This is a genomic window from Paracoccus sp. Arc7-R13 (assembly GCF_004010775.1).
In the GTDB taxonomy this organism is placed as follows: domain Bacteria; phylum Pseudomonadota; class Alphaproteobacteria; order Rhodobacterales; family Rhodobacteraceae; genus Paracoccus; species Paracoccus marcusii.
The window spans coordinates 1,515,344-1,737,637 of sequence record NZ_CP034810.1 but is presented as its reverse complement, the minus strand read 5'-3'; the positions used below and the strand labels follow the sequence as shown (position 1 = coordinate 1,737,637).

Here is a 222,294-nt window from a genome sequence, read left to right as displayed (position 1 = left end):
GTAGCCCTCGCGCTTGGCGCGGGCCACATAGGGGTCGTTCAGCTGCCGCTCCAGCCACAGGGTGGAGGACAGCTTGCGCCCCTTGGCCGATTTCACCCGCACGCGCAGATCGCGCGCACCGCGGCCGCTGGTCTTGCCGTCCCGGCTGGTCGGTGTCTTCGTCATCTCATGCCACTCCGTTCAAACCTTCCGGCGCCAGCACCCCATCGCGCACCATCTGGGCATAAAGCAACCCCTCGCGCAGGCCGCGATCCGCGACCGACAGCTTGTTCGTGGGCCAGACCCGCATCAACGTCTGCAGGATCGCAGCCCCCGACATGATCAGCGCATGGCGTTCGCGCCCGATGCGCGGGTCCGTACGCCGCCCCTCGGGGCCCAGCTGCAGATAGGAATGGATCACCCGGTCGATCTGGTCGCTGGTCATCTCCAGCCCGTCCACCTTGGTCCGGTCATAGCGGCGCAGGCCCAGGAAACTGGCCGCGACCGTGGTGACCGTCCCTGATGTGCCGATGATCTGGAACCCCTCGTCGGGCGATCCGTCCGCATAGGGGGTGAAATTCGCCAGCGCCTCCTCGAAGAACCACGACATCAGCGCGAAGCGGCCCTGGTCGTCCTCGACATCCGCGAACTGGTCGCGCAACGTCGCGACGCCCAACGGCACGCTGATCCAGTCGACCACGCGGGCGCCGCCCGGCTGCGGGTTCCCGAAACCGTCCGACAGGCGCATGATCGCGCGGGGTCGCTCCTTGGGCTCCACATCCTCCAGGTCGATCCAGACCAGTTCGGTCGATCCGCCGCCGATGTCGACGACCATCAGCGTCTCGGTCTTATGGCTGACCAGCGGCGCGCAACTGATGACGGCCAGCCGTGCCTCCTCCTCGGCGCCGATGATCTCGATGGGCAGGCCGGTCTCGCGCCGGATCGTACGCAGGAAATCGCGGCTGTTGCGCGCGCGCCGGCATGCCTCGGTCGCCACGAGGCGCATGTTGCGCACCTTGTGCTGATCAAGCTTTCGCTTGCAGACCTGCAGCGCGTGCACGGTACGCGCCATCGAGCTGCGGGACAGGCGTCCCGAAGCTTCCAGCCCCTGACCAAGCTGAACCGGCTTGGAGAAGCTGTCGACGACCTGGAACTGACTGCCCGTCGGTCGGGCAATCAGCATCCGGCAAGAATTCGTTCCCAAATCCAGGGCAGCATACAGCGCCCCTTCATCAGGTTGTCGGGTGCCCGACGGCTCGACCGTATTTCTCGGGAACGCGTCCGCACCCGCAGGACGCTTGGGCGTCATAACACACGCCCTCCGATGACAAGTTGAACAAAACGTAACCTGCCATCGGCGACCATTCAAGGGGCCGCGACCGCCGCGGCCACTTGACGGGCGCGCGGGGGCGCGGCAACCAGAAGCGATGATCGACATCCGTCCCGTTGCCCATCCGATCGGCAAGATCCTGACCGCGATCGGTGGCATGATGCTGGCGCCGATGATGGTCGACTGGTGGCATGGCGACCCGCACTGGATGGTGTTCCTGCAATCGGCGGTGATCACCATGGCGGCGGGCGTCTTCGTCGCGGTGGCGACGGCCGGGCGCTATGACCACCTGTCGCTGCATCAGGCGTTCCTGCTGACGTCGGGGATCTGGCTGGTCCTGCCCCTGTTCGGCGCCCTGCCCTTCATGCTGGGCGCGCCGAACGCGACCTTCACCGACGCGATGTTCGAATCGATGTCAGGCTTCACGACCACCGGCACCACGGTCCTGCCGCAGCTGGATTCGCTGGCGCGCGGCATCCACCTGTGGCGCGCGATCCTGCACTGGGCCGGGGGCCTGGGGATCGTCGTCGTGGCGATGGTCTTCCTGCCGGTGATGAAGGTCGGCGGCATGCAGTTCTTCCGGTCGGAAGGCTTTGACACGCTTGGCAAGGTCCTGCCCCGCGCCGGCCAGATCGCGACCGAGATGACGCAGCTGTACCTGATCCTGACCGGGGCCTGCATCATCACCTATCTGATCCTGGGCCTGACCGGGTTCGACGCCGTCGTCCAGGCGTTCAGCACGATCTCGACCGGGGGCTTCTCGAATTACGACGCCAGCTTCGGGGCGTTCCTGGGGCCTGCGGAATGGGCGTCGTCGGTCTTCATGGTGCTGGCGTCGATCCCGTTCATCCGCATGGTCCAACTGATGCGCGGCCAGGCGAAACCGCTGTGGCGCGACATCCAGGTGCGCGCCTATCTGCGCTGGATCGGCTATGCCTGCGTGATCATCCTGCTGTACCGCGTCCTGTGGCTGGGCCAGACCGGTCACCCCGAGGAGATGCTGCGGGAGACCGTGTTCAACGTCATCTCGACCTTCTCGGGGACCGGCTTCGCCTCCACCGACGTGACGCAGTGGGGCCATCTGCCGCTGATGGTCCTGGTGATCTGCGGGCTGATCGGCGGCTGCACCGGATCGACCGGCTGTTCGGTCAAGGTCTTCCGCTATCTGGTCCTGTTCGAGGCCGTGCGCGCCCAGATCCGCCGGATGCATTCGCCCCACCGCGTCTATCCGCTGCGCTATGACGGCCAGCCGCTGGAACAGGACGTGGTCGATTCGGTCATGGCGTTTTTCACGCTGTTCTTCCTGACCTTCGGCCTGCTGATCGTGGGGCTGTCGCTGACCGGCCTGCACCCGCGCACCGCGCTGACCGCCGCCTGGACCGCCATCGCGAATATCGGCCCCGTCTGGGGCCCCGAGGTGACGCGCAACGGCTCGATCGCGGAATTTCCGACCTCGGCCAAGTGGCTGATGACCGTGGGAATGTTCCTGGGCCGGCTGGAGCTGGTGTCGGTCCTGGTCCTGCTGCTGCCGCGGTTCTGGCGCGACTAGGGCAGCGCGGTGGGCGCGGCGCCGGCATTCGGGCCGGGCCCGTGGCGCGTCAGGCTGTCGCTCAGTTCCGCCTGCAGGCGGGTCTGGGTTTCCGCGTCCGACGCCGGCCAGATCAGCACGAAGCCTTCGGCCCGGCCATCGCGGACCCATCCTTCGGCCGCACCGATATGGGCGTCATTCGCGCCATGCAGGGTCACGTGGCCCGGCTTGACCACACGGTCGGGCCGGGGCACCCAGCCAAGCGCCGTGACCAGACCGGCCAGATCCAGCAGCTCCTGCTGGCCACCCGGCTGGCTGAACAGGATCAGCGCCGCCCCCGATCCGTCCTTCGGACCATAGATCGACAGCGCCCGTTCGGCCCGGTCGAAGGTCAGCGCGCGCAGGGGGGCGGTGACCGTCAGCCCGGTCGCCGCGTCGACCAGCGGTGCCAGCCCCTGCGCCTCGGCCCAAGCCGCGCGGCGTTCCGCCAGCAGCCGCAGCGCCGTGCCCGGATCGGTCGAGGCGCGGGTCTGCGTGATCTCGGCCTGGATCGCGGCGCGGGTGCGGGGACCGTCCTTGCCGTCGATCTGGCCGTCGTAATGCCCCGCCCACCGCAAGGCGCGCTGGACCTGGTCCAGCGGCGGCAGGGGTTCGGGCGCGCCGGGCGCGGGCAGGTCCGGGGCCTGGCCCGCGTCCAGCGCCTCGCCCAGATCGGCGGCGCGGGCCAGCATGGCGTCGTCCGGGATCATGTCGGCCTTGGCCAGCACCGGCAGCCAGGCGGAGGCCGCATCCTCGGCCACCGGGCCAAGCGCCACCGCGAACCACCCGTCGGGCAGACGCCACAGCCCGGCCTCGGGGAAATCGGCCCGGAACCGCGCCAGCGCGGCGCGGGCCTCGGGTTCGGCCTGAACCGATTCCAGCCGCAGATAGGCGTCGGGCGACGGCGGGGCCACCACAGCCGGGGCCGTCGCCGCGGTATCGCCCACCGGCATCAGCGCGGTCCCCGGCGCGGGGGTGCTGACGAACGCGTCCTGGGGCACCTTGCCGGCCTGCTTCAGCCGCTCCAGCAGGGGCCCGGCGCGATCCTCGGGCAGCGGCCCAATGGCGATCCCCGTCCAGCCGCCCGGCAGGGCCAGCGTCACGACCCCGTCGAACCGGTCGGCCCATCCCTGCGCCGCCTGCGCCGCCGCCTGGGGATCGCGCTTGGCCTCCAGACGGATCACCGCGCCCTGGGCCAGCGCCGCACCGGGCAGCGCCCCCGCCAGGACCAGTCCCATCACCAAGCGCAAAGGCGTCGTCATCCTGTCCATCCTGTCGCGGGTGTCCTGCCCGCCGTCGGGCCTTCATTGACCCTGTTGCATCGCGCGCCTAGAAGACGCCTTGCCCGATCTACGCAAAAGGATGGCCCGATGACCAGCCCCAACCGACCCCGCAGTTTCCAGGAGATCATCTTGGCGCTGCAGACCTATTGGGCAGGCCAGGGCTGCGCCGTCCTGCAGCCCTATGACATGGAGGTGGGCGCCGGGACGTTCCACCCCGGGACCACGCTGCGCTCTCTTGGATCGCGGGCCTGGGCCGCGGCCTATGTCCAGCCGTCGCGCCGCCCCACCGATGGCCGGTACGGAGAGAACCCCAACCGCCTGCAGCACTACTATCAGTTCCAGGTCATCATCAAACCGTCGCCCCCCGACCTGCAGGAGCTGTATCTGGGCAGCCTGCGCGCCATCGGACTGGACCCGATGGTCCATGACGTCCGCTTCGTCGAGGATGACTGGGAATCGCCTACGCTCGGCGCATGGGGCCTGGGCTGGGAGGTCTGGTGCGACGGCATGGAGGTCAGCCAGTTCACCTACTTCCAGCAGGTCGGCGGTCATGACTGCCGCCCCGTCTCCGGAGAGCTAACCTATGGCCTGGAACGCCTGGCCATGTACGTGCTGGGCGCGGAACACGTGATGGACATGCCCTTCAACGACCCGGACAGCCCGATCGCGCTGACCTATGGCGACATCTTCCGCCAGACCGAACAGGAATACTCGCGCTGGAACTTCGACCAGGCCGACACGGACATGCTGTTCCAGCATTTCAAGGACGCCGAGGCCGAATGCGCCCGCATCCTGGCCGCCGACCGCACCGACGGCGCGGGCCGCACCATCCCGATGGCGCATCCCGCCTATGACCAGGCGATCAAGGCCAGCCACCTGTTCAACCTGCTGGACGCGCGCGGTGTGATCTCGGTCACGGAACGCCAGGCCTATATCGGCCGGGTTCGGGCGCTGGCCAAGGGCTGCGCCGATCTGTTCCTGACCACCGATGCGGCGGGGTCGCCCGCGTGAACTGGGGCAAGGTCGCGGCGCTGGCCCTGCTGGGCAGCACCATCGCCGCGGGCGCGGGCATGTGGTACGCGCAGGAATACCTATACTATGACCCGATCGACCCGAACGGCCCCGATGCCGCCATCGCGGTGACCACCCCTGCCGGCGAACGACCCCTGACCCTGACCGGGTTCGAGGGGATCGACGCCGACAGCAGCCCGCTGCGCTGGCGCGCCTGCGCCACGGTGGACACGGTTCCCGCCGACGCCCTGCCCTTTGACGGCGCCACGCCCCTGAACGCGCCCGGCTGGTTCGCCTGCTTCGACGCAGCGCGGATCGGCGGCGACCTGGAAAGCGGCGCCGCCCGCGCCGTGCTGTCGGTCAGCGAGATCCGCCCCGACGTGGACCGCGTACTGGCCGTCTATCCCGACGGCCGCGTCTACGGCTGGCACCAATACAACGACAAGACCCCGGAACGCGGAGTGATGGACTGATGCCCGACCTGCTGATCGAGCTTTTCTCGGAGGAAATTCCCGCCCGCATGCAGGCCCGCGCGCGCGAGGACCTCAAGCGCCTGGTGACCGATGGCCTGGTTCAGGCCGGCCTGACCTATGCCAGCGCAGGTACCTTCAGCACGCCGCGCCGCCTGGCCCTGGCGGTCGAGGGCCTGACCGCCGCCAGCCCTACCACGCATGAGGACCGCAAGGGCCCCCGCACCGACGCCCCCGATGCCGCGCTGGAGGGCTTTTTGCGATCCACCGGGCTGACCCGCGACCAGCTGCAGGCCCGCGACGACAAGAAGGGCCAGGTCTGGTACGCGACCGTCACCAAGCCCGGCCGCCCCGCCGCCGACATCGTGGCCGAAGTGCTGGAGACGACAATCCGCAATTTCCCCTGGCCCAAATCCATGCGGTGGGGGTCGGGCAGCCTGCGGTGGGTGCGCCCGCTGCATTCGATCCTGTGCATCCTGTCGGACGAGGCCGGCGCGACCGTTGTGCCGCTGACCGTCGACGGCATTGCAGCGGGCAACACCACCCGCGGCCACCGCTTCATGGCGCCCGACGTGTTCACGGTCAGCGGCTTTGACGACTATGCCGCCAAGCTGCGCCGCGCCCGCGTGATGCTGGACACCCAGGAGCGCGCCGCCGAGATCCGGTCGCAGGCCGACAACCTGGCCTTTGCACGCGGCTGGCAGATCGTCCCCGACGACGCCCTGCTGGCCGAGGTCGCGGGCCTGGTCGAATGGCCCGTGCCCCTGATGGGCGTGATCGAGGACCGCTTTCTGGCCCTGCCCCCCGAGGTGCTGCAGACCTCGATGAAGGAGCACCAGAAGTTCTTCTCGGCCCGCAATCCGTCAACGGGCCGGATCGAAGGGTTCGTGACCGTCGCCAACATCCAGACGCCCGACGACGGCGCGACGATCCTGGCCGGCAACCAGCGCGTCCTGGCCGCGCGCCTGTCGGACGCGGCGTTCTTCTGGGAAAACGACCTACGCGAGGCGAAATCAGGAATGGCGGCCTGGGCCGCGGGCCTGGCTTCGGTCACCTTCCACAACAAGCTCGGCTCGCAGGCCGACCGGATCGAACGCATCGCGGCCCTGGCCCGCGAAATCGCTCCCTTGGTCGGCGCCGATCCCGATCAGGCCGAACGCGCCGCGCGCCTGGCCAAGCTGGACCTGCGCTCGGCCATGGTCGGAGAGTTCCCCGAACTGCAGGGCACGATGGGCCGCTACTACGCGCTCGAGGCCGGCGAACCCGCGGCGGTCGCCGACGCCGCCCGCGACCACTACTCGCCCCTCGGCCCCTCCGACGCGGTGCCCACCGCGCCGGTCTCGGTCGCCGTGGCGCTGGCCGACAAGATGGATACGCTGACGGGGTTCTGGGCCATCGACGAAAAGCCGACCGGGTCGAAGGACCCCTTCGCACTGCGACGGGCGGCCTTGGGGGTGATCCGGCTGATCGTCGGGAACAACCTCACTGTGCCCCTTCAGAGCGTCATGTCGACAATGGTGCGGAAGTCCGACATGTTGCACGCCGAAAGCGACAGCGGGATCGTCGGCCCATCTCCTGACCAATATTTGCGGGACCTCCTCTCCTTCCTCCACGACCGCCTGAAGGTCTATCTGCGCGATCAGAGCATCCGCCACGACATCATCGACGCGGTGCTGGCGCAGGAGGGCAATGACGACTTGGTCCGCGTGGTGGCCCGCACTACCGCACTGAACGCGATGCTGGCGACTGAGGACGGCCGCAACCTGACCCAGGGCCTGAAACGCGCCGGCAATATCCTGGCCCAGGCCGAGGAGAAGGACGGCGTCGAATACAGCTTCGGCGCCGACGTCAAGTTCGCCGAGACGGACCAGGAACGCGCCCTCTTCACCGCGTTGGACACCGCCGAACCGGCGATCCGCCACGCCATGGCCAGGCAGGACTTCCCCGCAGCCATGACCGCCATCGCAGCCCTGCGCACGCCGATCGACGCGTTCTTCGAGGCCGTGCAGGTCAACACCGACAGCCAGATCGTCCGGCGCAACCGCCTGAACCTGCTGTCCCGCATCCGCGAAGCCGGTCGCCAGATCGCCGACTTCACCCGCATCGAAGGCTAAAGCCCCCCAAACGAAAACGGCCCGGAGATTGCTCTCCGGGCCGTCTTTGTATGTCCGCCCTGCCGCAGGGGAGCCCGAGGGGACGGCACGTCCCCTCGGCGGGGGGTGCGGGGGGCTGGCCCCCCGCCGGCCGTCGCGGGACGCAATCAGACCGCGCGTTCCACCATCATGTGCTTGATCGACGCGATGGCCTTGGCGGGGTTCAACCCCTTGGGGCAGGTGTTGGTGCAGTTCATGATCGTGTGGCAGCGATACAGCTTGAAGGGATCCTCAAGCTCGTCCAAACGCTCGCCCGTCGCCTCGTCGCGCGAGTCGATGATCCAGCGATAGGCGTGCAGCAGCGCGGCCGGCCCCAGGTACCGATCGCCGTTCCACCAGTACGACGGGCAGGCCGTCGAACAGGAGGCGCACAGGATGCACTCGTACAATCCGTCCAGCTTCTTGCGGTCCTCGATCGACTGCCTCCACTCCTTGCCGGGGGTCGGCGTCTTGGTCTGCAGATAGGGGTTCACGGACGCGTGCTGCGCATAGAAATGCGTCAGGTCCGGCACCAGGTCCTTGACCACCGGCATGTGCGGCAACGGATAGATCGCGACGTCGCCCTTGACCTCGTCGATGCCGAAGATGCAGGCCAGCTTGTTGCCGCCGTCGATCACCATCGCGCAGGACCCGCAGATCCCCTCGCGGCAGGACCGGCGGAAGGACAGGGTCGGGTCGATCTCTGCCTTGATCTTGATCAGGGCGTCCAGCATCATCGGCCCGCACTTGTCCAGATCGACGAAATACGTGTCCAGACGCGGATTCTCGCCAGTCTCGGGGTCCCACCGATAGATCTTGAACTTCTTTACGTTGGTTGCGCCCTCGGGCTTGGGCCAGGTCTTGCCGACGCGGATCTGACTGTTCTTGGGCAGGGTGAACTGGACCATGGGTAGCTCCTTTCAGAGAGTGCCTTCGGACGGCACATGGGCCGCAAACAGGGGTTGCGACCGGGCCACCAGATCGGCCACCCGGTCGCGGGCATGAGGGTTCAGCGCCAGCCCGTTCAGGCGGCGCAGGAATTCAGTGGCGCCGGGCGTCAGACGCTCCATCGCGCGGGATTCCAGCGGCGGCAATGCGTCCAAACGCGCATCAGGGACACCCACCAGCGACAGCAGCTGACGGCCGGGACGATCGGCGTCCGCCTCGTCCTCCAAACGCAGCCGGGTAACAGGAACAGACGACAGCGCGCCGTCCAACCGCCGCAGCAGGTCGCCCCATCCGGGCAGTTCGGACGTCTGCGCGCGGAATTCGGGCAGCGTCAAGGCATAGCCGTCGGTGCGCACGGCCTGCGCCCAGACCGACGGAAGCCACGCCGTCATCCGACGGGTATAGACCACCACATGCGGGGCAAAGCCGCGATCGGCCGCGACCTGCACCAGCGTCGCCAGCATCGCGGGCAGTGCCGGGAACAGACGGGTCTCTCCGCCGTTGCCGGGCATCGCGCCGGCCAGATTCTCATGGGACAGGATCACCGGGCGGTCGTCGTCCGGCAGACCGTCCAGCACCGTCTCGAACGTCGAGACCAGCGTGGCGCGGTGATCATCGTCGGGGGCAAGGCTGCATGCGATGGCCGCACGTCCAAGCGGACGCATCGGCGTCCCCTCCTCGGGCGTGCGGATCACGACCGCGTCCGCCAGCACCGGGGCCGAACGGCGCAGGAACCGTTGCAGGCTGGTGGTACCGGTCTTCTGGACGCCGACATGCAGGAACAGCGGACGGCTCACGGCGTCCCCCGCCAGCCGGGCTGGTCGGCCAGCGCGCGCTCGGGCATCTGGCCCGACCGGCGCTGGACGCAGCGGTTGAAGACGTCGGACGGATCGCGGCCGCGGATGTAGTCGCTACTGATCTCCAGCTCGACGCTGCCAAAGCCACGCGTGCCCCCCGACCCCGAGCCGACACCCATCGCGATACTCCCGCGCGGGCGTTCGGCCATTTCGGCGTCGCGCAGGCAGCTTCGTTCGGCCTGGTCCACCGGGACCGGACCGCAGGCCGCCACCACAGGCAGCAGACCCACGAAGATTGCCCGCGCGATCATCAGATCACGCCGTGCGCGCCGCGGCGGCGATGCACTGCGTCGTCGCCGGACGCGACACGATCGCGGCCACGCTGTCGGCGGTGCCGGTCACGCCCGAGCGCGACATCTGCGCGATGTCGATCAGCTCGGCGGTCGAGGCGTTGTTGACCACGCAGTCGGTATAGGGCGTGACATTGACGCCCGGCAGGCGGCGCTGCATCTCGCTGTCGACGACGTTGCGGGCGATCTGGCGCGACGCCGCGTCCAGCACGGTCGGCGCGGGCGCGACGCCGGGGGCGGTCGGCACGGCGGGGCCGGTCATGGGGACCGGGGCGACGCAGCCCGCCAGGGTGGCGGCGGCAATGCCGAAAGCGGCGATGAGATTGAAGCGCATCAGTAAACCCTTTTCTTCGGAGCGATCTTTTGCAGGTCGATCCCGCCTTCCTCGGCCGTGGTCAACGGCTCCAGGTGGACGGGGCGGTAGGCCAGTTTAACCTTGTTCCCATCGACCCAGGCAAGCGAATGCTTGCGCCAGTTGGCGTCATCCCGCTCAGGGTAATCCTCGTGCGCATGGGCGCCGCGGCTCTCCTTGCGGGCCTCGGCCGCGACGATCGTTGTCAGGGCGTTGGGCATCAGGTTGGTCAGCTCCAACGTTTCCATCAGGTCCGTGTTCCAGATCAATCCGCGATCGGTGACCTTGATGTCATCCATCTTGCCCGCGATGCCCTCCATCTTGACCACGCCCTCGGCCAGGGTCTTGTCGGTGCGGAAGACGGCAGCATCCAGCTGCATCGTGCGCTGCATCTGGTCGCGCAGCTCCGCGGTGGCCATGGTGCCTTTGGCATGGCGCAGCCCGTCGAAACGGTCCAGCGCGCGGTCGACCTCGGCCTTGTTGGTTGCGGGAACGGCACCGGCACGGTCCACGACCTCGCCGGCGCGGATCGCGGCGGCGCGGCCGAACACCACCAGGTCGATCAAGCTGTTCGACCCAAGACGGTTCGCACCATGCACCGACGCACAGCCAGCCTCGCCCACGGCCATCAGGCCGGGGAAGATCGCATCGGGATTTTCTTCCGTCGGCGCAAGGACTTCGCCCCAATAGTTCGTGGGAATTCCACCCATGTTGTAGTGAACCGTCGGCAAAACCGGGATCGGCGCACGGGTCAGATCGACACCGGCAAAGATCTTGGCGCTTTCACTGATGCCGGGCAGGCGCAGGTCCAGCGTCTCCGGCGGCAGGTGCATCAGGTTCAGGAAGATGTGGTCCTTGTCGGGACCGACGCCGCGACCTTCGCGGATCTCCATCGTCATGCAGCGGCTGACGACGTCGCGGCTGGCCAGGTCCTTGTAAGTGGGCGCATAGCGCTCCATGAACCGCTCGCCTTCCGAGTTCGTCAGGTAACCGCCTTCGCCCCGCGCGCCTTCGGTGATCAGGCAGCCCGAGCCGTAGATGCCGGTCGGGTGGAACTGCACGAATTCCATGTCCTGCAGCGGCAGGCCCGCGCGGGCGACCATGCCGCCACCGTCGCCGGTGCAGGTATGGGCGCTGGTCGCGCTGAAATAGGCGCGGCCATAGCCGCCGGTCGCCAGCACCACCATCTTGGCGTTGAAGACGTGCATCGTGCCGTCATCCAGCTTCCAGCAGACGACGCCGGTGCAGCGGCCATCGGTGATGATCAGGTCCAACGCGAAATATTCGATGAAGAACTCCGCGTTGTTCTTCAGCGACTGGCCGTACAGGGTGTGCAGGATGGCGTGGCCGGTGCGGTCGGCCGCGGCGCAGGTGCGCTGGACCGGGGGGCCTTCGCCGTATTCGGTGGTATGGCCGCCGAAGGGGCGCTGATAGATGCGCCCGTCCTCGGTCCGGCTGAACGGGACGCCGTAATGCTCAAGCTCGTAGACGGCCTTGGGGGCCTCGCGCGCCAGGTATTCCATGGCGTCGGTGTCGCCCAGCCAGTCCGACCCCTTGACGGTGTCGTACATGTGCCACTGCCAGCTGTCGGGGCCCATGTTGGACAGCGACGCGGCGATGCCGCCCTGGGCCGCGACGGTGTGCGAGCGCGTCGGAAAGACCTTGGTCACGCAGGCCGTGCGCAGCCCCTGTTCGGCCATGCCGAGCGTCGCGCGCAGACCCGCGCCGCCGGCCCCGACGACGACCACGTCATAGTCATGAACGATTGTTTCGTAAGCTGCCATGTCGTCCTCAGATCGCGGGAAGGGTGAAGGCCATCTTGGCCAGCGCAAAGATGGCGGCGGCGATCACGCCCCAGCCAAAGATCGCGATGGCGACCATCGTCAGTTGCTGGGCGGTGCCGTGGACATAGTCCGCGATTGCCCCGCCCTGAGAGCCCTTAATGAAATGGATCATGCCTACGATGACGAACAGCGCGGTGATGATGCCGGGAAAGGGTCGGCCGAAATGGGCCACGACCTGATCCTGGGGCAGGCCGATGGCGCCGCCCACGGCGATCAGGAACAAGGGCGTCAGCACGATCAGCGCATAGCTGCTCATCGTGATGTTCCAGTGATGCGCGGTGCCGGCGCGGGCAGAGCCCAGACCCTGGGCGGCCTTGCGGGGGGTGATGTAACGCATGATGCCCTCAGCCGATGAAGAAGATGATCAGGCTCAGCACGGTCAGCGCGACCGAACCGATGATGATGGCCCAGGAGCCGCGCTTGGCCTCGTCGATCTCAAGGCCCAGGCCGTTGTCGTAGAACAAGTGGCGCACGCCCGACAGCGCGTGGAACCACAGCGCCCAGGTGGAGGCTGTCATGATCAGGAAGCCCAGCCAGGACCGCAGGACCCAATCGGCCGTGGCGAAGGCGCCGGGGCTGCTGACTGCGGCGACCAGCCACCAGACCAGCAGCAGGATGCCCACCGACAGTGCGTGCCCGGTGATGCGCGTCAGGATCGAGGTGACCGCGGGGATCGGCAGGCGATAGACCTGAAGATGGGGGGAAAGGGGCCGGTTGCCCCGGTTCACGTCGGCCATCGGCGGCCCTCCTTTGTCGGTTCAGCTTGTCCCGTCGCAGGGGCCCGGAAGGGACCGGGCTGGCCGCGCGGGCTGGCGATTGGTGCCGTTCTTGACGCTACAGATGCCATCTGTCATCCGCAGATACCACCCCGCGCGCGCAAATGACGCGGAAATGGGGCTTTGTGATCACAGGCACGGCGGCTGTGATCACAGGTTTCCCGCCGTTAGCGGCGGACATCGAAACGTCGCGACTCGACGCGCCGTCACACCGGCATCAGCGCCCAATAGTCCAGATCCAGCAGCACGTCCGGCAGGTACTTGCCCTGATCGTCGCGCAGCGTGCCGGCCGGCGCGCCGTTCCGCGTCGCGACCAGCCGCAGGCGGATCGCGCCGATGCCCGGCGCATCCGTCGGCGCACGCTCCAGCACCTGGGACCAGGCGCGCACCGTATCGCCGGCAAAGCATGGATTGGCATGCGCTCCGGCATTCAGCGCCACGATCATCTGCGCGTTGGCCAACCCGTTGAAGGACAGCGCGCGCGCCAGGCTAATGACATGGCCGCCATAGATCAGCCGCCGCCCGTCGGGACGATGCGTGGCGTCGAAATGCACCTTGGCCGTGTTCTGCCACAGGCGGGTGGCCAGCATGTGCTCGGCCTCCTCGATGGTGACGGCGTCGACATGATCGATGACCTCGCCCACGGCATAATCGCCCCATCGGTGCGGTTCCCCTGCCAGATCAAAGTCGTATTCGGCAAAGCTCAACCCCTCCGGCACGATCAGGTCGGCCGCGTCGACGCTGTCGGCCAGATCGGGAACCACCGCCTCGGGCGCGGGGGACTGGGGGTCGCGCTTGCGGACCATGACCCACCGGACATAGTCCAGCACGACTTCGTCCACCTGGTTCAGACCCTGGGTCCGCACCCAGACCACGCCCGACTGGCCGTTGGAGTTCTGCCGCAGGCCGATCACCTCGCTCTCGGAGCGCAGCGTGTCGCCGGGCCAGACCGGCCGCAGCCAGCGCCCCTGGGCGTATCCCAGATTGGCCACCGCGTTCAGGCTGACATCGGGCACCGTCTTGCCGAAGACCGTGTGGAAGGCCAGCAGATCGTCCAGCGGGCTGCCGTCCAGACCACAGGTGATCGCGAATTCGTCCGACGAATACAGCGCATGCCGCGCAGGATAGAGCGCGTGGTACAGCGCCCGTTCGCCTTCCGCCACGGTGCGGGGCACGGCGTGGCGGATGGTCTGGCCGACGGTGTAATCCTCGAAGAACCGGCCGGGATTGGTCTTGGTCATTGCTGTCCCAGCTTCATGTCGGGGTGGTATTCGGCCTCGATCTCCTTGGTGACGGCCTGCCCCATGCGCATCACGCCCTTGATCGGGTCATGGGCCATTGACGGGCTGCCATGCAGCGACCAGCCCTTGGACAGGGCCTCGCTGACGCGGTGGCAGAACTTGGACGTGTCGTCGTCGGTGATGCAGCGATAGATCAGGGGCATGTCAGGCTCCTCCGAAGGGCCAGGGGCCGATCCAGCCGTGGATCAGGCCGATCACGATCATGACGATGACGGCGCCGACGGCGGCCATCGCCTCCTTGCGGGCGGGGAAGGGTCCGGTCGGGCGGACCCAGGGGCTGGCGCGGTTGATCGCCACCATCTCGACGAAGGACCAGGCCAAGAGGCCGCCGAACAGGATGAAGGACGGCGTGTCGCCGTTCACCAGCAGATGCGCGCCCGCCCACAGGGCAAAGCCCCACAGCATCGGGTGGCGGGTCATCGCGGTCACGCGGGTCTTCATGCCGCTGGCCGCGAACAGATAGAGGGCGACCAGGACCAGCAGGTTGTTGATTCCCACCAGCGCCGGGTTCGGCCCCCAGAAGAACGCGCCCGTCGCGCCCTGATAGCCGATGACCATCAGGATGATCGACAGGACCAACAGGCCCGTGACCATGCCTTTGCCCCGCTCGCCCATCGAGGCGCGGCTGGCGGGGGCCACCCGCTTGTAGAGATGCGCCGCCCACCACAGGGCCACGCCTAGGATCAGGATCAGCATCTGGCTTTCCTCTTGCTGGAGCTTGTGGCGCGCAGACTGCCCTTATTGCGCCATGGCCGCAATCGCCTGCGCACGGTCCAGCGTCTGGCGCGCGGTGGCGACGTGCAGGTTCTCGACGATGCGGCCATCGACGACGGCGACACCCTGCCCCTGCGCGGTGGCCGCATCAAACGCCTCGATCTGGCGGCGGGCCAGGGCGACCTCCTCCTCGGTGGGCGCGAAGGCGGCGTTGGCGATGTCCAGTTGGGCGGGGTGGATCAGGGTCTTGCCGTCGAACCCCATGTCGCGGCCCTGTTCGCATTCCGCGCGCAGGCCGTCTTCGTCCTTGAAGGCGTTGAAGACGCCGTCGACGATCACCACCCCATGCGCCTTGGCCGCCAGCAGGCACAGCCCCAGCCCGGCCATCATCGGCAGGCGGTCGGCGCGGAAGCGGCTGCCCAGATCCTTGGCCAGGTCGTTCGTGCCCATCACCATCCCCGCCAGCCGCGGATGCGCCGCGATGCCGGCGGCGTTCAGCATGCCCAGGGGTGTCTCCATCATCGCCCAGAGCGGCGTGTCGGGGATCAGCGCGGCCACGCGGTCCAGATCGTCCGGGCCGTCCACCTTGGGGATCAGCACCGCATCGATGTCCAGCCCGGCGCAGGCGCTGGCATCGTCCGCGCCCCATGCCGTGGACAGCGCATTGATGCGCACGATCCGCGCACGGGGGCCGTAATCCTGGGTCAGGGCCTGGGCCAGCGCGTCGCGCGCGGCGGCCTTGGCATCGGGGGCCACAGCATCCTCGAGGTCAAAGATGATCGCGTCGGCGGCAAGGCCACGGGCCTTTTCCATCGCACGGGCATTGGCGGCGGGGATGTACAGAACCGAGCGGTAGGGACGAGCCATGAGAAACCTCCGGGCAACAATGTTGCGCCTTGGTGCCGCGTTGCGCCATATATGGCAAGCGAAAAATGCCGCACTGCGGCGATCAGCCCGCCAGCCCCTGCCAGATCAGCCGCAGCGACACCGCCAGCAGACCCCAGGTGATCAGCCGATAGAACAGCGCGGGTGGAATGATCCGCACCAGCCGCAGCCCCACCCAGACCGCCGCCAGCGACACCGGCATCAGCACCGCCGCCGTGGCCAGGTTCGCCGGCGACAGTTGGCCCAAGGCGGCATAGGGGATCAGCTTGACCCAGTTGCCGATGGCAAAGAACCAGGTCGTCGTGCCTGCATAGATCAGCGGCGACAGACGCAGGGGCTGGGCATAGACCTGCCACAGCGGCGCGCCCGCATGGCTGACGAAGCTGGTGTAACCCGCAAGCCCGCCCCAGATGGTGGCCGCCCTGCCCCGCGCGGGCCGGGGCACGGCGTCCAGTGCCGGTCGGATCAGCGCGTTCAGCGCGAATCCCAACCCGATGACCCCCACGATCAGCGTGACGCCCCGCACCGGCACGATGCTGGCCGTGGCCCAGCCCACCGCGATCCCCCCCATCGCCCCGGGGCAGCGCCAGCAGCAGCACGCGCCGGTCCAGGTTGCGGCGGAACGCGATCAGCCCGCCCACGTCGGACACCACGTAGATCGGCAGCAGCAGCCCCGCCGCCTGCACCGGCGACATCACCAGCGACATCAGGGGCACGCTGATGATGCCCACCATCGCCAGCCCGCCCTTGGACAGGCCCACGGCGATCGCCGCGATCACGGCCAGCGCCCAGCCCGCGCCCGACAATTCCAGCATGGGCCTCTCCCTGCACGACGTGCAATCTGTGGCCCGTGGCGGGGATGAAGACAAGTGTTAGCACAACCATGCCACCCGGCCGTGGGACCGTCTTGCGATTCCTTGCGCGACCGCTTACCCCTGCCGCACCTTTTCACCACCCAATCGGAGGTTAACCATGGCCCGACCCAAAATCGCACTGATCGGTGCGGGGCAGATCGGCGGCACGCTGGCGCATCTGGCCGCGATGAAGGAACTGGGCGACGTCGTCCTGTTCGACATCTCGGAAGGCACGCCGCAGGGCAAGGCGCTGGACATCGCGCAATCGGGCCCGTCCGAGGGATTCGACGCCCGCATGAAGGGCGCCAACGATTACGCCGACATCGCCGGCGCCGACGTCTGCATCGTGACCGCGGGCGTTCCGCGCAAGCCGGGCATGAGCCGCGACGACCTCTTGGGCATCAACCTCAAGGTCATGAAATCCGTGGGCGAGGGCATCGCCAAGCACGCCCCCGACGCCTTCGTGATCTGCATCACCAACCCGCTGGACGCGATGGTCTGGGCGCTGCGCGAGTTCAGCGGCCTGCCCCACAACAAGGTCTGCGGCATGGCCGGCGTGCTGGATTCGGCGCGCTTCCGGCACTTCCTGTCGCTGGAGTTCAACGTGTCGATGCGTGACGTGACGGCCTTCGTGCTGGGCGGCCATGGCGACACGATGGTGCCGCTGACCCGATACTCCACCGTGGCGGGCATCCCGCTGCCCGACCTGGTCAAGATGGGCTGGACCACGCAGGAGAAACTGGACGGCATCGTCCAGCGCACCCGCGACGGCGGCGCCGAGATCGTGGGCCTGCTGAAGACCGGCAGCGCGTTCTATGCCCCCGCGACCAGCGCCATCGAGATGGCCGAGGCGTACCTGAAGGACCAGAAGCGCGTCCTGCCCTGCGCGGCGCATGTGGACGGTGCCTATGGCCTGAAGGGCATGTATGTCGGCGTGCCGACCGTGATCGGCGCCGGCGGCGTGGAAAAGATCATCGACATCAAGCTGGACCGCGACGAACAGGCGATGATGGACAAGTCGATCGAGGCCGTGAAGGGTCTGGTCGAGGCCTGCAAGGGCATCGATTCCTCGCTGGCCTGATCTTCGCTTGCGAAATCCCGGAACGGCGCGCCATGATCGGCGCGCCGTTTCCCGTTTCAGGTGTGCCATGCGCTGTCTTCTTGCCGTCCTGTCGCTGCTTGCCGCGCCCGCCCTGGCGCAGGAGACGTCGGCCCTGATCGCGGAGCGGGGCCTGGCGGGGGCACGGACGCAGCTGCTGGCGCAGGCGCCCTCGGCCGACCGCGACCTGGCCATCGCCGCGACACGGTTCCTGGGCGGGGTCGAGGCCGCGTTCCAGGCCCGCCACCGGATCGGCGCGACGGACCCGCTGGTGCCCCTGTCGCTGCTGGGGGCGACGCTGCCGCCGAACCCCGATCCGCAGCCGATGACGGCCGATTTCGTCACCGCGATGATGCGCGACCTGTCGCAGGCCATGCGGGACACCCGCGACGCCCTGCCCGACGGCCCCGCGACGCTGACCCTGGACCTGCGCGACCTGTGGCTGGACGTCGACGGCGACGGCACGCGCGGTCCGACCGAGGATCTGGCGGCGCTGTCGGGCCTGCCCCTGCCCGAAGGCCCGGCTGTGGTGCGGTTCGACGCCGCCGACATCCATTGGCTGCGTGCCTATACTCATCTGATCGACGGGGTGGCGACGCTGATCCTGGCCTTCGATCCCGAACCCGCGCTGGCGCAGCGGATCGCGCTGGATGCGGCGCTGGCCGAACAGTTTGCCCAACCGCCCGGCCAGATGGCCCGCGCACCCAATTTCGACATGCAGGCCCGCGCCTTCGGCCCGATGGTGGACAGGATGGCGGTGGTGATCCAGACGCTGCGCCGCCAGCCCGACCCTGCGCTGACCCGCGCCGCGGGGGATCATCTGCGGGCGATGGTCGCCGCCAACCGCGTCTTCTGGACCGAGGTCGCGCAGGAGACCGACGACGACCGCGAATGGATTCCCAACGATGCCCAGCAGGCGGCGCTTGGCTTTGCCCTGCCGCCGGAGACGGGGTCGATGTGGCTGGCGATCCTGGACGAGGTCGACCAGGCACTGACCGGCCGGATGCTGATCCCCTTCTGGCGCTTTGCCCCCGGACATGGGGTCGACCTGGCGATGTGGCTGGACGATCCGCGCCCGGTCGATGTGGCGGACTGGGTCCAGGGCACCGCCGCCCTGCCCTATGCCCGCCCCGGCCTGACCGTCGGGCGCGACAACTGGGACCGGTTCCTGAACGGCTTTCAGGGCCGGGCGGGGCTTTACATGCTGCTGCTGAACTGACCGCGGCGCGCGAATCAACCTGCTTGCGCTATCGGCGCGGATGTTTGTGATCACGGCAAATCTGGCTGTGATCACATTCGGCGGCTTCCCGCCGGTTTTCGGCATTTTACGGGGAATTCGTTTCTGTGTGCCCTTCATGCGTGGCACAAGGCCCCAAATCTGTCGAACCGAATGAGGGGGTCGAGATGAACATCCACGAATACCAGGCCAAGGCGCTGCTGCGTCAATACGGCGCGCCCGTCAGCGAAGGCCGCATCGTGATGAAGGCCGACGAGGCCAAGACCTGCGCCAGCGAGATGGACGGTCCGCTGTGGGTCGTCAAGGCGCAGATCCACGCCGGTGGCCGTGGCAAGGGCCATTTCACCGAGGCTGCGGCCGGTGAGAAGGGCGGCGTCCGCCTGGCAAAGTCGGTCGAGGAAGCCGAGGAACTGACCCGCCAGATGCTGGGCCGCACCCTGGTCACGCACCAGACCGGACCGGCCGGCAAGCAGGTCAACCGCATCTATATCGAGGACGGCAGCGACATCGCGCGCGAGCTGTACCTGGCCCTGCTGGTGGACCGTCAGACCTCGCGCGTCAGCTTCGTCGCTTCGACCGAGGGCGGCATGGACATCGAGGAAGTGGCCGAGCACACCCCCGAGAAGATCGTCAGCTTCAGCGTCGATCCGGCGTCGGGCCTGTCGGATTTCCACGGCCGCCGCGTGGCCTTTGCCCTGGGCCTGGAAGGCCAGCAGGTCAAGCAGTGCGTGGCCCTGGTCAAGAACCTGTATCGCATGTTCATCGAGAAGGACATGGAGATGCTGGAGATCAACCCGCTGATCGTCACGCCCGAAGGCCAGATCAAGTGTCTGGACGCCAAGATGGGCTTTGACAACAACGCACTCTATCGCCAGCCCGACATCATGGCGCTGCGCGACGAGACCGAGGAGGACAGCAAGGAGCTGGCCGCCTCCAAGTTCGACCTGAACTACATCGCGCTGGACGGCGAGATCGGCTGCATGGTGAACGGCGCAGGCCTGGCGATGGCCACGATGGACATCATCAAGCTGTTCGGCGCCGAGCCCGCCAACTTCCTGGACGTCGGCGGCGGCGCCACGACCGAGAAGGTCACCGAGGCGTTCAAGATCATCACCAGCGACCCGAACGTCAAAGGCATCCTGGTCAACATCTTCGGCGGCATCATGCGCTGCGACATCATCGCGGAGGGCATCATCGCCGCCGTGAAGGAAGTCGGTCTGCAGGTCCCGCTGGTCGTCCGCCTGGAAGGCACCAACGTCGAGCTGGGCAAGGAGATCATTGCCAACAGCGGCCTGAACGTGATCGCCGCCGACGACCTCAAGGACGGCGCCGAGAAGATCGTGAAAGCGGTCAAAGGCTGATCCATCCGGGCGCGCGGGTCACGCGCGCCCTCCTCTGGAACATCGCGGTGCGTCTGGCGCCGCTTACGCAAGGAGGCCATGATGGCCGTTCTCGTCGACAAGAATACCAAAGTCATCTGCCAGGGGATCACCGGATCCCAGGGCACCTTCCACACCGAACAGGCGATCGCCTATGGCACGCAGATGGTCGGTGGCGTGACGCCGGGCAAGGGCGGCACGGATCACCTGGGCATGCCCGTCTTCAACTCGGTCCACGAGGCCGTGGCCAAGACCGGCGCCAATGCGTCCGTGATCTATGTCCCGCCCCCGTTCGCGGCGGATTCGATCCTGGAAGCCATCGACGCGCAGATCCCGCTGATCGTCTGCATCACCGAAGGCATCCCGGTGCTGGACATGATGCGCGTCAAGCGCGCGCTGGCCGGGTCGCAGTCGCGCCTGATCGGGCCGAACTGCCCCGGCATCATGACCCCCGACGAATGCAAGATCGGCATCATGCCGGGCAGCATCTTCCGCCGCGGGTCGGTCGGCGTCGTGTCGCGTTCGGGCACCCTGACCTATGAGGCGGTCAAGCAGACCTCGGACGTGGGCCTGGGCCAGTCCAGCGCGGTCGGCATCGGCGGCGACCCGATCAAGGGCATGGAGCATATCGACGTGCTGCAGATGTTCCTGGACGATCCCGAGACCGAGTCGATCATCATGATCGGCGAGATCGGCGGATCGGCCGAGGAAGAAGCCGCCGAGTTCCTGGCCGAGCAGAAGCGCAAGGGCAAGTGGAAGCCCACCGCGGGCTTCATCGCGGGCCGCACCGCCCCTCCGGGCCGTCGCATGGGCCATGCCGGCGCGATCGTGTCGGGCGGCAAGGGCGACGCGGAATCCAAGATCGAGGCCATGAAGAAGGCCGGCATCATCGTCGCCGACAGCCCCGCGGGCCTGGGCGAGGCCGTGCTGAAGGCGATCAAGGGTTGATGATTTGACAGTCCGCCCCCCGGTACCCACCTGTTGGGGGGCGGATTGACGCAAAGGGAAAGACCGTGGACCAGCAGGCAGGCCAACACGACATGACCGCATCCGCGCCCCGCGCGGGCCGGTGGCTGTCGCTTGTGGCGCTGCTGGGCCTTGCGGGCTGCGGGGACAGGATGACCAACGACATCCTGCCCGGCGGCATCCCGGCGCGCACCAACCTGCACCAGGCCAGCGGCCTGCCGCCGGAATCGGTGCGCACTGTCTCTCGGCGGGATTTCGGGTGGCGGGTGATCTATCGCCCCGCCTATGCCCCGCCGAATGCCGAAAGCCGCACCGCCGTCGCGCTGTGCGGCCTTGAACGTCGGGCCCCGCTGCGGATCCAGCAGCAGCCCCGGCTTGACCCGACCGCCGATCCCGGCGCCCGCATCTTCGACATCTACTGCGCCTGATCCAACCCATATTTGCCCTGAACGGGGACCAGCCATGACCGACCAGCCAAAGAACACCGATTTCCACGATTCCTCGTTCCTGCAGGGCCATAACGCGGCCTATGTGGAACAGTTGTACGGCCAGTGGGCCAAGGACGCAGGCGCGGTGGACGAAGCCTGGGACAGCTTCTTCCGCTCGCTTGGCGACGATCAGGACGTGGCCGTCCGCGAATCCGAGGGTGCAAGCTGGAAGCGCGCCGACTGGCCGCCGGTCCCCCAGGATGACACCACCAGCGCCCTGACCGGCGAATGGCCCTCCGCGTCCAAGGGCGACGCCGACGCCGCGATCAAGAAGATCGCCGCCAAGGCCGAGGAAAAGGGCCTGAAGCTGTCGACCGACCAGATGCGTCAGGCCGTGCTGGACAGCATCCGCGCGCTGATGCTGATCCGCGCCTTCCGCATCCGCGGACACCTGCACGCGCAGCTGGACCCCCTGGGCCTGCGCGAAGTGCCCGATCATGGCGAGCTGAAGCCCTCAACCTATGGCTTTGGTCCCGGCGACATGGACCGTCCGATCTTCATCGACAACGTCCTGGGCCTGGAGATCGCGTCGATCCGCCAGATCACCGACCTGATGACCCGTACCTATTGCGGCACGTTCGCGCTGCAGTACATGCACATCTCGAACCCCGAGGAAGCCGCCTGGCTGAAGGAGCGGATCGAGGGTTACGGCAAGGAGATCGCCTTCACCCGCGAAGGCCGTCGCGCCATCCTGAACAAGCTGGTCGAAGCCGAGGGCTTTGAGAAGTTCCTGCACGTCAAGTACATGGGCACCAAGCGCTTCGGCCTGGACGGCGGCGAGGCGCTGATCCCCGCGATGGAGCAGATCATCAAGCGCGGCGGCGCGCTTGGCGTGAAGGAGATCGTGTTCGGCATGCCGCACCGCGGCCGCCTGTCGGTCCTGGCCAACGTGCTGTCGAAACCCTATCGCGCGATCTTCCACGAGTTCCAGGGCGGCAGCTTCAAGCCCGAGGACGTGGACGGTTCGGGCGACGTGAAATACCACCTGGGCGCCAGCGCCGACCGTGAATTCGACGGCAACAATGTCCACCTGTCGCTGACCGCCAACCCCAGCCACCTGGAGGCCGTGAACCCGGTCGTGCTGGGCAAGGCGCGCGCCAAGGGCGACCAACTGGGTGACCTGACGGACCGCAGCTCGGTCCTGCCGATCCTGCTGCACGGCGACGCGGCCTTTGCGGGCCAGGGCGTCGTGGCCGAATGCCTGCAGCTGTCGGGCATCCGGGGTCACCGCACGGGCGGCTGCATCCACATCGTGGTGAACAACCAGATCGGCTTTACCACCGCGCCGGCGTTTAGCCGCACCTCGCCCTATCCGACCGACATTGCGCTGATGGTCGAGGCGCCCATCTTCCACGTGAACGGTGACGACCCCGAGGCCGTGGTCCATGCCGCCCGCGTGGCCATCGAGTTCCGCCAGAAGTTCCGCAAGGACGTGGTTCTGGACATCATCTGCTATCGCCGCTTCGGTCACAACGAAGGCGACGAGCCGATGTTCACGAACCCGGCGATGTACACCAAGATCAAGGCGCAGAAGACCACGCTGCAGCTGTACACCGAACGCCTGGTCGCCGACGGGCTGATCCCCGAGGGCGAGATCGAGGACATGAAGGCCGCCTTCCAGGCGCACCTGAACGAAGAGTTCGAGATCGGCAAGAACTACAAGCCGAACAAGGCCGACTGGCTGGACGGCAAGTGGTCGGGCCTGAACCGCGAGGGCACGGACTATATCGCAGGCGAGACCGGCATCACCCCCGAGGTGATGACCCAGGTCGGCCGTGCGCTGACCAACGCGCCGGATGGTCTGACCCTGCACAAGACCGTGGGCCGCCTGCTGGAAGCCAAGAAGCAGATGTTCGAGACGGGCGAAGGCTTTGACTGGGCCACGGCCGAGGCGCTGGCCTTCGGTTCGCTGGTGACCGAGGGACATGGCGTGCGCCTGTCCGGTCAGGACAGCACCCGCGGCACGTTCAGCCAGCGGCATTCGGCCTTCATCGACCAGAAGTCCGAGGACCGTTACTATCCGCTGAACAACATCGCCGAGGGTCAGGCCCGCTATGAGGTCATCGACAGCATGCTGTCGGAATACGCGGTGCTGGGTTTCGAATATGGCTATTCGCTGGCCGAACCCAACACGCTGACCCTGTGGGAGGCACAGTTCGGCGACTTCGCCAACGGCGCGCAGATCATGTTCGACCAGTTCATCTCCTCGGGCGAGAAAAAATGGCTGCGCATGTCCGGCCTGGTGATGCTGCTGCCGCACGGCTTCGAGGGCCAGGGCCCCGAGCACAGCTCGGCCCGCCTGGAGCGGTTCCTGCAGCAATGTGCCGAGGACAACTGGATCGTCGCGAACTGCACCACGCCCGCGAACTACTTCCACATCCTGCGCCGGCAGATCCACCGCGGCTTCCGCAAGCCGCTGGTGCTGATGACGCCGAAATCGCTGCTGCGCCACCCGCTGGCCATCAGCCGCGCCGAGGAGTTCCAGTCGGGTTCGACCTTCCACCGCGTGCTGTGGGATGACGCGCAGCGCGGTCGTTCGGACACCAAGCTGGTGGCCGATGACCAGATCAAGCGCGTCGTCGTGTGTTCGGGCAAGGTCTATTACGACCTGCTGAAGGCGCGCGACGAGGCCGGCATCACCGACACCTATCTGCTGCGCCTGGAGCAGTTCTATCCGTTCCCGGCACAGTCGATGGTCAAGGAACTGGGCCGCTTCAAGCAGGCCGAGGTCGTCTGGTGCCAGGAGGAGCCCAAGAACCAGGGCGGCTGGAGCTTCGTCGAGCCCTATCTGGAATGGGTGCTGGAGCGGCTTGGCGCCAAGCACACCCGCGCGCGCTATGCGGGCCGGAACGCCGCGGCCTCGGTCGCCACGGGCCTGGCATCGCGCCACAAGGCCGAACAAGAGGCGCTGGTCGCCAACGCCCTGAACCTTGAAGGATGATCCGATGACCACCGAAGTCCGCGTACCCGCCCTGGGCGAATCCGTCACCGAGGCCACGATCGCCACCTGGTTCAAGAAGCCCGGAGACCGCGTCGAGGTCGACGAGATGCTGTGCGAGCTGGAGACCGACAAGGTCACCGTCGAGGTGCCCAGCCCCGCCGCCGGCACCCTGGCCGAGATCGTCGCCGCAGAGGGCGAGACGGTCGGGCCCGACGCGCTGCTGGCCCAGATCAGCGAGGGTGGCGAAGCCGCCGCCCCCGCCCCGAAACCTGCCAAGGCCGAAGCACCGGCCGAAAAGACCGAGGAACAGAAGACAATGAGCGGCAATTCCGTGGACGTGATGGTCCCGTCCCTGGGCGAAAGCGTGACCGAGGCGACCGTCGCCACCTGGTTCAAGAAGCCGGGCGACCGCGTCGAGGCCGATGAGATGCTGTGCGAGCTGGAGACCGACAAGGTCTCGGTCGAGGTCCCGGCCCCCGCCGCGGGCGTCCTGGCCGAGATCCTGGCCGAGGAAGGCGCGACCGTCGATGCCAAGGCGCGCCTGGCGATCATCACCGAGGGTGCCGCCGGCACCACCGCGCCCAAGGCCTCGGATGCGCAGGAGACCGTCCTGCCGAATGCCGGCCCCGAGGAGACCAAGCCGCGCGACGTCGAGGATGCACCCTCGGCCAAGAAGGCCATGGCCGAAAAGGGCGTCAGCCGCGACCAGGTCCAGGGTTCGGGCCGCGACGGACGCGTGATGAAGGAGGACGTGGCCAAGGCCAAAGCGGCCCCTGCGCCCGCCGCGAAGGCCCCCGCCGCCCCCCGCCCGGCCGAGGATGCCGCGCGCGAGGAGCGGGTCAAGATGACCCGCCTGCGCCAGACGATCGCCCGCCGCCTGAAGGACGCGCAGAACACCGCCGCGATGCTGACGACCTATAACGAGGTCGACATGTCCGCGATCATGGGCCTGCGCAACGAGTACAAGGACGCCTTCGAGAAGAAGCACAAGGTCAAGCTGGGCTTCATGTCCTTCTTCGTAAAGGCCTGCTGCCACGCGCTCAAGGAAGTCCCCGAGGTCAATGCCGAGATCGACGGCACCGACGTGGTCTACAAGAACTACGTCAACATGGGCGTCGCGGTGGGCACGCCCTCGGGCCTGGTCGTGCCCGTCGTGCGCGACGCGGACCAGAAAGGCTTTGCCGCCATCGAGAAGGAGATCGGCGAGCTGGGCCTGAAGGGCCGCGACGGCAAGCTGTCCATGGCCGAGATGCAGGGCGGCACCTTCACCATCTCGAACGGCGGCGTCTACGGCTCGCTGATGTCGTCGCCGATCCTGAACCCCCCGCAGTCGGGCATCCTGGGCATGCACAAGATCCAGGAGCGTCCCGTGGTCGTCGGCGGTCAGATCGTCATCCGCCCGATGATGTATCTGGCGCTGTCCTATGACCACCGGATCGTCGACGGCAAGGGCGCGGTGACCTTCCTGGTCCGCGTCAAGGAAGCGCTGGAAGATCCGCGCCGCCTGCTGATGGATCTCTGATCCCGCCGGGGGCCCTTCGGGGCCCCTCTCGCACGACGGGCTTGCGCTGCCACCGGCGCAAGACCAAAGCTGGGCCGTCACGAACCGGAGCCTGACCCATGCAACTGATCGTCCGCTACACCCACGCCGACCCCGCCACGTTCCGCACGGCCTTCGACGCCGATGCCGAGGATCGGGGCCGCAACGGCCTGACGCTGCTGCAACTGTGGCGCGAGGATGACGGTCATTCCTGGGCGCTGTTCCAGGTCGGCAACCCAAAGGCTGCCCGCGATTACCTGGACGGCGCGGCGGCGGTCTTCGCGGCCCAGGCCGGCGTCACCGGCACCGACGCACATTTCGTGGAAACCGTCTGATGCCCCCCGAGGTCGCAGCCCTGGCCGTCGCCGGACTGATCCAGACTGCGCAGTTCGCAACCTATTCCGTGATGGCGCAGCGCCAGGTCGGCCGCCGCGCCGCCATGAGCCCGCGCGACCGCGGCAAGGTCGAGCTGACCGGGACGGCCGGTCGCCTGCAACGTGCCTTCAACAACCATTTCGAAGGCCTGATCATGTTCACCCTGGCGGTGGTCGTGGTCACGCTTGGCGACGCATCCGGCACGCTGACCGCGATCTGCGCCTGGACCTATGTGGCCGCGCGCATCCTCTATATTCCCGCCTATGTGCGGGGCTGGGTGCCGGGCCGCTCGATCATCTGGATCGTCGGCTTTGCGGCGACGGTGCTGATGATCCTCATTGCCCTGATTTCTTCTTTGTAAAAATACCCCGCGGGGCCCGGGGGCGCGAAGCCCCCGGCCGCGGTCTGACAAAAGGAACTGCCATGTATGATCTCATCGTGATCGGCGCCGGCCCCGGCGGCTATGTCTGCGCCATCCGCGCGGCGCAGCTGGGCCTGAAGGTCGGCGTGGTCGAGGGCCGCGAGGCTCTTGGCGGAACCTGCCTGAACGTCGGCTGCATCCCATCCAAGGCCCTGCTGCATGCCAGCCACATGCTGCACGAGGCGCATGAGAACTTTGCCAAGATGGGCCTGATGAACGCCCATGTCGACGTCGACTGGACCAAGATGCAGTCCTACAAGGCCGACACGGTCCAAGGGAACACCAAGGGCATCGAATTCCTGTTCAAGAAGAACAAGATCGACTGGATCAAGGGCTGGGCCTCGATCCCCGAAGCCGGAAAGGTCAAGGTCGGCGACACCGTCCACGAGACGAAGAACATCGTCATCGCCACCGGATCGTCCCCCGCCGCGCTGAAGGGCGTGACGGTCGACAACGACGCGGGCGTGATCGTCGATTCCACCGGCGCGCTGGCCCTGCCCAAGATCCCCAAATCCATGGTCGTGATCGGCGCAGGCGTCATCGGTCTGGAATTGGGTTCGGTCTATGCGCGCCTCGGCGCCGAGGTGACGGTGGTCGAATACCTGGACGTCATCACCCCCGGCATGGACGGCGAGGTGCAGAAGCAGTTCCAGAAGATGCTGTCAAAGCAGGGCCTGTCCTTCGTCATGGGCGCCGCCGTGCAGTCGGCCGAGGCCAAGGACGGCCAGGCCACCGTTACCTATGCGCTGAAGAAGGATGACAGCACCCACAGCCTGACCGCCGACGTGGTCCTGGTCGCCACGGGCCGCCGCCCGCATGTGGATGGCCTGGGCCTCGACGCGCTTGGCGTGACCATGACCGATCGCGGCTTCGTCAAGGTCGACGACCACTGGGCGACCAGCATCAAGGGCGTCTATGCCATCGGCGACGCGGTACCCGGCCCGATGCTGGCCCACAAGGCCGAGGACGAGGGCATGGCGGTGGCCGAGGTCATCGCGGGCAAGCATGGCCATGTGAACTATGGCGTCATCCCCGGCGTGATCTACACCACCCCCGAGGTCGCCAATGTCGGCCTGACCGAGGAGCAGGCCAAGGAAGGCGGGCGCAAGGTCAAGATCGGCAAGTTCCCCTTCATGGGCAATGCCCGCGCCAAGGCGCAGTTCCTGGGCGAAGGTTTCGTCAAGCTGATCGCCGATGCCGAGACCGACCGCATCCTGGGCTGCCACATCATCGGCCCGTCGGCGGGTGACCTGATCCACGAGGTCTGCGTGGCGATGGAGTTCGGCGCCTCGGCCGAGGATCTGGCCCTGACCTGCCATGCGCATCCGACCGTGTCGGAAGCCGTGCGCGAGGCGGCGCTGGCCTGCGGCGGCGGCGCCATTCATGCCTGACGCGCGTATGGTGGCGGGGGCCCTGCCCCCGCGGCCTGCGGCCCATCTGGGTCGGCGCGGGCTGCTGATCTCGATCCTGGCGCTGGCCGCGTGCGGCAGTGGCGGGGTCCGGTCAGGCAGCAACGGGCGGATCGGCGGGTCGGGCCTCTACCCAAACGAGACGCCCTATCTGCGCCAGCGCATCAACTTCTGGGCACGCCATTATGACGTGCCCAGTTCGCTGGTCCAACGGGTGATCCTGCGCGAATCCAGCCACCGTCCCGACATGCGGAACGGCCCGTATCACGGGCTGATGCAGATTGCGCCGCAGACGGCGCGCACGATGGGCTATCGCGGGCCGGATCGTGGTCTGCTGGATGCCGACACGAACCTGCGCTATGGCGTGAAGTACCTGCGCGGCGCCTGGATGGTGGCCGAGGGCGACCCCGACCGTGCCGTCATGTGGTATTCGCGCGGCTATTACTACGAGGCCAAGCGCAAGGGCCTGCTGAAGCGGACCGGCCTCAGCGGCTGAGGATCAGCCGCCCGCGATGATGCGGACATAGTTCCGCGTCTCGCGATAGGGCGGGATGCCGCCGTGCTTCTGCACCGCGCCTGGCCCCGCGTTATAGGCGGCCAGCGCCAGCGTCCAGTTGCCGAACTGGTTGTACATCATCCGCAGATAGCGTGCTCCGCCGTTCAGGTTCTGCACCGGATCGTTGGGGTTCACGCCCAGCTTTGCGGCCGTTCCCGGCATCAGCTGCGCCAGCCCCATCGCACCCTTGTGGCTGCGCGCGTTCGGGTTCCAGCCCGACTCCTGCTGGACCAGCCGCAGGAACAGGTCCTCGGGAATGCCGTGACGCTGCGCCGCCTGACGCGCATGGGGCAGGTATTCGCTGCGCCGGCCCGTATAGCGGGGAATGTTCGGCGCCGTTTCCAGCAGCACCTCCTGGCGGCCCGCATTCGGCTGCAGCCGGGCAGACGACTGGTACTGGGTCGACAGGCGCGAATCCATCAGCCGGGTCTGGCGCGCGAACTGTTCGGCGCGCGACTTGGAGGAGGCGCCCGACAGGCGCAGGCCCTGCGCGTCGGCAGGCAGTGCCAGGCTTCCGATCACCGCTGCACAGAAGGTTGCCTTCAGGGTATGGCCTAGCCGCATGATCTCCGCCCTCGTCCTTGTCGCACCGGCCTGTCGCCGCTTTTGTCCCGGACTATACACGAAATCGGTCATGCTGCCAGTCGGGCCTTGGCGCTACGCGACTTCCTGCTTGGCTTCACCCGGCGGGCTGGGCTAGACCCGACGCAAAGGCACATAATCCAAGGATCCTGATCATGGCAGGCAGCGTCAACAAGGTCATTCTGGTCGGCAATCTTGGCCGCGACCCGGAAATCCGCAGCTTTCAGAACGGCGGCAAGGTCGCGAACCTGCGCATCGCCACCTCCGAGAACTGGAAGGACCGCACCACCGGAGAGCGCAAGGAGCGCACCGAGTGGCACACCGTCGCCATCTTCAACGAGGGCCTGGTGGGCGTCGTCGAACGCTATCTGAAGAAGGGCAGCAAGGTCTATGTCGAGGGCCAGCTGGAAACCCGCAAGTGGCAGGACCAGTCCGGCCAGGACCGCTACTCGACCGAGATCGTCCTGCGCGGCATCGGCGGCACGCTGACCATGCTGGACGGCGCCAGCGGCGGTGGCGGCGGCATGGGTGGTGGCGGCATGGGCGGCGGTGGTCGCGACAGCGGCGGCTACGACGACTATAACCAGGGCGGCGGATCGTCGTCGCGCGGCGGCGGCGGCGGCCAGGGCGGCGGACGCGCCGATTACGACGACGAGATCCCGTTCTGATCCGATCAGGGCGAATCACCGGAAAGGGGCGGCCATTGGGCCGCCCTTTTTCGTTGCCGGCGCGCGACGCGATCTTGCCGGCGCGCACCCCGCCCTTGCCGCAAGTTGCGCGGTAGGCGGTACGGGCTTTGCGAATGATCCTGCGCTTGCATTGCGTCCGCGCTGGCGGTTTCTGGGCTGATCCCTGCGCGGGACGGCCCGCGCGCCTGCCACAGGAAGGCTTGCAGATGGCACTGACACTTACCGATCTGACCGCACCCCAGGGGTTCGAGCGTCTGGTTCTGGCACAGGACCCGCAGGCCGGGCTGCGCGCGCTGATCTGCCTGCATTCGACCACGCTCGGCCCTGCCGCGGGCGGGTGCCGCATGTGGGCCTATGCCGACGACGATGCCGCGATCCATGACGTGACGCGTCTGGCCCGCGGCATGACATACAAGAACGCGATGGCCGACCTGGGCCTGGGCGGCGGCAAGGCGGTCATCATCGGCGACGCGCGCACCGACAAGACCCCGGCGATGATGCGCGCCTTCGGCGAGGCCGTCGACGCGCTTGGCGGCACCTACTGGACGGCCGAGGATGTCGGCATCTCTCCGGCGGACATGGCCCATGCGGCCGAGGCGACGCGCTTTGCCGTGGGCCTGTCCGGCGCATCGGGCGACCCCTCGCCCTGGACCGCCGAGGGCGTGTTCCGCTGCCTGCGCGTGGGCGCGCGCCATGCGTTCGGCACGGACGATCTGACCGGGCGGCGGGTGCTGGTGCAGGGGCTGGGCCATGTCGGCCTGTCGCTGGCCGAAAAGCTGGCCGCCGCGGGGGCACGGCTGATGGTGACCGACATCCATCAGGCGGCGCTGGACGACGCCGCGACACGCCTTGGCGCAACCGTGTGTGCGCCCGACGTGGTCTTCGATCAGCAGATGGACATCCTAGCTCCCTGCGCCCTGGGCGGCGTGCTGACGCGGGACACCGCCACGGCGCTGACCGCGACGCTGGTCTGCGGCGCCGCGAACAACCAGCTGGCCGATGACGGCGTGGCGGACATCATGGCCGAACGCGGCATCACCTATCTGCCCGACTATGTCGTGAACGCAGGCGGCATCATCAGCGTCGCAAGCGAGATCCACGGCAAGCCCGACGCCTGGCGCCTGGATCGCCTGACCGCCATCGCCGGCCGCGTCGACCAGATGCTGACCCGCGCGCGCGACACGGACCAGCTGCCCTCGGCCGTGGCCGATCAGATGGTCCACGACATGCTGACCACCCGTCGCGCCGCCTGAGGCGGCTTCGGCGACAGCCAGCCGTGGCGGCCTCCTCGATGGGGGCTGTCGCGGCTTCGCGGGCCGGGACGGACGCCTAGCGCGCGTCGTGCAGGACGCGTGCCAGCATGTTACCTTCGACCGCATCGCTGACGAAGGCCTCGCCGATCCCGCGGGCCAGCACGAAACGCAGCTGGCCGTCCACGACCTTCTTGTCCTGCCCCATCAGCGCGATCAGGCCCCCGTCGTCTGGCAGGGCGCCGGGGATCTCGGACAGTCGTGCGGGCATGCCCATCTGGCGCAGATGCGCCAGGACGCGGCTCGGCGCCTCCTGCGAACACAACCCCATCCGCGCCGACAGATCGAAGGCCAGCGCACAGCCGATGGCCACGCCCTCGCCATGCAGCAGCCGGTCCGAATACCCGGTCGCCGCCTCCAGCGCGTGACCGAAGGTGTGGCCCAGGTTCAGCAGCGCGCGTTCGCCCTGCTCGGTCTCGTCGCGGGTGACGATGCCCGCCTTCATCGCCACCGAATGCGCGACCGCCTGCTGGCGCAGGCCCGCATTCCCCGCCAGGTCAGGGCCGTTCTCCTCCAGCCAGGCAAAGAAAGCCGCATCCCCCAGCAGACCGTACTTGGCGACCTCGCCATAGCCCGACAGGAAATCGCGCGAGCTCAGCGTGTCCAGCACGTCGATATCGGCCAGGACCAGCGAGGGCTGGTGGAACGCGCCGACCAGGTTCTTGCCATGCGCGCTGTTGATCCCGGTCTTGCCGCCCACACTGCTGTCGACCTGCGCCAACAGCGTCGTGGGCAGCTGCACGAACCGCACCCCGCGCCGCAGGATCGCCGCCGCAAAACCCACCAGGTCACCGATCACCCCGCCGCCAAGCGCCAGGACGACGTCGCGCCGCTCGACGTGCTGGTCCAGCAGCCAGTCGACGCAGGCCGTCAGATGCGGCCAGCTTTTGGTCCCCTCCCCGGCCGGCAGGACCAGCGCCTCGCTGGCGATCCCCGCGTCGCGCAGCGCGGCCTGCAGCGGTGCCAGATGCAGCCCTGCCACCGTTGCGTCGGTGACGATCGCCACGCGCGGCCGCGACAGAAGCGGTGCGATCTCGGCGCCCGCGCGACCCAGCAGGGCCTGCCCGATGCGGACGTCATAGGCGCGCGCTCCAAGGGGCACGGGAACGGTGACGGGATCGGTCATGGCTTCTCCTGGGTCAGGGTGGGATGGGCGGCGGTCAGTTCGGCGATCAGGCGGGTCGCGGTCGCCTCGATCGTGTCGCCGGCGCGGGACACGAATTCCAGGTCCGCCAGCGCATAGACGGGGCTGCGTTCCGCCAGCAGGCGCAGCAGCGTGCCCTTTGGGTCGGCGGTCTGCAGCAGGGGGCGCGTCGGGCGCTGGCGCACGCGCGCCCACAGCGTCTCGGGCGAACAGTTCAGCCAGACGGACAGGCCCCGTTCCCCGATGATCTGCCGGTTCTCGGGGCGCATCCACGCGCCGCCCCCGGTCGAGACGACGCCCGGCGCCCCCGCCAGCAGGCGCGACAGCACCTGCGCCTCGCGCGCGCGAAAGAACGCCTCGCCGTCGCGGGCAAAGATCTCGCTGATGGACATGGCCGCCGCGGCCTCGATCTCGGCGTCGGAATCGGTGAACGGCACGCGCAGCCTGCGGGCCAGTTCCGACCCGATGGCGGTCTTGCCCGCGCCCATCATTCCGATCAGCACGATATGGCGCGTCAGCACCTGTGTCATCCGGCCCCCCGTCAATCGGGTGACTGAATGACGTGATCTTTCGGAAATTGCCATATATATTCGCCCCGAGCCGGCCCAAGACCGGTGCAAGAACACAGAAAACACGGTCGAGCAAAGGCGAATGCAATGCGGATGTTGAAACTGCTGGTGGTGCTGATTCTGGCGGGACTGATCGGCCTCGCGGGCTATGCCTATTTCGGCGACATGGCCCCGACCCGCCAGGAGGTCCGCACCCCCCTGCAGCTGGACACCCCCGCGGCCGAACAGCCGGCCGAGGCTGCCGGTGACTGACAGAACCACCCTCTGCGCACTGGTCCTGGCGCTGCTGCCCAGCCTTGCCCTGGCGCAGCAGCAGCCCCTGTCGGCCAGCGACTGGCTGTCGGGCAGCGTCCGCGGCCCGGTGCGCGAAAGCTCGGCCTGGCGGCCCGGCGACGCCCCACCGCCCCGCCCAAGCGCCAGACCCCAGCCGGTGGCCACCAGCGGCGCCGTGGGTCCGGTACAGGTCACCCGCCTGGACCAGGGCAACCCTGACCACACCGGCACGCAAAGCCCCCGCCGTGCCGGGCTGCCGGCCGACCTGTGGTCGGGCAGCGACCCCGCGCAGCTGTCGCAGATGGTGCTGGCCACGCCCGCCCGCCTGCAATCCATGCAGGCGTTGCTGAAGCGTGTGCTGACCGCACAGTTGGCCCCCCCCACCGCGCCAGAAGGGATGCGGGGACAGCTGTTCCTGTCGCGCGCCGACCGCCTGCTGGACATGGGCGCGCTGGACGAGGCGCAGTCGCTGCTGGTCGCCGCCGGCCCCGGCCAGCCCGAGATCTTTCGCCGCATGTTCGACATCGCCCTGCTGGAGGGCGACGAAGGCCGCGCCTGCGCGATCATGAACGGCACGCCCGGCATCGCGCCCAGCTTTGCGGCGCGCATCTTCTGTCTGGCGCAAACGGGCGATTGGGCCGCGGCGGCGATCGGCCTGCACGGCGCCGAGGCGCTTGGCCTGATCGACGAACGCCAGGCGATCCTGCTGACGCATTTCCTGGACGACGCCTTCGTCGACACGGCAGAGCTGCTGGCCCCCGCCGACCGCATGACCCCGCTGGAATTCCGCATCTACGAGGCCGTGGGACAGCCCCTGCCAACGCAGCCCCTGCCGGTGGCCTTCGCGCAATCCGACCTGCGCCTGAACAGCGGCTTCAAGGCCCGGCTTGAGGCTGCCGAGCGTCTGGCGCGCACCGGCGCCCTGCCCGCCACGACCCTGCGCCAGATCTATGGCGAACAGCGGCCCGCGGCATCGGGCGGGGTCTGGGAACGCGCCGGAGTCATGCGCACGCTGGAGGCGGCGCTTGCGGGCGGCGATCTGGCGCAGGCGTTGCCCCGCGCCTTCGACGAATTCCGCGCGGCCGGGATGGCCGACCTGCTGGCGGCGATGGTCGCGGCCGACCTGCCCACCGGCATCACCGATCCCCGCGCCGCCGAGGTGGCCGACCTGATGCGCGCCTGGATGGGCCTGCCCGACAGCGTGATCCCCGATCCCGCGCCCGAGATGGCCGCACCCCCCGCCACGCCCCCCGACACCCGTCGCGGAGAGGCGCTGCTGACCGCGATGGCCGATATCGACGCGGCGCTGGAGGGCGATCTGGCCCGCGCCGGGCGTGGCATAGCCATGCTGCGCGCCCTGGGTCTGGACCCCGATGCCGATCACGCCGAGGCGCAGATCACCCTTCTGCCGCAGATGCAGGCCCCGCAATGAGCGCCGACCACAACGCCATCGGCGCCTTTCTGGACGCCCAGGCCGCCGAGGCCGGGGCCGCGCGGAACACGCTGCTGGCCTATGGCCGCGACCTGCGCGACCTGTCGGACTGGCTGGGCGCGCGGGCGCTGTCGCTGGCCGGGCTGACGCGCGAGCAGGTCGAGGATTACCTGTCCCATTGCGACGCGCAGGGCCTGTCGCGGGCCACCCGTGCCCGCCGCCTGTCGGCCATCCGCCAGTTCACCCGCTTTGCGCTGGAGGAGGGCTGGCGCGAGGACGACCCCGCCATCCGCATCGCGGGCCCCGGCCGCGCCAAGCGCATCCCGCGCACGCTGGACCGGGCCGAGATCCAGGCGCTGCTGGACGCAGCCCCCGGCATCGGCCGGGGCCGGATCGACCGCACGCGCAACATGTGCCTGATCGAGCTGCTGTACGCGACCGGCATGCGCGTCACCGAACTGGTCAGCCTGCCGGTGGCCGGGTGCCGGGGCGATCCGGCGGTCCTGGTGATCCGCGGCAAGGGCGGCAAGGACCGGATGGTCCCCCTTGGCCAGGCCGCCCGGACCGCCCTGCGCGACTGGCTGGAGATCCGCGACAACGCCCCCCAGGGCAGCCCGCTGTACCGCCTGCTGGCGGGTCGCGGCGCGCGCTGGCTGTTTCCCGCACCGGGCGCGGCGGGCCACCTGCCGCGGCAGAGCTTTTCGCGCCTGCTGGGCCAGATGGCGGTGGCGGCGGGCATCGATCCCGCGCGCGTGACGCCGCACGTGATCCGCCACGCCTTTGCCACCCACCTGCTGGAAGGCGGCGCCGACCTGCGCAGCATCCAGATGCTGCTGGGCCATGCCGATCTGGGCACGACGGAAATCTATACTCATGTGCTGAACCATCGCATGCGCGATCTGGTTCTGAACCACCACCCTCTGGCGCGCGGCGTGTCGCCTGACGATGCCGCCAACACCAACTGACCGGGACCTCATGGACCAACTTACCTCTGCGCTCGACTTTGCGGCCGTCGTCACCATCGCGGCGATCCTGATCTGCCTGATGCTGTCGGCCTTCTTTTCGGGGTCCGAGACCGCGCTGACCGCATCCAGCAAGGCCAAGCTGCGGGCCCGCGCCGATCGGGGCGACAGCGGCGCCGAAGCCGCCGTCCGCGTGACCGCCGACAGCGAGAAGCTGATCGGGGCGATCCTGTTGGGCAACAACGTCGTCAACATCCTGGCCGCCAGCCTTGCGACCGCGCTGTTCACGCGCCTGCTGGGCGCGGGTGGCGTGGCGATCGCCACGCTGGTGATGACCGTGCTGGTGCTGATCTTCTCCGAGGTGATGCCCAAGACGTACGCCATCTCTGCCCCCGAAAAGGTGGCAAGCCTGGTGGCACGTCCCATCGGCATCCTGACCGTCATCCTGTCCCCGATCGTCAGCGTCGTGCGCCTGATCGTGGGGGGCATGCTGTCGGTGGCCGGCCTGAAGACCGATCCCGGCAAGCACATGTTTTCCTTGGAGGAGGAGATCGAGGGGGCGCTGTCCCTGGGCCACGCACAGGGCGCGGTGAACAAGGAGGACCGCGACCGCCTGCTGGGTGCGCTGGACCTGGGCAACCGCACGGTCGAGGAGATCATGCGCCACCGCTCGGAGATCCAGATGATCGACGGCGACCTGCCGCCCGAGAAGATCCTGGAACTGGTCCTGGCCAGCCCGCACACCCGCCTGCCCGTCTATCGCGAGGAGCGCGAGAACATCGTGGGCGTGATCCACGCCAAGGACCTGCTGCGCGCGGTGAACCGGGCCGTGGGCGATGCGGGCGATGCCAGCGCCGCGCGGCGGTTCGATCTGGCCGCGGTGATGATGCCCCCCTATTTCGTCCCCGAGACCAGCGTCCTGGACGAGCAGATGCGCGAGTTCCTGAAGCGGCGCACGCATTTCGCGCTGGTTGTGGACGAATACGGATCGCTGCGCGGCCTGATCACGCTGGAGGACATCATCGAGGAGATCGTCGGAGAGATCGCCGACGAGCACGACACCGAGGAGGATCAGACCCTCAAGCCCAACGCCCAGGGCGATTACCTTGTCGAGGGCGGCATGACCATCCGAGACCTGAACCGCCAGCTGGACTGGACCCTGCCCGACGACGAGGCCAACACCATCGCGGGCCTGGTGATCCACATGGCGCAGTCGATCCCCGAGCAGGGACAGGTGTTCAGTTTCGCGGGCTATCGCTTCGAGGTCGTCACGCGGCGCGAGAACCGCATCACCCGGCTGCGCATCCGCCCCCTGCCCACGGCCACCGACGGCTGACCGGCGGCGGCTTGCAACCGCCTGTGCCAACCCATAACAACGCGCCAACCCCACGTGCCGCAAGGAACATCCCATGGACATCGCCGCCCGCCGCACCGCAGACCCCGCCCATTGGAACCTGGCCAGCGCGATCCGCGTGCTGTCCATGGACGCGGTCGAGGCTGCCAATTCCGGCCATCCCGGCATGCCGATGGGCATGGCGGACGTGGCCACCGTCCTGTTCCGCAACCACCTGAAGTTCGACGCCAGCGCGCCGCACTGGTTCGACCGCGACCGGTTCATCCTGTCGGCGGGCCACGGGTCCATGCTGATCTACAGCCTGCTGCATCTGACCGGCTATGAGCAGATGACGCTGGACCAGGTCCGCAACTTTCGCCAGCTGGGCGCGATCACCGCGGGCCATCCGGAATACGGCCATGTCGAGGGGGTCGAGACGACCACCGGCCCCCTGGGCCAGGGCATCGCCACCGCCGTGGGCTTTGCCATCGCCGAGGAGGCGATGCGCGCCGAGTTCGGGGCCGATCTGTGCGACCACCGCACCTGGGTCATCGCCGGCGACGGCTGCCTGATGGAGGGCATCAGCCACGAGGCCATCGCCCTGGCCGGCCACCAGAAGCTGGGCCGCCTGATCGTGCTGTGGGACAATAACGACATCACCATCGACGGCCGCGTCAGTCTGTCGGACGCGACCGACCAACATGCCCGCTTTGCCGCCGCAGGCTGGCGCGTCCTGTCCTGCGACGGGCATGACGCCGCCGACATCGACCGCGCGCTGAGCCAAGCCGCGCAGGATGACGGCCGCCCGACGCTGGTCGACTGCAAGACGATCATCGGCTTTGGCGCTCCGAACAAGGCCGACAGCAGCAAGGCCCACGGCTCTCCGCTTGGCGCGGACGAGATCGCGGCCACCCGCGCGGCCTATGGCTGGAGCCATGAGCCCTTCCACCTGCCCAACCAGATCGTCGCGGACTGGCGGGCCATCGGCCAGCGCGGTGCGGCGCAGCGCGCGGCGTGGAACGACCGCGTGGACGCGCTGTCCGACGAGGCGCGCAACGACTTTGCCCGCCGCATCGGCAACGAGGTCCATCCGCGCCTCAACGCGATCATCGACGCCTTCAAAGTCCAGACGCTGGAGGCCAAGCCCAAGGTCGCCACCCGCAAGGCCTCCGAGAACGTGCTGGAGGTGCTGAATGCCGAAATGCCCGAGAATTTCGGCGGATCGGCCGACCTGACCGGATCGAACAACACCAAGACCGGCGGCCAGGGCGTCTTCAGCGCCGAAAACCGTATGGGCCGCTATCTGCATTACGGCATCCGCGAACACGGCATGGCAGCGGCGATGAACGGCATCTGGCTGCATGGCGGGTTCCGCCCCTATGGCGGGACGTTCCTGACCTTCACAGACTATGCGCGCGGGGCGATGCGCCTGTCGGCCCTGATGGGCCTGCCGGTCGTCTATGTGATGACCCATGACAGTATCGGCCTGGGCGAGGACGGCCCGACCCACCAGCCGGTCGAGCACCTGGCGATCTGCCGCGCCACGCCCAACACGCTGACCTTCCGCCCCTGCGATCAGACCGAGACCGCCGAAGCCTGGGAGATCGCCCTGTCGCAGGACGCGACGCCGTCGGTCCTGGCCCTGTCGCGCCAGAACCTGCCGCTGCTGCGCCAGGAGACCGGAGAGAACCTGACCGCCAAGGGCGCCTATGTCCTGCGCGAGGCCTCGGCCACGCCCAAGGTCGTACTGATGGCCACCGGATCGGAGGTCGAGATCGCCGTCGCCGCGCGCGATGCGCTGGAGGGTCAGGGCATTCCGACCCGCGTCGTGTCCGTCCCTTCGATGGAGCTGTTCCGCGACCAGCCGCGCGACTATCGCGCCGAGGTGCTGCCTGCGAACACCGTGCGCATCGCGATCGAAGCCGCGGTGCGCCAGCCTTGGGACTGGCTGCTGCTGGGAGAGCGCGGCCAGGAGGACCGCTCTGCCTTCGTCGGCATGGAGGGGTTCGGCGCCTCGGGTCCTGCACCCGAGTTGTACAAGGAGTTCGGCATCACCGCCGAGGCTGTCGCAGAGCGCGCGAAAGCGCTGCTGTGATACCCGGACCGACCGTCGCGATGGGTATTTGGGCAAAGGAGAAACTGTGTCTTCGTTGCCCAGACGCCCATGACCGCGCCTTCTGATGCGCGTCCTGGCGCGCGCATTCGCGCTGATGGGTCGGGAGCGGGATGGATTGCGGCGGCCCGGATCGGACCAGGCACGGGGCATCGCGCTGCTGCTGGCGGCGATCCTGGGTTTTACGCTGATGGATGCGACGGCCAAGCACCTGACGCAGACCTATCATCCGGCGCAGGTCATCTGGGCGCGGTTCATCGGAAACCTGCTGATCTTTGCGCTGATCTTTCGCGGGGCCATGCTGCCTTTGTTGCGCACGCGCCAGCCGGGCATGCAGTTCGCTCGGGCGATGATGCAGCTTGGGTCGGTCGGGCTGTTCTTCACCTCGCTTCAATACATCGGGCTGGCCGAGGCGACGGCGATCATGGACCTGAACCCGGTCCTGATCACGCTTGGGGGGGCCTTGTTCCTGGGTGAGAAGGTCGGCCCGCGGCGGCTGGCGGGGATCGCGGTGGCACTGGTCGGCGCGCTGCTGATCATCCGCCCCGGACTGGGCGTGTTCCAGCCTGCGGCGCTGCTGCCACTGGCCGGGGCCTTCACCTATGCCGCGGGGGCGTTGCTGACGCGCGTCGTGCGGACCGATTCGGTGGCGACCTCGGTGCTGTGGTCGGCCGTCGTGGGCACCGTCGCCTCCAGCATCGTGGTGCCGATGTTCTGGCAGCCGATCGCCGCGAGCGATCTGTGGGCATTCGCCGCGCTGGCAGTGTTCGGCACGATCAGCCAGTACCTATTGGTCAAGGCGTTCAGCGCAGCCGAGGCGGGGACGCTGGCGCCCTTCGGCTATACGGGGCTGATCTGGGCCGGGCTGTGGGGGTTCGTCTTCTTCGGGCAGCTTCCGGATGTCTGGACCGTCACTGGCGCGGTCATTATCGTGGCCGCGGGGCTGTATGTCTGGTCGCGCGAGGCGCGGGCCGCCAAGGGGGCGTGATGCGCGATGACCGATCCACGATAACCGACCGGCTGGCCAACGGCGCGTTCGTGGCAATCATGGGGCTGGCACGCCTGCTGCCCTATTCGCGCCGCATCCCGGCGATGGGCTGGGTGTTTTCGCACGTGATCGCGCCCATCGCCGGCTGGCGCAGGCGCATCCGCGACAACCTGGCGCTGGCCCGCCCCGACCTGTCCCCGGCAGAGATCGAGGCGCTGGTGCGCGCCGTTCCCGACAATGCGGGCCGGTCGGTGGCAGAAATCTATTCCGCCGACGAATTCACGGACCGCATCCGCACGGCCGATCCGCTGCAGGGCGCCGGCCTTGCCGCGCTGGAGGAGGCTCTGGACAGCCATCGCCCGGTGATCCTGGCCTGCGCGCATTTCGGCAATTACGACGCGATGCGGGCCGCGCTGGCCGCGCGCGGCTGGCCGGTCGGCGCCCTGTACCGCCCCATGAACAACGAGGCGTTCAACCGCCATTACGTCCCCGCCATCACCGCCATCGCCGAGCCGCTGTTCCCGCGCGGCCGGGCTGGATTGGCGGCGATGCTGCGGTTTCTCAAGGGTGGCGGCTGGCTGGCCCTGGGTTTCGATCAGTTCGACCGCGAGGGGGCGGAGCTGCGGTTCTTCGACCTGCCCACGCGGACGGTGCTGACGCCGGCGGACCTGGCCCGCCGCTATGACGCGCTGCTGGTACCGATCTGCGGCATTCGTCAACCGGACGGGCTGTCCTTCAAGGTTCATGTCGGCGCGCCCATCGCGCATGGCGATTCCCGCGCGATGATGCAGGCGCTGAACGACGATCTGGAGATGCTGGTGCGGCGCCACATGGACCAGTGGTTCTGGGTCCACCGCCGCTGGAAATGAAAAGGCCCCGCATCGGCGGGGCCCTGTCGTGATCAGATGTTGGCGGCGGTCCGCACGGGCGCGGCGTCCTCGCGCCGGGCGCGCAGTTCCTCGGCGACCAGGAAGGCCAGCTCCAGCGACTGACTGGCGTTCAGGCGCGGATCGCAGGCAGTGTGATAGCGGTCCGACAGATCCTCGTCCGTGACGGCGCGCACGCCGCCGGTGCATTCGGTCACGTCCTTGCCGGTCATCTCGAAATGCACGCCGCCGGGGATCGTGCCCTCGGCCTTGTGGACGCCGAAGAATTCGCGGACCTCGCGCAGAATCGAATCGAAGGCGCGCGTCTTGTAGCCGGTCGACGACTTGATGACGTTGCCGTGCATCGGATCGCACGACCAGACGACGTTCGCGCCCTCGTCCTGCACCGCGCGGATCAGGCGCGGCAGGTGGTCGCCCACCTTGCCCGCACCAAAGCGTGCGATCAGCGTCAGGCGCCCGGCCTCGTTGGCGGGGTTCAGCTTGGCCATCAGAACCTTGAGGTCGTCCGCCGTGGTCGTCGGGCCGCATTTCAGGCCGATCGGGTTCTGCACGCCGCGGCAGAACTCGACATGCGCGCCGTCAGGCTGACGCGTCCGGTCGCCGATCCAGATCATGTGGCCCGACCCCGCCACCGGCAGGCCGGTGGTGCTGTCGATGCGGGCCAGGGCCTCCTCGTACTCCAGCAGCAGCGCCTCGTGGCTGGTATAGAAATCGACCTTGGATAGCTGGTGCGCGGTGTCGGAATTGACGCCCGCCGCCTGCATGAAGGCCATCGCATCGCCGATGCGGCCGGCGATGTCGCGGTACCGCGCAGCCTCGGGGCCGCCCACGAAATCGGCGATCCAGCTTTGCACGCGGTGCATGTCCGCGAAGCCGCCGGTCGAGAAGGCGCGCAGCAGGTTCAGCGACGCCGCCGCCTGGGTATAGGCCGCCAGCATCCGCGTCGGGTCGGGAATGCGGGCCTCGGGGGTGAAATCGAACCCATTGATGATGTCGCCGCGATAGCTGGGCAGCTCCACCCCGTCCATCACCTCGGTCGGCGCGCTCCGCGGCTTGGCGAACTGGCCTGCCATGCGCCCGACCTTGATCACGGGCATCTGCGCGCCCCAGGTCAGCACCACGGCCATCTGCAGCAGCACCTTGAAGGTGTCGCGCAGGTTGTCGGCGCTGAATTCGCTGAAGCTTTCGGCGCAGTCACCGCCCTGCAGCAGGAAGGCCCGGCCCGCGGCGGCGTCCGCCAGCTGGGCGCGCAGGCGGCGCGCCTCTCCGGCAAAGACCAGCGGGGGATAGCGGCGCAGTTGCGATTCCACCCCCGCCAGCGCGGCGGGATCGGTATAGTCGGGCATCTGGACGCGCGGATAGGCGCGCCAGCCGGCCTTGTCCCAATCCTGGGTGGCGGTCTTGCGGGTCTGCTGCGTCATGTCCTGCGCTCCTTGAAAATGTCGCGTCGGTATAAACGCTAACAGTCGGCAGGAAAAGGGTCTGCCGCGGCCCTCTGGAAAGCCCCCTTGCCGTGGCGTCAAAAGGCTGTTTGGGTGCGGGGCGCAACCGCATGCAAAGATAGCCCCCATGCCATCCGAAAAACCGCGACGCTTCACCTTCCTGTTGCTGGATCGATTCACCATGCTGCCCTTTACGGCCGCGATCGAGCCCCTGCGTCTGGCCAACCGCGCGTCGGGGCAGACGCTGTTCGACTGGCGCCTGGTCGGGCCGCGGGGCGACGTGGCGACGTGCTCGAACGGGACGCGGGTGATGCTGGACGGCGGGCTGGACCTTGACGCCCCCCCGCCCGGCCGGGACGAGGTCGTGATCGTCTGCGGCGGCACCGACATCGCGCGCGAGGCGACGCGCCCGGTGCTGGCCTGGCTGCGCCGGCAGGCGCGCGGCGGCGCGGCGATGGGGGCGGTCTGCACCGGCACCTGGATCCTGGCCGAGGCCGGGTTGCTGGACGGCCGCAAGGCCACCATCCACTGGGAGAACCACGACGGCCTGGCCGAGGCCTTCCCCGAGGTCGACCTGTTCCGGTCGGTCTTCGTCCATGACGGCAACCGGCTGACCGCGGCGGGCGGGACCAGTTCGATCGACCTGATGCTGCACCTGATCGCGCTGGCGCAGGGGGACGCGCTGGCCGCGGACGTGGCCGACCAGATGCTGCACACCGCGATCCGAACCGACCAGGACAGCCAGCGCCTGTCGATCCCCACCCGCATCGGCGTGCGCCATCCGCGCCTGGCCGCCGTCATCGCCCGGATGGAGGCGAACCTGGAGGACCCGGTCAGCCCTGCCCAGCTGGCGCTGGACGCGGGCATGTCCACCCGGCAGCTGGAACGCCTGTTCCGCCGCTATCTGAACCGCAGCCCCAAGCGGTACTACATGGAAACCCGACTTTCCCGCGCCCGCAACCTGCTGATGCAGACCGAGATGTCGATCATCGAGATCGCCCTGGCGTCCGGGTTTTCCAGCCCGTCGCATTTCTCGAAATGCTATCGTGCGCAATATGGCAGCACGCCCTATCGGGAACGCGGCACCTCGGCGTCGATCCCGGCCTGAGCTGCGGAAATCGTTAACTTTTCCTGAATCGGTTAACCAAGCGTTAACCATTGTCGCCCTAGGGTCCGGTACTGCCCGGTGACATGTGACTGCCGGGTCCGTTCGACCGGCAGCACAAGGGTTTTCCATGGAACATACGATCACGGTCCTGACGATCAGCAATGTCATCCCGGCAGGCGGCATCGGCTTGCTGGCCGACGCCCCGTGGTCGAACGGCGCGCCGATCGTGATGAATGACCCGGTCCTCAGCACGATCGTGATCAGCGATGACGACGACGCGTTCCGCAGCGGCACCTATACATACGATGAGACGGACCAGCTTCTGGTTCATGACGCGGTCTTTGGTCATGGGGACAATGCAAAGATCACCCCTGCGGGAACGCAGATGTCGAACTTCGTCGCCTCGATCATCACCTCTGACGCGGAAGACAGCTATGTCGTCATGTATCCGCGCAGCTACGAGCATTATGGCGCCGGCATCGAATTCGGGGGCCGCCAGTCGCTTCTGATCTTCCCCATTCCCGATGACAACGGGATCGAGCCGGTCTTCGACCCAGGGGCGCGCTATACTTATGCAGGCGTTCGCAGCTTCGGGCCGGGTGACGACGCCCAGCCCTGGCCTGCCCCCACGGCTTCGGCCTGTTTTGCGCAGGACACGCTGATCCAGACGGCATCCGGGCCGTGCAGGGTCCAGGACCTGCGTCCCGGCACGCTTTTGCGGACGATGGACCACGGATATCAGCCGGTCCTGTGGATCGGTCATCGCCGGATGCAGGCCCGCGATCTGGACCAGCGCCCCGACCATCGGCCAATCCGGATCGCGGCCCATGCCCTGGGCCCCGGCCAGCCCGGGCGCGATCTGGTCGTGTCGCCCCAGCATCGGCTGATGATCCGCTCTCCCATCGCCGAGCGCATGACCGGCGAGGCGGAGGTTCTGGTCGCGGCGCGTCATCTGGTGGGCCTGCCGGGCATCACGGTGCAGGGCGAGCGTTGCGACGTCACCTATTGGCACGTGCTGCTGGCCGATCATCAGGTGCTGGTGGCCGAGGGCGCATGGGCGGAAAGCCTGCTGCCCGGTCCCGTCGCCCTGCGCGCCCTTGGGGCGCAGAACGCCCGGCGGATCAGGCAGCTGACGGCGGGACGCGCACTGACGCCCGCGCGGCCGCTGCTGTCGGGTCGCCATGCCCGGCGCCTGGTGCAGCGGCACGACCGCAACCGCAAGGCGCTGCTGGACGCCTAGAGACCGACCAGGGCGCGGGCGAATTCGTCCGCATCAAAGGCGTCCAGGTCGTCGATCTGTTCGCCCACGCCGATCGCGTGGATCGGCAGGCCGAAGCGGTCGGCCAAGGCCACCAGCACGCCGCCGCGCGCCGTGCCGTCAAGCTTGGTCATCACCAGTCCCGAGATATTGGCCAGCTTGCGGAAGGTCTCGACTTGGCTCAGGGCGTTCTGGCCGGTGGTAGCGTCCAGCACCAGCAGGGTGTTGTGCGGCGCGTCGGGGTCCTTCTTTCGGATCACGCGGACGATCTTGGCCAGCTCCTCCATCAGGTCCTGGCGGTTCTGCAGGCGGCCGGCGGTGTCGATCATCAGCAGGTCGGCGCCCTCGGCCTCGGCCCGGACCATCGCGTCCCATGCCAGGCTGGCCGGGTCGCTGCCCTGCGGCGCGACCATCACCGGCACGCCGGCCCGCTGACCCCAGACCTGCAGCTGTTCGACCGCCGCGGCGCGGAACGTGTCGCCCGCGGCGATCACCACCGACTTGCCCGCGGCGCGGAACTGGCTGGCCAGCTTGCCGATGGTGGTCGTCTTGCCCGCGCCGTTGACGCCCACGACCAGCACCACCTGCGGCTTCTTCGGATAGATCGGCAAGGGGCGCGCGACCGGAGCCATGATGCGCCCGATCTCGGCCGCAAGAAGCTGCTTCAGCTCGGTCGAGGAGATGCGCCGGCCCATGCGCCCCTCGGCGATGTTGGCTGTGACGCGCAGGGCCGTCTCGACGCCCAGATCGGCCTGGACCAGCATGTCCTCCAGTTCCTCCAGCATCTCGTCGTCCAGGGCGCGGCGAGGCTCCTCGACCTGCGCCTCGGCGCGGCCGAACAGACGTCCGACCAGCCCCGACGGTTCGGGCGCCGCGGCAGGGGCGACGGGGGCCGTCGCGGTCTCTCCGACGATATCGTCCAGCCCCGCCCCGATCTTGGAGGAGGACCGCGTCAGCCGCTCTCGCAGTTTGGTAAAGAACGCCATGATCCGACCTTTCGCTGTGCCGGGCGGACCCTACCCGCTTGCGGCGCCAAGGAAAAGCCGCCCCGACGGATCGGGGCGGCTTTGATGTCCCACGGTTCGGGCGCGCGTCAGCCGCGCATCTGCCGGATCAGCCCCGCCAGCCTCTCGGTCGAGGGGTCGTGGCCGGGCGCGGCCTCTCCCTTCAGCAGCGGTTCGACCTTGAGGGCCAGTTCCTTGCCCAGCTCGACCCCCCACTGGTCAAAGCTGTTGATGCCCAGGATCACGCCCTCGACGAAGACACGCTGTTCGTACAGCGCGACGATCTGGCCCAAGGCGAAGGGGGTCAGCTGCTCCATCAGCAGCGTGGTCGAGGGCCGGTTGCCGGGGAACACGCGATGGCGGGCCTGACGGTCCAGTTCGGCACCCTCAAGGCCCTTGGCCTGCATCAGGGCGCGCGCCTCGTCCAGCGACCGGCCCCGCATCAGCGCCTCGGACTGCGCCAGGCAGTTGGCGGCCAGCAGGATGTGGTGATGCGTCAGGTCCGGCTCGTGCCCGCGCGCGGCAAGGATGAACTCGCAGGGGACGGGCATCGTGCCTTGGTGGATCAGCTGATAGAAGGCGTGCTGGCCGTTCGTGCCGGGTTCGCCCCAGACGACGGGGCCCGACACGACCTCCAGATCGCTGCCGTCCATGGCCACGCGCTTGCCGTTCGATTCCATCTCCAGTTGCTGCAGATAGGCGGGCAGGCGCATCAGGCGGTTGTCATAAGGCAGCACCGCGCGGGTCGGATAGCCGCAGATCTGGTGATGCCAGATGCCCGTCAGGGCCAGCATCACCGGCAGGTTCTGCGCCGGTTCGGCCGTGCGGAAATGCGCGTCCATCGCCGCGCCGCCGGCCAGGAACTGGTCGAACGCCTGCGGCCCCACGGCCAGCATCAGGGACAGCCCGATCGGGCCCCAGACGGAATAGCGTCCGCCGACCCAATCCTCGAAGCCGAAGACACGGTCTTCGGCGATTCCGAAATCGGCGGCCTTGGCGGCGGCGGTGGACAAGGCCACAAACTGTGCGCCCGGATCGGTGACCGAGGCGGCCATCCAGTTGCGAGCCGTCTGGGCGTTGGTCATCGTCTCGATGGTGGTGAAGGTCTTGGAGGCGACGATCACCAGCGTCGTGGCCGGGTCCAGCCCCTTCAGCGTGTCGGCGATGTCGGCACCGTCCACGTTGCTGACGAAATGCGTGCGCGGCCCGTCGTGATAGGGCGCCAGCGCCAGCACCGCCATGGCCGGGCCAAGGTCCGACCCGCCGATGCCGATATTGACCACGTCGGTGATGCGACCGCCCTGCCCCGCAAATCCGCCGTCGCGGACCTGGGTCGCAAAGCGGGTCATGCGCTGATGCGTCTCGCGCACGGCGGGCATGACGTCCTGGCCGTCGACGGTGACGCTGCCCTGCAGGTTGCGCAGCGCGGTGTGCAGGACGGCGCGGCCTTCGGTTTCGTTGATCTTCTCGCCCGCGAACATCGCGTCGCGGCGGGCCGCCACGGGGGCCGCCAGTTCCAGCAGCAGATTACGCGCGCCCGCGTCGATCATCGTCTTGGAATAGTCGAAGGTCAGTCCGTCCGCCTGCACCCGGTAATCGGTGGCGCGGTCGGCGTTGAACAGCGCCTCGATCCGTCCCGACCCCTGGGCCTTGCGATGATCCTTGAGGCGGTTCCAAAGTGCGGTCATGTCAGTTCCTCATTCGGCCCAATGGACGGTGGCCTGGTCAAGAAAGGCGCGGATCGGCGCCTGCATCGGGTCCGACTTCTGCGCGCGCTCCAGCGCTTCGCGCTTTTCGGGGCCCATGATCAGGACGTGGATGTTCAGCGCGTCGGCCAGGACCGGTCGCGTCAGGGTGATGCGCGGCTCCTCGGCGCCATCGGCGCGGATGGCCATGACGGGAGGCGCGCCTGCGGCCATCGCGGCCTCCAGGTGATCGGCGCCGGGGAACAGGCTGGCGGTGTGCATGTCGTTGCCCATGCCCAGCAGAACCACCGTCAACGGCAGCGTCGGCGCCAGCTGCTCTGCCAAGCCATCGGTCGCCAAATCGGGCGAGGCGTCGCCGGTATAGAGGTCGATATACTCGGCCGCGGCCGCCTTGTCCTTGAGCAGGTGGCGCCGCAGCAGGCGAGAGTTCGACCGCTTGTGATCGCCGTCCACCCACCGTTCGTCGCCCAGGACGACGGTGACGCGGGACCAGTCCAGATCGGTGCCCGACAGCGTCTCGAACACGGGCGCCGGAGAGGTGCCGCCCGGCACGCACAGAGTGGCGCGGTCATTGCCACGCAGATGCTGCGCCAGCTGCGAGGCGATGCGGTCCGCGACCGACAGGGCCAGCATCTCGCGGTCGGGGTATTCCTTGAAATCCATGCTCATGCCCTGATCTCCCTCCAGCGACGGTTGTCGCGGTGCATCAGGCGCAACGCCTCCTCGGGCCCCGAGGATCCGCTGTCATAGGGTTCGGGCCGGCGCTTGCCCTCCTCCCAGGACTTGATGATCGGGTCGGTCCAGGCCCAGGCCGCCTCGACCTCGTCACCGCGCATGAACAGCGTCTGGTTGCCGCGGATCACGTCCATAATCAGCCGCTCGTAGGCGTCGGGCATGTCCGCGCCCTCCGGCCCCAGGGCATCGGCAAAGGACATATCCAGCGGCACCTGCACCAGGCGCATGCCGCCCGGCCCCGGCTCCTTGATCATCACCTTGAGGTTCATGCCCTCGTTCGGCTGCAGGCGGATGACCAGCTCGTTGGCCTTGGGATGGCCGCTGTCGTCAAAGATCGAATGCGGCGGTTCCTTGAAGGTGATCGCGATCTCGCTGGTCCGCGCGCGCAGCTTCTTTCCGGTGCGCAGATAGAAGGGCGTGCCCTGCCAGCGCCAGTTGGAGATGCGAACCTTCATCGCGACATAGCTTTCGGTCCGCGAATCGGGGTCCTCGGCGTCGGTCAGATAGTCGCTGCCCTCGCCCTGGTACTGGCCGCGGACGATGTCCTTGGGCTCCAACGGCTCCAGCGCGCGGATCACCTTCAGCTTTTCGTCGCGCACGGCGTCGGGGTCGAAGTGATAGGGCGGCTCCATCGCGATCAGGCACAGAAGCTGCATCATGTGGTTCTGGACCATGTCCCGGATCGCGCCGGACTTGTCGTAATAGCTGCCGCGTCCGGCCACGCCCACGGTCTCGGCCACGGTAATCTGGACGTGGTCCACGTATTGCGCGTTCCACAGCGGTTCGAACAGCACGTTGGCAAAGCGCACCGCCATCAGGTTCTGGACGGTTTCCTTGCCCAGGTAATGGTCGATCCGATAGATCTGCTGTTCGTTGAAATGCTGCGCCAGCGTGGCGTTCAGCGCCTTGGCGCTGGCCAGATCGCGGCCGAAGGGCTTTTCCACCACGATGCGGCTGTCGTCATCGGCGATGCCGTGGCCCGCCAGACGCTCGGCGATGTCGCCGAACAGCGCCGGCGCGACCGAGAAATAGAACGCATGGACCGCGCCCTTGCGCATCCGGTCCTTCAGCGCCTGCCAGCCGCCCTCGCCCTTGGCGTCGATGGGGACATAGCCCAGCAGGCCCAGGAACTCGGTCAGCTGCTGGTCGTCCGCCTTGGCGCCCGCGAACTCGCAGATGGCCTTGGACGCCTCGGCGCGGAAGGCGTCGTCGTCCTGGTCGGTGCGCGCGGCGCCGATGATCTGGCTGGTGGCCGGGAACTGTCCCGCCTTGAAGCGCCGGTAGAGACCGGGCAGGATCTTGCGATGGGCCAGATCGCCCGTGGCGCCAAAGATCACGAGGTCGAAGTCATCGACCGGAATGACACGAGAGACCATGCTGTCCTCCTGTTGGGTGGCGTTCGCCTTACCCCTTGTTAGCGATAACAGCAATGCCGTTCAACCTTTCACTGCACGCGCCAGCCGCGGAAGCCGACAGCGCTTCAGCATCTCGGCCATGCTCATGGCACCGCCCGCCGCCTCCGCACGGTCGCGGGCGGCCTGCAGCGCGGACAGGACCGCGGGCCGGTCGCGCGCCAGTAGATCCAGCAGGAACGCATCGGGATGGATGGCGCGCAGGCCCAGCACGGCCATCATCCGCTGCGGAAAATCGCGCAGGTTCGCGGTGACGATCAGGGATGCGCACCCGGCCAGGGCGGCCTCGACCACATGGCGGTCGCCGGGGTCGGGAAAGTCTAGGTCGATCGCCGCCTGACCGTCATTGGGCTGCACCGCCTGCGGAAAGCGCAGGCGCAGCAGCGCGATCTGGGCCCCCGCGACGCTTTCGGCATCGGGACCGATGCGGGCGGCGGCGCGGTGCCATTCCTCCAGGATGCGGTCCGACCAAAGCGCGTGGTAAACCCCCGCCTGCGCCAGATCGGTCAGGATCTCGCGCAGGATGGTGGGGAACAGCACATTGGCGTCCAGGACGGCGCGCATCAGTCCAGCCGGAAGAACAGCGCCTTGAGATAGCCCGTCTCGGCCAGCTGCGGCAGGGTCGGATGGTCGGGCCCGGCCTGACCCGTGTGGATCAACACCCCGCGCCGCCCGCCGCGTCCGATGCCGCGCGCGCTGACGTTGCGGAAGGCGGTCAGGTCGGCGGCGTGCGAACAGCTGCACAGGACCAGATAGCCACCCGGCGCGACCAACGGCGCGGCCATCTTGGCCACCCGCTCATAGGCGCGCAGGCCCTTCTCCAGCGCGGGCTTCGACGGCGCGAAGGCCGGCGGGTCGCAGACCACCACGTCGAAGGTCCGCCCCTGTTCGGCTAGGGCCTCCAGCGCGTCGAAGGCATCCGACTGCTGCGTCTCCAGCCGGTCCGCGGCACCCATGGCGGCTGCACCGCCCCGTGCCAGCTCCAGCGCAGGCGCGCTGCCGTCGATGCAGAGCGCGCTGTCGGCCCCCGCCGCCAGCGCCGCCAGGCCGAAACCACCCACATGGCTGAACACGTCCAGGACCGACCCGCCATCCACCAGCCGCTGTGCGAAGGCGTGGTTCGGGCGCTGATCGAAGAACAGGCCCGTCTTCTGCCCGCCCAGAAGGTCGGCCAGATAGGTCGCGCCGTTCATGCGGACCTGGACCGGGCCGGATGGGGCGGTGCCGCGGATGACCTCCAGCCGCTCGGCCAGACCTTCCAGGCCCCGCGACCGGCCCTGCCCGTTCAGGACGACCGTGGAGACGCCCGCGACGTCGATCAGCGCATCGGCGATGTCCTCGGCCATGCCGTCGGCCCAGGCCGCGTTGGGCTGGATCACGGCCGCGTCGCCGAAGCGGTCGATGACCAGGCCCGGCAGGCCGTCGGCCTCGGCATGGACCAGACGATAGAAAGGCTCGTCATAGATCCGCTCGCGCATCTGCAGGGCGCGGGTCAGGCGCGCGCGCAGCCAGGCGCCGTCGATCACCGCGCCCGGGTCGGTGTCCATCACGCGGGCGATGATCTTGCTGACCGGGTTCACGGTCACCAGGGCCAGCAGCTGACGTTCGGCATCCTCCAGCACGGCCAGGCCGCCGGGGGGCAGCGCCTTGGTGCGGCGGTCCAGCACCGCCTCGTCGGCAAAGACCCAGGGGAAGCCGTGGCGGATCGCCTGCGGCTTGGATTTCGGGCGCAACCGGATCACGGCACGATCGTTGGGATGGCCGGCGGTCTGGTCGTCGCTGTGCAGTTCGCTCATGGCAAAACTCCTTTTGCGGTCGATCTGACATTTCCCACCCCCGCGCACAAGGCTGGCCACCGCCGATGGTTGAACCGTTAACGCTAACGGCGTATAGTGCCGCAAAGCCAGAGGAGGCACCCATGACCCTTCACGCCATGATCGACCGCGTCACCGACCGCATCCGCGAGCGGTCCCATGACAGCCGCAGCGCCTACCTGGCCAAGATCGCCCGTGCGGCGCAGGACGGCCCGGCCCGTGCGCACCTGTCCTGCGGCAACCAGGCCCATGCCTATGCCGCGATGGACGACAAGGTCGACATGGCGACGACGCGAAAGCCCAATATCGGGATCGTGACGGCCTATAACGACATGCTGTCAGCGCATCAGCCCTTTGAACGCTATCCCGACGTGATCCGCGCCGCGGGCCGCGCGGCGGGGGCCACGGTGCAGGTCGCGGGCGGCGTCCCGGCCATGTGCGACGGCGTGACGCAAGGCCGCCCGGGGATGGAGCTGTCGCTGTTCTCGCGCGACGTGATCGCCCTGGCCGCCGGGGTGGCCCTGTCGCATGACTGCTTTGATTCGGCGCTGTACCTGGGCGTCTGCGACAAGATCGTGCCGGGGCTGATCATCTCGGCCGCGACCTTCGGGCATATTCCGGCGGTCTTCGTCCCCGCGGGTCCGATGCCCTCGGGCCTGCCCAATGACGAGAAATCCAAGGTCCGCCAGCAATTCGCCACCGGAGAGGTCGGTCGCGACGAGCTGATGAAGGCCGAGATGGCCAGCTATCACTCGGCGGGCACCTGCACCTTCTACGGTACCGCAAACACCAACCAGATGCTGATGGAGTTCATGGGCCTGCACCTGCCTGGCTCAAGCTTCGTGAACCCGAACACGCCGCTGCGCGAGGCGCTGACCGTGGCCGCGGTCCAGCGCGCGGCGCAGATCACCAATCTGGGCAACGAATACACTCCCGCCGGTCAGGTGCTGGACGAACGCGCCTTCGTGAACGGCATCGTCGGCCTGATGGCCACGGGCGGGTCCACGAACCTGGTCCTGCACCTGCCCGCCATGGCGCGGGCTGCGGGCGTCATCATCGACATCGCCGATTTCCACGACCTGTCGGAGAATGTGCCGCTGATGGCGCGGGTCTATCCCAACGGGCTGGCCGACGTGAACCATTTCCACGCGGCGGGGGGCCTGGGCTACATGATCGGGCAGCTGCTGGAGGCGGGCCTGCTGCATCCGGACGTCAAGACGATCACCGGGTCGGGGCTGGACAGCTATGTCCGCGAACCCAAGCTGGACGGCGACACCATCCGGTGGGAGGACGGCGCGCGCACCACGCTGAACGACCGCATCCTGCGCCCCGCCAGCGATCCGTTCGCAGCCACGGGCGGGCTGAAGCAGCTGCAGGGCAACCTGGGCCGCGGCGTCATCAAGATCAGCGCCGTCGCCCCCGAACGCCACCTGATCGAGGCCCGCGCCCGCGTGTTCCAGGACCAGGAATCGGTCAAGACCGCCTTCCGCGCCGGCGAGTTCACCGAGGACACGATCGTCGTCGTCCGCTTTCAGGGGCCGCGCGCCAACGGCATGCCGGAACTGCATTCGCTGACCCCGACGCTGGCGGTCCTGCAAGACCGCGGCCTCAAGGTCGCGCTGGTCACCGACGGGCGCATGTCGGGCGCGTCGGGCAAGGTGCCTGCCGCGATCCACGTCTCGCCCGAAGCGGCGATGGGCGGTCCGCTGGCGCGGCTGCGCGACGGCGACCGGGTGCGGCTGGATGCGGCGAACGGCACGCTGGAATGCCTGGAGGCCGATTTCGACAGCCGCGATGCCGCCGTCTTCGACCCCAAAGGCAGCCGCGAGGGCCTGGGACGCGAGCTGTTCGCGGCCTTCCGCGCCAATGCCGGGCCTGCGACCGAAGGCGCGGGCGTGGTGGTCTGATCCGTCAGGCGGCGGCGGCGACCTCACAGACGACGCGGCGCAGATAGCCCGCGAAGTCCGAGGCCGTCCGCCGCGCCGGGCCGTCCGTCACATAGACGTTCAACCAGGTCGGCGGCAGCGGCGGCAGCCCGCCGCCATGTTCCACATCCTCCAGCCCCGCCTGCGGAATGCCGCGGGGGCGCACGGTGACGCCCAGATCGGCGGCGGCCAGGATGTGCCAGTTCTCGTCCCCGCCCTCTCCGGCAGGGTGGGTCCAGGCGATCCCGGCCGCGTCCAGCGCCGCGATGGCCGCCGGGTAATAGGCGCAATGCGACGATGTCGCCAGGGCCAGCGGCCGCTCCTGCCAGGCGCTACCGCCGACCGCGCCGACCCAGGCCAGATCGACCTTGGCCAGATGGATCGCGCCCGCCGGTGCCTCGAATTCGGTGGTCAGGATGACGTCGTGTTCGCCCCGCCGCATCTGCGCCCGCAGGTCCTTGGTCCGGGCGTCGCGCATGACCAATTCAACCCGCGGGTAATCCTTGCGAAAGGCGCGCACGGTCTGGGCGACCTTGGCAAACAGCCAGTCGCTGCTGAGACCCACGCGCAGCTTCTGTTCGGGCTGCAGCCCGGTATAGCGCGACAGGATCGCATCGTTCAGCGCCACCAGCTTGCGGCTTTCGCCCAACAGGTCCTGCGCGAAATCCGACAGGATGACCCCCCGGCCGACCTTGGCCAGCATGGGACGGCCGAACACCTCCTCCAGCCGCTTCATCTGCATCGACAGGGCGCTTTGCGTCATGTTCAGCGCCTCGGCCGCCCGGGTGACGGCACCGTATTCGGCGACCGCCTGCAAGGACCGCAGCGTCGCGATATCCAGATTGCGCATCATCCATTTTCCCTGATGGATCACATCAAAACCATTCGTTTCACAAATACGCCCCCGGACGATATTCATCAACTGGAAAGATGATCGGAACAATATCCATCATCGCTGATGATGTATTCAATCAAGGAGGCTGAACGATGACCCAGAAGAACGCCCTGCTGCGCGTGGTGACCGGCCATGGCATCCTGCCCCGCCCTTGGTGGGTGGAACGCGTATTGACCATGTTCGATGTACGCCGCACCCGGATCGACCTGTCGCGTCTGTCCGACGACCAGCTGCGCGACATCGGGCTGACCCGCGACGACGTGATCGCCGAAATGTCCCGCCCCATCTGGGACGTGCCCGCCCATTGGCGCCAGGACCGGGACGTCCGCTGCTAGGTGGGGTCGTGCGGCGGGCCGAAGCGGGCGCGCATCCGCGTCTCGATCTGGTCGCGGGTCTGGCGATAGGCCGCCAGCCGCGCCTCGCGCCCTTCGGCAAGGCCGGTCGGGTCCATGATCGGCCAGTATTCCACGTCCAGATGCGCATGACGCGTCATTTCCAGCGCCATCCGCTGGCTGGCCGGCGACAGGGCCACGATCAGGTCGAACTGGCCCAGGTCGTCGCCCCAGTCCTGCATCTCCTCGAAGCTGCGGCTGCGGTGGTTGGCCAGCGGCACGCCGATCTCGTCGCAGACGGCGATTGCGAAGCCGTCGACCTCCATGTCGTTCTTCACGCCCGCCGACTGGACATAGGCCGCGCGACCATAGAACTTCTTCATCATCCCCTCGGCCATGGGCGAGCGGATGGAATTGTGGTCGCAGCAGAACAGAACCGATGAGGGGATCTTGTCCTGCGTCATCGGATCAGCCCTGCGGGATCAGCGCACAGATCAGGGTGAACAGGCGGCGCGCGGTGTCGATGTCCAGGCTGGCCTTGCCCTCCAGCCGCTCCTGCAGGGTGCGCGCGCCTTCGTTGTGGATGCCGCGCCGGGCCATGTCGATCGCCTCGATCTGGGCGGGGGGCAGGCGCTTGACCGCGTCGAAATAGCTTTGGCAGATCTGGAAATAGTCCTTGACCACCTGCCGGAACGGCCCAAGGGACAGGTGGAACTCGGCCACCTTGGTCGCATCCTCGGCAGTGACGTCGAAGACCAGCCGCCCTTCGCGGATGCACAGCTCCAGCACGAAAGGCCCGTCTGGCGCGGCACCCCCGTCGCGGCCGGGAACGGCAAAGCTGTTGTCCTCGATCAGATCGAAGATGGCGACGCGCCGCTCCTGCTCCATTTCCGGCGTGGCCGGGGCGATGGCGCTGTCGTCAATCTCGATCCGGGTGATGCGGCTCATTCCAGCGGTCTTTCGTTCAGTGTCCCGAGCCGAGCCTGAACCGAAGCGCCATGCGCCTGCAAGCCCTCGGATGCGGCCAGACGCACCGCGGCGGGACCGATCGCGGCCAATGCCCCCGGCGTCAGCCGCGCCATGGTCGTGCGCTTGAGGAAATCCATCACCGACAGGCCGGAACTGAACCGCGCCGACCGTGCCGTGGGCAGGACGTGATTCGGGCCGCTGACATAGTCGCCCACCGCCTCGGGCGTATGCGCGCCCAGAAAGATCGCGCCGGCGTGGATGCATTTGGCCGCCAGCCCCTCGGGGTCGGCCACGCACAGTTCCAGATGCTCGGGCGCGATGCGGTTCGACAGGGCTGCGGCCTGATCCAGGTCATCCACGACGATCAGCGTGCCGTAATCACGCCAGCTGGCCCCCGCAATGGCCGCGCGATCCAGCGTCGGTATGATCCGCTCGACCTCGGTCGCGACCGCTCGGGCCATGGCGGGGTCGGTGGTGATCAGGATCGACTGCGCATCCGCGTCATGCTCGGCCTGCGCCAGCAGGTCCCAAGCCAGCCATTCGGGGTTCTGGTCCGCGTCCGTGATGACCAGAACCTCGGACGGGCCCGCAATCATGTCGATGCCCACGCGGCCGAACACCTGCCGCTTGGCCGCGGCGACATAGGCGTTGCCGGGACCGGTGATCTTGTCGACCGGCGCGATGGTGTCCGTGCCGTAAGCCATCGCCGCCACCGCCTGCGCGCCCCCGATGCGATAGATCTCATCCACCCCCGACAGCTGCGCCGCCAGCAGGACCAGCGGGTTGATCACCCCGTCCGGCGTCGGCACGCAGATAACCAGCCGTTCCACCCCCGCGACACGCGCCGGGATCGCGTTCATCAGCACGCTGGAGGGATAGGCCGCCTGCCCGCCCGGCACATAGAGGCCTGCCGCCGACACGGCACTCCACCGCCAGCCAAGGGTCGCACCCTCGGGGTCGGTCCAACTGGCATCCTCGGGCATCTGGCGGGCGTGATAGGCGCGGATGCGCTCGGCCGCCAAGGCCAGGGCGGCGCGGTCCTCGGGCGTCACGCGGGCCACCTGCTCCGCGATCTCCTTGGGCGAGAAGCGCAGCGTCGCAGGCGTCAGGTCCAGCCGGTCGAACCGGGTCGTCAGATCGCACAGGGCCGCGTCGCCGCGGTCGCGGACATCGCGGATGATGGCGGTGACCGCGTCGTTCACGTCCGACGAATCCTCGCGCTTGGCACCCAGCATCGCGCGGAAGCCCTGTTCGAAATCGGCATCGGTGCTGTTCAGAAAGACCGGCATCATCATTCCCTTCGTGTTCCCGCGCGCCCCTATCCTGCGCCCCCGTCCGGCTCAAGCGTCAGGGGGCGGACAGGATGCCGCGGGCTTCGTTCTTGCCCAAAGACCCGGAAGCGGCCCTAGTCAGGATGCCGCGGTGCCTTGCCCGACACCGCCCGATGCGGGCGCGTCACGTCGCGCAGGTCCAGATTGATGCATTCCACATCGGCCAGGATGGTCCCGTCCCCCGCGAAATCCAGCGACAGGCGACCTGTCCCGTCCTCTCCAGCCTGCCAGCGGATCGCCAGCAGCGACAGGACGGTGTCCCCGTCGTGCCCGACGCCGTCGCTGACGACGCGCATCACGTCGCTGATGACCAGCACCGAACGCACGCGTTCGAATTCGCGGTTCTGCAACCGGGCGTCCGCGGCATCCTCCCACCGAAAGCGCGTGATCAGCAGCGACAGCCGCCGCGCCTTGGCATCATGACTGATGTCGGCGCCTGTCAGCACCGCATCCTGGACCAGCGAAGACAGGATGCGCAGGTCGGCCTCGTCCTCGGCCCTCAGGGCCAGCGGCCGGGGGTCGGCATCGGCGAAACGGGCATCCTCTGCCATGGATCACTCCTCCTTGACGCGTTCGATATGGGCACCCACGCCGCGCAGCTTGCGCACGACATGTTCGTAACCGCGATCCAGGTGATAGACGCGGCTGACGGTCGTCTGCCCCTGCGCGGCCATCCCGGCCAGGATCAGGCTGACCGAGGCGCGCAGGTCGGTGGCCATCACCGGCGCCCCGCGCAGCTTCTCGACCCCGGTGACGGTCGCATGGCCGCCATGAACCTCGATCTGCGCGCCCATGCGGGCCAGTTCGGGCGCGTGCATGAAGCGGTTCTCGAAGATTGTCTCCTCCAGCACCGACGTGCCCTCGGCCAGGCACATCAGGGCCATGAACTGCGCCTGCAGGTCGGTGGGGAAACCGGGGAAGGGCTCGGTCCGAACATCGACAGCGCGCACGCGGCCGTTCCTGCGCGCGACCTTGAGCCCGCGCTCGGTCTCCTCGACGCTGATCCCGGCCTCGTCCAGCTTCTCGCAGAAGGCCGCCAGCAGCTCGATCCGGCCACCCAGCAGCTCGACTTCGCCACCGCACATGGCGGGCGCCAGCATATAGGTGCCCAGTTCGATCCGGTCGGTCACCACCGGATGCGTCGCGCCATGCAGGGCCTGCACACCCTGGATGGTGATGGTCCCGGTCCCCTCGCCCTCGATCTGTGCGCCCATCGCGCGCAGGCAGCGGGCCAGATCGACGATCTCGGGCTCGCGCGCGGCGTTCTTCAAGACGGTCGTGCCGCGCGCCAGCGTGGCGGCCATCAGCGCGTTTTCCGTCGCGCCCACCGACACGACCGGGAACTCGAAGACCGCGCCCTTCAGGCCCCCCGCCGGTGCCTTGGCGTGGACATAGCCCTCGCACAGGTCCAGCGTCGCGCCCATCGCCTCCAGCGCGCGCAGGTGCAGGTCCACGGGCCGCGCGCCGATCGCGCAGCCGCCGGGCAGCGACACCTCGGCCACGCCGTCCCGCGCCAGCATCGGCCCCAGCACCAGGATCGAGGCACGCATCTTGCGCACGATGTCGTATTCCGCCCGGTGGCTGGCCATCGCATGGCTGGACAGCGCCAGAACCTGGCCTTCCTGAAGGCTGGCGACCTCGGCCCCAAGCGAGCCCAGCAGTGCGGTCATGGTGCGAATGTCGGACAGGCGCGGCGCATTGGTCAGCGTCAGCGGCTGATCGGTCAGCAGCGTCGCGGGCATCAGCGTCAGGCAGGCGTTCTTGGCACCCGCGATGGGGATTTCCCCGTGAAGGGGGCCGTTCCCCGTGACGATGATCTGGTCCATCAGCTGTCCTTGCCTGTCTCGCCGCCCGCATCCGGGGCAGTCTTGTTGTCGTCCCGATCCGCCCGCGCCCGCGCCTGTTCCTTGCGCCGTGTCAGATTCGCGCGCAGCGCCTGTCGCAGGCGTTCCTCGCGGCTGTCGGGGCTTGGCTTGTCATTGCGTCGGTCGGTCATGGCAGTCCTGTTAGCGCCGCGCGGGCCGCACGTCCAGCAAACGCACACGCCGCGCGCGATCAATCGCCAAAATCCCGAAAAATCGTTCGGACCCCCTTGCAGGGGTCGAAACCTTTGTCTAAACGCCCCCTCACGTTGCTGTGGTAGCTCAGTGGTAGAGCACACCCTTGGTAAGGGTGAGGTCGAGAGTTCAATCCTCTCTCACAGCACCATTTTTCTTGAGTATATGCAAGAACTTGTGGTAGTTCAGAGGCTTGAAGCCCCCTCAGTGGTATACAGAGGTGGCATACATGGCCCTCCGAATGCCCAGTCCGACTAAGCATCCGAAGACCGGCATCTACTATCTGACAGTCCGGTCACCTTCCGATCTGGTGCGCGCTGGCGCCCGCCCGGTCCTGAAAGAATCCCTCCGCACGAAAGACCCGGCAGAAGCCAAGCGTCGATTTTCCCTTCGCTATGAAGAATTGCAACGGGAGTGGCAGGCAATGCGCTCCGGCCCGGCGATGATCCCCTTCGCCCAGCTTGTAGCCCTTGCTGGCGAGTGGCGGCGTGAGTTGGACGCGATGGTCGAACAAGAGCCGGGAGAGACCCAGCTTTGGGCGATCCTTCGGGAGAAGACGGCTGTGCCAGATGCCACCCCCGAGGGATTGGCAAAGTGGTATGGCGACGACGCGGACAGGTTGCTTCTTCGGGCCGCGCTGAACGCAGACGATTACAGCCGCCATCGGTTCATCGGGCAGGTGCATATGGTTGCGAAAGAATGGGCTGACTTCCAACATCGCCGGTCTGAAGGCGACTTCCGCCCTGACCCGCTGGCCGAGAGGTTTCCCGCTTGGGTCCCCCCCACATTCCCCGAACAGCCGCCCTCCCCAGCTGACTTCTCAATCACCGATGCGTTCAAACTCTGGGAACGCGATCATCTCGCCAACGGGAAAGCCGAATGGTCTCACGGCGGTTTCCGTGCGGGTGGATGCTCCGGCCTTTAAGTCGTCTTTTTTCAAGCGTCCTTGCGCTGAAAGGCTCATGTGCAGAGAATAGTCGAGAATGGATTGCAGGAGAGCCGCATGGACTGGGCGTCAGTGGACTGGGCAGTAGTGATTGCAACTTTTTTCGGCCCGATCTTTGCGGTGGCCGTAACCCTTTGGCACCAAGGCCGCAGCGAAAAAAGGCAAGCGCGGCAGACTGTTTACGGATGCATGATGCGTCTTCGTCGTCACCCACTGAATCCGGAGTTTGTCGGCGCATTAAACATGGTTCCGATCTACTTTCACAAGAGCAAAGCGGTTCGCGAAAGCTACCGTGAGGTGATGCGCATGACAGAAGACGCAGGGTGGAAAAACCCAGAGACTATGGGTCTGACATTTGAGCGATTTCAAAGCGCAATCGGCCTCCTCCTGTCAGACATGTCCAAGGTGGTCGGAACGAACATCAGCCAACTAGACATCTTGCGTGGAGCATATGCACCAGAGCAATGGGCAACTGATGAAACCGAAATGCGCGAACTGCGCCGCGCGGCCTTGCAGGTCCTTTATGGTCATCGGAATGTGCCCGTCGATGTAAGGTCCCTGGTTGACCCTGCCGCGCCAACTCAACAGCAGGACATTTAGAGTAAGTTCACGTCACCCGCACAAGCCCTCCGTTGCACCTCCGAAGCCTTCCTACCATATGCCTTCAGCGCGCTGCTTGGTTTCCTTCAGTCTGGCGGGTAGGGCACGGAGGTGGTATACAAGGCTTGTCAGCGCCCTTAAATTCATTAACAAATACAGTATACTGCAACGAAATGCGCCGAGTTCAATCCTCTTTCACAGCACCATTCACCCACAGATGCACCCAGATCCCGCGCCGCAGGGTTGTTGCGTCACCCGCAGATCCTGCGGATGACGCTTGGCGATCACACGTCCGCTTCGCAGACGGCGTCGCCCCAGGGGCTCATGATCTCGGTCGCGCCGCAGTTCCGGCCCGCCTGGCGCATGACGCCCGCGGGCACGGCGAAGGCATAGGGATGGACCGTTCGCCGGGCGGTCGTCACGGGGCCTAGGGCGGCCAGCGCCTGCGCCACGTCCTGCGGCAGATCCTCGTCCATGACCGTGCCTGTCGCGGCGGAGGCGTCGATCCGCGGCGTGTGGAACGCCTGTTCCAGGTCCATCCCAAAATCCGCCATGAAGCTGACCAGGTTGGCCACCGCAGGCAGGATCTTGCGGCCGCCCGACGCGCCGATGGCGAACATCCGGTCGCCCACCTGCCCGACGGTGGGACAGACGTTCATCAGGCACCGCTTGCCCGGCGCCAGCGAATTCGGTCGACCCTGCTCGGGGTCGAACCACATGATGCCGTTGTTCAACAGCATCCCGGTCTGCCCGGACACGACATGGCTGCCGAACATCGACAGCAGGGTCTGGGTGACGTTCACCATGTTGCCGTGCCGGTCCACGACGCTGAAGCTGGTGGTGCAGGCCGGGGCGCGCGGGCTTTCCCCCGTGTCGCCCGCATGGGCCAGCCGGTCGCGATAGGCATCGCCCAGGCCTGACGCCAGCGCGGCATAGCTGGCCGCCGACGGCGCATCACCGGGATCGAAGGCCGCCTGCATCTGCTGCAGGGCCGTGACCAGTTCCGCCCCCGCGGACAGACCCGACGGCGCATGGATGACGGCATCGCGATAGCGGACCGTCCGGGGCGCACGGGCCTCTGCCTGATAGCTGCGCAGATCCTCCATCGACAGGCAGCCGCCCTTGGCGCGGACGTCGTCGACCAGCATCCGGCCGATGTCGCCGTGATAAAAATCCCGGGCACCATGTTCGGCCAGCCGGCGCAGGGTGTCCGCATGGACGCGCTGATCCAGTCGCGCGGCCGAGGCCGTGGTCCAACCGGCGATGTCGGGCCATTGCCCGTCCGCCAGGAACAGCGCCGCCGCATCGGGGTCCTGCGCCAGCTGGCGCGCCGCGGACGCGATCAACAGCGACGAATACCAGTCGAGCAGCATCCCCTCCTCTGCCAAGGCCACGGCGGGGGCCAGCAGATCGCCCCAGTCGCGGGTCCCGTACTGCCGATGGGCCAGCGCCATCCCGGCGACCGTGCCCGGCACCGCGACAGAGGTCGCGCCATAGATGTTGCGGTCGTCCCTGACGCGCGTCCAGGGAAACAGGTCCGCCGCCTGCCGCCCCGGCTCCAGCGGATAGTCGGCTGCGTCAAGGCCCGCGGGTGCGCGCATCCCGAACTCGATCGTCTCGGCCCGCTGTTCACCCGCGCGCCACAGGGTCATCATGCCACCGCCCATCGGACCCGACATCCACGGCTCGACCACGCCCACCGCGAAGGATATCGCGACCGCCGCGTCCATCGCGTCGCCCCCGGCGGCCAGGACCGCGGCGCCGACCTCGGCCGCCTTGCGATGCTGCGCGGCGACGACGCCGCCATCGGTCCAGACGACCTCCTTGCGGATGCGTTGCGTTCTGGAGAAATTCGACATGGCCTGGCCTTCCGTGATCGACATCGCCTGCGGGGGGACGCCCCGCCCCACCTGAGCGCGCCGGGCAGCGTCATGCAAGGGCGGGCCGCCCGACATGTGCAAACTTGACACCGCCGGTCGTCCGGTTAAGTCGGCACCGGTCGTTCACGACGGAACGGCCATCCGACGATCCTCCTCCGTACAGGCCGACGCATCAGGGCTGCATCATCAGCGCCGGTCGCAGCGCACGGGCCGAGATCCTCTGAAATCATGCGCCCTATGGACCCGCCATGACATCCACCCGACCATCCGCCCCGCCCGCCGGCGCGGTTCCCGCCAATTCGCCCGCCCAGGTCCTGACGGCCAGCCTCATCGGCACGACGATCGAATTCTTCGACTTCTACATCTATGCGACGGCCGCGGTGCTGATCTTTCCGTCGCTGTTCTTTCCGGGATCGGACCCAACCACGGCGCTGCTGGCGTCCTTTGCGACCTTCTCGATCGCATTCTTTGCGCGGCCGTTGGGGGCCATCGTCTTTGGCCATTACGGCGACCGCATCGGGCGCAAGGCCACGCTTGTCGCCGCGCTTCTGACGATGGGGGTGTCTACCGTCACCATCGGCCTGCTGCCGACCTATGACCAGATCGGCGTCTGGGCGCCGCTGCTGCTGGCGCTGTGCCGGTTCGGACAGGGCTTCGGCCTGGGCGGCGAATGGGGCGGGGCCGTGCTGCTGGCGACCGAGAACGCACCCGAGGGCAAGCGCAGCTGGTACGGGATGTTCCCGCAACTGGGCGCGCCCGTCGGTCTTCTGCTGTCGTCGGGGTTCTTCTGGGTGCTGCTGCACTTCATCACCCAGGACGAGCTGCTGGCCTGGGGCTGGCGGCTGCCGTTCCTGTCGTCGATCCTGCTGGTCGGGATCGGCCTGTGGATCCGCCTGTCCATCACCGAGACCCCCGAATTCGCCGAAGCCGTGAAGAAGGACAAGCGCGTGTCCGTCCCCCTGGCCGAACTGTTCCGCCATCACAAGCTGAGCGTCTTCCTGGGCACCTTCGCGGCGCTGGCGACCTTCGTGCTGTTCTATCTGGCGACGGCGTGGCTGTTGTCCTACAACGTTAAGGTCCTGGGGATCCCGTTCAAGGATGCCTTGCTGATCCAGATCTATGGATCGGTCGTCTTCGGCCTGACGATCCCCTTTGCCGGCAAGATCGCGGATCGCACCGGGCGCTATGGCTTCCTGATCATCGTGACCATCCTGATCGGGGCCTTTGCCCTGTCCTTCGGGTCGCTGATGCAGGGCAGTGCCCAGAACGAGTCCAGCGTCTATCTGTTCGTCACGATCAGCCTGATGCTGATGGGCCTGACCTATGGCGTCATCGGGGCGGCGCTGGCCGCGCCCTTCCCGGCCCAGGTCCGCTATACCGGGTCGTCGCTGACGTTCAACTTTGCCGGCATCTTCGGCGCGTCGCTGGCGCCTTATGCGGCGACCTGGCTGCAGATGAACTATGGCATGGCGCAGGTCGGATACTATCTGCTGGGCGCCGCCGTGATCTCGTTGATCTGCATCGTGGCCACGGGGCGCGACAAGATCTGATCGCCGACCGGTGATCTTTGCACCCCGCGCCCGGCGGCGCGGGATGCACCCGTCATGCGCCGCCGCGCAGACAGGCCCCAAGCGTGCGCCGCTGCCCACCATCGGCGTCGAAATTGTCGGGCGCCAGCCACACCAGATAGCCGGGCCGCAGTTCCTGCCAGTCTTGATCGGTCATCGCGAACCAGGCCGTGTCGCGGTTGGTCCCCTTGACGACCATGTGCTGGCGAAAGACCCCCTCGGGCCGAAAACCGAAACGCAGGGCGGCCCGTTTCGAAGGCGTGTTCAGGTCGTTGCATTTCCATTCGAACCGCCGATAGCCCAACGCAAAGACGTGGTCGGCGAACAGGAACAGCGCCTCGGTCGCCATGCGGCTGCGCTGCAGGGCGGGGCCCCACATGATGCTGCCGATCTCGATCACGCCATGGGTGCGGTCGATCCGCATCAGCGCCTGACGACCCTCGGCGCGGCCCGTGGCGGCATCGACCACCGCAAAGAACATCGGGTCTGCCGATGTCGATGCATGCTCGACCCAATCCGCAAAAGTGTCACGATCCTGGGGCGGATGCTCGAAAAGCCAGCGAAAGCGGTCATCGGCCCCACCTGCGGATGCGGCCGCGTACAGCGTCCCTGCATGACCGGCCTGAAGCGGTTCCAGCCGCACGTATCGTCCAGCGATCACCGCCCGCGCTGGGGCCGGGGGCGGTGACCAGCGGGTCAGGTCCACATGCATGTCCCATCGCTCCTTTCCAAGGCTGGCGGTCCGTTGCGCCACGGACGGACCCGCGCGACGCGTGACTCGGGATGGCCCCTGGGCATCACACCGGCGCCTCGACCAGCGTCAATGCCCCGTCGGGCAGCGGCCGCTGCAGCTCAGTCGCCGGTATGCCGTCCAGCCAGGCGTGCCATTCCTGGGGGCGCGTCAGGATCACCGGCATCGCCTTGGGATGGATCGGCGCGACCTCGGCGTTCGGAGGACAGGTCAGAAAGGCATAGAGGTCGTCGACCGTCTCTCCGTCCTTGACCTTGCGGACCGATCGCCAGCCGCGCGTCTCGATCCCGGCAAAGAACAGGGTCGCGCCTGGATCGGCGGGTGCGAACCACTGCACGCCCTTGCCCTTGCCGCGCGGTTCGGAAAAGCTGGTCAGCGGCACCAGACAGCGATGCTCGCGGCCAAGCCAGCGCCGCCAATGGGGCGACTCCAGGTTGCGGACATTCGTGACGCCCGGGTCGCGCTCCGTCTTCAGCGCAAAGCGCGGCGACGGCATGCCCCACCGCGCCTTGACCAGTTCCGGCCCGTCCGCGCCGTTCCGGATGATCGGCGCCAACTGGTCGGGATAGACGCTGCCCGGCGCCAGATTTCCCGACCGGTCCGTCAGCCCGTCGATCAACCGGACCAGCGCCTCCTGCGGCGTCGTGTGGTTGTAAAGGTTGCAGATCGCCCCGCCCTCCGCTGGTTCGCGTCCATTTCTGGGCCCGCCCCGGACCGGCGTCAATGACCCGCCGGCCACTGTGACAGGCATCGCGGGCATGGGGCCGCCGCTGTGTCAGCCGTGCTCTTCGGCGGCGGTCTGTTCCAGGGCCTGGTTCAGGGCGCGCAGGACGTCGATGTGATGGACGCTGCCGATCAGGCGCAGGGGGTCGTCCGGGCCGTCGCAGGCCGTCACGGCCAGAAACACCGCGCCGCTTCGTTCGAACAGCGGCAGGGCCTCGGCCAAGGTGGTGGTCGGGGCCACGGTCGGACCGCGTTCCGCCATGGCACGGACCAGATCCTCGGCCGGGGCATCCGGGGCGTCCAGCGCGCGGATGACCGGCGTGACGCGCAGCTGATGGGGCAGCCAGGCCTGCGGCCCTTCGGAGAGGTGGATGCCCCGCCGCTCCAGCTGGGTCAGAAAGAACGACCGCCTGACCAGGGTCGACGCCAGGGCCGAACTGAGCGAGACCGAGGTCATCACCGCGATGCCCGTCTGCCAGTCTCCGGTCATCTCGAACACGATCAGCGCGGTCGAGATGGGGGCGCCCAGGACCGCCGCGCCCACCGCGGCCATGCCGGCAAAGGCATAGACATTGACGCTGCCGGAATAGCCGGGCGCAAGGGTCGTGGCGATGATCCCGAACGCCAGGCCGGTCAGCGACCCCATGACCAGCGCGGGCGAGAACACCCCGCCCCCCATGCGCCCGCCCAGCGTGATCGCGACCGCCACCGCCTTGACGACCGCGAACATGACCGCCTGCCCCAGGCCGATCTGGCCGGACAGCGCCGCGGCGGTGGTTTCATAGCCCACGCCGATGATGTGCGGAAAGGGAATGGCGATCACACCAAGGGCAAGCCCCGCCAGCGCGGGCCGGGACCAGCGCGGCCAGCCGATCCGCGCCATCGCCCGCGTCGCCAGGCTGTCGGCGCGAAAGATCCCGCCCATCATCGCCGCCGCGACCAGCGCGCAGACAAGGCCCAGCACCATGAAGGCGGGCAATTCGATATGGAAGGCCAGGTCAGGCTCGACCGGCAGCATGAATTCGGTCAGGCCGCCGAACTGCAGCCGGTTGATGACCGTGCCCGCCACCGCGGCGATCGCGATCGGGGCAAAGGCGCGCGTCGCGAAATGCCGCAGCACGACCTCATGCGCGAAAAGCGCCCCGGCGATGGGCGCGTTGAAGCTGGCGGCGACCGCACCCGCGACGGCGCATCCCAACAGCTCCCTGCCGGTCATAGGGCTGGCCTTGATGCGCCGCGCGACCGCGGTCGAGACGACGCCGGCCAGATGCACGACTGGCCCCTCGCGCCCGGAACTGCCGCCGGTGCCCAGCGTGATCAGCGAGGCCGCGGCCGATGCCAGACCCTCGCGGACCTCGACCCGGCCTCCGTCCAGCGCCGCGCCCTCGATCACGTCGGCCACCGCGCGCACGCGCCCGTCGGGGGTGAAGCGGTCCAGGATCAGCCCGACGACAAGTCCGCCCAAGACCGGCACCACCAGCACCCAGGCCCAAGGCAGGTCGCGCGCGACGCTGGCCAGCGTCAGGTCGTCGGCGCCGTAGAGGGCCGTCTGAACCCCCGAGATACCCAGCCTGAACCCAAGCGCCGCAAATCCCGCCGCGATGCCGATCAGCAGCGCCAGCACCCAGAACTGCACCTGTCGCAGGGCCCTGTCGGCCGCAATGCGCAGGACGGGATACAAGTCGCGACGCCACCGGCGCAGGGTGCGTCTGACAAGAAGGGCGAAGGCAGGTCTCATTCGGGCAAGGCTGGCACAGCATCGTCATCTTGGCGAGGGTGATCCGTCATGCGGACATGGTGCACGGCCCATGGCCGGGACCGGCACGGCGTTCCACCGATACCGGGCACCCCACATCGGCGGCGGCTGATCCCCCACGACGCGGCCGATGGCGGCGTCAGAGGGCCAGCCCCTCGCCCCGGGGATCATGCGCGCCAGAACAGCCCGTCGCGTCGATGCGGATCGCGCCTGCGCAGCCGAAGATCGGGGACAGGGTCGGCAGTTCGGCCGTCTCATGCCCCATTGCGGCCAGAGAGGCGATCGCCGCGTCGCCCAGGGAGGCCTCGACCTTGAGGCTGTCGCGGCTGTCCGAAAAGGTTCGCCCCAGAAGAAAGCGCGGCTGCGCCAAGGCTGCCTCGGGCGACAGCCCCAGGTCGATCAGGCCGCTCAGCAGGACGGCCAGTGTCTGCGGCTGGCCATCCGCGCCCTGCGTTCCATAGAGAAGATGCGGCCGACCATCCTTCAGCGCGATGCCGGGGTTCAGCGTATAGAAGGGCCGCTTTCCGGGGGCGATGACATTCGGGTGGGTCGGATCGGTAGCAAAGCTTGCGCCACGATTGTGCCAGATGATCCCGGTATCACCGATGACGCAACCGCTGCCCCAGTCGAAATAGGTGCTCTGCAGGACCGATGCGCAGCGCCCCTGCCCGTCCGTCGCGGCGAAGAACACCGTATCCCCATGCCGGACCCTGTGCGGCCAGGCCAGTGCACGATCCGCGCGGATCGCGCCCGCCTTGGCGTCCAGCCGATCCGGGTACAGCAGCGCCGATATGTCGTCCCCCGCGTGGTCCGGGTCGGCGATACGCCCGCGGTCCAGGAAGGCCTGCTTGACCGCCTCGACCAGCAGGTGGGTCCGCATTGCAGGGTCGCGGGGGATCCGCAGCCGGTCGAGGATGCCCATGATGGCCAGCGTCGTTATCCCCTGCGTGGGCGGCGGCGGCGCCAGCAGCGTCAGGTCGCGATAGGGCTGGGACAGCGGTTGCGCCGCCCGGCTGTGCGTCGCGGCAAGGTCGGCGGCGGTCAGCGGCGCGCCCGCCTGGGCCAGGCCCTGGGCGATCCGCTGCGCCGCCGGTCCCTGATAGAAGCTGCGAAACCCGTCCCGGACCATCAGGGACAGGATCTCGGCCAGTTGCGGCTGGCGCAGCAGGTCGTTTTCGGCAGCGGCGAACTGGGCCGCAAAGCCCGGCCAGTCCGGCCAGTCCGCGGCGCGGAAATCCAGCCAGAACCGTTGGCTGTCGCTGGGCCGAAACCCGTCGCGCGCAAGGGTCAGTGCGGGCGCCAGCAGCGCCTCCGGCGTCATCGCCCCGCTCCATCGGGACGCAGACAGGCGCAGGGCATGGTCCCAGCTGTCGACGGCGCAGGCGGTCGTCAGCATCGACCCCGGCCCCCGCAGGGGCAAGGCGTCGGGCAGGTCCGGCAGGACGCCCGGCGCCTGGCCGATGCCCATCAGCGTCGTCGCCCAACCGTCGCGGTCGGCCATGAGCCAGACCGCGTCGCCGCCCAAGCCGCAGAAATGCGGCATGACCACGGCCAGAACCGCGCCCATCGCCACAGCGGCCTCGGCCGCGGTGCCGCCACGCTGCAGGACGTCCGCCCCGGCCCGTGTCGCCAGCGGGTGCGGGCTGGTGGCCATCGGCTGCATCGCGGCGGCCGCCATCAGTCGGCCAGGACCAGCTGGCGGTCGTTCAGCGGCGGCAGGAAGCTGCGGTCGAAGACCTGCCCGGCTGCGGGCGTGGTCTGCAACTGATAGCCCTCGGCGACGATGTCGATGGCGCGCGACAGGCGGTCGTCATCCAGATCGCCCAGACCGATCCGCGTCACCTCGTCCGAAGCGATCAGGTTCTCGTACGAGAACATCATCCGCGCCATCTCGAGGTCGCGATTGGCCAGGTTGTCGAAGGCCAGGACGGCATCGACGCCTGCCTCGTGGTCCTGGGCGATCTCGACCGCGGCGCGGTTGATCGCACGGACCAGGCCGGTCACGGCCTCGGGGTTGTCGGCGATCATCGCCTGAGAGACCATGACCCCGTTGGCATAGAGGTCCAGCCCGTGATCGCCGAAGTTCAGCCAGTTGAAATCGGCGGCGGGGTCCTGGCGGTTGTTGATCAGGTTGAACCAGGCCGTGATGTTGAACACCATCGCCCCGTCGATGTCGCCGCGGATCAGCATGGGCTCGGTCAGGTTCGGCGCTAGGCTTTCGATGGTGATGCTGTCCAGGTCGACGTCGTTCATGCGCGCAAAGACCGGAAGCAGCTTGGTCGTGGGCGTCCCGGGTGCGCCGCCCAGGGTCTTGCCCGTCAGATCGGCAGGGGTCGTAATGCCGCTTTCCTTGCGGGTCACGACCGTGAAGGGCGGATCGTTCCACAGCTGATAGACCATGACCGGGGTCTGGTCGGGGCGTTCGGCGGCGTTCTGGATGATGGCGTTGATGTCGCCGAAGCCCGCGTCATAGGTGCCCGACATGATCCGGGTGACGGTGGCGGCGGACCCCTCGCCCTGGTCGATGGTGACGTTCAGGCCCTCCTCCTCGAAATAGCCCTTCTGCTGGGCCAGCAGGATGGGCGCATCCGACCCCTGCGTCTTCCAGCCCAGGGTGAAGCGGATGTCGGTCTGGGCCAGCGCGGGGGCGGCCATCGCGATCAGGGATGCGGCGGCAAGCAGCGATTTCAGCATCGGGATACCTTTCGGATCAGGAGGGGGACAGGTCGGTGCGGCGGTTCGCCCAGCCCACGACGCGGCCTTCGATGACCGAGAACAGGACGTAGAGGGCGACCCCCAGGAAGGCCAGGATGAACAGGCCGGCTAAGACCAGCGGCACGTCGAAGTTCGACGATGCGCTCATCATCACGTTGCCGATGCCCTTGTTCGAGGCGACGGTCTCGGCCAGCACGGTGCCGACAAAGGCATAGGTCGCCGCGATCTTCAGCGAGGCGAAGAAGAACGGCATGGTGCGCGGCAGGCCCACGTTCAGCAGCAGGTCCATCTTGCCGGCGCCCAGGGATTTCAGCACGTCCTCCATCTCGGGCTCGGTCGTGGCAAGGCCGGTGGCGATGTTGACCACGATGGGAAAGAAGCACATGGCCAGCGCGGTCAGGACCGCAGGCACCGGCCCCGCCCCGAACCACAGCACGAAGATCGGGACGACCGCGACCTTCGGGATGGACGAGAACCCGATCAGCAGCGGATAGGCCGTGTCATAGGCCACCCGCGACGTGCCGATCAGCGCGCCGATCACGACGCCGACCGCCACGCCAAGGCCAAAGCCGATCATGGTCGTCCACAGCGTCTGGATGATGTGCGGCCACAGGACCGGAAAGCGCGCGACCAACGTCGCCATCACCTGCGACGGGCGCGGCACGACCAGGTCGGACACGTTCAGGGCCAGGCACAGAACCTCCCACCCCAGGAAGAAGGCGACGATCAGCGCGGCGGACCACATGCGGCGACGGATGGCATAGTTCATGACGCGACCTTTCGGGCGGATTCGCCGCGGGCATCGATGATGCGTTCGCGCAGGCGCTGGTTCAGGGCCACGAAATCGGGCTGAAAGGTCATCTCGACCGTGCGAGGGCGGGGAAAGGTGACGGGGCTGTCGTCGATGATGCGGCCGGGGCGCGCGCTCATCACGCAGATCCGCGTGCCCAGAAAGCCGGCCTCCTTGAGGTCATGCGTGACCAGGATCACGGTGGGGCGACGCTTGATCCACAGATCCTGCATCGTGCCCCACAGCTCCTCTCGGGTGAACTGGTCCAGCGCGCCGAAGGGTTCATCCAGCAGCAGCAGGCTGGGTTCGTGGATCAACGCGCGGCACAGGTTGGCACGCTGCAGCATGCCGCCCGACAGCTGCCAGGGGTAATGACCGGCGAACTTTTCCAGACCCACATCGGCCAGCAGCGCGTGGACCCTGTCGCGGTACTCGCCCCGCTTCTTGCGGGCGTAATCCTGTCGGAACGGGCGCACGATCTTCAGCGGCAGCATGACGTTCTGCTCGATCGTCAGCCATGGCAGCAAGGTCGGATTCTGGAACGCCATGCCGACGCGCAGGGCGCGGGCCGCGACCTCGCGTCCGCCCACGATGATCTCTCCGCCGGACGGGCGGGTCAGGCCGCCGACCAGCTTGAGGATCGTCGACTTGCCGCAGCCGGACGGCCCGACAAGCGCCAGGAATTCGCCCTCGTCCAGGTGCAGGTCTGTCGGTTGCAGCGCCTGGACGCGCTCTGCGCCCTGTCCGAAGGCGACCGACGCCCGCGACAGCTGAACCGCTGGTCGCTTTCGTTCCGGCGCGATCTGTGCAAGATCCGGGTTCATGAGGTTCCCCTGTCAAAGGTGCATGACAAAAGTGCATACACTTTATACCGATTTCGTAGCCCGCCGGTGCCTAACCGCGCAAACCGCGGGGCGCTGGAAAATGGTGGCCGGATGGTCGATGCCGAAACTTTCGCCAGTTTCGGGCCACATGCCCGATCTGCAGGCGGTCGCATGACTGCGGGGGCGCGTTCCGTCGGCGGCGACCGCATGGCCGCGATCTGCCAGGGCATACGTCGGGCCATCATCGAAGGGGCGCTGATACCCGGCGACCGCCTGCCCGAGGATGCCCTTGGCGAAAGCTTCGGCGTCAGCCGCACCATCGCGCGCCATGCCCTGGGGCAACTGGCCGCCGAAGGCCTGGTCGATCTGCGCCGCAACCGCATCGCGACCGTGACCGCGCCCACGCCGGCCGATGCGCGCGACATCTTCGACATCCGCGTGGCCCTGGAACGTCAGGTCGTGCAGCATCTGGCCGGTCACCTGTCGCCCGACCAGATCGCCGCCCTGAAGGAGATCGTCCGCCAGGAACATGATGCGCGCCATGGGCCCGACGGCGCGTCGATCCGGCTGGCAACAGAGTTCCATATCCGCCTGGCCGAGATGACCGGCAAGCCGATCCTGGTCCGCTATGTCACTGAAATCTGTTATCGCGCGGGCCTGTCCCTGTCTGCGCTGGCCCGCCCGCATTCGTCGGACTGCGCCATCAGCGAGCATCTGGCCCTGATCGACCTGATCGCCAAGGGGCCCGTCGACAAGGCCGCCGACCTGATGGCCGAGCATCTGGAGGCCGTGGCCGCCCGCGCCCTGCTGTCGGGCGATCGCAGCCGCCGCCGCGATCTGGTCAACATCCTGCAGCCCTATGCCAAGGGCTGATCAGCCCTTGGCGATGCTGGGATCAAGGATCCATTCGGCGCTGTCGTTCCAAACGTCCGTGTCCAGGATCAGCCCATCCTGCACCGTGAACCGGTCGATATAGCGGTTCCCGTCGAAAGGCGTGCCGTCCGGCCAGGCGCCATGCAGATAGCCCAGGCTATAGACGATCGTCTGCTCGCCCGCCGGCACGACGTCGTACCGCTCGATCCGCTTCTTGACCCAGGCATAGCGGGCGGCGTTGAAACCGGTCGGCCCCGACGGCGTGTCGAAGACGCGCCCGCCCGTGAACCGGCAGGTAAAGCCCGGCGCGACGAAGGTCGCGGCCAGCACCGGATCGGGCGCCATCGACGCCGCAAGATAGTCCTTGACCGCCTGCAGGTCTTTTTCGGTGTTCTGGTTCATCGCGCTCTCTGCTTGTCTGTGGCGGGGTGAAGTGCATACACTAGCAGAATACAGAAGGTCGCCGGGGACACAAGAACGATGCTGGATCTGATCCTGAAGAATGCCCGCCTGCCGCAGGGTGCCGCAGATATCGGCATCGCCGGCGGTCGCATCGCCGCCCTTGGCCGTGACCTTGGCCCGTCGCGCGAGGTCCGCGACATCGAACACCGCGCCGTCCTGCCGGGGCTGGTCGAGGCGCATATCCACCTGGACAAGGCCGGCTTGCTGTGCCGCTGCGGTCAGGCGGACAGCGTGCAGGCCGCCGTGGCTGCGGTCAGCGCGCTGAAGCGCGACTTTACCATCGACGATGTTCGCAGCCGCGGCGCGCAGGTGATCGAGGCCGCGATCCGGCAGGGCACCATGCACATGCGCACCCATGTCGAGGTCGACCCCCGTGCCGGATTGCGCAGCCTGACGGCAGTGCTGGCCCTGAAGGACGACTATGCCTTTGCGCTGAACCTGCAGGTCTGCGCCTTTGCCCAGGAGGGCCTGACCAACGATCCCGGCACCGAGGCGCTTTTGGAACAGGCGCTGGCGCAGGGGGCCGACCTTCTGGGCGGCTGCCCCTATACCGACAGCGACCCGCTGGCGCAGATTAACATCCTGTTCGCGATGGCCGTGCGGCACGACGTCGATCTGGACTTTCATCTGGACTTCGACCTGGACCCCGACGGGTCCCAGATCAAGGCGATCTGCGACCGGACGATCCGCCACGGCTGGCAGGGCCGCGTGAACCTGGGCCATGTGACCAAGCTGGCGGTGATGACCGACGGTGCCCTGCGCGATCACGCCGCGATGCTGGCCCAGGCCCGGGTCGCCGTGACCGCCCTGCCCGCCACCGACCTGTACCTGAACGGCATGGACCAGGGCCACCGTGCGCCCCGCGGCGTGGCCCCCTTGCACCTGCTGGAAGGGGTGACGGTCGCGGTGGCGACGAACAACGTGATGAACCCGTTCACGCCTTATGGCGACTGCTCGCTGCTGCGGATGGCCAATCTCTATGCCAACGTGATGCACCTTGGCGCTGGCGAGTTCGCGGCCTGCCTACGGATGATCACCGACGGTCCGGCCCGCATCCTGCGCGTGGCCGATTACGGGCTGTCGGTGGGTGATCGCGCCGACCTGATCGTGCTGGATGCCGCGACGGCCGAGGATGGACTGGCCACCATCGCGGCACCACTGATGGGCTTCAAGGCCGGTCGCCAGAGCTTCGACCGGCCCGCGGCGCGATTGCTGCGCCCCGCGGCGGGCGCCCTGCCCGCCTGACGCAGCGCCATGCACCACCTTCCGGCGCTGTCTGTCATCGTTCAGCTGTCGTGTTCGGCCAGCCAGGCCTCCATCATCTTGATCTCGGCCTCCTGCGCCGCGATGACCTCCTCGGCCAAGGCGCGCACCTGGGGGTCCTGGCCGTGTTCAAGGACGATGCGCGCCATGTCGATGGCGCCCTGGTGGTGGGGGATCATTCCCCGCATGAAGTCCACGTCCGCGTCATTGGTGTATTCGACGTCCATGTTCGCGTGCATCTCGGCCATCGCTGCGCGATAGGCCGTCGTCGCCGGCGTGTCGTCGGGTCGTGCACCGGACATCGCCATGTCGCCATGCGCGGAATGATCCATCTGCGCCATGTCGCCATGGGCGGAATGGTCCATCGTCTGTTGGGCAAGACCCGGCGCGGCGACGGCAAGGGCGGTCAGCAGGATGGGGACGAACGTTTTCATGGCAGTGCTCTCCTTCTTCCCGATCTCAGATAATCCTTCCCATCGTTGCAAGGTCAATGCCGCGCAGACGACGTCATCACGCCCTTGACCTTCCCATGATAGGAAGCTCCATATCCCTGTCATCGCAATGACGGAGCCCTGCCATGAACATCGGAGACGCCGCCAACCGCTCGGGCGTATCGGCCAAGATGATCCGATACTATGAACGGATCGGCCTGATCCCGACAGCCAGCCGGACGGCCTCGGGCTATCGCGAATACGAACCGCGCGACGTCCATATGCTGCGTTTTATCGCCCGCGCGCGTGACCTGGGCTTCTCGGTTGCCGAGATCACCGAGCTGCTGGACCTGTGGCGCGACAAGGACCGGCGCAGCGCCGACGTCAAGGCGCTGGCGCAGGCGCGGGTCCGGGACCTGCGCCACAAGATCGCGCACCTGCAGGACATGGCCGACACGCTGGAGGAACTGGCGAATGCCTGCGCCGGAAACGAGCGTCCGAACTGTCCGATCCTGCAGCGGCTGGAGACCTTGGACACGGATGACGATCCGTTGTCCCGCAGGCGGCCCGAACGGGGATTCAAGGAAAGGATCGGCTGATGACGGATCGACGCATGTTCATGACGGCGCTGGCGGCGGGCATTCTGGCCGGCCCGGCGATGGCATGGTCCGGTCAGGCGCCGGTCCGCACGCGAGTCTTTCGCGCGCCCGATTGCGGATGCTGCGGCGCGTGGGTCGCGCATCTGCGGGATCACGGCTTTGCCGTGGAGGTGGTCACGACCGATGACATGCAGGGGGTCAAGGATCGCCACGCCGTGCCTGCGCCGCTGCGCTCCTGCCATACGGCCCTGATCGACGGTTATGTGATCGAGGGGCATGTGCCCGCCACCGACATCAGCGCCCTGCTCGCGCAGCGTCCGCCGGCCGCAGGTCTGGCAGTGCCCGGCATGCCCGCCGGATCGCCCGGCATGGAGATGGGCGGGCGGCGCGATCCCTATGACGTCATCCTGTGGACCAGGTCCGAAACCCGCATCTTTGCAAGCCATCGAGGTTGACCATGGCCCTGACGACCCCCAGAACCGCCACCCTTCACCGCATGGTGATGGCCAAGCACATGTGCCCCTATGGCCTCAAATCGCTGGACCTGCGGCGCCAGGGCTTTCGCGTCGAGGACCACCACCTGACCACCCGTGCCGAGGTCGATGCCTTCAAGGAACAACACGACGTCGGGACCACCCCGCAGACCTTCATCGACGGTCGGCGGATCGGCGGCTATGACGACCTCAGGCGGCATTTCGGCAAGGCCGTCCGCGACAAGTCCGCGACCACCTACCGCCCCGTGATCGCGCTGTTCGCGATGGCCGCCGAGATGGCCCTTGCGACCAGCTGGGCCGCGTTCGGCCAGCTGATCACCATCGCCGCGGCCGAGTGGTTCGTGGCCTTTGCCATGTGTCTGCTGGCCCTGCAGAAGCTGAAGGACGTCGACAGCTTTGCCACGATGTTCCTGAACTATGACCTGCTGGCGCAGCGGTGGGTCCGTTACGGCTACGTCTATCCCTTCGCCGAGGGACTGGCGGGCGTCCTGATGGTCGCGGGCGCGCTGATGTGGCTGTCCATTCCGGTCGCCCTGTTCATCGGCACGATCGGCGCCGTGTCGGTCTGGAAGGCCGTCTATGTCGACAAGCGAGACATCAAATGCGCCTGCGTCGGCGGCGACAGCAACGTCCCCCTGGGGTTCGTCTCCCTGACCGAGAACCTGATGATGATCGCCATGGCTGTCTGGATGCTGATCAAGGTCACGGTGCTGGGGCACTAGTGGCTATCAGTTGGGGATCAAGCGGCTGGAAATGGCTTCTGAATGAAAACGGGAAAGAAAAACGACCGGCCATTCCCGACCTGCGTCCCAATGAGGCTCCAGATTGATTCAGTATCAGAGCCAAAACAAAACAGCTGCGGTGAACATAGCATCGGAAGAGCGGTCCCGGGGAACCGGTCGCATTGATTGCGACGGGCCTCCATTCCGTGAGGCGACCAAGCAGGATCCCGATAGATCTCCCATGAAAGATTCTAGGATGATCTTTCGTCGCCATAAGGTGCCCCAACCCCAGCAAGCCTATCGCGATTGAGATGCGAGCGCAGAATGTCGACGTTTCGCAGGTTGGACTTGAACCAGGCATCAAAGACGCTTCCGACAAGAGGGATGCTGCCGAATGTCGTATCCACGGCAACGTTGATCCCCTGCCTTACAAGCTTATGCCTAGGCAGCCCCATGCGATAACTTTCCAAGACGATCCATGCCGCCGGCAGCATTGCCGCAGCGTCGCCGAGCCCCGGCACCAAACCTGCGATCGCGTCGTATCCGACCCGAAACCGTGTACCGGGGATTCGAAACACCGAATCCAGTTTGCCGGAAAGCTGTTCCAGCCGTTCAAAGCGCGCCTTGTGCAAATCATCGTTCATGTGGTTGCAAGCACGACAGCACCGCCATGGTTCCCAAATGCCTTGATCTGCTGGCGCGTTGGCGTAGCGTGACAATGTGGCCTTTCCGCCAAGCACCTGTCGTGGTTACCGGCGCATGCGCGGCCGTGCAAAGGGTACAAACCGCCCGGCAGCCAAGCCGATGACCACACCGATCCCGAGACCGATCAGGTCCGCAACCCAGTCCCCAAGACTGCGGTCACGCCCGACGAATGGCTGAAGGATCTCAATCAAACCACCAAACGCCAGATAGGCGGGTAAAGCCAGCATCAGCCAACGCGGCCGAAGATAGGCCATCGGAAAGGCAAGCACCCCGAACGCGACCATGTGGTAGATCTTGTCAGATTCCGCGACTGCCCCCAAAGGCGGCGCTGGTACCGGCGTTAGCGTCAGGACCGCAATCGCCGTCGCGATCAGACATGACAGCCCTAAGGCGAGTTTCGACTGAAGGCGCATGAACTCTTCGCGTTATGAACATCTGCCGGGCAAAAGCCACGACGATACAGGCCTTACACCATGATGGGCCTGAATACAGGGTCACCTTCACCTGTTGAGGAAGCATAACGGTATGCAGCATGACGCGGGCGTCGGGCAGCCGACGGTTCAACGCGTCAAACCTCTTTGTAGAAAAGAAGCAGCTCCCGGAGCTTACCCGGGAGCCCACGCATGTCATCGACAGTGCGTCTTTGTCGTACTGCTCGTGCCCTCGATCTCTGCCGCCGAAGTGCGCTCAACTACTGAGGTAGTTCTTATTATTATTTTCTGCTTAAGGTTAACAGGGCGCGCTGTCTAACGTTATTTTTGTAGCGGGGTCAGTTTTACAAGATACAGGGCAATGCCTTGGGAAGCGGCCCACTACCAGGCATTGCGATAGCGCATACAGTTTTCCGGATGGACAACGCGACCCTCTCTGATCGCCTGAACAACGGCGGCTTTATGGGCTGCCAAACGGGCGGCGTATCCTGCCCTGGAGAAGTATTCAGGCTGGAACAGGATCATGCCATTCTCATCTGCCACGAGATGAAAGTCGCGACCGATGCCAAGTCCCCGGTGCGCGGGTGACCTGCTACGGGATTTTTCCTCCACCATCGATTAGAGTCCGATCCAACTTGAGGACGGACAATGAAGCGAACGAGATTTACGGACGAGCAGATCATCGGCATCTTGGCCGAGCATGAGGCCGGCACGAAGTGCGCAGACCTGTGCCGCATGCACGGCATGTCGGAAGGGACCTTCTACAACTGGAAGGCCAAGTTTGGCGGCATGACAGTGCCGGAGGCAAAGCGGTTGAAGGCGCTTGAAGACGAGAATGCCAAGCTGAAGAAGCTGCTGGCCGAGCAGATGTTGGACTTGGCGGCGATGAAGGAACTGGTTTCAAAAAAGTGGTAGCGCCTGCCGTGAAGCGCGAGGCGGTCGCGCATCTGAGGTCCTTGCTCGGGCTCTCGGAACGGCGGGCGTGCCGGATTGCAGGGGCGGATCGTAAGATGGTCCGTTATCAGGCGCAGCGTGCTCCGGATACGGAGCTGCGTGGCCGTCTGCGCGAACTGGCCAACGACCGTCGACGGTTCGGCTATCGGCGGCTCTTCGTGCTGCTACGCCGCGAGGGCGAGCCGTCCGGGATTAACCGGATCTATCGGCTCTACCGCGAGGAAGGCCTGACGGTGCGCAAACGGAAGGCCCGGCGTAAGGCGGTCGGAACACGGGCCCCTATCTTGGTCGAAGCCCGTGCCAATGCTCGCTGGTCGCTGGATTTCGTCCATGACCAATTCGCCAGTGGCCAGCGTTTTCGGGTGCTCAACGTGGTCGACGACGTCACCCGGGAATGCCTCGCGGCGATCCCGGACACCTCAATCTCAGGACGGCGTGTTGCCCGTGAACTTTCGGCTCTGATCGAGCGGCGCGGGAAGCCTGGCATAATTGTTTCGGACAATGGGACGGAACTGACCTCGAACGCCATCCTGCGGTGGTGCTCCGAGAACAGGGTCGAATGGCATTACATCGCGCCTGGAAAACCAATGCAGAATGGCTTCGTGGAGAGTTTCAACGGGCGGATGCGCGATGAACTGCTCAATGAAACCATGTTTCGCAACCTGGCCCACGCCCGGGTTCTGATCTCGGCCTGGGCCACCGACTACAACACCGAACGCCCGCATTCGGCTTTGGGTTACGAAACCCCGGCCGACTACGCGCGGACTCTGACCACCGCAATCGCCCGCCCCGCTGCGCGAGATGAAAGCTCCGCACGTCGGGCGATTGCTCAACCTGCGCCAATCGGCGTAAACAACCCTTGGACTCCGGTCGCGGCTGGATGAAAGACCCGTGGCAGGTCAGAAGAATGCACTCTTCGCCGGAAGCGAAATCGGGGCCGAGAACTGGGCCATGCTCGCCTCTCTGGTTGCAACCTGCAAACTATCCGACTTGGATCCCTTCGACCACGTCGCCGATACCCTCGGAGCCATCCGCGGAGGACACCTGATATCCCGCATTGAAGGCCTCATGCTCTGGCGGCACGCACAGCCGTCAAGCTGTGCCGCAAAGGCCTCGTCGTCGCTCTTACGGCTTTCGCTGTACTGGCCCTCCTCAAGGGGTCGGCGCAGAGGCGAAACTTGAGCCATGATGATCACTGGTAACGGCGCTATGGCGATCATTCACACCGCGAAATTTGGCCATCTTGCATCCGAATCTTACCTAACACATGACAGAGGAACGAGTAAGTGTTGCGGTTGTGAGGATACGGTAATCGGCAACATTTCATGGTATTGAGAAGTGCGCAGGAGATCATCGCTCGTCATCCATTTATGATATGACGGCGAGCAGGCTGCTATACAAAGGATATAGCAGCTTTTTGGATCATGCGTTTCACCAGCTCATAGCTTTCCAACACGATCAGCTGTTTAGCATTCTGATTACCAACGGTCACAGCCAGATCTATCGAAGTGAAAGTTGTGCCGACGACCGGTTGCATGTTGACGATCTGTGCGACGTTGATAGTCACTGGTTGTTCAGCGTCACAATTGGTGAGTTCGATGAACATTGCTGGACCTTACCTTTAAGCAGGGTGAAAGTGACGATATCACTTACACAAAGTGCAGACTAAAAGGTCAATAGCAGGTCGCCAATATAAGCCTGACGTTGAGACAGGCTGCGCATCCGATTCAGATTAATCGGCGGGATTTAAGCTGCCAGGACATGAGCCGCTTTTTCGCGGCGCGCCATATCCGATCAACAACATGACGCCCTGAAAATGATCGGCACCGCAGTTTGTACAGATCCAGCCCGCATCCAATTCCGACTTGCAAACCAAGCAGGGGCCCTCTTCGATGTCGAAGTCGAGAGGGAAGGGGTTGGGGATCTGGGAGTCGTCTGGCATGCGTAGTTTTACCAAGAAAATATTATTCGATCCAGTTCAGTTGCTCGCACTCCTCTGAAGAGTGCGCAAAACTGCTCCCAGATCATTGCGGCACAGACAATCGACAGCGGGATCTAATCAGTGATCTCGTTGGCCGTCCCAAGCGTTCTGACCACGGGGAGATGGCGGTGGCGCGCAGCATATCGTGCAGCCTCCTTGTCCGCTTCCTCGACGGCGCGGCGTTGGGAGAATGTTTGTTGTTGTGACCGTTCGGGCTCATGGATGATCCCTTCCTTGTTGATCTTGCGCCATCAGGGCGGCGATCACGCGGAAGCGTCAGGACCGTCTTTTAGTTCCGGTAGTAACCGATGGCAGCGAATAGCCTGGTTTTAGAGCGCCAGCTCGAAGACACGAACAGTCCCGTATGTCATCGGTCCTCTTTATCACCACGTGCCGCAGTCGGTTTTGGTAGAACGATTGGTACCGCGGCTAGGATGATCAGGACAATGACTGCTGACAGAACGGCGGTCGCTTCAAGCCCGAGACCTGCCATGACGCCTATGCCCGCCGTGGCCCAGATGTTCGCGGCTGTTGTCAGTCCCTCGATCTGATGCCTTGTCGACCGTACCATGATCGCCCCTGCCCCTATGAAACCAATGCCCTGCACAATGCCTTGCAGGACGCGCGACATGTCCCCGATTTTCATCCCGCTCTGCAAAGGTCCCAGGACAAACAGCGCTGCGCCCACCGCAACCAGCATATGAGTGCGGACACCCGCGCTACGACCCTTCAGCTCTCGTTCATACCCGAGAACTCCGCCCAGGATGGCTGCAAGGATCAGGCGCACCGTGATCCGCGTCAACGTTGATAGATCCGGTACGTCTGAAAATTCACTGCGAATGGTAAGCCATATCTCTTCGCCCATCGCCGTCCCTTCCCAGACTGATACGTTCATGACACTTGCGTAACAACCAAGCTGAGGCATTCCAAGTGAGCGTTATGGGCATGTAAAACCTGCGGAGGAGAGCTCTCAAGCCGTTCATGACTTTGGATCTTGGAGCCTAATCTCCGCTCCAAATGCCAAGTCGGCTTACGCCCTCCAGATTGCCAAATCCGAACGGTACCTTGGCACCAATCCACGATACGTCGGATGGCTAGGGACTCCGTGAGACGCGGCAGGGCAATAGTGGCGACTAACTTATATTGCCCACCGGAAACCGGAACGAACCGTGGACGGTAAGGTTGTCGAGCATCACGGAGGGATGTGATGACGTCTGACCAGAACCAGAACCTAGACAAGCAGACCGTCCCGCTTATGGAAGAGCGACTGACGGTCACGAAGCGGAAGAGGGTGACAGACAAGGTCAGGGTCTCGACAGTCACCGAGACGGTGGACAGCCTTGTTCCTGTCGATTTTTCCGACGTCGAAATAGATGTGGTCCGGGTCCCAATCGAGCGGGACATCGACGTCGTCCCGGATATCGTGACTGAAGGGGACCTGACGGTCATTCCCGTGGTCGAAGAGCGCATCGTCATCACGCGGCAGCTTGTCTTGCGGGAAGAAATCCATGTTCGCCGCAACGAACGTCGGGAAACTTCCAACATTCCGGTCACTATCCGGCGCCAGCGTGCCGTGATTGACCATCTCGGCCCTCAGACTGAGGGTCAAATCATCAGCGAAGAGGAAACTCACGATGACCTATGACAATGAAGCCGGTACTTCCAACGGAAGCATGTCCGTCTCCGCCATGTTCGATACGAACGCCGATGCCCAGAATGCCGTATCGCGGCTCGAGACGCTCGGGATATCGCGTACGCAAATCCGAACAGTCGAGGGTGCTGCCCAATCCACGGAGCAACGAGCCTCGACGACCGACGATAAGGGATTCTGGGATAGCCTTGGCGATTTCTTCTTTCCCGACGAAGACCGCTACACCTATGCCGAGGGGCTGTCGCGCGGTGGGGTTCTCGTTACCGTGACTGGCCTGACGGCCGCTCACTATGACCAGGTTCTCGACATTCTGGATGACGAAGGCACCGTGGACCTGGCCGAGCGCGAAGAAAGCTGGCGATCGGAAGGCTGGGGTGGCTATGAAGTCAGCCCCCATGTGACCGGAGCCAGGACCGTCGGGTCAGCCGTCGGGGCGGACGGAAGCTATGCTGACACTTCCTCTAAGACGGGTGACGAGAGCATTCCGATCGTCGAAGAGCAACTGCGTGTTGGCAAGCGAGACACCAGCCATGGGCGCGTGCGCGTTCGGGCGTATACCGTCGAGGAACCGGTTAGCGAAACGGTAAACTTGCGCGAGGATCGCGTTGAGTTGGAGCGCCGCCCGGTTGATCGGGCCGTCACCGATGTCGACACCGCGTTCCAGGACCGGACAGTCGAAGCCGAAGAGTTTGTCGAGGAGGCGGTCGTCTCAAAAGAGGCGCGCGTTGTCGAGGAAGTTAGCCTGCGCAAAACCAGCGATACGCGCCAGGAAACGGTGACCGACAGCGTACGTCACACGGAAGTCGAGATCGACGACGAACGGTCCGACACCCCCCGCACGACCCGCTGAGCTCAGAGATATTCGCAAACTAATTCGGGGCGCATCCTTACGGGATGTGCCCCGAAATTTACGATTTTGCTGTTCTCGAAACGAGCCATATGCCTGCAACACTGTTGCGCGTTCTCCGAGGGGTCCGGCTATTCTGCGGAGCGTTACGAGTATTCTTAGGCCGCAGGGCTGATTGCGGCAGAGACCGCGTAAAGTCGCGAGTTTCCTCACGCTCAACGCCTTCCTGATTATCACGCGCCACAGATAGGATATTGAAATCGGGTTTTATTCGGCTAGTGCTGCGTGCGCACCATCCCGCGCCAATCTCAGCCGTGTCGTTGTCAAGACTGTGCCATCCCCGGAGCAAGTCAGTCTGACGCGCCAGTCTGGTGACTGAAACGTCAGACGAAGCTTGCCTGCATCGGCCCCGGTGCCGCGCTCGACTCCGGTTCTGATGCAGCCTGACTGCATTAGAACCTGGAAGCCGATCACGTCCAGATCCATCAGCGGGGCGATCAGCGCGGCATCAGCAATAGGCTGGTCACCTCTCAACTCGATTTCCAAGGTAGATCTCCCCGTGCCGGTCTTGCGACCCATCAGGCCGCGAGCTGCTCATCCGCGGGACCGAAGAACTCGTAGTGGATCCGATCGGCAGGAACACCCGCCTCCCTCAGGCCCGCAACGAAGTAGCGGAGAAACGGACGCGGGCCGCACAAGTAGATGTCGGCATCGGTCAGCGGGACGCTGGTCCGCAACCAATCCATGCTGATCCGACCGGGATGGGCCGGGACGTCTGCGCCGCTCTCGTAAAAAGTACTGACGACAATATTTCCGTGGCGCGTCGCAGCGTCCTGCACCTGCCGGGATAGTGCGTGGTGTGCAGGACTGCTTGTTCCGTGAACATAATGGACCGGGACGTCCCGATGCCGCCGGGCCAGGACTTCCAGCATGCTGACCATGGGCGTCAGACCAACCCCACCCGACAGAAGGACAACCGGCCGCGGCGGATTGTCTGACAGGTGGAAGTCGCCGGCGGGCGGCGTCGTTTCCAGGATCGTCCCCACCAACGCATGGTCATGCAGGAAGCGAGACGCTTCTCCCTCTGCCTCGCGCTTGACGGTAATGCGATAGCTCTCGTCGCTCGGCATGCTGGAGATCGAATAGTTGCGCTTGACCCCGGGCAGTCCGGCCGCGTCAAAGCGCAGCGTCAGATATTGGCCTGGTCGGTGGGCAACGACAGGACCGCCATCCTCGGGGCGCAGCACGAATGATACGATGCCGTCGGCCTCGACATGCCGCTCTGCGACCGTGAAGCGGCGCCAGTCGGTCCAGCCGCCGCGCTGTGCCTCGATTTCGGCACGGATAGCGGCTTCGCGCGCGATCAGCAGATCGGCCAGGAACCAATAGGCCTCGCCCCAGGCCGCCAGGATGTCGGGCGTGGCGGCGTCGCCCAAAACCTCCTCAATGGCGCCTAAAAGGGCTTGGCCAACGAAGGGATAATGCTCGGGCAGGATCGCGTAGCCGATATGCTTCTGGGCAATCCGTTCGACCGCCGCGCCCAGAACCTCCAAATTTTCGATGTTGCGGGCATAGGCCAGAACAGCATGCGCCAAGGCAAGCCGTTGCGTGCCTTTCTGCTGGTTTGCCTGGTTGAACAGGGCGGCGATACGGTCGTTTTCGAACAGCCGCCGGTACATTGTCTCGGTGATCAATGGGCCGTATTGCTCCAGCGCGGGAACGGTGGCTTTTACCACCGTGATGGTCTGCAAGGATAGCGAGCGGGCCATGTGATTCTCCTAAACATGCTTTTCATATGCATCTATACAGCTCTATACATGCGAAGAAAATACCTGTATTTACGTTTCATGAAATTGAGCCGCTACACCGACTATGCCCTTCGTGCGTTGATCTATCTCGCAGCGAGCGACGGTAGGTTGGTATCGATCCGCCAGATCGCCGAGGCCCATGACATTTCCCAGAACCACCTGATGAAAATCGTGCAGGACCTCGGGAGCGCGGGATTTATCCAGACCACGCGAGGCAGACAGGGTGGGCTGCAGCTAGCGCGGCCGGCCATCGAGATCACCATCGGCCAAGTCGTACGACACACCGAAGGCGGCGACCCCCTGGTGAATTGCAGCACATGCCGCATTTCCCAAGGCTGTGGATTGCCTGCCGTCATCTCGCAAGCGAGAGAAGCGTTCATGGGTGTTCTGGACACATGCCGCCTATTGGATGTGGCTCGGATGCCCGGCGCGTTTCAGCATTTGTTCGCGGTAGATGACCATTAATAGTGCCGCACTTTTGAGGCGCTGGCCCATAATGCTTCCTTCCATTCCTGGGAAAGGATCGCACCATCAAACTGTGGGATCAAACACCTAGGCAGCGTGCATTTCCGCGGGGTGCGCCGGTGCAGGCTTCGATCATCCCTTTCAGTGGGGTCGCTCCGCCATCTCTCGGAGACGTACTGAGCGGATGCGGTTCGACCAGAGATCCTTCACCTCTTGAAGGCCCTTATTCCCAACGCCACAGTAAAATCGAAAAAGTCTCATGTTATCAGATTATTGCAAGCTAACCACCGCTCCGACGCAGTCATCAGCTTCGGAGAACCGCGGTCGCTAGAGAGCAAAATGAAGCCTACCTGCGCCAGGACCGGTGAAGACCTCCCGTCGCATAACCCCTGAATATAATGAAAAAATCCGGCTGAAGCCGGACTTAAAGACAAGTTCGTTCAGGGCATTTGGCGGAGGGGATGGGTCTCAAATCCAACCTTCTCTGCTTTTTCTATTTGAGATCGGGGACAGGAAACTCGTATTCAAGAGCCACTGCTTTATCGACACCGGTGGCCGCCTTCATTGTCGAGAACGCCTATCTGAACGGTGAAACGATTCGCATCGACGGCGCGTTGCGGCTGCGCTGAACCCCCCTGCCCCGCCCCGTCGCGCCCCACCCGCGCAGAAGGAGACCCGATGTCAGACGCCCCCGCCGCCGGACCGATTGACTGCCTGATCGTCGGGGGCGGTCCGGCCGGCCTGACCGCGGCCATCTATCTGGGCCGCTTCCACCGCAAGGTGGTGCTGGTCGACAAGGGCGAGGGGCGGCTGAAGATGATCCCGCGCTCGCACAACCACGCGGGCTATCCGCAGGGCGTGGTCGGCGCCGACCTGCTAGAGAACATGGCCGACCAGGCGCGCCGCTACGGGGCCGATCTGCGCCGAGGGGAAGTCACCGGGCTGCGGCGCGACGGCCGGCTCTTCACCGCCCAGACCGACGCAGGCCCGATCACCGCCCGCACCGTCCTGCTGGCGACCGGGATGGTCAACCACAGCCCGCCGGTCCCCGAGGACGTGCACGCCGACGCCGTCGACCGCGGCCTGCTGCGCTATTGCCCGATCTGCGACGCGTTCGAACAGACCGGCAAGCGCATCGGCGTGCTGGGCGGCGACCGACACGCTTTGGCCGAGGCGCTGTTCCTGCGCACCTACAGCCCGGACATCGTGATGATCTCGCTGACCGGCGAGGGGCTGGACCCCGACGCCCAGGCGCAGGCCGACGCGGCCGGGATCAGCGTCGTCGCGGCACCCGTCTCGAGGTTTGACTTCTCGGGCGACCGGGTGGTGCTGACGCTGGCCGACGGCCAGACCGAGGTGATGGAGACGCTGTATGCCGCACTAGGGTCGCACACCCGCAACGACCTGGGGCGGATGCTAGGGACCGATCTGGTCGGCGGCCAGTGCTATGCGACCGATCCCCACCAGCGCGCCAGCCTGGACGGGGTCTATGCCGCCGGCGACGCGGTCGATGGGCTGGACCAGATCGGCACGGCGATGGGCACCGGCTCGCGCGCCGCGGTGGCGATCCACAACGATCTGCGCGACCAGGACGGGCAGACGCTCGACTAGTCGAGCAGCCCGTCGGCCACGGCGGCCTCGACCAGGTCCAGCGCCACATCGTGAAGGTGGCAGTCCGACCCCATGATCGTCGTCTTGGGTACGATCGGCATGGCGCTGGTGTTCCTTTTCGTCGGGATCTTCCTCGCGCGCAATCCGGTCGGGGAAGGCGCTCACGATCATCACTAGAGCGTTTCTGCAAAACCCGGAATCATGGGATTTTCATAGGGGTCTGCTTGTGATTCATCCTTTCTAGGAGGATGGATCATGTCAGCACCTTTACCGAATGCGCTGCGTGCGCGGTTCAAGGCTTGTCTCGAAGAGGGTTTGAGTGGGCGAGCTGCCGCGGCGCGATTGATGCTCTCGCCTGCGACGGGGTCTCGTTGGGCCCGGGCAATTCGGCAGCACGGGGATGCAGTGCCCGCGCCGCAGGGGCGGCCACGCGGGCGCGGAAAGCTTGCGCCGCATCAGGCCTTTTTTGAAGAGCTGGTCGCCCAGGATCCGGATATCACGCTCTATGAATTGCGCGATGCGCTGGCCATGGCCGAGGGCGTGAAGGTTCATCACTCCTCGATTGCGGCTCTGCTCAAGCGGCTTGGTTTCACCTATAAAAAAAATCGTTGGTGGCCTCCGAACAGCACCGCGCCCGTGTAAAACAAGCCCGGCACGAGTGGCAGGAGCGGCGCATTCCCTTTATGCGTCGCCAGCCCGAACGGCTGGTGTTCATTGACGAAACCTCCGTGAAGACGAACCTGACCCGACTGCGAGGGCGCGCCTGCCGCGGCCAGCGGTTGCGGATGGACGCGCCTTTCGGTGGCTGGGGCACACAGACCTTCATCGCAGGCCTCACGTCGGAGGGGCTCATTGCGCCCTGGGTGATCAAAGGCGCGATGGATGGCTCCGCCTTTGCGACCTATGTCCGCGATGTCCTGACCCCGGAACTGACGCCCGGCACGGTCGTCATCCTCGACAACCTGGCCACTCATCGCAACGTCGAGGCCGCCGAAGCCATCCGTGACGCCAAGTGTTGGTTCCTGTATCTGCCGCCCTATTCACCCGACCTGAACCCCATCGAGCAGGCTTTCTCGAAGCTGAAGGCGCATCTCCGCAAAATGGGCGCACGAACCTTCGATGACCTGTTCAAAGCCCTTGGTGACATCTGCAGCATGTTCTCACCCCAGGAGTGCTGGAACTACTTCCACGCGGCAGGGTATGTATCAGGTTAATACAGAAACGCTTTAAGCAATACGAACCATCTCAGTTAATGGGCCATGCCAAACGGCCAGGTTTCAGCCAAAAGCTTCGGCATGATCGTTTCTACAAATTGCTCCGGCGTTGCGCCCGCAAATAGATACTGTGCTTTTCCGTCTACGACCAAGTTCGCCATGCCATGGATCGACGACCAAACCACGAAAATCTCGGCCATATTGTCTTCCACAGCGCCTTTTTGACGCGTGATCGCGGCTGCAAAACCTGACAACGCACGGGTGGCAGCCGCCACATAGCGGGGGTTGTCGCGATCGACGAGATCAGGTCGGAACATCAGCCGGAACCGCCCAGCATGGGCCAGCGCGAAGCTGACATAAGCAATCGCCATTTGCCGCAGATCGGCAATAGGGTCATCAGTCGGTATGACCGCGTTCAGCGACGCGCCAAGGCTATCATAGCCTAGCAGAGCCACCTCTGTCAGCAGCCCCGAGGTGGAACCGAAGTGGTGCGCGGGTGCACCGATTGATACACCTGCACGCCGTGCAGCCTCGCGCAGCGAGAGGCCCTCGATCCCGCGGTCGCGGATGATGCCATCGGTCGCTTCGATCAACGCCACCCTCAAATTTCCGTGATGGTAGCCGGATTTCCCGGAGATGGAATCACTGTGCATCTATGCAGTGCTCAATTCTTGTGTTACGCGCCGTATCTTCACCGCGCTCCTGATAGTAACGAGGATACGACTAGAATGAAACACCGACTGATAGCGGCTTAAAACTAGGGATTTTCGCGTTCTTTTGCCTTTGCGGCGCTGGAGCGGGCTGACAAGATCGAAGCAACAGCTCCGTTGGGCGGGCCTCGTAAAGCTGTTAAACCGTTTTGTTAATGCCTTGGTGCCACTAACTCTTGATGGGATAAACCGAGCTTGCATTCGAAGCTCTATATGCAACCTACGTGCGGTTTGCACCTGTGGGATTTCATCTGCGCAGATTTCTCGACTGTTCCAGCAACGGGGCGTCTTTTGGTTCAAGGGCTCTTCATCTGTGCAGGAGTCGCGTTGCCCCCGGAAAAACAGCTGAAACTCTGAGCATTGGAAAGGTTGAGTCTTCCTGGCAGCACCTTGATTGGGTCCACATATCGCGACTGCGTCCCGCTGCTTCGACTTTTTCCGAACACCAGACGCTGCGCTTGACTAGGCACATAGCTGGGCAGGCTCCTGTGACATTTTCCGTTCAAAACCGGCCATGCCATCTGGCGACGATCCATGCACGAAGGCTACTTTTATGAAATTCAATATCTCTGCGGTCATTTCCCTGACGCTTCTGGCGTCTTTGTCTCCAGCATTCGCACAGGTGGGCGATCCGGGCGAAAGCCTGCGCCCGGCCAAATTGATGGTCCTGGAAGAGGCCGCCGACTTCGTCGAGCGGCGGTTTTTCGGGCGAATCGCGGCCAGATCGACCGTTGATCTGTCCTTTCGGGCGGGCGGCCAGATTGAGGAACTGCCTATCCGACAAGGCCAGTTTGTCGAAGCGGGCACTCTTCTGGGACGACTTGATCGCGGTCCCTTCGAACGCGCCGTGAATGAGGCGCAGGTACAGCTTAATCAGGCCGAACGGCAGTTGGCACGTCTCAGTGAATTGGGGGCGGGCGTCGTAGCCCTAGCTGAAATCGAGAATGCCCAGAGCACACGTGACGTGGCACAGGTGGCCTATGAGGATGCATTGGACAGCCTGAACTATGCCACGATGCAAGCTCCCTTCGACGCGCTCATCTCGCAGCGACTGGCGGATCAATATGCGACAGTTGCGGCGGGCGAACCCGTCGTTCGAGCACATGACATGAGCGAAATCCAGGTTCACATTCAGGTGCCGGAAATCCTGTTCCGCCAGTTCGGCGGCCAGCTGGAGTTTCAGGCCAGCGCGCAGATGGTCGTCGACGGCCCTCTTTATCCATTGGAATACCGCGAGCTGACCGCCGAGGCTGCCGAAGCGGGCCAGACCTATCGCGTAGCCTTCGCGTTCGGCGAGGATCAGCCCGAAAATCTGTTGCCGGGGGCCTCGGCCACGGTTCAGGTCACCGTCCAGCGCCCGGGCTCGGACAGCGTCGTGACGCTGCCGGCCAGTGCGCTGCGCTATGCGCCCGATGGCCGCCCTCAGGTGCTGGTTTATCGCCCCGATGACGCCGACCCCGATCGCGGCACGCTGGCCAGTCGCAGCGTCACGATCGAACCCGCCGGGGGCACCAGGTTTTACATGCTGGACGGTCCCGAGCCGGGCGTGACCATCGTCGCCTCGGGCGCGGCGATGCTGGCTGACGGGACGCGGGTAGGCCGCTTTACTGGTCTGTCCAACGACAATGGTCCTACGCCCGAGGCGTCGCAATGAACCTAGCACGTAAGGCGATCGACGCGCCGCTTCTGACTTGGCTTTTGATTCTCGGCTGCCTTCTGGGCGGCCTGTGGGGGTATGCGACCGTAGGCCGGCTGGAGGACCCGAGCTTTACCATCAAGCAGGCGGTGGTGATCACCTCCTATCCCGGGGCCTCGGCGGAACAGGTCGCCCGCGAGGTCAGCGAGCCCCTAGAATCCGCGATCCAGCAGATGGCCTCGCTGGACACGGTGACCTCGTCGAACAAGCCCGGCTCATCGCGCATCGATGTCGAAATCCTGTCTACGGTCAGTGGGGCCGAGCTGCCGCAGGTCTGGGACGAGCTGCGCAACCGCGTGGCCGATGCCGGTGCCCAATTGCCCGAAGGCGCGAACCTGCCGGTCGTAAACGACGATTTCGGCGATGTGTTCGGGATCTTCATGGCGGTGACCGCGCCCGGGTTTTCGGATGCCGAGATCCACGAGATCTCGACCTATCTGCGGCGCGAGATCCTAACGGTCGAGGGCGTGTCGAATGTGGCCATCGCCGGTTTGCCGGAAGAGGCGGTCTATGTCATGCCAGACATGGCCATCGCATCCAATCTGGGTGTCCCGCCCGGCGCTTTGATCGACCAGATCAGCGCGGCGGCAGCCGTGTCACCCTCGGGGTCTTTGGCGGCGGACGGCAACCGCTTCGGGATCGACGTGCCGCGCGGCACCAACAGCGTCGATGCGCTGCGCGAGCTGACCGTGAACGTGGGAACCTCGGTATTTCAGATGACCGACATCGCCACGGTCGAACGCGGTCGCGTTCCCACCCCGCGCGAAATCATCCGCTTTGACGGGCAAGAGGCGTTCACGCTTGGCATAGCGGGTGTGTCGTCGCAGAACATCGTCGATATCGGCATGCGCGTCGATGCCAAGATAGCCGAACTGTTGCGGGAGCTGCCCCATGGCGTGCAGCTCCACCCCATTTATCAGCAACATCTGGTCGTGGACGAATCCTCGTCCGCATTTCTGGTCAATTTGGCGATGTCGGTGGCGCTGGTGGTGGTGGTGCTGGCGCTCTTTATGGGATGGCGGTCGGCGGTCGTCATCGGATCGACGCTGTTTCTGAACGTGATCGGAACGTTCTTCTTCATGTCGCTTGGCGGGATAGAAATGGAGCGGATCTCGCTTGGCGCGCTGATCATTGCGATGGGGATGCTGGTCGACAATTCGATTGTCTTGGCCGAATCGATGCAGATCAAGATGGCCTCGGGCAGCTCGTCCCGCGACGCCGCCGAGGATGGCGCGAAGCGGGTCCAGCTGCCGCTGCTGGGCGCGACGGTGATCGGCATCATGGCCTTTGCCGGCATCGGCCTGTCGCCGGATGCGACGGGCGAGTTCATGTTCTCGCTGTTCGCGGTGGTGGGGATCTCGCTGCTGCTGTCCTGGGTACTGGCGCTCACCGTCACGCCGCTTCTGGCCCATTACGTCTTCAAGCGCGGCAAGGGCGACGGTGAGGGTGGCGATTACAATGGCCCAGTCTTTCGGGCCTATCGCACGGTACTGGGTGGGGCGCTGAGGGCGCGCTGGCTGTTTCTGGCGGCGATGATCGTCATCACCGTGCTGTGCTTTCGCGGCTTTGCCTCGGTGCCCCAGCAGTTCTTTCCCGACAGCAGCACGCCGGTCTTTTATGCGCATTACAAACTGCCGCAGGGCAGCGACATCCACAGCGTGTCGGACGACATGCGCAAGGCCGAGGAATGGTTGCTGCAGCGCGACGAGGTGACGTCGGTCGCGACCTTCGTAGGCTCGGGGGCGACGCGCTTCATGCTGACCTATTCCCCAGAAGAGGCGCTGCCCAGCTATGGCCATCTGATCATCCGTACCGCCACGACCGAAACGATCCCGCGGCTGTTGGAGGATCTGAACGAATTTGGTCGCGAAACGCTGCTTGAGGGCGAGTTCCGGACCGAACGTCTGGCCTTTGGTCCCGGCGGCGGCGCGCCCATTCAGGCGCGGATTTCGGGGCCCGATCCAAAGGTTCTGCGCGCGCTGGCCGATCTGGTCAGCACCACGCTGACCCGGCAGGATGCGGGATTGATTGATATCCGGACTGACTGGCGCGAATACGAGCCCGTGCTGATCCCAGAATATGCCACGCAGCGCGCGCAGACGGCCGGGATTTCGCGCGCCGATCTGTCAGATGCCGCGCTGATGGCGACCGAGGGCCTGCCCGTCGCGATCTATCAGGAAGCCGACAGGCAGATCCCGATCCGCCTGCGCGGCAGCGGCGCCAATCCCGATCTCGCCCAGCAGATCGTCTATTCCGAGGCTGCCGAGGATTACGTCAGCATGGAGCAGCTGATCGAACGCGTTGGATGGGAGCCCCGCGACACCCTTATCCAGCGCCGCGACCGGGTTCCGACGATCACGGTCGAGGCGGGGATCCCCACAGGGGGCAATGCATCCGATGTCTTTTCTACCATCCGCGCCCCGGTCGAGGCAATCACCATGCCCGATAGTTATGTCCTCGAATGGGGAGGGGAATATGAAAACAGCACCGACGCGCAACGCAGTCTGGGCCAGCAATTGCCGGCTTCACTTCTGATCATGGTGCTGATCTCGATCCTTTTGTTTGGCAAGCTGCGCCAGCCGCTGATCGTGTGGCTTCTGGTGCCCATGGCCGTCAACGGAGTGGTGATCGGTCTTCTCATCACCGGCCTGCCATTCTCCTTCACCGCGCTTCTGGGGCTGCTGTCACTGTCGGGGATGTTGCTGAAGAACGGCATCGTATTGGTCGAGGAGATCGATCTGGTTCGGGCAGAGGGCATGCCCTTCCGAAAGGCGATCATTGAAGCATCGACATCAAGGCTGCGCCCGGTCGTGCTGGCGGCGGTCACCACAATCCTGGGGATGGCTCCGCTGTTGTGGGATCCATTCTTTGCCTCGATGTCGGTGACCATCATGGGCGGTCTGGCCTTCGCAACTATCCTGACCCTGATCGCCGCGCCGGTCCTCTATTACGTGTTGTTTAGCAAGGAAAGAAAAATGGAGGAAGGCGGGAGTGCTAATCCGGTCGGGGCAAGCGGATGATGCGCGGCCTTGCGGCGAATGGGGCTGCCTTCAGGTCACCCATGACAGCACCTGCTGAGAGGCTTCGTGGCGCTAGCAGACTCCGGCAGCAATGCGCGTCCCGCAAATCGGGTGCAGATCAGCGGTAACGGCCTGCGGGACGTGTTTGATAGACAGCCAGCGGCGGCTGGAACAATGGATAATGGGAGAACTGGAATGACCAACGCTCAAGGGTGCTTGCACGCGAACAGGGCATCCTGCCTTTTGATTATGGCCATCACCCTGTTCCTTGGCGGGTGCGCTGCCAGACCCGGTCCTGAGGTTCTGCGAACGATCGAGGCGCGCGTTCCCGGCGCGCAGACCGTCACCATCTATGCCGCCACGACCCGTGAGCGGGCGGCTGAGAACGCTAATGTCTTCACCTCGGGGCGTGCCAGCCAGCCGAACTACTCGTCCTTCGATATCTCGGTGCCGCCCAACCATCAGCCAGGCGTGATCGAATGGCCGGACGAAGAGATCGACCCGCAGACCAGCTTTGCCACGGTCGGGCAAAGCATCCTGACCCGGCAGGGCTTCCTGCAAAAGGTCGCCGCATCGCAAGACAGCAGAAAGGACGTGCTCATCTTCGTGCACGGCTATAACTACAACTTTCCCGAGGCGCTGTACCGGCTGACCCAAATGACGGTCGATGCCGATCTGGACAACACTCCGATCCTGTTCGCCTGGCCTTCTCAGGCTGCCATTGCGGGCTATGTGGCCGACAAGGAATCCGTTACCTATTCGCGCGATGCGCTGGCCGATCTGCTGGCGGCGCTGGCGCGGGACCAGCGCATCGGCACGATCACCGTCTTTGCCCACTCGATGGGCGGCTGGCTGACGGTCGAGGCGTTGCGCCAGCTGCGCCTGTCGGGGCAAAATGACATCCTTGACCGCCTGACCGTCGTGCTTGCGGCGCCCGATATCGACGTCGATGTGTTCCGCGCGCAGATGCAGGTCCTCGGCCCGATGACGCAGCCGATGGCAGTGCTGGTCTCGCCCGATGACCAAGCCCTGCGCGTCAGCAACCGGCTGAGCCGCACCCGCATGCGCGTCGGCGCGCTGGACATCACCGACCCGGCCGTGCAGCAGGCCGCGCGAGAGGCTCGCTTGGCGATCATCGACATCTCCAGCCTCGAGGCTTCGGACGGCCTGAACCATGACCGGTACGTCAGGCTGGCCTCCTTCTACGCCAATCGGGGGCGGGAGGGAGGAGACGGCCCTGGCCCTAGTCTTCGCCGCACAGGGGCCTTTGTATTCAACACGGTCGGCGCCACCCTTTCCAGCCCATTCTCGATCGTGGGCGAGGCTTTGGCGGGTGAGTAGGACCATCCCGCAGACCCGGCGTGGACGACGGTGGCTTGCCGGGGCTGCCTTCACGCTTGTCGTGCTGATCGCCGCAGCCCTGGTGGGGCTGGCCCTGAGGTATCAGCTGGATGGATTCGCGCGCTGGTTCTGGATCCTTGCCGTCGGCGTGACGGCCCTTGCCATTCTGGCGCTTCGGGCCGCCGGGCGACGCGGCGCGAGCCGGGCGGTGCTGCTGCCCCTCGTCGCCGTGGCTTTGGGATGGTGGCTGACGATCCGGCCCTCGGGCGATCGGGACTGGGCGCCAGATGTCGCCCATGGCGTGACCGCGCGGATCGAGGGGCAGACCGCCATTCTGGAGAATGTCCGCAATTTCGAGTGGCGCAGCGAACAGCATTTTACCCCGCACTGGGAAACGCGCCGCTATGATATCGGCGCGTTGTCCTCAGTCGATCTAGCAACATCGACATGGGGCAATCCAGCCATCGCCCATACGCTGATCAGCTTCGGCTTTTCTGACGGCGCCTTCCTGACCTTTTCAGCCGAGATCCGGCGAGAGCGGCACGAATCCTTTTCCGAGATCGGCGGCTTCTTCAAGAAATTCGAACTGGTGATGATTGCCGCCGACGAAGCGGACATCCTTCGGCTGCGGACCACCATGCGCCGCGAGGATGTCGCCCTGTACCCGTTGGACCTGACAGCGTCGCAACGCCGGGCGCTGTTCCTGACCTATCTGGACAAGGCGAACCAGCTGGCCGCGCAGCCCGCCTTCTATCATACGATTACCGCCAACTGCACCACGATCATCTTTCAACTGGCCCGGGTGGTCGAGCCGGGCATCCCGATGGACTGGCGCATCCTTCTATCCGGCTATCTGCCAGATTACCTGCATGACCATAGGGTGACCGGCGCCGGGCTGCCGCTAGAGGAGGTCAGGACTGACGCCCGTATCAGCGCCAAAGCACAGCAGGCCGACCCCGCCATTCCCTATTCCATTGCCATCCGTGCCGAGGATCCCCCCCGGCGCTGACCGTCGCCTTGCTTCCGCCGTTATCCTCGACTTTTCTTTCCTTCGCAAAACATAGAGGGTGTCATCCCCGGATTTCGTACGCCCGAGGGAAAGAGCGGAAGTTTGCGGTGAGCGGTGGCAATGCCGACTGAACTTTGCAACGGCATGAAGATAGGATCGTTGTGTGGCCGGCGACAGGTTGCGAAGCGTCATGTCGTCGATCATACGGCGACGCAGCGGGCTAACCGCTGATGTGGCATCAGCCATGGGATGGTCTCCTGATCAAAGGTTGGTCTCAGCAACCAAACCTTCTCATCAGGAGGCCATTCCCGCCAAGAGCGACGCCCTCCCGCGTCAGCGGGTTCGTTCAATCCCATGATTCCGGTTTTTGCAGAAACGCTTTAAAAGGGCTTGAGCTTCCAGTCTCTGGAAAGTGCAAGTTAAAACAAGACATCGAAAGGCTGGCAGACCATAGACCACGATCATCATCACGCGGCGCCCGAAATTCCGGCGGGGACCGAAACGGCGAAGGACCCGGTGTGCGGGATGACGGACGCTGTCAAGCCGGACGGACGTCACGCCGAGTTCCAAGGCGAGACCTTCCATTTCTGTTCGGAGAAATGCCGGACGAAGTTCAAGGCGGATCCGTGGTTCTACGCCTCGGGGCGTGCCGCCGGACAGAAGAAGGCTGCCCCGCCCGACGTCCAGTAGGGGAACTCGCCCGAGGCGGGGATCAGGGTGACGGCCTGCGTCAGTCCCTCGGCGGTGTCGGGATCGGCGAGCGGCCGGAAGACCTCGAAGGACAGCTGCGGCAGGCGGTTGCCGTAGGTCGAGAGCGGCAGTTCCTCGAAAACCGCATAGGCCGTGCCGCGATAGGCGGGGGTGCTGGCCGCGCCCATCCTGGCGGCGATGAACGGGTCCGACGTCTGCGTCTCGTTGCCGGGATGCACATCCGACCGAGCGTGGCGTCGCGGGCGGCCTGCCAGTCGAAGCTGGCCTGGATGCCCTGTGGGCCGCCGATCTCGATGCCCGGGCGCGGCAGATAGACGGTATGGACGGTGACGGTCAGGCCTTCGCCCGAGACGAGCGTCCAGGAGAACTCCAGCTCGCAGGGCGTGCCGTTGATCTCCTGCGTCACCAGCGTCGTATCGGCGAAACGCACCTCCGTCCGGCCGGTCAGCGCGGCAATCGAGGGATCGGCGCCGTCGATCATGCCGTCGGCGCGGACGGTCTCGATGCGGTCGAGATTGTTGGCGTAGGTGATCTCGGTCGAGATTACGTTGCCGAGCGCCGTGCCGTTCCTTTTGATCGCGCCGTTGAAATGCCCGAAGCGGATCAGGTCCAGTTCCGACGGTGTTCCCGCGCCGCTGGTCGTTGCCACCGTCTCGCCCTGAGCGACCAGCCGCGCGGTGGCGGTGAGCAAGCCCGAACGCTGCATTTGCCAGCTGAGCTGGTCCAGCACCACGCCGGAATAGATCGCATAGCGCGGCACCTCGGGCATGGCGGTCTCGATCGCCAAGCTGGCCGCGCCGTCCACCGGCAGATTAACCGGCTGCGGGGCTTCCGCTTCCACCCAGTCGCAGAGACCGCCGAGCGGGCGGTCGGCGGCGAGCGCCGTGCCAATGCTGGCGCAGAGCGTGTCAAACGCAGCGTCCCGGATCGCGCCCTGCACCACGGCCTTGATCTCGGCGCGGTGCTGGTAGTGATAGGTGAGCGGCGACAGCGTCACTTCCGGCTCGCCGTCACGCAGGATCAGCAGCCCGGCTGCTAGCACACGTTCCGGCAGTACCTCACCGCGCTGCGCGGTGGCGGGCAGCGCCGACAGCCGCGTGTGCAACGCGGCGAGGATGGTTTAACGAGTGGAGGGCATTGGGTATTCCCAAGCTCAATGTAGGTTCGAGCCCAGAGCCGTCATTCGATCCAGGCTGGTATAGGGAGCGTGAGATGCTTCAGATAAGGAGCGACATTGCCGCCGCTCAACTGCCTGGCACGTGCTTTTCCTCGCTCACATAGCCCACAACAGCAGTTAGACTGCTGGAACAACGGCGGCAGAGGGAGAGCCATGGATATTGGGAAAGACGGTAATCGTGTCGTGCGAGTTCATGAGATCGGCGGGCCAGAGGTGTTGCGCATCGACCAGCTTCCGGCAGAGCCTCCGGCTCCTGACGAGGTCGGCATTCAGGTGCACGCCATCGGGTTGAACCGGGCGGATGTCATGTTTCGCCGGAACACCTATATCGAGAAGCCGGTGCTCCCGTCTCGCCTCGGCTTCGAGGCTGTGGGGCGGGTCACGGCGCTTGGCGCCGGAGTCCAAGGGTTTCAGGTCGGTCAGCGGGTCAGTGTCGTGCCGGGTGCGCCGCTTGGGGCGCATGGCACCTGTGGAGACTGGGTCAATGTCCCCGCCACGCGGGTTCTGCCGGCCCCGGAAGGCCTGAATGATGTTCAGACCGCCGCGCTGTGGATGTCCTATGGAACACCCTATGGCGCATTGATCGAGGTCTGCCGCCTGCGTGAAGGGCAACGGGTGCTGATCACGGCGGCGAACAGCACCGTGGGGCTGGCCGCGATCCAGATTGCCCGCATGGCTGGGGCGATCCCGATCTGCACCGTGCTAACCGAGAACCTGCGCCGGCCCATCCTCGAGGCAGGGGCCGATGCGGTGATCGCCATGGAGAGCGAGGATCTGGCTCAGGGACTAGAGGCGGCGGCCCAGGATGGGATCGACGCGGCATTCGACGCGGTTGGCGGGCCGCAGGTCGCCGATATTGCCGAGGCCATGCGCCCGCGCGGCACCATCGTCATTCACGGCGCGCTCAGCAATGAGCCGACCCCATTCCCGCTGAAGCTGGCGCTGCGCAAGAACCTGTCCCTGCGCGGCTATTATTACACCAAAGTCACGGATGACCCCGCCGCGCTGTCCCGGGCGCAAGGCTTCCTTTCCGACGGTATTGCGGCAGGAATCATCGCCCCCCGGATCGATCGCAGCTTCACGCTCGATGAGATTGCCGATGCCCACGCATATCTGGAAAGCGGGCAGCCGTTCGGCAAGGTCGTGGTATTGACGTAACCCTTCAGTCGACGGCAACTGCGTCCCGCTTCACGGATATCACTCCCTCCGTCCGTCCCCCCAGTTCGCCACGATCAGCCCCGGCACCGCATCGCGCCCCCGCTCAGCATCCCGCGCGAGGTCCAGACGCTTCGGCAGCCTGACCTGTGGCACCAGCAGAAAGATCGGCGCGCGGGCGGGCCCGTATTCCTTCGGCACATCACACCACCGCAACCCATTGCGGTTGATGAAGATTATGCCGCTGAGAACGCGGCGATCATCGACGCGGGGCTTGCCATGACTCTTGGGAAAGAACGGCTTCAGGCATTCCATCTGGGCATCGCTCAGCAAGTAAAGATTGCTCATCGATAAGGTCTCCCTGCGGAGCCTGAATCATGCCAAACGCCTGAAATCAATGGGTCTGGAGCCTAAGTAAGACATGCTGGCGCTGTACTGCACTGGGGCTCGCCTCTGAACGGATTTACATCATAAGATGGACAAGCCTCGATAGGAGAAGCAGATGGGCAGTCAGGTTGTGGATGCAGTACATGACACCGCCGCGTATGGTGCGCCCGACTTCGCAGCCGTGGTCGTGCTGCTAGCCGCAGCAGTCATTGCGGTAACGCTTTTCCGGCGACTAGGCTTGGGGTCGGTCTTGGGATCCCTGGTCAGAATGATGAAGGAGAGCGTCAGCTTTTCTTCGGCGCCAGACCGCATCATCAGAGCATCCATGACCAGTGACGCATCGCGATCTGCCTTCATGGACCAACCGACCGCGCGGCGGGAAAACAGGTCCAGAATCGAGCCGTAGGAACGCCACTGGTCCGAGTGACCATGGCGAGGCGCGACATACAGCCAGCCCTCGGCAGTCCAGATGTATGTGAAATCGGCCAGCCACTTTTGGTTTGGCCGATCTGCCTGGAAATCCCGGTCCAGGCCTCGCCGGTTCACTCGAACCAGTGGCGTTCACCGGCTCGATGTCGGCAATGATTGAGCGTTCACCATCGTCCTTGGACTAGCCTGTGCGCCGAGGCCGAGCCCAGAAGGCGTTGCAGCGCATCAGTCGCAGGGTCCTGTGCAAGCCGCAGGCCAGTCCTTCTTCCAGAACATCGTGCCACACGCGCCGCGCGCCATAGGTTCGATCACTGGCTTTGAAGCTCGTCTCGATCGCCATGACCAACTTGGCATCATGGATCTCGCGGGTGCTGGTCGGGCGGTTGAGCCAGGCGTGGAAGCCGGAGCGCGAAACCTCCAGCGCCTCGTAGAGCCAACTTAGACTGGCCAAATGTGCCGGTGCTTGGCAATGCAGGCGAATCTCATGTCGCCTCGCGCGCGAAAAAAGCCGTCGCCTTCTTGAGGATGTCGCGCTCCGCCCGGAGCCGGACGACCTCTTTCTTCAGGGCTGCGATCTCCGCTAGGTCGGCACGCATTTGTACGTTTCCGGGAAAGGCAGCAGCCGGGGCTGCACTCAGCTCCCTCATCCAGCGGCGCAGCACACTCTCGGATAGGTCGAGGTCGCGTGCGGCCTGCGACACCGCTACGCCCCGATCGGTTACCAGCTTCACGGCCGCTGACTTGAGCTCACGGCTGAACTTTCGTTTCGTCATATCCACTCTCCAGTTCCTTGGTCACGATCTTATCTTCGTGTCCACGAAACCGGCAGCAGCTCACGCCGGTGTCGCCGGGGGAAGTGCGCCTGTGGCAGGCCACACGCTTGCCGGCGCGGAAGATCTCGACGGTGCCCGCCGTCATCCGTGCCCAGAGCTGCTGGCGGATCAGGTCGTGTGGCACCGAGTAATGGTGGCCTTCCAGTCGGACATGATAGACGGCACTAACCGTGGCGCGGCGCCAGTCGGCATGGACGAAACGCTCCGGAGGCAGCGGCTGCATGGCCTGGCGATCGAGCGTGTCGAGAAGGTTCTGACGCGCGGCGCCCAGATGACGGCTGACACGGGCGTTCATCTCCAAGTCGCCGTTAGCGAGTTTGGGCCTATGATGAATGCATTATCAAATGAGCCATGCGGTCCCGCACACATGCGAAACCGCATGAGGGTCATGTCGGCTCAGGTTTCCTCAACCACTCGCATGTATAGGTCGCCGCCCTCGCGGTATTTCTGCGCCATGGCGGCCATGCCCTCTTTCTGCGCCTCGGCACGGATGTCGTGGGAAATTCGCATCGAACAGAATTTCGGCCCACACATCGAACAGAAATGTGCGACCTTATGCGCCTCTTTCGGCAGGGTTTCGTCGTGGAAGGCGCGCGCCGTCTCAGGGTCCAGTGACAGATTGAACTGGTCCTCCCACCGAAACTCGAACCGAGCGCGAGACAGGGCGTCGTCGCGAAGCTTTGCCGCCAATTGCCCCTTGGCCAGGTCGGCGGCATGGGCAGCGATCTTATAGGTGATGACGCCTGTCTTTACGTCATCCCGGTCGGGCAGACCCAGATGCTCTTTGGGCGTGACATAGCAGAGCATCGCTGTGCCGAACCAGCCGATCATCGCCGCGCCGATGCCCGAGGTGATGTGATCATAGCCCGGCGCGATGTCGGTCGTCAGCGGCCCGAGGGTGTAGAACGGCGCCTCGCCGCAGACGGCAAGCTGCTTGTCCATGTTCTCCTTGATCTTGTGCATCGGCACATGGCCGGGGCCTTCGATGATGACCTGGCAGTCCTTGGCCCAAGCGATCCTGGTAAGCTCGCCCAAGGTCTCCAGTTCGGCGAATTGCGCTGTATCGTTTGCGTCCGCAATGGAGCCGGGGCGAAGCCCGTCGCCAAGGCTGAAGCTGACGTCATAGGCGCGCATGATGTCGCAGATCTCCTCGAAGCGCTCGTAGAGGAAGCTCTCGCGGTGGTGATGCAGGCACCATTTTGCCATGATTGAGCCTCCCCGGCTGACAATCCCCGTGACGCGATCCACCGTAAGCGGGATCATGTGCAGACGCACCCCCGCATGGATGGTGAAGTAGTCCACCCCCTGCTCGGCCTGCTCGATCAGCGTGTCGCGGAAGATCTCCCATGTCAGGTCTTCGGCGATGCCGCCGACCTTTTCCAACGCCTGGTAGAGCGGCACGGTGCCGATGGGCACAGGCGAATTGCGGATGATCCATTCGCGGATGTTGTGGATGTTGCGGCCCGTGGACAGGTCCATCACCGTATCCGCGCCCCAGCGGGTCGCCCAGACCATCTTCTCGACCTCTTCGGCCATCGAGGAGGTCACAGCGGAGTTGCCGATATTGGCGTTGATCTTGACCAGAAAATTGCGACCGATGATCATCGGTTCGGCTTCGGGATGGTTGATGTTGGACGGAATGACCGCCCGCCCGCGCGCCACTTCGTCGCGGACGAATTCGGGGGTGACGAAATCAGGGATGGCGGCGCCGAGGCTTTCGCCGTCGCGTACTATCCTTTCGCGGATCGCCGTGCGGCCCAAATTCTCGCGGATCGCGATGAATTCCATCTCGGGCGTGACGATGCCCGCGCGCGCATAGGCAAGCTGGGTGACCGCTTTCCCGTTCCGCGCCCGCAAGGGGCGGTGGCGGATGGGAAACTCGGGTGTTAGCCGGTCGCCTGAGGCAAAACCGTTGTCCTCGGGCTTCACAGGCGCGGAAGGCCGCGTTCGATCGCGATTTCGGCGGCCGGATCGGTATAGGGACCTGAGGAGTCATAGACCGTCACCGGCGGCTCGCCCGCGCTTGGATGCAAGGCGATCTCGCGCATGGGCACACGGATGTCGGGGTGCAGCACGCCCGGCCTGAACACCTTGACAGAGGCGGGCAGTGGTCCGGTGGTAACCGTCGGGGTTTCTTTAGATGTCATGTCGAGGCTCCTCGCGTCGCAGCATTGAAGACCCAGCACCGACGGGAGGGAATAGAATGCCCCACTGGTCGCATGCGACCGGAAAGGCATCCGCACCGTCCCTACGCCAGTATGAACTGGATCAGGTTCGTAGGGTCACAGCGCTGCCTTGCGGCCCAGCCGTATCTCAGCCCCTTGTCGGGACACCCCTGGTGAGGACGTAAGAATGCGAAAGGGTGCCTCTCTTGTCAATTGACCTCAACGACGCTCCAAGGATCGAAATCGTTCAAGATTCAAACCTCATTTACCACTTGGGTTAACCGGCTGCTTGGTCGGCATAGCTGCCGCTTGGCGGCGTCCTGGCGTTCATATTCGGAGAGCCTGATTGTACGCTGACCTATCCCCTATCAGGCGCTCCTACGAAAGATTTCAAAGTGGCGAGCCGCAGAACTGGCGCCGCGCGTTGCAATGCGGAACAGATCCGCACGACGACACTCAGCACCTCGACGGATCGACACGACGGGGAAACCTTGCCTGCCGGTCACACAGCGTTTGTGCCACTTCTTCATGCTGACAGCCGCCGAGGCGGAGGTGTCCCTTACCTTTGCTGGCGGCAGAACCAAGGAATGTATTGCAGCCGACCAGGCCTCGACGTTCTGGACAAAGGTCGAAATCGCTCTTGATAAAACCGGAGCAACCAATCTGTATAAACTCAATCGTTCGTTGGCGATCCCGGTCGGTTCTTATTAGCCGACGCGATTCAGAAAATGGCCAGCCGTACCTGTTCGTTCTTTTCAGGATAGAACCCGCTGCGACAAGACGGAAGGTCATGTCGTTTTGCGTAGGGAGGGCCATACCGATGTCTGTCAAAGTCACGTTTGCCGACTTGAAGTGGTTCAAGGGAATGCACGATTTCCAGACCGACGCGACCCCCGTCGCTAAGCTCTTGATCCTCAGCGTCCGCACCCATCATGAGTACGGGCGCCGTGGATGCGCGGCCCAGACGTCAGTCCGTTGGCCGAGGCGACGAGAGCGTCGCGGTCTATCTCAAAATGCCGATAAAGATCGCCGATGGTGCCGGTCTGTCCGAAATGCTCGACACCGTGTGGAATGGTAGCATGGCCTGCGACCGAACCCAGCCAGGCCAGCGTAGCGGGATGCCCGTCAATGACTGTGATTAAGCGGCATTGGCGCGGCAGATCGCCCAACAATCTCTCGACATGGCTGATGGCTTGGCTGTTCCCGCGTGCGCGTTCGCGCTGTGCCGCGATCCACCCGGCGTTCAAGCGGTCGGCCGAAGTAACCGCCAGCACGCCGATGTCGCGGCGCGTGGTGCCGATCAGCCCTGCCGCCGCGATCGCTTGGTCGGCCACGGCGCCTTGATAGGCGATCACGATCTCGCAGTTGGGGCCTGGTTTGCGCAGCCAGTAGGCGCCGTCGATTGCACCCTGGCGGAAGGCCTGATCGACGCGGGTTCCGGGCTGTTCCAAAGGCTTGGTGGTCAGGCGCAGATAAACCGATCCACCTGTTTCGTCGCGAAGCCAGGTGCGTTCATCGAAAGCGCCGTCACCGTCGCGCTGTAGATAGTCGAAGGCCCATTCCATGATGACGGCAAGCTCGTCGGCGAAGGCCGGCTCGAAGCTGGCGAGCCCATCCTGCGCCATTCCGGTCAACGGCGTGCCGATGGACTGGTGCGCGCCCCCTTCCGGCGCCAGGGTCACGCCCGAGGGCGTCCCGACGACGATGAAGCGCGCATCCTGGTAGCAGGCATAGTTCAGCGCATCCAGCCCCCGATGAACGAAGGGGTCGTATAGCGTTCCGATGGGGATCAGCCGCTTGCCGAACAGGCTGTGCGACAGGCCGGCGGCGCCCAGCAGCAGGAACAGGTTCATCTCGGCAATGCCCAGTTCAAGATGCTGGCCCTCGGGCGCAAACTCCCATCTTGCGGTCGAGGGGATACGGTGTTCGATGAACGCATCGGCTCGCGCCTGCCGTGAGAACAGCTTGCGGCGGTTGACCCAAGGACCCAGCGATGTGGTTCCGGTCACATCGGGCGAGGTGGTGATGATCCGTTCGGCCAAGGCGCTATCCCCCTTGGCCAACTGGTCGAGGATCTTGCCAAAGGCTGCCTGTGTGGAGATCTCCCGATCCGCCACGGGCGAAAGGTCTGGTATCGCCAGCCGCGCATCGCCGTGTCGCCGCGTCCCGCCGGCAAAGAAGGGCACGCGCGACAGGAAGTCCTGAAACGCTTCCCTGTCCACCACGCCCGCAAAGGGGTCCCATTCGTGCCCTTCCGCCACGCCCATGTGCCGCCGCCATTCCTCCATCTGCGCCTTGGTCATCAGGCCGCCATGGTTGTCCTTGTGCCCGGCAATGGGCGTGCACCAACCCTTAATCGTATAGGCGATAAAACAGGTTGGGCGGTCATGTGTCACTCCCGCAAAGGTCTGCGCCATGGTTTCCACGCAGTTGCCGCCCAAGTTCTCCATCAACGCTGCAAGCTCTGGGTCCGAGCGGCGTTCGATCAGCGCGGACACCTCGCCCTGATCGCCCAGATCATCCATCAGCCGTTTGCGCCAAACCGCGCCGCCTTGATAGGTCAGCGCCGAATACTGGGCATTCGGACAGGCATCAATCCATTCGCGCAAGCAATGGCCGCCCGGTTCATCAAAGGCCACGCGCTGCAACACGCCGTACTTGATGCGGATCACATTCCAGCCAAAGGCCTCGAAGATCTTCTCGACGCGGCCGAACAGACCCTCGCGCACGATCCCGTCCAGCGACTGACGGTTATAGTCGATGATCCACCAGCAATTGCGCAGATCGTTCTTCCAACCCTCCTGCAGGGCCTCGTAGATGTTGCCCTCGTCCAGTTCGGCATCGCCGGCAAGCGCCACCATCCGACCCATTGGCAGGCCCGCAGCCCACGGCTTGGCCGCCACGAAATCCTGCACCAGCGACGCAAAGCTGGTGATCGCCACGCCCAGACCGACCGAGCCGGTCGAGAAATCCACATCGTCGGTGTCCTTGGTCCTGCTAGGATAGCTTTGCACGCCGCCCAAGCCGCGGAACGCTTCCATCCGCGCGCGGGTCTGCCGGCCCATCAGATACTGCATGGCATGGAAGACCGGCGAAGCATGCGGTTTCACGGCCACCCGATCCTCGGGGCGCAAGGCCGAGAAGTAGAGCGCCGTCATGATCGACACCATCGACGCGGACGACGCCTGGTGCCCGCCGGTCTTTATGCCATCCACCTTGGGCCGGATATGGTTGGCATGATGGACCATCCAGTGTGACAGCCACAGCAGCTGTTGCTCGACGGTCTTCAGATGTCCGGCTTCGATAATCATCGTTCCCCCCAATGCTTTTGTGTCAGTTTTTCCGTTGCGCGCTTGTGGCCGCCACCATCCCTGCAAGGACCAGGGCAAGCCCTGCCAGAAAGACGGGCGACAGCCGGTTGGACAGGATTACAACCGATGCCGCGATGCCAATCAGCGGCACGCCAAGTGTGAAGTTCGACATGGCAAAGGTCGAGATCCGGCGCCCGTGCTCTGCCGAGATCACAAAGCAGGCTGAAGTAGCGACAGGTCCGATGAAGACCAGAAGCTCGACAAGATGCACGCTCCAGCGGATGCCGTGGGGCAGGCCCTCGAACGCCAGCGCAAGGCCGGCAAGCGGCACAGTTGCCAGCAGCATCTGCCACGGCGCTAGCGTCAAGGGCGTCGAAATCCAGCGATGGAGCCGGACGTGCAGGATCACTGCTGACCAAGCCAGTGCCGCGATCATCAGAAAGCCCGCCCCCATGAAGGCGCCCGGCGCGCTCCAGTCGGTTTCGAGGGGAGAGCAGATCAAGGCGACCCCGGCCAGGCCTGTCAGCAGCGCCGCGACCTGCGCCCGGGCTGGCCGCGCGCGAAAGACAAGCCAGGCAAGCGCGACGGTCCACAGCGGTGTGGTATAGGCCAGCAGCACCGAATGGCTGGTATCGGTTCGGGTCATAGCAATCATACCCAAGCCCGTGAAGGTCATCATCTGCAGCAGGCCGGTGCTGAGAACGATGGGCATGTCGCCGCGTTTCGGCATGGTGACTCCGCCGCGCAGCGCCAAAAACGCGAACAGGCAGACGGCGGCCGACCCGAAGCGGAAGGTCGCAAGCCATAAGGGCGGCACCGCGGTCAGCGCCATCTGCGTCGCAGGCCAGCTGAAACCCCACAGCAGCACCATCAGCGACAACCACAACCGGCTGTTTCCGGTCCGGCAAGGGTGCGAGGTGGCGGCGGGGGCAGCGCAGGACATGGACAGCCTTGACAGATGGGATATGAGGCCATTGTGACACCGATGCGACGGGCAATCCGACCTATTCGGACCCAAGCTGAAGATGTAATAGGAAAACTCTACCTAGGTCTTGGCTGTTGGAGGAAAACATGACCCCAGAAGAGCCCGAACTGGACACGGCCAGTTTGCGAATCCTTGATTCGCTGCAGCAGGATGCCGAACTCAGCAACGCTGAACTGGCCGAACGCGTGAACCTATCGGCTTCGCCCTGCTGGCGGCGCGTGGCCGACATGCGTGAGCGCGGGGTGATCCGCGGCTCGGTCGCCTTGGTCGATCCAGTCAAGCTGGGCCTGCTGGTCAACGTGTTTGTCCATGTCACGCTGGCACGTCAGGACAAAGCCTCGCTCGGGACGTTCACCGACGCCATCAAGGACCGGCCCGAGGTGATGGAATGCTACCTGATGACCGGTTCCGAAGATTTCATGCTGCGCGTGGTAGTCGAGGATCTGCTGCGCTATCAGGATCTGGTGATGAACGTCCTGACCCAGATCCCGGGCGTGGCCAACATCCGGTCAAGCTTCGCCCTGGATCAGGTGAAATACACCACGGCCCTGCCGACCGGACATCTGCGCAAGGGCTGAGGGTCAGGTCGTGTCGCGTGGATCGTGTCCAACCGGCTTGCCGTAAAGGCCGATGTTTTCGTCGCCCCAAGTCTTCAGGGCACGCAGGATCGGCTCCATCGTGCGCCCCAGATCGGACAATGAATACTCTACCTTGGGCGGTACCTGGGCGTAAACCTTGCGGGTGATCAGCCCATCCTCCTCCATCTCGCGCAACTGGTTGGTCAGCATGCGCGGCGTGCAGTTCTGCATGTGGCGGCGGATCTCGTTAAAGCGCAGTGTGCCGGACAGCAGGTGCCACAGGATGATCGACTTCCACTTGCCGTCGATCAGCCCGATTGCCGCCTCGACCGAACAGCCGGGCGTGCAATCGAAGCGGGAATGGCGGGCCTTGACCATGACAGTATCCTTTTCGACACTATATGCATTGTTTGTGCGTATTGTCGAAACCCAAAAGTAAGACCAGTTTCGCCTTGACGCAAACGAAACAGTGGAGCGATCTCATGAAGGCCATCGGCTACAAGATACCCGGACCCATCGACCACCCGAATGCGCTGCAGGACATCGAGCTGCCGCGTCCGATCGCGACCGGCCATGACCTGCTGGTCGAGGTGGCGGCGGTGTCGGTCAACCCGGTGGACACAAAGGTGCGCAAAAGCGCCACCCCGACCGAGGGCGACTGGAAGGTGCTTGGCTGGGATGCGGTCGGCCGGGTGGCCGAGGTCGGGCCCGAGACCCAAGGCTTCGCCGTCGGCGACGAGGTTTTCTATGCCGGATCCATTACACGCCCCGGCGCGAACAGTCAGTTCCATCTCGTCGATGCCAGGATCACCGGACACAAGCCCAAGTCGCTGACCAATGCCGAGGCCGCCGCCCTGCCGCTGACGGCCATCACCGCGTGGGAGATGCTGTTCGACCGGCTGGACATCCGCCGCCCCGTTCCGGGCGCGGCCAATGCCATCCTGATCATCGGCGGCGCAGGCGGCGTCGGATCCATCGCCATCCAGCTTGTCCGCGCGCTGACCGACCTGACGGTGATTGCCACCGCCTCGCGTCCGAAAACACAAGGCTGGGTGCGTGACCTCGGGGCGCACCACGTTATTGATCACCACGGTGATCTGGCGGCGCAGGTCGAGGCCCTGGGCATCGGGTCGCCGGGCTTCGTGTTTTCCACCAACCAGAGCGACCGGCATTTGAAGGGCATTCAGACCCTGATCGCGCCGCAAGGTCGCTTTGGCCTGATCGACGACCCCGAAACGTTGGACGTGCTGGGCTTCAAGCGCAAGGCTGCCTCGGTGCATTGGGAACTGATGTTCACCCGCTCGATCTTCGGCACGCCGGACATCGGCGAGCAGGGCAAGCTGCTGAACGAGGTGGCGAGACTGGTCGATGCCGGGCGCATCCGCACCACGCTGACCGAAACGCTGTCGCCGATCAATGCCGAGACCCTGAAGAAGGCCCATGCCCTGATCGAAACGAACACTGCACGCGGCAAGATCGTGCTGGAAGGGTTCTGATGTCCGGAATTATTCACCTGGTCGCGACGCTGGTGGCTATACCCGGGGGCGGTCCCGCAGGCCGCCCTCACTGGGATGCTCGCGGACGTCCGCGCTGAGCAGGGCTGCGTGCACTACGACCTGAATCGCGATCGTGACCGCCTGCGGTCGGCCGAGTAAGGGAGCTGCCCCGGCCCGCCCAACTCTATGTTCCAGCCGATCGACTGGCGGATTTCGACCATCCATCAAAATTCGAGGGGCATTGAGGCGGAGCGGCCGGCGCGAAAGCGACCATTATCTTTGCCATAACCCCGACATAGCCAAGGCTTTCGGGTTACGAGATGCGGGGATCGGCCCATTGGCCCGTAGACTCGTGCGATTTGGTCCATGGAGGCGCCCTCCTGCAGACGTGCGCAGCGCGCGGCATGGGCCGCACGGCTGCCCTGCGCGCCAATATAAAAGGGGGGCTATATACTTAACTAGCCGGAAAGCGGCTAGTTAGGTATATAGCCCCCTAAAAAATGTATGGTCTGCCCCACTATTGCAAGGTTTTCGCTCTGACCGTCCGGCTTGCGTAAATGTATCCGGCCTCTGATCAGTCAGCCGCTTTTGGCGACAAGGCCTTGACGAGATCCGCCCCTCGGGTTCCAGATTAGTGGCGCGGGATAAAGTCCCGTTTTTTTGCGCGTGGCTTACCTGTGGTCGATCAACCGTTTGGACATCACATCCCCTGCAATCGGTTCTGCGGCGAAGAGGTCAGCGCGCGGCTGCGCCGCTCGACTGCAGATAGACGGTGCCGGGTCTGGTCGGGATGGCCCAGACGATCCGGGTCAGCTTGTTTGCCAGGGCGACGACGGCCTTGTTGCGGTGCGTTCGCGCTTCCAGAGCCGAGAGCCAGCCGCCCAGAGCGTGGCTTGCACGGTTGCGATGCAAAAAGCACGATCTCGCGCCGTGAATGATCAGCCGCCGCACGTAACGATTGCCCCGCTTGCTAATACCCAGAGGAGTCTGTTTGCCCCCGGTCGAATGCTCTGCTGGCACCAACCCCAGCCAGGCGGCCAGATCACGCGCCTTGCGGAATCGCCTGTCGTCTCCGGCGGCTGCGATAATTGCGGTTGCACCCAATGGCTCGATGCCCGGAATGGCGACAAGACGGCAGACCGCCTCATGTTCGCGGGCATAGGCGTCGACCTTGGCATTCACGGCTTTGATGCGCCCTTCGGTATAGGCAAGATCATCGAGCAGCGCCCGCATGGCAGGTGTCAGATCGTTCCCCGCATTGGCCAGATGCCTGCGGATGTCGGCATGGAAACCGCCGGCGCCGACACGCATCGCCAGCCCGTATTCAAGGCATAAAGCGCGCGCTTGGTTCATCAGCGCCGTTCTATGTCCCACCAGCCGGTGGCGAATGCGGTGGAGCGCCTGAAGATCGACCTGCTCGGGCGTCCGCACTTCGACAAATCGCATGGTCGACCGCGTCACAGCTTCGGCGATCGCCGCCGCATCTACGGTGTCGGTCTTGTTGGACTTGACATAGGGCTTCACGAAGCGCGCCGGAATAATCCGGGCATCATGACCCATCGCGACAAGCCGCCGCGCCAGCCATTGCGATCCGGGGCAGGCCTCCATGCTGATCAGCACCTTCGGCGCCGCTTCGAAGAACGCCATCAGCGTATCACGCGAGAACTTTGCGCGTTGGATCGTTGCGCCGGAGGCATCCAGCGCAACGACATGGAACACCGTCTTACCGATATCAATGCCAAAGGCGGCAGTCTCAGGGACAGGTTTGGTTCGCATCCTTTCTCTCCTCATGGTCAGGTGACACCCCGATGCTACGCCGGGGCGCGGGGCGGGCCATCCCATTAGTGGTATGGCCCGCAGTGAAGCGTGAAGTCGTCGCATATCTTCGGGCTGAGCATGGCCTGTCGGAGCGGCGGGCCTGCCATATCGTCGACGCGGATCGAACGATGATCCGCTATCGATCTCAGCATGCCCCGGACACGGTTCTGCGCGGTCGGTTACGAGATCTGGCCAACAAGCGCCGGCGGTTCGGCTATCGGCGCCTCTTCGTGTTGTTGCGCCGCGAGGGCGAGCCGTCCGGTATCAACCGGATCTACCGGCTCTACCGCGAAGAGGGGCTGACGGTGCGCAAACGGAAGGCCCGGCGCAAGGCTGTCGGGACGCGGGCGCCGCTCCTTGTCGAGACGGGACCCAATGCGCGCTGGTCGCTGAATTTCGTCCATGACCAGTTCGCCAACGGCCAGCGGTTCCGGGTGCTCAACGTGGTAGACGATGTCACCCGGGAATGCCTCGCGGCGATCCCGGACACTTCGATATCCGAACGGCGCGTCGCACGAGAGCTATCGGCCCTGATCGAGCGTCGAGGGAAGCCTGGAATGATTGTCTCAGACAACGGCACCGAATTGACCTCGAACGCCACCCTGCGGTGGTGTTCCGAGTACAAGATCGAATGGCACTACATCGCACCGGGAAAGCCTATGCAGATTGGGTTTATCGAGAGCTTCAACAGGCGGATGCGCGATGAACTGCTCAATGACACCATGTTCCGCAACCTGGCACACACGCGCGCGTAGTGATCGCGGCTTGGGCCGCAGACTACAACACCGAACGCCCCCATTCGGTCTTGGATTACAAAACACCGGCCGACTACGCACGGACCCTGACCACCGCAATCGCCCGACCCGCTGCCCGAGATGAAAGCTCCGCGCGTCGGGCGATTGCTCAACCTGCGCCCATAGGCGTAAACACCAAGCGAGCTCCGGTCGCGGCTGGATGAAGGATCAGTGGCAGGTCAACAATCAACAACTGCGACAGCCCTTTGACATTTCGGAATGCCGTCATCAAATTTAATGATGATCATCATCATTAAATACTCAATCTCTAGGGCAGGCAGTTGCACCAATGACCGATAAGACAGTTTTTGACACCTACACGCTAGGCGGGATCACTCTCTCCAACCGCGTGGTGCTCGCGCCGCTCACACGCAACCGCGCCGGCGAGGGCCTAGTTCCGAGTGAGTTCGCAGCGGAATACTACTCGCAGCGTGCCAGCGCAGGCCTCGTGATCACCGAGGCGACACAGATTTCCAAACAGGCGCAGGGTTATCAGAACACGCCAGGCCTTTATACGCCCGAACAGATCGCTGCATGGCGCAAGGTGACCGATGCGGTCCATGCGAAGGGCGGGCGCATTTTCGTGCAGCTTTGGCACGTCGGCCGCGTCAGCCATGTCGATCTGCATGGAGGTGAAGCACCGGTTGCACCATCGGCGATCCGGGCCGAAACCAAGACCTTCGTGAACGACGGCTTTGCCGATGTGTCCGAGCCGCGGGCTCTGGAGACAGCCGAAATTGCCGACATCGTCGAGGATTTCCGCAAGACGGCAGCCAATGCCATTGAGGCCGGGTTCGACGGTGTCGAAGTTCATGGCGCCAATGGCTATCTGCTCGACCAGTTCCTGCGCAGTTCCTCCAACGTCCGCACCGATGCCTATGGCGGATCGGTCGAAAACCGCGCCCGTCTGCTGCTTGAGGTCGTGGCGGCCGTAGCGAAGGAGATCGGCGCGGATCGCACCGGCGTTCGGCTGTCGCCTGTATCGCCCGCCAGCGGGGCCGTGGTTACTGGCGAAGAACAAGAGCAGTTCAACTATGTCGCCGAGAAGCTGAATGGCCTCGGGATCGTCTACATCCACGTGGTGGAAGGCGAGACCGGCGGCCCGCGCGATGCCGCACCGTTCGACTACGCGGCGCTGCGGAGCCGCTTCAAGAACACCTACATCGCCAACAATGGTTACGACCTTAACCTCGCGAACCAGCATCTGGCGGCTGGCAAGGCCGATCTCATTGCCTTTGGCAGGCCGTTCATTGCGAATCCCGATCTGGTCGAGCGATTAAAGACCGGGGCGGAACTGAACCAGATCGATGAGACAACGCTCTATGGCGGCGGCGCAAAAGGCTACATCGACTATCCGACGCTCGACGGCTGAGATCGCACCGCCAAGGGACGGCCTTGCTGCCGTCCCTGATCAGACATCCATAGATAATGTGAGGACGAGATGACCAATACCCATATCACTACACCGACGCAGTATGTCGAAGCCGATGGTGTGCGTTATGGGTACCGGCGCTTTGGTGCGGAGACTGGAACGCCGCCGCTGTTCTTACAACACTTCCGTGGTGGTCTGAACAACTAGGGTGCGGGCCGCCCGCTATTTCGCGGCCAGCAGGGTGAACTTGTGAATCTGCGGCGGCTCAGAAAACAGTTCTTCTGCCTTGTCCATCAGTGCGGCGGCTACCTTGCCGTCAAGATGGGCCTGCCGATCCTCCTCTGTATCGAACGTATCGAAGATCGCGTACGCACCGGGACCTTCCTCGATCGCATACCAGGTCAGAGTGCCCTCCTCAGCTTGAACGAGCGGCAATGCCGAGGTCAGGAAATCTGCGACATCGCTCTCTTTTCCGGGCTTGGCCTTCAGTGGCACATACAGCGCAAGTTTGGGCATCATCGACTCCTCAAGTTAAACGGAAAGATATAATTTGGCAGGGCAACGCGCGAGCGGGCCGGTACGTTCCCCAGGAGGCGGAGCACACGCGGCCCCGCCTCCTCGTTGGGATCAGAACTCCTGCGCGGTCGGTCGGATGACGATCGCATTGACGTCGACGTCATCAGGTTGTTCGACAGCGAACGCGATAGCACGCGCCACCGATGCCGCCGGGATGGCCTGCTTGTAGAAGTCGAGCACAGTCTCGGCAGCCGTGCCGGACGTCGTGAACTTCAAATTGCTTTCGACGGCTCCAGGCTCGATTGACGTGACGCGGACCTTTTCACCCACTTCGTGGCGCAAGCCCTCGCTGATCGCGCTGACGGCGAACTTGGTGCCGGAGTAGACCGTGCCGCCCGGTGCGAAGACCTTGATGCCCGCAACCGAGCTCAAGTTGATGATGTGACCGCTGCCCTGCTCGAGAAAGCCGGGAAGGGCCGCCGCGATGCCGTAGAGCGTACCCTTCAGATTGACGTCGATCATCTGGTCCCACTCGTCGGTGTTGACCTCGGACATCGGACGGATCGGCATCAGCCCGGCGTTGTTGATCAGCACGTCGAGGCGGCCGAAGTCGGCAATGATTGCGGCAACGACGGACTGGACCGCCGACTTGTCGGTCACGTCGAGCGCGTAGCTACGTGCCGTGCCGCCCTTTGCGGCGATGTCCGCGACGACCTCGTCGAGCCTGTCTTTGCGCCGCGCGGCGATGGCCACCTTCGCGCCGCGTTCCGCCAGAAGACGCGCGGTTTCTGCGCCGATGCCGGTGCTGCCGCCGGTGATGAGAACGACCTTGCCTTCGATACCCTTGGTCATGACTGTATTCCTTCAAGTCAGTTGTTGATTTTTCGCCGGATCGCGGCTCCGCCTCAGCGTTAGCCGCGTGGATGAAATAGGTCCAAAAGGCACCACGCGATGCGCAGGTGCCAACAGGCCGATCATCCGCAACTCGTCTGTGTTGAACGCTTGTACAAGCCGTGCCTAACCCACCCATTTTACAGGCTTGCCCATTGGCACCATCCTCAGGTCGCCGAGACGGGGTTGAGGACAAACGCGGCGCGCTCGGCCAGATCGCCGATCTGAGAAAGGTAGTTCTGGAAGTGGGGCGTCGCACGGTGGGCGGCGACCGCATCTGCGTCCGCGTACAGCTCGTCGAGCACGAAACGGTTCGGATCGCTCTGGTCCTGCCAGAGATCGTAGCGCAAATTGCCCTGTTCAGCACGGCTCGGCTCTAGCATGGCGTCGAGCAGAGCGCGCAGGCGGTCAACGGTATCCGCACGGGCGGTTAGGACGGCGACGATCTTCACGTTGGCGGTCATGGCAACATACCCTGTCCTGGTTATATCCGAAGCGGGGCGCACCCTTAGCGCCCCGCCGGTCATCCTGGTACTCACGCAGCGGCGCGATCGAGGGCTTCGATCAAGGCGTCGGCCATGGCCCGGTCCGATGCCGGATTCTGACCCGTAATCAGCTCTCGGTCGACGACGACATTCGAAGCGAAGTTCTCGTCGGTGACCGATACGTCGCCACCGGCCGACCGCAGCGCCTTTTCCATGTCAAAGTAGAGCTCGCCCTTCAGCACTTGCTCCTCAGCGATCTTCTCCTCGTTGGCCGAAAAGACGGTCATGCGATAGCCCGCGTAGATCCAGTCTTGGGCCAGGTCGGCCGCCCCGGCGTCATCGCCTTCCTCCAGCGCCTTGCGGAAGGCCGGAGCATCGTCGAGCGCGGCGACAACGACCACCGGTCCGTGGCAGAGGAGCGCGGTCGGCTTGGCCGCCGCGTGGAAGTGACGGAGGATCGTGCCCACATCGCGGTCCTCCATCAGGTCGACGATGGGCGCGTGACCTCCCGGCACGAACACGCCAACGAAGCCGTCCAGACCCTCGTCGACGACCGATTTCAGCGTGCGGACGTCGTTCATGGCCGGGTGGCTCGCGAAGAAGTCCTTGGCGCGCTGGAATGCCGTCTCATCGCCGCCAAAATGATCAACCGAAACGGAGCCGGCGTCGATATGCGGCTTGGTCCCATCGGGCGTAGCGAGAACAATATTATAGCCGGCGTCGAGCAGAGCCAGCGCGGGGACTGCCGTCTCGTTGAGATACTGACCGACCGTCGCGGTACCGCCGCCACGTAGACCGATATGCGTCGCGTTCGATCCAAGAACGAGAACCTGACCCTTGCTCATCTGAACCTCCATGTTCGCGGCGTCCGTCGCCGATGGATGGGAAATGGGCCTTGTTGACTTATTTTAGAAGTTTATCTTTCTAATTCCAGATATACGTCTGACAGGATGACTGCATGCGCTACGATCTGAACCTTCTACCGATCTTCGTCGCGTTGATGGAGGAGCGTAGCGTCACCCGGGCCGCCGAGCGCATGGGTATGACGCAGCCCGCCCTGTCCAACGCCCTGGCGCGTCTACGACAGATGCTTCAGGATCAACTGTTCGTCCGCGAGCGCTATGGCATCCAGCCGACCCCGATCGCGCTTGAACTCTCACCGCTGATCGCTGAGGCACTCGCCCAGCTCGACGACGCGGTTCTCGGTCAGCAGGCCTTCGACCCCGCACACGCCGAACGGCTCTTCACGATCGCGCCGAACGGCTATGTCGAGTTCGTCATCGTCCCCGCTGTCCTGGCGCGCCTGGAGAAGGTCGCGCCGGGCATCAAGCTCCGTCTGACGCCCTACGGCAACGATCTCGTTGAGACAGGCGTTGTGTCGGGCACGACGGCGCTCGTGCTGGGCCGCATCGTCGACCCGCCCGACAACCTCGTCGTCCAGCACCTCATGGACGAAGGGCTCGCCTGCGCCGTCCGCGCCGACCATCCGGACATCGGCGATGCCATGACGCGCGAGCAGTTCGAGACGATGAAGCACGTCAACATCGTGCCACCTGGCCGGATGCGCGCCGGGCTCTTCCAGGCGCTGTCGCAGCACCAGCTAAAGCGCGACGTGGCGATCTCCGTGACCAATTTCTTCGCGGTAGCCGAGATGGTGGCGGTGACCGACTATTGCGCCACCTTGCCCTCGCTCATCTGCAGGCGGCTGATGCACGATCCCCGGCTGAAGATCCTGCCCGCCCCGGTCGACCTCGGCAGCTTTCCCGTGGAAATGGCTTGGCATGTCCGCTACAGGCACGATCCCGCACACCGCTGGCTACGTGGGCTGATCGGCGAGGTCATCACTGACATCAAGGGCAAGACAGCAGCGACAGCCATGCCGTCGCCAGCGTGATGGACGTCTGTAGGCCGCGCGACGACGGTTTACTTCCGTACTTTTCGTTGATGACCGGAATTGATCTTTTCAGTAGACGGCAGTCAGCGCCTCGACGTCACGGCCCAGGTTCAATCCTCCCTTATCATCGAGCGTCATTCCGATCAGGCCAGTGGAAGCGAACAGGATCGTGGCCTCCGACCGTTACCGGGTGGTCCCAGCCGACCGACCGCCACCATACTTGCTCTGCTGTTCATGCGATCGCTGGATGCCGACTAGGGTCAGGATGCATTGATTTCTGTTGCGCTGCGTGATTCACGCCTCCGAAAACGGAGCGGTGACATGAGCGATCTCTTCTGGCTGACCGACGCGCAGATGGCGCGCCTGGCTCCCTTCTTTCCCAGGTCGCACGGGAAGCCCCGGGTTGATGACAGACGGGTGCTGAGCGGGATTATTTTCATCAATCGCAATGGCTTGCGTTGGCGCGATGCGCCCGCCGCGTATGGCCCACATAAGACGCTCTACAGCCGGTGGAAGCGTTGGAGCGAAAAGGGCATCTTCGCGCGGATGATGGCCGGGCTGGCGGCGGAACACGGCGAGAAAACGACCGTGATGATCGACGCAACATACCTCAAGGCCCATCGAACGGCGACCAGCATGGCCGCCAAAAAGGGGGGCGTGGTCGCCTGATCGGTCGAACCAAAGGCGGTATGAACACCAAGCTGCACGCCATCTGCGACAGTCAGGGGCGACCGATCGACCTGTTCGTCACCGCTGGACAGGTCAGCGATTATATCGGCGCTCGGGCCCTGCTGAGTGGCCTGCCAAACGTCAAATGGCTACTCGGAGATCGTGGCTATGACGCTGACTGGTTCAGAGAAGCGTTGCAGGACAAGGGGATACGTGCCTGCATCCCAGGCCGGAAGAAACGCAAGACGGCGATCAAATACGATAAGCGGAGATACAAGCGGCGTAACCGCATCGAGATCATGTTCGGCAGGCTCAAGGACTGGAGGCGCGTCGCGACCCGCTATGACCGATGCCCCAAGGTCTTCCTCTCAGCCATCGCCCTCGCGGCTCTCGTCATCTATTGGTTATGAATCCTGACCCTAGATGAACCAAGAGTCAAACGAGGCCTACAGCCGTGATACGTTTTCCGCCAAGTTCTGTCAAAAGCTAAGGCCTTCCCAGAGCAAATGGGGGAATTTTCGGGGGAAGAAAACCAACCCCGGTGCGTAAATGCAATTAATAACAATAGGTTACGAAAGAAATATGGCGGAGCGAGAGGGATTCGAACCCTCGAGACGGTCTCCCGCCTACACACTTTCCAGGCGTGCGCCTTCGACCACTCGGCCATCGCTCCGTGAGGCGGGTCTAGCCCGACGCACGGCGCGGTGCAAGGGGATCACAGCTTGGAAACGCGCTTTTGCAGTTCGGCAAGCTGGCGGCGGATCTCGGCCATGTCGCGCTCGTCTTCGGGGGTTGCGGGTCCGGCAGGGGGCGCGGGCGTGCCATCCTCGCGTTCGGGGCCCGAGGCACCACCGCGCCAGCCGCCCATCATCGCCTTGAGAAACATCTGCTGCTGGCGCTGCAGCGCGTCGAATCCCGGCATGGTGGCCATCGGATTGGGCATCGCCGCCATGTTCTCCATCAGCTTGGACTGTCCCTCGCGCAGCATCTCGAAGCTCGCGGCAAGGAACTGCGGGACGACCGATTGCGCGTTGGTCGTATAGCTGCGCACCAGGTCGGTCAGAACGTCCAGCGGCAGGACGCTCTCGCCCCGGCTTTCATGTTCGGCGATGATCTGCAGCAGATATTGGCGGGTCAGATCGTCACCCGACTTCAGGTCGATGATCTTGACCTCGCGGCCATCGCGGATGAAGCCCGCGATATCCTCCAGCGTAACATAGTCGCTGGTCTGCGTGTTGTAGAGGCGGCGGCTGGCATAACGCTTGATCAGCAGCGGCGCAGTCGATGCGGCCATCCTGGGTTCCTTGAATTCATCCTGGCCGCCATGATGAATTCTGCACCCGCAAAACGCAAAGGAAAAAGCCCCGGCGCGCAAATGCGAACAAGGGCGACCGAAGTCGCCCCTGCCCCGTCGTTTCTGGTGATCAGGCGATCACTTGTCGGCGGTCGCCGTGGCGGCCTTCTTGACGGCGGTCTGGGTGTCGCGGGCGGCCTTTTCGGCCACCTTCTGCGCATCCGACGCCATGTCCTTGCCGGCGGTCAGCATCAGGTCGACGGTGTCCATCTGGACCTTCTTGGCGACTTCGGCATAGGCAGCCATGTGCTCGGCGGCCATTTCGGCTGCGGCCGAGGCGAAATCGCTCATGGCCTTGGCGTATTCGGACGGGTCCTGCTTGACGGCAGCCAGCTCTCCCATGCGCGAGATCGAGTCCTTGGCCCAGCGGGCCGAGATCTCGGTCGAACGCTCGGCGGCGCTCAGCGCGACGCGGGCCAGCTTCTCGCCCATCATTGACTGCGACTTCATCGCGTCCTGCATCGAGCTGGTGTCGATGGGAAAGTTCGCCATCATGTCCTGCATCGTCTTGGTCATATCGGGGGTCTTTGCCATGTCGTTCACTCCTGTGATGCAGCGACCGAGAGACAGAGGGAACGGGTCGCTGCGATCCATTCCATGCCACCAATATGAATGCTGCACCGCAGCATTTCAAGTATTTTTTCTGCGGCGCGGCGAAAATCCGGCGGGTCGGCGCAAGCCCTTGGAAAGTCCCGTGCGCCAGCCCCGCTTCAGCCTGCGCGCTCGTGGACATAGCGGCCGGGGGCGGGATCAAGACCCGCTCCGGGGTCGCGGGCGGGCACCATCGGACCGGCTCGCTCGGCCAGCCATGCGCCCCAGGTCGGCCACCAGCTGGACTGCTGGAACGCCGCCGCGTCCTTCCAGTCCTGATGCGTGCCGTCAAAGCCGTGATCGCTGAGATAGTGGCCGTATTTCTGCCGCGTGGGCGGGTTCACGATGCCCGCCACATGCCCCGACTGCGACAGGATGAAGGTCTTGTCCTTCGATCCCATCTGCGCCACCCCGCGCCAGCAATCCTTCCAGGGTGCGATGTGGTCACCCTCGCAGGCGATCGAACACAAGGGCACCGTGACGTCGGACAGGTGCAGGCGGTGGCCCAGCAGCTCGAACCCCTCCTTGGCAAAGGCGTTCTTCTGGCACAGGCCGCGCAGGTACTGCATCGCCATGCGTCCGGGCAGGTTCGTGCTGTCGCCGTTCCAGAACAGCAGATCGAAGGCCGGCGGCGTCTCTCCCATCATGTAGCTGCGGATGGCAGGGCCCCAGACCAGGTCGTTGGCGCGCAGGAAGCTCATGGTGCGCGACATCAGCTGCGCCCGCAGCAGGCCGTGGCGCTGGACCTCGGCCTCGATGCCGCCGACGAAATCGTCCTGCAGGAAGCTGGTGAATTCGCCCTGGTCGGAAAAGTCCGTCAGCGTGGTCAGCAGCGTGGCCGAGTTCACGCGGCGATCGCCCTTCTGCTTCAGCAGCGCCAGAGTCAGCGACAGCGTGGTGCCCGCGATGCAATAGCCGACCGCGTTCAGCCGCGCCTGTCCCGTCAGGGCCTGCACCTGGTCCATCGCGTCCAGATAGGCCTGGACGTACTCCTCCATGCCGGTGTCGGACAGGCTGGCATCGGGGTTCTTCCAACTGACGACGAACAGCGTCTGACCCTGATCCACCAGCCAGCGGATCAGACTGTTCTGGGGCTTCAGGTCCAGAATGTAGAACTTGTTGATCCAGGGCGGAAAGATCACCAAGGGCAGGGCATGCGCCTTGGGCGTCGTGGGCGCGTACTGGATCAGCTCGAACAGTGGCGCGCGATAGACGACGGTGCCGGGCGCGGTTCCGATGTTCTCTCCGACCGTGAAGGCGCGGCGATCGGCCAGGGACACGATCATCTCTCCGCCATGCTGCTCGACGTCGCGAACCAGGTTCTCCAGCCCCTTGACCAGGCTCTCGCCCTCGGTCTCGACGGCCTTCTCCAGCGCGTCGGGATTGGTCGCCAGAAAGTTGGTGGGCGCCATCATGTCGATGATCTGCGCGGTCATCCAGTGGACACGCTTGCGGGTCACATCGTCGGGCAGGTCCAGCGTCGCCGTCGCATCCTTCAGCGCGCGCGCATTGGTCAGGTACTGCTTCTTGATCAGGTTGAAATAAGGATGGGTCTGCCACAGCGGGTTGGCAAAGCGGCGATCGGCGGGGCTGTCATCCTCGGGAGCGGTCAGCTGCCCGGTGGCCAGCGCCTTCTGCGCGCGGGCATAGTTCGACAGGGTCTGCCCCCAGAAGGTGACCTGCGTCTCGATCATCTTGGCGGGATGTTCCGCCAGCGTCTTCAGGAACGCGTTCGCGGCGGTCAGGTACAGCTCGGCGCCCGGCCCCTCGACGCCGGGATTGGGCAGGTTGCGATCGGCCAGCGCGGCCATCAGGCGGTGACCCAGGGTTTCGATCCGCTCGATGTTCTCGGCCAGCTTGTGGGCGGCAGGGGCGGGCTTGGGCGCCGCGACCTTAGCTTCGCCTTCGGGCGGCGTGCCTTGGACCTGGGGCGTCTCGATCTTGGGTTCGGCGGCCTCCACCTTGGCCTGGGGCGTCTTCACCTCGACCTCCGGGGTCTTGGCCTGGGGCTTGGGCTTCGCGCGCGCCTTTGCGGTTGTTGCCGGTTTCGCACGTAATTTGGCAACATTTTTACCCGTCTTGTCCGGCTGTCTTGCCATGATCCGTAATCCCCCCTACTTATACGGTCATGATATGCGCAGGGCAGGCAAGGCGTAAACCCGGCTTCTGACCCCGTTCCCGCCGCCCCGTCGCGCGCAGATCATGTGCCGCGGCGCAGCAATTGTGGGGTTACATGTCGGTCAAAGGTCTTCGCGGCATCGTGTCCTATGACGCGATGGAGACGATTCGGAACACGAACGAATGGATGGGCGCGACCGCCCGCGCGATCGGGGCCTATCCCGCCTTCGCGCTGGTCCCGCATCCCGCGTTCCGGATGCTGGGGGCCTGGGGCCGTGTCACCGAACGCAGCTTCGCACGCATGGTGATCAAGCCCGACTGGGAGATCCCCCCCATCGCCGGAGAGGACGGGCAGGACCACGTCGTCTATGTCGAGCCGGTCCTGCGCCGGGCCTTCGGCGACCTGATCCATTTCCGCGTCGCCCGTCGCGACCCCCTGCCCCGCAAGGTCCTGCTGGTCGCGCCGATGTCGGGTCACTATGCGACCCTGATGCGCTCGACGGTGCTGTCGCTTTTGAACGACTGCGAACTCTACGTGACCGACTGGCACAATGCCCGCGACATTCCTGTCAGCGAGGGCAAGTTCGACGTCGAGGATTATACCCGCTACTTGGTCGACTTCATCCGCCACCTGGGCCCCGACGTGAATGTCATTGCGGTGTGTCAGCCGGCGCCCCTGGCCCTGGTCGCGACCGCCATCCTGGCGGAGGAGGAGCCGGCTGCGCAGCCGCGCACCCTGACCCTGATCGGCGGCCCCGTCGACCCCGACGCCGCCGCGACCGAGGTCACCGATTTCGGCAACCGCATCACCATGGGTGAGCTGGAGCATCTGGCGATCCAGTCCGTGGGGTTCAAGTATCGCGGTGCCGGGCGCATGGTCTATCCCGGGCTGGCGCAGCTGTCGTCGTTCATCACCATGAACATGCAGACCCATACCCGCGCCTTCATCGAACAGATCTATGCCGAGGCGCGCGGCACCGCCAGCGAAGGCGACAAGCACAACAAGTTCTATGACGAATACCTGGCGGTCATGGACATGACGGCCGAATTCTACCTGTCGACCGTCGAACGCATCTTCAAGAACCTCGAGATCGCGCAGAACCGCTTCACCGTCGACGGCCGTCCCGTCGATATCGGCAAGATCACCGACGTTGCCGTGATGACGGTCGAGGGGGCGAATGACGACATCTCGGCGCCGGGCCAATGCGTCGCGGCGCTGGACCTGTGCACCGGCGTGCCCGACGCCAGGAAGGTTCAGCACCTGGAACCGGGCGCCGGCCATTACGGCATCTTTGCCGGCAAGTCGTGGCGCCTGAACATCCGCCCGCTGGTTCTTGACTTCATTGACGAAAACGCAGCGCTGCCGGACAGCGTCAAGCCGCGTCGCAAGCGTCGGGCAGGCGGCGCGGCCGCCGATTGCGGCGTCAACGATCCGGTCCACTCGGACAACGTCGCGGTCTGACGTCGGTCCCGCGGGACGGGGGAACCCGGTCCCGCGGATCGTTGTTTATCCCGCGATCGCCGCCTGATGCGGCACGAAAGGATCGCAGGATGACCGACCACAATCACCAGTTCTGGAGCCGTCTGGACGACATCAACAGCGGCATGCTGGGTGTGACCCAGGATTCGCGGCTTGTTCCGATGTCGCATTATACCGACCGCAAGGTCGGCGTGCTGTGGTTCATCACCGCCAAGGACACCGATCTGGCCCGCAGCGTGGCATCGGGTCCGCAGGATGCGATGCATGTGGTCAGCGATGCTGGCCAAGGCCTTTACGCCCGCATCCACGGCACCCTGTCCCTGTCCGACAACCGCGCCAAGCTGGACGAGTTGTGGAATGCCGTCGCCTCCAGCTGGTTCGAGGATGGCAAGCAGGACCCCGACGTCCAGCTGCTGCGTCTGGACCTGACCGAGGCGGAAGTTTGGGCCACTGGCGGCAGCATGGCCTTCCTGTATCAGATCGCCAAATCCAAGATCACCGGCGACAAGCCCGACATGGGCGACCATTATTCCCTGACGTTCTGAACGACCTCCTCGATCGTCGCGACGATCAGGTTCAGACATTCGGGCGAGGAGAACCGGTGATCGGCCCCCTTGACCAGGGTCAGCCGCAGATCCTCGCCCGACGCGTGGTCCAGCAGGTCCATCGCCCAGGACACCGGCACATCCGCATCCGCTGTCCCCTGCAGCATCCGCGCCGGACAAGGCAGCGACAGCGGCTGGTTCAGGACCAGTTGGTCGCGGCCATCCTCGATCAACCGGCGCATCAGGACCAGCGGCTCTCCGTACTCGCTTGGCAGGGCAACGCGGCCGTCGCGCATCAGCGCCTCGCGTTGGCCGGGTGAAAACCCGGCCCAGAACCCGCGTTCGGTGAAATCCGGCGCCGCGGCAATCGTGACCAGCCCGGCAACGCGGTCCGGGATCGTTCGTGCCATCAGCAGGCTGATCCACCCGCCCATCGACGATCCGACCAGAACCTGCGGGCCCTGTGTCAGCGCCTCGATCGCTGCACGGGCATCGGCGGCCCAATCACCGATGCAGCCCTCTTCGAACACGCCATCGCTGGCGCCGTGCCCGGAATAATCGAACCGCAAAAAGGCACGCCCCTGCGCCGCCGCCCAGTCCCGCAGATGGACCGCCTTCGACCCCTGCATGTCGGACCGGAATCCGCCCAGAAACACGATGCCGGGGCCCTGCCCGTCCAGGCGATCGTAGGCGATGCGCCGTCCCGTATCCGTCGTCAGATAATCCGTCATTCGCTCACCTCGTCCAATCCCCATGCGACCCAGGCCCCCAGGGCCGACGCCGCGGCAAAGGCGGCCACCGCCCATTGCGCGCCCAGCACCGCCAGCCCCGCAGAGGCGGCGCCGGCCACCAGCAGGACGACACCGACCACCAGGTTCGACACCGCGGTATAGGTGGCGCGCTGATCATCGGGCGCCATGTCGACCAGATAGGTCGTCCGCCCCTGCCGCACGCCGTGATAGGCGATCATCAGGCCGAACAGAACCACCGCAATCGCCCCCGTCACCTGTGCCAGCCCCATCGCCGCCAGAACCAAGGCCGCACCCAGGGCGATTGCCCCCGCGACGCCCGACGAGATCAGCACCCGGCGGGCCGACCGGTCCGACATCCGCCCCCAGACCCAGGATGACAGCAGGGATGCCAGCGCCGATGCCAGCACCAGAAGGCCCAGCTGACGGTCTCCCTGCCCCGCCGCGGCCAGCACCAGCAGATAGGGCGGCGCCAAGGCCGATCCCACCAGCAGCGACCGCGCGACGATGAACCGGGCCAACTGTCCATCCTCGCGCACCAGACGCAGCTGGCCGATGGATTGCGACAGGCTCAGCACCTCCTCACGCGGCTGCGCCTCCTCGTCCAAGGTCGCAAAGATCGCGCCGCCCAGAATCCAGGCGACGCCCGCCAGCGCCACTGCGCCGATGACCAGCACCGCCCGGTCCAGCGGCTGCCACAGCAGCAGGCCGGCAAAGACGATGACCCCGGCGGCGCCCACGCTGCTGGCGAAACCCGTGGCCGCGCCGCGCCGCGACTTGCCCACCGTCTTGCCCAAGACATCCTTGTAGCTGGCCGAACAGACCGACCGCGCCAGGGCCAGCACCGCCAGGGCTGCGATGATGGCCCCGCCCGCGGCCGGCCCCTCCATCGTCAGGGCGATGCCCGCGATGGCCAGCGCCGCCAGACCCTGAACGACGCTGCCCACGGCCCAGGCCCATTTGCGTCGCGGCAGTGCGCCGATGGCCCCTGCGGTGAACAGTTGCGGCAGCAGCGACCCGGCCTCGCGGACCGGAACCAGCAAGCCGATCACGCCCGCCCCCGCCCCCAGATGGGTCAGCAGCCAAGACAGAACCAGTTTTGCGTCGACCAGCCCGTCGGCCAGTTTCGACGCGGCCAGAGACAGGATGTGGCGCAGGAAGTTGCGCGGCTCGACCCGGCTCTGGGCGTCGGACAGGCCGCCGTCACTGTCGGGGTCCTCGACCAGACGCTCGAACAGTTGCTCCTCGAAATCGCTGTGGTGGCTCATGCTGGCTTCCCGTGTGTTGCCGTAATCTTGACTAATCGCGCGGGCACGTCCATGCCTGCCCGACCATAACCCGCAACCGGGCGTTCCGTGGGCGCCAAACCGACGAGGAGGACAACATGTCCCAGATCACCCTCACCTTTCCCGATGGCAATGCGCGCGACTATCCCGCCGGCGTGACCGCCGCCGAGGTCGCCGAGAGCATCGCGCCCAGCCTTGCCAAGCGCGCCATTTCCGCCAGCCTGGACGGCACCCACATCGACCTGGCCTGGCCGATCACCGCCAGCGGCCAGATCGCCATCCATTCGATGAAGGACGAGGCGCAGGCGCTGGAGCTGATCCGCCACGATTTCGCCCATGTGATGGCCCGTGCGGTCCAGGCGATCTGGCCCGACGTCAAGGTCACCATCGGCCCGGTCCGCGACCACGGCTGGTTCTACGATTTCGACCGGGCCGAACCCTTCACTCCCGACGATCTGGGCGCGATCGAGGCCAAGATGAAGGAGATCATCAACGCCCGCGAACCCGTCCGCACCGAGATATGGGACCGCGACCGCGCGATCGCCCATTACAAGGCGGCGAACGAGCCCTTCAAGCTGGAGCTGATCGACCGCATCCCCGAGGGCCAGGACCTGCGCATGTACTGGCACGGCGACTGGCAGGACCTGTGCCGCGGTCCGCACCTGCAGAATACCGGCCAGCTGCCCGCCGATGCTTTCAAGCTGACCCATATCGCCGGGGCCTATTGGTTGGGCGACGCGACGCGACCCATGCTGCAGCGCATCTATGGCGTGGCCTTCCGCAACCGCGACGACCTCAAGGCGCACATGACGATGCTGGAGGAGGCCGCCAAGCGCGACCACCGCAAGCTGGGCCGCGAGATGGACCTGTACCACATGCGGGAGGAGGCGCCGGGCCAAGTGTTCTGGCATCCGAACGGCTGGAACATCTATACCACGCTGCAGGACTACATGCGCCGCAAGCAGCGCGCCGACGGTTATGTCGAGGTCAACACGCCCCAGGTCGTCAGCCGGAAATTGTGGGAAGAATCAGGGCACTGGGAGAACTATCAGGAAAACATGTTCATCGTCGAGGTCGATGAGGAACATGCCAAGACCAAGACGATCAACGCCCTGAAGCCGATGAACTGCCCGTGCCACGTGCAGATCTTCAACCACGGACTGAAATCCTATCGCGACCTGCCGCTGCGCATGGCCGAGTTCGGGTCCTGCAACCGCTATGAGCCCTCGGGCGCGCTGCACGGCATCATGCGCGTACGCGGCTTTACCCAGGACGACGCCCACATCTTCTGCACCGAGGACCAGATCGAGGCCGAGACCAAGAAGTTTATCGACTTCCTGGCCGGGATCTACTCCGACCTGGGCTTCGAGGGCTGGCGCATCAAGCTGTCGACGCGCCCCGAAAAACGCATCGGGACCGAGGAAAGCTGGGACCGCGCCGAGGCCGCCCTGGGCAACGCCTGCAAGGCCGCGGGCCATGACTACACGGTTTTCCCCGGTGAGGGCGCGTTCTACGGGCCGAAGCTGGAATTCGTGCTGACCGACGCCATAGGTCGTGACTGGCAGTGCGGCACGCTGCAGGTGGACCCCAACCTGCCGGAACGTCTGGATGCGGAATATGTCGGTGCCGACGGGCACAAGCACCGGCCCATCATGCTGCACCGCGCGGTGCTGGGCAGCTTCGAGCGTTTCATCGGCATCCTGATCGAGAACAGCGCCGGCAAGCTGCCCTTCTGGCTGGCGCCGCGTCAGGTGGTCGTGGCCTCGATCGTGTCGGATGCGGACGCCTATGTGCACGAGGTTGTGGCCGCCTTGCGCGCCCGCGGCATCCGGGCCGAGGCGGACATCCGTAACGAAAAGATCAACTACAAGGTCCGCGAGCATTCCGTCGGCCGCGTTCCGGCGATCCTGGCCATCGGCATGAAGGAGGTCGAGGACCGGACCGTCTCGCTGCGCCGCCTGGACGCGCAGGGCAGTCGCACCGTGACCCTGGACCAGGTCGTGGCCGATCTGGCGGCCGAGGCCACGCCCCCGGACCTGCGCTGAACCCCGCCTGCGTCAAACGCGGCACCACGGGGCCGCGTTTGACGCTTGCGTTTTGCAACGATTCGGGCATCCTCTCAGTCGCGTGAGCGAAGACTTTCTACCGCCTCCCTCTTGGGCAGCCGGAAGACCGAAAGCGGGCTGCACGGCCTGGCGCAATCCTGCGTCGGGATGACTTGAAGGAGAATACGGTTATGGCGACCGGAACGGTAAAATGGTTCAACTCGACCAAGGGCTTCGGCTTCATCGCGCCCGATGACGGCGGCAAGGACGTGTTCGTGCACATCTCGGCCGTGGAACGTGCCGGGCTGACGGGCCTTCAGGACAACCAGAAGATCGCATTCGAGCTGCAGTCCGGCCGTGATGGCCGCGCCTCGGCCAGCGATCTGAAACTGCTCTGATCCGCCATCGCGCGTGATCCGGACGGCCCGTTCGCGCGGGCCGTTTTTTATTGGGCGACAGGCAGGACGCAGGAATGAACCTGGCCGAACATGTGCTGCGGGCGGGGCAGGCTGTCCCGGACCACCAGGCCCTGGTCGTCATGGGCGCGGACGACGCGCAGGTCTGGACCCATGGCGATCTGCGCCGCGCGGTGCTGGGCACGGCCACGGGCCTGACGCGCGCGGGCCTGCGCCCGGGCGACCGGCTGCTGATGCGTCTGGCGAACCGCCCGGCCTTTCCCATCGCCTATCTTGGGGCCATCGCTGCGGGGGTGATCCCGGTGCCGACCTCGGCCCAGCTGACCGGGGCCGAGATCACGCGCATCGCTGCCCGCATCGCACCCGCGATGATCGTGGCCGGCGCGGGCGTGCCCCTGCCCGACCATCCCGCCCCCGTCCTGACCGAGGGCGACCTTGACGGCTTTGCCACGCTTCCCCCGGCCGATTTCGCCCAAGGGTCCGCGGATCGGCTGGCCTATATCGTCTTCACCTCGGGCAGTTCGGGCCAGCCCCGGGCCGTCATGCACGCGCATCGCGCGATCCTGGCGCGGCAGGCGATGATGGCGGGCTGGTACGGGCTGCGCGCCGACGATCGCCTGCTGCATGCCGGGGCGTTCAACTGGACATTCACCCTTGGCACCGGGCTGCTGGACCCGTGGACCCTGGGGGCGACGGCATTGATTCCCGCCGACGGCACCCCGATCGAACGCATCCCCCTGCTGGCCGCGCGTCACGGCGCGACGATCCTGGCCGGGGCGCCCGGTGTCTTTCGCCGGATGCTGCGCGCGGACTGGCCCCCGATGGCCACCCTCCGCCACGCCCTGGCCGCCGGAGAGCGGTTGGACCCCGGCCTGCGCACCGCCTGGACCGCCCGCACCGGCACCGACCTGCACGAGGCGATGGGCGCCTCCGAAATCTCGACCTTCCTTTCGGGCAGCCCGTCCCGGCCCGCGCCCCACGGCACGGCGGGCTTTCCGCAGCCCGGCCGACATCTCGCGATCCTGGGCGACGATGGCCCCCTGCCACCGGGACAGCCGGGCGCGCTGGCGGTCCGGCGCGACGATCCGGGGCTGTTCCTGGGCTATCTGGACGATCCCGATGCGACACGCGCCTGCTTTCGTGGCGACTGGTTCGTGACCGGCGACATGGCGCAGGCCGATGATCGCGGCGCGATCACGCTGCTGGGACGGGCCGACGACATCATGAATGCCGGCGGCTTTCGCGTCGCCCCGCCCGAGATCGAGGATCATCTGGCCAGCCATCCCCATGCGGGCGACGTGGCGGTAGCGGAACTGCCCACCGCGCCGGGGGTCAGCATCATCGCGGCCTTCTGGACCGGTGCCGCGACGCCCGCCCAGATGCAGGCTCTGGCCGCGGCCGGCCTTGCCCGCTACAAGCAGCCCCGCGCGTGGATCCCGCTGGACGCGCTGCCGCGCACGCCCACCGGCAAGATCAACCGCCGCGCCCTGCGCGAGGCGCATCGCAAGGACCGACCATGACCCGCCTGGACATCTTCGCCGATCCCGTCTGCCCCTGGTGCCTGATCGGCAAGGTCGAACTGGACCACGCCCTGGAAAGCCGCCCCGATCATCCCTTCGCGATCACCTGGCACCCGTTCCGCCTGAACCCTGCCATGCCGCCCGAAGGGATGGACCGCGTGGCCTATCTTCGGGCCAAGCTGGGCGATCAGGTCGATGCCGCCACGCGCGCGCTGGCGGAACGCGCCGCGGCCCTCGGCCTGACGCTGAACCCCTCGCCGCGCGAACCCGACACGACCGATGCGCATCGCCTGATGCACTGGGCCGGGCTGGAAGGTGCACAAGGCCGGGTGATGTCCGGCCTGCTGCGGGCGCATTGGCAGGATGCCCAGGACATCGGTGATGCGTCCGTCCTGTCGGCGATCGCCGGGGCGGCCGGCATGGACCCTGCCCTGACCGCGCGCTTGCTGGCCAGCGACGCCGACCGCGACGAGGTCGCCCGTCGCGAATCGCATGCCCGACAGCGCGGGATCTCGTCGGTCCCGACCTTCATCGTCGCGGATGCCCATGCGGTCAGCGGCGCCCAGCCCGCGGACCTGTGGCAGAGCGTCATCGACGAGATCATGGCAGCATCCCGTTAGGGTCAACTTGCAGACTCTGCAAGATGGGCCTATCTGAGGGTCTGACCCAACCGGTGACCCCATGACAGACGTTTCCCACCCCGGGCTTGCGCAGCAGCAACGCCTGCCCCTGCCCGAATTCATCGCGATGCTGGCATTCCTGTTCGCCACCATCGCCTTTTCCATCGACGCGATGCTGCCCGCATTGCCTGACATCGCGGCGGACCTGACGCCCGACAACGTGAACCGCGCCCAGCTGATCCTGACCACCTTCGTGGCCGGGATGGGGCTTGGCACGCTGTTCGCGGGCCCGCTGTCCGACGCGCTTGGCCGCAAGCGCACGATCACCATCGGCTTTGGCATCTACATCGCCGCGACCATCGCCGCGATCTATGCCGATTCGCTAGAGTTGCTGCTGGTCGCGCGTTTCGTGCAGGGCCTCGGCGCCGCCGGTCCGCGCATCGTGGGTCTGGCCCTGGTCCGCGACCTCTACGAAGGGCGCGAGATGGCCCGGATCAGCAGCTTCGTCATGATGATCTTCATCATGATCCCGGCCGTGGCGCCGACGCTTGGTGCGGGGATCATCGCGATCTCGGACTGGCACGGGGTGTTCCTGGCATTCATCGCCTTCGCGCTTATCGGTGCGTTGTGGCTGAACATCCGCCAGGCGGAGACGCTGCCCCCCGCCGCCCGCCGTCCCCTGCGCATCGGCACCCTCTATGCCGCTGCGCGCGAGGTCCTGTCCGACCGCCAGGTGATGCTGGCGACGCTGATCCTGACGCTCGGCTTTGGGCAGATGTTCGGCCTGCTGTCCTCGGCCCAGCAGCTTTTCGGCGAAACCTACGGCAAGGGAGAGAACTTCCACCTGTGGTTCGCCGCCATGGCGCTGCTGTCGGGGTCGGGAACGGTGCTGAACGCTACCTTCGTGATGCGCTTTGGCATGCGGCGGATCGCGAAATGGGCCTATGTGATGCAGACCATCGTGTCGGGACTGGCGCTGACGCTGATCCTGTCCGGCGTGCTGCCGCAGGGATTGGAATTCCCGGTCTTCTTCTTCTGGGCGGTCAGCGTGTTCTTCATGGCCGGGGTGACCTTCGGCAACCTAAACGCGCTGGCGCTGCAGCGCATGGGCCATATCGCGGGCATGGCCGCATCCATCGTCGCGGCGATCTCGACGCTGGCGGCGGTGCTGATCGCAGCCCCGGTTGGACTGCTCTACAACGGCACCGCGATCCCGGCGATCACGGCGACGCTGATCTGCTCGGGCCTGGCCTGGGCGCTGATGCGGCGTCTGAACGACTGAAGACGGGCGGGGCCTTGCGGTCCCGCCCGTTCGTCATGGAACCGGCCACGGGGGGTCCGGGGGGCTGGCCCCCCGGCCGCCGCGGGACGCAAGGCTCAGGCGGCAACCCCTTCGGGTGCACGCGCGCCGGTCATGTAGGCCACGGCATCCGACATCGAATGTTGCTTGGGGTCGATCACGCACAGCCGCTTGCCCAGGCGATGGATGTGGACGCGGTCCGCCACCTCGAACACGTGCGGCATGTTGTGGCTGATCAGCACGATCGGGATGCCCCGCGACCGCACGTCCTGGATCAGGTCCAGCACCCGGCGGCTTTCCTTGACGCCAAGGGCGGCGGTCGGCTCGTCCAGGATGATCACCCGGCTGCCGAAGGCCGCCGCCCGCGCCACGGCGACGCCCTGGCGCTGACCGCCGGACAGGGTCTCGACGGGCTGGGCGATGTTCTGGATCGTCATCAGGCCCAGTTCGGACAGCTTGGCGCGGGCGAAATCGTCCATCGCCTGCTTGTCCAGCATCCCGAACCACTGGCCCATGATGCCCTTCTTGCGGATCTCGCGCCCCATGAACATGTTGTCCGAGATCGACAGCGCGGGCGACAGGGCCAGCGTCTGATAGACCGTCTCGATCCCCATCTTGCGGGCATCCAGCGGGCTGTCAAAGCTGACCACCTGGCCGTTCAGCCGGATCTCGCCCTCGTCGGGCTTGACCGCGCCCGAGATGGCCTTGATCAGGCTGGACTTGCCGGCGCCGTTGTCGCCGATCACGGCCAGGATCTCGCCGGGATACAGGTCGAAGTCGGCATGATCCATGGCAGTCACGCGGCCATAGCGCTTGACCAGGTTGCGGGCGGTAAGCAGCGGCTCGGTCATGACGACACCTTTCTGATCCATTGGTCGATGGCGACGGCGAAGATGATCAGCCAGCCGGTCGCAAACAGCTGCCACAGCACGTCCACACCCGCCAGTCGCAGGCCCGAGTTGAACACGCCCACGATCAGCGCCCCGATCAGCGGCCCCACGATCGACCCGCGCCCCCCGAACAGCGAGATGCCCCCGATGACCACGGCCGTGATCGATTCCAGGTTCGCCTCAAAGAACGACGTCGGGCTGATCGACCCCACGCGACCGATAGACGACCATGCCGCCAGGCCGCAGATCAGGCCCGCCACGACATAGACCGACAGCAGCACGCGCTTGGTCTGGATGCCGGCCAGCGCGGCCGATTCCGGATCGTCGCCGACCGCATAGACCCGCCGCCCCCAGGCGGTATAGTACAGCGCATAGAACAGCACCGCGAACACGACCAGCATCAGCACCACGCCATAGGTCAGCACGGCGCCGCCCAAGTTGAACCGGGTGCCGAAGAACTTCAGCAGCGGCGCGTCCATGTCCAGGGTCTGGCTGCGGATCGTCTCTCGACCCGACAGGTAGTAGTTCAGCGCCAGGAACACGTTCCAGGTCCCAAGCGTGGTGATGAAGGGCGGCAGCTTCAGCCGCGTGACCAGGAAACCGTTCAGCGCGCCGGTTCCCGCCCCGCAGGCCAGGCCGACCAGGATGGCGATCGGCACCGGGATGCCGAAGTTGACCGCCAGCTGCCCCATCACGACCGAGATCAGCACCATGACCGCGCCGACCGACAGGTCGATGCCCGCGGTCAGGATGACCAGCGACTGCGCCGCCGCCAGCGTGCCCACGACGGCCACCTGCTGCAGGATCAGCGACAGGTTGAACGCCGAGAAGAAGTTGGGAGAGATCAGCCCGAAGGCGATCAGCGACAGGACCAGCACGATGACCGGAACCATGGTGGGATACTGGTGCAGGAAATGCTGCACCCGGTCCAGCGTGCTGCGGTGACGATGGTCGAACTGCGCGACCTTCTCACCGGCAACGCGCTCGACCACGGGATCGGGGGTGTCGGACATCGGGGACCTCGTGGCGTGTCACGGAAGGCGACGGCGGCCAACCCGCCGTCGCGACGTCATGCGGCGGGGGGCATCAGCCCCAGCACTGCTCCAGGCCTTCGGCCACGCTGATCGACGGCACGCCCTCGACCGGCTTGTCCGTGACCAGGTTGACGCCGGTGTTGGTGAAATCCAACCCCTCGCTGGTTTCCGGCTTGGTGCCGTCGGCGGCAAAGGCCGCGATGGCCTCGATGCCCATCGACGCCATCAGCAGCGGATACTGCTGGGCGGTGGCGCCGATCACGCCCGCCTCGACGTTCTGGACGCCGGGGCACCCTCCGTCGATCGACACGATCAGGGCGTTCTCTTCCATGCCAAAGGACTTCAGCGCCTCGTAGGCGCCGGCCGCGGCCGGTTCGTTGATCGTGTAGACCAGGTTGATCGCCGGATCGCGCTGCATCAGCGCCTCCATGGCCTGCTGGCCGCCTTCCTCGTTGCCCGAGGTGACCTCGTGGCCGACGATGCGGGCGTCGTCCTCGTCACCGATGACGTTCTCGTCCTTCACGTCGATGCCAAAGCCCGCCATGAAGCCCTGATCGCGCAGCACGTCCACCGACGGCGCGCTGGCCGACAGGTCCAGCATGGCGATCTTGGCATCCGCCGCAGCATCGCCCATCTGGCCCGCGGCCCAGGCGCCGATCAGACGGCCCGCCTCGCGGTTGTCGGTGGCAAAGGTCGCGTCGGCCGCATCGATCGGGTCCAGCGGCGTGTCCAGCGCGATGACCAGGATCCCCGCCTCGCGGGCCTGGCCCAGCGATTCGGTAATGGCCTTGGTGTCGGACGCGGTGATCAGGATGCCCTTGACGCCCGCCGCGATGCAGCTTTCGACAGCCTGCTGCTGGGTCTCGTGGTCGCCGTCGATCTTGCCGGCAAAGGTCATCAGCTCGATGCCCAGCTCCGCGGCCTTGGCGGTGGCGCCTTCCTTCATCTTCACGAAGAACGGGTTGATGTCCGTCTTGGTGATCAGGCAGGCCTTGGTGGCCTCTTGCGCTTGGGCAAAGCCTGCCGACAGGGCAAGCGTGGACACCGCGACGGATGCGCGGATAACGGTTTTGATGGTCACTTGACTAACTCCTCCAGCACGACGGTTCCTCGGCCGTCTTGACGTTACAAAGCACCAGAAGATTGCGCTTGTCAATAAATCAATCATGTTGATTAATGCGATTCAGGAGGACGGAACCCATGCCCCTAGATCGTGACGGCCCCGGCGCGCTCAGCCGGAACGAACGGCTGATCCTGTCGCTGATCCGACGGCGGGGACCGATGCCGCGCGCGGCGCTGGCGCAGCTGACGGGGCTGTCGGCACAGTCCATCACCAACCTGACGCGCAAGCTGATGATGGCGGGCTATCTGGACGCCGGTGCGGTGGTGCGGGGCAAGGTCGGCCAACCCTCGACCCCGCTGGCGCTGGCCCCGGACGGGGCGTGGTTTCTGGGGCTCAAGATCGGGCGCCGGCTGGTCGAACTGGCGCTGGTCGATTTCGCGGGCCGCGTGCGCATGCACCGCCAGGAGGTCTATGCCCACCCCACCCCCGACCGCGTGCTGGCATTCGCGCGTCAGGGGCTGGACACGATGACCGCATCGCTGGACCCCGGCCAGCGCGCACGTCTGATGGGACTGGGTGTCGCGACCCCCTATCGGCTGTGGGATTGGGGCCAGGAGATGGCCGACTGGCTGGACCACGACCTGCAGGCCGAACTGTCGCGCAGCCTGCCCGTCCCGATCTTCGTGGAAAACGACGCCACCACCGCCTGCGGGGCAGAACTGATCTTCGGCAAGACCGACCTGCCGCGGGACTTCATCCACATCTACATCGCCCATTTCGCGGGCGGCGGCATCGTGCTGGACGGCGCGCTGCGCCACGGCCCGACCCGCAACGCGGGCGCCCTGGGGTCGATGCCCATCCCGGTCGTGGGCGCACAGGGCGGCCAGCTGTTGGAAAAGGCCTCGGTCTCGGCGTTGGAGGCCCTGATCGGACGGTCCCTGCCGCCCGACGATTCGGGCTGGGACGTTCCCGCCGAGATCGAGGCCGAATGGGCCGACCAGGCGGGCCGGGCGCTGGCCTTCGTCGCACTGTCGGCGGTGGCTCTGGTCGATCTGCCGCTGGTGGTGATCGACGGGGCGGTGCCGCCTGCGACGCGCGCGCGGCTGGCCCAGGGGACCCGCACGGCGCTGGAGGGGATGCCGACCGCCGGCATCGACCGTCCGCAGGTGATCGAGGGATCGCTTGGCCGCAGCGCGCGCATCCTGGGGGCCGCGGGGCTGCCGCTGGCGCATTTCTTTCAGCCGGACGGGGCGCTGGACTAGGGCGATTGCGGTTGACACCGGGGCCTGCGCGTCTATACGGCACGCTTCGTTGGTGTTGGTGGACCCCGCAAGGGGAACCCTGTCAGGCCCCGGATCGCAAGACCCCTGGGCCAAAGGACAACGCCCTTCGCAACCTGTTGAAGGAGATCAGCCGTGACCAAACGCACGTCTGCCAAGTACAAACTCGATCGCCGCATGGGCGAGAACATCTGGGGCCGCGCCAAGTCGCCCGTCAACCGTCGCGAATACGGCCCCGGCCAGCACGGCCAGCGCCGCAAGAACAAGTTGTCGGACTTCGGCACCCAGCTGCGCGCCAAGCAGAAGCTCAAGGGCTACTACGGCGACCTGACCGAAAAGCAGTTCCGCCGCATCTATGGCGAAGCTGAGCGGATCCGCGGCGACACCGGCGAGAACCTGGTCGGCCTGCTGGAGCGTCGCCTGGACGCCGTCGTCTACCGCTCCAAGTTCGTGGCGACCATCTGGGCCGCCCGCCAGTTCGTGAACCACGGCCACATCCAGGTCAACGGTCAGCGCGTGAACATCGCCTCCTACCGCGTCAAGGAAGGCGATGTCATCTCGATCCGCGAGCGTTCGCGTCAGCTGGCCATCGTGCTGGAAGCCGTCGCCCTGACCGAGCGTGACGTTCCGGACTATCTGGAAGTCGACCACAACAAGATGACCGCCACCTTCGTGCGCACCCCGGCCCTGGGCGACATCCCCTATGCCGTGCAGATGGAACCGAACCTGGTCGTCGAATTCTACGCGAAGAACTGATCTTCGCCAGATCGACCGTCTTTGGGCCGCATCTTCGGATGCGGCCTTTTGCATGGCACCGCGCCCATTTTCCCAATCGCCCTTCGATCAGGATCGGCTGGCGGGGCGGCATTCGTCCCCTTCGGACTGCCGTTATCGCCCCCATCCAGCGCGGACCCTTTGAACTGACCGACCCGACCAATCCCGGTTCTGGCCGCTTGATCGGAAACAGGGCTTGGATCGCGCATCCCAGCGGCCATCGGGTCAAGTCGGATTGCGGATCTGCGCATCATTGATCGGAACACGGTCATCCGCTGTGGCGGCGATGGCATCGTGCTGCGCCATGTCGACGTCCCGCCGATCAACGCAGCGGATTTCGTCCTTGCCCAAGCATGCGGCACGCGACGGTTTGGGGGCTTTCCTTGGCATCGGCACGGCACTAAACGGGGCCGGACACAAGGATGGACCCCCATGACCCAGACCCCCGTGCAGCCCGGCATCATGGATATCGCACTTTACGTCAGCGGCGAAAGCACGCTGGCGGGCCGCGACGACGTGCTCAAGCTGTCGTCGAACGAAAACCCGCTTGGTCCCAGCCCCGCGGCGCAGGAGGCCTTCCGCCGCGCGGCGGGCGATCTGCACCGCTATCCGGCCACCGATCACGCGGGGCTGCGCGCGGCCATCGGGCAGGTGCACGGGCTGGATCCGGACCGCATTATCTGCGGCGTGGGCTCGGACGAGGTGCTGCAGTTCGTGGTTCAGGCCTTTGCCGGTCCGGACGACGAGGTCATCACGACCGAGCACGGCTTTTCGATGTATCCCATCCTGGCACGCATGGTCGGCGCGATCCCGGTGACCGTGCCGGAGGACACGCGCCGGGTCGATGTGGACGCGATCATGGCCGCGGTGACCGAGCGCACACGCGTCGTCTTCATCGCGAACCCGGCCAATCCGACCGGCACGATGCTGGGCGCGGACGAGTTGCAGCGCCTGGTGGATGGCCTGCCGCCGCAGGTGCTGTTCGTCCATGACGGCGCCTATACGGAATTCGCCGACGGGTTCGACGGCGGCGCGTCGCTGGTCGACCGGCATCCGAACGTGATCATGACGCGGACCTTCTCCAAGGCCTATGGCCTGGGCGGGCTGCGCATCGGATGGGGCTACGCCGCGCGCGAGGTGATCGACGTGCTGAACCGCATCCGCCAGCCCTTCAACCTGTCCAACGCCCAGATGGAGGCCGCACGTGCCGCCGTCCTGGACCGCGACTTCACCGACCGCTGCATCGCGCTGAACGCGCGGATGCGCGACCGGATGCGGCAATCGCTGATCCAGATGGGCATCGGCTGCGACGAAAGCTTTGCCAATTTCGTGCTGGCCCGCTTTGACAGCCCCCAGACCGCGACCGCGGCCGATGCGGCGCTGCGCGCCGAAGGCATCCTGGTGCGGCGCGTGGGCGGATACGGCCTGCCCGACGCGCTGCGCATCACCGTGGGCGACGAGGCGGCCGTGACGCGGGTGCTGGACTGCCTGGGCAACTTCATGCAGGGGCGCGCGCAATGACGCAGGTCTATGACAAGGTGGCGCTGATCGGGCTGGGCCTGATCGCGGGATCGATGGCCCATGCCATTCGTGATGGCGGGCTGGCGGGCCGCGTCACCGGCTATGCCCGCAGCCAGGCGACGCGCGACACCGCACGCGAGATCGGCCTGTGCGAGGTCTGCGACACCGCCGCCCTGGCGGTGGCCGGCGCCGATCTGGTGGTGCTGGCCGTCCCCGTCGGCGCCATGGCCGAGGTCATGGCCGAGATCGCGCCCCATCTGGCCCCTGGTGCCACGATCACCGATGTCGGTTCGGTCAAGCAGTCGGTCATCGACGCGGTCGCCCCCTGCCTGCCCGCGGGCGTGCATTTCATCCCCGGCCATCCGCTGGCCGGCACTGAACATTCAGGGCCCCGCGCGGGCTTTGCCAGCCTGTTCCGCAACCGCTGGTGGCTGCTGACGCCGCTGCCCGACACCGACCCGGAGGCGCTTGCGCGGCTGGACCGGCTGATCACCGCGATGGGCGCCAAGACCGACCGGATGGACGCCCCCCATCACGACCTGGTCCTGGCCGTGACCAGCCATGCGCCGCACCTGATCGCCTATACGATGGTGGGGGTGGCCGACCACCTGCGCCGCGTCTCGGGCGAGGAGGTGATCCAGTATTCCGCCGCCGGTTTCCGCGACTTCACCCGGATCGCGGCCAGCGACCCGACGATGTGGCGCGACGTGTTCCTGCACAACAAGGAGGCGACGCTGGACATCCTGGGCCGCTTCACCGAGGAGCTGTTCGTCCTGCAGCGCGCGATCCGCATGGGCGACGGCCAGCAGCTGCACGACTACTTCACCCGCACGCGGGCGATCCGCCGCGGCATCATCGAGGCCGGACAGGACACCGAGGCGCCCGATTTCGGCCGCACCCCCGGCGCCCGACCCGCGGGCTAGATCGCCGGGGCGGGGCCGATCGGCACACCGCCCAGGATCAGCTGGCCATCGCGCATGATGACGGCCACGCGCAGCTCGCCCTCGGCCGCTGCGGGAAAGTCGGGGCCGGGCAGCGTGTCGTCCAGATCCGCCTGCGACAGCTGCGACAGGCCTGCCCGCAGCAGCATCGCGGCCTGCGCCGGGATCAGCCCCAGCCCGGTGGCCATCCCGATCATCGCATCCGCGTCTGCGGAATACAGCGCCACCTGCCCTTCGGCCAAGCCCTGGTCGTCGCGCGACAGGCGCCCCACGATGCGCAGGCCGATCGTGTCGGCGCGCAGGTCCAGCCCGGCGGTCTGCCAGCCGACGATCTGCGGCGCGGCGTCGTCGGTGACCGTGGGCGTGCCGTCCAGCCAGATCCGCAGCGGCCCCGAGACCGACAGCGGTCCGGGGATCGGACCGGGGTCCAGCCCCAGCTGCGCCAGTCCACCGACCTGCAGGTCGGTCAGCCCCAGATCGAGGTCATAGGCCGCCCGCGCGGGACGCGGCGCATCCGATCCCAGCCCCGCCAGCCGCGCCTGCAGCGACAGGCCCTGCGCCAGGGGCTGGCCGTCCAGCGTCAGGTCGCGGGCCTGCACGTCCAGCCGGTTGGGCGCCATGCCGTTCAGGGGTGACAGGGCCATGCTGGCCACGGGCGCCGACAGACCCAGCTGCATCACCTGCCCGCCTTGGGTCACCGCCGCACCGTCGGGCAGGTCCAGCTGCGCGGTCAGCGGCGACGACGGCGACAGGAACAGGCGCGCCCAGGGCAGGCTGATGGAAAGCGCCGGGTCCGACCAGGACGGTTCGGACAGCGCGACGCCGATCCGGCGCGGATCGCGCAGGGGCGAAACCGATGCGGCCTGCAGCGCCGGGTCCTGCGCGATCAGTGCGGCCACGCGGTTGCTGGCCAGCGTCTCGGCGCCCAGCCAGCCGCCCGCCAGCAGCGCCAGCACCAGTCCCGTCCCGATCACCATCCCGCGCATCCCCGCCCTGCCCTTTTTTCCCGCCCCGTCCTGCCCTACCTTGTGCCCCGAAAGGACGGACAATGAAACGCATCGATTGGGTCTTCGGCTATGGCTCGCTGATCTGGAACCCCGGTTTCGATCCGGCCGAGGCCGTGCATGCGCGCCTGGCCGGATACGCCCGCAGCTTCTGCCTGCGGTCGATCCAGCATCGCGGGACCGAGGCCGTGCCCGGCCTGGTGCTGGGCCTTGATCCGCAGGATGGCGCCAGCTGCCAGGGCGTGGCCCTGCGCATCCGCCCCCGCGATCATGACCGCGTCCTGGCCGACCTGCGTGCGCGCGAACTGGTGACCGACGCCTATCGCGAGGCGATCCTGCCTGTCGATCTGCAGGACGGTCGGCGGGTGCAGGCGCTGGCCTATGTGATGCGGCGCGACCACTGGCAATATGCCGGCGGCCTGCCCGCCGACGAACAGGCCCGCATCATCGCGCAGGCGCATGGCGGGCGCGGCCCGAACGCCGAATACCTGTTCAACACCGCCGCCCATCTGGCGCAGATCGGCATGCCCGACGACCATCTGGACGCGCTGTCCGATGCCGTCCGGGCGCTGTTGCCGCCGCCAGGCTGACCCGCGCCGTCGGAATGCTTGGCAAGTGAGGCGCCCCGTCCTACAGTCGAGCAAAAGCATCGATGGGACGGGGATTTACCGGTGAGCGATCCGACACATGGCGACCCCAGGGCGCCCTCGCGGCTGACCCTGACGAACCGGCGCATCTCGGCCACGCGGGACAAGGCACTGATCGGGGCGGCGGGCGCGCCGCGCTTTTCCCAACCGGTGCGGCAGATCCTGATGATGCTGATCGTGCTGGGGCTGGTCCTGGCGGGGGGCTGGTTCGCCTATGGACGGATCCTGTCCATCTTCGACGCGAACCGCTGGCTGAACGGACTGATCCTGACGGTCTTTGCCCTAGGCGTGCTGGCCTGCTTCTGGCAGGTGGGGCAGCTGACCCGGTCGGTCAGCTGGATCGAACGGTTCGCCGCCCGGCGCCGCGACACCGACCGCAACGGCACCACCCAGGACGAGGCCCCACGCCTGCTGGCCCCCCTGGCGGCCCTGCTGGGATCGCGCGGGCCCGGAGGAGAGGCGATCAGCGCCAGCGCCGCAAGCTCGATCTTGGATTCGGTCGCGACGCGCATCGACGAGGCGCGCGACATCACCCGATATCTGGCAAATCTGCTGATCTTTCTGGGGCTTCTGGGAACATTCTACGGTCTTGCGACAACCATCCCGGCGGTCGTGGCGACTATCCGGGCACTGTCGCCTGAAAACGGACAGTCGGGGCTGGACCTGTTCCAGAACCTGATGACGGGCCTTGAATCGCAGCTGGGTGGGATGGCTACGGCATTCTCCTCCTCGTTGCTGGGTCTGGCGGGGTCGCTTGTGGTGGGCCTTCTGGAGCTGTTCGTGACGCACGGCCAGAACCGGTTCTATCGCGAACTGGAGGAGTGGATGTCGGGCTTTACCCGGATCAGCATCGCCTCGGGTGACGGGGACGGTGTCGATCAGGCCGCGCTGGCCGGGTTCCTGGACCAGATGGCGGGGCAGATGGACCGCCTGCAGGCCTATCACGCCGAACGCGACGCCATGCGGGACGAGGCCGCGCTGATGGCCGACGAACGCGTCGTGGTCATGGCACAGGCGATCGACGCGCTGGTCCAGCAGGCGCAGGCCGACCGCGACGCGCCCGATGGCCAGTCCGAACGCCTGACCCAGGCCCTGACGCGGCTGGCCGATCACCAGCCGCCCGCCCCCGACCTGACGCGGCTGGAGGCCGCGCTGGACCGCCTGACCACCGAACTGACCAATGGCCGGAACGAGGCGGTGGCCGATCTGCGCGCCGACATCCTGGTGCTGACACGCGCGGTCCGCGCCGCACGCTTCGGCGATCCGTTCCGCGACGACCTGCTGGGCCGCGACCCCGCCCGCGGCGAGGGCTAGACCGATGCGCCTGTCCCGCGGATCCTCGGCGCAGCGTTTCTCGTCCACGATCTGGCCGGGCTTCGTCGACGCGATGACGGCGCTGCTTCTGGTGCTGATGTTCGTGCTGACGATCTTTACCGTGGTCCAGGGGGTGCTGCGCGAACAGATCACCACCCAGGACGACACGATCAGCACCCAGGACGAGACGATCACCGATCAGGGTCAGGTCATCTCGCGCCAGGAACGCCAGCTGAACGAACTGGGCGCGCAGGTCGCGTCCCTGGGCCAGGCGCTGAACGCCTCTCAGGATCGCGAGGCCGACCTGACCCGGTCCCTGGAGACCGAGGCCGAGCGTGCCGCCCGCGCCGAGGCGGAGGCCCGCGACCGTGCCGCCCGCATCGCCCGCCTGTCCAGCCAGCTGGCCACCGGAGAGACCCAGCTGGCCGAGGCGCGCACCCGCCTGACCGACTTCGAGGCCGAGGTCGCGGCCCTACTGGCCGAACGCGCGCAGGGCCAGGCGCGGCTGGAGACGTTGGAGACGCGGCTGGATCAGGCAGAGGACCGCGCATCCGCCGCGGAACTGGCGGTCGCGGCCGCCCGGTCCGAGACCGACGCGCAGGCCGAGGCCGCGCGCCTTGCCGCCGCCCGCGGCGACGCGCTGGAGGCGCTGGCCGCGGACCTGCGCGCTCAGGTCGGCCAGCAGCAGGCGCAGCTGGACCGGACCCAGGCCAGCCTGACGGAGGCCGAACAGACCCGGCTGGCCGAGGCCGAGGCCGCAGCCCTGCTGCGCGAGCGGCTGGAGGGGGCGGATGCCGAACTAACCGCCATGACCCTGGCCCTGGAGGAGCGTCGCCGCGAGGCGGAGGAGACGCTGACCCTGCTGGCCGCCGCGAATGCCGCCCGCGACGCGGCGGAGACGCAGGCCCAGGCCCAGCTGTCCGAGGCAGAGCGTCAGGCCGCCCTGCTGGCCACCGCGCGGGCGGAGCTGGCCGATCAGGAGGACCTGTCGCAGGACAGCCAGCGCCGGGTGGCGGCGCTGAACGAACAGGTGGCGCAGCTGCGCTCTCAGCTGGGGTCGTTGCAGGCGCTGCTGGATGCGGCGGGGCAGGAGCAGGCCGACGCAGAGCTGCGCGTGTCCGACCTGGGCCAGCAACTGAACGCCGCCCTTGTCCGCGCCGCCGAGGAAACCCGCGCCCGCTTGGCGCTGGAAGAGGAGGCCCGCCTTGCGGCCGAGGCCGAGGCCCAGGACCTGGCCCGCTATCGGTCCGAATTCTTTGGCCGGCTGTCGCAGATCCTGTCGGGGCGCGAAGGCGTGCAGGTCGTGGGCGACCGCTTCGTGTTCCAGTCCGAAGTGCTGTTCGCCCCCGGAGAGGCCACCCTGTCCCAGGCTGGCCGCGAACAGGTCGCCGGGCTTGCCACCCTGCTGCGCGACATCGCCGACGAGATCCCGCCCGAAATCGACTGGATCATCCGCGTCGACGGGCATACCGACAACCTGCCCCTGTCGGGGACTGGCCGCTATGCCGACAACTGGGAACTGAGCCAGGCCCGCGCCTTGGCCGTGGTACGCTATCTTTCCGACGATCTGGACTTTCCGGCCGCGCGCCTGGCGCCGACGGGCTTTGCCGACACCCGCCCCATCGCGACCCAGGACACGCCCGAAGCCCGCGCCCTGAACCGCCGGATCGAACTGAAGCTGACCGAGCGTTAGTGCCCGACGGTACGGGAGAACACGTTGATCACGACGACCCCGGCAACGATCAGGCACAGCCCGATCACCGCCGGCAGGTCCAGCCGCTGACCGAACACAACCAGCCCGATCATCGCGACCAGGGCCACGCCGAACGCGCTCCAGATCGCATAGGCCACGCCCAGGGGTAGCACCTTGAGGCTGACCGACAGCAGATAGAAGCTGGCCAGATAGCAGACGGCCATCCCCACCGTGGGCGCCAAGCGCGTGAACTGTTCCGAGCGCTGCAACAGCGTCGTGCCCAGAACCTCCAGCGCGATGGCGAACCCCAGGGGGATATAAGGGGACAGGGTCATCGGGCCTCGCGCTTCAGGGGACGGTCGTCGGGCAAGCCTGCCATATGTTTCAGGTGGCGTTCCAGTTCGGAATTGATCTCGGCCCCGACCAGCACGATCGTCGCGTTCAGCCACAGCCAGGTCATCAGTGCGACCACCGCACCCAGCGATCCATAGGTCTCGTTGTAATTGCCGAAATTCACCGCGTACCAGGAAAACAGCATCGAGGTCGCGACAAGCGCCAGCCCGGCAAAGACCGCGCCCGGAGAGATCCAGCGCCAGCGCGACTTGGGCGCCGCAGGCCCCCAGCGATAGACCGCCGCCAGCGCCGCGATCAGCAGGCCCAGCATCAGCGGCCAGCGGATCACGGCTAGGATCGTCTCGGCCCCCCAGCCGATGGGCAACAGCCGCAGCAGCATGGGCACGACCGCGATCACCGCCAGCATCAGCGCGATCATCGCCAACCCGCCGATGGTAAAGCACATCGCCACCAGGTTCAGCCGCACGATGCCGCGCGTCTCGCGCTGAAAGAATGCGACGTTCAGCGCCGAAAGCAGCGCCTTCATCCCGCCATTCGCCGAATAGAACGCGACCAGCAGCGCGACGACCCCGGCCAGGGACAGCGCGCCCGTCGAGGCTGAGGCAATGGACACGACCTGCGCGCGGATGATCTCAAGCGAGCTTTCGGGAAGCAGCGGTTCGATCAGTTCCAGATGGCTCTGGATGGTCGAGGGGTCCGCCCACAACCCGTAAAGCGACACGAAGGCGGTGATCGCCGGGAACAGCGACAGCAGGCCGAAGAAGGTGACGCCCCCGGACACCGACGTGACGCGATCGTCGCCGATCTGGCGAAACGTCGATTTCGCGACCGCCAGCAGATCGGCGCGCCTCATGTCGCGAAGCCCCGGCATCCGCTTGGCGGGCACCGGGGCGGGGTCATCGGCCATCAGGCCGAAACGCCGTTTCGTGTCGTCATCCAGCGGGCCGAACAGGGCGTCGCGAATGCCGGTCCCTTGGGTCATGCGTCGTCCCTGATGGGCGGATCAGATCCGGGTGTCGTCGGATTGCGGGCGCGGGGCACGCTGCTGGACGGGACCCGGATTGGGACCGGGCGCGCCATTCAGGATGGCACGCAACTGATCGGCCGCAGCCACGAAATCGCCCACGATGGTCGTCGCCTGGCTGGAAACGCCGCGGAACGACTGGAACGCCCCTGCCAGCGACTGTGCGACGCCGTTCAGACCGTCCGACAGGTCGGTCGCAGTGCGCGTCAGGTCCTTGGCGAAATTGCCGCTGCGGCCGCGCGACGCCTTGGCGCGCAGACGGGCGGCATGGGCGTTGTCCTCGCGGGCCTGGGCACGGACGCGGCGGCGCATCGCCTCGCGCTCGTCCTCTTCCAGATGGGCGAACCGGGGGGCGGCTGCCGGGCGATAGGCCGGGCGGGGCGCGTCGTCCGTTCCGGCCAGCTTGCGCGCGGCGATGGCCGCGGCGGCCGTCACCCCCGCCATGCCCAGAGCGACGCCGGCCCAGACGACGGCCTTTGCGACGGTCGATGTGTCGTCCGTGCGGCGCGGCTGCGGGCCACGATGGCCGGCAGGCACGGGGCGCGGACCAAAGCGGGTCTGGCTGGTGCGGTCGGCCTCGGTCAGGGGCGGGCGGGGGGTCTGGGGGCGGCGCATGGCAATCTCCGGTCGGTTGTCGCGTCTGTTGCCACCGAACCCCCCTTGCGCAGGGAATGTTCCCGCAAAGCCAGCCGGGGCGCATGAAAACTTGCCCCCGTCCCCCTGCCCCGCTATGCCCCGACCCAGCAAAAGGAGCCCGCCATGATCCCGCGTTACAGCCGCCCCGAAATGGTCGCCATCTGGTCCCCCGATACCAAGTTCCGCATCTGGTACGAGATCGAGGCCCATGCCTGCGATGCGCAGGCCGATCTGGGCGTGATCCCGCGCGAGAATGCCGAGGCCGTCTGGAAGGCCCGCGACGTCCAGTTCGACGTGGCCCGCATCGACGAGATCGAGGCCGTCACCAAGCATGACGTCATCGCCTTCCTGACGCATCTGGCCGAGCATGTGGGCGCCGACCAGGCGCGTTTCGTCCACCAGGGCATGACCAGCAGCGACGTGCTGGACACCACGCTGAACGTGCAACTGGTCCGTGCCAGCGACCTGCTGCTGGCGGGCATGGACCGGGTTTTGGCCGCCCTGAAGGCCCGCGCGCATGAACACAAGGACACCGTCCGCATCGGCCGCAGCCACGGCATCCACGCCGAACCGACCACCATGGGCCTGACCTTCGCCCGCTTCTATGCCGAGATGGCCCGCGGCCGCGCGCGCCTGCAGGCCGCGCGCGAGGAGATCGCCACCGGCGCGATCAGCGGCGCGGTCGGCACCTTTGCCAATATCGACCCGGCGGTCGAGGAGCATGTCTGTGCGAAGCTGGGCCTGCGCCCCGAACCGATCAGCACCCAGGTCATCCCGCGCGACCGCCATGCGATGTTCTTTGCCGTGCTGGGCGTGATCGCCTCCAGCATCGAGAACATCGCCAGCGAGATCCGCCACATGCAGCGCACCGAGGTTCTGGAGGCCGAGGAGTTCTTCAGCCCCGGCCAGAAGGGCTCGTCCGCGATGCCCCACAAGCGCAACCCCGTCCTGACCGAGAACCTGACCGGTCTGGCGCGGCTGGTGCGCATGTCGGTCATCCCCGCGATGGAGAACGTCGCCCTGTGGCACGAGCGCGACATCAGCCATTCCTCGGTGGAGCGCGCGATCGGGCCGGACACGACCATCACGCTGGATTTCGCGCTGCACCGCCTGGCGGGCGTGGTCGAGAAGCTGGTGATCTATCCAGAAAACATGCTGCGCAACATGAACCAGTTCAAGGGTCTGGTCATGTCCCAGCGGGTGCTGCTGGCCCTGACGCAGGCCGGCGTGTCGCGCGAGGACAGCTATCGCCTGGTTCAGCGCAACGCCATGAAGGTCTGGGAAAAGGGCGCCGATTTCCGCACCGAACTGCTGGCCGATGCCGAGGTGACCGCCGCCCTCACCCCGGACGAGATCAACGAGAAGTTCGATCTGGGCTATCACACCAAGCATGTCGATACGATCTTTGCCCGCGTCTTCGGCGCCGACCCGCTGTAATTTCGGGTCGCCGTCAACCTTGCGTTAAGGCTGTCGTGGCAATCTGCCGTCGGATGCGATGACGGAGGCGGCGATGACGGGCCAGACAGGGCTGAACCAGCGGCAGAAGGCGGCGGTGATCGTGCGCCTTCTGCTGGACGATGACGAGGTCGCGGGACTGGACCGCCTGAACCCCAATGCCCAGACCCTGCTGGCGCAGGAGATGGCGGGGATGGAGCTGATCGACCGCAACACCCGCGACGCCGTCATCACCGAATTCTGCGACCGGCTAGAATCGGTCGGCGTCACCTTTCCGGGCGATTTGGACGGCACGCTTGCCATGCTGGGCGCACGGTTGTCGGACGACAGTTCTGACGCCCTGCGGCGCACCGCGGCGATCACCGGGCAGTCCGACCCCTGGGTGCGCCTGTGCAACCTGCCGAAGGAATCCCTGATCGCGCTGGCCAATGCCGAATCCGTCGAACTGGTGGCGCTGATGCTGTCCAAGCTGCCGGTCGAGGCGGCATCGGCCACCTTCATCGCCCTGCCCCGCGACCGGGCGCGCGTGGTGGCGCAGGCGATGTCGATGACCTCGGGCGTGACGCCCGCGGCGCTGCGCCGGGTCGGGCTGGTGCTGCTGCAGGCGGCCGAGGCGCTGCCCAAGCCCGCCATCGCCACGCCGGCCTGCGACCGCATGGGCGCGATCCTGAACTTTGCCACTGCCGATCTGCGCGATGACGTGCTGGGCGCGCTGGACGAACGCGACATGGAATTCGCGGATGGCGTGCGCAAGGCGATCTTCATCTTTGCCCATATCCCCACCCGGATCGAACCTCGCGAGGTGCCCAAGATCGTCCGCGAACTGGATCAGACCACGCTGGTCCGCGCCTTGGCCGCGCCGGCCGAGGCCGATGCGGCCGCCGCGGAATTCATCCTGTCGAACCTGTCGCAGCGCATGTCCGACGGCCTGCGAGAAGAGCGGGAGGCCTTGGGCAAGCCCCGCCCCAAGGATGTCGAGGAGGCAATGACCGAGGTCATCAGCGCGATCCGCCGCCTGCAGGAGGCGGGTCAGCTGACCCTGAAGATGCCGCAGGACGACGAATAGGGTCTTGGCGCGGGCAGGTCCCCGCGCGATAACCCCGACGACCGGAGGCGCAGATGACCAACCAGATCGCGATTGCCCTGCTGCTGCTGATCGCCGCGGCCTTTGCCGTGGACCATGTGTGGCTGGACGGACACCTGCCGCTGATGGCCGCGCGGGCGATGGATCGGTTGATAGAGTATCTCAGCTTCTGGCGCTGACGGGCGGGGCGCTGCCCGTTTCGGCATTTGCATCGCCCCTGCCGCCACGCTACACCACGGGCAACCATCACCTGCTCGAGAGGGATACCCATGGCAGTCAAGGTCGCCATCAACGGCTTCGGCCGGATCGGTCGCAACGTCCTGCGCGCAATCATCGAATCGGGCCGCACCGATATCGAGGTCGTCGCCATCAACGATCTTGGCCCGGTCGAGACCAACGCCCATCTGCTGCGCTATGACAGCGTCCACGGACGCTTTCCGGCACAGGTCACGGTGTCGGGCGACAGCATCGACGTGGGCCGCGGCCCGATCAAGGTCACAGCGATCCGCAACCCGGCCGAACTGCCCTGGGGCGATGTCGACGTGATCATGGAATGCACGGGCCTGTTCACCTCCAAGGAAAAGGTGCAGGCGCATCTGTCCACCGGTGCCAAGCGCGTCCTGATCTCGGCCCCGGGCGAGAACGCGGACAAGACCATCGTCTATGGCGTGAACCACGACACGCTGACCAAGGACGACCTGGTCGTCTCGAACGCCAGCTGCACGACGAACTGCCTGTCGCCGGTGGCGAAGGTCCTGAACGACACGATCGGCATCGACCGCGGGTTCATGACCACGATCCACAGCTATACCGGCGATCAGCCGACGCTGGACACGATGCACAAGGACCTGTACCGCGCCCGCGCCGCGGCGTTGTCGATGATCCCGACCTCGACCGGGGCCGCCAAGGCCGTGGGCCTGGTCCTGCCGGAACTGAAGGGTAAGCTGGACGGCGTGGCCATCCGCGTGCCGACGCCCAACGTCTCGGTCGTGGACCTGGTGTTCGAGGCCAGCCGCGACACCTCGGTCGCCGAGATCAACGGTGCCATCAAGGCGGCCGCCGACGGCCCGCTGAAGGGCGTCCTGGGCTATACCGAGGAATCGCTGGTGTCGTCCGACTTCAACCACGACCCGCATTCGTCGATCTTCCACATGGACCAAACCAAGGTCATGGAGGGCCGCATGGTCCGCATCCTGACCTGGTACGACAACGAATGGGGCTTCTCGAACCGCATGTCGGATACGGCCGTGGCGATGGGCAAACTGATCTGACACCCCTGCCATGCCAAAGGAAAGGGCCCCGTTGCGGGGCCCTTTTTCATGGCAAGACGCCACATTCAGTCGGCATAGATCATCCGCACCGTCATGCCGCCATCGACCACAAAACGCTGGCCCGTCACGAACCCGGCCTCGTCCGAGGCCAGCCACGCGACCAGCCCGGCGATATCTTCGACCCGGCCCACGCGGCCCACGGGATGCTGATTGCGGTCGGCGTCGGAATGGTCCGCATCGCTGCGGTTCGCGGCCTTCTGCCACGGCCCTGTGTCGATCCAGCCGGGCAGGATGCAGTTCGCGCGCACCTTGGGCCCCAGGCTGACCGCCAGTGCATGGGTCATCGCGACCAGCGCGCCCTTTGCCGTGGCATAGGCCTCGGTGTCGGGTTCCGATTGCAGTGCACGGGTCGATGCCATCGTGACGATGCTGCCCCGCGCCTGACGCAGCAGGGGCACCGTCGCGCGGATCACCAGAAAGGCCCCAGTCACGTGGCTGTCCTGCCACCGCTGCCAATCCTCGAGGCTCAGATCCTCGATGGGGCCGCTGACCGGGTCGGCGATACCCGCATTCGACACCACAAGGTTCAGCCCTGCCCCCTTCAGCCAGCCCTGCAGGGCCAGCATTCCCTGCGCTACCTGCCGTTCGTCGCCGACATCGATGGGCAGGGCCAACAGGCCGGGATCGGCTGCGCCGATCTCATCCAGCGCCTCTGCATCCAGATCAAAGACCGCGACGCGCCAGCCGTCTGACCGCAGGCGGGTCACGATGCCCCTGCCGATGCCCTGTGCGCCGCCGGTGATCAGTGCCGTCTTCATCCGCCCGCTCCATCCCGATGTTGCGTCATGGACCAACGGGGCGGATGCATGGCTTGTTCCGCCTTAGCCGGCCTTGACCGCGGACAGGCGCCGGGAATTCGCGCGGGTCCTTCGGGCATAGGGACGCATGCCGGCCGACAGCATGCGTTCGGCGCTGTGCCCACGAATCCCGGCGCTGGCCATCGCGAACAGCGATTCAGATACCGCAGCCTGCTTTTCGGCGACCATGCGGAACGGCTCTCCGGGGGCCTGGACCATCAGGCCCATCATCCCCGCCATGCGCAGCCCGATCACCATGTTCGATTCGATCGCGATCCGTGCGAACTGGGACGCAAGCCGGGCCTGGGCTGCGGGAAGAATCATCGGCATCATCGGGTTCATCGGCGAGGGTCCTTTCGGCTGCCATCACAGGAACTGCCCGGCAAAGCCACATTGCGCCCCATGGCGCAGACACTCAACCGCGACTTTCGGACAGGGTTCCCGAAATCTGAACGCGGCTGCTTGGCAAGACGGTGCTGCCGTGGTTAGAGGCAGCCTCATGACACAGACGCTGACCCTTCGCCGCCCGGACGACTGGCACCTGCATCTGCGCGACGGCGCGATGCTGGCCGCGGTCGCGCCGCATTCCGCGCAATTCGGCCGCGCGATCATCATGCCCAATCTGGTGCCGCCGGTCACGACCGGCGCCCAGGCTGCCGCCTATCGCGACCGCATCCGCGCCGCCCTGCCCCAGGGTGCCGCGCTGGACCCGCAGATGGTGCTGTACCTGACCGACACGACGGACGCGACCGATGTCGTGGGCGCGTTCCGTGACGGGATCATCCGCGCGGTCAAGCTGTATCCGGCGGGCGCCACCACGAACAGCGCATCGGGCGTGACCGATTTCGACCGCGTCCAGCCCGTGCTGGAGGCGATGGCCGAGGCCGGCGTGACGCTGTGCGTGCACGGAGAGGTCACCGACCCGTCCGTCGACATCTTCGACCGCGAGGCCGTGTTCATCGACACGGTCCTGGACCCGCTGCGCCGCCGCACGCCGGGGCTGCGCGTGGTGATGGAGCATATCACGACATCGCAGGGCGTCGATTACGCCCGCACGGGCGGCGACGACCTGGGCGCGACGATCACGACGCATCACCTGGTCATCAACCGCAATGCCATTCTGGCGGGGGGCATCCGGCCGCATTACTACTGCCTGCCGGTCGCGAAACGCGAATCCCACCGCCTGGCGCTGCGCGAGGCCGCGACCAGCGGAGATGCGCGGTTCTTCCTGGGCACCGACAGCGCGCCGCACACGGATGCGGCGAAGCTTCAGCCCTGCGGCTGCGCGGGCTGCTTCACGGCGCCGAACACCATGTCGATCCTGGCGCAGGTGTTCCAGGACGACGGAGCGCTGGACCGGCTGGAGGCCTTTACCAGCCTGAACGGCGCAGCCTTCTATCGCATGGCGCCGAACGAGGACCGCATCACCCTGACGCGCCGCGACACGGCCGTCGACTATCCGGCGCAGATCACCGCGGGCGACGAGACCGTCACCGTCTTCGACCCCGGTTTCCCGCTGTTCTGGCATCTGGAGGACCAATGAGCTTGACCTTTCCCGCGCGCGACGAGATCGCCCGCCTGACCGCCCGGATGCTGCTGGAAATCAAGGCCGTCGACTTCAACGCGGCCCAGCCCTTCACCTATGCGTCCGGTCTCAAGGGGCCGACCTATGTCGATTGCCGCCGCATCATCAGCTTTCCGCGCGTCCGCGCCACGCTGATGGATTTCATGGCAGCTACCGTCATGCGCGACGCGGGCTTCGAGGCCTTCGACAACGTCGCGGGCGGTGAGACCGCGGGCATCCCCTTCGGCGCGCTGGTCGCCGAACGCTTGGGCCTGCCCATGACCTATGTGCGCAAGAAGCCCAAGGGTTACGGCCGCAACGCCCGGATCGAGGGCGTGATGACCGAGGGCCAGCGGGTCCTCCTGGTCGAGGATCTGACCACCGATGGCGGCAGCAAGCTGTCCTTTGTCGACGCGATCCGCGAGACGGGCGCGACCTGCGCGCATACGGCGGTGATCTTCTACTATGGCATCTTCCCGGAGACCACGCAGCGGCTGGCCGATCACGGCGTGGCGCTGCATCACCTGTGCACCTGGTGGGACGTCCTGGCCGAGGCCCGCGCCCAAGGGGCCTTCGACGACGCGACCCTGACCGAGGTCGAGGCCTTCCTGACCGACCCCCGCGCATGGCAGGCGGCAAACGGCTGATCCGGGGTTATCCCCAACAAACTGCGGCCGGCCCCATGACGCGGCCGGCCGCTTCGGTTTAATCTGGACCGCAACCAACGAAGGGGCAGGCAGACCATGAGCACTCTCACCGTCACCAGCGCGCATTTCATCGTTCCCGGACAGGCCGACGGGCCCGAGGACAAGCAGGCCATCCCCTTTTCGCTTGAGGCGGAGCAGCAGTTGCTGGGCGCGCTGCTGACCAACAACGACGTATTCGACCGGGTCAGCCAGATCATCAAGTCGGACCATTTCTATCACCCGGTCCATGCCCGCATCTTCGACATCTGCGCCGAACGCATCCGCCGCAATGCGCTGGCCAGCCCCGTCACGATCAAGGCCTTCCTTGAGAACGACGACGGCCTGAAGGAACTGGGCGGCCCGGCCTATCTGGCCCGCATGGCGGCGGCGGCGATCAGCGCCTATGCCGCGCGCGACTATGCCCAGATGATCCGCGAATTCGCCCTGCGGCGCGAGTTGATGACCCTGGGCCAGGACATCGCCGCCCGCGCCGCCACCGTCGAGGTCGGCGACGACGCCGAGGAGCAGATCAAGGCCGCGGAACAGACGCTCTACAAGCTGGGCGAGGCCGGGGTGGCCGAACGCGGGTTCCAGTCCTTCCTCAAGGCCGTGACCGGCGCGGTTCAGGTCGCCAACGCCGCCTATCAGCGCGACGGCAAGCTGTCGGGGATTTCCACCGGGCTGATCGACCTGGACGGCAAGATGGGCGGTCTGAACAATTCGGACCTGATCATCCTGGCCGGCCGCCCGTCGATGGGCAAGACCGCGCTGGCGACCAACATCGCCTTCAACATCGCCAAGTCTCACAAGCTGGGCGAAAAGCCCGACGGCACCCAAGGCTCGATCGAGGGCGGCGTCGTCGGCTTCTTCAGCCTCGAGATGTCGGCCGAACAGCTGGCCGCCCGCATCCTGTCCGAGGCCGCCGAGGTGCCGTCCGAGCGCATCCGCAGCGGCAACATGGACGAGGGCGAATTCCGCCGCTTCGTCGAGGCCGCGCATGCGCTGCAGAACTGTCCGCTGTTCATCGACGACACGCCCGCCCTGCCTATCAACCAGCTGGCCGCCCGCGCCCGCAAGCTAAAGCGCACACATGGGCTGGACGTGCTGATCGTGGACTACCTTCAGCTCTTGAAGGCCGCGACCGCCAAGGACAGCCGCGTGAACGAGGTGTCCGAAATCACCCAGGGCCTCAAGGCCGTGGCCAAGGAGCTGAACATCCCCGTCATCGCCCTGTCCCAGCTGTCGCGCCAGGTCGAGAACCGCGAGGACAAGCGCCCACAGCTGTCGGACCTGCGCGAATCCGGCTCGATCGAGCAGGACGCCGACATCGTGATGTTTGTGTTCCGCGAGGAATACTACAAGGAACGCGAAAAGCCTTCGGACAGCGACCTGGACGCGATGGCCCGCTGGCAGCAGGTGATGGAGAACGTCCATGGCAAGGCCGAGGTGATCCTGGGCAAGCAGCGCCACGGCCCCATCGGCACGGTCGAGCTGGCCTTCGAGGGCCAGTTCACCCGCTTCGGCAACCTTGCCCGCGACCGCCAGAGCCAGTGGGACTGACGCCATGAACCTACCCGTCCCCGTGGCGACCATCGGCCTCCTGCTGGCCTCAAACATCTTCATGACGGTGGCCTGGTACGGTCACCTCAAGTTCAAGACCGCCCCCCTGGTGACGGTGATCTTCATCAGCTGGGGCATCGCCTTCTTCGAGTACCTGATGCAGGTGCCCGCGAACCGCATCGGCTACGGCTATTTCAGCGCCGCTCAGCTCAAGACCATCCAGGAGGTCATCAGCCTCTCGGTCTTCGCAATCTTCTCCTGGGTCTATCTGGGCGAACGGATCGGCTGGCAGCACGGCGTGGGCTTCTCCCTGATCTGCCTCGGCGCCTGGTTCATCTTCCACGACTTCGGCTGATCGCGGGGGTGGCCCGGAGGGGGCGTCGCCCCCACCGGCGGGGGGTCCGGGGGGCCGGCCCCCCGGCTCGCAGCGCGGGACGCAATCCATCTGGCGCATCCCCCCGCAGCCGCGCTATGGATTTCGCGCGGAGGTTTTGCAGATCGTGCATTCCGCCCCTCGAAAGGTCCGACCATGCGCACCCCCCCCCATCTTCTGACCCTCGTCGCCCTGTCCGGGGTGTCCGCGCTGTCGATGAACGTGTTCCTGCCCTCGCTGCCCGGCATGGCGCGCGATTTCCAGGTCGATTACGGCGTGATGCAGCTGTCGGTCTCGGCCTATATCGGGGCCAGCGCGGTCCTTCAACTGCTGGGCGGCCCGCTCAGCGACCGCTTTGGCCGCCGGCCCGTGGTCATCTGGGGGCTGATCGGCTTCCTGCTGGCCACCATCGGTACGCTGCTGGCGACCACGGCCACCACCTTCCTGGTCTTCCGGCTGGCGCAGTCGGTCATCACCGTCTGCATGCTGGTCCCCCGCGCCGTAATCCGCGACCTCTATGACGGCGATCGCGCCGCCTCGATGCTGGGCTACGTCACGATGGGCATGGCCGTCGTGCCGATGATGGCCCCCGTCTTTGGCGGCGTTCTGGACGAGCTGTTCGGCTGGCAGGCCAACTTCGCCGTCATGGGCCTTCTGGGCATCGCCGTCTTGGCGCTGGCCTATCGCGACATGGGCGAGACCGTCCGTGGCGGCGGGATGAGCCTGCGCGCCCAGATGGTCAACTATCCGATCCTTGCCCGATCGCACCGGTTCTGGGGCTATTGCCTGGCCGCGACCCTGTCGTCGGGGGCGTTCTTCGCCTATCTGGGCGGCGCGCCCTTCGTCGGGGAACAGGTTTTCGGCCTGACCCCCGCCCAGGTGGGCTACTGGTTCGCGGCGCCCTCGATCGGGTATCTGCTGGGCAACTTCCTGTCGGCGCGCTTCTCTCCGGTCATGGGCCTGAACCGGATGATCCTGATCGGCGCGGTCATCTGCCTCGTCGCGCTGTCGGCCGCGCTGCTGGTCGACCTGTCGGGCGTGGTGCACCCGCTTGTCTTCTTCGGCGCCATCGCGCTGATGGGGCTGGGCAACGGCATGGTCCTGCCCAACGCCAATGCCGGCATGATGAGCGTGCGCCCCGAACTGGCCGGGACCGCGTCGGGCCTGGGGGGCGCCCTGGCCGTGGCCGGTGGCGCAGCGCTTTCGGCGCTGGCGGGCGCGCTGCTGCAACCGGGCAGCGGCGCCACGCCCCTGCTGGCGATCATGTGCGCCTCCGCCCTGGGCGGGTTGCTGGCGATCACCTGGGTGCTGCGCCGCGAACGTCAGCTGGCCCTGCAGGGCTGAACCTCTTGCCCGACCGCCTTTGCAACCGCTAGAACCGGCTTTGCAAACGGGGGACGCGACGTGGCGACACAAAAGATCTATGCCGGCAGCGCGCTGCGCGAAACCCGCGCCCGGGCCGCCCTGACCCAACGCCGCTTTGCCGAAAAGCTGGGCGTGTCCCTGCCCTATCTGTCCCAGATGGAGAACAACCACCGTCCCATCAGCGCGGGCGTCCTGCTGCGCCTGGCGCAGGAATTCGGCGTTGACCTGACCACTCTGGCCGCGGGCGATGCCGAGCGGATGGTCATCGACATGCAGGAGGCCCTGGCCGACCCGCTGTTCGATGCGGCCCCCCCTTTGGCCGACCTGCGCCTGGCCGCGACCAATGCCCCGGTGCTGGCCCGCGCCTTCCTGGACCTGTACCGCGCTCATCGCGAAGGCCAGGAACGCCTGGCCGCCTTGGACGAGGCGATCGGCGCCGCCAGCCAGAACAGCCTGTCGACGCCATGGGAAGAAGTTCGTGACTTTTTCCACTATTGCGACAACTACATCGACGCCGTCGACCGTGCGGCCGAACGCTTTGCCTGCCCCGACGGGCGGCGGGGCGACCTCTGGGCGATGGCGGTTGCAGCCCTGGCCGCCAAGGGCATCCGTGTCCAGCTGACCGAGCTGCCTGCCAACGCGGTCTTCCGCCGCGACGGCGACCGGCTGCTGGTCAATGCCGCGGCCGAGGCGCCGACCCGCCTGTTCCAGCTGCTGCATCTGGTCGCCCTGGAACGCCAGTCCGACCTGCTGGAGGCGACCCTGGACCTGGCACGCTTTCGCAGCCCCACCGCCCGCCAGATCGCCCGCCTTGGCATGGCCAACTATTTCGCCGGCGCCGCGCTGATGCCCTATCGCGCGTTCATGGCCGCGGCGCAGGCCGAACGCCATGACCTGGAACGGCTGTCGCACCTGTTCGACGCGTCGCTGGAACAGGTCGCGCATCGGCTGTCCACGCTGCAGCGGCCGGGCGCCAAGGGGGTGCCGTTCTTCTTCGTGCGCGTCGATCAGGCGGGCACGATCACCAAGCGCCATTCGGCGACCCGCCTGCAATTCGCCCGCTTTGGCGGTGCCTGCCCGCTGTGGAACGTCCATCAGGCGTTCGAGCAGCCGGGCCGCTTCCTGCGCCAGCTGGCAGAGACGCCGGACGGGGTCCGCTACCTGCTGCTGGCGCGCGACGTCTCGAAGCATGCGGGCGCCTTCAACGCGCCGGTCCGCCGATTTGCCATCGGGTTGGGGGTCGAGGTCGCGCATGCGGGCGGGCTGGTCTATGCCGACGGGCTGGACCTGACCAAGCCGCGCGCCTATCAGCCCATCGGGATCTCATGCCGGATCTGCCCGCGCCCGGACTGCCATCAGCGCTCGGTCCCGCCGATCGACCGGCCACTGCGAATCCCCGCGGATCGTGATGGCCCCCTGCCCTATGAAATCACTTAGGTTTCTCGCCCCTAGGTTGCACGATTGGCGGATCCTTGCCGATAAAGGCAGGGTTCCGCCAATGCGGGGAACCAGACCCCAGGGTCTTGTTGCCAAGAAGGCACAGCTGCTGTTTACCCGTGACCGAACGGAACAACCCGCCGACCTGCTGACAACGGCGTGCCTTCGAGGGACAGTATCTGACAATGACGGTGATGGATCGACTGAACGCGTCGCTGGAAAAGTGGCTGCCGGAGCAACGGCTTTTCCTCCGCTCGGATGATACGACACGCTTTGTCCGCCTGCGCCCCGTGACCCAGATGGTCGGCATCAGCGGCATCACGCTGGTTTTCGGCTGGACGCTGGTGGCCAGTTCCTTCCTGGTCATCGACGCCGTCAGCTCGGGCAACACCCGCGAACAGATCCAGCGCAGCCAGGCCGCCTTCGAGGAGCGCCTGGCCGAGCTGCAGGCCGAACGCGACGCCCGCGCCGCCGAGGCGCTGGCCGCGCAGTCGCGCTTTGCCGTGGCGCTGGACCAGGTCTCTCAGATGCAGTCGCAGCTCCTCTCCTCCGAGGAGAGCCGCCGCGAGATGGAGACCGGCCTGGCTGCCGTCCAGTCCACGCTGCGCGACACGCTGGCCGATCGCGACACCGCCGTCGCCGCCGCCGATGCGGGCACGACCCCCGCCCCCGACCGGACCGAGGAATTCTCGGTCGCGCTGGATATCCTGTCGGGAGAGCTGCGCAGTTCGGCCGACCAGCGGTCCGAGGCCGTCGAGGAGGCCGAGGCCGCCAAGCTGACCGCACAGGAACTGACCGTCGAGCGCGACCAGATCCTGGCCCGCAACGACGAGATCCTGACCCAGCTGGAGGACGCCGTGACCGTGTCCGTGGCCCCCCTGGACGAGGTCTTCCGCAATGTCGGCATGAACCCGGACGAGGTTCTGCGCACCATCCGCAGCGGCTATTCCGGGCAGGGCGGACCGCTGACGCCGATGTCCTATTCGACCCGCGGCAACGCGGCGCTGACCGACACCGAACTGAAGGCCCGCCAGATCATCGTCACGCTGGACCAGATGAACACCTATCGCATCGCGATCGAGAAGCTGCCGCTGGCCATGCCGGTCACCGACAACTTCCGCTATACCTCGGGCTTCGGCCGCCGGTGGGGTCGCTTGCACGAGGGCATCGACATGGCCGGTCCCGTCGGCACGCCGATCCACGTCACGGGCGACGGCGTCGTGACCTTTGCCGGGCGCAGCGGCGCCTATGGCAACCTGATCAAGATCCGCCACGAGCTGGGCACCGAGACCCGCTATGCCCACCTGAGCCGCATCGATGTAAAAGTTGGCGATCGGGTGTCGCAAGGCGACCGGATCGGTGATATGGGGAATACCGGACGCTCGACCGGGCCGCATCTGCATTACGAAGTGCGCATGAACGGTCGGGCCGTGGACCCGATGAGCTTCATCAAGGCAGCAGACAATGTTCAGTAAGACCCGCGTGACCGAGACCCGCCCGACCCCCGACGCAGCGCCGCAGGCGGCCCCCGTCGCGCCAGAGCGCAGCACCCCCGAGGCGCAGGCACCGGCCGCCGCACCCCGTGCGCGCGTGGCACCCTCGGTCCTGTCGGCCGACCTGACGGTGACGGGCAACATCAAGACGCAGGGCGACATCCAGATCGAGGGCACGGTCGAAGGCGACATCCGCGCCCATCAGCTGACCATCGGCGAAACCGCCACCATCAAGGGCGAGATCGTCGGCGACGACGTCATCGTCAACGGCCGCGTCATCGGTCGCGTGCGCGGCCTCAAGGTCCGCCTGACCGCCACCGCGCGGGTCGAGGGCGACATCATCCACAAGACCATCGCTATCGAATCGGGCGCCCATTTCGAGGGTTCGGTCCAGCGCCAGGAAGACCCGCTGAACAACGGCGGCACCAAGAAGCTGGCCCCGCCGACCGAGTGATCGGCCCCTGCCACCCATCCCGACAAGGCCCGCGTTTCGCGGGCCTTTTTCATGGATTGCGGTCCCCCTGCGGTGCGGGTCCAATGCGCCCGAACCGCGGGACGGCGACGGATGCCCATGCGGGCGGGCCCGTCACAGGATAGGCGATCACGGGAGAAAATGATGAAAAGCATTCTGATCACGGGCGCCGGCAGCGGCATCGGACAGGCCACGGCGCGGCTGTTCCTGGACCGCGGCTGGCGCGTGGGGCTGATCGGTCGCAGGCCCGAACCCCTGCACCAGACCGCCGACGGGCATGACGGCGCGCTGGTCCTGCCCTGCGACATCACCGACGACGCCGCGGTCGAGGCGGCATTCGCGCAGGCCGTCCGCAGCTGGGGCCGCCTGGATGTCCTGTTCAACAATGCCGGACGCGCCGCCCCGCTGGCCGATCCCGACCATCTGTCGCCGGACGATTTCCGCGACGTGATCGCGACCAATGTGACGGGCATGTTCCTCTGTGCGCGCGCGGCCTTTGCGGCGATGCGGGCGCAGTCGCCCCAAGGCGGGCGGATCATCAACAACGGCTCGGTCGCGGCCCATGCGCCGCGGGCGGGGTCGGTCGCCTATACGATGTCCAAGCATGCCGTGACCGGCCTGACGCGCAGCCTGTCGCTGGACGGGCGCGCGGTGAACATCGCCTGCGGCCAGATCGACGTGGGCAATGCCGCGACGCAGTTGCTGCGCGAGGCCGCCGCCCGCGATCCCGATGCCGAACCGGTGATCGACGTCGCCACCGTGGCCGATGCCGTCTGGCACATGGCCACGCTGCCACAGGGCGCGAACGTTCAGTTCATGACGCTGATGGCGACCAACATGCCCTTCATCGGGCGCGGCTAGCCATAGCGGCGCAGCAGCGCGTCCGCGACCGGGGGGGTGACGAATTTGGACACGTCCCCGCCCAGGCGCGCGATCTCCTTGACCAGCTTGGAGGCGATGGCCTGGCGCCGGGCGTCGGCCATCATGAAGACGGTCTCGATGCTGCTGTCCAGGGCACGGTTCATGCCGACCATCTGGAATTCGTATTCGAAATCGGCCACCGCGCGCAGGCCGCGCACGATGATACTGGCACCCACGTCGCGTGCACAGTCGATCAGCAGGTTCTCGAACGGGTGGACGACGATCTCTCCGCCGGTCTTGGCGACGATGGCGTCGCATTCGGCCTGGACCATGGCCACGCGCGCCTCCAGGTCGAACAACGGGCCCTTGTCACGGTTGATCGCCACGCCGATCACCAGACGATCGACCAGCGCCATCGCACGCTGGATGATGTCGATATGTCCAAGCGTGATCGGATCGAAGGTTCCGGGATAAAGGCCGATGCGCATGGATGTCGCGTCCTTGGGGTCATGGTCCTGACCCCAAGGCAAACCGCATTTGACCCCGGATTGCAAGATCGTGAACGGCTGCGACGATGCGTCAGCTGCCCATGATCATCCCGGTCAGGGCTTCCTTTTCGGCCGCCAGTTCCTTCAGGCGCCCGCTGACCGCATCACCGATCGAGATCACGCCCAGCATGTCGCCCTGACCGTCCACCACCGGCATGTGGCGGAACCGCCCCTGGGTCATGCGTTCCAGGATGGTCAGCGCGTCCTCTCCGGTGGTGCAGGTCTGGACCTGGGTGGTCATCACGCCGCTGACGGGCTGGGACAGCACGTCGGGTCCGTGCTTGCCCAGCTGACGGACGATGTCGCGTTCGGACAGGATGCCTTCGGGCCGGCGTCCATCGTTGGACACGACCACCGCGCCGATGCGCTTTTCGGCCAGCAGCGTCGCGGCCTCGCCCAGGGTGGTGGTCGGCGCGATGGTCACGATCGTCGCGGAATCGATCCACGGCTTGGCATTGTCGGACTTCATCGACAGCAACTGTTTGACCAGCATCACGGGCCTCCCTCGGACTTGTTCCCCTTCATCATTTTCGCCAAATCGGTTCGCGTCAAGTGCGACCATCGGGGGCCGCGGAAAGCTGCCCCTCCAGTCGGGCGACCTCGGTGCGGATGCCTTGGGCCACCGCCTCGGCCAGCAGGGTCAGCCGGCGCGAGGCGCGGTCGTCGGCATGCCGGATCAGCCAGAAGCTGCGTTTCAGCGCGATGCGTCCGGTCAGCACGCGGCGCACCCCCGGGGCAAAGGGGATCGCGAAATCATGCACGATGCCAAGGCCCGCCCCGGCGCGCACGGCCTGCATCTGCACCGCCACGGAATTGCTGCTGATTTGGGCCGCCTCGACCCCCGTCGCGGACAGATAATCCAGCTCGCGGTCAAAGATCATGTCCGGAATATAGCTGATCATCCGATGCCCGCGCAGATCCTCCAGCCGGTCCAGCGGCGGGTGGCGCGACAGGTAGTCGTCATGCCCCGCCAGGTGCAGATGATAGTCGACCAGCCGCTGGACCATCAGCCGCCCCGTGTCGGGCGGCGACACGGCGATGGCCATGTCGGCCTCGCGCCGGGTCAGGTTCACGACGCGCGGCAGGGCCACGATCTGAATCTCCAGCCCAGGATGGGCGGCGCACAGGTCGCGCGCGACCTGCGGCAGCAGATAGTTCGCGCAGCCGTCGGGCGCCCCGATGCGCAACTGTCCCGACAGGCCCGCATCCCCGCTGACGGCCTCGGCTGCGGCGGTGGCGGCGCGTTCGGCGGCCTCGGCCGGGGCCATCAGGCGCGACCCTTCGGCGGTCAGCTGATAGCCGCCGGGCGTCTTGAGAAACAGCGCCGCCCCAACCGACGCCTCCAGCCGTGCGATGCGGCGGCCGACGGTCGATGCGTCCATCGCCAGCCTGCGCCCGGCGCCCGACAGGCTCTCGGCCCGCGCGACGGCCAGAAAGATGCGCAGATCATCCCAATCCATCGCCGTCCTTTGCAAAAACGCAAAACCCTTTTGCCAGCATTCCCCTTTCTTCCGCAAATCCGCAAGACTAGGCTGCGCCCAACAGTTGCAGGAGGACGCGATGAAAGAGATACATCACTGGATCGACGGCAAGGAATACAAGGGCACCTCTGGCCGGTTTTCCGATGTCTACAACCCCGCCACGGGCGAGGTTCAGGCCCGCCTGTCGCTGATCAACAAGGCCGAGATGGACGACGCCATCGCCCGCGCCGCCAAGGCCCAGATCGCATGGGGCGCCACCAATCCGCAGCGCCGCGCCCGCGTGATGATGGCCTTTGTCGGCATGATCAACCGCGACATGGACAAGCTGGCCGAGGCCCTGTCCAGCGAGCACGGCAAGACCTTCCCCGACGCCAAGGGCGACATCCAGCGCGGGCTGGAGGTGATCGAGTTCTGCATCGGCGCGCCGCATCTGCTGAAGGGCGAGTTCACCGACAGCGCCGGCCCCGGCATCGACATGTACTCTATGCGCCAGCCCCTGGGCGTGGTCGCGGGCATCACGCCCTTCAACTTTCCGGCCATGATTCCGCTGTGGAAGATGGGCCCGGCCCTGTCCGCCGGCAATGCGATGATCCTGAAACCCTCCGAGCGTGACCCCTCGGTGCCGCTGATGCTGGCCAAACTGCTGCAGGAGGCGGGCCTGCCCGACGGCGTGCTGCAGGTGGTCAACGGCGACAAGGAATCGGTCGACGCGATCCTGGACAGCGAGGTCATCCAGGCCGTGGGCTTCGTGGGCTCGACCCCGATCGCGCAGTACATCTATGAACGCGCCGCCGCGACCGGCAAGCGCGCGCAGTGCTTCGGCGGTGCCAAGAACCACATGATCATCATGCCCGACGCCGACCTGGACCAGGCCGCCGACGCGCTGGTCGGCGCGGGCTACGGGGCTGCGGGCGAGCGCTGCATGGCGATCTCGGTCGCGGTGCCGGTGGGCGAGAAGACCGCCGATGCGCTGATCGAGAAGCTGATCCCGCGGATCGAAAGGCTGAAAGTCGGTCCCTGGACCGCCGGCAACGACATCGACTACGGCCCGGTCGTGACCAAGGCCGCCAAGGAGAACATCCTGCGCCTGGTGCAGTCGGGCGTGGATCAGGGCGCTGAGCTGGTCGTCGACGGCCGCGACTTCAACCTGCAGGGCTATGAGGACGGCTTCTTCGTCGGACCCCACCTCTTCGACCGCGTGACCCCGGACATGGACATCTACAAGACCGAGATCTTCGGCCCGGTCCTCTCCACCGTCCGCGCCGCGACCTATGAGGATGCGATCAAGCTGGCGCTCGACCACGAATACGGCAACGGCACCGCGATCTATACCCGCGACGGCGACACGGCGCGCGACTTCGCGAACCGCATCAACATCGGCATGGTGGGCATCAATGTGCCGATCCCGGTACCGCTGGCCTATCACACCTTCGGCGGCTGGAAGAAATCGGGCTTCGGCGACCTGAACCAGCACGGCCCCGATGCGTTCCGCTTCTATACGCGGACCAAGACCGTGACGGCGCGCTGGCCGTCGGGGATCAAGGAAGGCGGAGAGTTCAACTTCAAGGCCATGGACTGACGCTGGAATCGGCCCTTCCGATGCGGGGGGCGCTGCGCGGGGGGGCCGGGGGGCAGCCAGCCCCCCGGCACGTCGCGGGACGCAAGCCCGGCGCGTCCATGGCAACCAGGACGGACCCATGACGACCGATCGCGACCTCACCCCCGACTTCACCTTGGGCATCGAGGAGGAATATCTCCTCGTCGACGCCGACACACTGCAGCTGGCCGCGGCCCCCGAGGCGCTGATGCAGGCGCTCACGGCCGATCTGGGCGAGCAGGTCAGCCCCGAATTCCTGCGCTGCCAGGTCGAGATCGGCACCCCGGTCAGCGCCGACATCCGCGCCGCGGGCGATCACCTGCGCCACCTGCGCGGCACCGTCGCCCGGCGCGCCGCGGAACATGGGCTGGCGCCCATCTCGGCCTCCTGCCACCCGCAGGCCGACTGGCGCGAACAGGATCATACCGACAAGGACCGCTACAACCAGCTGTCGCGCGACATGGGCGGCGTGGCGCGGCGCATGCTGATCTGCGGCATGCATGTCCATGTGGGCATCCCCGACCCCGCGCAGCGCATCGACCTGATGAACCAGCTGGCCTATTTCCTGCCGCATCTGCTGGCCTTGTCCGCCTCCAGCCCCTTCTGGATGGGCGAGGATTCGGGCCTTGCCTCGTACCGCACCACGGTCTTCGGCGACATGCCCCGCACCGGCCTGCCGCCGCAGATGGGCAGCTGGGACGAATTCGAACGCTCGGTCCAGGCCCTGACCGACCTGGGCATCATCGAGGACAGCAGCAAGATCTGGTGGGACCTGCGCCCCAGCAGCAAATACCCCACGCTGGAGACCCGCATCTGCGACGCCTGCCCGCGGATCGAGGATGCGCTGACCCTGGCTGCCCTGATCCAGACCACCTTGCGCATGTTGTGGCGCCTGTCGCGCGGCAATCAGCGCTGGCGGCAGTACGAGCCCTTCCTGCTGGCCGAGAACCGCTGGCGCGCGCTGCGCTATGGCACGACCGAGGGGCTGATCGACTTTGGTGCCGGGCGGATCATCCCGTTCGACCAGATCGCCGACGACTGGCTGGGCCTGATCGCGCAGGATGCCGACGCGCTGGACTGCCAGCCCCATGTCGCCCGCCTGCGAGACATGGTGGCGCATGGCACCGCGGCCGAGGCGCAGCGCGCCGTCCATGCCCGCGCGCGCCAGGCCGGGGTCGACCGCGACGACGCCTTGCGCGCCGTCACCCGCCATCTTGTGCAGGAGTTCACCCGCGACCTGTAACCGCTTGCAACACTGTCGCAACATCTGGCAATTAAACACCTGTTCAATTCAGACCGGTCCGGGGAGGGGCTGCCGATGGATTTCGCACTGACCGAGGAACAGCAGGCCATCTTCGACATGGCCCGCGATTTCGGGGCCGACCGCATCGCGCGCCATGCGCAGGACTGGGAACGTCAGGGCACCATCCCGCGCGACCTCTGGCCCGACGTGGCGGCCCTGGGCCTGGGCGGCATCTTCGTCTCCGAGGATCACGGCGGCACGGGGCTGTCGCGCCTGGACGGCACGCTGGTCTTCGAGGCGTTGTCGATGGCCTGCCCCTCGGTCGCGTCCTTCCTGTCGATCCATAACATGTGCGGCGGCATGATCGACAAATTCGGCACCGATCAGGCCCGTGACCGCTGGCTGCCCGACCTGTGTTCGATGACCCGCATCTTCAGCTATTGCCTGACCGAACCGGGTTCCGGGTCGGACGCGGCCGCCCTGCGCACCCGCGCCGACCGCGACGATCAGGGGTGGCGGTTGAACGGAACCAAAGCGTTCATCAGCGGCGGCGGCTACAGCGACGTCTATGTCGCCATGGTCCGCAGCAGCGGCGACGGCCCCAAGGGGATCAGCACCGTCATCGTCGAGAACGGCACGCCGGGCCTCTCCTTCGGGGGGCTTGAGGACAAGATGGGCTGGCGGTCCCAGCCCACGACCCAGGTCCAGTTCGACGACTGCATCCTGCCCGCCGACAACCTGCTGGGCGAGGAGGGGCGCGGATTCTCCTACGCCATGGCCGGGCTGGACGGCGGGCGCCTGAACATCGCCGCCGCCGCCCTGGGCGGCGCGCAAGCGGCGCTGGACCGGACGCTGGCCTATATGGGCGACCGCCGCGCCTTCGGCAAATCACTGGACCAGTTCCAGGCCCTGCAGTTCCGCCTGGCCGAGATGGAGACCGCCCTGCAATCGGCCCGCATCTTCCTGCGCCAGGCGGCGTGGAAGCTGGACCAGGGCGCGCCGGACGCGACCAAGTTCTGCGCCATGGCAAAACTGCACGTCACCGACCGCGCCTTCGAGGTCGCGAACCAGTGCCTGCAGCTCCATGGCGGATACGGCTATCTGGCCGATTACGGCATCGAGAAGATCGTGCGCGACCTGCGCGTCCACCAGATCCTGGAGGGCACGAACGAGATCATGCGCCTGATCATCAGCCGCGCCCTGTTGGCGGAAAGGGCCTAACATGGACGACCTGACCATCCGCACCGCCGGGCGCGCCGGGCGCATCACCTTCACCCGGCCCAAGGCGCTGAACGCCCTGACCCATGCCATGGCCCGCGCCATCCACGACGCTTTGGACGGCTGGCGCGACGATCCTGCGGTCGCGCTGGTCATCATCGATGCCGAAGGGGACCGCGCCTTCTGCGCCGGGGGCGACATCGCCGCCGTCTATCACGCGGGCCGCGCGGGCGATCACCAAGTCGGGCGCGACTTCTTTCGCGACGAATACCGCATGAACGCGGCCATCGCCGATTTCCCCAAGCCCATCGTGGCTTTCATGCAAGGGTTCGTCATGGGCGGCGGCGTGGGGGTGGGCGGTCATGCCAGCCACCGGATCGTCGGCGACACGACGCGCATCGCGATGCCCGAAAGCGGCATCGGCCTGATCCCCGACGTGGGCGGCACCTGGCTGCTGGGTCGCGCGCCGGGGCGGATCGGTGAATACCTGGCGATGACCGGTGGCCGGATGACGGCAGGCGACGCGATCCATGCCGGCTTTGCGGACATGTATATTCCCGAAGCGGACTGGCCGGGCCTGATCGCCATGCTGGAGGACAGCGGCGACGTGACCGGCCTGCGCGGCCACCCTGCCCCCGCGGCGACGCTGGACCGGCGCGACCTGTCCGCCTTTGGTGGCCGCACCCTGGCCGATATCACCGCCGCGTTGCAGGAGGCGGGCGACGACGGGTCGCTGGAGGCGCTGCGGCGCAATTCGCCGCTGTCGATGGCGGCGGGGCTGGCGATGGTGCGTGCGGCCCGCGGCGACGATTGCATGCAGCAGTCGCTGTCGCGCGAATACCGCTTTACCGCCCGCGCCACGGCCGAAAGCGATTTCCTGGAGGGCGTGCGCGCCCAGATCATCGACAAGGATCGCAAGCCCGTCTGGCGCCGCGACGCGTCCGATGACACGCTGCGCGCGATGCTGGCCCCGCTTGGGGATGACGAACTGCAATGGGAGACTGCAGAATGAAGATCGGCTTCATCGGACTGGGCAACATGGGCGCGCCCATGGCCGCCAACCTGGCTGCCGCGGGACATCAGGTCACGGGTTTCGACACCGCGGCCCCCGCCCCCGCGGGCGTGACCCTCGCCGCCAGCGCGACCAAGGCGGTGTCGGGCGCGGATGTGGTCTTCACCATGCTGCCCAATGGCCAGATCCTGCGCGACGTGGCCGACCAGATCATCCCCGCCATGCAGCAGGGCGCGGTCCTGTGCGACTGTTCCACCGTCGACGTGGACAGCGCGCGCGCCGTGGCGCAAGCGGCCCGCGCAGCGGGGCTGGGTGCGCTGGACGCGCCCGTCTCGGGCGGCACCGGCGGCGCACAGGCCGGCACGCTGACCTTCATGGTGGGTGGCGCCGAAGCCGATTTCGCCACCGTCCAGCCGCTGTTCGCGGTCATGGGCCAGAAGGCCGTCCATTGCGGCGACGGCGGCGCCGGACAAGCGGCCAAGATCTGCAACAACATGATCCTAGGCGTCACCATGATCGCCACCTGCGAAGCCTTTGCCTTGGCCGACAAGCTGGGGCTGGACCGCCAGAAGATGTTCGACGTCGTGTCGACCAGTTCGGGCTATAGCTGGTCGATGAACGCCTACTGCCCGGCGCCGGGCGTGGGCCCTGTCAGCCCCGCGGACAACGGCTACAAGCCCGGCTTTGCCGCCGAACTGATGCTCAAGGATCTTGGCCTGTCCCAGCAGGCGGCCGAATCGGTCGGCGCGCAGACCCCGATGGGGGCGTTGGCGCATCAACAATATGACGACTTCGTCACCCGCGAAGACGGCCGAGGACAGGATTTTTCGGCCATGCTGCCCCGATTTACGGCGCGGAACGGTTGATCGGAGCAGGTTGTTAACCCCTGCCGTGGTGATATGCGGTGGCGAGCCTGCGAACGGGGTGCAGCCATCATGGACCGGATCTTGCGACGTCTCTCCACCGCCCTGCTGATCGGCGCATGCGCGCTGGTCCCTCAGGACGGCTTTGCCCAGCAGCGCCCCACCGTCGGTGAGGTGCCGGCGCCCGAACAGGTTCGCCAGATCGACAAGCCCGGCGCCGTGGGCCTTGGGCCGCAGCTGCCGGGCAGCGTCTATGCCGTCGTATCGGGCCATCTTGTCCGCATCCAGATCGGCAGCGGCAAGATCCTGTCGATCCTGCGGCCCCTGCCCGACTGAACGTGGCAGTTCCGCATCGGCATGCCTGCCATGCGGCGTCGCAGCGGAACCGGTCAGGCAATCCCGGGTTGACCCGTTGTAACTGATCCGAGGATATGATGACGCCGCTGCACCCCCTTGCCGCCGTGGCGGCCGGGACAATGCTCGGCCTCGCCGCCCTGACCGCCCCCAACACCACGCCGACCCGTGGCCTGCAGGCCGTGCCGGCATGTACGACGGAATGTCTGGGCGGGCATGCAACCATGCCGATGGTCGGTGACAGCGTTCCCGAGGACCAGCTGCATCGTGTCAGCGCACCGGGTCGCTATGGCCTGTCTCAGGCGCCCGATGGCGACAGCTATGCCGTGGTCGGTGGCCATCTGGTGCGGATCGATGCAGATGACGGGCGTATCCTGTCGGTTCTGCGACCCGCACCGCGGATTCTGGACTAACCGTCCAACAAGGCGCGCGCAGCCTCGGTGGCGGCGTCGGTGACACGGTCGCCCGACAGCATGCGCGCGATCTCGGCCACGCGCTCGGGTTGGGGCAGCGGCGTGACGGTGGAGGTGGTCATCCCGTCCGTCACGGATTTCGACACGCGGAAATGCACCGCGCCCAAAGCCGCGACCTGCGGCGAATGAGTGATGACCAGCACCTGCGCACCATCCGCCAAATTCTGCAGACGGCGGCCGACGGCATCGGCGGTGGCCCCGCCGACCCCGCGATCGATCTCGTCAAAGATCATGACCAGCGCGTCGTTCCCCCGCGCCAGGCAGACCTTCAGCGCCAGCAGAAAGCGGGACAGTTCGCCACCGGAGGCGATCTTGTCCAGCGGTCCCGACGGTGCGCCCGGGTTGGTCGCCACCGTGAACGCGACGGTATCGCGCCCGTCCGGCCCGGGTTCGGCGGGCGACACGACGGTGCGAAAGACCGCACGTTCCATCTTCAGCGGCACCAATTCAGCGGTCACGGCGCGGTCCAACCGGGTCGCGGCCTCGGTCCGGGCGGCGGTCAGCGCATCGGCCGCGGCATCATAGTCCGCCTGAGCGTCCCGCGCGGCACGGCGCAGGTCGCCCATCCGCGCCTCGCTGGCGTCCAGACGCTCCAGCCGGTCGCGCAGTTGCTGCGCCAGCCCGGCCAGATCGTCGGGCAGGATGTCATGCTTTCGCGCCAAGGCACGCAGCGCGAACAGACGCTCCTCGGTCGATTCCAGCGCGTGCGGATCGAAATCCAGCGCGGCCAGCGTGTCCTCGACCCCGCGGGTGGCCTCGCCCAGCTCGATCAGCGCGCGTGACAGGGCGGCCAGGGGCTCGTCCAGTCGACCTTCGGCCTGCTCGGATGCGCCCTCCAACCAGCGCGCGGCGTCGACCATCGCGCCTTCGGCACCGTCTCCCGCCAGCATCTGCAGAGCGCGCGCCACGTCATCCCGGATGCGCTCCGCGCCCTGCATGGCGCGGCGCGCGATGTCCAGGCGCTGTTCCTCGCCGGGTTCGGGGGCCAGCTTGTCCAGTTCCGCCACGGCGTGGCGCAGGAACTCTTCCTCCTGCCTGGCGGCGGCCAACGCGGCCTCGGCCTCGGCCAGCGCCCGGTCCGCATCGCGCCGTGCGGCCCAGGTGCGGCGGACCGCCGACAGGTCCATCGCGCCGAACGCGTCCAGCAGGGTGCGATGCCCGCGCGGATTCAACAGCCCGCGGTCGTCATGCTGCCCGTGCAGCTCGACCAGGACCTCGGACAGCTGCCGCAGAACCTCGCCCGACACCCGGCGGTCATTGACCCAGCCCGTCTTGCGCCCATCCAGCGTGTTCACGCGGCGCAGGATCAGTTCGTCGTCATCGATCGTGATCCCGGCCTCGGCCAGCAGGGCGCGGGCGGGATGAACCTCCGGCAGGTCGAACACCGCCTGAACCTCGCCCTGCGCCGCCCCCTGGCGGACCAGTTCGGCGCGGCTGCGCCAGCCCAGAACGAACCCCAGGCAATCCAGCAGGATGGACTTGCCAGCGCCGGTTTCTCCGGTCAGCACGTTCAGGCCGGGGCCGAACGACAGCTCCAGCCGGTCGATCAGCAGCATGTCGCGGATGTCCAGCGATCTCAGCATGGGCCACGGCCCCTGCGCACGGCCTGCATTACAGCCAGCGTCCCTGGATGGTCTGGCGATAGACGTCGGTCAGCCAGCTGTCACCGCGCACCTCGGCCGACAGGCCGCGGCCGCGCAGCTGCCGGAACGCGTCGTCATAGAAGGGCGAGGACTGGAAGTTGTGTCCCAGGATGGCGCCCGCCGTCTGCGCCTCGTCCAGCAGTCCAAGGGCCAGATAGGCCTCGACCAGACGCAGCAGCGCCTCGGGGGTCTGGGTGGTCGTCTGGAACTCCTCGACCACCACGCGGAACCGGTTCACCGACGCCGCGTAATGCCCCTGCTTCAGGTAATAACGCCCGATCTCCATTTCCTTGGCGGCCAGGTGATCGAACGCCAGGTCGAACTTCAGGATCGAACTGCGGGCATATTCGCTGTCGGGATACTGCTCGATCACCGTCCGCAGCCCCTGCAGTGCCTGAAAGGTCAGGCCCTGATCGCGACCGACGTCATCGATCTGATCGTAATAAGACAGCGCCAGCAGATACTGTGCATAGGCCGCATCCTCATCGGTCGGATAGGTGTCCAGGAACCGCTGCGCCGCGCCGCGGGCCTCTTCGTAATTGCCCGCCTTATGGTTGCCATAGGCCTGCATGATCAGCGCGCGCTTGGCCCATTCGGAATAGGGATACAGCCGCTCGATCTCGCTGAAATAGACGACGGCATCCTCGGGATCGCCGCTGTTCTCCAGCTCGAACTCGCCCCGCTTGTAGATTTCCTCGGCCGTAAAGCGGTCCAGATTCTGCTTTTGCGCCGCGTCCCGGTTGCCGCCGCAGCCAGTCAGGACAACGCCCGCCAGCACCGCAGCCACCACCGAAGCCGAGATTTTCGAGCCCGCCATCTTTATCCTGCCCTACGATTTGCCGATGCGCTGCCCGCACGCGGGCGGCGCTGCCGGGATCCTCTAGCACAGAACATCAGGGGGCGCAAAATGGCAATCCGTTGAATTCGGCCAAGGTCCCGGCGCCCCGCGCCGTCACTCGGCCGCAAAGGCCGCGGCAAGTTCGGGACGTGCATAGTCGGCGACACCCGCACCCGGCAGGCGGCCTTCCAGCTCGGGCGTGCACCGCTCCCAAGTCCATGCAGTGGGGTCGGCGAACAGCGCCCGCAGCAGGCGGTTGGTCATCGCGTGGCCCGCACGGTGGCCGGTATAGCGCGCCAGCAGCGGCGCACCGGCCAGCGCCAGATCGCCGGTGGCGTCCAGCATCTTGTGGCGCACGGCCTCGTCCGCGTGACGCAGGCCGCCCGGCGACAGGACGCGCCCGCCATCGACCACGACCGCGTTCAGATAGGTCCCGCCCAGGGCCAGGCCGTTGCGGCGCATCGCCTCGACATCCGACGCGCGGCAGAAGGTGCGGCTGTCGGCCAACTCGCGCAGGAACGCGCCATTGGCCATGTCCAGACGCTTTTCCTGATGCCCGATCGCGGCGTCGGTAAAGTCGATCTCGAAATCGATCTCCAGGTGGTCGGCGGGCGACAGGCGGGCAAAGGCTTCGCCCTCGCGGACCTCGACCGTGCGCAGGACGCGGATCGCGCGCAGCGGTGCGGCCTGACGCGCGATGCCGGTGTCCAGGATCGCGTCCACGAAGGGCGCGGCCGAACCGTCCAGAATCGGAATTTCGGGCCCATCGACGGTGATCAGCGCGTTGTGGATACCCGTGCCGGCCAGCGCAGCCATCACGTGCTCGACCGTCGAGAGGGTCACACCCAAACCGTTGTCCAGCAGCGTGCACAGCTTGGACGGCGTCACATGGTCCCACAATGCCGGAATGTCGACCGCAGGCGACAGGTCGGTGCGGCGAAAGACGATCCCGTGGCCGGGCTGTGCGGGATGCATGACCAGACGCGCGGGCGCACCGGAGTGGAGCCCGACGCCCTGCAATGTCACCGTGTCTTTCAGCGTCGCCTGCATGATCTGCCTGCCTTCGGATTCGTCGTGGGGCGCACCTGCCCCTTCTGTCACTCCAGCTAGGTCTGGCAGTGAACGCATTCAATTAACGTTTTGTAACGGGGTGAAACATTCCCCTGCCCTGCCCTGCAACCCGATGGCCGTTTTCGCCCAAGAGGTTGACTGGCAAAGGGAAAGGGCCGCTTTGAAGCGGCCCTTGCAACCAGTGGATGTGCCGGTTTCGTGATACGTCAGTTGGCCTGACGGCGCAGGAAAGCCGGGATCTCGACATTGTCCTTGCCGTTCGAGTCGGGGCTGGCCAGATCGTCGAAGTCGGTGTCGTGCTGACGGGCGCGGACGGCGACGCGGTCGTTCACACGCTCGGCGATCGAGGATGCGGCCGGCTTGGCGCCGCCCGGCTGGTCGTTGCCATGGCCTGCCATGCGCTCCAGCATGCGGCCCAGACCGCTCATCCGGCTGGTGGCGGGCTGTGCAGGCTGCTGCTGCGGCTGTGCGGGGACGCGACCGTGGTTGTCCACGGCGCGGCGCAGGCGGTCCATCACCTCGGGTGCGGGCTGGCCGGCACGCGGGGACTGCGGCGCACGGGGCGCGACAAAGGCCGACGCGTCGTCGTCGATGCGCACGGCGTTCTGGCGGGCGCTGTCCTTCGGCTGATAGGCCGGCTGCGGCATGTCGTCCTCGGCGCGCGGGTCGTGGCGCGGGGCCTCGACGCGGGCCGTCTCGGCAGAGGATGCGATCGGGGGCGCCACGCGGCGCGCCGGGATCGCCGGCTGCTCCTCGGCGGCGGCACCGACCTGCGGGTTCTGGGTCAGCGGCGCAGCCATGCCGCGGCGGGGCGAGGGAACCTCGGCCACCGCGACGGCGGCGTCGATGCCGGTCGCCACGACCGAAACGCGGATCGTGCCGTCCATGTCGGGGTCCAGGGTCGAACCGACGATGATGTTGGCATCGGCGTCCACCTTGTCGCGGATGACGTTGGCCGCCTCGTCCAGTTCGAACAGGGTCATGTCATAGCCGCCGGTGATGTTGATCAGCACGCCGCGCGCGCCGTTCAGGCTGATCTCGTCCAGCAGCGGGTTGGCGATGGCACGCTCGGCGGCTTCCTGGGCGCGGTTCTCGCCCGAGGCCTCGCCGGTGCCCATCATGGCCTTGCCCATCTCGTCCATCACCGACCGCACGTCGGCAAAGTCCAAGTTGATCAGGCCCGGCTTGACCATCAGGTCGGTCACGCCCTTGACGCCCTGGTACAGCACGTCGTCGGCCAGCGCGAAGGCGTCGGTGAAGGTGGTCTTTTCGTTGGCCAACCGGAACAGGTTCTGGTTCGGAATGATGATCAGCGTGTCCACGACCTTCTGCAGGGCCTCGACGCCCTCCTCGGCCTGGCGCATCCGCTTGGTGCCCTCGAACTGGAAGGGCTTGGTCACGACGCCGACGGTCAGGATGCCCATCTCGCGCGCGGCCTGCGCGATGATCGGCGCCGCACCGGTGCCGGTGCCGCCGCCCATGCCCGCGGTGATGAAGCACATATGCGCGCCCATCAGGTGATCGACGATATCCTCGATCGTCTCCTCGGCGGCCTTGGCGCCGATCGTGGGCTTGGCGCCCGCGCCCAGACCCTCGGTGACCTTGGGCCCGATCTGGATGCGCGAGGTCGCACGCGACTGCTGCAGCGCCTGCGCGTCGGTGTTGGCGACCACGAACTCGACCCCGTCGAGCTGCTTCTGAATCATGTTGTTGACGGCGTTGCCACCTGCGCCACCGACACCGAAGACGGTGATGCGCGGCTTCAGCTCTTCTTCGTCATTCATCATCAGATTGAGGTTCATGGTGTCCGCCTGTTACCGCTGCTGCATTGGGGAGGCGGGTGTACCGCTCGAATCCCGTTTCTTAATGGTTACCGTAACAATTGGCACCAGTTCCGTCACCCGAAAAAGCCGGGCGTTTCGCAAAATCTGGAGGGGCTACCCTTGAAATAGGCGGCATCTTGCCATGTCTTCCGAATGTGGTGGGAAAACCCTTGCCACCCCCCAGAACCAAGGTGGTGCAATCACCAGTTGTTCTTGAACCAGCGATAGGCGCGACGCAGGCTGCGCGCGGGATAGCGGTCGGCCGGCATCTCGAAATCCCACCATTCATCCTGCGGATGTGCGGCGAACAGCGCCAGGCCCACGGCGCTGGAAAAGCTGGGATCGGTCAGCTGATGGGCCAGACCGTCGATGCGCAGCGGCCGCCCGCAGCGCACGTTCGGACCCAGGATGCGCGTCGCCAGCCCGTCCAGGCCGGGGATCTGGCTGCCGCCCCCGGTCAGCACGATCTGCTGGCTGGGCATCCAGTCGAACCCGGCCGCGTCCAGCACCTCGCGGACATGCTCCAGCATCTCCTCGACGCGGGGGCGCATCACGCCGATCACGTCGGCGCGGCTGACCTGGCGGCGGTCCGCCTCCCAGTCCCCGGTTTCTCCGCCGACCTCGATCATGTCGCGGTCGTCGCGGCCCGTCGCCTCGACGCCCCCGTTCAGCGTCTTCAGGCGCTCTGCCACGGGCAGGCTGACACGCAGACCCTGGGCGATGTCCTGGGTGATCAGGTTGCCCCCGATGGGCACGTGATCGGAAAAGATCATGTGCTTCTTGACGAAGATCGACACGCCGGTGCCGCCACCGCCGAAATCGACACAGGCCGCGCCCAGCTCCTGCTCATCCTCCACCAGCGACGCGCGGGCCGAGGCATAGGGCGCCGAGGCGATCCCCGCCAGTTCAAGGTCGCAGCGCCGGATGCACTGGACCAGGTTGCCGATGGAATCGCCGTCCACGGTCAGCACATGCATGTCGCAGAACAGCTTGTTGCCCAGATGGTCGCGCGGGTCGGCCAGGTTGCTGCGGTTGTCGACCGCGAAATTCACCGGCTGCGCGTGCAGCACCTCGCGGCCGCGGCCGAAATCGGGGGCGTCGCAGGCGGCCAGCACGGATGCCACGTCATGTTCGCCGACCTTGCCGGATTCCAGCACGATCTCTCCGGCCAAGCCATACGAGGCCGGCCGGCCGCCCGACAGGCAGGCGATGACATGATCGACGCGCACGCCCGCGACCTTCTGCGCGGCGGCGACGACCGTGCGGATCGCACGCTCGGTCTCGGCCATGGTTTCGATCTCGCCGCGGCGCATCCCGCGCGACCGGGTCGATGCCGCGCCGATCACGCGGAAATTGACCTGCCCCGCCATCGGGCCCACGCCGTCGGTTTCCCGGAAGGTGCCGTTGCCGTCGATGCGCAGGACAAGGCAGGCGATCTTGGACGTGCCGATGTCCAGGATGCCGATCACGCCCCGCTGCAGGGCCGCCCGGCGGATGTTACGCATCGCGCGTTGCGTCTGATACAGGTCCACCATTCCTCAGCCCTCCGTCTTCTTGTCATCGGGCAGCACGCTGCCATCGGGTCCCAGCAGCGGCAGGCCGCGTGCGGTGCGTATCGTGTTGCGCGCATCGATCCCCAACCGCAGGACGGGCCGCGTCGGGTCGCGCAGATCGACGATGGTGATGTCGCGGCCCAGCATGTCCTCGGCCCGGTCCATCGCGATCGCGGCCTCCAGCGCGATCACCGCACCGGTCTCGGGCAGCAGGATGCGCTGGCCGTGATCCAGCACCAGGTCCCACCGCCGTTCGCCGCGCCGCACCAGGCCGCGCACGCGGGGCAGGATCGGACCCGCGGCGTCGAACAGGGCCAGCGCCTCGGTCGTGGCCAGGTCCGCCCCCTCTCCGGTGATCAGCGGCAGGTCGGCGCGCACCTCGCGCGAGGTCAGGCTGGCCACGCGATGACCGCCGGCGTCCAGCATGTCGATGCCGCGCGCGTGGCGCCACAGGATCGCGGGTTCGCGTTCCTTGACCACCGCCGACAGGATGCCGCCCGGCTTGATGCGCAGGTCGATGGATTCGACCGCGTCCAGCTGCAGCACCTGCAGGCGCAGCGCCGCCAGATCGATGTCGAAGCTGGAGGCCGGCAGATCCACCGGCAGCATCGCGCGAAGGGCGCGGTCCACCACCGGGGTCGCCCCCTCGATCGTCATGATGCGGACCTGGAATTCGTCGCGGCTCTGGACCTTGGTCACCACGCTGGCGACGGTGTCGTTAAGCGCGGCGCGACGGTCCTCGTCGGCCAGCCACAGCCCCCCGATCATCGCGATGGCAAAGGCCGGAAGGCCCACGCGCAGCACCCGGCGGTACAGCGGCGTCAGCCACATCCGTTCCAGGCGGTACTTCAGGCGCGACGGCGCGGGGTCGCGGCGCTGCCGCGCGGCGGGCGGGGTGATCTGCTTTCCGGGACGGTGATCGATCACGACCGGCACAGCGCGTCCTCCACCATCCAGCGCATCAGCGCGGGAAAGTCGATGCCGGCATGGGCCGCCTGTTCGGGGGCCAGACTGGTCGGCGTCATGCCGGGCTGGGTGTTCAGCTCCAGGATGATCAGCCCGTCCACGCCGCGCGTCTCGTCCCACCGGAAATCGGTGCGCGTCAGGCCGGTGCAGCCAAGCGCCTTGTGCGCGCGCACGGCCATCTCCAGGCAGGCGGCGCGGATGTCGTCGGGAATGTCCGCGGGGATCACGTGGCGCGACCCGCCGACGGTGTATTTCGCGGCGTAATCGTACCAGCCGCTGGTCAGGATCTCGGTCACGTCCAGCGCGCGGTCGCCCATGACCGTGGTCGTCAGCTCCCGCCCGGGGGCATAGGTCTCGACCATCACGCGCTCGGGCATGTCGGCGGACAGCGCGGGCGGCTGGTTGGCGCCGTCATGGACGATATAGACGCCGACGGACGATCCCTCGTCATTGGGCTTGACCACATAGGGGGGCGGAATGACGTGGCGCAGGCGCACCTCGGCGGCGTCGGCGATGACGCTCTCGACCACGGGCAGGCCGGCGGCGCGGAACGCCTGCTTGGCGCGCGTCTTGTCCATCGCCAGCGCCGAGGCCAGCACACCCGAATGGGTATAGGGAAGGTCCAGCCAGTCCAGGAGGCCCTGGACGCATCCGTCTTCTCCCCACCGGCCATGCAGGGCGTTGAAGACGACGTCGGGTGCGGCATCGGCCAGACGCCGGACGATCTCGTCCCCGCGCGCGGCGCCAAGATCGATCTCGGTTACCTGATATCCCGCCACCCGCAGCGCATCTGCGCATTCGCGTCCCGACGACAACGACACCTGGCGTTCAGCCGAGGGTCCGCCCATCAGAACAGCGACCGAGTGGGCTGTCCTGCTCGACCTGCCCGCCACTTTTCGCCTTTCGTGCCCGGTTGATCCGGGCTTGATCTGGTCCGCGCCCCCTTGAACGGAGGCGTCATGTCGCATCAGGTTACAAGCAAAGCGCGAACCGCAAAAGCTCAATTTCGGCTGTCTGCGCAGAATGTTGCGCAGCGGGCGTCAGTCCGTGTCGGGACCGGGGTCGCCGATGCGGATGACCTCCCATTGCAGGTCGTGGCCGCTCTCCTCCAGCACGCGGCGTCGGACCAGTTCGCCCAGGGCCTCCAGCTCGGCTGCGGTCGCGCCGCCAGTGTTCAAAAGGAAATTCGGATGCTTTTCCGACATCTGCGCGCCGCCCCAGCTGTGTCCGCGCAGCCCCGCCCGGTCGATCAGCGACCATGCCTTCAGGTCGTGCACGTCATCCGCCTGCCCGGTCGAGCTGAACCCCGCCGGGTTGCGAAATGTCGAACCGGCGCTGCGTTCGCGGGTGGGCTGGCTTTCGTCGCGCCGTGCCAGCTGATCGGCCATCTTGGCGTGCAGCCGGTCGGGGTCGCCCGGCGCGGCACGCAGCCGGGCACTGGTGATCACCCAATCGGCCGGCAGATGCGTCTCGCGATAGCCGAAACGCAGATCGGCGGGCGTCAGCGTGACGCGTGCGCCCTGCCGCGTGACGGCCTGCGCGTCGATCAGGTGGTCGGCCACATAGCTGCCATAGCAGCCCGCGTTCATCCGCACCGCGCCGCCGATGCTGCCCGGGATCGTGCGCAGGAAGGTCAGGTCCAGCCCCGCCTCCGCCGCCCGCCGCGCGACCTGTGCGTCCAGCGCCGCGGCACCCGCGGTGACGGTGTCGCCGTCGATCTCGACGCTGTTGAAGGCGCGGCCAAGGCGGATGACCACGCCGCGGATGCCGCCGTCGCGCACGATCAGATTGCTGCCCACGCCCATCGGAAAGACCGGGACACCGGGGTCCAGCGCGGCAAGGAAATCAGCCAGGTCATCCTCGTCCGCGGGCTGGAGCAGCCAGTCGGCGGGGCCGCCGACGCGCAGCCAGGTCAGGCCGTCAAGGGTTCTGTCGGGGATCAGGCTGCCGCGGGGGGTGGGAAGGTCGATGCTCATGGCCTTGGGTGGTAGCCAGCGGCGCCCCGCCCGTCAACCGCGGGACTAGAGGACCAGCGTCGCCGCGGCGGCCAGACCCGCGACCAGCATCGACGCCAGCGTCAGGACGATCTGGGGGCTGCCCCACGCCAGGCGGTGGCCGCGGATCCGCGCCAGTGCCAGCCCGGTCACCATGCCCAGCAGTGCGGGCAGGACGGTAAAGCTTTGCGCGACGACGGCCGCCAGATCGTGAAAGCCCCCCTGCCCCTGCGCCGCCCGAAACAGCTGCAGCGCGATCGCCGCCAGCAGTGCCGCCAGGACCAGCAGCGGCCAGCGCAGCTGCAGCCGCGCGCTGCCCCAGGCGATGACGCCCGCGCCCGACAGGCACAGGCCCGCGATGATCCAGGGATTCATCGCTGTCCTTCGGCGGTGTTCATGGGCGCGGGCGTGGGCAGCCGCGCCGCGCGGCGCCGCGCGGTCGGACGGCCCAGCAGCATCAGCAGACCCAGTCCAAAGCCCAGAACGCCCAGGCCCGGTCCCCATTCCAGCGTCAGCCAGCCCAGAACCGGGACGCCTGCCAGCACCAGGACCCAGCTGGCGCGTCGCTGCCAGCGGCGGTTCAGGCGCGGGGTCAGGCAGGCCAGCATCAGCCAGACCGCCGCCCCCGCCAGCGCCAGCAGCGGCAGGATCGCAAGATCGGGCGTGGCCGTCACGCGGCCTGGCCCTGCAACCGCGCGGGCAGCCCGTTGGCCCAGGTCGAGATCGTGCCCGCCCCCAGGCAGACCACCATGTCACCGGGCCGCGCCTGTTCGCGGACCAGTCGCTCCAGGTCGTCCTCGGACAGGATGGCGCGGGCGTGGCGGTGGCCGTGGGCGATCAGCCCCGCCACCAGGTCATCGCGCGAAGCGCCGGGAATGGGCTCCTCTCCGGCGGAGTAGACGTCGGCGATGGCGACCACGTCGGCCTCGTTGAAGCAGGTGCAGAAATCCTCGAACAGGTTCGACAGGCGCGAATAGCGGTGCGGCTGGTGGACCGCGATCACGCGGCCGGTGCTGGCCTGGCGCGCGGCCTTGAGGACGGCGGCGATCTCCACCGGGTGGTGGCCGTAATCGTCGATGATGGTCACGCCGTTGATCTCTCCGATGCGGGTAAAGCGGCGACCGACCCCGCCGAATTTCGCCAGCGCGGTGCGGATCTCGGATTTCTTGATGCCCAGGTGGCGTGCGACGGCCACGGCCGCCAGGCAGTTCGAGACGTTGTGATCGCCCGGCATGGGCAGGGTGCAGCCCTCGATCATCGGGATCGGACCGTCGGTCGCCTCGCCCTGCAGCGCGATGTCGAAATGCGCGATGCCCTTGTCATAGGTCAGGTTCATCGCCCGCACGTCGGCCTGCGCGTTGAAGCCGAAGGTCACCACACGGCGATCGGTCAACCGACCCACCAGCGCCTGCACCTCGGGATGGTCGGTGCAGCAGACGGCCAAGCCGTAGAACGGCACCGAGGACGCGAAGTTGGTGAAGGCCTGGCGCAGCGCATCGAAGTTGCCCCAATGCTCCATGTGTTCGGGGTCGATGTTCGTGACGATCGCGATGTCGGCGGGCAGGCGGTTGAAGCTGCCGTCGGATTCGTCGGCCTCGACCACCATCCACTCGCCCGCACCGGCCCGCGCGTTCGAGCCATAGGCGTGGATGACGCCGCCGTTGATGACCGTGGGGTCCAGCCCGCCCGCATCCAGCAGGGTCGCGACCATCGTGGTGGTCGTCGTCTTGCCATGCGTGCCGGCGATGGCGATGTTCGATTTCAGCCGCATCAGTTCGGCCAGCATCTCGGCCCGGCGCACGATGGGCAGGCCGCGCAGGCGCGCCTCCTCCAGCTCGGGGTTGCCCTTCTTGATCGCGGTCGAGATGACGATGACGCCTGCGCCCGCGACGTTCTCGGCGCGCTGGCCCTCGAAGACGGTGGCGCCCAGGGTCTCCAGCCGGTCGGTGATCTTGGATTTCTTGGAATCGCTGCCCTGGACGCGATAGCCCAGGGTCAGCAGCACCTCGGCGATGCCCGACATGCCGATGCCGCCGATGCCCACGAAATGGATGGGGCCCAGCTCTCCGGGCAGTTTTGTCGCTGCGTTCATCGCGTGATCTCCTCGACGAGGTCGTACAGGCGGCGCGCCGCATCGGGGCGCGCCAGGGTCAGGGCCGCCTGCGCCATGGCCGTGGCCTGGGCGGGGTCCGTCAGGATCGCGCGGATGTCGCGCGTGAGGCTGTCCGCGTCAAGCACGGATTCGGGATGGACATGCGCCGCGCCCGCATCGGCCAGCGCCTGCGCATTCGCGGTCTGGTGATCGCCGGTGGCGGCGGCAAAGGGGATCAAGATCGCCGGGCGGCCGATCACGGTGATGTCGGCCAGCGACGATGCGCCCGACCGGCTGATCACCAGATGCGCGGCCGCGATGCGGTCCGGCACGTCGGTGAAGAAGGGCTGAACCTCGGCCGCGATGCCGGCTGCGGCATAGGCAGCCGTGACCTGATCGGCATCCTCGGGACGGGCCTGGTGGCTGACCTGCAGACGGGCGCGCAGGTCCGCAGGCAGGCCGGCGATGGCGGCGGGCACGACCTGCGACAGGACGCGCGCCCCCTGGCTGCCGCCGATGACGAGCAGGTTCAGCGCCCCCTCGCCCGGCGCGACATAGGGGCTGGCGGCCCGGTCCAGGACCGCGCCGCGGACCGGGTTGCCAACGTGCTGGCCCGAAATGCCCTGCGGCAGGATCGTGGGCCAGGTGCCGCAGGCCACGCGGTGCACGCGCGCCGCGAACATCCGGTTCACCCGACCCATGACGCCGTTCTGTTCGTGGATCATCCGCGGCAGGCCCATCAGATGCGCCGCCGACAGCGCCGGGATGGTCGGATAGCCGCCGAACCCGATCACGACCGACGGGCGGTCGCGCCGGAAGGCCCGGCGGGCGGCCAGCACCCCGGCTGCGATCTTGAACGGTGCCGCCAGCTTGCCCGACAGCCCGCCGCGCGCGGTGGTCGCGGATTTCACGACCTGGCGCTCGACCGCGTCGGGGAAGCCGCCGGCATAGCGCGCACCGCGGTCATCTGTAGACAGCTTGACGCGCCAGCCCTGCGCCAGCAGCAGCTCTGCCAGGGCCTGGGCCGGAAACATGTGGCCGCCGGTGCCTCCGGCGGCGATCAGGGCAAGGGGGGCGGCCATCAGCGGGACCGGCGCAGGATTTCGGCGAACTCGCCCTGCGGACGGGTGCGGGTCAGCGCCAGCAACATGCCAAGCGCAATGCCGGACGCGATCATGGACGAGCCGCCATAGCTGACGAAGGGCAGCGTCATGCCCTTGGCGGGCAGCAGGCGCACCGCGACGCCCATGTTGATCAGCGCCTGCACGCCGAAGGCGCAGGCCAGGCCCGTGCCGGCGATGCGGGCGAAAGGATCGCGTTCCCGCACCAGCCGCAGCAGCGAGCGCATGACGATGGTCATGTAGAGGAGGATGATCGCCAGGACCATGATGAAGCCGTATTCCTCGGCCGCGACGGCGATGATGAAGTCGGTATGCGCATCGGGGAGCGACCATTTCACCGTCCCCTCGCCCACGCCGACGCCGAAGAAGCGGCCTTCCTGGATGGCGTTCGTGGCAAAGTAGATCTGGGTGTTCGCGTCGATTTCCGATGACAGGAAGCTGTTGATCCGGCGGGCAAAGTGTTCGGACGCGTTATAGGCGAACAGACCGCCCATCCCGGCCAGTCCCGCGACGCAGACGATCAGGATGACCGGCGACCCGGCGACGAAATACATCACCAGCCACGAGAACAGCACCAGCGAGGCCTGGCCGAAGTCGGGCTGCAGGGCCAGCAGGATGACGATCGTCATCGCGGCGCCGAAGGAATAGATCCGCCCCGGAGGGCCGCCCGGTTCCTGCGCCGAGGCCATGAACCACGCGCAAAGCGCCACGAAGCCCGGCTTGAGGAATTCCGACGGCTGCACCGACACGAAGCCGAGCGACAGCCACCGCGTCGCGCCCTTTCCGAAGTCCGTGCCGATGATCGGCAGGGCCAGGATCAGCATGAAGGACACGGCAAAACCCAGAACGCCGATGCGGCGGATCTGGCGGGGGGTCAGCATCGAGATGACCAGCATCACGAACAGGCCCATTCCCCCGAACACCATCTGTCGCTGGACATAGTAGAACCGCGGCAGGTTGTTCTTTTCTGCCAGGGGCACCGATGCGGCCAGCCCCAGCAGAAGACCGATGGCGAACAGGCCAAGGACGCAGGTCAACGACCATTTGTCCAGGGTTCGCCACCAGCGTGGAAGAATCGGGTCGCCCGCCCGAACGGGCGTCGTGCCGAAGACCATCTCGGTCATGGGAATACCGCCGTCACTGCCTCTGTCCTGTCCGGTTTGCCCGGATCTGGGCACAAGGATAGCGCGATTGTCGCAGGCGCGCTACCACAGATTGTCCGCGGGGCGGGGCGCGCGCCGCAACGTGATCGCGCAACGGGGCCGGAGCCCGCAAGCGGCCTCCGGCGCGCTGCCGCCCGGCCCCGTGTCGGCTGTGCGGTTCAGCCCAGGGTGGCCAGGGCGGGGAACGTCTCCAGCAGCCAGAAGCTGAAGGCAGAGAAGGCACCGGTCAGCAGCATGACACCCACGACGACCAGAAGCGCGCCCATGACGCGTTCGATGGTCTTGAGGTACGGCTTGACGCGGTTCATCAGGCCGATGGCCCGGTTGATGAAGATTGCGGCCAGCAGGAACGGGATCCCCAGCCCAAGGGCATAGACCGCCAGCAGTGCGGTTCCGCGGGACAGTTCGCCCCCGGTGGCCGCAAGCGACAGGATCATGCCCAGTTGCGGGCCGATGCAGGGCGTCCAGCCAAAGGCGAAGGCCAGCCCCAGCACATAGGCGCCCAACGCGCCGCCGCCCTGCTGGCCCGATTGCAGCCGGGCCTCGTGGTCCAGAAGGGGGATGCGGATGACGTGCAGGAAATGCAGGCCCATCACCACCACCATGACACCGGCGACGCGGGCCAGGATGTCTTGGTACTGCAGAAAGGCGCGTCCGAAGGCCGACGCGGCAAAGCCCATCACAAGAAAGACCGTCGACAGGCCCAGCACGAAGAACAGCGCGGGCACGACGGCGCTGCGTTCGCGGGTCTTCAGCCCGTTCACCCCCACCCCGGTCATGTAGGCCAGATAGGGCGGCACGATCGGCAGCACGCAGGGCGACAGGAAGGACAGGACACCCGCCAGCAACGCCACGAAGGCGGCAGGCAGGAAGGCGGCGGTGGCGAGTTCGATTCCCAACATCGCGACACCTTAGCGGGTGGGGATGCAAAGGACAGGGGCCATGGCGTCACGGATGCGTGGGCCGGATGGCAAAAGGGGCGCGGTGTTGCCACCGCGCCCCTGGTTCAGCGAACCTTACCGGCCCGACCACCATCCGCGCCGCTTGGAGGGCGCGGCCTCGGCGACGGGTTCGGGCTGGGCCTCGGCCCGCGGTTCGGGCTCCGCGGATGCCGCATCGACCGGGGCCGCGGCAGTCTCGACCAGCGCCTCGGCTACCGCTTCGGCGGCGACGGGGGCGGCGTTCAGGCCGGGCAGCGCATCGGCGCGGGCATCCTGGCTGTCCTGCAGATCCACGACCTCGGCCAGGGGCTGCGCATCGACCGGCTTTCTGGACCGCGACCGGCCGCGCGAACGCGTCCGGGTGCGACCGGCAGGAGCCTCCTCCTCGGCCTGGGGCGCATCGGCCTCGGGCTGATCATCGGCAGCAGCGGCAACCGGTTCGGCGGCGGCGGCGGGGGCTGCCACGTCCTCGTCGGACTGGTCCTCGCCCTCGTCGTCCTGATCGTCATCGGCGCGCAGATCCTCGCCCTCGGGACGCTCGCCGGATTTCCGGCGACGACGACGACGGCGGCGACGCGACCGACCCTCGCCATCCGCGTCCGCATCGGCAGGACGCTCGGCGCGCGGCTCGGCGGCGGGTTCGGACGCCTCGACGGCCTCGGCAACCGGCTCCTCCTGCGGCTCGGCGACGTCCAGGTCCTCCTCCTCGTCGATGCTGGCCATCAGCTCGGCATTGACGCCCAGGGGAACGTGGCTGGGCTCGGGCAGCACGCGGGTCGCGGTCTTGAACTTCTCGATCGCGAAGTCCGGGGACACCAGTGCCGGGTCAGCCTCGACGCGCACGGACAGGCCGTAACGCGCCTCGATGCCCGCGACATGCTCGCGCTTGGCGTTCATCAGGAAGTTGGCGACGGCGACGGGCGCCTTGACCAGAACCTCGCGCGAACGCTTGCGGGTGCCCTCGTCCTCGATCGCGCGCAGGATGGTCAGCGCCAGGCTGTCATCGCTGCGGATCAGGCCGGTGCCGTGGCAATGCGCACAGGGCTGCGTGGTCGATTCCAGCATGCCGGGGCGCAGGCGCTGGCGCGACATCTCCATCAGGCCGAACCCCGAGATGCGGCCGATCTGGATGCGGGCGCGATCGGATTTCAGCTTGTCCTTGATACGCTTCTCCACGGCGGCGTTGTTGCGACGCTCGTCCATGTCGATGAAGTCGATGACGATCAGCCCGGCCAGGTCGCGCAGGCGCAGCTGGCGGGCGACCTCGTCTGCGGCCTCAAGGTTGGTCTTGAGCGCGGTCTCCTCGATCGAGCCCTCCTTGGTGGCCCGTCCCGAGTTCACGTCGATGGCGACCAGCGCCTCTGTGATGCCGATGACGATGTAGCCGCCCGACTTCAGCTGCACGACCGGGTTGAACATGCCCGCCAGATAGCTTTCGACCTGGAAGCGCGCGAACAGCGGCATCTGGTCCTGGTAATGCTTCACGCTGTCGGCATGCGTCGGCATGATCATCTGCATGAAGTCGCGCGCCTGCTGATAGCCGCGCTCGCCCTCCACCAGCACCTCGTCGATGTCCTTGGAATACAGATCGCGAATGTTGCGCTTGATCAGATCGCCTTCCTCATAGATGGCGGCCGGTGCGATCGACTTGAAGGTCAGGTCGCGGATCTGCTCCCACAGGCGCAGCAGGTATTCGTAGTCGCGGCGGATCTCCATCCGGGTGCGCTCGCTGCCCGCGGTGCGGATGATCAGGCCGGCGCCCTTGGGCACATCAAGTTCGCCCGCGATGTCCTTGAGTTTCTTGCGATCCGCGGCATTGGTGATCTTGCGGCTGATGCCGCCTCCACGCGCGGTGTTGGGCATCAGGACGCAGTAGCGGCCGGGCAGCGACAGATAGGTAGTCAGCGCGGCACCCTTGTTGCCACGCTCCTCCTTAACGACCTGCACCAGCATGATCTGGCGGACCTTGACGACCTCTTGGATCTTGTAGCGGCGCGCACGCGGCTTTCGGGGTGCGCGGACCTCCTCGGTCACGTCCTCGTCGGCGACCGATTCGATCTCGTCGTCCTTGTCGGTCGCATCCTGGCCCGCGTCGTCGGTCGTCGTCTCGTCCGAGGCATCGACCGCCTCGGCGCGGGGCTTGCGGCGCGAACGGCCACGCTCCTCCTCGGCCTCCTGGGCCTCGGCATCGGCGCGTTCCTCGGCCTTCAGCGCCTCGCGGTCGGCCGCGGGGATCTGGTAATAGTCCGGATGGATTTCCGCGAAGGCCAGGAAGCCGTGGCGGTTCCCGCCGTAATCCACGAAGGCCGCCTGCAGCGAGGGCTCGACCCGCGTGATCTTGGCCAGGTAGATGTTCCCGGCGATCTGGCGCCGGTTGGCCGTCTCGAAGTCAAATTCCTCGACTTTGGTTCCATCGACCACGACCACCCGAGTTTCCTCGGCATGGGTGGCGTCGATCAGCATTTTCATTGCCATTGTTATGTCTTTCGCGCAGCCGAAGACCGGGCGGCGCCATCGGCGTCCCCCGGTTCGGTCTGCGGTGTGATGAGGACACGGGCGCGTCACCGTCGAAGACGTCCGGTCGGACGGGGCATCCTGCCCGCCCGTCCCGAAGTCTGCCGTCCAAAGCGCGCGTCATCGCGTCTGTTCCCTAGGATGGCCCGATGCCGCAAGGCGGGGCCGCTGTTCATCTGACCTCCTGCGCCGCCCCGCAATGCGGTGGCGCGACGGAGGCTTGGTTTTCCGCGGGACACATGGCTGCCCGGTATCGGGATCAGAGGTGCCGCGCTGCGAAACTTTCGGCGCGTGGCAACCCCCGGTTGCGGGCAGCCCTGCGCATGGGGCCAACATAGCGGTGGAACCCATCAAAATTCAATGCCGAAAACGATCCGGGCCCGGCATGGGCGAATTTGCGGCAGCCGCGCAACGTCACGCAGCATTAACAATTTTTTCACGCGCCCGTCGCAGCCTGTCCCTAGTCCGGGATCGACCGGGAACGGAGGCCGCGATGCCCGTGATGCGGATGGATGCCGACCAGCCTGTGCCCCCTGCCCTGCGGGACGCCGCGCGCCGCCTGCCCGCGGGGGCGCCGGTCCTGGTGATGCTGCACGGCTATCGTTATTCCCCGGCCCATCCGGCGCATGACCCGCACCGCCACATCCTGTCGCCCCAGGCCGGTCCCGGCGGCATCTCGTGGCCGCAGCAGCTGGGCTTTCAGGGCGATCCGTCCGAAGGCCTGGCCCTGGCCTGCGGGTGGGAGGCGCGGGGCAGACTGCGCCATGCCTATGACCGCGCCGCCGAGGCCGGGGCGGACCTGGGCGCGATGATCGACGATCTGGCGACGCTTGCAGGGCGGCCCGTCGGGCTGATCGGGCATTCGCTTGGCGGCCGCGTGGCGCTGCAGGCGCTGGCCCATGCCGCGCCCGGCAGCATCGGCCGGATCGTCCTCCTGAACGCCGCCGAATTCCAGGACGCCGCCCAATCGGCGCTGGACAGTCCGGCGGGCCGCATGGCCGAGGTGCTGAACGTCACCGCCCGCGAGAACGACCTGTTCGATTTCGCGTTGGAGCAGCTGCTGTCGCGCGGGCGCAGGCGGGCGCTTGGCGCAGGACTGGCGCAGGCCCGCGCCAACTGGGTCGACCTGCAGATCGACGATGCCGCCACCCTCGAGGCGCTTGAGACCTTGGGCTTTCCCACCGCCCGCGGAGCCCGGCTGATGTCGCACTGGACGCCCTATCGGCGCCAGGGATTGTTCGCCTTCTACCGTGCGGCGCTGTGCCATCCATGGGCCTTGCCCCTTGGGCTGCTGCGCCATCACCTGCCGCTGCGGCCACAGCCGCGCTGGTCGCGGCTGCGGGCGGGGCCGGTGTCCCTGGGCGGAATGCGGGCCTAGGGCTGGGCGTCGTCCTTGGCGGGCAAGGCGTGATCGCGATACAGTTTCGCATTGCCCAGCAGGAACGCGAACAGCAGCACCGGCAGGCCGAAGGTCTTGAACCAGACCCAGGTGCTGTCCGACAGGTTGCGCCAGACCAGTTCGTTCGCGATGGCCAGCGCCACGAAGAACAGCGCCATGCGCAGCGTCAGCTTGCGCCAGCCTTCCGCGTCCATCGGCAACGCCTCGGACAGGACGGCGCCCAGCCAGTTGCGGCGCAGCATCAGGCCGACGCCCAGGATGGCCGCGAACAGCAGATAGATGATCGTGGGCTTCAGCTTAAAGAAGCGCGGATCGTTCAGCCAGACCGACAGCCCGCCAAAGACGATGACCAACACCAGCGTGGCCACCTGCATCGGTGCCAGCTTGCCGGTGATGCGCCACTGGATCGCGGTCGTCAGCATCAGCGCGGGAATGAAGGCCAGCGTAGCCAGGATGAACCCGCCATAGCTTTCCCCCGCGATGGTCACGGTGTCGTTGCGATACAGCATGAACACCGCAAAGAACAGGATCAGGGGGCCGAACTCCAGCGCCGGCTTGACCCAGGGTTTCGTGTTTTCCATCCCGACTGCCTTCCTGTGGCCGCCCGTCAGGCGGCGAATTCCACGATGACCGCGCCAAGCGCGATCAGCGCCATCAGCGCGACGCGCCGCGGCCCCACCTTTTCGCCCAGGATGACCCAGCCCACAAGGGCGGCGAACACGGTCGAGGTCTCTCTCAGCACGGCGGCGCGACCCACGTCGTCGATGCGCGTGGCCAGCATCACCGACCCGAAGCTGGCGAATGCCACCACGGCGCCGATCATGCCGCGCGCAGCCAGGGGCGCGACCTCGGCCCGCGGCAGGGCGGCCAGCCGGCGCCAGCTCAGCAGCGGCATGAACAGGCCGTCCAGCACGAAGAACCATGCCAGAAACGTGAACGGGTTCGCCGCCAGCCGGATGCCCCAGGCGTCATAGGTCGTATAAGCCGCGACCGTCACGCCGGTGATCAGCGCCCAGGCAAGCGCCGGGACCAGCGTGTCGCGACCGACCTTCAGCTTGCGCAGGCTATTCAGCGCCAGCCCGAAGATGCCGCCGACCAGCAGGCCCAGCCCCACCCACTGCACCGCGTTGAAGCGTTCGTCGAAGACGATCATCGCGACCAGCACGACGACCAGCGGCGCGGAACCGCGCACCACGGGATAGACCACCGTGAAGGCCCCCCGCTGATAGGACTTGGCCTGCGCGATCTTGTAGGCGATATGGATGCTCATCGCGCCCGCCAGCACCGGCCACAGGTGCGGATCGGGCCACGGCACCAGGAACAGCGCCACCGGCAGGGCCAGCACCAGATAGGACAGGTCGATCGCGGCGCGGCTGATCCAGGGATCGTGCCGCCCCTTTTGCAGCGCGCCGAAAACCGCGTGCAGGAAGGCCGCCGTGATCGCCAGGATCGACGCAAGCCGCGCCCCCTGTTCGGTCCCGGCGATCTGGATGATGAAATCGCCCATGCCGCCTGATGGCCCCGATTTGCAGGATGTGCAAGACGCGACGGGTCAGTCCAGCCGGATCGCCGCCACGATCGGTCCCGGCAGGGCACGCTTGCCCATCATCTGCTGGACCAGCAGGGCATGGCGCGTGTCGTCGGGAAAGGATGCATCGCCGACCAGGTCCGCGCGCACCGTCAGGCGCAATGGCTGCAGCCCGTCCCACCGCGTCAGATGCTGCATCCCCAGAACCACATTGGTATAGATGACGGTCTTGCCGCGGTTCTCTCCGGCGGTCATGTCGACGGGGCGTTCGGGGGCATAGCGCACCAGCAGCACGTCGACCTTGCCGCCCAGATCGGACAGGGGCTGCAGCTCGATCGTCTCTCCGGCGTCGGTGCGCTCTCGCTGGATGGTGACCTCGGCGGGGGCAAAGCGGTGGGCGTCGATCAGGCCCATCAGCTGCGCGGGCCCCGGCGCGACCGCGGTGTCCTGTCCGTCCACGATCATCTGCGGCGTATAGACGGACCGTTCGCCCACCGCATGGGCATAGGCGCTTTGGCGTTCGGTGAATTCGGGCCGGGCAAAGCTGTCGGCCCAGCCCAGATAGTCCCAGTAGTCGACATGGAAGGACAGCGGCAGCACGTCGTGCTGTCCCGCCAGCATGGTCAGCATCGCATCGGCCGGGGGACAGGACGAACAGCCCTGAGAGGTGAACAGCTCGACCACGACCGGCAGGTTGGCCGAGGGCAGGTCCGCCGTCACCGGCGGCGCGGCCTCGGCCGGGACGAAACCGTTCACACCGCCCGATTCCGTCAGCGACATCGTCGAGGGGCTCTGCCGGCCCGGATCGTCGGGCGCCAGGATCAGCGGCGCCTCCGGGCGGTTCATCTGGCTGGGCGCGGGGCTTGGCGCGCTGCGCTGCGTGATGTCGGCATGGCCGCCATCCTGCGCCAGCGCCGGCGCCGCGGCCAGCATCGCCACCAGCATCATGACCCCGCCCATCCCGCGGCAGGGCCGCAACGCAGATCGGGGCCACAGGGCCATAAGATGTTTCCCGTCATGTTTCACATCCAGCGTGTTAACGGGTGGCGCGGTGAAACACCAAATCAAGGCTTCGTCAGCGCGTGCGACGGACCGATGCGTGCCTCTTGAGCAACAGCGCGAAAGATGGTATGCAATCGCATACAATTCGTGACGCAACCCTTGCGCGATGCCCCCCGATGGGGCAAAGCAAGGCACACGCCGGACCCATCCATTCTTGCAGACAGGGAGGCCTTGATGCCCATCCAGACCGGAACCGACACCGCCAAGACGCGCCGCACGCTGAGCGCGGGCGCGCAGAGCGTCGACTATTACTCGATCGCCGCCGCCACCGAGGCGGGGCTTGGCGACTTTTCGAAACTGCCGGCCGCGCTGAAGGTCGTGCTGGAGAACATGCTGCGCTTCGAGGATGACGGCCGCACCGTGTCCGTCGACGACGTCAAGGCATTCGCGCAATGGGCCGCCGACGGCGGCAAGTCCAGCCGCGAGATCGCCTATCGCCCGGCCCGCGTGCTGATGCAGGACTTCACCGGCGTTCCGGCGGTGGTCGACCTGGCCGCGATGCGCGACGGCATCAAGGCGCTTGGCGGCGACCCGCAACAGATCAACCCGCTGAACCCGGTCGACCTGGTCATCGACCACTCGGTCATGATCGACGAATTCGGCACCCCCCGCGCCTTCCAGCGCAACGTCGAACTGGAATACGAGCGCAACATGGAGCGTTACACGTTCCTGAAATGGGGCCAGAAGGCGTTCAACAACTTCCGCGTGGTCCCGCCCGGCACCGGCATCTGCCACCAGGTGAACTTGGAATATCTGGCCCAGACCGTCTGGACCGACACGGACCAGAACGGCAAGACCGTCGCCTATCCCGACACGCTGGTCGGCACCGACAGCCACACCACCATGGTCAACGGCCTGGCCGTCCTGGGCTGGGGCGTGGGCGGGATCGAGGCCGAGGCCGCGATGCTGGGCCAGCCGATCTCTATGCTGATCCCCGAGGTCGTGGGCTTCAAGGTCACCGGCGCGCTGCGCGAGGGCGTCACCGCCACCGACCTGGTGCTGAAGGTCACCCAGATGCTGCGCGCCCACGGCGTCGTCGGCAAGTTCGTCGAGTTCTACGGCGAGGGGCTGGACCACATGCCGCTGGCCGACCGTGCGACCATCGCCAACATGGCCCCCGAATACGGCGCCACCTGCGGCTTCTTCCCGATCGACGACGAGACGCTGCGCTATCTGCGCCAGACCGGTCGCGAGGAGGACCGCATCGCCCTGGTCGAGGCCTATGCCAAGGAGAACGGCTTCTGGCGCACGGCGGACTATGCGCCCGTCTACTCCTCGACGCTGGAGCTGGACCAGAGCACGGTCGTCCCGGCGATCTCGGGGCCCAAGCGCCCGCAGGACCACGTCCCCCTGACCGAGGCCGCGACCGCCTTCGGTGAATACATCCGCGGCATCCGCCCGGCACCGTCCGTCCCGGCCGAGGAGAAGGCGGAGATGACCGAGGAAGCCGGATCCCCCGATCCCGCGCCCGAGGAAATCCCCGGCGGCAGCCACGGCCAGCTGAACAGCGGTGCCGTCGAGGGCGAGGACTATACCCTGCGTGACGGTTCGGTCGTGATCGCGTCGATCACCTCCTGCACCAACACGTCGAACCCCTATGTGCTGATGGCCGCGGGCCTGGTCGCCCGCAAGGCGCGCGCCCTGGGCCTGACCCGCAAGCCCTGGGTCAAGACCTCGCTGGCACCCGGCTCGCAGGTGGTCGAGGAATACCTCAAGGCTGCGAACCTGCAGGAAGACCTGGACGCCCTGGGCTTCAACCTGGTGGGCTTCGGCTGCACCACTTGCATCGGCAACTCGGGCCCGCTGCAGCCCGAGATCTCGAAGGCCGTGAACGACAACGACCTGGTCGCCGTGTCGGTCCTGTCGGGCAACCGCAACTTCGAAGGGCGCATCAGCCCGGACGTCCGTGCGAACTATCTGGCCAGCCCCCCGCTGGTCGTGGCCTATGCCATCGCGGGCGACATGAACATCGACGTGACCAAGGACCCGCTGGCGCACACGCCCGAGGGCAAGCCGGTCTATCTGAAGGACATCTGGCCCACCTCCAAGGAGGTCGCGGACCTGGTCGACACCATCGTCACCCGCGAGATGTTCCAGGCGAAATACGCCGACGTCTTCAAGGGCGACGAGCGCTGGCAGGGCGTCGAGATCACCGACAGCGAGACCTATGACTGGCCGGCCTCGTCGACCTACATCCAGAACCCGCCCTATTTCCAGGGCATGTCCAAGGATGCGGGCACGATCAGCGACGTCAAGGGCGCCCGCGTCCTGGCGCTGCTGGGCGACATGATCACGACCGACCACATCAGCCCCGCAGGTTCGTTCAAGCCCACCACCCCGGCAGGCAAGTACCTGACGGAGCGCCAGGTCTCGCCGCGCGATTTCAACAGCTACGGCTCGCGCCGCGGCAACCACGAGATCATGATGCGCGGCACCTTCGCCAACATCCGCATCCGCAACGAGATGCTGGACGGGGTCGAGGGCGGCTACTCCAAGGACGCGTCGGGCAACCAGGCTGCAATCTATGACGCCGCGATGTCCTATGTCGAACAGGACACCCCGTTGGTGATCTTCGGCGGCAAGGAATACGGCGCAGGTTCGTCGCGTGACTGGGCGGCCAAGGGCACCAACCTGCTGGGCGTCAAGGCCGTGGTCGCGGAATCCTTCGAGCGGATCCACCGGTCGAACCTGGTCGGCATGGGCGTCATCCCGTTCGAGTTCACCAATGGCGACACCCGCCATTCGCTGAACCTGACCGGCGACGAGGTCGTGACGATCGAGGGGCTGGCCGGCGACTTCAAGCCGCTGTCGATGGTACCCTGCACGATCAAGTACGCCGACGGCGCCGAGAAGACGATCCAGCTGAAGGCCCGCGTCGATACCGAGGTCGAGATCGACTATCTGAAGAACGGTGGCGTGCTGCACTATGTGCTGCGCAACCTCGCCGCCGCCTGATCGGCCCGCGCTGCGAAAAGGAAACCCCCGGCACCGCGCCGGGGGTTTTTTCATGACCAAGGCCAAGATGGGCGCCGACCACGGCGGGGCGGGCATCTTTGCTGCCGGAAGCCCCGCGAGGACCGACGCGCGGACAGCCCCCCGCCCGGCGCGGATCAGCCGCCGATGGCGACACCCTCGCGGCGCGGGTCGGCGCCGCCCTGCAACCCGTCGGGGGTGATCACGATCCCCTGCAGGCCCGACGTCAGCTCGGTCTCGTTCAGCTCGAACCCCATCGCGGTCAACCCGTCGGTCAAGGCCGCGGGCAGCCCCGCCTCGACGTCCATCGGGCCGAAACGGTTCACCAGGTTCGGCCCGGCCACGGCGGCCTGGATGTCCAGACCCCAGTCCAGATGCGCCACGATCGCCCGCGCGACATAGCCGATGATGCGGCTGCCGCCCGGCGATCCGATCACCATCACCGGGGCGTCGTCCTTCAGCACGATGGTCGGCGCCATCGACGACCGCGGCCGCTTGCCCGGCGCGATGGCATTGGCGATGGGCCAGCCGTCCGCATCATGCGTCTCGAAGCTGAAATCGGTCAGCTCGTTGTTCAGCAGGAACCCCGCCGCCATCACCCGCGATCCGAAACCGTTCTCGATGGTGGTGGTCATCGACAGCGCATTCCCGTCGCCATCCACGATCGAGATATGGGTGGTCGAGGGCAGTTCCAGCGCGCTGTCCTGGCCCCACAGGGCGGCATGGCTCCACCTAGGCTGGCCGGCGCTGACCTCGGGCAGGCTGTCGTCGCCCTGCAGCAGGGCGGCGCGTTCGTCCAGATAGGCCGGGTCGATCAACCCTTGGGTCGGCATAGCCACATGATCGGCATCCGCCATGAAGCGGCCCCGATCGGCGAAGGCCAGTCGCGAGGCGTCGCCGAGCAGGCGCCACGCCTCGGGGCTTTCGGCGCCAAGCGAAGCCAGGTCATAGCCGCCCAGCATCCCCAGGATCTGCCCCACCGTCAGCCCCCCGGAGGACGGCGGCCCCATGCCGCAGACGTCGTGATCGCGATACTCGACGCAGACCGCCGGACGCTCCACGACGCGATAGGCCGACAGGTCTGACCGCGTCAAAAGGCCGGGATTATCCTCGGCCCCGCGGACCGCCGCGACGATCTGGTCCGCGATGGGACCGTCATAGAAGGCATCCGCACCGTCGCGGGCCAGCGCCCGCAGCGTGTCGGCATAGGCGGGGTTGGTCAGCGTCGCCCCCTGCGCGACGGGTTGACCGCCCGGAAAGAAATAGTCCGTCGTCGCCGGATAGCGGGCCAGGGCATCGCCTTCGGACGCGACCAGCGAGGCCAGCCGCGGCGACACCGTGAACCCGTTCTGGGCCAGATCGATGCCGTCCTGGAACAGCCCGGCCCAGTTGGCGCGACCCCATTTGCGGTGCGCGGTCTCCAACAGGCGCGGCGTGCCGGGGGTACCGACGGACCGACCGCCCACCACCGCCTCCATGAAGTCCAGCGGCTGACCCTCGTCATCCTGGAACAGCGTGGGGGTCACGGCCATCGGTGCGGTCTCTCGGCCGTCCAGCGTGGTCACCTCGCCCGTGGCGGCGTCGTACCAGACAAGAAACGCCCCGCCGCCCAAGCCGGAGCTTTGCGGTTCCACCAGGCCCAGCACGACCTGGACCGCGACCATCGCGTCGGCCGCGCTGCCGCCCTGTTCCAACACGCGGGCGCCGGCCTGCACGGCCAGCGGGTGGGCGGCGCTGATCATCCAGTCGGGGGCGGTAACCGGGCGACCCTCGGCCTTGGCGGCCAGCCCGTCGCGGGCGGCCTGCGTCAGATCACCAAAGCCTTCGGTCGCGACCTGCGTGCCCGACGCGGCCTCGGGCGCGATCGCATCGGTCGCCTGCTGGGCCATGCCCCAGGTGGTGCTGCCCATCAGCAGCGCCAGTGCCAGACCTGTCCGTGTCATCTGCCGTCTCCCTTATTTGTGCGTGCCTTTGGGTCAGCATGTCGCGCAAGGGGACTGGGTGCAAGCGGCCTAGTCCTGGTCGGCCAATGCGCGTTCCAGTTCCGGCAGGAATCGCGTCTGGTAATCGGCATCGACCAGCGGGCCGGCGAACCGGTACAGAACCGTCCCGTCGCCATCGACGATGAAGGTTTCCGGCGGCGCGGTCACGCCCCAGTCGATGGCTGCCCGTCCGCGCGGATCGGTCGCCAGCGCCGCGAAGGGGTCGCCGTCGGCAGACAGGAACTGCAGCGCGTTGGCCTCGACATCGCGCAGATCGACGCCATAGACGGGCAGCTGTGCGGACAGCGCCATCAGGGTCGGATGTTCGATCCGGCAGGGCGGGCACCAGCTGGCCCAGAAGTTCACCAGCTTGACCCCCGGCTCGCGCAGCATCGCGTCGGTCAGCTGGGTCTTGCCGGGCAGCGTCGTGGCCGGCACGGGCGGCGCCTGACGCCCGATCATGGCCGACGGTACGCTGCCAGGATCATCGCGGTTCATGCCCCACAGGAAGGTCGCGGCCAGCGCCGCGAAGGCCAGCGGGGGCAGCAGCATCAGCGGCGCGATCCTAGCCATTGCGCTCGAACTCCTGCAGGGCGCGGCGGGCGCGGGCATTGGCCGCGACGGTGTGCCAGACCAGCCCCGCGATCAGCACGATGCTGACCCCATAGGCGGCCAGCACGGTGCCGGCATACCGTCCAAGATCGATCATGCGCGCATCTCCCTGGCTTGCAGCGCGGCCAGGCGGCGCTTGCGGATTTCGGTTCGGGTGCGGATCAGGATCAGCGCCAGCGTCAGCAGGAAGAACCCCAGCATCGACAGGTACAGCGGGTGGCGATAGACGGCCGACATCCGCTCTCCCGGGGCGACGGACAGGCTGGCGCCCTGGTGCAGGCCTTGGTTCCAGAACAGCACCGCATAGCGTGACAGCAGGGCAAAGACCGACCCCACCAGGCACAGTACGCCCGTCAGGTCGGCGGCGCTGTCGGGATCCTCGACCGATGCCCAGAGCGCGATATAGCCGATGTAGAACAGGAACAGGATCAGGAACGAGGTCAGGCGCGGGTCCCATTCCCACCACGTCCCCCACATCGGTTGACCCCAGATGGCCCCGGTCGCCAGCGCGATCAGTGTCATCACCGCCCCGATGGGGGCCGCGGCCCGGGCGGCCAGCGCGCTGACATGGTGGCGGCGGATGATCCAGATCAGCGACGCGACCAGCATCATCACCCAGATGTTGATGGCCATCATCGCGGCGGGCACGTGCAGGAAGACAATCTTGACCGTCGATCCCTGGCGGAAATCCTCGGGCGTCATGAAGCCCCAGACCACCCCGCCCACGCAGCAGATCGCGGCGCTGCCGACCAGCCAGGGCAAGGCCCCTTCGGTGGTGCGCATGAACTTGGCGGGGTTTGCGTATTCCCAGATCGACATGTGTCCGTGTATTCCCTGTTTTCCCCGCGCCCTCAAGGGCGTCTCACCGCAGATTGACGCGCAGCGCCGCCGCTGCCGCCAGCGGGATCAGCGCCAGCACCGCCAGCGTGATGCCCGCCAGGAACACCAGCGGCGTGCCGATGGCCTGCCCCTCGACCCCGCGGCGGGTGATCTCGGCGCCGAAGATCAGTGTGGGGATATACAGCGGCAGGACCAACAGCGACAAAAGCAGCCCCCCCCGGCGCAGACCGACGGTGATCGCCGCCCCGAAGGCCCCCAGCATCGACAGCGCCGGCGTGCCCAGGGCCAGCGACAGCACCAGCGCCGGCACGGCCTGCAGCGGCAGGTGCAGCAGCAGCCCGAAGATCGGGGCGGCCAGCACCAGCGGCAGGCCGGTGGTGATCCAATGGGCCAGAGCCTTGATCGCGACCGCCCCCTCCAGCGGCAGGGGGGCGGTGGCCAGCAGGTCCAGGCTGCCGTCCTCGTGATCCAGCGCAAAGATGCGATCCAGCGACAGAAGGCATGCCAGCAGCGCCCCGACCCACAGGATGCCCGGCGCCACGGGGGCCAGCGTGGCGCGGTCCGGACCGACACCAAAGGGCACCAGCGCCGACAGGATCAGGAAGAACGCGACGCCCAGGCCGAATCCGCCGCCCGCCCGCGTGGCCAGACGCAGGTCGCGGATCAAGAGCGCGATCATCCGAACGCCTCGTTGAAGCCGGACGGCCGCGCGACGGGCGCGCCGGGCCGGGCGCGGAACGGGGTCAGGTCCAGGACGCGCGCCTGCGGCAGGGTCAGGTCGATATGCGTGGCGATCAGCGCCGCACCGCCCTGCCCCAGATGGTCGGCCACCACCTGCGCGAAGCGCGCGACCGAGGCGGCATCCAGCGACACCGTCGGCTCGTCCAGCACCCACAGCGGACGGCCTGTGACCAGCAGTCGCGCCAGCCCCAGTCTGCGTTTCTGCCCCGCCGACAGCGCCGCGGCGGGACGCGTGGCCAGCGTGGTCAGGTCCATCGCGGCCAAGGCCCGATCGACGCCCTGCCCGCCAAAGACCCGCGCCCAGAATGTCAGGTTCTCGCGCGCCGTCAGGGCCGGTTTCAGCCCGTCGGCATGGGCGGCATAGGCGACGACGTCGTCGGCCATGTCGATCCGCCCTGCGACGGGGGATTGCAGCCCCGCGACCGTGCGCAGCAGCGTGGTCTTGCCCAGCCCGTTCGGGCCGCGCAGGATCAGCGCCTGACCGGGGTCCAGAGCAAAGCTGACGCCCTCGACCGTCCGCAGACCTCCGCGCGCGACGGCAAGGTCATGGACGGCCAGCAGGCTCACACGGGGATCAGGGCGCAGGCGACGCGCCGCCCTTCGGACAGGGTGACGTTGTAGGTGCGTGCCGCGGTGGCCGAGGCCATCGCCTCGACCCGCACGCCAAGCGCGTCCAGCTGCGCCGCCAGGTCGCGCGGGGCATAGCCGACGTGCGCCCCGAGGCCCAGGAACAGCACGTCCACGTGCCCGGCCAGCGCCAGCAGCGGGCCGGGATCGTCCAGCCCGCCCCAGGGCGTCACGCGATCGGCCTCGACCACCTGCGGACCCTGTTGGACCTTTCCGGCAATGCGGAAGAAGCCGGGTCCATAGCCGTCGACCGCGTTCTGGCCGGTGAAATCCGTGGGCGTCAGGGCGGGCATCAGACCTCCTCGGCGCCCTCGAAGGGGGACACGTTCTTCTTGGGACCGTCGCCATCCTTGGACCAGTCGCGTTTCACGCCCAGCCACAGAACGACGCTTTTGGCGACATAGACCGTGGAATAGGTGCCCACGAACACGCCCCACAGCATCGCGAAGACGAACCCGCGCACCACGTCGCCGCCCAGGACCAGCATCGCGGTCAGAGCGATGGCGGTGGTCACCGCGGTCATGACGGTCCGCGACAGCGTCTCGTTCACGGTCAGGTTCATGACGTCGATCAGCTTCATCGTCTTGAACTTGATCAGGTTCTCCCTCAGCCGGTCGAAGACCACGACGGTGTCGTTGACCGAGAAGCCCAATGTCGTCAGCAGCGCCGCGATGGTCGTCAGGTCGAACTTCATCTGGAACAGCGCGAAGACGCCGACGGTCAGGATGATGTCATGCAGAAGCGACACCACCGCGCCGACCGCGAACTGCCATTCGAACCGCAGCCAGATGTAGAGAAGGATGCCCACGGTCGCCGCCGCCACCGCCATGATGGCGGTGCGGATCAGTTCGGCCGACACCTTGGGTCCGACGGATTCGACCGAGGCGAAGGTCACCTGCGGATCGACCTGCTGCAACGCGGCCTCGACCTCGGCCAGCTGCTCGGGAGAGACCGATCCCGCCTCGTCCGTGGTGCCGATGCGGACCATGGCGACGTGGCGGTCGGCCCCGAAGGACGGGTCGAACACCTCGGTGATCGAGACGTCGCTGAACCCCATGCCGTCCAGCGCTTGGCGATAGTCGCCGATGTCGAAGGCGGTGGTGCTTTCGGTGCGGATCGTCGTGCCGCCCCGGAAGTCGATGCCGTAGTTCAGCCCCATGAGGATCGTGGCCAGGATCGACACGACCACCGCCACGGCGGACGCCCCGACGGTCAGCCATTGCCAGCGGAAGAAGTCGATCCGGGTGACGTCGGGGACCAGTTTCAGACGGAAGGCCATGATTGCGTCCCCCTTACAGGTTCAGCTGGACGGGCTTGCGCCATTCCAGCCAGGTGAGGATCATCAGGCGCGTCAGGAAGATCGCCGTGAAGACCGAGGTGACCAGACCGATGGTCAGCGTGACGGCAAAGCCCTTGACCGGGCCCGAGCCCAGATAGAACATGACCGCCGCCGCGATGAAGCTGGTGACGTTGGCGTCCATGATCGCGCTCATCGCTTCGCGGAAGCCGTCCTCGATGGCGCGGAACGGTCGCTTGGCGCGGCGCAGCTCCTCGCGGATGCGCTCGAAGATGATGACGTTGGCGTCGACCGCGGTACCCACCGTCAGGACGATGCCCGCGATGCCCGGCAGGGTCAGGGTTGCGCCCATCATGCTCATGATCGACAGGATCAGGATGACGTTGACCGCGACCGCGATCGAGGCGAACACGCCGAACAGCCCATAGCTGGCGATCAGGTAGGCCGCGACCAGCCCGGTGGCGACGATGGCCGAAATGCGCCCGGCCTCGATGCTGTCCTGGCCCAGTTCGGGGCCGATGGTGCGTTCCTCGAGGAAGGTCAGCTCGGCCGGCAGGGCGCCGGCGCGCAGCAGGATCGACAGCTGGTTCGCCTGGTCGAAGTCCATCGATCCCGAGATCTGGCCCGATCCGCCGGTGATCGCCGAGCGGATGACCGGGGCCGAGATGACCTCGTTGTCCAGGACGATCGCGAAGGGCTGGCCGATATTGGCCGAGGTATAGGCCCCGAACGCCCGCGCCCCCGTCGGGTTGAAGCGGAAGTTGACCGAAGGCAGGCCGTTCTCGTCGCTGGCGGGCATGGCGTCCACCAGATCCTCGCCGGTGACGACGGGGCTTTGCTCCAGGATATAGAACAGGTTCGGCTGGTCGATGGACGGCGCGATCGTCTGGCCGACGCCGGGCTGGGCCTGCGGGTCGGCGGTGGTGCCCACGACCGGGTTGAAGGTCAGCTGCGCGGTGGTGCCGATCAGCTCCTTGAGTTCCGCGGCCGATCCGATGCCCGGCACCTGGATCAGGATCCGGTCCTCGCCCTGGCGGGTGATGGTGGGTTCACGCGTGCCGACCTCGTCGACGCGGCGGCGCACGATCTCCAGCGATTGCTGGATCGTACGGTCGTCGGTGACGGCCTTTTCGGCATCCGACAGCTGGATGGTCAGGGTCGCGCCCTGGGTGCTGATGGCCAGCGACTGCTGGCCCGCGCCGGTCAGCGTGGTGACGGGCGTGGAAAATCCGCGCACGATCTCGGTCGCGGCGGCCATCTGGTCGGCATTGCCGATCTCGATGGCCAGAACGCCGTCGGGGGAGGCCACGCGGCGGACCGATCCGACGGTGTCGCGGGCATCCGACAGCGCGCGGCGCAGTTCTGGCCACAGCGCATCCATGCGCGACTTGTAGACCTGGTCGACCTGCACCTCGCCCAGCAGATGGGCGCCGCCGCGCAGGTCCAGCCCCAGATTGACCAGATGCGACGGCATCCACGACGGCCACCCATCCCGCGCCGCGGCCAGTTCGGGCGTCTCGACGCCGGTGGCCTCGATCTGGGCCACGGCATCGTTATGCGCCTCGACGCGGGCGTAGAAGGCGTTGGGCAAGGCATATAGCAGGCCCAGAAGGCAGATCCCGAAAATCAGGACGCGCTTCCATCGGTCGATCTGAAGCATCTTGGCTAGGGCCTTTTCAGCTGTTTGCGGCGACAGGTTCGGTCTTGGTGACGACCTGTGCCAGGGTGCTGCGGATCACGCGGACACGCACGCCGGTCGCGATCTCGACCTCCAGCTCGTCCTCGCCCACCGACACGACCTTGCCCAGGATGCCGCCCTGGGTGACGACGCGGTCGCCCTTCTTGACGTTCTCGACCATCGTGCGATGTGCCTTCAGACGCTTCTGCTGGGGGCGGATCATCAGGAAGTACATGATCGCGAAGATCAGGATCAGCGGGATGAACTGCGCGAATGCAGCACCGGCACCGGCGCCGCCGGCGGCTTGGGCATAGGCGGGGGTCACGAACATCAAGGGTCCTTTCGGTCTGGGGGCGCGACCGGGGCCGCGTCAGGATTGGCGCGCAACCTAGCCGCGCTGTCCGCCCTTGGCAAGAAAGCGCCCGCCGCCTTGCTGGCAAGGGCGGCGAACGTCCTTGTGATCAGGGTTGCGCCGGCTGCGCCCGTTCGACCAGCCGCGCGAAGAAGCTGGCCCCGACCGGAGAGATCGCATCGTTGAAGTCATAGGCCGGGTGATGGACCCCCGCGCCGTCCCCCTGCCCCAGGAACAGATAGCAGCCGGGCCGCGCGTTCAGCATATAGCTGAAATCCTCGGCCCCCATCTCGCGGCCGGCGTCGGGATCGACATTGGCGGGGCCGGCGATCTCCTTGGCGACGCGCACGGCAAAGGCGGTCTGTTCGGCATCGTTGACCGTCGCGGGATAGCCTTCCTGATAGTTCAGGCGGATCTCCACGTCATAGGCCTGGGCCTGCCCGTCGCAGATCTGGGTCATGCGGCGGCGCACCATGTCGCGCACATGCGGCGCAAAGGTCCGCACCGTCCCGCAGATATAGGCCGTGTCCGGCACGATGTTGTCGGCGCTGCCGGTGTGGATCTGTGTGACCGACAGGGCCAGGTCGTCGGCGGTGTGATGGTTGCGGCTGCTGATCGTCTGGATCGCCTCGACCACGGCCACGGCGGCCACGATCGGGTCGGCGGTCAGGTGCGGCATCGCGCCATGCCCGCCGCGGCCCTGCACGTCGATCTCGAACGTGTCGACGGCGGCCATGATCGGACCGGGGGTGGTCTGGAAGCTGCCGGTCTGCTGGCCGGGATTGTTGTGCATCGCAAAGACGCGTTGGATGGCAAAGCGGTCCATCATCCCGTCCTGGACCATCGCGTCGCCGCCGCCGCCGTTCTCCTCGGCGGGCTGGAAGATCAGCGCGACGCGGCCGGCAAAGTTGCGCGTCTCGGCCAGGTACTTCGCGGCCCCCAGCAGCATCGTCGTATGCCCGTCATGCCCGCAGGCATGCATCCGCCCCGCCACGGTCGAGGCCCAGGGAAGGCCCGTCGTCTCGGTCATGGGCAGGGCGTCCATGTCGGCGCGCAGGCCGATGGTCGGGCCCTCTCCCTGCCCGCGGATGATCGCCACGATTCCGGTGCGGCCGATCCCCTCGTGGATCTCGTCCACGTCGAACTCGCGCAGGCGCGCCGCGACGAACGCGGCGGTCTGGCCGCAGTCGAAGCCCAGTTCGGGATGCTGGTGCAGGTGGCGGCGCCATTCGGTCATCTGATCTGCGAAATCGGCGATGCGGTTCAGAACGGGCATGTGGACTTGGGCCTTATGCTGTGGCAGTCGATGGGCCATCTTCCGCCTGACGAAGGGAATTGCAATGACCCTCGACCCCGCCGCGCAGATCACGCGTCTGCTGGACATCATGGCCGCCCTGCGCGACCCCAAGACCGGCTGCCCCTGGGATATCGAACAGGACTTCGCTTCGATCGCGCCCTACACGATCGAGGAGGCCCACGAGGTCGAGGACGCGATACAGCGCCAAGCCTGGGACGAGCTGCCCGGAGAGCTGGGCGACCTGCTGCTTCAGGTGGTGTTTCACGCCCAGATGGCGCGCGAGGCCGGGATGTTCGATTTCGCCGACTGTGCCGCCGCGATCAGCGACAAGCTGATCTTCCGGCATCCGCATGTCTTCGGCGACGAATCCCGCGACAAGTCCGCCGAACAGCAGGTCAAGGACTGGGAGGCGATCAAGGCCGTCGAACGGGCCGGCAAGGCCGAACGCGGCACGCTGGACGGGGTTGCCCTGGGTCTGCCCGCGCTGACGCGGGCACTTAAGCTGCAGAACCGGGCGGCGCGCGTGGGGTTTGACTGGCCCGGCCCTGCGGATGTCCTGGACAAGATCACCGAGGAAACGGCCGAGTTGGTCGAGGCCCGCGACACCCTGGGCCCCGACGCGATGGAGGAGGAGTTCGGCGACCTGCTGTTCGTCATGGCCAATCTGGGCCGCCACCTGAAGATCGACCCCGAACTGGCCCTGCGCCGCGCCAACGCCAAGTTCACGCGCCGCTTTGCTGCCATCGAGGCCGCGCTGGCCGCCGACGGCCGCCGCCCCGAGGACAGCGACCTGGCCGAGATGGACCGCCTGTGGAACGCGGCCAAGGTCGCGGAGAAGACCGCCGGTTAGGCCGGCGCGGCCTCGGTCACCTGCGCCAGGGCCGCGTCATAGACCTCGATCCCGCCCTTGGACGCCCCCTCGGACAGGGTGCGCTTCCAGGCGCGGGCGCCGGGCTGGCCGTGGAACAGGCCCAGCATGTGCCGCGTGAACTGGTGCAGCCGCCCGCCTTTGGCGATGTGATCGACGATCATCGGGCGCATCGCCACGGCGACCTCGGCCGGGGCGGCAAAGGGCGGAACGTCGCCCCACAGCGCATCCGCGCCGCCCAGGATGTTCCACGGTTCGTGATAGGCCGCGCGGCCGATCATCGCCCCGTCCATCACAGCAAGCTGGTCACGGGCCTGATCCAGCGTCGCGATGCCGCCGTTGATCGACAGATGCAGCGCCGGGAACTGCGCCTTCATCGCGTGGACCAGCGGATAGTCCAGCGGCGGGACCTCGCGGTTTTCCTTGGGGCTCAGGCCCTTGAGCCAGGCCTTGCGCGCGTGGATCGTCACCCGCCGGATGCCGCCCGTGCGCTGCAGCATGTCCAGAAACTCGGGCAGCACCTGTTCGGCCTGCTGGTCGTCCACCCCGATGCGGCACTTGACGGTCACGGGCACGGCGCTGGCGTCCTGCATGGCCGCCACGCAATCGGCGACCACCTGCGGCGTGGTCATCAGGATTGCGCCAAAGGCGCCGGACTGCACCCGGTCGCTTGGACAGCCGCAGTTCAGGTTGATCTCGTCATAACCCCAGGGGGCGGCCAGGCGCGTGGCCTGGGCCAGTTCCGCAGGGTCCGATCCGCCCAATTGCAGCGCCACCGGGTGTTCGGCGGCGTCATGATCCAGCAGGCGCGGCCGGTCGCCGTGGATGATCGCCGGCGCGGTCACCATCTCGGTGTACAGCAGCGCACGGCGCGACATCAGCCGGTGGAACCGCCGACAGTTGCGGTCGGTCCAGTCCATCATCGGCGCGACCGAAAGGCGCGCGGCATCACTGATCGGGTCGGGCATGGGCGGTCCGGGATTGCGGGTCAAGGCCGCCGATATAGGCGCCCGCGGCGAAAAGCGCAAACCGGCAAGGGAAATGGTGGGTGATAAGGGATTTGAACCCCTGACATCTTCGATGTGAACGAAGCGCTCTACCACTGAGCTAATCACCCGTCGGGCTGGTCATTACCGCCAGCCGCAGCCGGTTGCAAGAGGGCGATGCGCGTTTCGCCTAGCTGTTTTCCACGCCATCAGGCCGGTGGGGGGCACGGCGGCGCAGCCGCAGCGTGATGACATCGCCGCCGCGGGCGTCACGCTCCAGATTGATTCGCGCCCGCCCCAGGGGCGGTACCGCAAGGGTGTGCCCGGCGGACAGGACGATGCCAAGCTGCGCCAGCGTCGCCTCGATGATCGGGCGCGCATCGGTGCGCCGGGCGCCCGTCGCGGCCACGACCCGGTCGATGAAGTCTCGCTTCTGAACGACGATCGCCACATGCGGATCGTGCAGCACGGGCGTCGGGCCGTCGGCCCCGATGATTTCGGCTGGCATTGCTGTTCCCCCCCGTCAGGCAATGATGGGATCAGCCTAGCGCGATTTGACGTTGCGTCAATCTTTGTTAACGCCCGCCCGCGCCATGGAAAAAGGGCCGGGGATCGCCCCGGCCCTCTCCCTGTCAGTGCGCGACGGCGCTGCCCTGCCCATCGCTGCCGCGATGGTTGGCTAGCCGCGCGGCCTCGGCCGCCTCTTCGGCGGCCTCGTCCCACTCGATGGCCTTGGGTTGGCGCACCAGGGCGTGGCGCAGAACCTCGCGCACGTTGCTGACCGGAATGATGGTCAGGCCCTGTTTGACGTTGTCCGGGATCTCGACCAGATCCTTTTCATTGTCCTGCGGGATCAGCACCGTCTTGATGCCGCCACGCAGGGCCGCCAGCAGCTTTTCCTTCAGCCCGCCAATGGCCAGCACATTGCCGCGCAGCGTCACCTCGCCGGTCATGGCGATGTCCTTGCGGACCGCGATGCCGGTCATGACCGACACGACCGAGGTTACCATGGCGATGCCCGCCGACGGACCATCCTTGGGCGTGGCGCCCTCCGGGACGTGGACGTGGATGTCGCGCTTGTCGAACTCCGGGGGCCTGACCCCGATATCCGGCGCGATCGAGCGCACGAAGCTGGACGCCGCGTCGATCGATTCCTTCATCACCTCGCCTAGTTTGCCGGTGGTCTTGACGCGACCCTTGCCCGGCAGGCGCAGCGCCTCGATCTGCAGCAGATCGCCCCCGACCGAGGTCCAGGCAAGACCCGTCACCACGCCGACCTGGTCCTCCTTCTCGGCCAGGCCATAGCGGTGGCGGCGCACGCCGAGGTATTCCTCGACCTTCTCTGGCGTCACCTCGACCGATTTGACCTTGCCCTTCAGGATCTCGGTCACGGCCTTGCGGGCCAGCTTGGCGATCTCACGCTCCAGCGAGCGAACCCCGGCCTCGCGGGTGTAATACCGGATCATGTGGGTCAGGGCCTCGTCCGAGACACTGAACTCTCCCTTGCGCAGACCGTTCGCGGCGATCTGCTTGGACAGCAGATGGCCCTTGGCGATCTCTCGCTTTTCATCCTCGGTATAGCCCGACAGGCTGATGATCTCCATGCGGTCCAGAAGCGGGCCCGGCATGTTGTAGCTGTTGGCCGTGGTCACGAACATCACGTTCGACAGATCGTATTCCACCTCAAGATAGTGGTCCACGAAGGTCGAGTTCTGTTCCGGATCCAGCACCTCCAGCATGGCGGATGCCGGATCGCCCCGGAAATCCTGGCCCATCTTGTCGATCTCATCCAGAAGGATCAGCGGGTTGGTCGTCTTGGCCTTCTTCAGCGCCTGGATGATCTTGCCCGGCATGGAGCCGATATAGGTCCGGCGATGACCGCGGATCTCGGACTCGTCGCGCACGCCGCCAAGGCTGATGCGGATGAACTCGCGCCCCGTCGCCTTGGCGATGGACCGTCCAAGCGAGGTCTTGCCCACGCCCGGAGGACCGACTAGCGTCAGGATCGGGCCCTTCAGCTTCTGGCTGCGGGCCTGCACGGCCAGATACTCGACGATCCGCTCCTTGACCTTGTCCAGACCATAGTGGTCCGCGTCCAGAATCGCCTCGGCGCGGCCAAGATCCTTGCGGGTGCGCGACTTGACACCCCAGGGTAGCGACAGCAGCCAGTCCAGGTAGTTGCGGCTGACGGTCGCCTCGGCCGACATGGGTGACATCGACTTCAGCTTCTTCAGCTCGCCCTCGGCCTTATCGCGGGCCTCCTTGCTGAACTTGGTGGCGGCGATCTTCTGCTCCAGCTCGGCCAGTTCGTTCTGGCCGTCCTCGCCATCGCCCAGCTCCTTCTGGATCGCCTTCATCTGCTCGTTCAGATAGTATTCGCGCTGAGTCTTCTCCATCTGGGTCTTGACGCGCGACTTGATCTTCTTCTCGACCTGCAGGACAGACATCTCTCCCTGCATGTGGCCATAGATCTTCTCAAGGCGTGCCGCGACCTCCAGCGTGTCCAGCAGGTCCTGCTTGCGCTCCAGGTCGATGCCCATGTGTCCGGCGACAAGGTCGGCCAGCTTGCCGGGCTCGGACGCCTCGGACACGGCGGTCACGACCTCCTCGGGGATGTTCTTACGGACCTTGACGTAACGCTCGAACTCCTCGGTCACGGTACGCACCAGCGCGGCTACCGTGGCCTCATCGCCCATCGTCTCGTCCAGGACACGGGCCTCGGCCATGAAATGGTCGTCATGGGGCACGAAGTCGGTGATCTCGACACGCTCGCGGCCCTCGACCAGCACCTTCACGGTGCCGTCCGGCAGCTTGAGCAACTGCAGCACGTTGGCCAGAACACCGGCGCGGAAGATGCCCTCCTCGGTGGGCTCGTCGATGGCCGCGTCCTTCTGGGCGGCCAACAGGATCGGGCTGTCCGATTCCATCACGGCCTCCAGCGCGCGGACCGATTTCTCGCGTCCGACGAACAAGGGAACGATCATGTGCGGGAAGACGACGATATCCCGCAGGGGCAGCACCGGATAGGTCTGGGTGGTGAATTCCGTCATGGTATGTCCTTTCTGCCCGAAGCCGCGGCCCCGTCATGGCGACGCGCGGCCTCTGCATGCGATCAATCTAGGGGTGTCGCCCCCCGCGTTCAATATGACCGCAACAATGCCACCTATTTCGTCAGCGCGGAATGACAATCTCTGCCCGCAGACCGCCCAGACGCGGGCCGCGGCCAAGCCGCAGCTGCCCGCCATGCGCGCGCGCCACGTCCGCGGCGATCGCCAGGCCCAGCCCGGCCCCCTGCGCGCTGTTCCTGCGCCGCGACGGATCCAGCCGGGTAAAGGGCCGCATAGCCGCGTCCAGGCTGTCCTCCGGGATGCCGGGGCCGTCATCCTCGATCCCGATCCGCAGGCTGCGCGGGCCAAGCGAGGCGTCCATCTCGGCCCGGCTGCCGTAACGCACCGCGTTGCCGATCAGGTTCTCCAGCGCGCGGCGCAGCATGTCGGGGCGGAAGGTGGCCAACCCGTCCCGATCGCCCTCGAACTGGACTAGGCTGGCCTGCTGGCCGGCGCGTTGCGCGTCCGCCACCAGACCCTCCAGGAAACCCGCTGCGGCGATGGGCTGGGGCGCGCTGTCCTGCGCGTCGTCGCGGGCATAGTCCAGAAAGCCGTCGACCATGCGGTTCATCTCCGCGATGTCGGCCTCCATCGCGCTGATGTCACCGGGCTCAGGCGGCATGTCGGGCCCGATCATCGACAGCCCCAGCTTCATCCGCGTCAGCGGCGTGCGCAGGTCGTGGCTGATCCCAGACATCATCAGCTTTCGTTGGTCGTTCTGGCGCTCCAGCCGGTTGCGCATGTCCAGGAACGCGGTGCCCGCGCTGCGCAGCTCAACCGCCCCGGACGGGCGATAGGGCACGATCCGCCCCTTGCCGTATTCCTCGGCCGCATAGGCCAGCCGCCGGATCGGCCGCAGTTGATTGCGCAGGAAGATCATCGCGATCCCCGTCATCAGGACCGACGTGAACACCATCAGCACCAGCAGCTGGTGCGGGTTCGACGCGCTGACCCGCCGCCGCTCGAAGCTCAGCGCATAGGGTCCGTGCGGCCCGTCCAGCGCCACCGACACCCGCCGGTCGCTGCTGGCCAGATCGACCGAGATCACCTGCGGCAGCGCGTCGCGCAGCACCTCGGTCACCACCCGTCCCGAAAAATCGTAGAACAGCCGCCGATCCTCGGCAGGCGGATCGACCGGCAGCGCCAGTTCCAGCTCCAGCGGGCGCGCCACGGACACCCCGGCGCGCCGCGCCGCGTCGGGCGTCGCGGCACTGTCGATCAGCCGCGCGACGAAGGTCAGCTCGTGCGACATGCTGGCGGTCATCTGCCGGGTCACGCCCTCGAAATGGCGCTGCAGGAACATCACGCTGACCACAGTCGTCACCACCACGACCGGCAGGAACAGGATCAGCGCCGCGCGCGCATAGAGGCCCCGCGGGACCAGCTTGCGCATCTGCGTGGCGTCGGCATTGTTCGACATGGCGGCCTCCTGCGTTGCGCGCTAGGCTAGCCCCATGACCCCGCCTGCGAAAGAGCCGCTGCAGATCCTGGCCCCGAATCCGTCCCCCCTGACCGGGCCGGGCACGACCACCTTCCTGCTGGGCGACAGCCATGTCGCGGTGATCGACCCCGGCCCCGACGATCCCGCCCATATCGACGCCGTCGCCCGCGCCGGCCGCGGCCGCATCAGCCATATCCTGATCACGCACGCGCATCGCGACCACAGCGCCGGAGCCACACGCCTTTCCCGCCTGACCGGCGCCCCGGTGCTGGCCTTCGGCGATGCGCTGGCAGGGCGGTCGCCGCTGATGTCCCGCCTCGCGCTGGAGGGTCTTGGCGGGGGCGAGGGGCTGGACCACGCTTTCGCGCCCGACCGCCACCTGCGCGACCAGGAGGTGCTCACCACGCCCGACTGGTCGCTGACCGCGTGGCACACGCCAGGTCATGCGGCAGGGCACCTGTCATTCCAATGGGGTGACCGGATCTTCTGCGGCGACCTGGTGATGGGCTGGTCCTCGACGCTGATATCTCCGCCGGATGGGGACCTGGCGGAATACTTCCGCTCGCTGGAACGGCTGGCGGCACTGTCGCCGCGTGTTCTGCTGCCCACCCACGGGCCCGCGATCACGGCCCCGCAGGACCGGATCGCGGAACTGACGCGGCACCGCCGCGACCGCACGTCCCAGATCCTGGCCGCCCTGCGGGTCCGGCCCGATTCCGCGGCGGGCCTCGCGCGTCGCATCTATGCGGTGCCCGAACCGGTCCTTCCCATCGCCACGCGCAACGTCCTGGCCCATCTGATCGCCCTGTCCCAGATCGGAGCCGTTGATTTTCCCGGCGTTTTGACGATCGAAACGGTTTTTTCGACCGGATGACAAAAAACCCCAGAACGCCACTGGACGCCCCTGACCGAGGTTGCTATATCCGCCCCGTGTTCCGGCGTAGCTCAGCGGTAGAGCAGTTGACTGTTAATCAATTGGTCGTAGGTTCGATCCCTACCGCCGGAGCCAGACCTCTGTAAGTTCTTGAGTAGGTTTGGTTAAACACACAGGTGCCAGACAGACGGCACAGCATTCTCCCAATTTCGAAAATCTCCGCCGCGCCCTCAGGTCGACAGCTTGCACATCCAATCGACCGCCCCGCAGTCCTCCGACCGCAGGGCTGTCCAATGGTTCCGGCTGTCAGCCGTCACACTTCGCTTGCCGCCACCGCCAGGTCGGCAAGACGCAAAGCGGCGTCGCGATCGGCGGCAACGGCGATGAAGCGGGCATTGTGGCAGAAGCGCGCCCCGGGAACGCCCGATGCAGCCTCGAAGGCACCATCGGTCAGGCCGGCCCAGGCTGCCGGCAGGTCAGCGCGCAAGGCGAACCCGTCCGCGTCGCGGCGGATGCCGGTCAGCGCCCAGTCCGTGTCCCGCGGATGGATCACGAACAGCAGATGGTCCGCCCCCGCCGCGGTGATGGCGGAGCGAAACGGCATCCCCATCGGCAGTTCCAGCACCCGGCCGTCGCCCGCGGCGGCAATGGCTGCCATCACGACGGCCTCGGCGCGATACTTTGCGGCCTTGCGGGCCACGGCCGCCTCGACGAAGGCGCGGGCGATCGCGACCGCACCGTCAAAGGCACGGTCGTCGGCGTCGGGGCTGCGGTCATCGAAGACGGGCTTGAGGCTCTCCAGCAGCATCGGCAGGGACAGATCGGCCAGCGGCCCGGTCGGCGACAGCGCGCCGTTGTCGACCAGGTCGATGGGCAGCACCAGGTCGACGTCAATCGCCGCGTGGATCGCCTCGAGATCTGCTTCGGGCACCTGCAGCGCGGCCAGGTAGTCACGCCCGAACTGCCGCCAGATCAGTCCGAAGGAACTGTAGGGCTGGCCGTCGTCGCGCAGCGGAGGAGATTTCTGATGGTGATCGAAGATCATGCGCGCGGCATCGAAATCGCGGCCCACGTCATAGATGATCCGCCCTTCCGCAGGCGTGATCCAGTCGGCGTCGCGCGTCCGCATGATCCGCGCCTGCGGGTGCAGCCGGGTCAGAATGACCGTGGACAGGACCTCATCGGCGTGAAAGCCGCCGGAATGGGTGACGAGATGCGTGACTGTCATGGAATATCCCTCAAATGCAGATGACCGCCCGGGGGCGGTCAGCAAAGCTTTGTGTCGATGGCGGATGCGGCCTCAGTGGCTCCAGGGCTCGCGGCGGTCGGTGGCGAAATTCTCGCCATAGCCGCGGGGGCGGATGTTCGTGCCGCGGCGGTGCGGTTCCTGCACCACGAATTCCAGTCCATGATCGCGGGCGTAATCCTCGGCCTGCTTCCGGGTGTCGAAGCGCAGGCGGACCTGGCTTTGGGTATCGCCGCTGCTGGTCCAGCCCATCAGCGGATCGACCTCGCGCGCGTCGGTGGGCGGGAATTCCAGCACCCAGCCCTTGGTCTTGGCGGTACCGGACTGCATCGCGGTGCGGGCGGGCTGATAGATGCGCACGGGCATGGGTGATCCTTCGGATTGACTATCCGCTGTATCGCCAAATCCGGGCGGCGGATCAAGCCCCCTGCCCCGGTCATGCCGACGCAGGTCAGGGCTGCAGGGTATCGGGCAGATTCTGGAACGGAACGCTCAGCTGCGCCGCGCCGGTCTGTTTGTCCAACAGGCAGACCGACAGTTCCGACGAAAGGTCTGGCAGCGTGGCGACGACCAGTGCCAGCGCATGGGTCTCGGTGCCGAATTCGTTCGGGGTCACGGACAGTTCCGCGTCGAGCGCCGCGTCCTGTGCCAGGCGTGTGCATTCCGCCACGGTGCGGTCGCGCAGTTCGGCCCATGCCTCGTCCGTCGAGGATTGCGCGACGGCGGGCCAGAATGCCACCATCGCCACCCAAACCGTATGTTTCATCATCTTGCCACCGGAACAACTGAACATGGCCCACGTTGGCATTCCAACACGCTGTTGTCACATGAGAGAGACGTGATCATGACCCCCTTTCGCCACCCTGTCCTTTCCGCGTCGCTGCTGATGCTGACCCTGGGCGCCTGCGCCGGCAGCCCTTACGACGTTCCCGCACGCCAGTGCGACCTGTCCCAGCACCAGGCCCTGGTCGGACGCAACATCGGAGAGGTCCGCCTGCCGCCCAACCTGCGCAAGCGCGAGGTGCACAACCAGGGCGTCATGACGCGCAACTACAATCCCGCGCGTCTGACCATGTTCCTGGACGCCAAGGGCTGGATCGCCCGGGTGGAATGCAGCTAGCGGCCGCGCTTGGACCGCTTGTTGCCGCCCCGCTGACCGGCCCGTCCGGCGGTTGAACGGCCCGATGACTTGACGGCGGCCTCGGCCGCCTCCTCGATCACCGACTGCCGCGCCATCGGATCGTCCGAGATCGCCAGGTCAACCGCCTCCAGCCGCTTGACCTCGTCGCGCAGGCGCGCGGCCTCCTCGAACTCCAGGTTCTCTGCGGCCTTGCGCATCTGGGTGCGCATCGCGTCCAGATGGGCGGCCAGGTTCGCGCCGATCAGCGGCTTGTCCACCTTCGTGGTCACGCGCGACTGATCGGTGTCGCCCTGCCACAGGCCTGCCAGCACGTCCTCGACATTCTTGCGGACTGTCTGGGGCGTGATGCCGTGCTCCTCGTTATAGGCCATCTGCTTGGCGCGACGCCGTTCGGTTTCGGCCATGGCGCGTTCCATGCTGCCGGTGATCCGGTCGGCATACATGATGACCCGCCCTTCGGAATTTCGCGCTGCCCGGCCGATGGTCTGGATCAGCGACGTCTCGGACCGCAGGAAGCCTTCTTTGTCGGCGTCCAGAATGGCCACCAGCCCGCATTCGGGAATGTCCAACCCCTCGCGCAGCAGGTTGATGCCCACCAGCACGTCGAACGCGCCCAAGCGCAGGTCGCGCAGGATCTCGATCCGCTCGATCGTGTCGATGTCGCTGTGCATGTAGCGGATCTTGATGCCCTGCTCGTGCAGGTATTCGGTCAGATCCTCGGCCATGCGCTTGGTCAGCGTGGTGACCAGCGTGCGGTAACCTGCGGCGGTCACGCGGCGCACCTCGTCCAGCAGGTCGTCGACCTGCATCTCGACCGGGCGGATCTCGATGTTGGGGTCCAGAAGGCCCGTCGGACGGATGATCTGCTCGGTAAAGACACCGCCGGTCTGGTCCATCTCCCACTGCGCGGGGGTGGCAGACACGAACACGGACTGGGGCCGCATCGCGTCCCATTCCTCGAACTTCAGCGGGCGGTTGTCCATGCAGGACGGCAGGCGGAACCCGTGTTCCGCCAAGGTGAACTTGCGCCGGAAGTCGCCCCGGTACATGCCGCCGATCTGCGGGACCGACACGTGGCTTTCGTCGGCAAAGACGATCGCGTTGTCCGGGATGAACTCGAACAGCGTGGGGGGCGGCTCTCCGGGCGCGCGCCCGGTCAGATAGCGGCTGTAGTTCTCGATGCCGTTGCAGACGCCGGTCGCCTCCAGCATCTCGATGTCAAAGGCGGTGCGCTGCTCAAGGCGTTGCGCCTCCAACAGCTTGCCCTCCTCGGTCAGCTGCTTCAGGCGCATGGCCAGTTCCTGCTTGATGCCCTTGATCGCCTGCTGCAGCGTCGGGCGCGGCGTCACATAGTGGCTGCTGGCATAGATGCGGATCTGCTTGAAGCTGTCGGTCTTGACCCCGGTCAGCGGATCGAACTCGGTGATCGCCTCCAGCTCGTTGCCGAAGAAGTCGAACCGCCAGGCGCGGTCCTCAAGGTGGGCGGGCCAAACCTCGACCAGATCGCCGCGCACGCGAAAGCTGCCGCGCTGAAAGCTGGTGTCCAGCCGCTTGTACTGCTGCGCGACCAATTGGCCCAGGAACTCGCGCTGGTCATAGCTTTCGCCCACGACCATGTCCTGTGTCATCGCCGAATAGGTCTCGACCGAACCGATGCCATAGATGCAACTGACCGAGGCCACGATGATCACGTCATCGCGTTCCAGCAATGCCCGGGTGGCGCTGTGGCGCATCCGGTCGATGGCCTCGTTGATCTGCGATTCCTTCTCGATATAGGTATCGCTGCGGGCCACATAGGCCTCGGGCTGATAGTAGTCATAGTAGCTGACGAAGTACTCGACCGCGTTGTCGGGGAAGAACCCCTTGAATTCGCCGTAAAGCTGGGCGGCCAGCGTCTTGTTGGGCGCCAAGATGATCGCGGGACGCTGCGTCTCCTCGATGATCTTGGCCATGGTGAAGGTCTTGCCCGTCCCCGTGGCCCCCAGAAGCACCTGGTCGCGCTCTCCGGCGCCGACGCCCGCCACCAGTTCGGCGATGGCCGTGGGCTGGTCGCCCGCCGGTTCGAATTCGCTTTTCAATGCGAAGCGTTTCCCGCCCTCCAGCTTGGGGCGGGTCACTTCGGGAACGCGCATCACGGGCGCGTTGGTGTTGTTGTGACCCATGAGGTTCCTGATCCGTTCGGAGTTGCCCTCAAGATGTGATGGCAGCCGCCCGGTTTCAACCGCGTTTCAGACGCCCCGGCTGAAGTTCCGCCCAGCCTTCGCCGCCCGACAGCTCATCCGCCAGGATTTCGGCCGTGACCGGGCCCAGGGTAAAGCCCTGGTGACCGTGACCGAAATGCGCCCACAGGTTCGGCTGGTCCGGCACGCGGCCCACCACGGGCAGCATGTCGGGCATGCAGGGGCGCCGTCCGGTCCAGGGTTCGGCCTCGACCGCCGCCCCGATGTCGAACAGCTCGCGCGCGGCCTTCTCGCCATGCTTCAGCTGCGGCGGCGACAGGCGCGGATGGGGCGTCAGCTCGGCCGCGGTGGCGATGCGCAAACCGCGGCGCATGGGCGACAACACGACTGAATTGCCGAAATCGGCGATCGGGTGATGGGGCGGCAGCTCCATGTGATAATGCTTATGATAGCCGCGCTTGAACACCATCGGCACCTTGAGGCCAAAGCGCTGCGTCAGCATCGGCGACCAGGGCCCAAGTGCGATGACGGCATGCTCCGCCTCGACCTCGTCGGCGCGCCAGCCCGCGCCATGGCGGTGCAGATCGCCCGCATCGCCGTTCACGACGCGCCCGCCCCGCTTCTGGAACAGCGCCGCATAGCTGGCGACCAGGCCGCCCGGATCGGCGCAGTTCCAGCTGTCGGACCAGTGAGTCGCGCCCTCGACCTCGATGCGGATCGCGGGCTCCATCGCGCGCAGTTCGGCCCCGCTCATCAGCCGCGCCTGCACGCCGAACTCGGTCGCGAAACGCTCGGCGGTCTTGCGGGCGGCCTCCATCTTGGCGGGGGTGCGGTGAATCTCAATATAGCCGTTGCGGCGGATGATGTTGTCGGCGCCCGCCGCCGCGATCAGCGGGCCGTGACGGTCGGTCGACTGGCGGATCAGCTTGCCCCAGGTCACCGATGCCCGCCTGTGCGCGGCAGGCCGCGAATTCCACGCATAGGTCGCGACCGCGCCCAGTTGCGACAGCAGGCCCTGCGGCGTCCATTTCACGTCATAGCCGCGCCCCAGGGCGATCTGGAACAGCGCGCCGGGCGACAGCGGCATGGCATAGGGCTCGACCGCTTCAGTCTGGATCAGGCCGGCATTGCCGTAGCTGGTCTCGCGCCCCGGCACGCCCCGTTCGATGATGGTGACGTCATGCCCACGCGCCTGCAGCGCCAGACCGGTGCTGACGCCGACCATACCCGCACCCAGAACCAGAACCTCGGCCATTCCCGCCCCCATCGCTGATGATGGGTCAGGGATGCAGACATTCCCGCCATCCGGCAAGATTTATCGGGCATTCTTCGACGCCCCTCGAAATCTTTGCAAGAATCAGGCGAAAAGCTCGCGGCAGAAGATCAATCCTTCGACCAGCGCGTCCACATCTGCCTGCGTGTTGTACATCGCAAAGCTAGCACGGGCGCTGGCATTGATTCCCAGATGCTCCATCAGGGGCATGGCGCAATGGCTGCCCGCACGGACCGCGATTCCCTTCTTGTCCAGGATGGTCGAGATGTCATGCGCGTGCGCCCCGTCCATCGTCATGGAGAAGATCGCGCCCTTGCCCGGCGCGTCGCCCTGCACCTGCAGCCAGTTCAGCGCCCGCAGGCGGTCGCGGGCATGATCGCGCAGCGCGCGCTCATGGGCGGCGATGTTCTCCATCCCCAGGGACATCATGTATTCCAGCGCGGCGCCCAGTCCGATCTGGTTGACGATGCCGGGCGTGCCCGCCTCGAACCGCAGGGGCGGGTCGTTATAGGTGACGGCATCGCGGCTGACGGTGCGGATCATGTCGCCGCCGCCCAGAAAGGGCCGCATCTCGGCCTGGCGGTCGGCGCGGATCCAGATCGCGCCCGAGCCGGAGGGACCGTAAAGCTTATGCCCCGTGATGCAGTAGAAATCGGCGCCAAGCGTCGACAGGTCCACCGGCATGTGGACCGCGGCCTGCGACCCGTCCACGACCATCGGCAGGTCGGTGCCACGGCGGATCGCCGCGATGTCCACCACCGTCCCGGTCACGTTCGACATGTGCGTCAGCGCCAGCATCCGCGTGCGCGGCGTGATCGCGGCCAGCACCTTTTCCGGCGGCAGGCTGCCATCCGCATCGGGTTCGACCCATTTCAGCACCACGCCCTGGCGTTCGCGCAGGAAATGCCAGGGCACGATATTGGCGTGATGCTCCAGCAGCGACAGCACGATCTCGTCCCCGGCCTGCAGGCGCGGCGCAGCCCAGGCATAGCTGACCAGGTTCAGCGCCTCGGTCGAGCCACTGGTGAAGATCACCTCGTCGACCGCGGGCGCGTTCAGGAACCGTGCGATGATCCCGCGGACGCGTTCGTAATTGTCGGTCGCAAGGTTCGACAGGTAATGCAGGCCGCGATGGACATTGGCGTATTCGCCTTCATAGGCGCGGGTGATGGCGTCGATCACGACGCGCGGCTTTTGCGCGCTGGCGCCGCTGTCCAGATAGACAAGCGGGCGCCCGTTGACCGTCGTCGACAGGATCGGAAAATCGGCGCGGACGGCGTTGACGTCAAAGCTCATTGCGGCATCTCCGGCATGAGGCCAAGCGCGGCCATGAAGAACGACAGGACGAATCCCATGACCAGCAGCGTGCCGAACATGACCAGTAGCACCTTGGGGCCGCTGGTGAACCCGTGGAGCGCCTTGGTGAACTGCACCGTCAGCCACAGGAACAGCGCGACCGCGATGATCCCCAGGATCCCCGCCAGCCCCGGCAGGGCCAGCGACAGCACGATCTGGGCCAATTGCACGACCAGCAGCATCACCTCGATCCAGACGGTCAGCAGCAGGGCATCCTCGAACCGGCCGTGGCCGCCGAACATGCGCCCGACCCCGGCCATCAGACCCGCGCCCAGAACGATCGCGACCAGCTGCATTCCGGCCAGGACCAGCGGCTGCCGGCTGATCGAGAACACGGCCGCCCCCTCGTCCGAGGGCAGCGGGAACAGCAGGGTCGAGCCGTAGGCCAGCAGCCCCGACAGCGACACCGCCAGAACCAGCGCCATCCAGCGCACCTGCATCGGCCAGCGCTGGTCGATCAACCAGCGGGCCGCCCCTTCTGGATCGCGCAGGGTCCGGCGCGCCAGCGCCTTGAAGTCGTCGAAGGTCATTTGCGTCTCGCCAGCGCCATGATCCCGGCGCCCCAGATGAACAGGAATCCCGCACCCGCCACCGTGCGGGTCAGGGTCAGCGCGGGGGACGGGCCGATCAGCCCCGCCACCATCCCGCCCAAAAGCGTCGCGGGCGCCACCGCCATCAACGCCCAGAACAGCGCCAGACGCGCATGGCGCGCCTCCAGCCGCCACGGGGTCAGGCGGCTGAGCAGCGCCGTCAGCCCCGCCATGGCATAGGCCACCAGCGGCATCATGAACATGGTCCCAAGGGCCGCACCCCCGATCCGCGCGTCCAGCGGGATCGACGGGTCCAACTGCGCCGCGCGCGACAGGCCCGGCGCCTGCCCGACCAGCGTGATCAGCATCGCCACCATCAGCACGACCAGCAGCGTGCTGTCGGGCATCGCCGACAGGCCCCGCACCACCCGGCGCGGGGCCCACCAGCTTTCCAGCACGCGCAGCACCATCCCGCCGCGCGGGCCGGTCATCCCTGCGGGCGTTCGGTCAGCCACGTGTCCAGCCGTTCGTTGATCTCGTCGCGCAGGCTCTCGTCGTCGACCTCGGCCAGGGCGTCGGCCAGGAACGACAGCACCAGGAACACGATCGCCCGGTCATAGGGCACCCCGCGAGAGCGCAGGTAGAACAACGCCCCCTCGTCGATCGCCCCCGTCGTGGACCCGTGCGAACACTTGACGTCGTCGGCATAGATCTCAAGCTCGGGCTTGGCAAGGAACTGGCTGGCCTCGTCCAGCAGCAGGGCCTGGCTGATCTGATAACCGTCGGTCTTCTGCGCGCCGTTCTTGACCAGGATCTTGCCCTGGAACACGCCGGTCGCCCCGTTCTTCAGGACCTTCTTGAACACCTGCCGGCTTTCGCCGCGCAGCGCGCCATGGGTCACGAAGACGGTGTCGTCATGGTGGAACGGACCGACATCGCCGTCGCCCAGCACCGCCGCGGCGACATGTGCCACCGCATCGTCGCCGACCATGTCCACGACGGCCTCGTGGCGCATGGTGGTGCCGTTCACGACCAGCGCGAAACTCTTCAGCACCGCACCTTCGCCCACACGGGCGAACAGGTGCGACAGGCCGACCTTGGGGTCGACCGCGCGCTTGGCCGCGATGTGGTGCAGCGTGGCGCCCGGCAGCAGATCGGCCTCGATCATGCCGTTCGACCGCGCGCCGACCATGCCGCTTTCCAGCAGCGTCAGTTCGGCGCCCGATTCGACCCGGATCACGTGATGCCAGACGGCATCCGCGCGGTCCGACCCGCGGCGATGCAGCACATGCACCGGACGCGAGGGCTTGCCTGTCACGCGGATCAGCAGGCCATCGGCCGCCACGGCCGTGTTCAGCGCCGCGAAGGGACGCTTGACCGGGGTCTGACCCGCCAGTTCTAGCGTCCCGTACAGATCAGCCGACCAATGATCGCCCGCCCGGTCGGCCTGTGCCAGGGTGGTGATCTCGATCCCGTCCAGCGACAGGTCGTCGGATGCCGCGGCGTCGAACGCACCGTCGACAAAGACCAGCGTAAGCTTGTCACGCGCGGTGAACAGCGGCGATTCCGGGCCCGTATCGATGGCCAGCGCCTGCGGCTCTGGCGCGTTGAACGGGCGCGGGTCGGTATAGCGCCAGTATTCGTCACGGGGGCCCGGCAGGCCCATGGCACGCAGCCGTGTCAGCGCGTCGGCGCGGGCGGCGGCGGTGAACCCACCCGTGGGCAGCGTGGTCGCGGCCAGCCGCGCATCCAGCGCATTGGCGGGCTTGGGCGCGCCAGTGACCTGCGGGGTCTGGATTTCCTGAACGGCGGATTCGGACATCAGCCGGCCTCCGCCAACAGGTCGCCATAGCCGTTCTCTTCGACTTCCAGCGCCAGTTCGGGGCCGCCCGACTTGATGATCCGGCCGTTGGACATGATGTGCACGACGTCCGGCTGGATGTGGTTCAGCAGGCGCTGATAATGGGTGATGACCAGAAAGCTGCGGCCTTCGCTGCGCAGGGCGTTCACGCCGTCGCTGACAAGGCGCATCGCATCGACGTCCAGACCCGAATCGGTCTCGTCCATGATGCACATGCGGGGCTCCAGCATGGCCATCTGCAGGATCTCGTTGCGCTTCTTCTCGCCCCCCGAAAAGCCGACATTGACGGGGCGCTTCAGCATGTCGGGGCTGATCTGCAGCTCTGCCGCCTTGGCGCGCACGACCTTCAGGAACTCTCCTGCAGTCAGCTCGGCCTCGCCGCGCGCCTTGCGCTGCGCGTTCACGGCGGTGCGCAGGAACGTCATGTTGCCGACGCCCGGAATCTCGACCGGGTACTGGAACGCCAGGAACAGGCCCGCGGCCGCACGCTCCTCGGGTTCCATGTCCAGCAGGCTCTCGCCGTCCAGCGTGGCGCTGCCGTCGGTGACCTCATAGCCGTCGCGGCCCGACAGGACATAGGACAGCGTGGACTTGCCCGACCCGTTCGGGCCCATGATCGCATGGACCTCTCCGGCCGGAACCTCCAGCGTCAGACCCTTCAGGATCTGCTTGTCCTCGTCCTCAAGTTTGACGTGCAGGTTGTTGATTTTCAGCATATTTCCCTCAAACGGCAAAGGCGCCACCGGGGCGCCGCATCTATGGTGGCCGGGCAGCAATGCCCGGCCGGATCGATCAGCCCACCGAGCCTTCCAGCGAGATCGCGACCAGCGCCTGCGCCTCCATGGCGAATTCCATGGGCAGTGCCTGCAGGACCTCGCGGCAGAACCCGTTGACGACCAGCGCCACGGCCTCTTCCTCGTCCATCCCGCGCGACCGGCAATAGAACAGCTGGTCGTCGTCGACCTTGCTGGTCGTCGCCTCGTGCTCCACGCGGCTGCTGCTGTTCTTGACCTCGATATAGGGCACGGTATGCGCCCCGCACTTGTCGCCGATCAGCAGGCTGTCGCACTGGGTATAGTTGCGGCTGTTCGTGGCGCGCGGGTGCATGGTAACCAGCCCGCGATAGGTGTTCTGCGCCTGCCCTGCTGAAATCCCCTTGGACACGATCCGCGAGCGGGTGTTCTTGCCCAGGTGGATCATCTTGGTGCCGGTATCGGCCTGCTGCCAGTTGTTGGCGATGGCGATCGAATAGAACTCGCCCTGGCTCTCGTTGCCGCGCAGGATGCAGGACGGGTACTTCCAGGTGATCGCCGATCCGGTCTCGACCTGCGTCCACATCACCTTGGCCCGGTCGCCGCGGCAGTCGGCGCGCTTGGTGACGAAGTTGTAGATGCCGCCCTTGCCGTCCTCGTCGCCGGGGAACCAGTTCTGGACGGTCGAGTACTTGATCTCGGCATCCTCGAGGATGACCAACTCAACGACTGCGGCATGCAGCTGGTTGGTGTCGCGCTTGGGTGCCGTGCAGCCTTCCAGATAGCTGACATGGGCGCCCTTGTCGGCGATGATCAGGGTCCGTTCGAACTGGCCGGTGTTCTCCGCATTGATGCGGAAATAGGTCGACAGCTCCATCGGGCACTTCACGCCGGGCGGGATATAGACGAAGCTGCCATCCGAGAACACGGCGCTGTTCAGCGTCGCGAAATAGTTGTCAGACTGCGGTACGACCGATCCCAGGTACTTGCGCACCAGTTCGGGATGCTCGCGGATCGCCTCGCTGATCGAACAGAAGATCACCCCGGCCTTGGCCAGCTCGTCCTTGAAGGTCGTGCCCAGGCTGACGCTGTCGAAGACGGCGTCCACGGCCACGCGGCGACCCTCGGCGGGCGCATCCTCGGCGCCCTCGACGCCCGCCAGGATCATCTGCTCGCGCAGCGGGATGCCCAGCTTGTCATAGGTCGCCAGCAGCTTGGGGTCCACGTCGTCCAGCGACTTGGGCTTCTCCTCCATGCTCTTGGGACGCGCATAGTAATACTGGTCCTGATAGTCGATCTCGGGATAGTTCAGCATCGCCCATTTCG

At 66.5% G+C, this 222,294-nt stretch carries 218 protein-coding genes, 4 tRNA genes, 5 pseudogenes and 1 riboswitch (2 of these 228 only partly in view); of the genes and pseudogenes, 98 read left to right on the top strand and 129 right to left on the bottom strand.

The window, feature by feature from the left end; all coding sequences use genetic code 11:
* Both EOJ32_RS08630 and EOJ32_RS08625 read right to left on the bottom strand, forming a co-directional pair.
* A protein-coding gene (locus EOJ32_RS08630; protein WP_127898280.1) for an RlmE family RNA methyltransferase crosses the window boundary here: on the bottom strand, positions 1-165 show its start. 579 nt of this gene lie to the left of the window's left edge; only the first 165 of its 744 coding nucleotides appear in the window; its start codon is at positions 163-165; its stop codon lies beyond the left edge, outside the window.
* A 1-nt stretch (position 166) separates the two neighbouring features.
* On the bottom strand, positions 167-1,288 hold the full coding sequence (locus EOJ32_RS08625; RefSeq protein ID WP_042245371.1) for a Ppx/GppA phosphatase family protein: 1,122 nt from the start codon (positions 1,286-1,288) through the stop codon (positions 167-169).
* 118 nt (positions 1,289-1,406) lie between these two features.
* On the opposite strand from EOJ32_RS08625, the gene EOJ32_RS08620 reads away from it, so the two are divergent.
* The gene (locus EOJ32_RS08620; protein WP_127898279.1) at positions 1,407-2,858 is read left to right on the top strand and encodes a TrkH family potassium uptake protein; all 1,452 of its coding nucleotides are present in this window, start codon (positions 1,407-1,409) and stop codon (positions 2,856-2,858) included.
* Here EOJ32_RS08620 and EOJ32_RS08615 read toward each other — a convergent pair.
* On the bottom strand, positions 2,855-4,138 hold the full coding sequence (locus tag EOJ32_RS08615; protein WP_240542386.1) for a peptidoglycan-binding protein: 1,284 nt from the start codon (positions 4,136-4,138) through the stop codon (positions 2,855-2,857). The genes EOJ32_RS08620 and EOJ32_RS08615 overlap by 4 nt on opposite strands.
* A gap of 108 nt (positions 4,139-4,246) precedes the next feature.
* On the opposite strand from EOJ32_RS08615, the gene EOJ32_RS08610 reads away from it, so the two are divergent.
* Genes EOJ32_RS08610 through glyS form a run of 3 tightly spaced genes read left to right on the top strand, consistent with a single transcriptional unit; the run spans position 4,247 to position 7,754 of the window.
* Positions 4,247-5,170 (top strand): glycine--tRNA ligase subunit alpha, encoded by a 924-nt coding sequence (locus tag EOJ32_RS08610; RefSeq protein ID WP_045999422.1) that lies wholly within the window; start codon positions 4,247-4,249, stop codon positions 5,168-5,170.
* Entirely contained in the window at positions 5,167-5,643 is a 477-nt protein-coding gene (locus EOJ32_RS08605; RefSeq protein ID WP_045999423.1) for a DUF6446 family protein, read from the top strand. The genes EOJ32_RS08610 and EOJ32_RS08605 overlap by 4 nt, the downstream gene beginning before the upstream one ends.
* Positions 5,643-7,754, top strand: coding sequence for a glycine--tRNA ligase subunit beta (gene glyS, locus EOJ32_RS08600; RefSeq protein WP_127898278.1), 2,112 nt, complete (start codon positions 5,643-5,645; stop codon positions 7,752-7,754). The genes EOJ32_RS08605 and glyS overlap by 1 nt, the downstream gene beginning before the upstream one ends.
* A 146-nt stretch (positions 7,755-7,900) precedes the next feature.
* Here glyS and EOJ32_RS08595 read toward each other — a convergent pair whose 3' ends face one another.
* The 12 genes from EOJ32_RS08595 to EOJ32_RS08540 form a co-directional block, all read right to left on the bottom strand.
* Complete coding sequence (locus EOJ32_RS08595) at positions 7,901-8,680, bottom strand: succinate dehydrogenase iron-sulfur subunit (RefSeq protein WP_127898277.1); 780 nt, start codon at positions 8,678-8,680, stop codon at positions 7,901-7,903.
* 12 nt (positions 8,681-8,692) lie between these two features.
* Positions 8,693-9,517: a hypothetical protein gene (locus tag EOJ32_RS08590; protein ID WP_127898276.1), complete on the bottom strand. Its 825-nt coding sequence runs from the start codon at positions 9,515-9,517 to the stop codon at positions 8,693-8,695.
* A complete protein-coding gene (locus tag EOJ32_RS08585) occupies positions 9,514-9,828 on the bottom strand; it encodes a hypothetical protein (RefSeq protein WP_127898275.1) in 315 nt (104 codons plus the stop codon). The genes EOJ32_RS08590 and EOJ32_RS08585 overlap by 4 nt, the downstream gene beginning before the upstream one ends.
* A gap of 4 nt (positions 9,829-9,832) precedes the next feature.
* Entirely contained in the window at positions 9,833-10,201 is a 369-nt protein-coding gene (locus EOJ32_RS08580) for a hypothetical protein (RefSeq protein WP_052715122.1), read from the bottom strand.
* The gene (sdhA, locus tag EOJ32_RS08575; RefSeq protein ID WP_127898274.1) at positions 10,201-12,003 is read right to left on the bottom strand and encodes a succinate dehydrogenase flavoprotein subunit; all 1,803 of its coding nucleotides are present in this window, start codon (positions 12,001-12,003) and stop codon (positions 10,201-10,203) included. Before sdhA ends, EOJ32_RS08580 begins: the two co-directional genes overlap by 1 nt.
* Positions 12,004-12,010: 7 nt before the next feature.
* Positions 12,011-12,400 carry a succinate dehydrogenase, hydrophobic membrane anchor protein gene (locus EOJ32_RS08570; protein ID WP_045999429.1) on the bottom strand — a complete coding sequence of 130 codons (390 nt, stop codon included), beginning with the start codon at positions 12,398-12,400 and terminating at the stop codon, positions 12,011-12,013.
* Between the two features lie 7 nt (positions 12,401-12,407).
* Positions 12,408-12,800, bottom strand: a complete 393-nt coding sequence (gene sdhC / locus EOJ32_RS08565; protein WP_127898273.1) for a succinate dehydrogenase, cytochrome b556 subunit — start codon at positions 12,798-12,800, stop codon at positions 12,408-12,410.
* Positions 12,801-13,045: 245 nt separating this feature from the next.
* Positions 13,046-14,080, bottom strand: a complete 1,035-nt coding sequence (locus EOJ32_RS08560) for a MaoC family dehydratase (protein WP_127898272.1) — start codon at positions 14,078-14,080, stop codon at positions 13,046-13,048.
* Positions 14,077-14,283, bottom strand: coding sequence for a DUF1737 domain-containing protein (locus EOJ32_RS08555; protein WP_045999432.1), 207 nt, complete (start codon positions 14,281-14,283; stop codon positions 14,077-14,079). The genes EOJ32_RS08560 and EOJ32_RS08555 overlap by 4 nt, the downstream gene beginning before the upstream one ends.
* Position 14,284: 1 nt before the next feature.
* Positions 14,285-14,836, bottom strand: coding sequence for an NnrU family protein (locus EOJ32_RS08550; RefSeq protein WP_127898271.1), 552 nt, complete (start codon positions 14,834-14,836; stop codon positions 14,285-14,287).
* A gap of 42 nt (positions 14,837-14,878) precedes the next feature.
* A complete protein-coding gene (locus EOJ32_RS08545) occupies positions 14,879-15,721 on the bottom strand; it encodes a CoA ester lyase (protein ID WP_127898270.1) in 843 nt (280 codons plus the stop codon).
* An 82-nt stretch (positions 15,722-15,803) separates the two neighbouring features.
* Positions 15,804-16,295, bottom strand: a complete 492-nt coding sequence (locus tag EOJ32_RS08540) for a sulfite exporter TauE/SafE family protein (protein WP_240542385.1) — start codon at positions 16,293-16,295, stop codon at positions 15,804-15,806.
* A gap of 164 nt (positions 16,296-16,459) precedes the next feature.
* Between EOJ32_RS08540 and EOJ32_RS20405 the strand changes: the two genes are divergently transcribed.
* The 12 genes from EOJ32_RS20405 to EOJ32_RS08485 all read left to right on the top strand — a co-directional run bounded on the left by EOJ32_RS20405 (position 16,460) and on the right by EOJ32_RS08485 (position 28,944).
* Positions 16,460-16,615, top strand: coding sequence for a hypothetical protein (locus EOJ32_RS20405; protein WP_240542384.1), 156 nt, complete (start codon positions 16,460-16,462; stop codon positions 16,613-16,615).
* Between the two features lie 96 nt (positions 16,616-16,711).
* On the top strand, positions 16,712-17,674 hold the full coding sequence (gene mdh / locus EOJ32_RS08535; protein ID WP_045999436.1) for a malate dehydrogenase: 963 nt from the start codon (positions 16,712-16,714) through the stop codon (positions 17,672-17,674).
* 67 nt (positions 17,675-17,741) lie between these two features.
* Positions 17,742-18,911 carry a hypothetical protein gene (locus EOJ32_RS08530; RefSeq protein ID WP_127898269.1) on the top strand — a complete coding sequence of 390 codons (1,170 nt, stop codon included), beginning with the start codon at positions 17,742-17,744 and terminating at the stop codon, positions 18,909-18,911.
* Between the two features lie 185 nt (positions 18,912-19,096).
* On the top strand, positions 19,097-20,290 hold the full coding sequence (gene sucC, locus EOJ32_RS08525; RefSeq protein WP_127898268.1) for an ADP-forming succinate--CoA ligase subunit beta: 1,194 nt from the start codon (positions 19,097-19,099) through the stop codon (positions 20,288-20,290).
* An 81-nt stretch (positions 20,291-20,371) separates the two neighbouring features.
* Positions 20,372-21,256 carry a succinate--CoA ligase subunit alpha gene (gene sucD, locus EOJ32_RS08520; protein WP_045999684.1) on the top strand — a complete coding sequence of 295 codons (885 nt, stop codon included), beginning with the start codon at positions 20,372-20,374 and terminating at the stop codon, positions 21,254-21,256.
* 65 nt (positions 21,257-21,321) lie between these two features.
* Positions 21,322-21,702, top strand: a complete 381-nt coding sequence (locus tag EOJ32_RS08515) for a hypothetical protein (protein WP_127898267.1) — start codon at positions 21,322-21,324, stop codon at positions 21,700-21,702.
* Between the two features lie 34 nt (positions 21,703-21,736).
* Positions 21,737-24,703 carry a 2-oxoglutarate dehydrogenase E1 component gene (locus EOJ32_RS08510; RefSeq protein WP_045999439.1) on the top strand — a complete coding sequence of 989 codons (2,967 nt, stop codon included), beginning with the start codon at positions 21,737-21,739 and terminating at the stop codon, positions 24,701-24,703.
* A gap of 4 nt (positions 24,704-24,707) precedes the next feature.
* Complete coding sequence (gene odhB, locus EOJ32_RS08505) at positions 24,708-26,225, top strand: 2-oxoglutarate dehydrogenase complex dihydrolipoyllysine-residue succinyltransferase (RefSeq protein WP_127898266.1); 1,518 nt, start codon at positions 24,708-24,710, stop codon at positions 26,223-26,225.
* A gap of 98 nt (positions 26,226-26,323) precedes the next feature.
* Positions 26,324-26,578: a hypothetical protein gene (locus EOJ32_RS08500; RefSeq protein ID WP_127898265.1), complete on the top strand. Its 255-nt coding sequence runs from the start codon at positions 26,324-26,326 to the stop codon at positions 26,576-26,578.
* On the top strand, positions 26,578-26,979 hold the full coding sequence (locus tag EOJ32_RS08495) for an MAPEG family protein (protein ID WP_127898264.1): 402 nt from the start codon (positions 26,578-26,580) through the stop codon (positions 26,977-26,979). The genes EOJ32_RS08500 and EOJ32_RS08495 overlap by 1 nt, the downstream gene beginning before the upstream one ends.
* 62 nt (positions 26,980-27,041) lie before the next feature.
* Complete coding sequence (gene lpdA, locus EOJ32_RS08490; RefSeq protein ID WP_127898263.1) at positions 27,042-28,430, top strand: dihydrolipoyl dehydrogenase; 1,389 nt, start codon at positions 27,042-27,044, stop codon at positions 28,428-28,430.
* A complete protein-coding gene (locus EOJ32_RS08485; RefSeq protein WP_240542383.1) occupies positions 28,423-28,944 on the top strand; it encodes a lytic transglycosylase domain-containing protein in 522 nt (173 codons plus the stop codon). The genes lpdA and EOJ32_RS08485 overlap by 8 nt, the downstream gene beginning before the upstream one ends.
* Positions 28,945-28,947: 3 nt before the next feature.
* Here EOJ32_RS08485 and EOJ32_RS08480 read toward each other — a convergent pair whose 3' ends face one another.
* Positions 28,948-29,568: a lytic transglycosylase domain-containing protein gene (locus tag EOJ32_RS08480; protein WP_045999444.1), complete on the bottom strand. Its 621-nt coding sequence runs from the start codon at positions 29,566-29,568 to the stop codon at positions 28,948-28,950.
* Between the two features lie 173 nt (positions 29,569-29,741).
* Here EOJ32_RS08480 and ssb point away from each other — a divergent pair, with 173 nt between their 5' ends.
* Both ssb and EOJ32_RS08470 read left to right on the top strand, forming a co-directional pair.
* Complete coding sequence (ssb, locus tag EOJ32_RS08475) at positions 29,742-30,254, top strand: single-stranded DNA-binding protein (RefSeq protein ID WP_127898262.1); 513 nt, start codon at positions 29,742-29,744, stop codon at positions 30,252-30,254.
* 227 nt (positions 30,255-30,481) lie between these two features.
* The gene (locus EOJ32_RS08470) at positions 30,482-31,528 is read left to right on the top strand and encodes a Glu/Leu/Phe/Val dehydrogenase dimerization domain-containing protein (protein ID WP_127898261.1); all 1,047 of its coding nucleotides are present in this window, start codon (positions 30,482-30,484) and stop codon (positions 31,526-31,528) included.
* Positions 31,529-31,604: 76 nt separating this feature from the next.
* On the opposite strand, the gene aroB is transcribed toward EOJ32_RS08470, so the two are convergent.
* Together aroB and EOJ32_RS08460 are read right to left on the bottom strand one after the other, a co-directional pair.
* Positions 31,605-32,711, bottom strand: a complete 1,107-nt coding sequence (gene aroB / locus EOJ32_RS08465) for a 3-dehydroquinate synthase (RefSeq protein ID WP_127898260.1) — start codon at positions 32,709-32,711, stop codon at positions 31,605-31,607.
* Complete coding sequence (locus EOJ32_RS08460; RefSeq protein ID WP_240542382.1) at positions 32,708-33,259, bottom strand: shikimate kinase; 552 nt, start codon at positions 33,257-33,259, stop codon at positions 32,708-32,710. The genes aroB and EOJ32_RS08460 overlap by 4 nt, the downstream gene beginning before the upstream one ends.
* Before the next feature lie 126 nt (positions 33,260-33,385).
* On the opposite strand from EOJ32_RS08460, the gene EOJ32_RS20115 reads away from it, so the two are divergent.
* The 7 genes from EOJ32_RS20115 to EOJ32_RS08430 all read left to right on the top strand — a co-directional run bounded on the left by EOJ32_RS20115 (position 33,386) and on the right by EOJ32_RS08430 (position 41,268).
* Positions 33,386-33,550, top strand: a complete 165-nt coding sequence (locus EOJ32_RS20115) for a hypothetical protein (RefSeq protein WP_164871414.1) — start codon at positions 33,386-33,388, stop codon at positions 33,548-33,550.
* Positions 33,543-35,003 (top strand): hypothetical protein, encoded by a 1,461-nt coding sequence (locus EOJ32_RS08455; RefSeq protein WP_127898258.1) that lies wholly within the window; start codon positions 33,543-33,545, stop codon positions 35,001-35,003. Before EOJ32_RS20115 ends, EOJ32_RS08455 begins: the two co-directional genes overlap by 8 nt.
* Positions 35,000-35,968: a tyrosine recombinase gene (locus tag EOJ32_RS08450; protein WP_045999447.1), complete on the top strand. Its 969-nt coding sequence runs from the start codon at positions 35,000-35,002 to the stop codon at positions 35,966-35,968. The genes EOJ32_RS08455 and EOJ32_RS08450 overlap by 4 nt, the downstream gene beginning before the upstream one ends.
* Positions 35,969-35,978: 10 nt before the next feature.
* Positions 35,979-37,301 (top strand): HlyC/CorC family transporter, encoded by a 1,323-nt coding sequence (locus EOJ32_RS08445; protein ID WP_045999448.1) that lies wholly within the window; start codon positions 35,979-35,981, stop codon positions 37,299-37,301.
* A 73-nt stretch (positions 37,302-37,374) separates the two neighbouring features.
* On the top strand, positions 37,375-39,393 hold the full coding sequence (gene tkt / locus EOJ32_RS08440; protein WP_127898257.1) for a transketolase: 2,019 nt from the start codon (positions 37,375-37,377) through the stop codon (positions 39,391-39,393).
* 85 nt (positions 39,394-39,478) lie between these two features.
* Positions 39,479-40,399, top strand: coding sequence for a DMT family transporter (locus EOJ32_RS08435; RefSeq protein WP_127898256.1), 921 nt, complete (start codon positions 39,479-39,481; stop codon positions 40,397-40,399).
* Complete coding sequence (locus EOJ32_RS08430; RefSeq protein WP_127898255.1) at positions 40,399-41,268, top strand: lysophospholipid acyltransferase family protein; 870 nt, start codon at positions 40,399-40,401, stop codon at positions 41,266-41,268. Before EOJ32_RS08435 ends, EOJ32_RS08430 begins: the two co-directional genes overlap by 1 nt.
* 32 nt (positions 41,269-41,300) lie before the next feature.
* On the opposite strand, the gene EOJ32_RS08425 is transcribed toward EOJ32_RS08430, so the two are convergent.
* The gene (locus tag EOJ32_RS08425; protein WP_127898254.1) at positions 41,301-42,707 is read right to left on the bottom strand and encodes a class II 3-deoxy-7-phosphoheptulonate synthase; all 1,407 of its coding nucleotides are present in this window, start codon (positions 42,705-42,707) and stop codon (positions 41,301-41,303) included.
* A gap of 148 nt (positions 42,708-42,855) precedes the next feature.
* Between EOJ32_RS08425 and EOJ32_RS08420 the strand changes: the two genes are divergently transcribed.
* Entirely contained in the window at positions 42,856-43,836 is a 981-nt protein-coding gene (locus tag EOJ32_RS08420) for a GlxA family transcriptional regulator (protein WP_045999452.1), read from the top strand.
* Between the two features lie 127 nt (positions 43,837-43,963).
* Complete coding sequence (locus tag EOJ32_RS08415) at positions 43,964-45,076, top strand: Hint domain-containing protein (protein ID WP_127898253.1); 1,113 nt, start codon at positions 43,964-43,966, stop codon at positions 45,074-45,076.
* Here the strand turns inward: EOJ32_RS08415 and ftsY are convergent.
* The 6 genes from ftsY to EOJ32_RS08385 all read right to left on the bottom strand — a co-directional run bounded on the left by ftsY (position 45,073) and on the right by EOJ32_RS08385 (position 51,747).
* Entirely contained in the window at positions 45,073-46,080 is a 1,008-nt protein-coding gene (gene ftsY, locus EOJ32_RS08410; RefSeq protein WP_127898252.1) for a signal recognition particle-docking protein FtsY, read from the bottom strand. The genes EOJ32_RS08415 and ftsY overlap by 4 nt on opposite strands.
* A gap of 107 nt (positions 46,081-46,187) precedes the next feature.
* On the bottom strand, positions 46,188-47,786 hold the full coding sequence (gene pgi, locus EOJ32_RS08405; protein WP_127898251.1) for a glucose-6-phosphate isomerase: 1,599 nt from the start codon (positions 47,784-47,786) through the stop codon (positions 46,188-46,190).
* Positions 47,787-47,795: 9 nt separating this feature from the next.
* Positions 47,796-48,467 (bottom strand): 6-phosphogluconolactonase, encoded by a 672-nt coding sequence (gene pgl / locus EOJ32_RS08400; RefSeq protein ID WP_205963213.1) that lies wholly within the window; start codon positions 48,465-48,467, stop codon positions 47,796-47,798.
* A gap of 2 nt (positions 48,468-48,469) precedes the next feature.
* Complete coding sequence (gene zwf / locus EOJ32_RS08395; protein ID WP_127898249.1) at positions 48,470-49,915, bottom strand: glucose-6-phosphate dehydrogenase; 1,446 nt, start codon at positions 49,913-49,915, stop codon at positions 48,470-48,472.
* 60 nt (positions 49,916-49,975) lie between these two features.
* Entirely contained in the window at positions 49,976-50,515 is a 540-nt protein-coding gene (locus EOJ32_RS08390; RefSeq protein WP_127898248.1) for an RSP_2648 family PIN domain-containing protein, read from the bottom strand.
* On the bottom strand, positions 50,515-51,747 hold the full coding sequence (locus EOJ32_RS08385) for an RSP_2647 family RNA methyltransferase (RefSeq protein WP_127898247.1): 1,233 nt from the start codon (positions 51,745-51,747) through the stop codon (positions 50,515-50,517). Before EOJ32_RS08385 ends, EOJ32_RS08390 begins: the two co-directional genes overlap by 1 nt.
* Before the next feature lie 122 nt (positions 51,748-51,869).
* On the opposite strand from EOJ32_RS08385, the gene edd reads away from it, so the two are divergent.
* Positions 51,870-53,672, top strand: a complete 1,803-nt coding sequence (gene edd / locus EOJ32_RS08380) for a phosphogluconate dehydratase (protein ID WP_127898246.1) — start codon at positions 51,870-51,872, stop codon at positions 53,670-53,672.
* Between the two features lie 4 nt (positions 53,673-53,676).
* Here edd and EOJ32_RS08375 read toward each other — a convergent pair whose 3' ends face one another.
* Positions 53,677-54,543, bottom strand: a complete 867-nt coding sequence (locus EOJ32_RS08375; RefSeq protein ID WP_164871413.1) for a LysR family transcriptional regulator — start codon at positions 54,541-54,543, stop codon at positions 53,677-53,679.
* Positions 54,544-54,677: 134 nt separating this feature from the next.
* Here EOJ32_RS08375 and EOJ32_RS08370 point away from each other — a divergent pair, with 134 nt between their 5' ends.
* A complete protein-coding gene (locus EOJ32_RS08370) occupies positions 54,678-54,920 on the top strand; it encodes a DUF1127 domain-containing protein (protein ID WP_127898244.1) in 243 nt (80 codons plus the stop codon).
* Here EOJ32_RS08370 and EOJ32_RS08365 read toward each other — a convergent pair.
* From EOJ32_RS08365 to EOJ32_RS20110, 6 genes are all read right to left on the bottom strand, one after another.
* Positions 54,917-55,381, bottom strand: coding sequence for a low molecular weight phosphatase family protein (locus EOJ32_RS08365; RefSeq protein WP_127898243.1), 465 nt, complete (start codon positions 55,379-55,381; stop codon positions 54,917-54,919). The genes EOJ32_RS08370 and EOJ32_RS08365 overlap by 4 nt on opposite strands.
* A 4-nt stretch (positions 55,382-55,385) precedes the next feature.
* Positions 55,386-55,865, bottom strand: a complete 480-nt coding sequence (locus tag EOJ32_RS08360) for a UPF0262 family protein (protein ID WP_127898242.1) — start codon at positions 55,863-55,865, stop codon at positions 55,386-55,388.
* Positions 55,862-57,175, bottom strand: coding sequence for a histidinol dehydrogenase (gene hisD / locus EOJ32_RS08355; RefSeq protein WP_127898241.1), 1,314 nt, complete (start codon positions 57,173-57,175; stop codon positions 55,862-55,864). Before hisD ends, EOJ32_RS08360 begins: the two co-directional genes overlap by 4 nt.
* A 116-nt stretch (positions 57,176-57,291) precedes the next feature.
* On the bottom strand, positions 57,292-57,768 hold the full coding sequence (locus EOJ32_RS08350) for a DUF2948 family protein (RefSeq protein ID WP_045999462.1): 477 nt from the start codon (positions 57,766-57,768) through the stop codon (positions 57,292-57,294).
* A gap of 3 nt (positions 57,769-57,771) precedes the next feature.
* Positions 57,772-59,043: a UDP-N-acetylglucosamine 1-carboxyvinyltransferase gene (gene murA / locus EOJ32_RS08345; RefSeq protein ID WP_127898240.1), complete on the bottom strand. Its 1,272-nt coding sequence runs from the start codon at positions 59,041-59,043 to the stop codon at positions 57,772-57,774.
* Complete coding sequence (locus tag EOJ32_RS20110) at positions 59,043-59,213, bottom strand: hypothetical protein (RefSeq protein WP_164871412.1); 171 nt, start codon at positions 59,211-59,213, stop codon at positions 59,043-59,045. Before EOJ32_RS20110 ends, murA begins: the two co-directional genes overlap by 1 nt.
* A 137-nt stretch (positions 59,214-59,350) precedes the next feature.
* Here EOJ32_RS20110 and EOJ32_RS08340 point away from each other — a divergent pair.
* From EOJ32_RS08340 to EOJ32_RS08330, 3 genes are all read left to right on the top strand, one after another.
* Positions 59,351-59,425 (top strand) — tRNA-Thr (locus EOJ32_RS08340).
* 78 nt (positions 59,426-59,503) lie between these two features.
* The gene (locus EOJ32_RS08335) at positions 59,504-60,199 is read left to right on the top strand and encodes a DUF6538 domain-containing protein (RefSeq protein WP_127898239.1); all 696 of its coding nucleotides are present in this window, start codon (positions 59,504-59,506) and stop codon (positions 60,197-60,199) included.
* 78 nt (positions 60,200-60,277) lie between these two features.
* Positions 60,278-60,820 carry a DUF6680 family protein gene (locus EOJ32_RS08330; RefSeq protein ID WP_127898238.1) on the top strand — a complete coding sequence of 181 codons (543 nt, stop codon included), beginning with the start codon at positions 60,278-60,280 and terminating at the stop codon, positions 60,818-60,820.
* 284 nt (positions 60,821-61,104) lie between these two features.
* Here EOJ32_RS08330 and EOJ32_RS08325 read toward each other — a convergent pair whose 3' ends face one another.
* Entirely contained in the window at positions 61,105-62,679 is a 1,575-nt protein-coding gene (locus EOJ32_RS08325) for a gamma-glutamyltransferase (protein WP_127898237.1), read from the bottom strand.
* A gap of 269 nt (positions 62,680-62,948) precedes the next feature.
* Here EOJ32_RS08325 and EOJ32_RS08320 point away from each other — a divergent pair, with 269 nt between their 5' ends.
* The gene (locus EOJ32_RS08320) at positions 62,949-64,250 is read left to right on the top strand and encodes an MFS transporter (protein WP_127898236.1); all 1,302 of its coding nucleotides are present in this window, start codon (positions 62,949-62,951) and stop codon (positions 64,248-64,250) included.
* A gap of 52 nt (positions 64,251-64,302) precedes the next feature.
* On the opposite strand, the gene EOJ32_RS08315 is transcribed toward EOJ32_RS08320, so the two are convergent.
* The 7 genes from EOJ32_RS08315 to EOJ32_RS08285 form a co-directional block, all read right to left on the bottom strand.
* Entirely contained in the window at positions 64,303-65,022 is a 720-nt protein-coding gene (locus EOJ32_RS08315; RefSeq protein WP_240542381.1) for a GNAT family N-acetyltransferase, read from the bottom strand.
* A 43-nt stretch (positions 65,023-65,065) separates the two neighbouring features.
* On the bottom strand, positions 65,066-65,779 hold the full coding sequence (locus EOJ32_RS08310) for an SOS response-associated peptidase (RefSeq protein ID WP_240542380.1): 714 nt from the start codon (positions 65,777-65,779) through the stop codon (positions 65,066-65,068).
* A 15-nt stretch (positions 65,780-65,794) separates the two neighbouring features.
* Complete coding sequence (locus EOJ32_RS08305; RefSeq protein ID WP_127898234.1) at positions 65,795-67,480, bottom strand: chloride channel protein; 1,686 nt, start codon at positions 67,478-67,480, stop codon at positions 65,795-65,797.
* A 157-nt stretch (positions 67,481-67,637) separates the two neighbouring features.
* Positions 67,638-69,176, bottom strand: coding sequence for a gamma-glutamyltransferase family protein (locus EOJ32_RS08300; RefSeq protein WP_240542379.1), 1,539 nt, complete (start codon positions 69,174-69,176; stop codon positions 67,638-67,640).
* The gene (locus EOJ32_RS08295; protein WP_127898233.1) at positions 69,176-70,192 is read right to left on the bottom strand and encodes an ABC transporter substrate-binding protein; all 1,017 of its coding nucleotides are present in this window, start codon (positions 70,190-70,192) and stop codon (positions 69,176-69,178) included. The genes EOJ32_RS08300 and EOJ32_RS08295 overlap by 1 nt, the downstream gene beginning before the upstream one ends.
* A gap of 16 nt (positions 70,193-70,208) precedes the next feature.
* The gene (locus EOJ32_RS08290; RefSeq protein ID WP_127898232.1) at positions 70,209-70,982 is read right to left on the bottom strand and encodes an ABC transporter permease; all 774 of its coding nucleotides are present in this window, start codon (positions 70,980-70,982) and stop codon (positions 70,209-70,211) included.
* Positions 70,979-71,827 carry an ABC transporter ATP-binding protein gene (locus tag EOJ32_RS08285; protein ID WP_045999468.1) on the bottom strand — a complete coding sequence of 283 codons (849 nt, stop codon included), beginning with the start codon at positions 71,825-71,827 and terminating at the stop codon, positions 70,979-70,981. The genes EOJ32_RS08290 and EOJ32_RS08285 overlap by 4 nt, the downstream gene beginning before the upstream one ends.
* A 171-nt stretch (positions 71,828-71,998) precedes the next feature.
* On the opposite strand from EOJ32_RS08285, the gene EOJ32_RS08280 reads away from it, so the two are divergent.
* Complete coding sequence (locus EOJ32_RS08280; protein WP_127898231.1) at positions 71,999-72,700, top strand: GntR family transcriptional regulator; 702 nt, start codon at positions 71,999-72,001, stop codon at positions 72,698-72,700.
* On the opposite strand, the gene EOJ32_RS08275 is transcribed toward EOJ32_RS08280, so the two are convergent.
* Entirely contained in the window at positions 72,701-73,102 is a 402-nt protein-coding gene (locus EOJ32_RS08275) for a nuclear transport factor 2 family protein (protein WP_127898230.1), read from the bottom strand. It abuts the gene before it with no gap.
* A 78-nt stretch (positions 73,103-73,180) separates the two neighbouring features.
* Here EOJ32_RS08275 and EOJ32_RS08270 point away from each other — a divergent pair, with 78 nt between their 5' ends.
* The gene (locus EOJ32_RS08270; RefSeq protein ID WP_127898229.1) at positions 73,181-74,407 is read left to right on the top strand and encodes an amidohydrolase family protein; all 1,227 of its coding nucleotides are present in this window, start codon (positions 73,181-73,183) and stop codon (positions 74,405-74,407) included.
* A gap of 41 nt (positions 74,408-74,448) precedes the next feature.
* Here EOJ32_RS08270 and EOJ32_RS08265 read toward each other — a convergent pair whose 3' ends face one another.
* A complete protein-coding gene (locus tag EOJ32_RS08265) occupies positions 74,449-74,859 on the bottom strand; it encodes a DUF305 domain-containing protein (RefSeq protein ID WP_127898228.1) in 411 nt (136 codons plus the stop codon).
* A gap of 143 nt (positions 74,860-75,002) precedes the next feature.
* On the opposite strand from EOJ32_RS08265, the gene cueR reads away from it, so the two are divergent.
* Genes cueR through EOJ32_RS20105 form a run of 3 tightly spaced genes read left to right on the top strand, consistent with a single transcriptional unit; the run spans position 75,003 to position 76,671 of the window.
* Positions 75,003-75,455: a Cu(I)-responsive transcriptional regulator gene (cueR, locus tag EOJ32_RS08260; protein ID WP_127898227.1), complete on the top strand. Its 453-nt coding sequence runs from the start codon at positions 75,003-75,005 to the stop codon at positions 75,453-75,455.
* Positions 75,455-75,910, top strand: coding sequence for a DUF411 domain-containing protein (locus EOJ32_RS08255; RefSeq protein WP_127898226.1), 456 nt, complete (start codon positions 75,455-75,457; stop codon positions 75,908-75,910). Before cueR ends, EOJ32_RS08255 begins: the two co-directional genes overlap by 1 nt.
* Before the next feature lie 2 nt (positions 75,911-75,912).
* Positions 75,913-76,671 carry a MauE/DoxX family redox-associated membrane protein gene (locus EOJ32_RS20105; RefSeq protein WP_205963141.1) on the top strand — a complete coding sequence of 253 codons (759 nt, stop codon included), beginning with the start codon at positions 75,913-75,915 and terminating at the stop codon, positions 76,669-76,671.
* 251 nt (positions 76,672-76,922) lie between these two features.
* On the opposite strand, the gene EOJ32_RS08245 is transcribed toward EOJ32_RS20105, so the two are convergent.
* The 3 genes from EOJ32_RS08245 to EOJ32_RS20100 form a co-directional block, all read right to left on the bottom strand.
* Entirely contained in the window at positions 76,923-77,315 is a 393-nt protein-coding gene (locus EOJ32_RS08245; RefSeq protein WP_127898225.1) for a DUF4112 domain-containing protein, read from the bottom strand.
* Between the two features lie 105 nt (positions 77,316-77,420).
* Complete coding sequence (locus tag EOJ32_RS08240; protein ID WP_127898224.1) at positions 77,421-77,789, bottom strand: VanZ family protein; 369 nt, start codon at positions 77,787-77,789, stop codon at positions 77,421-77,423.
* Between the two features lie 399 nt (positions 77,790-78,188).
* Entirely contained in the window at positions 78,189-78,332 is a 144-nt protein-coding gene (locus EOJ32_RS20100) for a hypothetical protein (RefSeq protein WP_164871411.1), read from the bottom strand.
* 123 nt (positions 78,333-78,455) lie between these two features.
* Here EOJ32_RS20100 and EOJ32_RS08235 point away from each other — a divergent pair.
* Positions 78,456-79,645, top strand: a protein-coding gene (locus EOJ32_RS08235) for an IS3 family transposase (RefSeq protein ID WP_127898223.1) whose coding sequence is annotated in 2 segments (ribosomal slippage) — positions 78,456-78,708 and positions 78,708-79,645 — 1,191 coding nt in all. Because the reading frame shifts where the segments join, the coding sequence is not laid out codon by codon here.
* A gap of 67 nt (positions 79,646-79,712) precedes the next feature.
* Complete coding sequence (locus tag EOJ32_RS20680) at positions 79,713-79,943, top strand: transposase domain-containing protein (protein ID WP_341872783.1); 231 nt, start codon at positions 79,713-79,715, stop codon at positions 79,941-79,943.
* A gap of 211 nt (positions 79,944-80,154) precedes the next feature.
* On the opposite strand, the gene EOJ32_RS08230 is transcribed toward EOJ32_RS20680, so the two are convergent.
* Together EOJ32_RS08230 and EOJ32_RS08225 are read right to left on the bottom strand one after the other, a co-directional pair.
* Positions 80,155-80,367: a hypothetical protein gene (locus tag EOJ32_RS08230; RefSeq protein ID WP_127898222.1), complete on the bottom strand. Its 213-nt coding sequence runs from the start codon at positions 80,365-80,367 to the stop codon at positions 80,155-80,157.
* A 742-nt stretch (positions 80,368-81,109) separates the two neighbouring features.
* Positions 81,110-81,607 carry an MgtC/SapB family protein gene (locus EOJ32_RS08225; RefSeq protein WP_164871410.1) on the bottom strand — a complete coding sequence of 166 codons (498 nt, stop codon included), beginning with the start codon at positions 81,605-81,607 and terminating at the stop codon, positions 81,110-81,112.
* Positions 81,608-81,949: 342 nt separating this feature from the next.
* On the opposite strand from EOJ32_RS08225, the gene EOJ32_RS08220 reads away from it, so the two are divergent.
* Together EOJ32_RS08220 and EOJ32_RS08215 are read left to right on the top strand one after the other, a co-directional pair.
* Complete coding sequence (locus tag EOJ32_RS08220) at positions 81,950-82,387, top strand: YsnF/AvaK domain-containing protein (RefSeq protein WP_127898220.1); 438 nt, start codon at positions 81,950-81,952, stop codon at positions 82,385-82,387.
* Positions 82,377-83,243 carry a YsnF/AvaK domain-containing protein gene (locus EOJ32_RS08215; RefSeq protein ID WP_127898219.1) on the top strand — a complete coding sequence of 289 codons (867 nt, stop codon included), beginning with the start codon at positions 82,377-82,379 and terminating at the stop codon, positions 83,241-83,243. The genes EOJ32_RS08220 and EOJ32_RS08215 overlap by 11 nt, the downstream gene beginning before the upstream one ends.
* A 264-nt stretch (positions 83,244-83,507) precedes the next feature.
* On the opposite strand, the gene EOJ32_RS08210 is transcribed toward EOJ32_RS08215, so the two are convergent.
* The gene (locus EOJ32_RS08210; protein WP_127898218.1) at positions 83,508-83,786 is read right to left on the bottom strand and encodes a DUF6522 family protein; all 279 of its coding nucleotides are present in this window, start codon (positions 83,784-83,786) and stop codon (positions 83,508-83,510) included.
* A 32-nt stretch (positions 83,787-83,818) separates the two neighbouring features.
* On the bottom strand, positions 83,819-85,009 hold the full coding sequence (hmpA, locus tag EOJ32_RS08205; protein ID WP_127898217.1) for an NO-inducible flavohemoprotein: 1,191 nt from the start codon (positions 85,007-85,009) through the stop codon (positions 83,819-83,821).
* Between the two features lie 48 nt (positions 85,010-85,057).
* On the opposite strand from hmpA, the gene EOJ32_RS08200 reads away from it, so the two are divergent.
* The 3 genes from EOJ32_RS08200 (at position 85,058) to EOJ32_RS08190 (ending at position 88,338) form a co-directional block, all read left to right on the top strand.
* Positions 85,058-85,513, top strand: coding sequence for an Rrf2 family transcriptional regulator (locus tag EOJ32_RS08200; RefSeq protein ID WP_240542378.1), 456 nt, complete (start codon positions 85,058-85,060; stop codon positions 85,511-85,513).
* Positions 85,514-86,191: 678 nt separating this feature from the next.
* Complete coding sequence (locus EOJ32_RS08195) at positions 86,192-87,124, top strand: NAD(P)/FAD-dependent oxidoreductase (protein ID WP_127898216.1); 933 nt, start codon at positions 86,192-86,194, stop codon at positions 87,122-87,124.
* A gap of 255 nt (positions 87,125-87,379) precedes the next feature.
* A protein-coding gene (locus EOJ32_RS08190; protein WP_127898215.1) for an IS630 family transposase occupies positions 87,380-88,338 on the top strand; the annotation gives its coding sequence in 2 pieces (ribosomal slippage) (positions 87,380-87,721 and positions 87,724-88,338; 957 coding nt in all).
* A 35-nt stretch (positions 88,339-88,373) separates the two neighbouring features.
* Here the strand turns inward: EOJ32_RS08190 and EOJ32_RS08185 are convergent.
* Complete coding sequence (locus tag EOJ32_RS08185; protein WP_164871409.1) at positions 88,374-88,931, bottom strand: TetR/AcrR family transcriptional regulator; 558 nt, start codon at positions 88,929-88,931, stop codon at positions 88,374-88,376.
* 670 nt (positions 88,932-89,601) lie between these two features.
* On the opposite strand from EOJ32_RS08185, the gene EOJ32_RS08180 reads away from it, so the two are divergent.
* The 4 genes from EOJ32_RS08180 (at position 89,602) to EOJ32_RS08165 (ending at position 96,114) form a co-directional block, all read left to right on the top strand.
* Positions 89,602-90,702 (top strand): efflux RND transporter periplasmic adaptor subunit, encoded by a 1,101-nt coding sequence (locus tag EOJ32_RS08180; protein ID WP_164871408.1) that lies wholly within the window; start codon positions 89,602-89,604, stop codon positions 90,700-90,702.
* A complete protein-coding gene (locus EOJ32_RS08175) occupies positions 90,699-93,764 on the top strand; it encodes an efflux RND transporter permease subunit (protein ID WP_127898212.1) in 3,066 nt (1,021 codons plus the stop codon). Before EOJ32_RS08180 ends, EOJ32_RS08175 begins: the two co-directional genes overlap by 4 nt.
* A gap of 195 nt (positions 93,765-93,959) precedes the next feature.
* A complete protein-coding gene (locus EOJ32_RS08170; protein ID WP_127898211.1) occupies positions 93,960-95,105 on the top strand; it encodes an alpha/beta hydrolase in 1,146 nt (381 codons plus the stop codon).
* Positions 95,098-96,114, top strand: a complete 1,017-nt coding sequence (locus EOJ32_RS08165) for a DUF4105 domain-containing protein (RefSeq protein WP_205963140.1) — start codon at positions 95,098-95,100, stop codon at positions 96,112-96,114. Before EOJ32_RS08170 ends, EOJ32_RS08165 begins: the two co-directional genes overlap by 8 nt.
* Here EOJ32_RS08165 and EOJ32_RS20675 read toward each other — a convergent pair.
* On the bottom strand, positions 96,007-96,306 hold the full coding sequence (locus EOJ32_RS20675; protein WP_371706133.1) for a hypothetical protein: 300 nt from the start codon (positions 96,304-96,306) through the stop codon (positions 96,007-96,009). The genes EOJ32_RS08165 and EOJ32_RS20675 overlap by 108 nt on opposite strands.
* A 333-nt stretch (positions 96,307-96,639) precedes the next feature.
* Between EOJ32_RS20675 and EOJ32_RS08155 the strand changes: the two genes are divergently transcribed.
* Positions 96,640-96,804 (top strand): YHS domain-containing protein, encoded by a 165-nt coding sequence (locus EOJ32_RS08155; RefSeq protein ID WP_240542377.1) that lies wholly within the window; start codon positions 96,640-96,642, stop codon positions 96,802-96,804.
* A 40-nt stretch (positions 96,805-96,844) separates the two neighbouring features.
* Here EOJ32_RS08155 and EOJ32_RS20400 read toward each other — a convergent pair whose 3' ends face one another.
* Complete coding sequence (locus tag EOJ32_RS20400) at positions 96,845-97,930, bottom strand: phage tail tube protein (RefSeq protein ID WP_240542376.1); 1,086 nt, start codon at positions 97,928-97,930, stop codon at positions 96,845-96,847.
* Between the two features lie 225 nt (positions 97,931-98,155).
* Here EOJ32_RS20400 and EOJ32_RS08140 point away from each other — a divergent pair, with 225 nt between their 5' ends.
* Positions 98,156-99,160 (top strand): zinc-dependent alcohol dehydrogenase family protein, encoded by a 1,005-nt coding sequence (locus EOJ32_RS08140; protein ID WP_127898210.1) that lies wholly within the window; start codon positions 98,156-98,158, stop codon positions 99,158-99,160.
* A 39-nt stretch (positions 99,161-99,199) separates the two neighbouring features.
* Here the strand turns inward: EOJ32_RS08140 and EOJ32_RS20395 are convergent.
* The 7 genes and pseudogenes from EOJ32_RS20395 to EOJ32_RS08095 all read right to left on the bottom strand — a co-directional run.
* A pseudogene (locus EOJ32_RS20395) lies at positions 99,200-99,343 on the bottom strand (DUF6441 family protein); the annotation flags it as partial.
* Positions 99,332-99,505 (bottom strand): annotated as a pseudogene (locus EOJ32_RS08135) (transposase); the annotation flags it as partial. The pseudogenes EOJ32_RS08135 and EOJ32_RS20395, both read right to left, overlap by 12 nt.
* A 289-nt stretch (positions 99,506-99,794) precedes the next feature.
* Positions 99,795-100,746 (bottom strand): annotated as a pseudogene (locus EOJ32_RS20390) (IS3 family transposase); the annotation flags it as partial.
* A complete protein-coding gene (locus tag EOJ32_RS08115) occupies positions 100,721-101,101 on the bottom strand; it encodes a hypothetical protein (RefSeq protein WP_127898206.1) in 381 nt (126 codons plus the stop codon). The pseudogene EOJ32_RS20390 and the gene EOJ32_RS08115, both read right to left, overlap by 26 nt.
* Positions 101,102-101,202: 101 nt before the next feature.
* Positions 101,203-102,953, bottom strand: a pseudogene (gene thiC, locus EOJ32_RS08110) (phosphomethylpyrimidine synthase ThiC).
* A gap of 80 nt (positions 102,954-103,033) precedes the next feature.
* Positions 103,034-103,153: riboswitch (TPP riboswitch) on the bottom strand.
* Positions 103,154-103,885: 732 nt separating this feature from the next.
* The gene (locus EOJ32_RS08100) at positions 103,886-106,282 is read right to left on the bottom strand and encodes a 1-deoxy-D-xylulose-5-phosphate synthase N-terminal domain-containing protein (RefSeq protein ID WP_127898204.1); all 2,397 of its coding nucleotides are present in this window, start codon (positions 106,280-106,282) and stop codon (positions 103,886-103,888) included.
* A gap of 22 nt (positions 106,283-106,304) precedes the next feature.
* Positions 106,305-107,114, bottom strand: a complete 810-nt coding sequence (locus EOJ32_RS08095) for a DMT family transporter (RefSeq protein ID WP_240542375.1) — start codon at positions 107,112-107,114, stop codon at positions 106,305-106,307.
* A 239-nt stretch (positions 107,115-107,353) separates the two neighbouring features.
* Between EOJ32_RS08095 and EOJ32_RS08090 the strand changes: the two genes are divergently transcribed.
* Complete coding sequence (locus tag EOJ32_RS08090) at positions 107,354-107,845, top strand: Lrp/AsnC family transcriptional regulator (protein WP_127898202.1); 492 nt, start codon at positions 107,354-107,356, stop codon at positions 107,843-107,845.
* A 3-nt stretch (positions 107,846-107,848) separates the two neighbouring features.
* Here the strand turns inward: EOJ32_RS08090 and EOJ32_RS08085 are convergent, their stop codons facing one another.
* On the bottom strand, positions 107,849-108,223 hold the full coding sequence (locus EOJ32_RS08085; protein ID WP_127898201.1) for a helix-turn-helix domain-containing protein: 375 nt from the start codon (positions 108,221-108,223) through the stop codon (positions 107,849-107,851).
* Between the two features lie 104 nt (positions 108,224-108,327).
* Here EOJ32_RS08085 and EOJ32_RS08080 point away from each other — a divergent pair, with 104 nt between their 5' ends.
* A complete protein-coding gene (locus EOJ32_RS08080; protein WP_127898200.1) occupies positions 108,328-109,341 on the top strand; it encodes a zinc-binding alcohol dehydrogenase family protein in 1,014 nt (337 codons plus the stop codon).
* A 735-nt stretch (positions 109,342-110,076) separates the two neighbouring features.
* Here EOJ32_RS08080 and EOJ32_RS08075 read toward each other — a convergent pair.
* Entirely contained in the window at positions 110,077-111,117 is a 1,041-nt protein-coding gene (locus EOJ32_RS08075) for an IS110 family transposase (protein ID WP_127898199.1), read from the bottom strand.
* A 68-nt stretch (positions 111,118-111,185) separates the two neighbouring features.
* Between EOJ32_RS08075 and EOJ32_RS08070 the strand changes: the two are divergent.
* From EOJ32_RS08070 to EOJ32_RS08060, 3 genes and pseudogenes are all read left to right on the top strand, one after another.
* Positions 111,186-112,117: pseudogene (locus tag EOJ32_RS08070) on the top strand (IS3 family transposase); the annotation flags it as partial.
* A gap of 125 nt (positions 112,118-112,242) precedes the next feature.
* Positions 112,243-113,325, top strand: a complete 1,083-nt coding sequence (locus tag EOJ32_RS08065; protein ID WP_127898198.1) for an alkene reductase — start codon at positions 112,243-112,245, stop codon at positions 113,323-113,325.
* A gap of 69 nt (positions 113,326-113,394) precedes the next feature.
* A complete protein-coding gene (locus EOJ32_RS08060) occupies positions 113,395-113,532 on the top strand; it encodes a hypothetical protein (protein WP_205963138.1) in 138 nt (45 codons plus the stop codon).
* A gap of 15 nt (positions 113,533-113,547) precedes the next feature.
* Here the strand turns inward: EOJ32_RS08060 and EOJ32_RS08055 are convergent, their stop codons facing one another.
* The 4 genes from EOJ32_RS08055 to EOJ32_RS08040 form a co-directional block, all read right to left on the bottom strand.
* Positions 113,548-113,841 carry a putative quinol monooxygenase gene (locus tag EOJ32_RS08055; protein ID WP_127899328.1) on the bottom strand — a complete coding sequence of 98 codons (294 nt, stop codon included), beginning with the start codon at positions 113,839-113,841 and terminating at the stop codon, positions 113,548-113,550.
* 111 nt (positions 113,842-113,952) lie between these two features.
* Positions 113,953-114,693 (bottom strand): SDR family oxidoreductase, encoded by a 741-nt coding sequence (locus tag EOJ32_RS08050; RefSeq protein ID WP_127898197.1) that lies wholly within the window; start codon positions 114,691-114,693, stop codon positions 113,953-113,955.
* 206 nt (positions 114,694-114,899) lie between these two features.
* Positions 114,900-115,196, bottom strand: coding sequence for a putative quinol monooxygenase (locus EOJ32_RS08045; protein ID WP_127898196.1), 297 nt, complete (start codon positions 115,194-115,196; stop codon positions 114,900-114,902).
* Between the two features lie 71 nt (positions 115,197-115,267).
* Complete coding sequence (locus EOJ32_RS08040; protein WP_127898195.1) at positions 115,268-116,062, bottom strand: type 1 glutamine amidotransferase domain-containing protein; 795 nt, start codon at positions 116,060-116,062, stop codon at positions 115,268-115,270.
* Positions 116,063-116,175: 113 nt separating this feature from the next.
* On the opposite strand from EOJ32_RS08040, the gene EOJ32_RS08035 reads away from it, so the two are divergent.
* Positions 116,176-117,111 carry a LysR substrate-binding domain-containing protein gene (locus EOJ32_RS08035; protein WP_127898194.1) on the top strand — a complete coding sequence of 312 codons (936 nt, stop codon included), beginning with the start codon at positions 116,176-116,178 and terminating at the stop codon, positions 117,109-117,111.
* Between the two features lie 321 nt (positions 117,112-117,432).
* Positions 117,433-118,190, top strand: a protein-coding gene (locus tag EOJ32_RS08030; RefSeq protein ID WP_127898193.1) for an IS5-like element ISPso2 family transposase whose coding sequence is annotated in 2 segments (ribosomal slippage) — positions 117,433-117,757 and positions 117,757-118,190 — 759 coding nt in all. Because the reading frame shifts where the segments join, the coding sequence is not laid out codon by codon here.
* 173 nt (positions 118,191-118,363) lie between these two features.
* On the opposite strand, the gene EOJ32_RS08025 is transcribed toward EOJ32_RS08030, so the two are convergent.
* From EOJ32_RS08025 to phaC, 4 genes are all read right to left on the bottom strand, one after another.
* Positions 118,364-118,453 (bottom strand) — tRNA-Ser (locus tag EOJ32_RS08025).
* 42 nt (positions 118,454-118,495) lie between these two features.
* Complete coding sequence (gene phaR, locus EOJ32_RS08020) at positions 118,496-119,074, bottom strand: polyhydroxyalkanoate synthesis repressor PhaR (RefSeq protein WP_127898192.1); 579 nt, start codon at positions 119,072-119,074, stop codon at positions 118,496-118,498.
* Positions 119,075-119,212: 138 nt separating this feature from the next.
* Entirely contained in the window at positions 119,213-119,668 is a 456-nt protein-coding gene (locus EOJ32_RS08015) for a hypothetical protein (RefSeq protein ID WP_045981193.1), read from the bottom strand.
* 176 nt (positions 119,669-119,844) lie between these two features.
* Entirely contained in the window at positions 119,845-121,707 is a 1,863-nt protein-coding gene (gene phaC / locus EOJ32_RS08010) for a class I poly(R)-hydroxyalkanoic acid synthase (protein WP_240542530.1), read from the bottom strand.
* A 251-nt stretch (positions 121,708-121,958) separates the two neighbouring features.
* Between phaC and phaZ the strand changes: the two genes are divergently transcribed.
* Both phaZ and EOJ32_RS08000 read left to right on the top strand, forming a co-directional pair.
* Entirely contained in the window at positions 121,959-123,305 is a 1,347-nt protein-coding gene (phaZ, locus tag EOJ32_RS08005) for a polyhydroxyalkanoate depolymerase (protein WP_127898190.1), read from the top strand.
* 89 nt (positions 123,306-123,394) lie between these two features.
* A complete protein-coding gene (locus EOJ32_RS08000) occupies positions 123,395-123,868 on the top strand; it encodes a pyridoxamine 5'-phosphate oxidase family protein (protein WP_045981191.1) in 474 nt (157 codons plus the stop codon).
* On the opposite strand, the gene EOJ32_RS07995 is transcribed toward EOJ32_RS08000, so the two are convergent.
* Positions 123,850-124,599: a carboxylesterase gene (locus EOJ32_RS07995; RefSeq protein ID WP_127898189.1), complete on the bottom strand. Its 750-nt coding sequence runs from the start codon at positions 124,597-124,599 to the stop codon at positions 123,850-123,852. The two genes, EOJ32_RS08000 and EOJ32_RS07995, sit on opposite strands and share 19 nt — an antisense overlap.
* The gene (locus EOJ32_RS07990; RefSeq protein ID WP_240542529.1) at positions 124,596-125,885 is read right to left on the bottom strand and encodes an MFS transporter; all 1,290 of its coding nucleotides are present in this window, start codon (positions 125,883-125,885) and stop codon (positions 124,596-124,598) included. The genes EOJ32_RS07995 and EOJ32_RS07990 overlap by 4 nt, the downstream gene beginning before the upstream one ends.
* A 116-nt stretch (positions 125,886-126,001) precedes the next feature.
* Between EOJ32_RS07990 and thrS the strand changes: the two genes are divergently transcribed.
* From thrS to EOJ32_RS07965, 5 genes are all read left to right on the top strand, one after another.
* A complete protein-coding gene (gene thrS, locus EOJ32_RS07985) occupies positions 126,002-127,948 on the top strand; it encodes a threonine--tRNA ligase (RefSeq protein ID WP_127898188.1) in 1,947 nt (648 codons plus the stop codon).
* Between the two features lie 191 nt (positions 127,949-128,139).
* Positions 128,140-128,346, top strand: coding sequence for a cold-shock protein (locus EOJ32_RS07980; protein WP_042244736.1), 207 nt, complete (start codon positions 128,140-128,142; stop codon positions 128,344-128,346).
* Positions 128,347-128,420: 74 nt separating this feature from the next.
* A complete protein-coding gene (locus tag EOJ32_RS07975) occupies positions 128,421-129,884 on the top strand; it encodes a class I adenylate-forming enzyme family protein (protein ID WP_127898187.1) in 1,464 nt (487 codons plus the stop codon).
* Positions 129,881-130,504, top strand: a complete 624-nt coding sequence (locus tag EOJ32_RS07970) for a DsbA family oxidoreductase (protein WP_127898186.1) — start codon at positions 129,881-129,883, stop codon at positions 130,502-130,504. Before EOJ32_RS07975 ends, EOJ32_RS07970 begins: the two co-directional genes overlap by 4 nt.
* 61 nt (positions 130,505-130,565) lie before the next feature.
* Positions 130,566-131,786, top strand: a complete 1,221-nt coding sequence (locus EOJ32_RS07965; protein ID WP_045999486.1) for a multidrug effflux MFS transporter — start codon at positions 130,566-130,568, stop codon at positions 131,784-131,786.
* 95 nt (positions 131,787-131,881) lie between these two features.
* Here the strand turns inward: EOJ32_RS07965 and EOJ32_RS07960 are convergent, their stop codons facing one another.
* The 3 genes from EOJ32_RS07960 to EOJ32_RS07950 form a co-directional block, all read right to left on the bottom strand.
* Complete coding sequence (locus EOJ32_RS07960) at positions 131,882-132,655, bottom strand: ATP-binding cassette domain-containing protein (RefSeq protein ID WP_045981184.1); 774 nt, start codon at positions 132,653-132,655, stop codon at positions 131,882-131,884.
* Positions 132,652-133,707: an ABC transporter permease gene (locus EOJ32_RS07955; protein ID WP_045999488.1), complete on the bottom strand. Its 1,056-nt coding sequence runs from the start codon at positions 133,705-133,707 to the stop codon at positions 132,652-132,654. Before EOJ32_RS07955 ends, EOJ32_RS07960 begins: the two co-directional genes overlap by 4 nt.
* Positions 133,708-133,780: 73 nt before the next feature.
* Positions 133,781-134,803 (bottom strand): sugar ABC transporter substrate-binding protein, encoded by a 1,023-nt coding sequence (locus EOJ32_RS07950; protein ID WP_371706132.1) that lies wholly within the window; start codon positions 134,801-134,803, stop codon positions 133,781-133,783.
* 125 nt (positions 134,804-134,928) lie between these two features.
* On the opposite strand from EOJ32_RS07950, the gene EOJ32_RS07945 reads away from it, so the two are divergent.
* Entirely contained in the window at positions 134,929-136,053 is a 1,125-nt protein-coding gene (locus EOJ32_RS07945; protein ID WP_164871407.1) for an ROK family transcriptional regulator, read from the top strand.
* Positions 136,054-136,206: 153 nt separating this feature from the next.
* Positions 136,207-136,827, top strand: coding sequence for a 30S ribosomal protein S4 (gene rpsD / locus EOJ32_RS07940; protein ID WP_127898183.1), 621 nt, complete (start codon positions 136,207-136,209; stop codon positions 136,825-136,827).
* Between the two features lie 243 nt (positions 136,828-137,070).
* On the opposite strand, the gene EOJ32_RS20525 is transcribed toward rpsD, so the two are convergent.
* Complete coding sequence (locus tag EOJ32_RS20525; RefSeq protein ID WP_256370513.1) at positions 137,071-137,196, bottom strand: hypothetical protein; 126 nt, start codon at positions 137,194-137,196, stop codon at positions 137,071-137,073.
* A gap of 81 nt (positions 137,197-137,277) precedes the next feature.
* On the opposite strand from EOJ32_RS20525, the gene hisC reads away from it, so the two are divergent.
* Positions 137,278-138,366: a histidinol-phosphate transaminase gene (gene hisC, locus EOJ32_RS07935; RefSeq protein ID WP_127898182.1), complete on the top strand. Its 1,089-nt coding sequence runs from the start codon at positions 137,278-137,280 to the stop codon at positions 138,364-138,366.
* Positions 138,363-139,289, top strand: coding sequence for a prephenate/arogenate dehydrogenase family protein (locus tag EOJ32_RS07930; protein ID WP_045981178.1), 927 nt, complete (start codon positions 138,363-138,365; stop codon positions 139,287-139,289). Before hisC ends, EOJ32_RS07930 begins: the two co-directional genes overlap by 4 nt.
* Here EOJ32_RS07930 and EOJ32_RS07925 read toward each other — a convergent pair.
* Positions 139,286-140,293, bottom strand: a complete 1,008-nt coding sequence (locus EOJ32_RS07925) for a DUF2125 domain-containing protein (RefSeq protein ID WP_045981177.1) — start codon at positions 140,291-140,293, stop codon at positions 139,286-139,288. The two genes, EOJ32_RS07930 and EOJ32_RS07925, sit on opposite strands and share 4 nt — an antisense overlap.
* A gap of 62 nt (positions 140,294-140,355) precedes the next feature.
* Here EOJ32_RS07925 and EOJ32_RS07920 point away from each other — a divergent pair, with 62 nt between their 5' ends.
* The 3 genes from EOJ32_RS07920 to EOJ32_RS07910 all read left to right on the top strand — a co-directional run bounded on the left by EOJ32_RS07920 (position 140,356) and on the right by EOJ32_RS07910 (position 143,965).
* Complete coding sequence (locus tag EOJ32_RS07920; RefSeq protein WP_127898181.1) at positions 140,356-140,901, top strand: gamma-glutamylcyclotransferase; 546 nt, start codon at positions 140,356-140,358, stop codon at positions 140,899-140,901.
* Between the two features lie 222 nt (positions 140,902-141,123).
* Positions 141,124-142,272: a hypothetical protein gene (locus EOJ32_RS07915; RefSeq protein ID WP_045981201.1), complete on the top strand. Its 1,149-nt coding sequence runs from the start codon at positions 141,124-141,126 to the stop codon at positions 142,270-142,272.
* A 4-nt stretch (positions 142,273-142,276) separates the two neighbouring features.
* Positions 142,277-143,965: a peptidoglycan -binding protein gene (locus tag EOJ32_RS07910; protein WP_127898180.1), complete on the top strand. Its 1,689-nt coding sequence runs from the start codon at positions 142,277-142,279 to the stop codon at positions 143,963-143,965.
* Here EOJ32_RS07910 and EOJ32_RS07905 read toward each other — a convergent pair.
* Genes EOJ32_RS07905 through EOJ32_RS07895 form a run of 3 tightly spaced genes read right to left on the bottom strand, consistent with a single transcriptional unit; the run spans position 143,962 to position 145,958 of the window.
* A complete protein-coding gene (locus EOJ32_RS07905) occupies positions 143,962-144,300 on the bottom strand; it encodes an SMR family transporter (RefSeq protein ID WP_045981174.1) in 339 nt (112 codons plus the stop codon). The two genes, EOJ32_RS07910 and EOJ32_RS07905, sit on opposite strands and share 4 nt — an antisense overlap.
* Positions 144,297-145,301 (bottom strand): YihY/virulence factor BrkB family protein, encoded by a 1,005-nt coding sequence (locus EOJ32_RS07900; RefSeq protein WP_127898179.1) that lies wholly within the window; start codon positions 145,299-145,301, stop codon positions 144,297-144,299. The genes EOJ32_RS07905 and EOJ32_RS07900 overlap by 4 nt, the downstream gene beginning before the upstream one ends.
* Before the next feature lie 21 nt (positions 145,302-145,322).
* Positions 145,323-145,958 carry a hypothetical protein gene (locus EOJ32_RS07895; RefSeq protein ID WP_127898178.1) on the bottom strand — a complete coding sequence of 212 codons (636 nt, stop codon included), beginning with the start codon at positions 145,956-145,958 and terminating at the stop codon, positions 145,323-145,325.
* Positions 145,959-146,102: 144 nt separating this feature from the next.
* On the opposite strand from EOJ32_RS07895, the gene purB reads away from it, so the two are divergent.
* The 4 genes from purB to gap all read left to right on the top strand — a co-directional run bounded on the left by purB (position 146,103) and on the right by gap (position 149,789).
* Positions 146,103-147,416, top strand: a complete 1,314-nt coding sequence (purB, locus tag EOJ32_RS07890; protein WP_127898177.1) for an adenylosuccinate lyase — start codon at positions 146,103-146,105, stop codon at positions 147,414-147,416.
* 73 nt (positions 147,417-147,489) lie between these two features.
* Positions 147,490-148,500: a FliG C-terminal domain-containing protein gene (locus EOJ32_RS07885; RefSeq protein ID WP_127898176.1), complete on the top strand. Its 1,011-nt coding sequence runs from the start codon at positions 147,490-147,492 to the stop codon at positions 148,498-148,500.
* A gap of 53 nt (positions 148,501-148,553) precedes the next feature.
* Positions 148,554-148,697, top strand: a complete 144-nt coding sequence (locus EOJ32_RS20095; protein WP_045981171.1) for a hypothetical protein — start codon at positions 148,554-148,556, stop codon at positions 148,695-148,697.
* 90 nt (positions 148,698-148,787) lie between these two features.
* On the top strand, positions 148,788-149,789 hold the full coding sequence (gap, locus tag EOJ32_RS07880) for a type I glyceraldehyde-3-phosphate dehydrogenase (RefSeq protein WP_045981170.1): 1,002 nt from the start codon (positions 148,788-148,790) through the stop codon (positions 149,787-149,789).
* Positions 149,790-149,854: 65 nt separating this feature from the next.
* Here the strand turns inward: gap and EOJ32_RS07875 are convergent, their stop codons facing one another.
* Both EOJ32_RS07875 and EOJ32_RS07870 read right to left on the bottom strand, forming a co-directional pair.
* A complete protein-coding gene (locus EOJ32_RS07875; RefSeq protein WP_127898175.1) occupies positions 149,855-150,607 on the bottom strand; it encodes an SDR family oxidoreductase in 753 nt (250 codons plus the stop codon).
* A gap of 63 nt (positions 150,608-150,670) precedes the next feature.
* Positions 150,671-150,988, bottom strand: a complete 318-nt coding sequence (locus tag EOJ32_RS07870) for an antibiotic ABC transporter (protein WP_240542528.1) — start codon at positions 150,986-150,988, stop codon at positions 150,671-150,673.
* 157 nt (positions 150,989-151,145) lie between these two features.
* Between EOJ32_RS07870 and pyrC the strand changes: the two genes are divergently transcribed.
* The 9 genes from pyrC to EOJ32_RS07825 all read left to right on the top strand — a co-directional run bounded on the left by pyrC (position 151,146) and on the right by EOJ32_RS07825 (position 160,457).
* A complete protein-coding gene (pyrC, locus tag EOJ32_RS07865; protein WP_127898174.1) occupies positions 151,146-152,189 on the top strand; it encodes a dihydroorotase in 1,044 nt (347 codons plus the stop codon).
* Positions 152,186-152,857, top strand: a complete 672-nt coding sequence (locus EOJ32_RS07860) for an orotate phosphoribosyltransferase (RefSeq protein WP_045981167.1) — start codon at positions 152,186-152,188, stop codon at positions 152,855-152,857. The genes pyrC and EOJ32_RS07860 overlap by 4 nt, the downstream gene beginning before the upstream one ends.
* 96 nt (positions 152,858-152,953) lie before the next feature.
* Complete coding sequence (locus EOJ32_RS07855) at positions 152,954-154,456, top strand: replicative DNA helicase (protein WP_084693681.1); 1,503 nt, start codon at positions 152,954-152,956, stop codon at positions 154,454-154,456.
* Positions 154,457-154,460: 4 nt separating this feature from the next.
* Positions 154,461-154,811 carry a DMT family protein gene (locus EOJ32_RS07850; protein ID WP_127898173.1) on the top strand — a complete coding sequence of 117 codons (351 nt, stop codon included), beginning with the start codon at positions 154,461-154,463 and terminating at the stop codon, positions 154,809-154,811.
* Between the two features lie 174 nt (positions 154,812-154,985).
* Positions 154,986-156,173, top strand: a complete 1,188-nt coding sequence (locus EOJ32_RS07845; RefSeq protein WP_045981165.1) for a multidrug effflux MFS transporter — start codon at positions 154,986-154,988, stop codon at positions 156,171-156,173.
* A gap of 60 nt (positions 156,174-156,233) precedes the next feature.
* Positions 156,234-157,631, top strand: a complete 1,398-nt coding sequence (locus EOJ32_RS07840; protein WP_045981164.1) for a short-chain fatty acyl-CoA regulator family protein — start codon at positions 156,234-156,236, stop codon at positions 157,629-157,631.
* A 185-nt stretch (positions 157,632-157,816) separates the two neighbouring features.
* Entirely contained in the window at positions 157,817-159,106 is a 1,290-nt protein-coding gene (locus EOJ32_RS07835; protein ID WP_127898172.1) for a DUF5930 domain-containing protein, read from the top strand.
* The gene (locus EOJ32_RS07830) at positions 159,096-159,578 is read left to right on the top strand and encodes a polymer-forming cytoskeletal protein (RefSeq protein WP_045981162.1); all 483 of its coding nucleotides are present in this window, start codon (positions 159,096-159,098) and stop codon (positions 159,576-159,578) included. The genes EOJ32_RS07835 and EOJ32_RS07830 overlap by 11 nt, the downstream gene beginning before the upstream one ends.
* A 162-nt stretch (positions 159,579-159,740) precedes the next feature.
* The gene (locus tag EOJ32_RS07825) at positions 159,741-160,457 is read left to right on the top strand and encodes an SDR family oxidoreductase (protein WP_127899324.1); all 717 of its coding nucleotides are present in this window, start codon (positions 159,741-159,743) and stop codon (positions 160,455-160,457) included.
* Here the strand turns inward: EOJ32_RS07825 and coaD are convergent.
* From coaD to EOJ32_RS07810, 3 genes are all read right to left on the bottom strand, one after another.
* A complete protein-coding gene (gene coaD / locus EOJ32_RS07820) occupies positions 160,454-160,945 on the bottom strand; it encodes a pantetheine-phosphate adenylyltransferase (protein ID WP_045999505.1) in 492 nt (163 codons plus the stop codon). The genes EOJ32_RS07825 and coaD overlap by 4 nt on opposite strands.
* Before the next feature lie 91 nt (positions 160,946-161,036).
* A complete protein-coding gene (locus EOJ32_RS07815) occupies positions 161,037-161,498 on the bottom strand; it encodes a CBS domain-containing protein (RefSeq protein ID WP_127898171.1) in 462 nt (153 codons plus the stop codon).
* 55 nt (positions 161,499-161,553) lie between these two features.
* Positions 161,554-162,465, bottom strand: a complete 912-nt coding sequence (locus tag EOJ32_RS07810; RefSeq protein WP_045999506.1) for a LysR family transcriptional regulator — start codon at positions 162,463-162,465, stop codon at positions 161,554-161,556.
* 100 nt (positions 162,466-162,565) lie between these two features.
* On the opposite strand from EOJ32_RS07810, the gene EOJ32_RS07805 reads away from it, so the two are divergent.
* The 7 genes from EOJ32_RS07805 (at position 162,566) to EOJ32_RS07775 (ending at position 169,186) form a co-directional block, all read left to right on the top strand.
* Positions 162,566-164,065, top strand: a complete 1,500-nt coding sequence (locus EOJ32_RS07805) for a CoA-acylating methylmalonate-semialdehyde dehydrogenase (RefSeq protein ID WP_127898170.1) — start codon at positions 162,566-162,568, stop codon at positions 164,063-164,065.
* Positions 164,066-164,183: 118 nt separating this feature from the next.
* Positions 164,184-165,326, top strand: coding sequence for a carboxylate-amine ligase (locus EOJ32_RS07800; protein WP_127898169.1), 1,143 nt, complete (start codon positions 164,184-164,186; stop codon positions 165,324-165,326).
* Between the two features lie 75 nt (positions 165,327-165,401).
* Positions 165,402-166,547: an acyl-CoA dehydrogenase family protein gene (locus tag EOJ32_RS07795; protein ID WP_127898168.1), complete on the top strand. Its 1,146-nt coding sequence runs from the start codon at positions 165,402-165,404 to the stop codon at positions 166,545-166,547.
* Between the two features lies 1 nt (position 166,548).
* The gene (locus EOJ32_RS07790; RefSeq protein ID WP_127898167.1) at positions 166,549-167,556 is read left to right on the top strand and encodes an enoyl-CoA hydratase/isomerase family protein; all 1,008 of its coding nucleotides are present in this window, start codon (positions 166,549-166,551) and stop codon (positions 167,554-167,556) included.
* Complete coding sequence (gene mmsB, locus EOJ32_RS07785; protein WP_045981153.1) at positions 167,553-168,422, top strand: 3-hydroxyisobutyrate dehydrogenase; 870 nt, start codon at positions 167,553-167,555, stop codon at positions 168,420-168,422. The genes EOJ32_RS07790 and mmsB overlap by 4 nt, the downstream gene beginning before the upstream one ends.
* Positions 168,423-168,503: 81 nt before the next feature.
* Positions 168,504-168,755 carry a hypothetical protein gene (locus EOJ32_RS07780; RefSeq protein WP_127898166.1) on the top strand — a complete coding sequence of 84 codons (252 nt, stop codon included), beginning with the start codon at positions 168,504-168,506 and terminating at the stop codon, positions 168,753-168,755.
* A 98-nt stretch (positions 168,756-168,853) separates the two neighbouring features.
* Positions 168,854-169,186: an RcnB family protein gene (locus EOJ32_RS07775; RefSeq protein ID WP_164871406.1), complete on the top strand. Its 333-nt coding sequence runs from the start codon at positions 168,854-168,856 to the stop codon at positions 169,184-169,186.
* On the opposite strand, the gene recN is transcribed toward EOJ32_RS07775, so the two are convergent.
* From recN to EOJ32_RS07700, 15 genes are all read right to left on the bottom strand, one after another.
* Entirely contained in the window at positions 169,183-170,829 is a 1,647-nt protein-coding gene (recN, locus tag EOJ32_RS07770; protein ID WP_045981150.1) for a DNA repair protein RecN, read from the bottom strand. The genes EOJ32_RS07775 and recN overlap by 4 nt on opposite strands.
* A gap of 28 nt (positions 170,830-170,857) precedes the next feature.
* Positions 170,858-171,706 (bottom strand): outer membrane protein assembly factor BamD, encoded by an 849-nt coding sequence (locus EOJ32_RS07765; protein ID WP_127898164.1) that lies wholly within the window; start codon positions 171,704-171,706, stop codon positions 170,858-170,860.
* A gap of 135 nt (positions 171,707-171,841) precedes the next feature.
* Positions 171,842-172,777, bottom strand: coding sequence for a UDP-3-O-acyl-N-acetylglucosamine deacetylase (lpxC, locus tag EOJ32_RS07760; RefSeq protein ID WP_127898163.1), 936 nt, complete (start codon positions 172,775-172,777; stop codon positions 171,842-171,844).
* A gap of 227 nt (positions 172,778-173,004) precedes the next feature.
* Entirely contained in the window at positions 173,005-174,600 is a 1,596-nt protein-coding gene (gene ftsZ, locus EOJ32_RS07755) for a cell division protein FtsZ (protein ID WP_127898162.1), read from the bottom strand.
* Between the two features lie 221 nt (positions 174,601-174,821).
* Positions 174,822-176,156, bottom strand: coding sequence for a cell division protein FtsA (gene ftsA, locus EOJ32_RS07750; RefSeq protein ID WP_045981146.1), 1,335 nt, complete (start codon positions 176,154-176,156; stop codon positions 174,822-174,824).
* Positions 176,157-176,159: 3 nt separating this feature from the next.
* Complete coding sequence (locus EOJ32_RS07745) at positions 176,160-177,110, bottom strand: cell division protein FtsQ/DivIB (RefSeq protein ID WP_045981145.1); 951 nt, start codon at positions 177,108-177,110, stop codon at positions 176,160-176,162.
* Complete coding sequence (locus EOJ32_RS07740) at positions 177,098-178,033, bottom strand: D-alanine--D-alanine ligase (protein ID WP_194885292.1); 936 nt, start codon at positions 178,031-178,033, stop codon at positions 177,098-177,100. The genes EOJ32_RS07745 and EOJ32_RS07740 overlap by 13 nt, the downstream gene beginning before the upstream one ends.
* A 147-nt stretch (positions 178,034-178,180) precedes the next feature.
* Positions 178,181-179,116, bottom strand: a complete 936-nt coding sequence (murB, locus tag EOJ32_RS07735) for a UDP-N-acetylmuramate dehydrogenase (protein ID WP_127898160.1) — start codon at positions 179,114-179,116, stop codon at positions 178,181-178,183.
* A gap of 45 nt (positions 179,117-179,161) precedes the next feature.
* The gene (locus EOJ32_RS07730) at positions 179,162-179,509 is read right to left on the bottom strand and encodes a hypothetical protein (protein WP_127898159.1); all 348 of its coding nucleotides are present in this window, start codon (positions 179,507-179,509) and stop codon (positions 179,162-179,164) included.
* Positions 179,506-179,808, bottom strand: coding sequence for a DUF2484 family protein (locus EOJ32_RS07725; protein ID WP_240542526.1), 303 nt, complete (start codon positions 179,806-179,808; stop codon positions 179,506-179,508). Before EOJ32_RS07725 ends, EOJ32_RS07730 begins: the two co-directional genes overlap by 4 nt.
* Positions 179,805-181,226 carry a UDP-N-acetylmuramate--L-alanine ligase gene (gene murC, locus EOJ32_RS07720; RefSeq protein ID WP_127898158.1) on the bottom strand — a complete coding sequence of 474 codons (1,422 nt, stop codon included), beginning with the start codon at positions 181,224-181,226 and terminating at the stop codon, positions 179,805-179,807. Before murC ends, EOJ32_RS07725 begins: the two co-directional genes overlap by 4 nt.
* Positions 181,223-182,308, bottom strand: coding sequence for a glycosyltransferase (locus tag EOJ32_RS07715; protein WP_127898157.1), 1,086 nt, complete (start codon positions 182,306-182,308; stop codon positions 181,223-181,225). Before EOJ32_RS07715 ends, murC begins: the two co-directional genes overlap by 4 nt.
* Positions 182,308-183,471: a putative lipid II flippase FtsW gene (ftsW, locus tag EOJ32_RS07710; protein ID WP_045981139.1), complete on the bottom strand. Its 1,164-nt coding sequence runs from the start codon at positions 183,469-183,471 to the stop codon at positions 182,308-182,310. The genes EOJ32_RS07715 and ftsW overlap by 1 nt, the downstream gene beginning before the upstream one ends.
* A 197-nt stretch (positions 183,472-183,668) precedes the next feature.
* Complete coding sequence (locus tag EOJ32_RS07705) at positions 183,669-184,412, bottom strand: cytochrome c biogenesis CcdA family protein (protein ID WP_045981138.1); 744 nt, start codon at positions 184,410-184,412, stop codon at positions 183,669-183,671.
* 114 nt (positions 184,413-184,526) lie between these two features.
* On the bottom strand, positions 184,527-186,926 hold the full coding sequence (locus EOJ32_RS07700; protein WP_127898156.1) for a ribonuclease E/G: 2,400 nt from the start codon (positions 186,924-186,926) through the stop codon (positions 184,527-184,529).
* A gap of 532 nt (positions 186,927-187,458) precedes the next feature.
* Here EOJ32_RS07700 and EOJ32_RS07695 point away from each other — a divergent pair.
* A complete protein-coding gene (locus EOJ32_RS07695) occupies positions 187,459-188,343 on the top strand; it encodes an alpha/beta fold hydrolase (RefSeq protein WP_164871405.1) in 885 nt (294 codons plus the stop codon).
* Here the strand turns inward: EOJ32_RS07695 and EOJ32_RS07690 are convergent.
* From EOJ32_RS07690 to EOJ32_RS07680, 3 genes are read right to left on the bottom strand one after another with little or no spacing between them, the layout of a single operon-like run.
* Positions 188,340-188,945 carry an inner membrane-spanning protein YciB gene (locus tag EOJ32_RS07690; protein ID WP_045981135.1) on the bottom strand — a complete coding sequence of 202 codons (606 nt, stop codon included), beginning with the start codon at positions 188,943-188,945 and terminating at the stop codon, positions 188,340-188,342. The genes EOJ32_RS07695 and EOJ32_RS07690 overlap by 4 nt on opposite strands.
* A 26-nt stretch (positions 188,946-188,971) precedes the next feature.
* Positions 188,972-189,871, bottom strand: a complete 900-nt coding sequence (locus EOJ32_RS07685; RefSeq protein ID WP_127898154.1) for a DMT family transporter — start codon at positions 189,869-189,871, stop codon at positions 188,972-188,974.
* Between the two features lie 45 nt (positions 189,872-189,916).
* The gene (locus EOJ32_RS07680) at positions 189,917-190,894 is read right to left on the bottom strand and encodes a thioredoxin family protein (protein ID WP_052714581.1); all 978 of its coding nucleotides are present in this window, start codon (positions 190,892-190,894) and stop codon (positions 189,917-189,919) included.
* 234 nt (positions 190,895-191,128) lie between these two features.
* Here EOJ32_RS07680 and acnA point away from each other — a divergent pair, with 234 nt between their 5' ends.
* Positions 191,129-193,909, top strand: a complete 2,781-nt coding sequence (acnA, locus tag EOJ32_RS07675) for an aconitate hydratase AcnA (protein WP_127898153.1) — start codon at positions 191,129-191,131, stop codon at positions 193,907-193,909.
* Positions 193,910-194,064: 155 nt separating this feature from the next.
* On the opposite strand, the gene ggt is transcribed toward acnA, so the two are convergent.
* The 11 genes from ggt to EOJ32_RS07620 form a co-directional block, all read right to left on the bottom strand.
* The gene (ggt, locus tag EOJ32_RS07670; RefSeq protein ID WP_127898152.1) at positions 194,065-195,870 is read right to left on the bottom strand and encodes a gamma-glutamyltransferase; all 1,806 of its coding nucleotides are present in this window, start codon (positions 195,868-195,870) and stop codon (positions 194,065-194,067) included.
* Between the two features lie 69 nt (positions 195,871-195,939).
* On the bottom strand, positions 195,940-196,482 hold the full coding sequence (locus EOJ32_RS07665; protein ID WP_240542525.1) for a DsbE family thiol:disulfide interchange protein: 543 nt from the start codon (positions 196,480-196,482) through the stop codon (positions 195,940-195,942).
* Positions 196,475-196,618, bottom strand: coding sequence for a heme exporter protein CcmD (gene ccmD, locus EOJ32_RS07660; RefSeq protein WP_045981131.1), 144 nt, complete (start codon positions 196,616-196,618; stop codon positions 196,475-196,477). The genes EOJ32_RS07665 and ccmD overlap by 8 nt, the downstream gene beginning before the upstream one ends.
* Entirely contained in the window at positions 196,615-197,340 is a 726-nt protein-coding gene (locus EOJ32_RS07655) for a heme ABC transporter permease (RefSeq protein ID WP_127898151.1), read from the bottom strand. Before EOJ32_RS07655 ends, ccmD begins: the two co-directional genes overlap by 4 nt.
* A 43-nt stretch (positions 197,341-197,383) precedes the next feature.
* Complete coding sequence (gene ccmB, locus EOJ32_RS07650) at positions 197,384-198,040, bottom strand: heme exporter protein CcmB (protein ID WP_127898150.1); 657 nt, start codon at positions 198,038-198,040, stop codon at positions 197,384-197,386.
* On the bottom strand, positions 198,037-198,669 hold the full coding sequence (ccmA, locus tag EOJ32_RS07645; protein WP_045981128.1) for a heme ABC exporter ATP-binding protein CcmA: 633 nt from the start codon (positions 198,667-198,669) through the stop codon (positions 198,037-198,039). Before ccmA ends, ccmB begins: the two co-directional genes overlap by 4 nt.
* Positions 198,666-199,022 (bottom strand): Mth938-like domain-containing protein, encoded by a 357-nt coding sequence (locus tag EOJ32_RS07640; protein WP_127898149.1) that lies wholly within the window; start codon positions 199,020-199,022, stop codon positions 198,666-198,668. The genes ccmA and EOJ32_RS07640 overlap by 4 nt, the downstream gene beginning before the upstream one ends.
* Positions 199,022-200,008, bottom strand: a complete 987-nt coding sequence (gene secF, locus EOJ32_RS07635) for a protein translocase subunit SecF (protein WP_127898148.1) — start codon at positions 200,006-200,008, stop codon at positions 199,022-199,024. Before secF ends, EOJ32_RS07640 begins: the two co-directional genes overlap by 1 nt.
* 13 nt (positions 200,009-200,021) lie before the next feature.
* A complete protein-coding gene (secD, locus tag EOJ32_RS07630; RefSeq protein ID WP_045981125.1) occupies positions 200,022-201,686 on the bottom strand; it encodes a protein translocase subunit SecD in 1,665 nt (554 codons plus the stop codon).
* Between the two features lie 16 nt (positions 201,687-201,702).
* Positions 201,703-202,035: a preprotein translocase subunit YajC gene (gene yajC / locus EOJ32_RS07625; protein ID WP_045981124.1), complete on the bottom strand. Its 333-nt coding sequence runs from the start codon at positions 202,033-202,035 to the stop codon at positions 201,703-201,705.
* Positions 202,036-202,165: 130 nt separating this feature from the next.
* The gene (locus EOJ32_RS07620; RefSeq protein WP_127898147.1) at positions 202,166-203,332 is read right to left on the bottom strand and encodes a M20 aminoacylase family protein; all 1,167 of its coding nucleotides are present in this window, start codon (positions 203,330-203,332) and stop codon (positions 202,166-202,168) included.
* 64 nt (positions 203,333-203,396) lie between these two features.
* On the opposite strand from EOJ32_RS07620, the gene mazG reads away from it, so the two are divergent.
* Positions 203,397-204,203, top strand: coding sequence for a nucleoside triphosphate pyrophosphohydrolase (gene mazG / locus EOJ32_RS07615; protein WP_045981122.1), 807 nt, complete (start codon positions 203,397-203,399; stop codon positions 204,201-204,203).
* Here the strand turns inward: mazG and dusA are convergent.
* The 5 genes from dusA to EOJ32_RS07590 all read right to left on the bottom strand — a co-directional run bounded on the left by dusA (position 204,200) and on the right by EOJ32_RS07590 (position 209,734).
* Positions 204,200-205,189, bottom strand: coding sequence for a tRNA dihydrouridine(20/20a) synthase DusA (dusA, locus tag EOJ32_RS07610; RefSeq protein ID WP_127898146.1), 990 nt, complete (start codon positions 205,187-205,189; stop codon positions 204,200-204,202). The two genes, mazG and dusA, sit on opposite strands and share 4 nt — an antisense overlap.
* Before the next feature lie 74 nt (positions 205,190-205,263).
* Positions 205,264-205,338: transfer RNA gene (locus tag EOJ32_RS07605), tRNA-Val, on the bottom strand.
* A gap of 59 nt (positions 205,339-205,397) precedes the next feature.
* Positions 205,398-205,715: a hypothetical protein gene (locus tag EOJ32_RS07600; protein WP_045982246.1), complete on the bottom strand. Its 318-nt coding sequence runs from the start codon at positions 205,713-205,715 to the stop codon at positions 205,398-205,400.
* Positions 205,716-205,839: 124 nt separating this feature from the next.
* The gene (gene lon, locus EOJ32_RS07595) at positions 205,840-208,257 is read right to left on the bottom strand and encodes an endopeptidase La (RefSeq protein ID WP_045999536.1); all 2,418 of its coding nucleotides are present in this window, start codon (positions 208,255-208,257) and stop codon (positions 205,840-205,842) included.
* Positions 208,258-208,378: 121 nt separating this feature from the next.
* Complete coding sequence (locus EOJ32_RS07590; RefSeq protein ID WP_240542524.1) at positions 208,379-209,734, bottom strand: ATP-binding protein; 1,356 nt, start codon at positions 209,732-209,734, stop codon at positions 208,379-208,381.
* 34 nt (positions 209,735-209,768) lie between these two features.
* Here EOJ32_RS07590 and EOJ32_RS07585 point away from each other — a divergent pair, with 34 nt between their 5' ends.
* Together EOJ32_RS07585 and EOJ32_RS07580 are read left to right on the top strand one after the other, a co-directional pair.
* Positions 209,769-210,629: an MBL fold metallo-hydrolase gene (locus EOJ32_RS07585; protein ID WP_127898145.1), complete on the top strand. Its 861-nt coding sequence runs from the start codon at positions 209,769-209,771 to the stop codon at positions 210,627-210,629.
* Positions 210,630-210,689: 60 nt separating this feature from the next.
* Positions 210,690-210,764, top strand: a tRNA-Asn gene (locus EOJ32_RS07580).
* 178 nt (positions 210,765-210,942) lie between these two features.
* On the opposite strand, the gene EOJ32_RS07575 is transcribed toward EOJ32_RS07580, so the two are convergent.
* From EOJ32_RS07575 to EOJ32_RS07565, 3 genes are all read right to left on the bottom strand, one after another.
* Positions 210,943-211,857: an MYG1 family protein gene (locus EOJ32_RS07575; RefSeq protein ID WP_127898144.1), complete on the bottom strand. Its 915-nt coding sequence runs from the start codon at positions 211,855-211,857 to the stop codon at positions 210,943-210,945.
* A gap of 72 nt (positions 211,858-211,929) precedes the next feature.
* Complete coding sequence (locus EOJ32_RS07570; RefSeq protein WP_127898143.1) at positions 211,930-212,241, bottom strand: ETC complex I subunit; 312 nt, start codon at positions 212,239-212,241, stop codon at positions 211,930-211,932.
* Between the two features lie 85 nt (positions 212,242-212,326).
* A complete protein-coding gene (locus EOJ32_RS07565; RefSeq protein ID WP_127898142.1) occupies positions 212,327-212,644 on the bottom strand; it encodes a hypothetical protein in 318 nt (105 codons plus the stop codon).
* A gap of 69 nt (positions 212,645-212,713) precedes the next feature.
* On the opposite strand from EOJ32_RS07565, the gene EOJ32_RS07560 reads away from it, so the two are divergent.
* Entirely contained in the window at positions 212,714-212,995 is a 282-nt protein-coding gene (locus EOJ32_RS07560) for an I78 family peptidase inhibitor (RefSeq protein ID WP_139085106.1), read from the top strand.
* Here EOJ32_RS07560 and uvrB read toward each other — a convergent pair.
* The 8 genes from uvrB to sufB all read right to left on the bottom strand — a co-directional run.
* Positions 212,992-215,178 (bottom strand): excinuclease ABC subunit UvrB, encoded by a 2,187-nt coding sequence (gene uvrB / locus EOJ32_RS07555; protein ID WP_127898140.1) that lies wholly within the window; start codon positions 215,176-215,178, stop codon positions 212,992-212,994. The genes EOJ32_RS07560 and uvrB overlap by 4 nt on opposite strands.
* Before the next feature lie 55 nt (positions 215,179-215,233).
* Positions 215,234-216,451, bottom strand: a complete 1,218-nt coding sequence (locus EOJ32_RS07550) for an FAD-binding oxidoreductase (protein ID WP_127898139.1) — start codon at positions 216,449-216,451, stop codon at positions 215,234-215,236.
* A 102-nt stretch (positions 216,452-216,553) separates the two neighbouring features.
* Positions 216,554-217,765, bottom strand: coding sequence for a cysteine desulfurase (locus tag EOJ32_RS07545; RefSeq protein WP_127898138.1), 1,212 nt, complete (start codon positions 217,763-217,765; stop codon positions 216,554-216,556).
* On the bottom strand, positions 217,762-218,355 hold the full coding sequence (locus EOJ32_RS07540; RefSeq protein WP_046000959.1) for a Yip1 family protein: 594 nt from the start codon (positions 218,353-218,355) through the stop codon (positions 217,762-217,764). The genes EOJ32_RS07545 and EOJ32_RS07540 overlap by 4 nt, the downstream gene beginning before the upstream one ends.
* Positions 218,352-218,870: a hypothetical protein gene (locus EOJ32_RS07535; protein WP_232303350.1), complete on the bottom strand. Its 519-nt coding sequence runs from the start codon at positions 218,868-218,870 to the stop codon at positions 218,352-218,354. The genes EOJ32_RS07540 and EOJ32_RS07535 overlap by 4 nt, the downstream gene beginning before the upstream one ends.
* On the bottom strand, positions 218,843-220,177 hold the full coding sequence (locus EOJ32_RS07530; protein WP_127898137.1) for a SufD family Fe-S cluster assembly protein: 1,335 nt from the start codon (positions 220,175-220,177) through the stop codon (positions 218,843-218,845). Before EOJ32_RS07530 ends, EOJ32_RS07535 begins: the two co-directional genes overlap by 28 nt.
* The gene (sufC, locus tag EOJ32_RS07525) at positions 220,177-220,932 is read right to left on the bottom strand and encodes a Fe-S cluster assembly ATPase SufC (RefSeq protein ID WP_045982236.1); all 756 of its coding nucleotides are present in this window, start codon (positions 220,930-220,932) and stop codon (positions 220,177-220,179) included. Before sufC ends, EOJ32_RS07530 begins: the two co-directional genes overlap by 1 nt.
* Before the next feature lie 76 nt (positions 220,933-221,008).
* Positions 221,009-222,294: the 3' portion of a Fe-S cluster assembly protein SufB gene (sufB, locus tag EOJ32_RS07520; protein ID WP_045982235.1), read on the bottom strand. It continues 235 nt past the right edge of the window; 1,286 of the gene's 1,521 nt are visible here — the last part of the coding sequence; its start codon lies beyond the right edge, outside the window; it ends in the stop codon at positions 221,009-221,011.

What these genes read in the sequence shown, in the direction of transcription:
- EOJ32_RS08255 (WP_127898226.1), top strand. Translation starts at nt 75,455, where the DNA reads ATGACGGATCGACGCATGTTCATGACGGCGCTGGCGGCGGGCATTCTG.
- edd (WP_127898246.1), top strand. Translation starts at nt 51,870, where the DNA reads ATGACCCTTCACGCCATGATCGACCGCGTCACCGACCGCATCCGCGAG.
- sucD (WP_045999684.1), top strand. Translation starts at nt 20,372, where the DNA reads ATGGCCGTTCTCGTCGACAAGAATACCAAAGTCATCTGCCAGGGGATC.
- EOJ32_RS08265 (WP_127898228.1), bottom strand. Translation starts at nt 74,859, where the DNA reads ATGAAAACGTTCGTCCCCATCCTGCTGACCGCCCTTGCCGTCGCCGCG.
- EOJ32_RS08305 (WP_127898234.1), bottom strand. Translation starts at nt 67,480, where the DNA reads ATGAGACCTGCCTTCGCCCTTCTTGTCAGACGCACCCTGCGCCGGTGG.
- EOJ32_RS08065 (WP_127898198.1), top strand. Translation starts at nt 112,243, where the DNA reads ATGACCGATAAGACAGTTTTTGACACCTACACGCTAGGCGGGATCACT.
- thrS (WP_127898188.1), top strand. Translation starts at nt 126,002, where the DNA reads ATGTCCCAGATCACCCTCACCTTTCCCGATGGCAATGCGCGCGACTAT.
- EOJ32_RS07530 (WP_127898137.1), bottom strand. Translation starts at nt 220,177, where the DNA reads ATGTCCGAATCCGCCGTTCAGGAAATCCAGACCCCGCAGGTCACTGGC.
- EOJ32_RS08385 (WP_127898247.1), bottom strand. Translation starts at nt 51,747, where the DNA reads ATGAGCGAACTGCACAGCGACGACCAGACCGCCGGCCATCCCAACGAT.
- EOJ32_RS08270 (WP_127898229.1), top strand. Translation starts at nt 73,181, where the DNA reads ATGCTGGATCTGATCCTGAAGAATGCCCGCCTGCCGCAGGGTGCCGCA.
- sdhA (WP_127898274.1), bottom strand. Translation starts at nt 12,003, where the DNA reads ATGGCAGCTTACGAAACAATCGTTCATGACTATGACGTGGTCGTCGTC.
- secD (WP_045981125.1), bottom strand. Translation starts at nt 201,686, where the DNA reads ATGCTTCAGATCGACCGATGGAAGCGCGTCCTGATTTTCGGGATCTGC.
- EOJ32_RS07925 (WP_045981177.1), bottom strand. Translation starts at nt 140,293, where the DNA reads ATGCGCGGGATGGTGATCGGGACGGGACTGGTGCTGGCGCTGCTGGCG.
- EOJ32_RS20105 (WP_205963141.1), top strand. Translation starts at nt 75,913, where the DNA reads ATGGCCCTGACGACCCCCAGAACCGCCACCCTTCACCGCATGGTGATG.
- cueR (WP_127898227.1), top strand. Translation starts at nt 75,003, where the DNA reads ATGAACATCGGAGACGCCGCCAACCGCTCGGGCGTATCGGCCAAGATG.
- EOJ32_RS08085 (WP_127898201.1), bottom strand. Translation starts at nt 108,223, where the DNA reads ATGGTCAAGGCCCGCCATTCCCGCTTCGATTGCACGCCCGGCTGTTCG.
- EOJ32_RS07835 (WP_127898172.1), top strand. Translation starts at nt 157,817, where the DNA reads ATGACGGTGATGGATCGACTGAACGCGTCGCTGGAAAAGTGGCTGCCG.
- EOJ32_RS07980 (WP_042244736.1), top strand. Translation starts at nt 128,140, where the DNA reads ATGGCGACCGGAACGGTAAAATGGTTCAACTCGACCAAGGGCTTCGGC.
- EOJ32_RS08295 (WP_127898233.1), bottom strand. Translation starts at nt 70,192, where the DNA reads ATGCTGAAATCGCTGCTTGCCGCCGCATCCCTGATCGCGATGGCCGCC.
- glyS (WP_127898278.1), top strand. Translation starts at nt 5,643, where the DNA reads ATGCCCGACCTGCTGATCGAGCTTTTCTCGGAGGAAATTCCCGCCCGC.
- EOJ32_RS08570 (WP_045999429.1), bottom strand. Translation starts at nt 12,400, where the DNA reads ATGCGTTACATCACCCCCCGCAAGGCCGCCCAGGGTCTGGGCTCTGCC.
- EOJ32_RS08015 (WP_045981193.1), bottom strand. Translation starts at nt 119,668, where the DNA reads ATGGCAAAGACCCCCGATATGACCAAGACGATGCAGGACATGATGGCG.
- EOJ32_RS08430 (WP_127898255.1), top strand. Translation starts at nt 40,399, where the DNA reads ATGCGCGATGACCGATCCACGATAACCGACCGGCTGGCCAACGGCGCG.
- EOJ32_RS20100 (WP_164871411.1), bottom strand. Translation starts at nt 78,332, where the DNA reads ATGATCCTGTTCCAGCCTGAATACTTCTCCAGGGCAGGATACGCCGCC.
- EOJ32_RS08045 (WP_127898196.1), bottom strand. Translation starts at nt 115,196, where the DNA reads ATGACCGCCAACGTGAAGATCGTCGCCGTCCTAACCGCCCGTGCGGAT.
- EOJ32_RS08215 (WP_127898219.1), top strand. Translation starts at nt 82,377, where the DNA reads ATGACCTATGACAATGAAGCCGGTACTTCCAACGGAAGCATGTCCGTC.
- EOJ32_RS08175 (WP_127898212.1), top strand. Translation starts at nt 90,699, where the DNA reads ATGAACCTAGCACGTAAGGCGATCGACGCGCCGCTTCTGACTTGGCTT.
- EOJ32_RS07995 (WP_127898189.1), bottom strand. Translation starts at nt 124,599, where the DNA reads ATGACGGATTATCTGACGACGGATACGGGACGGCGCATCGCCTACGAT.
- EOJ32_RS08485 (WP_240542383.1), top strand. Translation starts at nt 28,423, where the DNA reads ATGCCTGACGCGCGTATGGTGGCGGGGGCCCTGCCCCCGCGGCCTGCG.
- EOJ32_RS07680 (WP_052714581.1), bottom strand. Translation starts at nt 190,894, where the DNA reads ATGGCCCTGTGGCCCCGATCTGCGTTGCGGCCCTGCCGCGGGATGGGC.
- EOJ32_RS08100 (WP_127898204.1), bottom strand. Translation starts at nt 106,282, where the DNA reads ATGATTATCGAAGCCGGACATCTGAAGACCGTCGAGCAACAGCTGCTG.
- EOJ32_RS07930 (WP_045981178.1), top strand. Translation starts at nt 138,363, where the DNA reads ATGACGCAGGTCTATGACAAGGTGGCGCTGATCGGGCTGGGCCTGATC.
- EOJ32_RS08365 (WP_127898243.1), bottom strand. Translation starts at nt 55,381, where the DNA reads ATGACGCAGGACAAGATCCCCTCATCGGTTCTGTTCTGCTGCGACCAC.
- EOJ32_RS08095 (WP_240542375.1), bottom strand. Translation starts at nt 107,114, where the DNA reads ATGGCGCTGACCGCGGTGCCGCCCTTATGGCTTGCGACCTTCCGCTTC.
- murC (WP_127898158.1), bottom strand. Translation starts at nt 181,226, where the DNA reads ATGAACGCAGCGACAAAACTGCCCGGAGAGCTGGGCCCCATCCATTTC.
- EOJ32_RS20095 (WP_045981171.1), top strand. Translation starts at nt 148,554, where the DNA reads ATGACCAACCAGATCGCGATTGCCCTGCTGCTGCTGATCGCCGCGGCC.
- EOJ32_RS08140 (WP_127898210.1), top strand. Translation starts at nt 98,156, where the DNA reads ATGGATATTGGGAAAGACGGTAATCGTGTCGTGCGAGTTCATGAGATC.
- EOJ32_RS07805 (WP_127898170.1), top strand. Translation starts at nt 162,566, where the DNA reads ATGAAAGAGATACATCACTGGATCGACGGCAAGGAATACAAGGGCACC.
- EOJ32_RS07845 (WP_045981165.1), top strand. Translation starts at nt 154,986, where the DNA reads ATGCGCACCCCCCCCCATCTTCTGACCCTCGTCGCCCTGTCCGGGGTG.
- EOJ32_RS08470 (WP_127898261.1), top strand. Translation starts at nt 30,482, where the DNA reads ATGGCACTGACACTTACCGATCTGACCGCACCCCAGGGGTTCGAGCGT.
- EOJ32_RS07570 (WP_127898143.1), bottom strand. Translation starts at nt 212,241, where the DNA reads ATGCCCGTGCGCATCTATCAGCCCGCCCGCACCGCGATGCAGTCCGGT.
- mmsB (WP_045981153.1), top strand. Translation starts at nt 167,553, where the DNA reads ATGAAGATCGGCTTCATCGGACTGGGCAACATGGGCGCGCCCATGGCC.
- EOJ32_RS20405 (WP_240542384.1), top strand. Translation starts at nt 16,460, where the DNA reads ATGATGCCCACCATCGCCAGCCCGCCCTTGGACAGGCCCACGGCGATC.
- purB (WP_127898177.1), top strand. Translation starts at nt 146,103, where the DNA reads ATGATCCCGCGTTACAGCCGCCCCGAAATGGTCGCCATCTGGTCCCCC.
- EOJ32_RS08325 (WP_127898237.1), bottom strand. Translation starts at nt 62,679, where the DNA reads ATGTCGAATTTCTCCAGAACGCAACGCATCCGCAAGGAGGTCGTCTGG.
- EOJ32_RS07955 (WP_045999488.1), bottom strand. Translation starts at nt 133,707, where the DNA reads ATGTCCGACACCCCCGATCCCGTGGTCGAGCGCGTTGCCGGTGAGAAG.
- EOJ32_RS08500 (WP_127898265.1), top strand. Translation starts at nt 26,324, where the DNA reads ATGCAACTGATCGTCCGCTACACCCACGCCGACCCCGCCACGTTCCGC.
- EOJ32_RS07715 (WP_127898157.1), bottom strand. Translation starts at nt 182,308, where the DNA reads ATGGCCGCCCCCCTTGCCCTGATCGCCGCCGGAGGCACCGGCGGCCAC.
- EOJ32_RS08615 (WP_240542386.1), bottom strand. Translation starts at nt 4,138, where the DNA reads ATGACGACGCCTTTGCGCTTGGTGATGGGACTGGTCCTGGCGGGGGCG.
- hisD (WP_127898241.1), bottom strand. Translation starts at nt 57,175, where the DNA reads ATGCCGGTCTTTCTGAACAGCACCGATGCCGATTTCGAACAGGGCTTC.
- EOJ32_RS07815 (WP_127898171.1), bottom strand. Translation starts at nt 161,498, where the DNA reads ATGCTGGTCAAACAGTTGCTGTCGATGAAGTCCGACAATGCCAAGCCG.
- lpdA (WP_127898263.1), top strand. Translation starts at nt 27,042, where the DNA reads ATGTATGATCTCATCGTGATCGGCGCCGGCCCCGGCGGCTATGTCTGC.
- EOJ32_RS08495 (WP_127898264.1), top strand. Translation starts at nt 26,578, where the DNA reads ATGCCCCCCGAGGTCGCAGCCCTGGCCGTCGCCGGACTGATCCAGACT.
- EOJ32_RS07915 (WP_045981201.1), top strand. Translation starts at nt 141,124, where the DNA reads ATGATGCTGATCGTGCTGGGGCTGGTCCTGGCGGGGGGCTGGTTCGCC.
- EOJ32_RS07990 (WP_240542529.1), bottom strand. Translation starts at nt 125,885, where the DNA reads ATGAGCCACCACAGCGATTTCGAGGAGCAACTGTTCGAGCGTCTGGTC.
- EOJ32_RS08310 (WP_240542380.1), bottom strand. Translation starts at nt 65,779, where the DNA reads ATGCCCGCGATGCCTGTCACAGTGGCCGGCGGGTCATTGACGCCGGTC.
- murA (WP_127898240.1), bottom strand. Translation starts at nt 59,043, where the DNA reads ATGGACCAGATCATCGTCACGGGGAACGGCCCCCTTCACGGGGAAATC.
- EOJ32_RS08390 (WP_127898248.1), bottom strand. Translation starts at nt 50,515, where the DNA reads ATGCGCGCCGTCCTGGACGCCAATGTGCTGTTCCCCACCATCCTGCGC.
- EOJ32_RS07540 (WP_046000959.1), bottom strand. Translation starts at nt 218,355, where the DNA reads ATGACCTTCGACGACTTCAAGGCGCTGGCGCGCCGGACCCTGCGCGAT.
- EOJ32_RS08450 (WP_045999447.1), top strand. Translation starts at nt 35,000, where the DNA reads ATGAGCGCCGACCACAACGCCATCGGCGCCTTTCTGGACGCCCAGGCC.
- EOJ32_RS08420 (WP_045999452.1), top strand. Translation starts at nt 42,856, where the DNA reads ATGCCATCCGAAAAACCGCGACGCTTCACCTTCCTGTTGCTGGATCGA.
- EOJ32_RS08510 (WP_045999439.1), top strand. Translation starts at nt 21,737, where the DNA reads ATGACCGACCAGCCAAAGAACACCGATTTCCACGATTCCTCGTTCCTG.
- EOJ32_RS07775 (WP_164871406.1), top strand. Translation starts at nt 168,854, where the DNA reads ATGACGCCGCTGCACCCCCTTGCCGCCGTGGCGGCCGGGACAATGCTC.
- zwf (WP_127898249.1), bottom strand. Translation starts at nt 49,915, where the DNA reads ATGGTCTCTCGTGTCATTCCGGTCGATGACTTCGACCTCGTGATCTTT.
- EOJ32_RS08155 (WP_240542377.1), top strand. Translation starts at nt 96,640, where the DNA reads ATGACGGACGCTGTCAAGCCGGACGGACGTCACGCCGAGTTCCAAGGC.
- EOJ32_RS08585 (WP_127898275.1), bottom strand. Translation starts at nt 9,828, where the DNA reads ATGATCGCGCGGGCAATCTTCGTGGGTCTGCTGCCTGTGGTGGCGGCC.
- EOJ32_RS08115 (WP_127898206.1), bottom strand. Translation starts at nt 101,101, where the DNA reads ATGAACGCCCGTGTCAGCCGTCATCTGGGCGCCGCGCGTCAGAACCTT.
- EOJ32_RS07870 (WP_240542528.1), bottom strand. Translation starts at nt 150,988, where the DNA reads ATGAACCCGATGATGCCGATGATTCTTCCCGCAGCCCAGGCCCGGCTT.
- EOJ32_RS08040 (WP_127898195.1), bottom strand. Translation starts at nt 116,062, where the DNA reads ATGAGCAAGGGTCAGGTTCTCGTTCTTGGATCGAACGCGACGCATATC.
- EOJ32_RS07695 (WP_164871405.1), top strand. Translation starts at nt 187,459, where the DNA reads ATGCCCGTGATGCGGATGGATGCCGACCAGCCTGTGCCCCCTGCCCTG.
- EOJ32_RS08245 (WP_127898225.1), bottom strand. Translation starts at nt 77,315, where the DNA reads ATGAACGATGATTTGCACAAGGCGCGCTTTGAACGGCTGGAACAGCTT.
- sdhC (WP_127898273.1), bottom strand. Translation starts at nt 12,800, where the DNA reads ATGGCCGACGTGAACCGGGGCAACCGGCCCCTTTCCCCCCATCTTCAG.
- ftsW (WP_045981139.1), bottom strand. Translation starts at nt 183,471, where the DNA reads ATGACCGAGATGGTCTTCGGCACGACGCCCGTTCGGGCGGGCGACCCG.
- EOJ32_RS07640 (WP_127898149.1), bottom strand. Translation starts at nt 199,022, where the DNA reads ATGCCCGCCCTGACGCCCACGGATTTCACCGGCCAGAACGCGGTCGAC.
- tkt (WP_127898257.1), top strand. Translation starts at nt 37,375, where the DNA reads ATGGACATCGCCGCCCGCCGCACCGCAGACCCCGCCCATTGGAACCTG.
- pyrC (WP_127898174.1), top strand. Translation starts at nt 151,146, where the DNA reads ATGACACAGACGCTGACCCTTCGCCGCCCGGACGACTGGCACCTGCAT.
- EOJ32_RS07730 (WP_127898159.1), bottom strand. Translation starts at nt 179,509, where the DNA reads ATGAATCCCTGGATCATCGCGGGCCTGTGCCTGTCGGGCGCGGGCGTC.
- EOJ32_RS07690 (WP_045981135.1), bottom strand. Translation starts at nt 188,945, where the DNA reads ATGGAAAACACGAAACCCTGGGTCAAGCCGGCGCTGGAGTTCGGCCCC.
- EOJ32_RS07900 (WP_127898179.1), bottom strand. Translation starts at nt 145,301, where the DNA reads ATGACCCAAGGGACCGGCATTCGCGACGCCCTGTTCGGCCCGCTGGAT.
- EOJ32_RS07620 (WP_127898147.1), bottom strand. Translation starts at nt 203,332, where the DNA reads ATGCCCGTTCTGAACCGCATCGCCGATTTCGCAGATCAGATGACCGAA.
- EOJ32_RS08220 (WP_127898220.1), top strand. Translation starts at nt 81,950, where the DNA reads ATGACGTCTGACCAGAACCAGAACCTAGACAAGCAGACCGTCCCGCTT.
- coaD (WP_045999505.1), bottom strand. Translation starts at nt 160,945, where the DNA reads ATGCGCATCGGCCTTTATCCCGGAACCTTCGATCCGATCACGCTTGGA.
- ftsZ (WP_127898162.1), bottom strand. Translation starts at nt 174,600, where the DNA reads ATGAACCTCAATCTGATGATGAATGACGAAGAAGAGCTGAAGCCGCGC.
- EOJ32_RS08375 (WP_164871413.1), bottom strand. Translation starts at nt 54,543, where the DNA reads ATGATGCGCAATCTGGATATCGCGACGCTGCGGTCCTTGCAGGCGGTC.
- EOJ32_RS07965 (WP_045999486.1), top strand. Translation starts at nt 130,566, where the DNA reads ATGACAGACGTTTCCCACCCCGGGCTTGCGCAGCAGCAACGCCTGCCC.
- lon (WP_045999536.1), bottom strand. Translation starts at nt 208,257, where the DNA reads ATGACGGAATTCACCACCCAGACCTATCCGGTGCTGCCCCTGCGGGAT.
- EOJ32_RS08080 (WP_127898200.1), top strand. Translation starts at nt 108,328, where the DNA reads ATGAAGGCCATCGGCTACAAGATACCCGGACCCATCGACCACCCGAAT.
- lpxC (WP_127898163.1), bottom strand. Translation starts at nt 172,777, where the DNA reads ATGCAGGCGACGCTGAAAGACACGGTGACATTGCAGGGCGTCGGGCTC.
- EOJ32_RS08545 (WP_127898270.1), bottom strand. Translation starts at nt 15,721, where the DNA reads ATGGCTCGTCCCTACCGCTCGGTTCTGTACATCCCCGCCGCCAATGCC.
- EOJ32_RS07665 (WP_240542525.1), bottom strand. Translation starts at nt 196,482, where the DNA reads ATGGCTAGGATCGCGCCGCTGATGCTGCTGCCCCCGCTGGCCTTCGCG.
- EOJ32_RS08285 (WP_045999468.1), bottom strand. Translation starts at nt 71,827, where the DNA reads ATGAACCCGGATCTTGCACAGATCGCGCCGGAACGAAAGCGACCAGCG.
- EOJ32_RS08060 (WP_205963138.1), top strand. Translation starts at nt 113,395, where the DNA reads ATGACCAATACCCATATCACTACACCGACGCAGTATGTCGAAGCCGAT.
- ssb (WP_127898262.1), top strand. Translation starts at nt 29,742, where the DNA reads ATGGCAGGCAGCGTCAACAAGGTCATTCTGGTCGGCAATCTTGGCCGC.
- EOJ32_RS08240 (WP_127898224.1), bottom strand. Translation starts at nt 77,789, where the DNA reads ATGCGCCTTCAGTCGAAACTCGCCTTAGGGCTGTCATGTCTGATCGCG.
- EOJ32_RS07905 (WP_045981174.1), bottom strand. Translation starts at nt 144,300, where the DNA reads ATGACCCTGTCCCCTTATATCCCCCTGGGGTTCGCCATCGCGCTGGAG.
- EOJ32_RS08480 (WP_045999444.1), bottom strand. Translation starts at nt 29,568, where the DNA reads ATGCGGCTAGGCCATACCCTGAAGGCAACCTTCTGTGCAGCGGTGATC.
- EOJ32_RS08425 (WP_127898254.1), bottom strand. Translation starts at nt 42,707, where the DNA reads ATGACGCAGCAGACCCGCAAGACCGCCACCCAGGATTGGGACAAGGCC.
- EOJ32_RS07855 (WP_084693681.1), top strand. Translation starts at nt 152,954, where the DNA reads ATGAGCACTCTCACCGTCACCAGCGCGCATTTCATCGTTCCCGGACAG.
- EOJ32_RS08580 (WP_052715122.1), bottom strand. Translation starts at nt 10,201, where the DNA reads ATGCGCTTCAATCTCATCGCCGCTTTCGGCATTGCCGCCGCCACCCTG.
- EOJ32_RS07825 (WP_127899324.1), top strand. Translation starts at nt 159,741, where the DNA reads ATGAAAAGCATTCTGATCACGGGCGCCGGCAGCGGCATCGGACAGGCC.
- EOJ32_RS08090 (WP_127898202.1), top strand. Translation starts at nt 107,354, where the DNA reads ATGACCCCAGAAGAGCCCGAACTGGACACGGCCAGTTTGCGAATCCTT.
- EOJ32_RS08560 (WP_127898272.1), bottom strand. Translation starts at nt 14,080, where the DNA reads ATGACCAAGACCAATCCCGGCCGGTTCTTCGAGGATTACACCGTCGGC.
- EOJ32_RS08620 (WP_127898279.1), top strand. Translation starts at nt 1,407, where the DNA reads ATGATCGACATCCGTCCCGTTGCCCATCCGATCGGCAAGATCCTGACC.
- odhB (WP_127898266.1), top strand. Translation starts at nt 24,708, where the DNA reads ATGACCACCGAAGTCCGCGTACCCGCCCTGGGCGAATCCGTCACCGAG.
- EOJ32_RS20680 (WP_341872783.1), top strand. Translation starts at nt 79,713, where the DNA reads ATGCTCGCCTCTCTGGTTGCAACCTGCAAACTATCCGACTTGGATCCC.
- EOJ32_RS08170 (WP_127898211.1), top strand. Translation starts at nt 93,960, where the DNA reads ATGACCAACGCTCAAGGGTGCTTGCACGCGAACAGGGCATCCTGCCTT.
- EOJ32_RS07550 (WP_127898139.1), bottom strand. Translation starts at nt 216,451, where the DNA reads ATGGCCGAGGTTCTGGTTCTGGGTGCGGGTATGGTCGGCGTCAGCACC.
- EOJ32_RS07765 (WP_127898164.1), bottom strand. Translation starts at nt 171,706, where the DNA reads ATGGCGGGCTCGAAAATCTCGGCTTCGGTGGTGGCTGCGGTGCTGGCG.
- EOJ32_RS08300 (WP_240542379.1), bottom strand. Translation starts at nt 69,176, where the DNA reads ATGGCGGCCGCCGCGATGCAGCCGATGGCCACCAGCCCGCACCCGCTG.
- EOJ32_RS08180 (WP_164871408.1), top strand. Translation starts at nt 89,602, where the DNA reads ATGAAATTCAATATCTCTGCGGTCATTTCCCTGACGCTTCTGGCGTCT.
- EOJ32_RS08595 (WP_127898277.1), bottom strand. Translation starts at nt 8,680, where the DNA reads ATGGTCCAGTTCACCCTGCCCAAGAACAGTCAGATCCGCGTCGGCAAG.
- EOJ32_RS08625 (WP_042245371.1), bottom strand. Translation starts at nt 1,288, where the DNA reads ATGACGCCCAAGCGTCCTGCGGGTGCGGACGCGTTCCCGAGAAATACG.
- EOJ32_RS07700 (WP_127898156.1), bottom strand. Translation starts at nt 186,926, where the DNA reads ATGGCAATGAAAATGCTGATCGACGCCACCCATGCCGAGGAAACTCGG.
- EOJ32_RS07790 (WP_127898167.1), top strand. Translation starts at nt 166,549, where the DNA reads ATGGACGACCTGACCATCCGCACCGCCGGGCGCGCCGGGCGCATCACC.
- ccmD (WP_045981131.1), bottom strand. Translation starts at nt 196,618, where the DNA reads ATGATCGATCTTGGACGGTATGCCGGCACCGTGCTGGCCGCCTATGGG.
- ftsA (WP_045981146.1), bottom strand. Translation starts at nt 176,156, where the DNA reads ATGGTGGACCTGTATCAGACGCAACGCGCGATGCGTAACATCCGCCGG.
- secF (WP_127898148.1), bottom strand. Translation starts at nt 200,008, where the DNA reads ATGGCCTTCCGTCTGAAACTGGTCCCCGACGTCACCCGGATCGACTTC.
- EOJ32_RS08435 (WP_127898256.1), top strand. Translation starts at nt 39,479, where the DNA reads ATGCGCGTCCTGGCGCGCGCATTCGCGCTGATGGGTCGGGAGCGGGAT.
- EOJ32_RS08200 (WP_240542378.1), top strand. Translation starts at nt 85,058, where the DNA reads ATGCGAAGAAAATACCTGTATTTACGTTTCATGAAATTGAGCCGCTAC.
- EOJ32_RS07970 (WP_127898186.1), top strand. Translation starts at nt 129,881, where the DNA reads ATGACCCGCCTGGACATCTTCGCCGATCCCGTCTGCCCCTGGTGCCTG.
- EOJ32_RS08230 (WP_127898222.1), bottom strand. Translation starts at nt 80,367, where the DNA reads ATGTTCATCGAACTCACCAATTGTGACGCTGAACAACCAGTGACTATC.
- EOJ32_RS07910 (WP_127898180.1), top strand. Translation starts at nt 142,277, where the DNA reads ATGCGCCTGTCCCGCGGATCCTCGGCGCAGCGTTTCTCGTCCACGATC.
- EOJ32_RS07545 (WP_127898138.1), bottom strand. Translation starts at nt 217,765, where the DNA reads ATGAGCTTTGACGTCAACGCCGTCCGCGCCGATTTTCCGATCCTGTCG.
- mdh (WP_045999436.1), top strand. Translation starts at nt 16,712, where the DNA reads ATGGCCCGACCCAAAATCGCACTGATCGGTGCGGGGCAGATCGGCGGC.
- EOJ32_RS07800 (WP_127898169.1), top strand. Translation starts at nt 164,184, where the DNA reads ATGACGACCGATCGCGACCTCACCCCCGACTTCACCTTGGGCATCGAG.
- EOJ32_RS07655 (WP_127898151.1), bottom strand. Translation starts at nt 197,340, where the DNA reads ATGTCGATCTGGGAATACGCAAACCCCGCCAAGTTCATGCGCACCACC.
- EOJ32_RS08000 (WP_045981191.1), top strand. Translation starts at nt 123,395, where the DNA reads ATGACCGACCACAATCACCAGTTCTGGAGCCGTCTGGACGACATCAAC.
- EOJ32_RS07590 (WP_240542524.1), bottom strand. Translation starts at nt 209,734, where the DNA reads ATGTCGAACAATGCCGACGCCACGCAGATGCGCAAGCTGGTCCCGCGG.
- EOJ32_RS07960 (WP_045981184.1), bottom strand. Translation starts at nt 132,655, where the DNA reads ATGACCGAGCCGCTGCTTACCGCCCGCAACCTGGTCAAGCGCTATGGC.
- EOJ32_RS07575 (WP_127898144.1), bottom strand. Translation starts at nt 211,857, where the DNA reads ATGACAGTCACGCATCTCGTCACCCATTCCGGCGGCTTTCACGCCGAT.
- EOJ32_RS07895 (WP_127898178.1), bottom strand. Translation starts at nt 145,958, where the DNA reads ATGCGCCGCCCCCAGACCCCCCGCCCGCCCCTGACCGAGGCCGACCGC.
- phaZ (WP_127898190.1), top strand. Translation starts at nt 121,959, where the DNA reads ATGTCGGTCAAAGGTCTTCGCGGCATCGTGTCCTATGACGCGATGGAG.
- EOJ32_RS07975 (WP_127898187.1), top strand. Translation starts at nt 128,421, where the DNA reads ATGAACCTGGCCGAACATGTGCTGCGGGCGGGGCAGGCTGTCCCGGAC.
- sufC (WP_045982236.1), bottom strand. Translation starts at nt 220,932, where the DNA reads ATGCTGAAAATCAACAACCTGCACGTCAAACTTGAGGACGAGGACAAG.
- EOJ32_RS08335 (WP_127898239.1), top strand. Translation starts at nt 59,504, where the DNA reads ATGGCCCTCCGAATGCCCAGTCCGACTAAGCATCCGAAGACCGGCATC.
- EOJ32_RS07810 (WP_045999506.1), bottom strand. Translation starts at nt 162,465, where the DNA reads ATGGATTGGGATGATCTGCGCATCTTTCTGGCCGTCGCGCGGGCCGAG.
- murB (WP_127898160.1), bottom strand. Translation starts at nt 179,116, where the DNA reads ATGAGCATCGACCTTCCCACCCCCCGCGGCAGCCTGATCCCCGACAGA.
- gap (WP_045981170.1), top strand. Translation starts at nt 148,788, where the DNA reads ATGGCAGTCAAGGTCGCCATCAACGGCTTCGGCCGGATCGGTCGCAAC.
- EOJ32_RS07565 (WP_127898142.1), bottom strand. Translation starts at nt 212,644, where the DNA reads ATGATGAAACATACGGTTTGGGTGGCGATGGTGGCATTCTGGCCCGCC.
- phaR (WP_127898192.1), bottom strand. Translation starts at nt 119,074, where the DNA reads ATGGCCGCATCGACTGCGCCGCTGCTGATCAAGCGTTATGCCAGCCGC.
- EOJ32_RS08280 (WP_127898231.1), top strand. Translation starts at nt 71,999, where the DNA reads ATGACTGCGGGGGCGCGTTCCGTCGGCGGCGACCGCATGGCCGCGATC.
- EOJ32_RS20675 (WP_371706133.1), bottom strand. Translation starts at nt 96,306, where the DNA reads ATGACGCTTCGCAACCTGTCGCCGGCCACACAACGATCCTATCTTCAT.
- aroB (WP_127898260.1), bottom strand. Translation starts at nt 32,711, where the DNA reads ATGACCGATCCCGTCACCGTTCCCGTGCCCCTTGGAGCGCGCGCCTAT.
- EOJ32_RS07600 (WP_045982246.1), bottom strand. Translation starts at nt 205,715, where the DNA reads ATGCCAGCCGAAATCATCGGGGCCGACGGCCCGACGCCCGTGCTGCAC.
- pgi (WP_127898251.1), bottom strand. Translation starts at nt 47,786, where the DNA reads ATGACCGCACTTTGGAACCGCCTCAAGGATCATCGCAAGGCCCAGGGG.
- EOJ32_RS07585 (WP_127898145.1), top strand. Translation starts at nt 209,769, where the DNA reads ATGACCCCGCCTGCGAAAGAGCCGCTGCAGATCCTGGCCCCGAATCCG.
- EOJ32_RS20110 (WP_164871412.1), bottom strand. Translation starts at nt 59,213, where the DNA reads ATGACCGACCGACGCAATGACAAGCCAAGCCCCGACAGCCGCGAGGAA.
- mazG (WP_045981122.1), top strand. Translation starts at nt 203,397, where the DNA reads ATGACCCTCGACCCCGCCGCGCAGATCACGCGTCTGCTGGACATCATG.
- EOJ32_RS08330 (WP_127898238.1), top strand. Translation starts at nt 60,278, where the DNA reads ATGGACTGGGCGTCAGTGGACTGGGCAGTAGTGATTGCAACTTTTTTC.
- EOJ32_RS07945 (WP_164871407.1), top strand. Translation starts at nt 134,929, where the DNA reads ATGCCCCTAGATCGTGACGGCCCCGGCGCGCTCAGCCGGAACGAACGG.
- yajC (WP_045981124.1), bottom strand. Translation starts at nt 202,035, where the DNA reads ATGTTCGTGACCCCCGCCTATGCCCAAGCCGCCGGCGGCGCCGGTGCC.
- EOJ32_RS07885 (WP_127898176.1), top strand. Translation starts at nt 147,490, where the DNA reads ATGACGGGCCAGACAGGGCTGAACCAGCGGCAGAAGGCGGCGGTGATC.
- hisC (WP_127898182.1), top strand. Translation starts at nt 137,278, where the DNA reads ATGACCCAGACCCCCGTGCAGCCCGGCATCATGGATATCGCACTTTAC.
- sucC (WP_127898268.1), top strand. Translation starts at nt 19,097, where the DNA reads ATGAACATCCACGAATACCAGGCCAAGGCGCTGCTGCGTCAATACGGC.
- acnA (WP_127898153.1), top strand. Translation starts at nt 191,129, where the DNA reads ATGCCCATCCAGACCGGAACCGACACCGCCAAGACGCGCCGCACGCTG.
- EOJ32_RS07850 (WP_127898173.1), top strand. Translation starts at nt 154,461, where the DNA reads ATGAACCTACCCGTCCCCGTGGCGACCATCGGCCTCCTGCTGGCCTCA.
- EOJ32_RS08290 (WP_127898232.1), bottom strand. Translation starts at nt 70,982, where the DNA reads ATGAACTATGCCATCCGTCGCCGCATGTGGTCCGCCGCGCTGATCGTC.
- EOJ32_RS08370 (WP_127898244.1), top strand. Translation starts at nt 54,678, where the DNA reads ATGACCCAGAAGAACGCCCTGCTGCGCGTGGTGACCGGCCATGGCATC.
- EOJ32_RS08195 (WP_127898216.1), top strand. Translation starts at nt 86,192, where the DNA reads ATGTCAGACGCCCCCGCCGCCGGACCGATTGACTGCCTGATCGTCGGG.
- EOJ32_RS08035 (WP_127898194.1), top strand. Translation starts at nt 116,176, where the DNA reads ATGCGCTACGATCTGAACCTTCTACCGATCTTCGTCGCGTTGATGGAG.
- EOJ32_RS08555 (WP_045999432.1), bottom strand. Translation starts at nt 14,283, where the DNA reads ATGCCCCTGATCTATCGCTGCATCACCGACGACGACACGTCCAAGTTC.
- hmpA (WP_127898217.1), bottom strand. Translation starts at nt 85,009, where the DNA reads ATGGCCCGCTCGCTATCCTTGCAGACCATCACGGTGGTAAAAGCCACC.
- EOJ32_RS07920 (WP_127898181.1), top strand. Translation starts at nt 140,356, where the DNA reads ATGAAACGCATCGATTGGGTCTTCGGCTATGGCTCGCTGATCTGGAAC.
- EOJ32_RS07860 (WP_045981167.1), top strand. Translation starts at nt 152,186, where the DNA reads ATGAGCTTGACCTTTCCCGCGCGCGACGAGATCGCCCGCCTGACCGCC.
- EOJ32_RS08055 (WP_127899328.1), bottom strand. Translation starts at nt 113,841, where the DNA reads ATGCCCAAACTTGCGCTGTATGTGCCACTGAAGGCCAAGCCCGGAAAA.
- EOJ32_RS08460 (WP_240542382.1), bottom strand. Translation starts at nt 33,259, where the DNA reads ATGACACAGGTGCTGACGCGCCATATCGTGCTGATCGGAATGATGGGC.
- EOJ32_RS08350 (WP_045999462.1), bottom strand. Translation starts at nt 57,768, where the DNA reads ATGGCAGAGGATGCCCGTTTCGCCGATGCCGACCCCCGGCCGCTGGCC.
- ccmB (WP_127898150.1), bottom strand. Translation starts at nt 198,040, where the DNA reads ATGATCGCGCTCTTGATCCGCGACCTGCGTCTGGCCACGCGGGCGGGC.
- EOJ32_RS08415 (WP_127898253.1), top strand. Translation starts at nt 43,964, where the DNA reads ATGGAACATACGATCACGGTCCTGACGATCAGCAATGTCATCCCGGCA.
- ggt (WP_127898152.1), bottom strand. Translation starts at nt 195,870, where the DNA reads ATGACACGGACAGGTCTGGCACTGGCGCTGCTGATGGGCAGCACCACC.
- pgl (WP_205963213.1), bottom strand. Translation starts at nt 48,467, where the DNA reads ATGGATTTCAAGGAATACCCCGACCGCGAGATGCTGGCCCTGTCGGTC.
- EOJ32_RS20115 (WP_164871414.1), top strand. Translation starts at nt 33,386, where the DNA reads ATGCGGATGTTGAAACTGCTGGTGGTGCTGATTCTGGCGGGACTGATC.
- EOJ32_RS07685 (WP_127898154.1), bottom strand. Translation starts at nt 189,871, where the DNA reads ATGGGCGATTTCATCATCCAGATCGCCGGGACCGAACAGGGGGCGCGG.
- EOJ32_RS07875 (WP_127898175.1), bottom strand. Translation starts at nt 150,607, where the DNA reads ATGAAGACGGCACTGATCACCGGCGGCGCACAGGGCATCGGCAGGGGC.
- EOJ32_RS08530 (WP_127898269.1), top strand. Translation starts at nt 17,742, where the DNA reads ATGCGCTGTCTTCTTGCCGTCCTGTCGCTGCTTGCCGCGCCCGCCCTG.
- EOJ32_RS08550 (WP_127898271.1), bottom strand. Translation starts at nt 14,836, where the DNA reads ATGCTGATCCTGATCCTAGGCGTGGCCCTGTGGTGGGCGGCGCATCTC.
- ftsY (WP_127898252.1), bottom strand. Translation starts at nt 46,080, where the DNA reads ATGGCGTTCTTTACCAAACTGCGAGAGCGGCTGACGCGGTCCTCCTCC.
- EOJ32_RS08275 (WP_127898230.1), bottom strand. Translation starts at nt 73,102, where the DNA reads ATGAACCAGAACACCGAAAAAGACCTGCAGGCGGTCAAGGACTATCTT.
- uvrB (WP_127898140.1), bottom strand. Translation starts at nt 215,178, where the DNA reads ATGGGTCACAACAACACCAACGCGCCCGTGATGCGCGTTCCCGAAGTG.
- EOJ32_RS08320 (WP_127898236.1), top strand. Translation starts at nt 62,949, where the DNA reads ATGACATCCACCCGACCATCCGCCCCGCCCGCCGGCGCGGTTCCCGCC.
- EOJ32_RS08445 (WP_045999448.1), top strand. Translation starts at nt 35,979, where the DNA reads ATGGACCAACTTACCTCTGCGCTCGACTTTGCGGCCGTCGTCACCATC.
- EOJ32_RS07705 (WP_045981138.1), bottom strand. Translation starts at nt 184,412, where the DNA reads ATGTTGGGAATCGAACTCGCCACCGCCGCCTTCCTGCCTGCCGCCTTC.
- EOJ32_RS07830 (WP_045981162.1), top strand. Translation starts at nt 159,096, where the DNA reads ATGTTCAGTAAGACCCGCGTGACCGAGACCCGCCCGACCCCCGACGCA.
- EOJ32_RS08610 (WP_045999422.1), top strand. Translation starts at nt 4,247, where the DNA reads ATGACCAGCCCCAACCGACCCCGCAGTTTCCAGGAGATCATCTTGGCG.
- EOJ32_RS08225 (WP_164871410.1), bottom strand. Translation starts at nt 81,607, where the DNA reads ATGGGCGAAGAGATATGGCTTACCATTCGCAGTGAATTTTCAGACGTA.
- EOJ32_RS08360 (WP_127898242.1), bottom strand. Translation starts at nt 55,865, where the DNA reads ATGAGCCGCATCACCCGGATCGAGATTGACGACAGCGCCATCGCCCCG.
- recN (WP_045981150.1), bottom strand. Translation starts at nt 170,829, where the DNA reads ATGCTGAGATCGCTGGACATCCGCGACATGCTGCTGATCGACCGGCTG.
- EOJ32_RS07795 (WP_127898168.1), top strand. Translation starts at nt 165,402, where the DNA reads ATGGATTTCGCACTGACCGAGGAACAGCAGGCCATCTTCGACATGGCC.
- dusA (WP_127898146.1), bottom strand. Translation starts at nt 205,189, where the DNA reads ATGCCCGACCCGATCAGTGATGCCGCGCGCCTTTCGGTCGCGCCGATG.
- EOJ32_RS08075 (WP_127898199.1), bottom strand. Translation starts at nt 111,117, where the DNA reads ATGCGAACCAAACCTGTCCCTGAGACTGCCGCCTTTGGCATTGATATC.
- EOJ32_RS08050 (WP_127898197.1), bottom strand. Translation starts at nt 114,693, where the DNA reads ATGACCAAGGGTATCGAAGGCAAGGTCGTTCTCATCACCGGCGGCAGC.